Genomic DNA, 226,596 nt, shown 5'->3' with positions numbered 1-226,596 from the left:
CGCCGCGCGAAGCCGCCGTCGGAGTCGGAACCAGCGTGGGTCATGTCTGGACCGAGGGGAAGCGGCACCATAACCGGGTCGCGGCTTCCCGATCGGAGGTACGACCGACGAACCGGTTCGGCCCGTAGTATAGAAAAGAATCAGCCGCGGCGGGAGCGGGCGCGGATCAGTCGTCCGCCGGCTCGCCGGCGGGCGCGTCCGACTCGTCGCCGGCCGCCGCGTTCTCGCCGATCGGCTCGCTGTCCCAGTACGCGTGGCCGTCGTCGGCCCGGAAGCAGGTCGCCGTCCGGCCGTCACCCACGTCGTACCTCGGCGGCGCCGACTCGCGGCAGGCCGCGCGGGCCTCCGGGCAGCGGGTGTGGAACCGGCAGCCCGCCGGCGGGTTCCGCGGCGAGGGCACGTCGCCGCGGAGCGTCTCGAACTCCTCGTCGCGCGCCTCCGTGCTCGCGCGCGGGACGCTCGACAGCAGCGCCTTCGTGTACGGGTGCGCGGGGTCGTCGAAGATCGCCTCCACCGGCCCGATCTCGACGATCTCGCCGAGGTACATCACCGCGACGCGGTCGCAGACGTGGCGCACCACGCCGAGGTTGTGCGCGATGAACAGGAACGTGAGCCCGAAGTCGTCCTGGAGGTCTTCGAGCAGGTTCAGGATCTGCGCCTGGACGCTCACGTCGAGCGCCGACACCGGCTCGTCGAGGACGACGAAGTCGGGGTCCAGGGCGAGCGCCCGAGCGATCCCGATGCGCTGGCGCTGCCCGCCCGAGAACTCGTGCGGGTACCGGTCCATCTGGTCGGCGGAGAGGCCGACCCGTTCGAGCAGGTCGCGGGCCGTCTCGCGGCGCTGTTCCCGGTCGGCGACGTCGTGGATGCGGAGCCCCTCCGTGACGATGTCGCCGGTGGTCATGCGCGGGTCGAGGCTGGAGAACGGGTCCTGGAACACGATCTGGGCGCGCCGGCGGAACTCGTTCAGGTCGCGGTCGGTCATCGCCCGAACGTCGGTCCCGTCGAAGGTGATCTCGCCGGCGGTCGGCTCCCGCAGGCGCAACACCGTCTCGCCGGTCGTCGACTTGCCGCAGCCGGACTCGCCGACGAGCCCCAGCGTCTCACCCTCGCGCACGTCGAAGGAGACGCCGTCGACCGCCTTCACGCTCGCCGACTCCTGCCCGAGCAGGCGGTCGACGATCGACGAGTCGTCCGCGTAGTACTTCTTCAGCCCGTCGACGGAGAGCAGCGGGTCGCTCATTCGCCCTCACCCCCGTCGGTCGCGGCCTCCGCGTCGCCGACCTCGTCGAAGTGATCGTCCGGGAGCGCGTCCGCCGGGTCGTACTCGCGCTCGGCGAGGACGCACTTGGCGCCGTGGTCGGCGGCGGCGTCGACGGTCGCCTCCGCGGGCTTGTCGAGGCACGCCTCCATCGCCTTCGGGCACCGGTCCGCGAAGTAACACCGGTCGCCCATCTCGGCGTCGACCAGGCTCGGGACGTTGCCCGCGATCGGTTCGAGCCGCGGCCGCGGGTCGTCCACGTCGGGGATCGAGCCGAGCAGCCCCTGCGTGTACGGGTGGACGGTGTCCTCGAACACGGAGTCGAGCGTGCCGCGCTCGACGACCTCGCCGGCGTACATCACGCAGACGCGGTCGCACATCTCCGCGATCACGCCGAGGTCGTGCGTGATGAGCACGATGCTCATCCCGCGGTCGGCCTGGATCTCCTTCAGCAGGTTCAGGATCTGCGCCTGGATCGTCACGTCGAGCGCGGTCGTCGGCTCGTCGGCGATCAGCACGTCCGGCTCGCCGGCGAGCGCCTGCGCGATCATCGCGCGCTGGAGCATCCCGCCGGAGAACTGGCCGGGGTACTCGTCGACGCGGTCCTCGGGGTCGGGGATCCCGACCTGGCCGAGCAGCTCGACCGCCCGCTCCATGCTCTCCTCGCTGGTGTAGTCGCGGCCGGGGACGAGCCCGTCGAGGAGGTACTTGCCGAGCCCGTACCCCTGCGTCCGCGAGCGCGTCGAGCGGGGGTTCGCCCGCGCCCGGCGCTGTACCTCGACCGCCTCGGCGATCTGCTCGCCGACCGTGATAGAGGGGTTGAAGCTGCTCATCGGGTCCTGGAAGATGACGCTGAACGAGGGGCCGCGCAGCGACCGGCGCACGCTCGGCGGCACCGTCCGGAGGTCGACGTGGTCGCCGTCGACGTGGACCGCCCCCGTCCCGCGGAACTCCTCCGCGAGGTCGGGGTCGCGGTACCACACCTCGCCGGCCGTGATCCGGCCGGGCGTCTCGACGAGGTCGACGAGCGACAGCGCGGTCACGGACTTACCGGACCCGGACTCGCCGACGACGCCGAGGATCTCGTCTTCCCGGAGGTCGAACGACACCGACTCCACCGCGTTGATCTGCCCCTCCTCGGTGAAGAAGCGCGTCGAGAGGTCCCGGACCGACAGCACGTCGTCGGCCGCGGGCAGCCCGGTCGGGGCCGCGCCGGCAGCGCCGACGGCGTCGGCCGTCGCGGCGTCGCTCGCGCCGCCGTCGGTCGCCGCGGCGGACTCGTCGGTCGGCCGCTCGGCGTCGCTCATGCGGCACCCCCTTCGCCCTCGATACCGGGGTCTAAGGCGTCACGCAGCCAGTCGCCGAGCAGGTTGATCCCGATAACCGACAGCATGATCGCGAGCCCGGGGATGGAGGCGATCCACCACTGCCCGGAGGAGACGTAGTCGCGCCCCTGCGCGATGTCGAAGCCCCACGACAGCGTCGTCCCCGAGAAGCCGAGGAACGACAGCGAGCTCTCTAGGAGGATGATCGCCGCCACCTGTACCGTCCCGAGGACGATGATCGGCGTGATCGCGTTCGGGAGGATGTGGCGGACGATGATCGTGTTGTCGTCGGCCCCGAGGGCGCGAGACGCCTTCACGTACTCCTGCCCGCGCAAGGAGAGCGCCTCCCCGCGGGCGACGCGGGCGAACCACACCCAGTTGACGAGGCCGACGACGATCACCACCGTTATCGGCAACACGAAGCTCTCGGGCATCTCCGGCGCGAGCCCGGCGGCGACGAACGGGTCGGGGACGTTCACCGCCGCGCGCCCCCACAGCCCGATGAGCGCGACCGCCAGCACGAGCGAGGGGAACGCGAGGCTCACGTCCGCGATCCGCATCAGCGCGTCGTCGACGCGCCCGCGGTGGTAGCCGGCGAGCAGCCCGACCGGCACGCCGATCGACGCCGCCAGCAGGGTGCCGAGGACGCCGACGACGAGCGACGTGCGGGCGCCGTACACCACCCGCGAGAACATGTCGCGGCCGAGTCCGTCGGTCCCGAACACGTGGTCCGGGTCGGCCGTGATCTCCACCTCCTCGGTGACGGTCTGGATCTCGCCGTCGACCATCTGCGAGGAGGTCCGCTCGGCCGTCTGCGAGAAGCCGAGCGGCGGTAGCTCGCTCTCGTTGAGCTGTTGCTCGGTCGGGTTGTGGGGCGCGACGAACGGGGCGAACGCGGCGGTCAACACGATGACCACCACGAGCGCCAGCCCGAGCTTCGCGAGCCCGCTACCTCTGAACTCCTTCTTGAGATTGCGTATGACACGTGAAGAGACCATGTTAGTCGGTCACCACCTCCGGGTCGAGGTAGGCGTACACCACGTCGACGAGGATGTTGACGAGGACGAAGCTCGTCCCGATGACGATCAGGCTGCCCTGGAGCGCGGGCCAGTCGCGCTGGTTGATGCTCTCGATGACCAGCGTGCCGAGCCCCGGCCACGAGAACACCGCCTCCGTGATCACGGCGCCGCCGATCAGCGTCCCGAGCTGGAGCCCGAGGACGGTGATCACGGGGATCAGCGTGTTCCGGAGCGCGTGCTTGTACCGGATCAGGGTCCGCGGGAGCCCCTTGGCCCGCGCGGCCTGGACGTAGCCCTTGCTGAGCTCGTCGAGCATGCCCGACCGCGTCAGTCGGGTGATGAGCGCCATGAAGTAGGTCCCCAAGGCGATCGCCGGCAACGTGATGTACGCGAGCCAGGTCAACAGCGTGCCGACGAACGGCTCGGCGGTGATTGCCGACAGCGCCACGTCGCCGACGTCGGCGCCGCGGCCGCTGGTGTTGAAGACGTTGAACTCCACGGCGAAGATCAGGATGAGCATGATCCCGAGCCAGAAGTTCGGCGTCGAGATGCCGCCGAGCGACAGCAGGGTCGCGCCGTAGTCGACCGGCTCGTTGCGGCGGGTCGCGCTGATCACGCCGAGCGGGATCGCGAGGACGATGGCGACGATGCTGGCGGCGACGGCGAGCTCGATCGTCGCGGGCAGGCGCTCGAAGACGAGCGTCGTGACCTCCTGACCGCGGATGTACGACCGGCCCATGTCGCCCTGAAGCAGTTCGAAGACGTACCGCCCGTACTGGATGTACAGCGTCTGGTCGAGGCCGAGCTCGGCCGCGATCGCCTGTCGCGTCTCCTGTGACGCGTCGAGCGGTGCCACCGCGTTGATCGGGCTGCCGGGGGTGACGAACCGGAGCGCGAACACGACGGTGACGACGCCCCAGACGACCCCGATCCCCTGGAGGCTTCTTTTGAGTACGAATCTTCCGAATGACATTAATAACGATATTGCGAGATGACGGGCGCGTTACTGCCGGGTGGCGGTGTCCGGGTCGATGAACTCGTCGGCCCGCGGCTCCCACGAGATCTCGTTCGAGACGCCGTAGACGCTGAACTGCTGGTGCATGAACACCCACGGCGCGAGGTCGTGGGCGAGCTGGTTCGCCTGCTGGAGGATCTCGACGCGCTCCTCGGAGTCCTGCGTCGTCTCGGCCTCGTTGAGCAGCGCGTCGAGGTCGTCGTTCTTCAGGATCGTCAGCGCGCCGTTCGAGGCCATCAGCGGCGTCATGGTCTGACTGCCGTCGAACTCGCCGTTCCCCCAGCCGAGGAGGTTGAAGTGCGGCTTGTCCTCGATGTTGCCCGTCGTGATGTCTTGGACGAGCGAGGAGAACTCGCGCTGTTGCAGCTCACAGGAGACGTTCGACAGCGAGTCGATCTGGTTCGCCGCGGCCTGCGCGATCTCAACGTCGCGGAGGTAGCGACCGATCGGGGTCTGGAGCGTGATCTCGACGCCCGCGTGGCCGGACTCCTCGACGAGCCGCTCCGCCTCGTCGGGGTCGTACGGGTACGGGTCGATGTCGGGATTGTAGCCGACGTGGCCCTCCAGCGTCGGCTGGCCGGTGATGTTCCCGAAGCCGTTGAGCACGTTCTCGATGATGCTCTCGACGTCGACGGCGTAGTTCATCGCCTGCCGGAACTGCTGGCTGGAGAACGGCTCCACGTCGTACCGCATCTGGAGGAAGATGATCCGCGCGCTGGGCACGGAGTTGATCGTCGCCACGTCCGAGCCGTTCACCCGGGAGACCTCGTTCGGCGGCACGTTGGTCACGATGTCCGTCTCCTCGGCGAGCAGCTGGTTGACCCGCGTGCTCGACTCGCTGGAGGCGGTCATGGTGAGCTCGTCGACCTCGGGCGCGCCGTCCCAGTACTCCTCGTTCGGCTCGTAGACGACCTGGTTGCCCGACTCGTAGTTCGCGAGGCGGAACGGCCCCGTCCCGTTGGCGTTCCGGTTGATGTAGTCGCTGCCGTTCTCCTCGATCCACGACTGCTGGACGACCGGGCCGTTCGTCGCGAACAGCTGGAAGGCGATCGGGTTGTAGCCGTCGAAGGAGACGGTCACCTGGCCGTCGCCGGTCGCGACCTCGGTGACCGGCCCGAGGTCGTTCGACTGCGGGCTGGCGATGCCGACGTCCTCGAACACGATCCGCCGGATGCTGTACCGGACGTCCTGCGGCGTGACCTCGTCGCCGTTGTGGAACGTGAGGCCGTCGCGCAGCATGAAGCGGACGTCACCGTCCTCGGTGCGCTCCCACTCGTCCGCGAGGCCGGCGATGATGCCGCCCTGCTTGTCGCGGTCGAGGAGCCCCTCGTACAGCTGGCCGACGATGATCTCGGTGTTCGTCTCGGCGTGGTCCTGCGGGTCGAGCCCGGAGTCCATCTGGCCCATGGTGACGCCGAGTTCGAACGTGTCGTCGCCGCCGTCGGAGCCGTCCGACCCGTCGGAACCGTCGCCGCCGTCCATGCCGTCACCGCCGTCTGAACCGTCGCCGCCGTCGCCGCCGTCGCCGCCGTCGCCACCGCCGGCGCAGCCCGCGAGACCGACCGCACCGGCCGTTCCGGCGTACTTGAGCACCGTCCGCCTGTCGACGTGGTTGTCGTTGTCAGTAGGCATAGCCGATCCCATACGATAGAGCGTTATGAACCTACCGGCAGACGCGGCCCCTTTCGGGACCGACTGCCCGCGTCAGGCTGACAGTAGCGGGGCCGAGTCGGCGGGGTGAGCGCCGCCGAACTCGCCGGATCGGCCGCGAGCGGAAACCGACGGGTATGTAGGGCCCCCGGCGGTAGGCGGGCGGTATGGACGGACCCGATCCCGGACCGCAGTGGGACGCGGTCGAGGCGGACGCGGAGTCGACGGCGGCGGCGTACGGCGAGCGCGGCTGGACCGCGATCGCGGGCCACCCCGGGCAGGTGAACCCCGTCGCGGACGCCGCCCGGATCGACGTGCTGTTGCCCGGCTCCGAGTTCGACGACGCGCTCGCCGCGGTCGAGGACGCCGCGATCGACGGCGTCGACGTGTACGCGGGCGCCGCCGAGGGGGTCGCGTACCGGCTGGTGGTCGCCACCGACGAGTCCGCGCAGGTGGCGCTGTGCGTGCCCACCTACCTCGGGAGCGACGACCTCGACGCGCTGCGCGCGGCCGCCGAGGCGGCGGGCGCGCTCACCGTGCGGCTGCGCCCCCTCGACGACCGCGACCACGTCGAGGTCGCGATCGACGAGCCGGCGGTCTTCTTCGACGCGCCCGAGGCGTGAGACCCACACACGTGGGTATTCGATAGGCGTCTGACTTCGACGTATTCATATTTGTGCGATCGCGATCATCCGTATGAACCGCGCAGAGAAGGCGGCCCTCCAGCTACAGGCGGTCGCCGTGTTGCGGATGCTGAAGGAGACGCGAACGTACGAGGAGCTGTCGGACGTGACGGGGCTGCCCGCGGGCGACCTGAACCGCTACGTGAACGGCCACGTGCTGCCCGGCACCGACCGCGCGAGCGAGGTCGTCGAGTCGGTCGGCCGCGAGGCGCTCGCCGACGAGCTGGTCGCGCGCGTCGAGTTCGACGACGAGGGGTACGTCGACAACTCCGGGGTGGTCTTCGACCAGTCGTTCCTCGACCTCGTGGCGCCGGTCGCGGCGGAGACGTTCGAGTTCGAGTCGCCCGACGTGGTGCTGACGGCCGCGACCGACGGCATCACGCTCGGCGCGGCGATGGCCTCGTTCTTCGACGCGCGCCTGGCGTACGCGAAGAAGTCGAAGGAGACGGCGGTCGAGGAGTTCATCGAGTCGCGCCAGCGGCTCGCCTCCGGCATCGAGCTCACCTACTACCTCCCCGCGAGCGCCATCGACGCCGGCGACACGGTGCTGGTCGTCGACGACCTGATCCGCTCTGGCGAGACCCAGGAGCTCCTCTTGGACATCGCGCTCCAGGGCGACGCCGACGTCACCGGCGTGTTCGCGCTCATCGCCGTCGGCGACGAGGGGATGGACCGCGCGCGAGCGATCACCGACGCCCCGGTCGGGGCGCTCACGACGTTCGAATAGCCACGTTCACGCATACTCTTCGGGAAAAAATCCGTTTAGGAGAGTTTTTGATCCACATACGCGGATCATAGTTCGCGTCGTTCAGCAAGGCTTATCACTCGATCCACGGGAACCTCCACGCGTTCAATGGGGCTTTCAGACACGCTGGCTGCGCGGTTCGACGTGGAGTCGCACGGGTCGGACATCCGCACCGAACTGGTCGCCGGGCTCACGACGTTCCTCGCGATGTCGTACATCATCGTCGTGAATCCCGCGATCCTCTCTGAGGCGATCCAGATCGAGGGGTACGGGCAGGGAGAGGTGTTCCAGATGATCGCCATCGCGACGATCCTCTCGGCGGCCATCGGGACGGCCGTGATGGCGCTGTACGCGAACCGGCCATTCGGGCTCGCGCCCGGGCTCGGGCTCAACGCCTTCTTCGCGTACACGGTCGTGCTCGGGCTCGGAATCCCGTGGCAGACGGCGCTGGCGGCCGTCTTCGTGGAGGGCGTCGTGTTCATGGCGCTCACCGCGGTCGGCGCGCGCGAGTACGTCATCCGGCTGTTCCCCGAGCCGGTGAAGCGCTCGGTCGGGGCCGGTATCGGGCTGTTCCTGCTGTTCATCGGCCTCCAGGAGCTCCAGGTCGTCGTCAACGACGAGGCGACGCTGGTCGCGCTCGGGAACGTCTTCGCCAACCCGTGGGCGATCCTCGGCGTGCTCGGGCTCGTCTTCACGTTCGTGCTGTGGGCTCGGAACGTCACCGGCGCCATCATCGTCGGCGTCCTCACCACCGCAATCGCGGGGTGGGCGCTCACCCTCGGCGGGTTCTTCGCGCGCGGCGCCGTGACCCCCGAGACGCTCCCCTCGGCGCAGTACGACATCACGCCGCTGGCGGGAGCGTTCCTCAGCGGGCTCTCCGGGATCGACCCACTCACGTTCGTCCTGGTCGTGTTCACGTTCTTCTTCGTCGACTTCTTCGACACCGCCGGGACGCTGATCGGCGTCTCGCAGTTCGGTGACTTCCTCGACGACGACGGCGACCTCCCCGACATGGACAAACCGCTGATGGCCGACGCCGTCGGGACCACGTTCGGCGCGGTGCTCGGGACCTCCACCGTGACGACGTACATCGAGTCGTCGACGGGCGTCGAGGAGGGCGGCCGCACCGGGCTGACCGCCCTCGTCGTCGCCGCGCTCTTCCTCGCGTCGCTCGCCGTGATCCCCGTCGTCGCCGCGATCCCGGCGTACGCCTCCTTCATCGCGCTGATCGTCGTCGGCGTGATGATGCTCCAGGGGCTCGTCGAGGTCGACTGGAGCGAGCCCGCGTGGGCCGTCTCCGCGGGCCTCACGGTCACCGTGATGCCGTTCGCCTACTCCATCGCCGACGGGCTGGCGGCCGGCATCGTCGCGTACCCGCTCATCAAGCTCGCGATCGGCGAGGGCCGCGACGTCGCCCTCGGCCAGTACGTCATCGCGGCGCTGCTCGCGGCGTACTACGTCCTCTCGACCGCCGGTTACATCCTCTGAGCCGGACCGCTCGGCGGTCGCGTCGACCGAACCCTCTTGTCGCGACGGGCCGCATACCGACCGAGAGCCGATGTCCGGTCCGCCAGACGCCGACCCGTCCGTGACCGTCGCCGACCGCGAGCGACACGCGAGCGACCCGCCCCGCGAGCTCGCGCTCGACTGCGTCGTCGCGGGGATCGAGGCGGCGCACCCCGCCGCGGTCGTCGCCGACGCGCTCGCGCTCGACGGCGACGTGCTGACCGTCGCGGCCGCCGACGGGACGGCGACCGCCCGCGACCTCGCGGCGTACGACCGCGTCGTGGTCGTCGGCGCGGGCAACGCGGCGGGCCACTTCGCGGCCGCGGTCGAGCGGCTGCTCGGCGACCGGATCGACGGCGGCGCGGTCGTCACCGACGACCCGGTCGAGACCGAGCGGGTCGCGGTCCTCCCCGGCGACCACCCGACGCCGAGCGAGGCGGGCGTCGAGAGCGCCCGGCGGGTGCGCGCGGTCGCGGCCGACGCCGGCGAGTCCGACCTCGTGATCGGACTCCTCACCGGCGGCGGCAGCGCGCTGTTGGCCGCGCCGGCCGAGGGGGTCGCGCTCGGCGACCTCCGCGAGACGACCGACGCGCTGCTGGCGAGCGGCGCGACCATCTCGGAGATGAACGCGGTCCGCAAGCACCTCTCGGCGGTGAAGGGCGGGCGGCTGGCGCGGGCGGCCGCCCCCGCCGACGCGCTCGCGCTGGCGGTCAGCGACGTGACCGGCGACGACCCGGCCGTGATCGCGAGCGGGCCCCTCTCGCCGGACCCGACGACCTTCGGGGACGCAATCGCCGTCCTCGACCGATACGGGATCGACGCGCCCGCCGCCGTCGCGGACCGCCTCGAAGGCGGCGCCGCGGGCGAGGTCGCGGAGACGCCCGGACCGGGCGAGTCACCGTTCGACGGCGGCGGCGTCGACGTCTGGATCGTCGCGAACGCGCGCACGGCCCTGACCGCCGCCCGCGAGGTCGCTGCCGAGCGGGGGTACGAGCCACTCGTGCTCTCGGCGCGGATGCGCGGCGAGGCGCGGGAGGCGGCGAAGGCGCACGCGGCGGTCGCCGAGGAGTGCCGGGCGGTCGGGGAGCCGGTCGAGCCGCCGGCGGTCCTCCTCTCGGCCGGCGAGGTGACGGTGACGCTCGGCGACGACCCCGGAACGGGCGGGCCGAACGGGGAGTTCGCGCTGTCCGCGGCGCTCGAACTCGACGCGGCGGGCCCCGACGGCGAGGGGATCGTCGTCGCGAGCCTCGACACCGACGGGATCGACGGCGCCACGGACGCGGCGGGAGCGCTGGTCGACGACCGCCTCGTCAGCGACGGTCCGGAGGGCCCGCTGACCCGCGAGGCGGCCGCGGACGCGCTCGACGCGCACGACGCGTACCCGGTGCTCGACGACGCGGGGGCGCTGCTCCGCACCGGACCGACCGGGACGAACGTCAACGACCTGCGGGCGGTCGTGGTCGCGGAGCGCGGCGGGCACTCGGACGACGGCGGCGCCCGGGCGGACGCCCGAGAGGGCGGTTCGGAAGGGACTAAGTAGCGGCCGGCAAATTCTGCGACATGCAGACGCTGCTCTTGAACGCGGACGACGTGGACGAGAACGCCGAGATGGACCGCGTGATCGACGCGGTCCGCGGCGCGTTCACGGCCTACGAGCGGGGCGACGCGAAGATGCCGGCGAAGTCGTACATCGACCTCCCCGAGTACAACGGCGACTTCCGCTCGATGCCGGCCTACCTCGACGTGCGCGAGGAGGACGTGGCCGAGGAGACCGAGGAGGGCGACGGCTGGGACGCCGCCGGGATCAAGTGGGTGAACGTCCACACCGACAACCCCGACCACCACGACCTCCCGACCGTGATGGGGACGATGATCTACTCCGACCCGGAGACGGCGTTCCCGCTCGCGGTCCTCGACGGGACGACGCTGACGATGAAGCGGACCGGCGCGGCCGCCGCGGTCGCGACCGATCACCTCGCGGTCCCGGACGCGACGAGCATGGGGATCGTCGGCGCCGGCGTCCAGTCGTACACCCAGCTCGAAGCGGTCGCGGCGGTCCGGGACATCGAGGAGGTCGTCGTGAGCGATCTCGACGAGGCGCGCGTCGCCGACTTCGTCGACGCCTTCGAGGACCGGTTCGACGTGCGCGCCGGCTCGATCGCCGAGGCCGGCCACTGCGACGTGCTCTCGACGGTCACGCCCGTCGAGGACCCTATCGTCGGCCCGGACGACGTGGGCGATCACACCCACGTCAACGCCATGGGCGCGGACGCCGAGGGCAAACACGAGCTGGCGGACGACCTCCTCTCAGACGCCACCGTCGTCATCGACGACCACGAGCAGTGCACCCACTCCGGCGAGATCAACGTCCCGTACGCCGCGGGAACGCTCACCGACGACGACATCTACGGCGAGATCGGCGAGATCGTCGTCGGCCGCCGCGCGGGCCGCCCCGGCACGCCCGGCACGCCGGCCGACGCCGACGGCGTGCGCGGCGTCAGCGTCTTCGACTCGACGGGGCTCGCGATCCAGGACGTGGCGGCCGCGCGCGTCGTCTACGAGCGCGCCGACGAACTGGACAACGGCTACCCGTTCGACCTGCTCGGCCTCGACGGCTGAGTTCGGTCCGACCGCCGCGCTCGACCCCGACGACCGCGCTCGACGCGCCGCTTTTGCCCCTCCGTCCCCTATTACGTCCGTGAAACTCGTCAGCGTCGCCGCGCTCGCGGAGAACCGGGTAATCGGGAGGGACGGCGAGGTGCCGTGGTCCCACATCGAGGCGGACGTCAGGCAGTACCGCGAGCGCGTCGCGGGCTCGCCGGTGATCCTGGGCCGGCGCACCTTCGACTCGATGCGCGACGACCTCCCCGGCAGCCGCCAGATCGTCGTGAGCCGGAGCGTCGATGCGGTGGACGTGCCGACCGCGAGCGTCGCGAACGGCGACGAGGCGGCGATCGAACTGGCCCGCGACGCCGTCGCCGAGGCCGGCTTCGGCACGGCGTACGTCCTCGGCGGCGGGGGAATCTACGACCTGTTCCAGCCGCACCTCGACGGGATGGCCCTCAGCCACGTCGACGGCGCCTACGAGGGCGACACGTACTACCCCGAGTGGGACGACGACGAGTGGGAGGTCGCCGCGGAGACGGCGTACGACCGGTTCACGCTCCGCGAGTGGGTCAGGCGCGCCGGCGCAAGCTGACCGATCTCCCCGGTCGCGGACGACGACCGTTCACCGGCGGCGTGACCCACCGGGGCGACCGGCTCAGTCGCCGTCGACGCGCTCGGCGAACCCGAACCGGGGCTTCACGTCGGTGACCTCGACCGTGAGCGTCTCGCCGACGTCGCCGTCGACGAACAGCGTGTATCCCTCGACGTAGGCGATCCCGTCGCCCTCGTCGCCCTCCTCTTCGACCGTCACCTCGACGCGGTCGCCCTCGGCGACCGGGGAGGTCGTGTACCCCTTCGCGACGAGGTACACCTCCGAGGACGAGTCCCGCGAGGCGGGCGGCGAGACGGTCCGCACGTACTGGAACGACTCGCTCACGTCGTCGCGGAAGGCGTCGAGGTCCTGGCCCTGGAACACCTTCACGACGAAGTCGCCGCCGGGCGCGAGCAGCTCGTCCGCGGTGTCGAGCGCCTGCCGCGCGAGGTGGACCGACCGGGCGTGATCGAGGGAGTACTCGCCGGTCATGTTCGGCGCCATGTCGGAGAGGACCGCGTCGGCGCCGCCCTCGCCGACCGCCTCGCGCAGGTAGTGGCGGGTGCGCTCTTCGGTCATGTCGCCGCGGATCGTCTCCACGTCGTGGTCGTCGAACTCGTCGATGCGCTGGAGGTCGACGCCGACGACGGTGCCGCCCTCGCCGACCGCCTCGGCGGCGACCTGGAGCCAGCCGCCGGGCGCGGCGCCGAGGTCGACCACGGTGTCGCCGCGGCCGAGCAGGTCGGCCTCCTCGTCGAGCTGTTTCAGCTTGTAGGCGGACCGGGCGCGGTACCCCTGCTGTTTGGACCGGTTGTAGTAGTCGTCTTTCCCGCTCATGCGTCGGTCACCGCGGCCCGGGAGGGGGCCGCCGAACCCGCGGGCGAATTCGCGCTCATACCCGTAAGGACGGGGGCGACCGGGAAATGAACGTCGAATGCGTGCGCGCCGGCGAGACGGCGCGGAGCGCTTCTGCGGCGTGCGGATGAGGACGGACTACTCGCGTCCTCGCAGCCACGTCGCGACCCGCCCGAGGCGAGACGCGAGCGCGGCGAGCGGTCGCTGCCCGTCGCTCCCGGTCGATTCGGTGGGCGTCGGCTCGGTCGATTCGGTGGGCGTCCGCTGCGCCGCGACGATCGACTCGTAGGTGTCGATCACCTGCTGGCGCTGCCGCTCCTTCGACGCGATTTCCGCTTCGAGCGCCGCTACCTCCGCTTCGAGCGCCGCCACCTCGTCCGCGAGCCGCTCGACTCGGTCCGCCGGCGGGTCGCGCTCGGCCGCGCGGGCGCCGTCGCGGCCGGGTCGGTCCGGAACGGGCCGCTCGTCGTCGGTCGAGCGGTCGTCCGCGGACGCGGCCGGTCGGGGCGGGGGGCCGTCGATCGAGTCCACCGCCTCGACGTCGATACCACCGGGATCGAGGGATCCGGACGCTGAGGGCATCATCCGTGGGAAGCGTGGGTACGCGTACCATACTGAAAAATCTCAGTCAGCCGCGAGTCGGACGCGCCGCTTGCGCGGGGGTCAGTACCTCTCGCGACCGTCTGCGGAGATCCGCCCTTCGAGGCGCTCCGAGCGTCCGTCGGCGCCGTCGTCCGCCCCTCCCGCCGGGCGGACCGCGAACCCGAGGCCCTCGTAGAACCCCCGCAGCTCGGCGTCGAACGTCGCGGTGACGGCCGCGACAGCGGGGTCCGACGCCCCCCGGTCGAGCGCGGCCGCGACGAGCGCGGCGCCGATCCCTTCCCCTCGGCGCGCCCGCCTGACCGCGACGGCGTCGACGTGGAGTCGGTCCGGGTCGGGTCGCACGGCGACCAGCGCGCCGACGACGCCGTCGGTCCGCGCGGAGCGAGCGACGAGCGCGTCGCCCGCGTCGATCCGACTGTCGACGGTCGCCGCGTCGGTCGAGAGCATCGCGGCGTCGAGGACCCGGAGGACGTCGAGGCGGTCGCCGGGCGTCGCCCGCTCGACGGTCACGTCCGCGGGCAGATCGGGGCGAGATCCCTCGGCGGTCACGGCGGGCCTCTCGCGCCCGTTCCGCCCTTGATAAGCCGCAGGACCCGCACCTCCGCGGCGTCGACGACGCGGTCGCCCGGGACCGGCGAGCCGTCGACCAGCGCGGACGCCTCCTGCGGGTGGTAGCCCGCCGCGCGGATCAGGTCGTCGTACGTCGCGTCGGCGGCGAGGCTGTACTCGTCGGTCCCCTCGCCGACGACCTCGACGGTCACGTCCATGTGCGCGGTAGCGGGCGCGGCGGCGTCAATCGCACGGTTTCGGCGGCTCGGCTCAGTCGCCGGCCGGCTCGCGGACGTTCCACGTGTAGAGGAACCACGCGACCGCGGCGCCGACGGCGACCGCCACCAGCGCGCCGGGCCGCGGGATAGCACCGGTCCACGCGTCGACGACGAGGAGGCCCGTCGCGGCCGCGGCGACGACCAGCACGCGCGCCGCGTCGCGCGCGAGTTCGGCCTCGCGCTCGGGCGGCAGGTCGCCGTCGTAGCCGGCTATCAGGTCGGCCGCGTCGCCGCGGCGGATCGCCCACGCGAGAAGGAGACAGAATCCGCTGACGTGGCCGACCAGGACGGTTTCGACGATCGCCATGGCGCGTTGTCGGTCGCGTCGACCGCGGCTCAGCCGTCCAGCTCCTCGCGGAGCAGGCCGTTCACCTGGCCGGGGTCGGCGCTGCCGCCGGTCGCCTGCATCACCTGGCCGACGAGGAAGTTGATCGCGCCCTCGTCGCCGTCGTGGTAGTCGGCGACCGCGTCGGGGTTCTCGTCGACGGCGGCCGCGACCGCGGCCTCGACCTCGCCGCTCTCGGCCTTGCCGAGGTCCTCGCGCTCGATGATCGTCTCGGGGTCGTCGCCCTCGTCGAGCATCTCGCGGAGGACGGTCTCCTCGGCGTTCTTCACGGTCAATTCGTCGGCGGCGACGAGCTCGATCAGGCGCGTGAACTCGTCGAGACGGTCCTCGACGTCCGTGATCTGCATCTCGCGGTAGTTGAGCTCGCCGAGTAGGTTGTCGGCGACCCACGTCGCCGCGAGGTCGGGGTCGAACTCGCTGGCCACGTCCTCGAAGAAGTCCGCGACCGCCTTCGTGGAGGTGAGCTTCGAGGCCGCCTCGCGGTCGAGCCCGTACTCGTCCCGGAAGCGCTCGCGGCGGGCGTCGGGCAGCTCCGGGATCGCGATCTGCTCTTTCCAGTCCGCCACCTCCAGCGCGGGGAGGTCGCCCTCGCGGAAGTAGCGGTAGTCCTTCTCGGCCTCCTTCGAGCGCATCCCGACGGTGACGCCGCGGTCCTCGTCCCAGTGGCGGGTCTCCTGTTCGATCTCGCGGCCGCGGCGGAGGACGTTCTCCTGGCGGGTGACCTCGTAGGCGAGCGCCTGCTCCGCGCCCTTGTGGCTGGAGATGTTCTTCACCTCGGCGCGGTTCACCTCGTCGAGCGCGTCCCCGTCGATCGTCCCGTCCTCGGCGACGTGGTCGGCGGGGACTAAGGAGACGTTGGCGTCGACGCGCAGGCTCCCGTCGCGGCCGGGGTCGAACACGCCGAGGTACTCCAGCACCTCCTCCAGCTTGGCGAGGAACGCCCGCGTCTCGGCCGGCGAGCGGAAGTCCGGCTCCGTGACGATCTCCATCAAGGGGGTGCCCGCGCGGTTGTAGTTGACGAGGGTGTGGCTCGCCGACTCGATGGAGCCGCCGGCGTGCTGGAGGCTGCCGGGGTCCTCTTCGAGGTGCGCGCGGGTGATCCCGATGGTCCGCGGGTCGCCGTCGACGCGGACCTCCAGTTCGCCCTCGGCGCAGATCGGCGCGTCGTACTGCGTGAGCTGGAAGTTCTTCGGGAGGTCGGGGTAGTAGTAGTTCTTCCGGTGGAACGTGGTCGTCTCGGGGATGTCGGCGTCGATCGCCTTCCCGACCTTCACGGCGGCCTCGACGGCGGCCTCGTTGAGGACGGGGAGCGCGCCCGGCAGCCCGAGGCAGGTCGGGCAGGTGCGCGTGTTCGGCGCCTCGTCCTCGGCGGGCTCCGTCGAGCAGCCGCAGAAGATCTTCGTGTCGGTCTCGAGCTGGACGTGGACCTCCAGCCCGATCACGACTGTCCGGTCCGCCGTCGCGGCCTGCGTGCTCATTACCGGAGCGTTGTGAGCGGGCCGCCTAAATCGTGTCGGGACCGTCGCCGCCGACGCCGACCGGTCGGCCGCGGTCAGGACGCGGCGAGGCACCGCCGCTATCGATTCCGAAAACGGGGAGGGAACGATTATGAGGGGGACGTTCGTAGCAGAGCCGATGACCGACGCGACGAGCCGGGAGGGCACCGAGCCGAACGGGGTCGGCGAGCCGGCCGTCCCTCCGGTCCGGCGACGAGAGGCGAGAGGACCGCGGCCGGGATGACGGCCGCAGACAGCCCCCGCCGCGGACGACCGCGACGCACGCCCGCGACAGATGCCTGGTGAGTCGACGCTCCATCTCGGAGAGCCGGTCGACGCCGCGTGGGGGACCCTCCCGGAGGGGACTCGGACGGTCCCGCACGGCGACCGGGAGAGCGACGGCGACGGCGTCGGGTGCCCGGACGCGGTGATCGTCCGGCTGCGCGACGGCGCGGCGGGCGAGCGCGGCCGCGCCGTGCGTGACCGGCTGCGGGCGGTCCGCGACCGCTACCCCGACGCGACGACGCTCGCGTACACCGTCGAAGACGACCCTGACGCGGCGATCGACGCGGGCCGGCTCGGGGTCGAGTACGCCTCCGGGCGCCGGCTGGCGGCCGACGCCGAGACGCTCGCGGACCGCCTCGACGCCGGGCGGGAGGACCGACGACCCGACGACACGCCGCGTCGGGAGCGCGAGGCCGCCCTCGAACCGTTCATTCGGATCGTCTCGGACCGGACGACCGACCTCGACGAGAAGCTCGACGAGCTGTTGGCGCTGGGACGCGACCGGCTCGGCCTCTCAATCGGCTACTCCTCGCGGGTCGAGGGCGACCGGATCGAACTCCGGCAGTACAGCGACGGGACCGGGACGGTGGCGTCGCTCGCCGAGGGCGCGCTCGACGACGACGGGACGCTGCCGCTGGACCTGACCTACTGTAAGCGGACGGTCCGGAGCGACGACGTGGTCGCGTTCACCGACCCCGAGGCGGCGGGCCTCGGCGACGACCCGGCCTACGAGGCGTTCGGCTTCGGCAGCTACGTCGGCGGCCGGGTCGTCGTCGACGACGAGACGTTCGGGACGCTCTGTTTCCTCGACCCGGAGCGACGCGGCCGGCCGTTCGACGAGAGCGAGCGGCTGTTCGTCGAGCTGCTCGCCGACTGGTTGGGGCGGGCGCTCGAACGGCGAGTCGCCCGCGAGGAGCGCGAGGCGGCCGTCGACCGATTCGAGGAGACGCTCGAACGGGTCGACGACGCCTTCTTCGCGCTCGACGACGACTGGCGGTTCACCTACGTCAACGAGCGGGCCGCGGCGCTGTTAGAGCGCGACCCCGACGAGCTGCTCGGCGCCGACGTCTGGGCGGAGTTCCCGGCGGCGATCGGCGAGGAGTACGAGACGAACTACCGGCGGGCGATGGAGACGCAGGAGTCCGTCTCCTTCGAGAGCTACTACGAGCCGCTGGACCTGTGGACGGAAGTGACCGCGTACCCCTCGCCCGACGGGCTCTCCGTGTTCTTCGCGGACGTCACGGAGCGAAAGCGCCGCGAGCGGATCCTCGAACGGCTCCTCGGCACCGTGGAGGGTATCCAGCGGGCCGACGGCAGGGAGGCCGTCGCCGACCGGCTGGTCGAGGCCGCCGACGAGGTGTTGGGGTACGAGATCAGCGGCGTACGGCTGTACGACGCCGACGCGAACCGGCTCCGGCTGGTCGCGACGAGCGACGGGGTCGGCGACCGGTTCGCCGACAGCCGCGGGCCGCGCCGCCCCGGCGAGGGGTTCACCGGCGGGGTGTTCGAATCGGGCGACCCGCGGGTCATGGACGACATCGAGGCGCTCGGCGACGGGCGGTCGTACCACGGGATGCGCTCCGTCGCGGCGGTCCCGCTCGGCGATCACGGTGTGGTCGTCGTCGGCGCCGTCGAACCGAGCGCCTTCGGCGAGGACGACGTCGCCGTCCTCGAACTGCTGGCGACGAACGCGGTCGCCGCGATGGACGCCGCGGACCGCCGCCGCCGGCTCCGGACCTACGAGGACGCGCTGAAGAACGTCGACGACATGGTGTGCGTGCTCGACGGCGACGGCGCCGTCACGTACGCCACCGCGCCGTTCGTCGCGTGGTTCGGGGCCGACGACCGCGACGAGGTCGTCGGGGAGCGGCTCAACGCGCTCGTCGACGCGGCCGACGCGCCGCGGGTGGCCGACGCGGTCGGGGCGCTCACCGACCCGACCGCCGACGCCGGCGGCGACCCCGCGCCGGCCCGGACGATCGAACTGACCGCCGAGCGCGACGGCGACCCGCGGCCGCGGCACGGCCAGCTGCGGCTGTCGCGGCTCTCCGACCACGGGGGCGGCGTCGTCGGGTCGCTGAGCGACACGACGGACCTCCGGCGGACGCAGACCGAGCTGTCGACGGAGCGCGACCGCTTCCGGCGGCTGTTCGACCGGATCCCCGACCCGGTGATGGAGGTCGTCTTGGAGGACGACGAGACGGTGATAGACGGGGTCAACCCCGCATTCGAGCAGCAGTTCGGCGCGGACGAGGCGTCGCTCCGCGGCCGGACGATCGGCGCGTTGGACATCCAGGACGACCGGCTGGGGGACAGCGAGCGCGACGGCGACGAGGAGGCGGACCTCGACGCGCTGGTCCGCGAGCGCGGGTTCGCGACGCGCGAGGTCCGCCGGCAGACCGTGGACGGCCCGCGGGAGTTCCTCTTCCGCGGGTTCAGCTACGAGACGGAGGGGACCCGGCGGGCGTTCGGGATTTACACGGACATCACCGACCGGAAGCGCCGCGAGCGGTACGTGCGGATCGTCAACCGGATCCTCAGGCACAACGTCCGGAACGAGCTGAACGTCGTGTTCGGCTTCGCCGGCGAGATCGCCGACCGCAGCGACGACGGGCAGGTCGGCGACTTCGCGGAGCGGATCGAGGCCACGGGCAAGCGGCTGGCGGGCGTCGCCGACGGCGCCACCACGCTCCGCCGCGTCGTGGAGGAAGGGTACGTGACCGACCCGGACGCGGTCGACGTGGCCGAGGTCGTCGACGAGGTCGCGTCGAAGCACGCGGCCGAGCGGCCCGACGCCCGGATCACCGCCGACGCGCCGGCGGGGACCGCGGTGCGCGGCGACGACCGCCTCTCAGTCGCCGTCGACCACCTCGTGGAGAACGCCGTCGAGCACGGCGGGGACGCCCCGCGCGTCGCGGTGACCGCCGAGCGCGACCCGGACGACGGGGTCGTGGCGGTGCGCGTCGCCGACGACGGCCCCGGGATCGCGGCCGCGGTCCGGGACGTGATCACCGGCGACAGCGAGGTGACGCAGCTACGACACAACACCGGCGTCGGGCTGTGGATCGTCGCCTGGGTCGTTGAGGCGTACGGCGGCGAGATCCGGTTCGGCCCCGGGCTCGACGGCGAGGGGACGACGGTGACGCTCGTGCTCCCGGCGGCGGAGCGGAGCGCTCCGGGGCTCGACGGCGGGGACGAGCGGTAGCCCTCCGCGTTCCGACCCGTTTATTGTCGGCGGCGGTCCGTCTCCGTGTATGACCGACGACCGACGACGCGAGCTGATCGCCGCGCTCACCGCGGCCGACGCCGTCCGGTTCGGCGAGTTCGAGCTGTCCCACGGCGGCACGAGCGACTACTACGTCGACAAGTACCTCTTCGAGACCGACCCGGACGCCCTGACGCTCGTCGCCGAGGCGTTCGCCGACCGGCTCGCCGAGACGGACGCGAAGCTGGCGGGCGTCGCGCTCGGCGCGGTCCCGCTGGTGGCCGTCACGGCCGCGGAGCTCGGCCGCCCGTACGTCATCGCGCGCAAGCGGGCGAAGGAGTACGGGACGGGCAACCGGATCGAGGGGCGGCTCGACGACGGCGAGGAGGTCGTCGTCATCGAGGACATCGCCACGACGGGGCAGTCCGCGGTCGACGCGGTCGAGGCGCTCCGCGAGGCGGGCGCGACCGTGGACCGCGTGCTGGTCGTTGTCGACCGCGAGGAGGGCGCCGCGGAGCTGCTCGAAGAGCACGACGCGGAGCTGGCGTCGCTGCTCACGGCGACGGAGCTGCTGGCGGAGCGGGACGCGGAGTAGCCGGGGCGCCGCGGCCCGGAGGGCGCCTCAGGCCTCCGGCGGCTCGACCGTCGGCACCGCGACGCGGTCGAGCACGTCGGCGATCACGTCGCGCTCGTCGACGTCGTTGACGGCGGCGTCGGGCGTCAACACGAGGCGGTGGGCGAGCGTCGGCTCCGCGACGCGCTTCACGTCGTCGGGCGTGACGAACTCGCGGCCGGCGACGACCGCCGCCGCGCGGGCGGTCTCGAAGAGCCGCTGGGTGCCGCGGGGGGAGACGCCGGCCTCGACGCGGCGGTCCTCGCGGGTCGCCCGCGCCAGCGCCGCCGCGTAGCGCAGCAGGTCGTCGTCGACGCGGACCGACTCGGGCACCTCCCGCAGCGCCGCCACGGCGTCGGGGTCGAGCACGCGGTCGACCGTCGGCGACTGCTCGACGCGGCCGGCCCGGCGCCGGAGCAGCTCCAGCTCGCCGTCCTCGTCCGGGTACCCGATGGAGGTCTTGATCGTGAACCGGTCGAGCTGGGCCTCCGGCAGCGGGAACGCGCCCTCGCTCTCGACCGGGTTCTGGGTGGCGATCACGTAGAACGGACTCGGCAGCTCGTGGGTCTCGCCGTCGACGGTCACCTGCCCCTCCTCCATCGCCTCCAGCAGCGCCGCCTGCGTCTTCGGCGGCGCGCGGTTGATCTCGTCGGCGAGGACGACGTTCGCGAAGATAGGTCCCGGCGAGAAGGTAAAGGAGCCGTCGCGCTCGTCGAACACGTTGGTGCCGGTGACGTCGGCGGGCAGGAGGTCGGGCGTGAACTGGATCCGGGAGAACTCCAAGCCGAGCGCGGTCGCGAACGAGCGCGCCGAGAGGGTCTTGCCGGTGCCCGGCACGTCCTCCAGGAGGACGTGGCCGCGGGCGAGGATGCCGAGCGTGACGCGGTCGAGGAACTCGCGGTCGGCGACGACGGCGCCGCCGACCTCGTCGACGACGCGGGAACAGGCGTCGGCCGCTTCGGGGACGTCCATACCGACCGCACGGGAGCCGGGCCGAAAAGCGTTGCCGGAAGCGGAGACCGCGGGGGGACAGGGGCGCCCGGAGCCCGGCACGGTCGGCGGCGATCGAGCACCGCGCCGCGGGCGCGATCGAAACGCATAACAGCGGAACCGGCCAACCGGAGAGTGAGCCGAGGTAGCCTAGCCTGGCCAAGGCGGTAGATTCGAAATCTACTGTCCATTCGGACACCGGAGTTCAAATCTCCGCCTCGGCGCTTCTCTCAGCCCGATTCGGCGAGCGACGGCGCCGTCATTTCAGAGACGAGCGGGACCGAGCGACCGCACTACGCAGTCTCAGTCGACCCCGCTACGCGATCAGCGCCGCCGCGAGGAACATCCCGCTCGCGGCGGCGGGCGGGATGGTGAGGTTGTCGTCGAGGGCGACGCCGCGGACGAGCGGCGGGAGCCCGTCCGCGACCGCGGCGGGGACCGCGCCCGCGAGCGCGACGATTACGCCCGGGTCGGGGCCGAACGCCGGGACCGCGTACGGAACGGCGATCCCGAAGCAGACGAACACCATCGCCGCGACCACGGGGATCCGCTTCGGCTCGGTCGCCGCGTTCTCGCCGAGGCCGCCGCTTATCGGGTCGCCGACCGAGAGCATCCACATCGCGGGCACGGCGAACACCGGCGCGAAGACGAGCGCGGTGCCGGCCATGCTCACCTGATACAGCGCGTAGCCCGCGACGCTGTCGGACTCGTAGTCGCGGACGAGCGCGTCGTACAGCGGGTCGAGCGGGCCGACCGACCCCGATAGTCGGAGCGTTTCGAGGACGGCCGCGACGGCGACGCTCACGAGGAGCAGCCGGCCGGTCGTGCGCCACGAGATCCAGCCCAGCAGGTACGGGACCGGGTACAGCGTACCGCTCGCGTGGACCAGCCGCCGCTCGAACTCCACGCGCTCGCGCCACGCCGCGGCCGGGAGCGTCACGCCCTCAGTTCCCCGCGGTCTCGACGTCGGTGTCGACCGCGTCGTACCGGTCCGCGACCGCGGCGAACGTCTCGCCCTCGCGCAGCGCCGTCAGCTCGGCGGCGAGGTCCGCGACGGGGATCCGGACCTGCGCCGCGGAGTCGCGCTCGCGGAGCGTGACGGTGTCGGGGCCGTCGCCCTCGATGCCGTCGCGGTCGACCGTGACGCAGAACGGCGTGCCGACCTCGTCCTGCCGACGGTAGCGCCGGCCGATCGAGCCGGAGTCGTCGTACGCGACCGCGAGCCCCGCGGCCCGCAGGTCGGCCGCGACCTCGTCGGCGAGCGCCGTGAGGCGGTCGTCGTTGGTGACGAGCGGGAAGACCGCGGCGTCCTGCGGCGCGACCTCGGGCGCCAGGGAGAGGTACGTCCGCTCCTCGCCGTCCACCTCGTCGGTCTCGTAGGCGTGCGCCAGCAGCGTCTGGACGGTGCGGCCGACGCCGAACGAGGGCTCGACGACGTGGGGCGTGATGTGCTCGCCGCTCTCGGTCACCTCCTCGACCGAGAAGTTCGCGACGTCGGCGTCGACCTCGCGCGGTTCGCCGTCCACGTCGACCGTCACCGTCTCGCCGTCGAAGGCGTCCGGGTCGCGCTCGGCGAGCGCTTCGAGCGCGTCCGCGACCGCGGCGGCGTCGCCGCCGAACTCCGGCCCCAGCACGGACATGTCGGGGTCGACCGTCGCGCGCTCGACCGTCTTCGGCTCGTCGTAGCGCTTGAAGACGGTGAACGCGTCGTCGCCGTACTCGTCGTGCTTCGAGAGGTCGTAGTCGCCGCGGTACGCGAAGCCGGCGATCTCGATCCAGTCGCCGTCGACCTCGCTCTCCGCGTCCCAGCAGTCGGCCGCGTAGTGGGCGCGCTCGCCCGCGAGGTGCTGGCGGAACCGGAACCGGTCGAGGTCGACGCCGACGCGCTCGTACCACTCCTGCGCGACGCCGAGGTAGTAGCCGACCCAGGGGGAGCCGATGACCCCCTTGTCGACCGCCTCGCCGACCGTCGTGTCGAGGTAGTCGCCGTCGTCGGCCTCCTGCTCGGTCGCGGGGTACAGCCGGACCTCCACGTCGCGGACGCGGTCGAGCGGCGGCTCGTCCTCCTCGGGGTCGATGAACTGCTCGAGCTCGGCCTGCGTGAACTCGCGGAGCCGGAGGAGCCCGCCGCGCGGCGAGATCTCGTTGCGGTAGGCGGGGCCGACCTGGGTGATGCCGAACGGGAGGTTCCCGCGGGCGTACTCCTTCAGCCGCGGGAACTCGACGAAGATCCCCTGCGCCGTCTCCGGGCGGAGGTAGCCGGGCTGGGCGTCGCCGGGACCGATGTCGGTCGCGAACATGAGGTTGAACGCCTCGACCGGCTGGCCGGCGAGCTCGGTGCCGCAGGCCGGGCAGGCGATCCCGGCGTCGGCGATCAGCTCGGCGACCTCCTCGCCGGGGAGCGCCTCGGCGTCCTCGACGTCGGTGGCGTCCTCGACGAGGTGGTCGGCGCGGTGGGACTCGCCGCACTCGGGGCACTCGACGAGCATGTCGTCGAACCCCTCCAGGTGGCCGGAGGCCTCGAAGACGGCCTCGGGCATCACCGTCGGCGCCTCGATCTCGCGGTTCCCCTCGCGGATGGTGAACCGGTCGCGCCACGCGTCCTCGACGTTCCGCTTGAGGGCGGCGCCCTGCGGCCCGAACGTGTAGAAGCCGGCGGTGCCGCCGTACGCGCCGTTCGAGCCGAAGAAGAACCCGCGTCGCTTCGCGAGTTCGGCGAGCGCGTCCGCGGCCATCTACAGCCCCTCCAGCAGGTCCACGTCCCGGACGATCCCGTCGAGGTCCGTGCCGGAGACGAGCGGGACCTGCTCGATGTCGTTGCTGATGAGCTCCTGGGCGACCTCCCGCGCCGTCCGCGTGGCGTTGACCGTGATCAGGTCCTCGGTCATGAAGTGGCGGACCGCCTCGGCCGGGATCTCGACGTTCCGGGTCGGGAGGTAGCGCGCGCCGGTTGCCTTGATCCCCTCCCAGGACCACTCGGAGTCCTCCTCGGCGATCGAGTCGCCGGTGCTGGCCTCGCCCTCGACGACGCGGGCGACCTCCAGGATGTCGACCTCGGTGAGCATCCCCGCGACCGCGGCCTCGTCGTCGAGGACGACCGCGTACGGGACCCCGGAGAGCCCGATCTCGCGCTCGGCGACCGGCAGCGGCGTGCCGGCGTGGGTCGCGTTGACGGCGCGCGTCGCGAGCTCGCCGACCTGGGTCTCCCCGTCGACCTCGCCGCGAGCGATCGCCCGCACCACGTCGGTGACGGTGAGGATGCCGACGAGCTCGTCGCCGTCGACGACGGGGAGGCGCCGCGACTCCTCCCCGGCCATCGTCCGGGCGGCCTCAACCATGTCGTCGTCGGCCCCGACGGTCGGCACCTCGCGCATCAGCAGCGCGAGCTGGTCCTCGTCCGGCTGCTCGATCAGGTCGTCGCGCGTGACGAGCCCGCGGTACACCTCGTCGCCGTCGACGTCTTTCACGACCGGCACCGAGGAGAAGCCGTGCTCCTGGATGTACTCCAACACGTCGTTGCGGCTCCCGGGGATCTCGACGACGACGAGTTCCGACCGGGGCGTCATGGCGTCTGCGACGTTCATGCCCGTCATTCAGCGTGACACCTCTTGTATACTGCGAAGGTGGGCGGAGACGGACCGCGCGGCGCGCGGGGAATGGCTGGCCCCGGGCGGAGACGCGCGGAGCCGGAATCCCCGGCGCGGAAGCCCCCGGCGCGGGAGCCCCCGGCGAGCCGATGAGAAACTCGACACGTTCGAGCACATCGTCGGCCGAGGGGCTGCGCACGGGGAGATACGTCGGCCGGCGGTCGCCGGAAACTCGGATCTAACGGGGAATTCCGGTCGGGTTCGCAACTCTTATACGTACTGTGAACTATTCACAACCATGTCACGGAGTTCCACTCCTTGGGACGACCCGGACCCCGACCGCCGTCGGACGGCCCTGCCGACGGACCCGGCGCTCGACGCCGCCGAGGCGCCGGACGTGATGGCGTCCATCGACTCCTCGTCGTCGCGGCCGGAGCTCGTCATCGCGGACGTCTCGCGGGAGGACGCGTGGGTGTCGGTCGACGAGACCGACGCGACCGTCCTCGAGGAGTGGTGTTGAGCGCGTAGCGGCCGCGGACGCCGCCCGAACTGGCCCTTTTCGCGGTTCGTCTACCCCTGCCGGAGCCCCCGCGCCGCCTCCCAGCCGCGGATCAGCGACCCGACGGTCCGGCACGTCGGAACCGCCACGGCGTGACGCTCCGCTCGGTCGGCGATCGCCCCGTAGACGGCGTCGACCTCGGTCCGGCGGCCGTTCGCCACGTCCTCGCACATCGACGACCGGTTCGCGGCGGTGTCGTCGGCGACGCGCTCGACGGCCGCGACCGCCCGGTCGTCGGCGAGGTCGACCCCGACCGCCCGGGCCGTCGCGGCCGTCTCGCGGGCGGCCTCGCGGGCGACCTCGCCCGCCGGCCCGTCCAGCGTCGGCCCGTTCTCGGTCCGCGCGAGCGCGGAGGGGCCGTTGATCCCGGCGTTGACCGCGAGCTTCTCGAAACGGCGGACCGGCATGTCCTCGGCGGCGACCGCCTCGATCCCGGCCGCCTCGAAGGCGGCGCCGACCCGCGCGGCCGCCGGGCTCGGGCCCCCGGAGAGCGCGCCGACCACCACTTCGCCGACGCCGGTACAGGTGACCCGGCCCGGCTCCGCGAACCGGGCGCCGTAGGTCGCGGTGCCGGCGAGGACCGTCGCGTCGAGCGCGGCGACCAGCCGCTCCTCGGTGAGCCCGTTCTGGAGCGAGCAGACCGCGTCGTACTCGCCGGTCGCGAGCGCCCGGGCGGCCGCGTCGGTGTCGTACGCCTTCGTCGTGACGAGGGCGAGGTCGGCGGCGCGGTGCCGCCCGTCGGTGAGCGCGCGAGGGGTGACGCGGGCGTCGACCGCGCCGTCGATCCGGAGGCCGTCCTCCCGGATCGTCCGCATGTGCGGGTCGCGGCCGACGAGCGTCACGTCGTGTTCGCGCGCCAGCAGCCCGCCCACGAGGCTCCCGAGCGCGCCGGCGCCGTAGACGAGCACTTCCATACCGACGGCGACGGGCGCCGGCTGAATAGTGGTGACGGTGGGGCGGGTCGGCGCCGACCGCGCCGCCCGCCTCAGCCCTTCAGCCCGCTTCCGGTCAGCGGCACGACCACGTCCTCGTCCGGACCGATCTCGCCGCGGTCGCGGAGGGTCCGCAGCGCGGCGGGCGCGACCGCGCAGGTCGGCTCCGTGTAGAACCCGGCGGCGTGGAGCCGGTCGAGTTCGCGGGCCGCGGCCGCCTCGGTGACGGCGACCGCGTCGCCGTCCGTCGCGTCGACGGCCGCCAGGATCTCGCGGTCGCGGACCGGCTCTGCGATCTGGATCCCGTCGGCCGCGTCGTTGACGGCGCCTTCCGGGTCGGCCGCGTCCGGGCCGTGGAGCGCCCGGACGATCGGCGCGACGCCGGCCGCCTGCGCGCCGTAGAGCCGGGGGACGGAGTCGGTCCAGCCGGCGCGTTCGAGCCGCCGGAACCCGCGGTAGGCGCCGAGGAACAGCGTGCCGTGGCCGAGCGGCGTCACGACCGCGTCGGGGGCGTCCCAGCCGCGCTGGTACGCGACCTCGTACGCGACGGTGGCGGTCCCCTCGAAGAACGCCGGGTTCCAGGCGTGGCTGGCGTACCAGGCGGGGTCGTCGTCACCGTCGGCGGCCGGGGCCCCGCCGTCGCCCGCGGCGTCGTCTCCGCCCCCGTCGAGCGCCGCGGAGCACGCCTCGGTCACGTCCCGCCGGCTCCCCTCGATCCGGACCGGCTCGGCGCCGGCGCGGCGGATCGCCGCGAGCTTCGACTCCTTCGTGTCGGCGGGGACGTATATCTCGGCGCCGATCCCGGCGCGGGCGGCGTAGGTCGCGACCGCGGCGCCGGCGTTGCCGGAGGAGTCCTCGACGACGCGATCGACGCCCAGCTCGCGGGCCCGCGTCAGCGTCGTCGTCGCGCCGCGGTCCTTGAACGAGCCGGTCGGGAAGACGTACTCCAGCTTGAATGACGCGTTCCACGGGGCGTCGTCGCCGTCCGCGTTCGCCGCGGCTCCGCTGTCGTCGTCGGCGTCGACGAGCGGCGTCAGGCCCTCACCGAGTGTCACCCGGTCAGCGGGGTCGTCGCCGACGGCGAGCAGGTCGGCGAACGCCCACAGGCCGTCGCGCGCGTCGAACGACTCGGGGTCGGGCGCGGGACCGTCCGGAACCGGTGGCTCGGCGAAGTCGAGGGGGGCGCCGCACCGGCAGCGCCAGCGGTCGCGGTACGTCTCGCCGCACTCGGGGCAGCGGAGGGCGCGCACTCCCCCGCTCGGTCCGTCGGGAGAACCCATCAGTACTCGTCGACGTTGGTGCCGACCGAGCAGACGTACTCGCCGGCGGCCACCTGCGGGAGGCGGCGGGTCCGCCAGAAGATCCCGTCCGTGTCGGCGGTGACGCGGCCCTCCAAGGCGCCGAAGGTGTCGGTCACCTCGAAGAGGACGTCGCCGGCCGAGACGCGTTCGCCGAGCTCGCACTCGAAGCGGACGAGACCGCCCGCGGGCGAGCCGTACTGGTCGAAGCCGCGGGCGCGCGTCTGCGAGTCGAGGGCGGCGTTGCCGTCGAGGAACCCGTAGTGGCGGAGCACGTTGAACACGCCCTCGACGCCGTACCGGATCGACTCCTCGTCCCAGCCGACGCAGCCGCCGAGCTCGGGGTCGACGGTGGGGATCCCGTGTTCCGGGCCGGCCCGGGCGAGCTGGCCGTCCGGGCCCTTGATGTCGAGGACGTGCCCGCAGCCGAACGCCTTCGCGAGCTCCAAGCAGTCGCCGTGGAGGCGGTGGCGGACGCCGCAGCGCACCCGGGTCTCGTTTATCATCCGGCTCGTCGACCCCTGGTGGAGGTCGAGGATGTAGTCGGCGCGCTTGGCGACCTGGAACGTCTCGTGGGCGATCCGCTCGCTCGTCGTCCCGTCGGCGTCGCCGGGGTAGCCGCGGTTCATCTTCCGGTCGTCGACCGGGTTCCGGTGTTCCGCCGCCTGGAACGCGAAGTGGTTCACGATGCCGACGACGAGGACCGACCCCGACAGCTCGGCCGGGTCGAGCCGCGGGACGACGCGGTTGACGACGCCGAGCCCGTTCAGCTCGTCGCCGTCGCTCACCGCCTGGACGTACAGCGTCGGCCCGTCGGCCGCGCCGTTGATCGCGGCGACCGGCAGCCGGACGGGGCTCCCGTCCCGCATCTCTCCCACCTCGAGACGGCCCGTGTCCGTCTCGCCCGGAGCGGCGCGGGCCGTTCCCAGCGTTATCATTACGCGGAGGTGGGGCGGGCGGGACTTTATCCGTTCGGTCCGCGGCGATCCGACCGACACAAGCTTTATCGCCGCTTTCGCCCAACCAGACGGTACCAACCCCCGCGGCGTCCGTCCCCGTCCGCCCGAACGGCGGCCGCGGAGCCCCCATGAGCATCGACATCGACCCGCTGCGCGAGGCCGACGGGATCACCGTCACGGACCACATCGAGAACACCCAGTTCGAGGTGTACACCGACCGGCCGGTCGAGCCGCGACGGCGCCCGGAGTCGGACCACTACTTCCCGGTCGACGCCAGCGTCGCGATCGAGACCGGGTCGATCGAGATCCCTCGGGTCGCCGTCGTCGAGACGCGCGCCGGCGACGGGACGCTGCTCACGCACGGCGACTGTTACACGATGCCCGACGGGACCTACCACGTCGGGATCAACCCGGCGCCGACGAAGCTGTACCTCACCTTCGACGCCGGCTTCTCCGTCTCCACGACCGACCGGACCACCCGGATCGACCTCGACGCGCCGGGGACCGTCGGGCTCGGCTTCCGGTCGCTCCACCAGACGCCGGCGGGGACGATCACCACGCCCACCGACCCCGAGTCGCTGATGGACGCCGTCTCGCTGCTCGGCTCGGCGCTCCAGACGACCAGCCCCGAGCGGTCGTTCCCCACCCTGCGGGGGCATCCCCCGCTGATCGAGCCGGGCGACGAGTTCCGCGTCCCCGAGCGGGTCGAGCCGGTGGACAGCGGCGTCCGGATCGTCGTTCCGCCCGAGTACCGCTACCTCTACCCCGTCGTCTCGCTGGCGTACTACTTCGCGGCCGACGTGGTGCCCGGCGACGACCCCCGAATGGAGGGCGACGGGTGGACGTACCCGCTCGAACCCGGCTTCGAGGCGCGGACCGCCCAGGTGCTCAGGCAGTCGTTCCACATGGACTGTCTCGCCCGCACGGAGGGATTTTACCCGGTCGACCTCCACGAGCGCGAGACGACCGACCTCGACCTCGACTGGGGGCGGCTGTACGACCTCCCGCTCGCGGAGCGGCTCGGCGAGTACCTCGACGTGCCGTTCGCGGACGTCGAGCCCGAGCTGCCGCAGTGGACGCTAACGACGGACGTGCGCCCCGACCCCGGGAACGTGGAGATGCTCCCGTTCGTCGCGGGCGAGCTGTCCATCGTCCGCTCGCCGGAGACCGTCACGCCGGTGGAGGACGACGGCGGGGCCGGCGTCGGCTTCCTGGGCGGCCCGGACCGGAGTTCCGCGCGGGCGACGAGGCGGGAGGTTCCGGCCGGCGGCGGCCTCGGCGACGACGAGTTCGTGCGCGGCGGCGCGAGCGCGGCGGCCACCCGCGGCGCGGACGCCTCCGCGGAGCGCGGCGCCGTCGCCGCCCAGACCGACTTCGTCCGGCCGGAGCCGGTCGACACCGTCGAGCACGCGTGGGTCGGCGACGGCGTCCCGCTCGACGCGAACAAGGCGACGCTCGACGCGTACCACCGCCGGCTGGTGACCGAAGAGGTCGAGCAGTCGCGGATCTCCGTTCTCGTCGTCTGTAACGACGCGCAGATGCGCGAAGAGGGGAAAGTCGCCAACCTGTACGGGCTTCGCGACATGGTCCAGTTCGACATCGAGGTGCGTCATAGCCTCACCCGCGAGGAGATGCGCGACGTGCTCGCGTCGGACGTCGATTTCCTCCACTACATCGGCCACGTTGACGACCGAGGGATGCAGTGCGCGGACTGCTACCTTGAACTGACCGACGAGGATCTTGAAATCAAGGTCAGCGCCTTCCTGCTCAACGCCTGCCAGTCGTACCAACAAGGCGAGGCCCTCGTTCACCGCGGCTCGCGCGGCGGCATTGTTACCCTCTCCGATGTGGCAAACTCGCCCGCGACGAAGCTCGGCCGAATCATCGCTCGCCTGATGAACAGTGGGTTCAACCTCCGGACCGCGCTCCACGTGGCGAAGCGGGAGCTGATCACGGGTCACCAGTACATCGTGGTGGGTGACGGGGGGACGACCGTTTGTCAGAGTCGGAGTGGGATCGCAGTTGTGTTTGGCATATCAGAACAGGGTACAGAATCTTACAATCTCTCAGCAGACTTTTATCCAAATGGTAATCATGGGGTTGGATCACTCTCATGGCTTAGCCTCCCTGTTACGGAGGACAACCACTATGTCCCAACTCAGCTGACTGTTGAGGACGTGCCTGCGAAAGAACTGACCGATCTGCTTGACTTAGAATTATTGCCCGTCTTCTATTCGGACGAACTTGTCTGGAGCGACAATTTAGAACTTTGCTAGGGGCCAGGGTTTGCTCCAGCCGCATTCGCCGCCGCGGGCGCCGCCTGCGTTAACAGCAGCAGCGCGGTGAACAGGACGCCGGCCATTTTCGGGTTCTCTGCCACGTATTCCGCTACACTTTCGTGCATACTTGTAAAGTGTCAGCCTTATTAAATATTTAAATTGTTCTGCGGTTGAATAATACTCATATTTGAAGAGTTTAAGATCAGTATTAAATTGAGACAGCGTTAGAAGGGTGTAAAACGCCCACAACACATCGAAAGGAAGCAACGAACGGTCGTCACCGAAACGGCGACCAAGGACCGCGTTTTTTCACCGCCGCGCGTGGAGGTTGGGACGCTATGACCGACATCGAAGCGGCGATCCGAGAGGCGTTCGAGCACACGGAGTACGACCTCGGCGACGTCGCGGTGAACCGCCGACAGGTCCGCGTGCCGGTGAGACAGGAAGGCGCCGACCCCGACGCGCTGCGGGCGGTGATCGAGGAGGCGCTCGGCGCGGACGCACTCGCGGCCGTGACCGTGACCACGGAGCGCATCGCCGGCGAGGACACCGTCGGCACCGTCGTCTCGTTCCGCTACCGGGACTGAGCGACGGGAGCGCGCCGGTCGCGGCGACCGGCGCGAGGACGCGGTACGGTTAACACGGCGGTACCCGTACACACGGATCGTACGATGACGGCCGAGGAGGGACACGACGGCGCACAGTACCTCGCCGGCTCGCCCGTTCGGGTCGCGATACTCCGGGCGCTGCGCGAGGAGCCGCGGCGTCCGGCCGAGCTGACCGACGCGGTCGACGCGACCCGAACGACGGTTCAGCGGATCCTCGGGGGGTTCCGCGAGCGGAACTGGGTCGTGAAACGCGACGCCGACTACCGGGTGACGCCGACCGGAGAGCGCGTTCACGACGCGTACGAGACGCTCCTGACCGAGGTGGAACGCGGCGAGCGCTACGGGCGGTTCGCCGAGGCCGTCGAGCGCGTCGGCGTCGACTTCCCGCCGGAAGGGATCCCGGACAGCGAGCTCACGGTGGCGTCCGACCAGAACCCCCTGGCGGTGGTCGACCGGCTCACGGACCTCCTGCGCGAGAGCCGCGGCGCCGAAATCCGCGCCGTCTCTCCGGTCGTCCTCCAACAGTTCAACGACGCGGCGGCCGCGGCGCTGGACGGCGGCGCGGACGTGGAACTGATCATCGACCGTCGCGTCGCGGGCGCGTCGGTCGCGGAGTTCGGCCCGGCGACCGACCGCGCGTTGAACGACGACGACGCCGAGGTGTACGTGAGCGCCGACCCGATCGAGTACGGCCTCGTCCGCTGCGACGACGTGGCCTGCGTGACCGCGTACGACGAGCGGAACAACCCGCGATGCGTGCTCAAATCGACGGACGAGACGGTCGTCGACTGGGTCGACGAGGCGTTCGCGTCGCTTCGGGACGAGGCGACGCCGCTCGCCGCCGTCGTCGAACGCGTCTGAGAAGTCGGCTACGCGTCGTCGGTCGCCGCGGCCTCCTCGGCCGCCGCGTCGGCCGCGTCGTCGTCCGGGTCGAAGTTCGCGGGAACGACCGTCGGGTGATCGATGCCGACGGAGGGCGTGGTGGCGCTCATGGCTCTACGTGACAATACGCGACTCACGCCCTAAAAATTACCCATAGGCATAACGCATCCGGCCGCGGGCGACGGATGCGTCCCGGTTATCCGACCGTTACGCGAAGTGCTCGTCGTACAGGTCCTGCGCGTGTTCGATCGCGTCCTTCGCGGCGGCCTTGTCCTCCCAGCCGAGCGTTTCGACCTCCTTGCCGGCCTCGAGGTTCTTGTAGGTCGCGAAGAACTCGTCGATCTCGTCGAGGGTCTGCTGCGGGATGTCCTCGAGGTCCTCGATGTGGTCGAACCGCGGGTCCTCGGTCGGCACCGCGATCACCTTGTCGTCCTGCTCACCGTCGTCGTCCATCTTCATCAGGGCGACGGGGCGGGCCTCGACGACGCAGCCGGGGAACGTCTGGTCCTCGACGAGCACCATCACGTCGAAGGGATCCTCGTCGTCGTAGTACGACTGCGGGATGAAGCCGTAGTCGTACGGGTAGTGGACGTTCGAGTGGAGCACGCGGTCCAGGACGACGCCGGGGACGTCCTTGTCGTACTCGTACTTGTTGCGTTCTCCTTTGAGACACTCGACGACGGCGTAGATCTCGTCCGGCGCGTTCGGTCCCGTCTCGAGATCTTCCCAGAGGTTGACCATGTGGCCGGAGATGGGTCGAAGCCGGCCAAAGTCCTTTCGGGATCGCCTGAGCCGGTGGAGCCGCAACGCTCGAAGCGGTCAACCCACAGCGCTCGTTCGACCCCGTTAGGCGTCGAACTCCGAGTTTCGATCGCAAACCGAAACGACGCTGTGGCCGACGGATCGTCGGCACAGTCGGTGCGAACGGAATCGATCGGTCGAACCTGCTCCGCCGCCGGATCGCACGGGTGTCCGCCGAAACTCCCACAATACCGGCTTATTCGGACGTACGTTCGGGGTTACGCATCGCAACGATAGTGAATGTTGAGAAAGATTATAAGTTCGGGTCCCTTCCCCTCTGGCATGTCAGAGGCACAAAGAGTCACTGATGAATCGAGGGCGGCGAGCGACCTCACGGCGTTCCAGCAGAACATCCTGACCATTCTGGCCGAGGAGCCGATGTACGGCCTCGCGATCAAGCGGGAGCTGGAGGCGTACTACGGCTCCGAAGTGAACCACGGCCGCCTGTACCCCAACCTCGACGACCTCGTCGACGACGGGCTCGTCGAGAAGAGCGAACTCGACAAGCGGACGAACCAGTACGAGCTCACCGAGGCGGGCCACGACGTGGTCCTCGGGCAGATAGAGTGGGTCCTCGACCGGTTCGTCACCGACGAGGAGCGCGCGGACGAGGTCCGCGCGCTGCTGGAGTAATCGAGCGCGCCCCGCGGGGCCGTCCGGCATCGACCGCTAACCGATCCTTTTGGCACACGACGCGGCGAAAGCCGCGTTCTTTTCCGCCGAGCGACCGCTACGCCGAGTCGCTCGTGTCGGGTGAGCCCGCGGCGTCGGCGGACCCCCCTGCGTCGTCTGATTCGTCGCCGGCGGGATCGTTCACGTCGGCTACCTCCGCGTCGTCGACCTCCACGCCGTCGGCGACGGACGCGATCACGGACAGCGACTCGTCGACGGCGTCGAGCTGCTCGTCGGTCGGCCACCCGTTCCGGACCAGGTACTCCTCGCGGAACTCGGCGCGCATCTCCGGGGTGGCGTCGTCGACCGTGCGGACGTAGTGGTTGCTCATGAACGCCGCGAACGTCTCCGCGGTGCGCGCGTGGACCGCGGCCTCGCGCTCGGCGACCGCCGCGGCCACCGCCTCGTTGTACGCGGCCACCTCCCGGTAGCGGTCGGCGTCGCCGGGACCGGACAGCGACACCTCGACCGCGCGGTCGGTGTCCTCGACGCGGTCGAGCCGGACCGTCCCGTCCTCCATCCACTCGTCGGGGTACAACACGAGCGCGTCGTCCTCCTCGCGGACGCGCGCGGTGTAGCCGTACTCGGCCGCGAGGGCGTCGCGCCGCTCGCGGTACTGCTCGGCCGCCTGCTCGATCTCCGGGGTCGGCTCCGCGGACTCGGCCTCGCGGGCGAGCCGCGTGAGCCGCTCCGCCTCCTCGACCGCTTCGACCGGCACGTCCGGGACGCGCCCGTCGTCGGGGTCGGGGGACTCCGCGGCGTCCGCGGGGTCGTCGGCCGCCTCCTCGTCTCCCGCCGCCATCATCTCGCGCGCCCGCTCCTTGGCCCACTCGGGCGGGTCGTCGTCAGTTCGCGTCATCGAGTGCCTCGTTCGCTAACTCGTCGGCGCGCTCGTTTATCTCCCGCGGTACGTGGGCGATCGACCAGCGGTCGAACCGCTCCAGCAGCTCCCGGACGCGGACCCGCCGTTCGCGCAGCTCCGGGTCGTTGGCGTTCCACTCGCCGCGGACCTGCTTGACCGTCAGCTGGGAGTCGCCGCGGACGTCGACCGCGTCGAATCCGTACTCGTCGGCCGCCTCCAGCGCGCGGATCAGCGCCGCGTACTCGGCCTGGTTGTTCGTCGCGCGGCCGATGCGCTCGCCGCCCTCGGCGACGACGCCGTCGGACGTGACCAGACACCAGCCGACCGCGGCCGGGCCCGGGTTCCCGCGGGAGGCCCCGTCGAAGTAGACGTGCGCGCGGCCGCCGCCGTCGCGAAGCAGGGCGGTCAGGCGGGTGGGGTCGCTTCCCTGGACGACGACCTTGCCGTCGTACGCGACCGCGACGGCCCCGTCGCGGTCGGCCCGCCACCGCTCGTGGGGCGTGTTCCCCTCGTCGATCGGGACGCCGGCGTCCGCGAGGCGCTCGCGCGCGACCGTCGGGTCGCAGTCGATGGTCGGCATTCGTCCGGGTTCCGCGCCCGTCGGACAAAGGGCTGTCCGTCCGCCGGCTGAGAAAGAGTCGAACGGCGGAGCCGTCGTCGACGCGGGCGGCGCGTCCACCGGTTCCGAGGCAGGGCCCTCGTCGACGGTCGGCCCCGACCGAGCGAGCGCCGCGAAAATCCGTGCCACTCACCCACACGGTAACGAACTTTTAAGTTAAACGGATTGGATAGTATATAAATGCGATGACACGGCCCACCCGGCAACGGGATCACGACCGGCAGCGCGTGGGGGACGAAGACGCCGAGGAAGCGGAGATAGACATCGAGGACGTCGACGAGTTAGACCCCGAGGACTTCGATCCGGAGGATCTCACCCGGACGGCCGACGGGGAGCTGATACACGAGGAGACGGGGATGATCATCGAGGACGAACAGATCGATCCCGGCCCGGAGTGGCGCGCGTTCAACCACTCGGAGCGGCAGGAGAAGTCGCGCGTCGGCGCCCCGACGACGAAGACGATGCACGACAAGGGGCTGACGACGACTATCGACTGGAAGGACAAGGACGCCTACGGCCGCTCCATCTCCTCGAAGAAGCGGTCGCAGATGCACCGCCTGCGGAAGTGGCAGGAGCGAATTCGGACGAAGGACGCAGGCGAGCGCAACCTCCAGTTCGCGCTCTCCGAAGTCGACCGCATGGCCAGCGCACTCGGCGTGCCGCGCTCGGTCCGGGAGGTGGCGTCGGTGATCTACCGACGGGCCCTGAACGAGGACCTCATTCGGGGGCGATCCATCGAGGGCGTCTCCACCGCCGCGCTGTACGCCGCCTGCCGCAAGGAGGGGATCCCCCGCAGCCTCGAGGAGATCTCGGAGGTCTCGCGGGTCGACCGCAAGGAGATCGGCCGGACGTACCGCTACATCTCCCAGGAGCTCGGCTTAGAGATGCGGCCGGTCGACCCGAAGAAGTACGTCCCGCGCTTCTCCTCGGAGCTGGAGCTCTCCGAGGAGGTCCAGTCGAAGGCCAACGAGATCATCGAGACGACGGCCGAGCAGGGGCTCCTCTCCGGGAAGTCGCCAACCGGCTACGCCGCCGCCGCCATCTACGCCGCGTCGCTGCTCTGTAACGAGAAGAAGACCCAGCGCGAGGTCGCCGACGTCGCGCAGGTCACCGAGGTCACCATCCGCAACCGGTACCAAGAGCAGATCGAAGCGATGGGCATCCACAGTTAGGCGGCCTCGGTCCCGCGGTCTCTCTCCGCTTCCCGCTCTCTGCCGTTCTGAACGGCCCCCGCGCCGGAAACGTTCAAGCCGGTGCGCCGTCAACACTGATCCGGATGCGGCTCGACGAGTTCATCGAGTTCGAGGCGAACGAGCGCGCCGAGCGGCGGCGCCTCGCCGCGGAGAAGGACTACGGCATCCTCGATCACCTCGACTCCTTCGAGCGGCGCTTCGACGAGCACGTCTCCGACGACGCCGTGGTCGGCAGCGTCTCGCCCTCCATCTTCGTCGGCCGCGCGGACTACCCGAACGTCTCGACGGGCCTGCTCTCGCCGGTCGGCCGCGAGGAGCGCGCGGAAGCGTTCGAGACCTCCGCGGCGTGGTACGACGAGGGGGTCTCGATCGCGGACGTGTTCGACCGCCGGACCAGCCTGCTCAACTCGACCCGCGGCGTCGACGTCGCGGACGCGGGCGCGACGGGCGGAGTGGAGTCGGTCGGCACAGGGGGCGGCCCCGCCGAGAGCGTCCACGACGCGTGGGACGGCTGGCTGGGCGTCCAACGCGAGGTCGCGATCGCGGACCGCCCGGTCGACGTAGAGATCGGGCTCGACGGCCACCCGGACCTCGACTTCGAGGTGGGGACGGAGGACATCAAGACGCCGACCGGGCCGCGCGCCGCGGCACAGCGCGCAGACCTCGGCGAGAACCCGCACGTGCCGCGCCCGGTGAAGAAGACGCTCGAAGACGACGACTGGCGCGCCGAGGGCGCGATGACGTACCTCTACCGCCGCGGGTTCGACGTGTACGAGATCAACACGATCCTCTCGGCGGGCGCGCTGGGGCGCGGCGAGCACCGCCGGCTCGTCCCGACGCGCTGGTCGATCACGGCCGTCGACGACACGGTCGGCCAGTTCCTCCGGGGCTCGACCCGCGACAGCCCGACCGTCGACCAGATCGAGGTCCACCGCAACGAGTACCTCGGAAACGCCTTCTGGGTGATCTTGGTCCCGGGCCGCTGGGAGTACGAGCTCGTCGAGATGAAGTCGCCCGGCTCCATCTGGAACCCTGACCCCGAGGCGGGAGTGTACCTCGCGGCCGCCAGCGAGGGCCGCGAGGGTCGGACCGGCTACGTCGAGGAGACGGCCGGCGCCTACTACGCCGCCCGGCTCGGCGTCCTCGAACACCTCGATGACCGCGGCCGGCAGGCGAAGGCGCTCGTCCTCCGGCACGTCTCCGACGACTACTGGGGCCCGGTCGGGGTCTGGCAGGTTCGCGAGGCCGTCCGGAACGCCTTCGACGGCGAGTTCGGCGCCGCGGAGACGTTCGGCGAGGCGGTCCGCGGCGTCGCCGACCACCTCCCCGTCTCGCTGGGGCGCCTGCGCCGGAAGTCGACGCTCGCGGCCGGACTCCAGGCGAACCTCGCGGACTTCGTCGACGCGGACTGAGCCGCTGACTCCTCGCCCCGATCGCTTTAGTCGCGCCGTCGAGTGGACGGCACATGGTCTCTCTCGTCCCCGCGTTCGGCGGCGTCCCCGGCGGTCCGGAGCTGATAATCATCATGATCATCGCCGTGCTCCTCTTCGGCGTGCCGCTCGTCCTCGTCGCGGGCGCGGTGGTGTACCTCACGACACGCTCCGACGACGGAGGGGCGGACGCCGACCGGATCGCCGAACTGGAGGCGGAGGTCGAGCGCCTCCGCGAGCAGGTGGGCGACGAAGGGGACGAGCTTGAGGACGAAGAGGAGAACTCATAATTGCTCGAAGCGGTCGGCGCGCGCCTCCGAGCGCCTGGCAGGGCGCGAGGAGCGCGTGTGAGGGAGTCGGGCGTCCGAAGCGAAGCGGAGGACGGCCGACGAGGTTGGGGAGGCGTGAGGTGCCGTGCGGGGCGGGGTGGGACCCGAAGGGGCAGCCGTGAGGCGGCCTGAGGCGACGTAAGCACCGCAGGGAGCGAGTGAAGCGAGCGACCGAGGAGCGCAACGAGTGTGCGGCCGCCTCGCGGCTGGGGCTTCGGGGGGTCGTCATCGGAGTTTTTCAGTCGGCTGTGTATAGCCTCGCGGCTGGGGCTTCGGGGGCGTCACCGGTAGCTACACGGTCAGCCGCTCACGAGAAGCCGGTATGAACGCGAGACCGCTTCTCGCGGTGATCGTGTCAGTCTTCGGCCCAGTAGTACAGCTCCTCGCGGGGCGCGTCGCAGCTCGGGCAGTTCGCGGGGAGTTGGTCGCCAATCTCGCCCATCTCGCCGCACTCCCAGCAGCGCCACATCACGTACGCGGTGCCGAACACGTCGCGCGCGTCGGTAAGCGTCAGCGTGTCCGTGCCCGACGGCGACGCGACGTAGAGGCCGTCGTCGTCAACCCCGCGGATCGAGCCGAGCCGCTCCCCCTCCTCGTTGTACACCGCCTGTCCGATGCTCACGTCGGGGAATACGGGTTCTTCTGAGGCCATGCGCGACCGTACGTGTTTATCACATATAATTGTGATAGTAGGTGACACGACACAGGCGGAGTGTTCGACCACGGATCGGCGGCCAACACCGCAAAAGCCCCAGCCGGGAGGGCTCGCGCGGCTTGTTGCGTCCTGTCAGCCGCTCGCAGGCGCGCGCCACCGCCGTCGCTATACGTGACGAAGGAAGGGAACCGACGCGAGAATCGAAGACCGCCCGCTCAGGCGACCGGTGTTCGCTCGACGACCGTCCCGTCGACGGTCGGGTACTGCTCGACGATCTCGCCCTCGTCGAGGTCGCCGTCCTCGACCATCTCTTCGAGCAGCCACCACGCCACCTCGACGTGGTTCGATTTCACGGTGTAGAACTCCTCAGGGACGCCGAGCGCCTCGAACCGCTCGGGGTCGGCGAACGCCTTCCCGTAGACCAGGGTCCCGTCGTCGGTCACCTCGTCGAACTCCCGGCGGATGTTCCGCGCCATCCGCTTGAGGCGGTTCCGGTGCTGGGCGGCGTCTTTGAACACCGACGTACAGAAGTACACCTTCTCGTGGCTCGCCATCTCCTCAAGTATGGCGTCGTCCTTCGACCCCTCGACGGCGGACATGTGGCCCTCCTGGAGCTCGAACCCCTCTTCTTGCATCCGGCGGTAGTTCCCGTCGGACATCTCGAACTCGTTGATGTTACAGAACTCCGCGGCGCCTTCGTCTAAGAACTCTAAGAACTCCGGTTCCGCGCGGATACCGGGGATCTCGAAGGCGGGCGTGAGCCCCTCCTCGCGGGCGATATGGAGGATCTCCTCCCACTCGGTGCCGTGCATGTTGCCCCACATCTCCAGCGGCGGGTGGAAGCGGATCTCGTCGAGGCCCGCCTTCGAGAGGCGACGCATGTTCTCGCGGCCGCCCGTGATCCCGGTGTAGAGGTGGGTGTGGTGGTCCTCGCCGAACTCGTCTTTCAGGAGTTCGAGGTACCGGGTCGTCTTCGCCATCGCCTCCTGCGGCTCGCCGCCGGTGATCGAGGTGCCGAGCGCGCTCATGCGCTTGGCCTCCTCGATCACGTCCGCGTCCGACTCGACTTTCCGCTCGTTGGCGTACACGTCGGTGACGTTCTTCCGGTTCTCTCCGAGGGGGCAGTAGAAGCAGTCCCGCTGGTCGCAGTACCCGTAGACGAAAAGCACCATCTTCCCGCCCTTGGCGCACTGTTCACAGCCCTTGGAGATCATCTACTCCCTTCTACCGGCCGCGACGTGAAAAAGCGTGCGAAGCGCGGAGTCGGGCGAGAGCGGTTGTCACGGCGACGTGGCGGGGTGATCGAGCGGGCGGTGGCTCCGACCCGCCCGGAACACAAAGTATGTACCCCCCCCACCGCCGTCAGTGACGGCCATGAACCGAGACCCGACCGCCGAGCACGACGCCGAGAACAGCGACGCGAGCGACGCCGTCACCCGTCGCCGGGCGCTCGCGGCGGGCGGGGCGGTCGGCCTCGCGAGCCTCGCCGGCTGTACTGCGTTCGAGGTCGCCACCGGCGAGGGGCCGGCGGAGTTCGCGGCCGGCACGGCCACGGTCGCCGACGCCACGCTCTCGGAGAGCGGGTACGAGCTCAACGAGGTCTCGGAGGAGACCCTCTCCCGGGAGGTCGAGGCGGCCGGGCAGACCCGCGAGGTCCGCGTGACGAACACGGTCGCCGAGTACGACAAAGCCGTCGAGCTGTTCGGCGAGCGCTACCAGGCCGCCGTCTTCGCCGCGGTGACGACGCCGCAGATCGAGGTGCTCGGGCGGGCGCTCAACCCGATCGCGGAGTTCAGCACCCGCGAGCGCGCCGAGCTCATCCTGAGCCGCTTCGAGGGCGTCGGTGACCTCGAACGCGGCTCGGAGTACTCGACCGAGGTCCTCGGCTCGGACGCCGGGGTCGTCGTGTACACGGCCGACGCGGAGATCGAGGGGACAGGCGTGACCACCGAACTGGAGCTCCACATCGGCGAGCCGGTCGGCGTCGGGAGCGACTTCGTCCTCCCGCTCGCGGCGTACCCGGCCGCGTTCAGCGACGGCGAGAACGTCCGCCGGATGATGAACGGAATCGAACACGAGCCGAACGAGGAGAACTGACGGACGCGGCGGCGCGGGCCGACGCGGTCGCCGGGTTCGCTGACGCGAGCGCGCCGAGCCGAAAACATATGCCGTCCCCCCGCGTAGCCCCGAGCGATGCTGCTCGTCCTCTGCGTCGACCTCGACGACGACCTCGGCCGCAAGACGGGGATCCCCACCCCCGTCGTCGGCGACGAGGACGTCACGGAGGCCGCGGTCGCGCTCGCGACCGCCGACCCGGAGGACTCCGACGTGAACGTCCTCTTCCAGGGCGTCAACGTCCACGACGAGCTCGCCGCGGAGGGTGAGACCGTCGAGGTCGCCGCGGTCACCGGCGTCGACGGCCCTGACGTGAAGGCGAACCGCGCGGTCGGCCAGGAGGTCGACCGCGTGCTCGCCGAGCTGTCGACCGGCGAGGAGGTGTCGGCGGTCGTGATCACCGACGGCGCCCAAGACGAGTCCGTCCTCCCCGTGATCCGGTCGCGGATGCCGATCGACGGGATGCGCCGCGTCGTCGTCCGCCAGGCGCAGGACCTCGAGTCGCTGTACTACACGATCAAGCAGGTCCTCGCGGACCCGGAGACCCGCGGGACGATCCTCATCCCACTCGGCGTCCTCCTCCTCATCTACCCGCTCGTCGTCGTCGCGAACCTCTTCGACGTCGCCGGCGCGGCCGTGCTGGGGATCCTCTCGGGCGCGGTCGGGCTCTACTCGCTGTTCCGCGGGCTGGGACTCGAAGAGAGCGTCGACGGCGCCGCGGAGAGCGTCCGCAACGTGTTGTACACCGGCCGCGTGACGCTCGTCACCTACGTCGTCGCGCTCGCACTGATCGTCGTCGGCGGCGTCCAGGGGGTCGACACCGTCGACGCCGTCCGGACCGCGCTGGGGAGCCCGCTCGCCGCCGGCACCGCCCTCGCGGCGTTCGTCCACGGGTTCGTCCAGTGGCTCGGCGTCGCGGGCGTCACCTCCAGCCTCGGGCAGATCACCGACGAGTACCTCGCCGGTCGGTTCCGGTGGCGCTACCTCAACGCGCCGTTCTACGTGGCGTCCATCGCCGTCGTGCTGTTTGCCGTCTCTGGGTTCTTCCTCCCGGACGCGCCGGGCGTGACGACGCTTGGCCTCTCGGAGCTGGCGATGGCGCTCGCGGCCGGCACGCTCATCGGCGTGTTGAGCACGCTCGCGTTCGCGGTCGCGGAGTCGCAGCTCCCGTCCGCGGAACCGGTGTGAGGCGGAGAGAAGAACGGGCGTCCGTCGCCTACCGCGGCGTCCAGGAGTCGCACGCCTCCATGTCGTCCATCAGCTCGTCGTAGTGCGCGCAGTAGGGGCGCATCCCGTCCTCGGTCCGGACGTAGTCGAATTTCTCGCAGTTGCCGCAGTAGGCGTCTCCCGGGCCGTCGCGCGCGGCGGGGGAGCCGGGCGAGGGGGTCGACGGCGAGGCCGGCTCCTCCGACCCCGGGCTGTCGAGCGGGGAGCTGATGTCGGTCTCGGCGCTGCCGCCGTCGCTCACGCCCGCCGAGCCGGGCCCGGGGGCGCCGCCCGTGCCCGACCGGCCCGTCCCGGACCGTCCCGTCCCGTTCGAGCGGTCGCCCGAGCGGTCGGACGCTCCGGGGGCGGCCGTCGCTCCCGATCCGTTGGTCGCTCCGGTGCCGGCCGCCGCGTCGGCGGGGTCTCGATCGGCCGGCCGGGACGCGCCGCGTGCCGGTCGGTCCGCGTCGTCGGGGCGGTTCGTCTGCGTCTCGACCTCGCCGTCGGGGGTGCCGCCGAGGAGGCCGACGCCACCGGGGCCGTTCAGCTGGTCGCGGGGGACCTCGACCACCTTCGTCTCCCCCTTGTGGGTCACCTCCATCGAGACGGTGCCGCCAGGGTCGTTGCGGGTTTTGAAGTTGGCGACGCCGACGAATACGCTCCACAGCGTCGTCGCGGCGCCGAGGAAGTAGACGCCCGCGGTCGGGAGGGTGAGGTCGGTCAGCTCCGGGCGCGGCCCGCCAACCCACTGCTGGGGGTACGCGTGGGCGAACAGGGCCACGCCAAGACACATGACGGCTGCGCCGACGACCGCCGCGGCGTAGGTGTTGCGGTCGGCCGGGAGGACGGCCATCACGCCGAGTAACACGAGCGGGACGCCGACGCCGCCAAGGATCCCGCCGACCTCCCTGGCGGTCCCGGACGAGAACCCCGACGGCATCGCCACCTCGGCCGCCACAAGGATCCCCGCGACGACGAGCAGCGCGCCCGCGAGGAACGACCCCACACCGAGGTACAGCCGACGCGGGTCGACCCCGGAGCGCCCCCGTCCACCGTACGCCTCCGAGAGACTGGTCATGGGCGGGGTATGTCGTCCACCGTGAAAACAGTACGTCAGACGCCCACGGACCGCGAGCGGTCGCGGCTCGCGGAGCGGTCTGAGTCGGGGAGACGCGCCCGTTCTCAGACGAGCGCGTCGACGTCGACGTGGTCGCCGAGCAGCTCCGCCATCCGGTCGACGGTGCGGACGTCGCGCGTCCGGCCGCCGCGGACGACTTCCTCGGCGCGGTCGATGGCCGTGACCGTGTCGGTGTTCACGGCGAGGACGGGCGTGCCGGCGTCCGCGGCCTTGCCCAGCACCGCGCCCGAGGGGCGGTGGCCGCCGGTCAAGACGAGGCAGGCGACGCCGGAGGCGTCGAGTGCCGCGGTTTGGACGTCGGCGCGGTCGCCGCCGGTGATGACCGCGGCGTCGCGGGCGCGCCGGAAGTAGCGCAGCGCCTCGTCGCCGCCCATCGCGCCGACGAGGAAGCGCTCGACGAACGCGTCGGTGGGCGCGTCCGTGAGCAGCTCGGCGCCCAGCTCGTCGGCCAGCTCGCCGACGGTGACGCCGGCGAGCTCCTTCTCGTACGGCAGCGCGCCGAAGACGGTGATGCCCTTCGATTCGAGGAACGGGATCCCGTCTTGGTCGAGCGACTCGAAGGCGTCGTCGGACACCTTGTTGAACACGACGCCGGCGAGGCGGTCGCCGAACGCGTCGGCGGCCGCCAACACCTCGTCGAGGTCGTTCGGCGAATCGTAGTCGGCGACGAGCACCACCCGGGCGTCGAGCAACTCCGCGACGTCGACGTCGGTGAGATCGACGACGCCGCCGGTCGTCCAGCTGCCGCCGCCCTCGACGAACACCTGGTCGTTGTCGGCGGCGATCCCCTCGTACTCCTCGCGGATCCGGTCGCGCAGGGCGTCGGGATCCTCGGTGCCGCGGACCGCGCCCTCGACGAACGTCGGCGAGTAGACGACGGGCTCCATCTGGTGCATCTCCGCGTCCAAGCCGAGCACCTCGCGGGCGAGCATGGGGTCCTGATCGAGCGTCTTGCCGACGTTCGACTGGAGCCGCGTGCCCTTCGGTTTCATGTAGCCGACGCTGCGGTCGCGGTCGGCCGCGAGCCGCGCGAGGGCGACGGTGATCGCTGTCTTTCCGGCGCTGTCTCCGGTCGCGGTGACGAGTGTGGTGGGTGTGTCAGTCATCGGTGGGTGCCTCCGAGTCGGTGGCTTCGGGGTCGAGTGCCTCCGGGTCGACGGTGAGTCTCACGTCGACGGCGGCGGCGTTCGTGCTGCCGTCGTCGTCGGGCAGTGCGACGAGGGGGTTGATGTCGAGTTCGAGGATGGCCGGGAAGTCGGTGACCAGCTGCGAGAGCCGGCCGATCGTCTCGATCACGGCGTCGACGTCGACCGGGTCGCGGCCGCGGGCGCCCCGCAGCAGCGGCGCCGACTGGATCTCCTCGGTCATCTCGCGGGCCTCGGGCTCGGAGACGGGCGCGACGCGGAAGGTGGTGTCCTCCATCACCTCCACGAAGATGCCGCCGAGCCCGAACATCAGCAGCGGGCCGAACTGCGGGTCGCGGTTCATGCCGACGATGGTCTCGACGCCGTCGTCTAGGTCGACCATCTCCTGTACCTGGACGCCGAGGACGGTCGCGCCCGGCTGGTAGTTGCGCGCGCGGGTGACGAGGTCCTCGTAGGTGTCGGCCACGTCCGCGTCGGGGACGCCGACGGCGACGCCGCCGATGTCGGACTTATGCAGGATGTCCGGCGAGACGATCTTCATCACCACGTCGCCGTCGACGCGCTCGGCGACCTTGCGGGCACGCTCCGGCGAGTCGACGATCTCGCCGTCAGGCGTGGGGATGCCGTACGCGTCGAGCAGGTCCATCGCCTCGACGCCCAGGCGGTTGTCGTCGCGGTCGCGCACCGTGGCGAGGATCTCGCGGGCGCGCTCGCGGTCGACGTCGAACTCCATGGGCGGCGCGTACTCGCGGGCCTTGATGTCGCGGTAGCGCGCGAGCGTCGCGAGGCTGTCGATGGCGCGCGCGGGGTCGAAGTAACAGGGGATCCCCTTCGCCTGGAGCTGCTGTTTGGGCTCGCGGGTCCGGTCGCCGCCCATCAGGCAGGCCGCGACGGGCGCGTCCATCTCCTCGCTGACCGCCTCGATCGCGTCCGCGAGGTCGCCGAAGTCGATCGTCGCCGTCGGCGCGGCCAGCACGAGGGCGGCGCCGACGTTGTCGTCTTCGACGGTGATCTCCAGCGCCTCGCGGAACCGCTCGACGTCCGCGTCGCCGATCACGTCGACCGGGTTGTGGATGTTCGCCTCCTCGGGCATCGACGCCGCGAGCGCGTCGCTGGTCTCGCGGGTGAACGACGCCATGTCGAGGTCGGCGTCGCCCACCGCGTCGGTCGCCATCACGCCGGGGCCGCCGGCGTTGGTGACGACCGCGACGCTGTCGGTGTCGGGCAGCGGCTGGCTCCCGAGGATGCCCGCCGAGTCGAACAGCTCGTCGACCGACTCGGCGCGGATGACGCCCGCCTGGTCGAGGCCGGCCTCGTACGCCTTGTCGGAGCCGGCGAGGGTGCCGGTGTGCGAGGAGGCCGCCTGCGCGCCCGCGCTCGTCCGGCCGGACTTCACGGCGACGATGGGGGTGTCCTGGGTGGTCTCGCGGGCGGTCTCGATGAACTCGCGGCCGTCCTCGATCCCCTCCAGGTAGCCGATGATCACGTCGGTCTCCTCGTCGTCCCCCCAGTGGTCGACGAAGTCCGTCTCGTCTAAGACCGCCTTGTTGCCGAGCGAGACCACGTCCTTGAACCCGATCCCGTTGTCGTTGGCCCAGTCGAGGACCGCGGTGACGAACGCGCCGGACTGGCTCATGAAAGAGAGCCCGCCGGGGAGCGCGTTCTCGGGGCCGAACGTCGCGTTCATCCCCGAGGGCGTCGACATGATCCCCAGGCTGTTGGGGCCGACGAGGTTCAGGTCGTACTCGTCGGCTAGCTCCGCGAGGCGACGCTCCCTCGCCGCTCCGTCCTCCCCCGTCTCGCCGAACCCGGCGGTGATCACGACGACGTTGCGGACCCCCGCCTCGCCGCACGCCTCGATGGCGTCCAAGACGATCGAGGGGGGCACGACGATCACGGCGACGTCCGCGTTCGCGTCGGCGACGTCGTCGACGCAGGGCGTGCCGAGGACCTCGTCGTAGTTCGGGTTGACGGGGACCGTGTCGCCGTCGAAGTCGTCGAGGAGATTCGACGTAACGGCGCGGCCGACGGCCCCCTCGCGGGTGGTGGCGCCGACGACGGCGACCCGGTCCGGGTCGAACAGCTCGTTGAGCGTACCCATCAACGCGGCAGTACGCGAAGCGCCGGCTTAAGATCGGTGGGAGGTTCTTCGAAATCGGGTCCTACGGTGAACGATCGATCGGGTTTCGATCAACCGTCGGTCTACCCCGAGAAGAGATCGTGAGAGGCGTTGGGGTCTGTGGAACTCTCGGGGACATCGGCGCCGAACACGGACTCTGAGGAGCGGAACGGAGTACCACCGTCGGGCTCGGTTGCGGCAGGTTGAACCGCCGTCTCCGGTGGAGGGATCTGGTCAGCTTCAGGAAGCGTCGGATCGCAGTCGGCGTTCGGAACGGTGATCGTTACCTCGTTACCGTCAGCGTTGGTGTTGAACGTGAGTTTTCCGCCGGAGCGGTCGGCGATCCAGTAGACAAGCCACAGTCCCATCCCAGCGGTGTGATTCAGGTCGGTCATCTCCCACGAATCGGTGATCGGATTGTGCTCATCAGCTGGGATCGGCGGCGCGTTGTCTTGGACGGTGATCGCGACGTGGTCGTCTGGGGCGGTCACCTCAACGGTAACCCGCGGCGTGGTCGTCGCGTGTTCGATCGCGTTTTCGATGAGTTCAGTAATCGCGTAGTCCAACTCGGGGTGCGTGAGTGCCCGGAGACCGTCGGGACAGTCGACAGAGATCTCCGCGGCCGCCGCGTCGCAGTCGGAGAGTGCGTTATTGACCGCCGTTTCGACGAGTGAGTCGACTTGAAGGGGTTTCGGAGGCTCCCGTCGCCGAAGGAGGTCGATCACGCCACGCTGTTTCTCAGCCGACGTGAGGAGGTCGTCGGCGACACGGCGGATCGTTTCCGCGTGGTCGAGCAGGTCGGCTGCGAGCGCGGCAGCATCGAGGTCGGCTGACGACTCGGCCGCGGCGAGAGCGTCGTTTGCCCGAGCCGCGATCTGTTCGGCAGTGCCGTCGACAATGTTCATATCGTTGCGGATCGTGTGTCGCAACAGATTGTCCATCACCGTGAGCTGTCGTTTTCGTCGGTACTCGTCGGTGACGTCACGAGCGAATCCGGTGACCGCGACGACCTCGTCGTCCTCAACGACCGGCTGACCGGGAACCCGCACCCAGCGCGTCCACGTGTTGGACGTTCCGATTCGATAGTCAAGGTTGATCGATTTGCCAGCGCTTAGGCGCTTCATCTGGTCTAAGACTGCTGAGCGGTCGTCTGGGTGGACGACCTCTACAAACGCTTGCGGCTGCTCACGAAGGGCCTCACGGTCGATCCCGTACACCGAACTTATCGCCTCGTTAACAAAAAGCAGTTCGCTCCAGTCAGGAGTAAACATCCACAACACATCCGGGGACGTGGACGCGATCGTTTCGAGCCGCCGTCGAGATTCGACCGCAGCAGTAACGTTTCGAGAACTGAGCGCCCATCCGTCGATCCCTGTTTCTTCTGGCGGGTAGACGCGTGTGCGGAGCCACAACCAGTCCCCGTCGGCCGTCCTGTATCGATACTCAAGAGTGGCGTCAGACTGGATACCGTTCTGGACTGCAGTCTCAAAGGCTGCGCGAACGCGGTCGACATCCTCGGGATGGACGAGTTCGAAGGCATCAGTGCCGATGAGCTCATTCGGTTCGAACCCAAGCAACTTGTGAGTCGCCGCGTTGAGGTACCGGAACCGACCCGTCTCGTCGATCACCGCGATTTTGTCCTGCGCGAGATCGATGAGGGTCTCTGGTTCCGGCTGTCGAGACATACGAGGTCCGTCTGCGAACTGGCGTAAAACGTTGTCCGTTCGATTATCACCCCCGAGAACGGTTGCCGCGTATCGAGGGTGTGTCCTCGCCGCGCGCGGCGGTCAGTCGGCCGACACACCGGGGGCGTCGGACGCGGCGGCCAGCGGGTCGCTCCCCTCGTTGTCGACCGTGAGCGCGACGCCGTCGTCGCCGAGTTCGATCGCGGCGTTAGCGGTGTCGCGGACATACTCGGCGGCATGGTCGCCGCCCGGGTCGAACCGAATCCCTTCAGCGAACAGCGGTGTCTCGCTCAGCAGCTCCACCTTCCGGTAGGCGGTCGAGAGCGCGATGTCGCAGTCCTCGGCCAGTTCGCTCGTCGTCTTCGGCGTCGTCGCGGCCGCAAGAATCGCCCGGCAGTCGGCGTCGGCGAGCGCTTCGAACGTGGCGTCGAGCGCCGCGTCGTCGGTCGTCGTGGTGCCGTCTGTCGTGCGCGGGGGACGTTTCATATCTGTACGTACCCGCTCCAGCCCCCCGAACGGTGGCCCATCATATGCGGGGGGTTTTATACCGCGGCCGCGCGCCCGCCAACGTTTTTGCCCGGGACGGGTACGGACGAACGAGATGGGTTCGGGAATCCGGGCGGAGGTCTCGCTGCCGACTGCGCTGTCCCCGTTCGACGGTGTCGTCGACGGGGCGACGCCGGCCACGGAGGTGACGCGCTGTACGCCCGCAGCCGACCGCGAGCGCGTCGTCGTGGAGTTCACCGCGGACGCCGACCTCGCGGTCCCCGACGGCGTCGAGGTCGTCTTCGACTACGGCGGCCGGGCGGCGTACCGCTTCGACGCCGCCGTTGATCCCGACTCGCCGTTCGCCGTCCTCGACCGCCACGAGACGCCCGTCTCGGAGGCGACGGTCCGCGACGGCCGGCTCCGGATCACCTTCCACGCGACCGACCTGCCGACGCTGCGGTCCGTCCTGGAGGCGTTCCGCGACGCTTGCCCGGACATGGAGGTGAAGCGCCTGCTCCAGTCGACGACGACGCCGACGGAGTCGGACCTCGTCACCGTCGACCGGAGTGAACTGACCGAGCGGCAGCGCGAGGTGCTGGCGGCCGCCTACGAGGCGGGCTACTTCGACCACCCCAAGGGCGCCAACGCCGGCGAGGTGGCCGAGTCGCTGGGGATCGGTCGGTCGACGTTCACGGAGCACGTCGCGGCCGCCCAGCGGAAGCTGTTCGGGTCGCTGTTAGAGTGAGGATCGTTCATCACATTTCGAACTCCCGAGAATCCGAGGCCCGTTTGATGGGCGTGGGGACCGTACGCACAGGTATGACGGGACGATCCACCCACACCTTCGTCTGCCCGGAGTGTCGGCGCTCGATCGAGGTGGACGACGCGATGCGGGCGACGCTGCTCGAGACGGGCTGTGTCGTCTGCGGGGCGCCGGTCACCGAGGAGGACATCGGCGGGGCGCCGGCAATGAGCTAGCGGCGCCGGTAGTGTTCGGTTCACGGCCCTCACCCGACGGCGGCGACGCCCACAGCGGCGCCACACCTCCCGGAGACCCCGCTCTGTCTCGTGTCCTTTATCACCTCGTGCGAAGAAATTCGGGTATGCCGACGAACAGCGAGGTCGAGATGTCGCCGGCCGAGGTGGACACGCATCTGTCCCGCCACGAGACGGGCGTCCTCGCGCTGGCGCGCGACGACGCGCCGTACGCGATCCCGATCTCGTACGGGTACGACGCGGACGACCGCGCGCTGTACCTCCGGCTGGTGTCGACGCCCGACAGCGAAAAGCGCGAGTTCCTCGCGTCGACACCGGAGGCCCGCGTGGTCGTCTACGACGACGAAGACGACGAGTACGCGAGCGTCGTCGGCGTCGGCACTCTCGAACGGGTCGACCTTGACGAGCTCACCCCCGAGACGATCGCGCAGTACGGCGAGGCGCGGCGGCCCCTCTTCGAGATCTGGGCCGACGACAAGCCGGACCTAGACATCGAACTCTACCGCTTCGAGCCTGAGACGTTGACGGGGCGGACAGTCGTCGTCGAACGCAACGAGGAGTAGTCGGAGTCGGAAGCATTTGGAACCCGTCGAAAAGCGTGGTCAGTAGTGAAACCAGACAAGTCGGAACAACGGTGTCAGCTTATGGACAGCAATGCTGTGACAGCGTCAGACCCTGCTTCAGGTTCGGGAGGCCGCAAATGTTTAACCGAAGCTGAGTGTGTCTCAGACGAGCACTCTTGCTGAAGTGAAGAGCCTCAGTCAGGTTTGGAAACGACTGTTTAGCGCAGGGAGAGTGTCAACTGCGGGATGCCAGACTCTGTCACTGGGATACGCTAATAGTTCCGTGCCACGGCAACTATTGAGGGTGTCTCATGACAGCGTCTGGCAAGACTACACTAATTATGATATCTATTTCAATCTATCGAACCGTACAAATTCTTGTCACAGAGTGTTCAGAGCTGCGAGAAGAGTACATCAAGAGCGTTCTTCAGGTCGAGTGTGAGTATTCCGTTTGATATTGAGTCAAGGGTGCTTACAACTTGTCAAAAACTTATAATAAAAGTCGCTAACCGGCTACATTAGCGTCAAACCCGGACCAGACACCTTGGTATCGCTCCCACAACAACACAGCAGGAGGGAGCGCGATGATAGTAAAAATAAACGAGTAGACGACACTGATTGCCATCAGTAGGCCGAAGTCACCTAAAACAGGCGTGATAGCGAGTGCGAGTGCGCCAGTTCCGAGTGACGTGGTGAGCATGCTACCGAGGAGTGCACCGCCGGTTCCAGAGAGTGTGATAATCATAGACTCATAGGCGTCGGCGCCGGCGTTGTACTCATCGACAAACCTATGTGTTGCATGAACGGAATATGCGATCCCCAACCCAATCGATATTGAGAGAATTGTGCCTGTCAGAGCGTTTAGAGAGATGCCAAGATACCGCATTGTGCCAAGTAAGAACGCAATTGCGATCAAGATGGGGAAAACGTTCACAACCCCAAGAAGTGGCTTGCCCTCTAACACGCCATATGAGATGATTAGGAACAACGCGGTCAACGCGAGCGCAATAATAAGTCCTTGAATTGAAGAATCAAAAATAATATCGGTCACAGCATCAAACACGACGACTTGGCCAGTTGCCGTTGTGGTGTAGCGGAACTGTTCTGCAAATTCTCTGGCATCGGTAGCAGCCTCACCCTGCGAGGCACTGGAGTCAATAGCATACTCAACCTGTGCGTTCCGTCGGTCAGGCGTGAGGTACTGTTCGGCTCTATCACCGGCCGAAGACGAAAACAGCACATCGTATATCCGGCCAAGATTGCGATCAGGAATACCGTTCCCATCAACGTCATTTTGCGCAACGAGCCGTGCGAACTCAGGGTTACGCTCGGCGTGTGACTGGATTACGGTCACAATACTTGTTGGACGTGCAGAGCCACCATCATCGACAGCGAGCGCCCCAACTGCATCATCATTTGGATCAGCCAGTGCTTCGAGTGCGTGGTCCTCCTCGAAGTTGCCCTGGACATACAATTTTACTGACTGATCTTGGTTTGTGGAGAAGCGGTCCTCCAAGAGATTAAGCGTCTCAGTGACAGTGTATTCGCTCGGTGCAAAGGGTTCTGGGAGGCTGGTTATGTAGTCTGGCTGTTCTTCAGGCGGGAGAAAGTCTTCAGTCTCGAAGGACGTGTCGACCCCACTACCATACACACCTGCCATGCCGCCAGTGACGAGTAGCACAACGACGAATGCAATCGGTGCATACTGGCTGGCCTGTGTCGGAAGTGTGAGGATCTTTCCAATGGTTGAGTCCTCAGACGAGATGGGCGCTGAATTGAATTCAGGCACATTATAAGCTTCTCGCAGTTTGTCAACCTCGAGTTTGGCTGCTGGAAGAAATAGGCCAAAAATGAGGAAGGTGAATATAATCCCAATGGCTGAGGCGATCCCCACGTTTCGGATCGGTGTGAGATCGGAGATCACGTTTGCTCCAAATCCAAATACAGTTGTCACTGTCACAATAATAAACGCAATAATTAGTTGGTTGTTTGCCTCACGCATCGCTTCTGTGGCCCGATATCCGGCGACAGCTTCCTCACGGTAGCGGTTGATAATATGTATCCCAAAGTCGACACCGACCGCAAGCAGCAGTACAGGGACGGTGATCATTTGTTGGTTGAATGGGATTCCAGAAAGTCCGAGGAACCCAAAAGTCCAGACAACAGTCAGTAACAGTGACAACAGCCCCAAAGAAAGGTCAATTGGATCACGGTATGCAACGACTAAAAATAGCAAGAGCAGGATAACAACTACAGGCATCACGATTGTAAGTGAGTCGCCGATAACGTTGGCGGTTTCAGCATTTGTGACGCCACTGCCGAACGCTGTGAGTTGGCCAGGCTGATCTTCTGCGATTGACCGAATTGTTGTTTGGAGGCGCTGTAAGTCAGCGAACCCAGGGGGCACATCATGTGTCACAACCGTGATGGAGGCAGATGCACTCGCGCTCGTCGGATTAAAGTCAGTGGCTAGCGCGCCGGAGAACCGCGGGTTAGTAGCAAGCTGACGGACAGTCTGGCGGACACGCGATGGACTTGCCGTCTTGATGGCCTGCCGTTGTTCGGTGATTGTTTGTGCTGACGGGTCAAGTGTTTGCGCAACAACAGTAGCAGGCCCAGTTGCCGAGGCTACACGGAGGTCATCTCGTGCCTCAACCTTCTCTAACACCAGCAGATTTCTGAGTAGTGCCTCTCTCGTGAGAACATTACTTCCAGAGTGGATAATCTGTGTTGATTCTTGCTCTGGTTGGAACGGGTCTTCGAACTCTTGGTTGACCGCATCAAGCGCCTCTTGCTCTTCAAGCCCTTCAGTAAACGAGTCTGTTGCTTCTGTATCGGTACTAACTAGTCCAATCCCTCCGGCGAACACAAGCGTGAGGACAAGGAACACAACAATAACTCGGCGTGGGCTATCGACGATGCTGTCGTTTAGCCGCTGCGTCCACGCCTCAATTCGCTCGCCGAGCGACATCGGTTACTGTCGCCTCCGGTAGACCACAAGTCCTCCAGTCCCGACAACGAGAAGAACGACAATGATGACAGGGATGGGTAGTCCACCGTCCTCAGCTTCAACCACATCAACCGGAAGCCGGAACGTATCGGTGAGCTGGCTATCGCCGTCGCTGTCATCATAGCGGAAGTCGAACGAGATTGGATACGTACTCCCGGGTGTCGCAGAGCCGGTTGCAGTTAGCTCAAACGTCATCGTTGTGGTCTCACCAGGCTCGATCGATTGAACATACCCCGTGTCAGTTTCACCAGTATCCAGTGGATCGTCGGCGAACAGTCGGGCCTCAACGTCGCTAGCAGTCTCATTAAGATTACTCGTCACAGAGACCTCAACGGTCCGAGAGCCACCAGACTGAATCGTACGATTTTCTACCGTGACAGCAAATCGGTCACGCTCCGGTGCGACATCGGCATTAACAACTAACTTTTCGAACGCCCTCAGTTCTTCATCTTGATTCCGGTACTGGACCGCCATGTCAAGTGAACGAAGGCCAGCCTCAGCCTCGCCACTCATTGAGATTGGCAACGAGAACTCGCTTGACTCACCGGGCTCAAGTGTACCAACTGCCGTCGAGCGTTCAGCAGGAATCACACTCTGTGATTCACCCGCGTACTGGACTACAACACTGCGGGCTGGCAGAGGACCTTCGTTCCGGACAGTGCCGATGAGGTCACCGTCTTCTCCGACACGGAGTTGTGACTCGATGTTCGTAAGATTAAATGTCTGTTCTGTGAGCGGGAGCACGCCGATTGAAAGACCCTGGTCAGTGCGTCTGATGCCATCAGGGTCATCAAATGTGACTGTACCTGAGAGCGTGTACTGCTGTACGGGCAAGTCCGGTGACACGCCTACATCGTACGCAACCGTTGCAGTCTGACCGGGTCCAATTTCTGGAACACGGATAGTGTCAGACTGCCCACCACTTACGCTGACGCTGCTGCTCTGTGTAGTGAACGTAACATCAGCACTGCGGGCGGTCTCTGATCCAACGTTTTCAATTGTCGCTTTAACAGTACCAGAGTCACCAACCTGTGTGTCACTTTCAACGTCAACGACCTGGAACCGAGCATCGTCGCGAACACGGACCTCAAGCTCACGATCAACCGTTCTTTTTCTTTCATCACCCGAAGAGAAGTATGTGTAGCTCAGATCGAAGTCAATTGTGTACGTTCCAGGGTCAATATTATCAGGAACGTTAATTGCGATTGGGAGTGAGCGGGGAGTTGATTGAGTAACTGTACCAATTGGTGTCTCCCCAGATTCAATAGAGATTGGACCGTCTGCTTCTGCCTCAACGCGAACACCTCGTGCTGTAGTAACACTCTCAGCTAATGAGGTCGGGCCAAATCTAAAGTCACCATCGTTGGCAACTGTAACTTCTACCTGATTTGTCTGGCCAGGGATGAGGTTTGGATTTGTGGCGTAAACATCCAAATCAGGAGAACCCCCAACATTCGAAGTTTGTGCGAGCGCTGATCCGTCGCTTATTGGATCGTCAACACTAGCGAATTCCGCACCGACGAGTCCAATACCAACACCGCTGGTAGCAAGCATACCCACAACAAGAACAATTGATACGAGTCTAGTGCGCATATATTATCTCCTCACGGTATTCAAGCCATCTAAGTGAGAACACTTGTGGGTTACAACCATACAACCAAATTCACTGAAACGGCTTTGTTGCACAATAAAATCTACGTCCGCGAATCAATAAACGCTTTGTTCTTGAGATTCTATTTCCGGTATGGTTGACCAGACAACCGACCGCGACGGACATGAGGGTTAGATAGTGACACAGTTCACCGACGCAGAACGAGAGCGTATTCGAGCAGAAATGATTGATGCGGGCCACGACCTTTTCGCACAGTTTGGGTTCGACCGCACCCGGGTGAGTGATATCACAGATGAAGTGGATATTGGAACAAGCACGTTTTATCAGTTTTTTGAGTCAAAAAAAGAATTGTATTTTATAGTTTTAGTTGAAGAACGGAATCAGTTGTTTGATGAACTCGAACAGGCAGTTACACAAGCAGAAACACCCCAAGCAGAAGCCGAGATAATTCTTCGGACGACGCTAAAGCAAGTTAGGTCAAACCCGCTTATCAACCGGCTTTTTGTCAAGGGTGAAATTCGCCGAATTGATGAGCGGATGAGTGGAACCCGGTTTGAGAAGTCGGCAAATGAAGAACAAGACAGCCAAATAGAACAACACAATGTCACGGATACGGTGAACTCTCAGTTTGAACAAGAGTTCACGCAGGTCCTACCACAGCCCGAACAGTGGGTCACTCATGATGATGTCCAAGTGAGTAATCCAGACGTGATTCGAGGCATAATGCGTTCGCTTCTATTTGTTACACAGGCAAAAGAGACGCCAGTCATTCCAGAAGAGATGTATGGAGAAGTTGAGGAGGCGTTGATTGATGTGATTGTGGCAGGATTATTTAGCGATGAAAACTGAACCGCCACAGGACCAAGTATCAGGGCACTCGGTCTGCTCGGCCTGTAGACTACACAACAGAGCAGTGTAGATACGTTCCGCATTTTATCACCGGACAAGGCGAATACCCCGAGGCTTGACCTTGGGGATCAAGCCGACACACGCTGATACAAGCCATTAAGCTAACACGTTCCTAATCAAAAGACAGCGATGGAACATAGTCACCGCTACCGCGCCTACCTGACAGACGAGGTAGCGGAGCGACTGGAACATCATCTGGACGTTCATCGCCAACTCTACAACCACGTCCGCTGGGACTACGAGAACAGTCCAGAGGACGACAAACCGCCCGAGTACGACCAGAACAACAAACTCCCAGAGTGGAAACGTCGGTGGCCGATATTCGGTGAACTGCACTCAAAAGCCGCACAAGCCACCGTTGCACGATTCCACCGTAACCTCTCGAACCTTCGTAAGAAGAAAGAGAAGGGGTACAACGTCGGTCGGCTCAAACGACAAGCACCCACAGAGTATCGAAGTGTGACGTACAACCAGTCTGGTTTCGACCTCGATGAAAAGAGGGGCCGAGACAGGTTTGCTTACGTTCGCTTCAGCAAAATCGGCTGGGTCAAAATCCGTTACCACCGCCCGATTCCTGACCACGCCACAATCAAAGAAGTCACGTTCAAGAAGGAGACGACCGGCGAGTGGTTCATCTCCTTCGGACTCGAAACAGATGATGCCGACCTGCCCGAGAAACCCGACGTGGGAACGCTCGATGCGAGCAACAGCGTGGGTATTGACCTCGGCATCCTCAACTACATCCACACGAGCGACGGCAAGACCGTTGACTGGCTCGACCTCGAAGACGAGTACGAGCGACTCCGACGCGAGCAACGCAAACTCTCGCGGAAGGAGAAAGGGTCGAAAAGCTACGAGAAACTACGGAAGAATGTCGCCAAGGTCAAGCGTCGGATTCGTCGGAAGGTGCTGGACTACCAGCACAAGATTACGACGTGGCTCGTCAAGACGTATGACGCCGTGTTCGTAGAAAACCTGGATGTCGCTGGAATGCTTCAGGGCGACGGTAACGCTCGGAACAAGCAGGATGCGGCGTGGCGACAGTTCATCACACTCCTCGAATACAAAGCCGACCTGCACGGAACGCACGTCGTGCAGGTCGAAGCCCGAGGAACGACGAAGGAGTGTGCGTCGTGTGGCGTGGAGACGGCGAAACCCATCTGGGTGCGGGAACACTCCTGTCCGAGTTGTGGGTTCGTGACGGACAGAGACCCGAACGCGGTGATGAACGTCCTACAGCGCGGCTTTTCTGAGTTAGGGCTGGGGTGGCCCGAAGAAACGCCCGTGGAGACTGTGGCCGCTACGGATACCGCTAATTTCCAGCGTGTGTCTGCAAGTCACGTCGTGGAAACGGGAAGCCTCGGGGCTTGACCCCGAGGCGATTCACTTGCCACTTCAAGAATATCTTTGACGTATGAAGTCGACACGGAAAGGACTGCGAGACGGCGACCTGTTTAAGAACACGTATGATAGATTGAACTGCTCAGAATGCGAAACAACCCTAAAAAAAGAGAATGACTCTGATGAAGTGTTCTCCGTGCGCACTTGTCCGGAGTGCGACATTTATTTCAAGGAGTTGCGTTAATTAATCTTCGTTGGCCCAGCAATCACGGTTCCATCTTGTTTGACAGCAACATCAATATTGAACTCATCAGCGGGCTGAGAGAGCTCAAGGGTACAACTAATGGTGCCGTCAGTATCTACTGTGGCTACGCAATTGACAACCTGACTGACACCACCATATTTCTCATCAGCCGTGACACGAATAATCACGGAGCTGTTTGACGCGAGGTTAGTGTCGGCCGTCAGTGATAGCCGGGTGGAGTTACTGATGCTATGGTTTGTTAGTTCAGCGGTGGGTTCAGACACGGTGAATGACTGTTGATGTGAAACCCTCGGCACTGAACTCGGCGCTGATTCACCAACATCAAACATAATCGCATACTCACCCGGCTCCAGTGCGTGTGTGTCAACTCCCACAGCGAGACCGGATATACTGTCGTTGTATACGGGGTTAACGACAGCAAGCGGGTCAGTAGGCGAATCACCTTCTGTCGAGATTAGCCGAAGGTCAACACCATGGCCAAGAGTACCTTGACCAGCAAGACCATATGTAATAACGCCGTTGCTCTGATGGACTGTGTTACCGTGTTGAAGCGTAACGGATACGTCTTGTGGGCCTGTGACCTCGGGATTCTCAATGTCATATGCGACACGAAGTGTGTTGTTCTTTGAGATCTCAACTGGTTGGTCAAGTGAGATCGCGAGGCGCCCGTCTGTGCTCGTCTGGATACTTTGAATGGATCCTTTCAGCGAGCGGTCGACGTATCCGTTCTTGTTTGCGTCGATTCCAAGCACGTCGATATCGGATTGAGTAACACGTTGAGTTGCCGCGTGGGACCGAGTGTGACTGCCCTGATACTGAACTGAGACGGAACTGAAGGAGACGGTCTCGTTACTATTCACTTCAATTGTGTGGGTAGTCTCAACACCAGGAGTGCTATCAGCAGGGAAGACGAGGTTTGATGATGGAGTTGATGAAGTGAGGATACCCCCTATCCCGGTAATCGGAAGCCGTGTCCAGAACTCATCACCACGGGCAACCTCAAGCGAGTCTGTATCAGCAGTGTCAGGAGAAGCGGTTGTCGACAACTGCGCCTTGTTTTTTAGCGCCGAATTAATCTGTTTGTACGACGTCTCAGCGGGGACGGCTGTGGTCGTGCTATTTGGGTTGACCGGTTCAGTGATCATAAGCACCGCCGCGACACTTGTTTTGTCGCTTGAAACGATGAGATTATACCGGCCGGTGTTGAGTGCGGCCCCTTCTGACAGTCCAGATTCAGACACAAGTCGGACTGAGTCACTACCAGCAGCCGTGAACCGGTTGTTCTTATCTACACCAACTGGGTGGAGCGTGTTGAGTTGAACAGTAACGGAGCCATCTTCATCGGTGTCGTAGGCATGGAGTGTTGACTGATACTGCTGATTCGGTGCTTGAATGGTGAGTGTGACTTCATCAGTGTCACGCATCTGTACTCCAAGGGTAGCCACGTCGCCTTGCGTCACGGTTGTCTGTGCCTTATCAAACCCAACTGCAGGAGCTGACTGTGGCTGTGCGGCAGTTGACATACTGAGCGGCATAGCGAGGCAGACAACCGCAAGGAAGAGAATCGCCATGCTGAGCGAAACGCGTGTATTCATAATCAACTCACACTACCGTTCTCGCTTGTAAATACTTTCTGTGGGCCCCTTTATGCCCGCCTCACAAAAATCCTGAATGTGTGAAAAAGAAACATGATCTCGGTGAGGCGTCGTGTTGGGCCTGTCACAACCGAGGGGTCACCATCGATGTTTTTCACAGCGCTGTAGTCGACGTGCTTCTCAAGCTCAAAGCCCCCGACAGAGTACGAGTAACGGCTTCGTGGCAAAGCCACTGGCTGACTGTCCAGCAAACCTGAGACTCCCAATCTGCAGGATTGACCTGCTCGGCCAACACCGGGTGGGAGGCCCGCGCCCTCAACGGCGGGAGGATGTCACATATGTAGGAGTCAGTCGGTCGCAGTATGCCGGTTGTGTCGTCCCATGTCGGTTTCCCCTCCGGCCTACTCACTCTCCTTGTTACGCTTCGGTCGCTCCCAGAGGCCGGAGGTTCCACCTCAAAAACGCTGAGGCGATCCACGACGCTTCTCGTATTCTCTGGGGGACGCACAAACGGTGTGCTATCTCACGAAGGAATCCTCGATCTTCAGGGCAGGAAGAACATCAAACCCATCGTAAACGGCTGGACTCTTTTTTGCTTCTAAATACTATCCGCTGCGCTAGCAGCTGGTGAGCCTTGTACAACCGCAAAAAATGAAAATACGCACCGCGAGGGCCGAACGGAGTGATCCGTTCGGTTATTAGCTGGCGTTAGTTGTTGCGACGGGTCGCGAGCAACGCAGCCGCGATGAGCGCAACGAGGGCGACAAGCGCGCCGAATCCGGGCGTGCCGTCTTCGGTGCTTTCGTCGCCGCCGTCGCTGCCGTCGCTGCCGTCGCCACCGTCGTCACCGTCGGAAGCGCCGTCGTCGCCGTCGCCACCGTCGTCACCGTCGGAAGCGCCGTCGTCGCCGTCGCCACCGTCGTCACCGTCGGAAGCGCCGTCGTCGCCGTCGCCGCCGTCGTCACCGTCGGAAGCGCCGTCGTCGCCGTCGCCGCCGTCGTCACCGTCGGAAGCGCCGTCGTCGGTCTGCCGCTCTTCAACCAGCTCAACGTCGGTAGTGTCAGTGGTGTCACCACTGTCGGCCTCAAGCACGTACGTGCCCGTCTCGAGACCAGAGGTGTCGACAGTCAGAGTGAACTGACCGTCGTTGCCCCATTCCTCAACGGATACGGACTCGACCGAGTTATCGTTCTGGTTGAGCACGTTGAGCACAACCGAGTTGTCGTCGGGCTGAAGGTTCGTGGAGCCTTCCACAACCATCGTTTCACCGACGGCAACAGGGTTAATGCCGTCTGCCTGAGCGCCTTCCGGGTAGACCGAGTCGACAGAGACCGAAGCCTCGGTGACACGGAAGGTCGTCGAGATCATCAGGTCGTCCGTCGCGTCGGCCTCAGTGGTCTGAGCAACAATCCGGTCACGGACCTGATTGCCGGTGAGCGACTCACCCTCAAGTTCGTCAATGAAGCTCTCTAAGTCGCTGATCGTGGGATCAGAAGCACCACCGAACCCACCAACACCCGGGAGGTCACCATCACCAACCGTGTCGTCACGGCCAAGGGAGATGACGTGCCCGGACGCAGCACCCTGCGAGAGGTCGACACTGACGTCCTCTTCATCGAAGGTGCCGTCATTGTCAACGGACACCACCGTGACATCAGTGTTACCACGTTCGTCCACGAACGCCACAAGGACGTCCGACTGGCCCTCTGCAGTCCCGTTGACGGTCATCGAAGAGTCTTCAATGGCGAACTGCCCGTCAATGGTACCGAACTGAGCCGTGAGGCCGCCCGATTCGACGTTAATCGATGAACGGGTGCCATCATTGCTGGTCCAAGCAGACGTGTTGATTTCGCTGTTGGAACCAGTGTCAATCTCGATGTTGCGAGCATCATCGGCATCAATCACGCCGATCTGGTACCGACCCTCGAACGCAAGGATGTCGTTACCTCCACCGTTACCTTGGGAGAGAGTAACGTCTTCAACTTCGAAGGTGTCGTCAGAGTCAACGTCAATCTGGTTCTGGCCGTTGATCTGAACGATTTCCCAGTTATTGTTGTTGAGGGCGTACACACGCACTTCGTCGGCAGCCTCTGCAGTCCCGTTCACATCGACTTCCGAACCGATGATGTAGTCATCACTGGGGCTGTCGAGCGAGAGCGATCCCTCGGTAACCTCAAGATCGACATCATCTTCGAGGAAGTCAGAGTTCAGCGAAGACACCTCGCTGTCGTTGGAGTAAACCTCAACAGTAGCGTCAGAGGTGTCAAGGAACTTGGTCTCTATCGAGCCGACAGCGGTTGTGCCGTCGATCTCAACAAGTGCCCATGCGTACTCACCGCTACTGTTGTAGCCCGTGTCAGACACATCTTCCACATTCCGGAAGATGTTACCAGCTTGTGTATCGGTGACACCGTCAGCGAAGTCGTTCTCCTCAATTGCGACAAGCCGGACCTGACCGTCGGTCCCACCGCTCACCGTGTAGTCAACGTTGCTACCCTGCGTAACAGAGTCTTCTGCAACGTCGATCGAGAGGTCGTCTTCATTGGTGAGGGTAACCGTGTACTCCTCAACAACCTGGTCGATCTCGTCGTTACCTTCGAAGATGACAGTGTACTCACCGGCATCCTCGCCCGCGAGATCGAGCCCAACGCTAGCGTCTTCGGCATCGCTTTCGTTTTCACCGTACTGGAGAACGTCGGTGCTCCCAGACTCATCCGAGCCATCAACCAAGACTTCATTGGTAATGTCGGCTCCGCTCGGGTCCTCAACCGTAATGGCGAGTCCTTCAGCGTTACCGAAGTTCCACTCAGCGAAGACCTTGAGCTGACCAGCAGAGTCAGGACCGACTTCACTGATGTCGCCTCCAGTGTCAGTCAGCTGGACCTCTGCGGTCGTGATACGGGGCGAAATAACCGTCGTACTGAATCCACCATCACCGTCAGTGGGGCCGTTCAGGTCGTAGGTGCCCGTTTCCTCGTCTTCCGGAATCGGGTCCTGAAGGGGCGTGCCCTCACGGTTGCCCGACGTCCCGGAGAGTTCGCTGTGCTGGATCGTTCCCTGAGTAGCGTTCCCGACGAAGACAACGTCGTCTTCACCTTGGTAGACAACGTTCCCGTCTGCAACGAGGTTGCTACCAGAGGAACGTTCCGAGTCTGCCACCTGCGCGGTGTCAGTGTCGAATCCGGTGGTCGAAACCACGCCGCCAGCACTCACACCAGGCACGTCATCCGAGTCGAATAGGTGCGCAGTGTGCTGACCCGGGAACCCGCCTGCGTCACTAATTGTGACGGTAGCGGTACCGCTGCTTGCACTGGATCCAGTGTCGGAAACACCGGCGAGAACCGCGTCTCCGTCACTGTTTTCATAGGTGACAGCAATAACGGCACTGTCACCGCTGTCACTGCTAAAGCCGCTGTAGTCAACCTCTACTGTACTACCGTCTAGGGTCTGGTCATTGAAGTCGACCGACCCACTGTTGACTGCCGCAGCGGCCGGCGCTGCAGCAAAGCCAACTGCCACCATAGAGATTACCATGATGGCACTGAAGAAGACCGCGTTGGCCTTCGAGCGTGTATTGTCGTTTGTCATTGTTTGGTTTTTGTCAGCATCCGAGTACGCCAGTCGTTTTGTCCGCGACACACCGTCTCAGCTTCGGTCTGGTTGTGAGACGGTTACCGTGTGTTGGATTACTCGCGTCTGCCGTGTTCGGAGGTAGGGGCGTCTGAAACAAACATCGGTTATTATAAATGCTTTGTGGGTTATGATGTTCACGGTAGAGAGTGTCAACCATTGTTTAATCGTTCGAGACAGTCGGTTATGTACGGCAGGCCTGAGCCGGTAGGGCAACCCGTGGTCAATCGATTTTCGCGATTGACAACCTCTCCTACGTGAACTGTACAGAGACCACTCACCCGACGAGTTCGCCGCGAACCTCAAAGACTTGAAGCCCGCACGCTCCACATAGACACGTTCTATGCGCGCAACGCACTGCGCAATCGTGTTTGTCGAAACATTGCCCATCATCCCAGCGTAGTACGAGTTCTCCCAGAACCCACCGGCCCACAGATCCCCTTCAAGCGCGATCTGTGCTATTCGCATGTCTCCCGCGCCGTGATGTCCATGACCGTCCGCTAATCTCGTTTGGTGTGTGTTGGGTGTGCTGGTGAAGCCCCCAGAGTTAAGCTCCGAGACGGTTCACTCGGCGGACAGCAAGTTCAATATCAAATCTGGCAGGATCTGTTGAACCGTTCGCATCATCAGCATCGTACTGGATTACAATCCCACGGAGAGTCCGTGTTCCTGAGTCGAATGAGTCGTACTGACGCTCAATATACGTTCGCCCGACCGCGGTCCGCGTAGAAACACGTGGTGGATGGTACGTCCGGTCATCAGCTGGTGGCTCATAGTAGGCGTCGGCCCGAAACTCAAGAGTCCCATACTGTGCTGGTCCGCCATTCGAAATGACGATGTCAGCAACAATCTGAGATTGATAGGGTGATTCAATAATACGGTCAATACGAATCTCTTCGACGGCAATACCAACGGTATCGAGCGAGGTTGTGGTATCAGTTGGACCGTTATCTGTGTGAGTAGAGTCCATTGAGTTGGATTCATTGCTTGTACTCGTCTGCGAGTGTGTCGATCCGGTTGTGTCGGAGCGGGGCGGGTCCTCAGATACATCAGTCGCTGCTGTATCACGCTGCACAAGGCAACCAGCAGTTGAGAGAGAACCAACAGCAGCGAGGAAGTGTCGTCGGTGATGAAGGAAAGTCATGGTCAGTAATCGATGGCATCGGGCTTAAATCCTGATCACGTAGGTTGTTCAGCGTCTTGAAACAACCAGCTTTCAGTCAGCTGACCCTGCCAACGAGGTCGTTCTTCCCATGCGTCACCAGAAAAGCCGGTGGCAAAAATGAACGGACCAGCTTGGAGGAGGTATCCGTATTGGACACCAGGAAATTCATCCAGGTTCGTCCGGTCACTACCTGCTTCACGATGGTAATACCGATGCCATTCAACCGAATCGGTCCCAGGGGTGACATCTGAAGTGATAGAAGCCATGCCTTCTGTAGCGCCGGCTGTAAGGATATCTGAGAGTTGCTCGCGCGCGCGTTCAGGATCACCATATTGTTGGACATATAGTGGGGTACCATCCAGATCACTGGGAGGTCCACGGAAGGCATTTTGTTGGCGGGTAACAGGATCTGGACGGCTTGTAAACGTCAGGAACACTTCCTCAGTACGCTCTGACGATTGGACAACAGGCCCAAGCCGCTTTCGGAGCCTATCACGACGGGCGGCTGGAAGCGGGTCTGCGGTGAACGTAGGCGGATAGCTCCCATCCTCATCGGCATATGGTTCGTGTGCGAGCGTCGTGAAACCACGACGAGTGGGGACCGCAACTTCGACCAGCACATCTCCGGTAGCGCGTGGCACGAGCCGGTCAAGTAACCGATTATGAATCGGGTCACGTGAAAAACGCTTACTAACATACACTGGAGTCTGGATTTGGAAAAACGAGAGGCGCATCCGACCGAGTTCCTCGACAAATCGGTCAGCATCGTTACGGCGTGCTGCGCGAGCCAAAGCCGGGATATGCATATCGGTCCGCGATCGAAGAAGGCCACCCGGAGAAAAGTGGGGTTCAAACGCTGTTTCCGCGCGGTCCGCAGCGTTGTATCCTACAGTTTCGAGTCGGTCAACCATCTCGGCTGTTGGCATCGTTGGCTGATGGATTGTGGTACGGACTGTGTCGATAGTCTCAATCACACTGTCAACGGCTTGGTTGTATGACTCAACCGCGCGTGGATAAGAAATGGCAAACCAGACCACATCAGCAACAATCGCTTGCGTCCTCTCAGCAATGCGTTGTATCAGGTCGGAGGCGTAACCGTCGGTATCTGTTGAGTTATCCGTAGGCGACTCATCGGTGCCAGCTTCCAGCGTAGTATTTGACTCGTCTGAGGATTCTATTTCGTCTGGATATCTCACACCATCAACACTCAAACAGCCAGCAAGACTTGCGGCAGCGCCGAGACCGGCAAGCACGTTACGGCGCGGTTGTTCCATGCCCCATGTCGGTGGGGCCAGAACTTAAATGTCGTAGATGGCATTATTGATCATGAGAAATCACCATCAAGAGTCAAAAGCGCGATGTCACATTAGTCCTAGTGATGGAACGGTCTCCAGCAGCGACAAGCCCACAGGATATGAGATCACCACAGTTGCTCACCGGCGAAAAGGTCAATAATAGTTAGACTGTATGAAATGATTGTAGCGTTATGAGATTGTACATACCTATTGCTGATCGGTCTGTAGCATGCGTAGATATGTGGTGTAGCGGTGCTGAGTTGCTTACCTCGCCGCTTGTGGTGGGAGTTATTGCTAGTCTTGGAGCAATGTTGTTAGTTGTCGTAGGTAAACTCCAGACAGCGATTGAAACATGCCAGGATGAACGAGAGTGTGTTATTGCGGAACGAGACGCATTTCGTCGGTTTCAGACGCAGATACAACAGGTCGAACCAGTACAGCTTGAATCGTTAGATGCCGCACCAACGGATGTAGGTGACCGGACAGACGTAATGGACGTACCCACAAGTCCCGGAGATGCGACACTCAAGTATGTACTTTCTGCGTACGAGGAAACAGTACGATCAGTTCCGCACTATGGCATCGGCGATGAAGAGAGCCTTGCTGAAAATCTCGCGGCTGAGCTTGGAGAAGATATAGTGACGTCGTTGGCAACAAATCGGATTCTCACCCCAGCGGTCCACCAAGCAATCGTTGACCGGAGCCGGCAGGCAATCAACGTACGTGCAGAGCTGATAGAGGTGTTGACAGAGGAGATCGACCGGCTCGCAAACTATCAAACGGAGCTTACTGAGATTGAAACCCGACGGCATAATCTTTGTTCGCACTTCGGATCCGTTCACACACGACGCAGGGAGGCCGCATTTGATGTTTGGTGTGCGCTTCAGGATCTTGAGGCAGAGTTGGATGGTATCGCTGAACAGCGACAGAGAGATCTTCACTCACCACCGGTTGCTGAACCCCCAAGTGAGGAGATATCTGATGAACAGATCGAGTTCTGTGAGTACCTCTATTCAGATAGCAACGCGCCACAGTATCCGGTCTTATCAGTAATTGGAGAACTCGGAGAAGCAATCCAAACCGACAAGGAACGGATCAGACCGCATCTTGGATGAGTTCTGAATCGATATACGAAACAAGCATAGAGTGCGTTGCCGTGACGGCGTCTACTCGATCTGTTGTAACACGGGTGTATATGCCACCGTTAATCGTTGCGAGAATGTATTCTGTGACTTCAGAGGCGTTAACGGCCTCAAACACATTCTCAGCAATACCACGTTCGAGAATCTCCCGGATCGTATCTGCTAACCGTTCATCAACGCGCGTAAATTGAGCGCGGATGCGACTGTTCGTGACAGCTTGTGATCGAAAGCCGACAAGCACGGTTTGAAACTGATAATCGTCTTCGGGCGGGTCCGGCACGAGAAGTTTGGCAATGAGCTGTTTCAGGGTTTCAGCTGGATTCTGGCTCCGCTCAGCATCAAGAGCTGATTCGAATTTGTTGACAGTGAACTCAAGCAGTGTAATAAGCAAATCGTCTTTTGACTCATAGTAATGGTAGATAGAGGATTTTGATCCATCAAGCTCGTCACCAATACGGGCAATTGAGAGATCAGCATAGCCGTGTTTGAGCAACGCTGTGTGTGTTGCCTCCATAATGTTCTCTTCCGTGTCGCTCAATGTGTGTTCTGACTGATCGCTTGTCATTGCTCGGTTGAGTCCGATGTTTCAGAAGTCGTTTCAGCGTTGGTGAAATCAAATTCGGCGGAGGTTGAGTCCTCATCTGCTGATGGCTCAACAGTCTGTGAGTTCACCTCATCAGTTGTCGTCGTCTGTTCTGTAGTAGTTGAGGGTCCCGAGGTTGTCGTGATAGCATCTTCAGCAGTAACTGCGCGACGTTGAAGTTCATCAATCTGTGGAACAGACGTCACATTTGCGAGGACGACAGTTGCTGTGAGTTCTGTTGTGTTTTGAATTGGCTCATCGCCAGCAAGCACTTCAACGGTCTGCGTTTCTTCTTCAAGCAAGTACCGGCCAGTCTCAAATCCTTTCCGAGAGATTGTATCTGGGGGTCCACTGAGGATGAGCAAAACCCGGTCTGCAGAGGTGATTTCACAGGGTAGCGTGAGTTTCGATTGGACTGCGCGACTAATGAGTGTCTTTATTTTCGACGCATCAACCGGTGTGGACCCAGAGGGTTGTGATCGACCAAGCAGACGAAGAATCCGAGCAAGAAGTCCATGAGCGTTACTGTCAATTTCAATTGTGGCGCGACCAACAGTTGTTACCCCGCCAACAGCAAGTGTCCGTGAGATATCTGCAGGGTCAATCCGAAGTTCAGATTCAAACGTGGCGTTAGCTTCACCGGCACCAAAAACGCTCAACAGTCGGTCAACAGTCATCTGATTGATCGACTGATAGCAATCAGCAACAGCGTCTCTATCGCGAGACCATGAGTCGTTGTCGACAAGAAGCGTTGACGCAGCGCGTGGGACAAGTGTTCGAAGACCACGGGCAGCGGTCAGTGCGCGTTGGTCGGACTCCGTGTCAGCGGGGAGAACACCTAGTGTGTACACTTCAGTTTCATAAATATCGGTGAGTTCTTCCAACAACACACTCCCAACGCCAGCACCAGTGCCGCCGCCAAGTCCGGCAACAATCATCGTTGCTGCGACTTCTGTTTCGTCGATTTTATCGAGTGCACGTCGAATTTCTGGCCGGTCCGCTTTAGCAACTTGTGCGCCAACATCTGGATCACCACCAACACCATACTCGTTGATATCATATCCACGCGGGCGCGAGTTACTGGAGGTGCTGTGTTGACTCGTGGTGGTGGATGTCTCTGAGTGTCGTTTGGGATCGTGAGACGAATTTTGGGCGTCAGTCGCAGGAGAGTTTGTGTCTCGTCGAAGTACTGCCGGGTGTGTATCACCAAGAAGGATATGCTGGTCAGTACTGAGGGCGGTTGTCTGAGAGAGTGGTTGTGATTCAGTATGAAACGCGAGAACGTTTCCATTCGTCACCGACCGGCCTGTGCGCTGTTCAGTTCGAACAAACTGATCAACAAGTCGGGTCCCACACCCGCCAACGCCGAGAAGTGCTACCTTCATTTACACACCAACGGCTGCGAGCGATGGTGGCAGCCAACAGAGTGGTGATGCGTCTGTCGGACAAGCGTTTGACGCCGTGGCCGCTCAAACAATAGGGTCCAGATCATTGTCGTCATCGGTAATCAACGACTGAATTTCCTCTTCGCGAACCGCATCCTGTTCTTGAATTTTGTTTTGTGCGTCGACAGCTTGATCCTGAATTTCGTTAATCCGCGGTGTATCAGTCACATTTGAGAGCAACACCACAGCCGCAAGGGTTGACGAGTCAGGACGAGGATCATCACCAGCAAGAACATCAACGGTGTCAGCTTCTTGTTCAAGCCATTCACGAGCAGATTCAACCCCTTTTCGTGAAATCACATCAGGCGGCCCGGCAAAGACAATCAGCGCACGGTCAGCACTCGAGACATCACATGGAACCGTGAGCCGAGAGTTCGTTGCTCGACGCACTAGGCCTTTGATTTTTGCGGCATCTGTTGATTCACTCTGTGAGTCATCAACTTCTTTGAAATTGGCTAACAACCCTTCTTTTGCGGGGGTAACGTCAGTTGAAGCGTACCCAATTGAGGAGACACCACCGGTATCGAGGGTTCGCATAATGTCACTCGAATCCATCGCGTTCTCACCAACCTCCGACTCATCAACTTCACCGGCAGCGAGTAGAGTGACAATGCGTGTTGCAAGCTCTTCGTTCATTTCCTCGTAGCCCTGCTCAATAGTCTGCCCACGAGAGCGCCACGCATCGTTGTCGAACGCGATGAAATTATCAACCTTGTTGACGAATGACTGAAGCGAGCGGGCAGCGTTGAGTGCCGGCCGGCCGCCCTCGTACGTGCCAGGTAATACTCCAAGTCCGTATACCGGCTCATCGTACATCTTCTGTAGTTCGTCAATAACAACGGGAGCAGCGCCACTGCCGGTGCCTCCGCCGAGGCCGGCTGCGACTAAGACAGCATCAACCTCGTGAATTTCAACATCGTCGAAGACGCGTCTGATTTCATCAATGTCTGTTTGTGCAACCTCAGCACCGACTTCAGCATCACCTCCAACCCCGTGTCCACGCGCTTTCTGGTGGGTGTCGCCGATTAACACCCGGCGATCTTCATCGAGATGATGTGGTTTGGCGAGGTCTGTCCGAGCCGTATTGATGACTAGTGCGTGACGGCACAGGTTACGACCAGTCTCAAACTCAAACTCGATCATCTGGTCGATAAGCTTACTGCCTGCGTTACCGACCCCAATCGTTGCAAGTTTCATTGGTTGTTTCTCCGTTGAGCCGTATGAAAATGTGTTGGTTGTGGGTTGACCTGACCGAGCGCAGAGTACGTGGCTGTGGAACGAGTCATTCTGCGTCAGACGTGACTATCAATAGTTTGATCAGACACATGACACATGCCAACGCAATCAAGGTTGGAATAATAAAAATTATATTTCATAAACCCGGTTGCCAACTGTGAAGAACTTACGAGTGATTCTACTGGCGGTGGTTGTGCTGACAGCAGTCGTTGGAGCTTCAGGAGCCGCCGCTGGAGCACACCCGGCAGGAGCAGAGTTCGAACACACAGAGAGTGAAAGTCTGTCTGCCGATTACAGCGGTCAGGGACCGACACAGACAGCAGAAAATAACACCTGTGGGTTTCCGCTCAACGTGACTGATGCAACAGGGACAGAGATCACGCTTGATGAACGGCCGGATCGAATCACGACAACAAACCCGTCAGCAGCCCAAACGCTCTGGGAATTAGGTGCGCAAGACCGGGTTGTTGGTGTAACCGAATTTGCGGGGTACTTGAACGGGACTGCCAGCAAAACGAATGTCTCCGCAGAATTCGGTGTTAGCGTCGAAAAAGTTGTTGCGACTAATCCCGATCTTGTGTTGGCACCAAACGCCTCAGCTGGTCAAGTCGAAGATCTTCGTGCACAGAATCTCACAGTCTACCATTTCCCGGCCGCGACGGATATCGATGATATTGCGGCAAAAACAGAGCGCACAGGCCGTCTTGTCGGAAACTGCGAGACAGCAGCGGAGGTGAATAATGAAATGAACCAGACTGTAGAGGACGTTAAAGGTCAAACTGCTGAACTTGATCGTCCCGGTGCACTGTACCCACTTGGGGGAGGATTTGTTGCAGCTGACAATACCTTTATCAACGAAATCATGAAGATTGGTGGGACAACCAACGTCGCCGCATCAGAGGCAGATGGGTATCCACAACTCTCGGATGAAGTCATCCTCAAAACAGACCCTGAGATCATACTCGTGACCGATACAGAGGGCGCAATTCTTGATAAGGAACCCTACGCGAGCACAACTGCTGGGGCAGAAGATAACTATGTAGTTATGAATACAAATTATCTAAACCAGCCGGCGCCCCGGAGTGTGATTGAATCGACCAAAACTCTCGCTGCTGCTGTTGAAGATCTTCAAGCCAACAAAACAAATGAGACAGTCAATAGTAGTGATACGTGTGGGTTCCCACTTACTGTAACAGACGCAACAGGAACAGAAATCACGCTTGATGACCAGCCAGATCGGATCACGACAACAAACCCATCAGCCGCCCAAACGCTCTGGGAGTTAGGTGCACAAGATCGGGTTGTCGGTGTAACCGAATTTGCGGGGTACTTGAACGGGACTGCCAACAAAGCAAATGTCTCCGCAGAATTTGGTGTTAGCGTCGAAAAAGTTGTTGCGACTAATCCTGATCTTGTGTTGGCACCGAATGCCTCAGCTGGACAGGTCGCAGATCTTCGTACGCAGAACCTCACTGTTTACCATTTCTCCGCTGCTACCGATGTCGATGATATCGCAGCAAAAACAGAGCGCACAGGCCGTCTTGTCGGAAACTGCGAGACAGCAGCGGAGGTGAATACGGAGATGAACCAAACGGTGGAAAATGTAGAAAACCAGACCGCTAGACTTGATCGCCCTGACGCACTGTATCCGCTTGGGGGAGGATTCGTTGCGGCTGACAATACCTTCATCAACGAAATCATGGAGATTGGTGGGACAACCAACGTCGCCGCGTCAGAGGCAGACGGGTATCCACAACTTTCAGATGAGGTAATTCTTCAGACCAACCCTGAGTTGCTGATTGTGACAGACTCTGAGGCGTCAATTCTTGATCGACAGCCGTATGCTAGCACAAACGCGGGTGAGAACAATAATTACGTCGTATTAAACACTAATTATCTCAACCAACCTGCACCTCGCAGCGTTATCGAGTCAACAAAAACGCTCGCGAACGGCGTTACAGAGCTTCAATCAGAGGATACCAAAGACGATGGAGGTAGGACAGATGGGTCAAGTAGCTCACGTAGTGACGATGATGACAGGAATGAAAAAGATGAGCGGGACGAAGTAGTAGACACGAACGAAACGACAGTAGACACGAACGAAACGGCAGTAGACACGAACGAAACGACAGTAGACACGAACGAAACGGCAGTAGACACGGACGAAACAGCTGTCGACACGAACGAAACGGCCGTAGATGAGAATGAAACGCCTGTGAATGAGAATCAAACAGCTACCGATACACCAAGTAAGGAGAGCACTACCTCAGCAGAGCCCAATGGCACCTCTAATCAAGAGGGTAATGAAACCGAGACATCGAATGATGTTGTCAATCAAAAGACCGAGCAAGACGATGGACCATCCAATACAACTGATGAGGGGACAGAGTCAGAAGTTCCTGGATTCGGGATCGTCGTAACCGTATTGGTAATTCTTGGCTTCGCATATCTGTCACCACAGAAATAGTACCTCAGTTACCCGCAAAGCGACTATCCCAGTTCAAGGGGCGAGTAGAGGAGGAGCAGGTAGGGGAGGGTAGGTCGTTGGGATTGTGCGCCACAAATTCACTCAACAGGAAAGAGCCGATACCGAGACAGACTATTTCGGCTGAACGACTGTTCGATTGCCGTTGTGAACAGCGTCATCGGTTACGGTCACAGATTGTGTTCCAACCTGATACTCCCCTGGGTGTGCGACCCGGATTGTTGCGGTTCCGTTCGAGACAGCAGCGTGGCGTACATACTCGAACGTTGTGCCAGTTGCTGTGACTTCACCGGACGAATTGGGTACGGTCACAGTTGTTGTTGCGGTCACCGTCCCGTTTTCGACACCGACAGAACTGGGCTCTGGCACGGAGATCGTCGCGCCGGGGACGACTGCAAACGTCCGGAGCCCCTCAGTGAAAGTGAGTAGCTGATAATGGCCGGTTGCGGTGGTGTCGTTGACGCCGACGCCGAGCCCATCATAGAGGGCTGTGTAAGTGGACGCCGTTGGAGGTGTGTTTTCGCGTTCAGTAACGACGACGTACCCGACACGATCTTGAAAACGGTTGTACCATTCATCTGGGTGCGCAGCGGTAAGGAATTGATCGTAGTTGCTTCGTGCGTAGCCGTAACTACGGGCTTCACCGTTCACGAAGTAATTGTACATTCGGTTGTCACCCCACTGGCTCAACACGAAGTTTTGTGGGTACTCACGGTCAGCGTCCTCGGCGTGAGAATCAATCGTAAGCGCAGCGTCAAACTGCGCGCGATCATAGGTGGTCTGCCCGACGAGCGACGGGACGAGGAGAAGGTTGAACAACAACACGAGCGCGACTGTGGCGGCCAGATACCCCCGCAGCCGGGATCCTTCAGGCAGCGCGAGCGACGTGATCGCGGTCCCTCCATCCGAGTTGCTGTTCGCTCCGGCGTGACTCGGTCGACCACGGGTTGAGAGACCGCGGGTCGACGAGGAGTCAGCGTCGTTCCCGCGACCGAGGGCGGCCACTGGGCGTGCGATGTCTATTGCTGACAGGAGGTAGACAAGACCAAGTCCTGCAAAGGGCGCGATCATGATCGCTAACTGCCCAGCGAAGCGGACTTGGATCGTTGCGAGCAACGTGTAGTACCACGCAAAGCAGACGACGACGAGCCAGCCGGGCTGGTAACGGCGTGTGACCACCCACGTCGCAACTGCGAGGACGGCAATTGCGAAGTAGAACCCAAGCCCGAGCTGGAGGAGCGGTCCAAACACTACCGCAAAGTCCGGGCTGAACAGCGAGGCTGTCTCAGAGATGCCTTCCCGAAAGAACAGGTCGTTGGCACGCGTCTGGAGGCGGTCGATGTCGCCCGGACGCAGGCGCGCATAGGCGACGAACCCGCCCACGGCGACGACCGCCTCGGCGGCGACAAGGGCGAGCGGCGGCAGCGAGACGCGGCGCCACAGCTCTCCCAGCCCGACGACGACAAGCGCGCCGCCCGCGACGAGGACCGGCGTGACCGCGGCGATCGACTCGTGCCAGCCTAACCCGATGTGTGCGGCGAGCGCTCCCGCAGCGCCGAGCGCAAGCCCAGCAAGCAGCGGGGCGTTTGCGTAAGTCGAAGAGAGGTCCCGCCGAACGTCAAGCGCGACGCGGAGCCCGACGACGGCCGCGACTGGGACGAACGTGAGCGGCGAGCCGCCGTAGGCGTGCGCGGACGCCGCGACGGCGACAGCGAGCGCGAACGCGACGAGCCACATCCTTGCGTCGCGTGCGTGCGCTCGAGCAGCCGTCTGCGCGTCGGTGTGTTCGAGCCGGCGCGCGACATCAACCCCGAGCGCGGTCAGCGCCGCGACGAGCAGACCGAGCCACAAGTACTGGTGGGCCTGGTGGTCAAGAAAGCCCACAGAGGTGTACACGACGTTAACGGGCGCGAGCCCGTAGAACAGGACGGCGGCGAGCGCGACGCGCACGTCGCTGGTGAGTAGGCGTGCGGTCCGGTAGACGAGGTACCCCAGACAAACGGACGCCACGATCGGGAGCCACGCGACGACCACGGGCGCAGCGTCAACGCCACCGAGCAGGACCGTCAGCCACGAGTTGACCGCATGGGCAAGCGGACGCGTGCCCGCGGCGCCGCCCATGTCTGTGAACAACCCCAGATCAAAGATTCCGTCCGCGCGGGCGGCCAGCCGTTCTTGCCAGTAACGGAAAAAGTAGGTGTCGTTACTTGGAGAGACGACAAAACCCCGCTGGAACACCGCAGGCGCGGCGACGAGGCGTGCGCCAGCGACCGCAAGCAGCCCCCCAAGAAGCCCAAGGAACGTGAGAGCATCGACAGCAGCTACTGAGGAGACTTGCGACATCACGGAATCACCGGCGGCAGTCTCGCTGGCATTACCGTTACTTCCCTCGGGTACTGTAGACGAGTTAGTGGCGGTGTCAGTCGTATCGGCAGATTCGGCCGGCCCCGACTCAATGGCGGCGCGGATCGCGTTCGGATTCTCGAGCCGATAGCCAGTATCGACCTCACGGGCGAGATCGCGGGCGACAAGTTCGCCGAACCGACCAGAGTCGAGATCGATATCGGCAAACGTCCACGGCTCGCCGCGGGCGTCGCGCTCAACGAGGGCCGCGAAGGCGTCTTCGGCGTCGGGGTGGTCTGCGAGGAACTCGCGCGCGGCCGCGGTCGTCTCCTCAGGCGAGGGCATTGGCTGTCACCTGTCGGGCGCGCCGATTAGCGGTTTCGGTCGTGGACGGACACACCTTCGGGTTCGGAGGCGCCGTGGAGGGTCGAGACCCCTCGATCTGACCACCGAGAGAAACGTGACATCCTCCTCGAAATAAGCGGTGAGGCTTCCCGTGCCGTAGGTGGGATATGTGCTGGTTGATGACGCGGCCCGATCGCCCGTTTAACTTGTGAGATCGAAGCGCATTGATGTGTGGTTGCTGCCCACATAGAAAAAACAACAACCGTCATCAAACACGGTGAGAAAAGCACACGGGAAGCGATTGTTGATGGATACAGATTGAGGAGGGATACAGCAGTCAGGTTGAGTCAGCCACGATATCGTATGTATTCGTCCATTTGGCTAGCAACAGCGCAGATGCTGGCAAGAAGACGAACGCGGTCACCAGCGCGAACGTCATCGCGAGCGCGACAGCGATACCGAAGTTTGAGAGCACTGGGAACTGTGAAATCCCGAGCGCACCGAACCCAAACAACGTCGTCGCGCCCGAGCCAATGACCGGCCGCGACTTACGCACCATCGCCTCACGCATCGCTACCGTGGGCGTCGATCCACGCTCAAATAGTTCCTCTTTAAATCGCTCGTGGACGTGGATCCCATAAGTTATCCCCGCACCGAGCGCAATTGAGCCGGTTGCGACGGTGAGGGGGTTCCACGGGATACCCAGCAGGTACATTGCTATCGAGATCAACATCACGGCGCTGATAGCAACAGTAATGACGAGCAACACAGACTCGCGGATGGATCGCAACGCTAATGCGAGAAAAACGGTCGCCAACCCGAAGCTCAGTACGGTCATCGGGTCGCGGCCGGAAGTCACGTTCTCGATCACGTTCCGGTTAACGACGGGTTTGCCAGTAACGGCGGTTCGTTCAGTGACGAGGTATCTATCGGCGGTCGCCTCCGTATCGTCGATCAGGTGTCTCACTTCCTCGCCTTCAATATCGTCGACGAATAGCTGAATAACAAACCGGTCCGGAGTGTTTTCACGGCTGCCGACCGGCATGAGGTCGGACGCCGCCTGCCGATCAACCGTGTTGATAAGTTGTGTCCGGCGCTCTGGGATGTCCCCCCCAGTGGCCATCTCGACGGCAGTGACTGAACTCATTGCAGCATTTACGTCGTCATGGTCTTCAATAGCGCTCTCAAAGGCGGATGCCCGCCTGAACGTCGTCGGCGAGTAGGCATCTTTGCTTTCTACCAGTAGATAGATTACGTTCGGACTCTGCGCCGTGCTTTCGAGCTCTTCGAGGTCATCACGCTGTTCGATATCCGGCCAGTAATCAAGCATTTCCTGGGTTGTCGGAACATCATGATACACGGCTGCGCCGCCGCCAATTGCTGCGATCATAAGCAGAATTACGATAAGCGGTGAGGCAGCGATCCCACCGGACAGTGCACCGATGAAACGCTCGAATGCAGGCTCATCGTCACTGAGGACTCCGCTTGACTTGTCGCTGGCAGAGGGCTCAAGAGACGAAGGAGAATCACCCTCGCTGTCCGTCGAAGAGCTTCTTTCTGCCGCAGTAGCAGTTGCTGGCGCTTCGGTGGGGTCTGAAGCTGTTGGCCCCTGCTGGTCATACTCGTCATCATCAAATTGAACCAACAGCGCGACGAGTAGTGTGAGCGACAGTGCGGTCGCAGCGATGACGCCAAACGCTGCCGTCGCGCCGAGCTGTCGAGTCGGTGGCACAGCAGAGACTAGCAGCGCACCGAGACCGATTGACGTTGTCGCCATCGCTAACAGTAGCGTGTTCCCAGTCGTGCGTGCAGCCGAGGCTGCAGCATCAACGGGTTCTCGCCCTTTCTCGCGCTCTTCGATATACCGCGTATGGAGTTGGAGGCTAAAGTCGATCCCTAAGCCAAGCGCGATTGGGAGGACGCCAAGCATGATCGCATTGAAGTTGAACCCGACAACCCCCATCATCCCGAGCATGTACACAAGCGCAATGAGTGCTGTCCCAACGGGGAGGAACACTTTCCACGTTCGGTACAGTCGTCCACGCATAACTAGAAACACCACAGAGAAGATGATAGCGAACGCAACTGCGAACAGTTGGATCATCTCAGGGAGCATGAGTCCGAACGCAGCGTTTTCGAACACCGGCGCACCGGTGACCGTGATATCAACATGTGGTGGTACGGTCACATGATCAGTGGCATCTGACACCGTATCGGTAAGGTACCCGGCTGCTGTTCCAGGAAGGAACCCAAGGTACTGGTCTTCTGCGTCTGGGACATCAACCTGCCCGTAGGTCGCAACGATCAGGGCCGTTTCCCGGTCAGGGTTCACGTTGCTCACGAGCGCCGCCGTGCTCGTGTCAGTTGACTCGACCCGGTTGATTGCGGCGCGGACCTCTTGTTCGGTTGCTGGAATCTCACCGCTGTTCCCTCGTTTGACAACGTCCGCGAGGCTTGTGACGCTGGAGAACTTACCAGTCGCCGTGTACCGTCTGTCAAGCCGATCTATCGTTCGAATTGTCTCGGGTTCATAGAGGTGATCGGTCTCGATCATCACGAACACATTGTTTCCGAGATCGAACGCGTCGTCGGCTTTGACCTCCTGCCAGTTTTGATTTGTCTGTGAGCTATCGTCTATGTACAACTCCATCCCAAGGCTCATCTGGACAGAAAGCCCGGCAATAGCGAGCGAAATGACCACAAGCACGGCTACCACAGTGAACACTGTCCGGCGGTTCTCAGCCGAGAACCGTCCGAGTCGCTCTAGGCCGTCGCGAAGCGGGGTTGCGCCGTCGTCAGTCATGTTCTTTCTCGTCTGTCGAGTCGCTGGTTGGTCTGGACTGGAGTGCTCCGAAATTGAGTATAATATGTCTGGTCACGGATTATGTTGACCACGGGAATCCGTCACCTTGCCGACGCACGTAGACGGTTACACCAGCACCGACGAGTCCGATACCAACAAGCGGCAACACCGAAAGCACTCCAGGACCGTCATTATCTTCGACCTGAACCGGGATCTGATACGTCTCGGACATCATCGACTTGCCGCGTTCGTCATCGTACCGGAAGTCAATACTTGCAGCGTATTCTTTCGGGTTGGCGTCGCTGGTGGCCGAGAGCTCAAATACGAGTGTCGTTGACTCGCCGGGCTCAAGCGACTGGATGTATCCATCGTCGTCGTCGCTGTCAAGCGGGTCACTCGTACCGAGACTTGCTTCGATGTTGGTGAGCGTCTGGTTCCGGTTGTTGGTGACATCAACCTGAATGAGCCGCGAAGAATCAACACCAACAGTGGCGTTGGAAGCTGCCACCTGGAAGTCATCACGGCGGGGAGCAATTTCGGTCACGAGCGAGACATCAGTGTCGTACCGCTGCTCATCAGCGTCCGTGCGGTACTGTACCCGCATGTCGAGGGACTTTTCGACAGCCTCAGCGTCGCGGGTCGCAGCAATCGGGAGTCGAACAGTAGCGGATTCACCGTGTTCGAGTGTCCCTGCCGACACCGATCCGACAAGGAGCCGCAGCGTGGGGTACTCACGGGCGAAATCGAGGGCGACGTCGTTTGCGGTGCGGGGCCCTTCGTTGGTTACCCGGACTTGAACAGTAGTCTCTTCATCGACTCGCACAGTCCCATCGACAATATTCAGATTGAACCCCTGCTCTGCAGCCGGCTTGATCCCAGTTGAAAGATCAGTGTCGCGACCATCGATCCCATCTGGGCCTGTATATTGGACTGTCCCGCCTAATTCGTATTGTCGAACCGATGCGTCCGACTTCACGGCCGCCTCATATGTGATTGTTGTAGCCTCACCGGGAGCAAGTGTGTCAACACGCCCAACATCACTCTGTTGACCATTGAATCCAACCATCGAGCTCTGTGAGTTGAGCGAGAGTGCCACATTACGGGCTGGCTCGCCACCAATATTTTCGATTTGTACCGTAAGTGGCCCAGACTCGCCGATCTGTAATCCACTGTCATCAACAGTGGTGAGTCGGAACTGTGGCGCATCGTCGATCTCGATCTCAACGGTGTCAGTCACGGTGTACGTCCGTTCGTTTTCACCGCCACCAGATCGCCGGAAAGAGGTATACGAGTACGTCATCTCGACATCAACCTCGTAGGTTCCCGGCTGAGCATCTTCAGGGACGTCTACGGCAAATGGGACGGACCGTGGCTCATTTTCACTAATCGAGCCGACCGAGTGCTCAGCAGTTTCGACCGTCAGGGGAGCACTATTGCTGTCTAGTTCAACTACTACGTTTCGAGCGGTAGTAACGCGTTCCCGCTCGGGCGGTGTGTCGTACCGCGTGGTAGCATCATTCGCAATCTGTATTATTAGCGTCTCAGCACTACCGGGTGTTAGCGTTGGCTCTGGAGCGTATGCCTCAAGATCGGGATCCCCGCCAGTTGCTGGCTGCGCCTGTGTCCCGATTGTTGTTGTAGCGACTCCCGCCGTCGAAAGGAGCACCACCATGGACAGCACTGTCAGAGTTCGCATTGTGCCCAACTGGAGAATTGACTCTTGACTTTTCGACTGCCCCTTCGAATCAGCAGTATGTTTCACTGTGTCCAATACTACACACGTATATACATATATGCTTCGGCTTAGCTGGAAACACACAATCGCCATTTTAGCGCGTTCAGATGAGAAATGAACCAGAATTGCATATAGCACAATCATTTTGACTCTCGCCCTTCCGCAGCCAGAATGTTGCTACAAATAGGCAATATCAGTGGCGAAATGTGGTAGCCGCAGTTAGCACGCATTGCCTGCAGTCGACGGTGAAGACGACATCCGGATCAGCACAGACCACATCCGTGAGCGCAGAGCGTATCTGTGACTGATCAGTATTCGGTTCCATACGAGGATTCACATCGCATCATCACAAAACAAATCCGCCAAGTCGTACTTTAATCTCCACAAGAGAAAAGGTATTACTTGTCGTGTAGACCTATTACGGCAAGCTTCACGGAGATTACTCCACGAGTACATCTTGTCGGCCAGCAACGCTTACAGGTCTTCGGCGTTCCGCCGAAAGACCTGCAGCCCGATATGGCCGTCATAGGACTTCTTCGTCGTGAAATGAGCGTCCATGATAGCAAGAGAATCCGTGTCAACAAGCAGCGTCGTTTTCATCGCATTGAACGAGTAACCGACCCGACTCCGGTAGTGTGAGTTGGCTTGGTCACGCTGAAAGCCGCTGGCGTCGATCGACGCGGTGCCTGAGAGCCCCGCCTGCTCCGCCGAGGCGCGGAGCAGGCGGCGAAGTTCTTTCATCGGGAATTTATCGTCCCAGACGGTGAAAGATGTGTAATCCGGCGATGAGTCAAGATCAAACACACCGAGAATTCCCGGCATCTCGTTGAGATAGTCTTCGAGCCTCCGAAGCGGCTTGTTGATCTCCTCTTTGAGTAGAAGGAGCGCGACTTTGGTGGACTTGGCGTACCCGTTTGTCGCCGTCGGCGACAGCGGGTACATCTGGTTGTTCAACAGGATTCGTGGCGAATTCGTGAAACGTCTGTACGAGGGTCTTGAGATATCCCATATCGCCAGACGGCGTCCAAATCCCGTGAAATCAGCGATACGATCCGCAGACGGCGTCGGCGTTCAACGGAGCAAGTATGAACGACATGGAAATCGGAACAGAATGAACGTGTCGTTCGTGAAGTAACTGGCGCCGATGGAGCTGATGCTGTACCGGTGGTCTCTGTACTCCACAGAAAGTATTTATCGTAGGTCTCGGCACACGCTATCATGAATCTCCAAGCGGTAGTCGGAAAGCCACACGCTCGGTGAGACGGTCCGTGCGACCGCCCTTTCGGGGCCGTAGCGGGCTGTAATCCGGTGTGTGCCAACCTATGGACGACGATGAACTCATCCGTCGAGAACTGCGCAGCGCTCGTGAAGAACTCGTCCGCAAACGCGCACGACAGTCGGACGATCCGCCAACATCGACGAGTCAGCTTCCGTTGATGCCGGAGCGGGACGACGCGTTCCTTCGTCTCGCTCTGATGAGCGTCGAGGACCTCGAAACGCACATCGATCGACTCGAACGCGATCTCGCCGACTTGGAAACCGGTATCGACCGGCCGGATGCAGAGCTCGAATGAGCACGTTGAACGCATATGAACCTCACTGAAAACACAATCTACCAGCACGACGAACTCGGAGAGGTACTCGTGGTCGGTGTCCACCACATCTTCGAAACGTACGATCCGGACTCGGGGGACGGTCGTCTTCGATCGCGAGTCGTCCGCTACACTGCGGAGTGGGACGATTATGGTCCGATGCCTTCCAGTGTCCGTACCACGCCGGTCGATGAGTTTCGGACGGTCGTCGGCGACGCCGTTCGGACGTGGGAGGGCGTTGAGTCGCCACCGAACGGTGATTCCTGACCCTTCACACCATTCTGCTACTAGCCGATGAAAGTCTACCCCAAAATTCCACGATACGATCATCCCGTCGTTCCAGAGTCGTTCTTCGATGCCGAGGATTTGGTGGCCCTCGAGAAGTTCGACGGGAGCTCGTTCCGCTTTACGCTCTATGACGAGCGTCACGCATCATCCTATCCAGATCCTGTGACAAATGCCGCCGACGGAGACGGAAGTCTCGTCTTCGGAACGCGGCGCTCCATCATGGGCTGTCATCGTGATGATCTCGAGAATGTTGACGGGGCGCTCCACCGCGCCGTTCGTTGTCTCCGCGACGGGATCGACGTAGACGCCCTCCGTCGAGCCCACGATGAACACGGTGGCCCGCTCATCGTGTACGCAGAGAACTTGGTGTACTCGACGCTAGACTACGGATACACCGAACGCGACCTTCCCGCTCTTGTCGGCTTTGATGTCCTTCCCTATGCGGCTATTGACTCGATGACGCCACCGGGCAGTCCGTACGCTGAAACCTTCGAGGGATTCTTCTCGATCAAGGAAGCTTGGTCCGTCTTCGATCGGATCCGGATCGAGAGTGTGTCGCCTGATCGCGCGTTCGTTTCCGCGACGATCATCGACGAGGCGATCGAGTTTGATCCAGAGAGCTATACTGTTTCACAGTCGTCGCTGACCGGTGATGTCCGTGCGGAGGGCGTCGTCGTCCGGAGTGACAGCCAAGACCGCCGCGTGAAAGTGGTCCGCGAGGCCTTCGAGGAATTGAATCGCGAACAGTTCGGTCGCGATCCGGATGACGCAGAGACGGGTGCTGAACAGCTCGTCGCGATGTACTGTACGTCTGCCCGGATCCGAAAGATGGTTCGATCACTCGTTATCGAAGAGGGTCGTGAGTTCGGACTTCACCTCGTGGAAGACTTGTATCCCCGTGTCGTCGAGGATATCTGGGCCGAACACTGGCAAGAGATCATGCGGCTCAATTTTGAATTCACGCCCACCGATGTCTACCCGCTCGTCGCAAAGCGGTGTGTCACAGAACTCCGAAAGATGGAGACCAATGCCGAACTGAACGACGCCGACCCTACGACTATCTGGCGACACCTCTCGTAGATATTCGATGTCTCGTGCGGGCCACGCTCGACGTGTCCGTCTCACTCGACGGCGTCATCGGGATCGTCCTGTACGGAAGTGTGGCGCGCGGCGAAGCCGATCGGCGTAGCGACAGTGACCTCTGGGTGCTCACGACGAAGGATCGAGGCCCAAACCAACGAGAGGCGAACGCTGTTGGTCGCGATCTCGAAGACGCCGAATTCGACGGGAACAGATATGCTTACGACATCGACGTTGAAACGGTCCACGCGATTCCCACGTACACAGAAGACGTCCGGGGAATTGTCGTTTCAGGAATCCCGATCTACAGCACTAACAAGTTTGAGACGGTCGAGAATTTCCTCCTTGAGGAAGGTGATAGCGACGACTCCACCCACTGATACCCCGCCATGACCACGCTCCACACCACCGTCGGCGACCAAGAACAGCTCCGCCAAGATGCGCTCCAGTTCGCCCGGGATGTCGATGCCGACGATCTCGACAGTCAGGATGGAACCGCGACACTCCAGTTCGGAACCTACGACGACTTCGTTGACAGTCTCACCCCACTCCGTCTTGAGCTCATCCGAGCGATCGCGGAAGGAACCCCTGAGAGCATGCGCGAGGCGGCCCGCCTCGTTGATCGCGACGTGTCCGATGTCCACTTGGAGTTGAAGTAGCTCGAAGTGCTGGGTATCCTCACCCTTGAAGCGGGCGGCCCCGGCGGCGCGATCCAACCCGTCGTCCCGTTCGATCGGATCGAGGTTCACATCGACTACCCGCTCATCGATCGCGACGACGCCGATAGCGCCACTGCCAATGCGTAGCGGAGCACTCACTAGTCGTTCCAGAGAGCCGAGATCCGCTCTTCGATTTCGTTGAGGACGAGCGACAGCACGTCGCGATGGTCGGTCGGCCAAGAGGCGTCGTTACCGGGCGTCGGGGCGGCGGGCGGGGGATGGAAGTGGTTTCGTGTGTTGTGAGGATTCAGGTGGCGGTCCCACCGGCATTCCCAGGCGCTCTCGGACTCTTTCTCTCGATACTGAATCTTGAAGTCGTTGTTTGTGTACCAGCGAACAGTCAAGGTCGCCTCGCTGACGGTCGCTGGATAGTACGACGATGTGAATGAGACCTGCAGTTCAAGATGACCGCTGGCGTCCGTGATAGCCGCTTGTTCGACTTGCTGTGTCGCTTGGAGACGCGTCTGGAGGAACTTGAGGATTGGGCGATCGATGAGAGCAGGGCTCCCGCCGTCGCCTGTTGGCGGCACCATCGAGCGAGCTACCCAGAAGCCTGTTCGCCGTCGGCGCCAGCACGTTGCTGGCGAGCGCGTTCGTAGCGTTCCCGTTCTTCTCGTGCGGTTGCCCAGTCTGCGAGGTCACTATACACGGCGTCGATCGTTTGCTCCTCATTCGTCTCCGTGATAGCTACGGCATCAACCGTAGCCGGTGTTGCGGCATCGTACGCATCCTCGTACTCAGTAATTTGTGCTGTCAGATCACGAACGCGTTCCTGTAGTTCTTCCACCGAGTGGTCTACAGCGAGCTGGTTGATGCGTCGCCACTCAAAATATGCATCGTTGCGTTCATAGGTGGTCGGATGACCGTCATGGCGTGTAGCGATCCCGAGATCCGCGAACCAGCTGAGATACTTCCGGGCGGTTTTCGGGTCGCACTCTACTCGCTCGGCGATAGCTCTCGCTGTCGCTGGTTCCCGAGTCTGGAGGAGAGTTCCATAGATTCGCTGTTCGACGTCGTCCCCGCTAAACGGGTCATCGAAAGAGGGGGGTCCGTCTGTGGACGCTGTGTCGGGCATACGTATCTTTTCGAGGCCACAGATATAATTCCTACTTCAAGGAATAGTTTCCTGACTCGAAGTCGTAGTCGCTGTCGGGAGCGTCGACGTATGCGCTGTTCCCGTTGCGATCCGGGACGGAATCCTCCGTCTTCAGGCGAAGAAGGATGTCAAGAACACGTCGTGCGAGCGAACGCGATCGATAGGCTACACGAAAGCGGTGCTACCCGATTGGACATGTGGCGCAACATGTAACACGACAAGGCGTGTACTGCCGCGTATGGCAGCCGACGGTCCGCCTGAAGAAACCAAAGTCAGCGATCAAGGGATGGTCACGATCCCCGCAGCGCTCCGCCGGCGGCTTGATATTGAGGCCGGCGATAAGCTCCGCTGGACCGTCACCGACAGCGGGGATCTCACGGTTGAGGTTGTCCGACAGCGCTACGGTGCGTTCGAAGATGACGATCTTCAGGCCCCGATGGGTGGTGATAGCCTCGAAACCCACGACCTCGCCGGGTACGAGGACGACCCCGCGTTCACCGAGGACGCCTAGATGCCGATCGCTCTCATCGATTCGAACATCCTCATCGACTACAAGGACACAAGTCCCGACAGTCGCCACGAACTGGCAGCAGGGATCGTCCGGGCAATCGATCGAGGTGACCTTCCCACTGCCCGGGTCACGAACTATGTGTTGTTGGAATCGCTGAACTGGATTCACGAGCGACAGCGCCACGACATCGCAGTTGATCTCCGCAATCGGCTCTCAAATTCGGCCGGTTTCGAACTCGTCCACTCCGCCCAGACAGACTTCCATCGCGCAGTGGAACTCTTCGAGACGTATGAAGGGCTCGCGTTCGGAGACGCGACCATCGTCGCCTATATGCAGCGGGTGAATATCGAGTACCTGTATTCGTTTGACGATGACTTTGATGTGATCGACAGCATCACGCGGTTGGAGACCGCTGATAACCCGTTTAAGTGAACTGTACAGGCAGTGTCAACTACCCCTCCCTACTCGCTCCCTTCGGTCGCTCCTTGAGGAAGGGGACTCCGCGCTACCGCTTCAGCTAACCGCCACGCACTCGCACTGGCGCGGCGGGAGACAGCGAGGACGGGCATTGCTCGCGCGAGTGCGGCCCGCAGCGCGACTGTTTCGACGGTGTCCCGCTGGACCGGGACTTGGTGCCAGTCTTTACACTCGACGACGAGGAAATCGTCAGGGTCACCACGGAGCTCACCCCGGCGGGCGATCACGTCGGTTTCGAGCCCGAAACAGTACTCGTTGCGGGCCGTCTTGTACCCCCACTGCTCGAGTGTCTCGGCGACCCGACTCTCGAGCCAGCGGCCGTTGGTTGGATCGTGGTCCGGCTCCTCGCCGTCGGGGGTTCCCACGGTGTCAATTTCGTCCGTGAAATCGAGGGTGTCGTTACCTATGGTCGGACCATCTGATCAATCACATCCGCAATAAGCTGTATTCCCTCATCAGTGAGGGTCCCAGACGGGAGATTATCCTGGATCGACGATAGTGGAATCGTATAAATCGCCCACGGCATCACATAACTCGTCTTCCGCAGCTCTACCCCTTCAAGTACGCCGTCGGGCAACCGTTTGACATCCTCTCCGCCCTGAAGGGCGAAGATTCCCACGGCCCCGCACCGCTGGTTTGGGGTGTTTATGGTTTGTAGCTGTCCCGGTGACGGCTACTGGCTGTGCCAATCAGCCGTTACTCCTATCCCGGCATGGGATTCAGAGGTACTTCTTATTGTACCCGAACACTACAACAGAAAGGGGTACTTTCTGTGTGTGTGGTCGGGAATCCCGATATTGTCCGATTAAGTGGGCGGATGGACCGCCTCGGATGACTATCAATACGACGACCACTCAATTAAAACACCCGGCCAGAAGTTCGTGGTTGCTGTAGAGAATTGTCGGATTCATCCCCGCGCTGAAGCGCGAGGCTTTCTCCTTGATTCTCCGTAACCTCCTATGAGTACTCGGCCTGTGTGGTCAGGCATACAACCGTGGCTTCTTGCTCAACGTACGGCCGATCAGCATCGGATATCACGATTACTGGGCGCGGATTGCTATGTGCCCCGGTTGGATCCGCCGCAAACACGAGACTGCCCTGCGGGTAGTAGTACGTCATGTGAAGGGTATGTGGCCTAATCCTATCGTGTTACTCTCTGTCACCGGACGCTGAGTCAGCCTCAGTGTTACTCTCCGTCGTTGAAGGAGCAGCGGTGCTGTTGACCCAGTCCGCGGGTGCTGGTTCCTCCCCGGACTGATTCTCTTCGGTGTCAGCGCGATCACGTGGGATCTCTCTTCGTGCGCCCGCACCAGTTTGTTCAACGTCATCTGGAGTGAGACCCGGCTCTGGGTACCGATCCGCCATCTCGTCAAGTTGAACGAGGCTCCGTGCGAACCGCCTCACGTCATCCCGTCGCTCAAGTCCGTGGTAGAGACCATCATTCGTTTTGCCAATCAGCCCGTCATCATGGAGGCGAGATAGCGTCGTCGACGTGGTGCCGCGCGGCAGATCAAGTGCGTTTTGTATCTCTGCTGGCGTGTACGCAAGGTTTGTATTCCGATAGAGAAGTTTGACGATTGCGGCTTTGTTTGTGCCCGGGCGGATATTGATCGTGTCGTCCGGGTCGTGTCTTCGAAGATCGATGGGCATGAGTCCAACTGTATGTGTTTGTATGCGCTTGTAATGTATAAGTATCATGATGGTCAGATTTGTGTGACCGTAAGGAGGCATATTCAGGATACCCTACGAACGGTCGTATACCCCCTCTAGCACCGTACCTAGCCGAACTCGTAGTCGCTGTCGGCGGCGTTGACGTACTCGTCGTTGCCTTTTCGGTCCGGTACGTAACACGGACCGTGATCCGTTATGTGGAAGACAGGGGCTTCGATATCGAGCCCGCTTCGACGGTGAACCAGAAGCGGGAGCCGGTCACGCATGTCATGGATGAACGGTTCCCGCCGTACGTGGAGCGTTCCACTCGGCGGCCGGCGTTCGGTCAGCGGTGGGAGTCGGCCTTTGTCGAGATCCTGCTCGGTCATAATCCGCACGTCGAGCAATTGCGCTAACTGCCACGCACTCTCGGTTACGCGGCGGGCGACAGCGAGGACGGGCATTGCTCGCGTGAGCGCGGCTCGCAGTGCGACTGCTTCGACGGCGTCCCGCTGGACCGGGACTTGGTGCCAGTCCTTACATTCGACGACGAGGAAATCATCAGGGTCACCACGGAGTTCGTCCCGGCGGGCGATCACTTCGACTTCAAGTTCGGAGAGTCATTTGTTGCCAAAACGTAATTACCCAGCACAATCGTAGGTACCCTATGGCAACCGAAGACATCTCAACTCGACTCGCGCAGCTCAAGCCGAAACTTGAGCAGGAGTATCCGATCAGCGAGTTGGGTATCTTCGGATCGTATGCGCGTGGTGAACAAGAATTCGATAGTGATCTCGATATACTTGTCGCGTTCGACAAGCCAGTAACGTTATTCGATTTCGTTCGATTGGAAAACGAACTGGCGGAGGAGCTTGGTATTGAGGTCGACCTCGTGACGAAAGACTCGTTGAAGCCACGGATTGAGACTCGTGTCCGTGACGATCTCGTCACCGTATGACAGCGGTTTTGGATTATCTCGATGATATTCTTGACGGTGTCGAGAAGATCAAGGTAGTTTGCTCGCCACCTCAACGAGATCCTCCTCGGTCCGCCAGCAATAGAGCCGTTCCTCTTGGTCAAATAGTTCGAAGACACCGTCTTGCATCCAGCCAAACGGATACTCCTCATCCTCGTATGTCCGCTTGAGAACATGACTTTTTGCGAAGTACTCAGTCGTCCCGACGAGCAATCCCTGTTCGACGAGGAAGTCACTTGGCTCCTTCTCGGCGACACCGACGAGATGCGTCACGATATCAGCAATCAGACAGAATTTTTGGATGCTGTTGTCCCATTCTCCACGAATATCGACCATTCGGAACGCGTACGCATCGGTGCGACGGTTGAGACGGTCTACCACCAAGTTCAGCCGTCGGATCGGATCTCGATCATAGTTCCCAAGGACGAAGTACGACCGATCGTTCTCGTAGGCCGGCGTCAACTCGCTTAAGGCGTGGAGAACTTCCTCGTTGTCAGCCAGCGATATCTCCTCCTCATTGAGCTGGTCTTTGGCACTTTTGAGAACGTCACCAGGAACCGGCGACTCCTCATCAGGCATACTGTGAGGTTTTCATAGTAGAGAGATATAGTTTACGTCGTAAATTACCTTTTCAAGTACTCTGGGTTGTTGTAGGGTGATTTACTCGAGAGTAAACTACTTGTCGCCACGTCGTGTACCGTACAGTATGAGCACCGAACTTGGGACTGCTGAAGAGATGGAGTCGCGTGAACTCGTCCACTTCGTCACCCAGCAGACGCGATTTTCCCTTATCAACAACATCCTCCAACATCCCGATCAGCTTCCATCGATGTACGAACTTGAGGAGCTCAATCCCAGCGTCAGCGACGCCACCGTTTACAAACATATCCAGAAGCTGATCGACGCTGGTATCGTCAAAGAGGTCGCCGTCGACGCCGACGAACGTCGACAGGGGTACCCGTGGAAATTCTACGGCCTCACTACGGAAGGGCGGGAGTTCCTCGACGATCACAACCTCCTTGCAGCCGAAGGGACGCTCCAACAAATCTACGAAACAATCACAGACAAGCCTGAGAAGATGGTCAAGTACGAGAACGCACCACGCCCCACCGAGTCGTAGCTGTACAGGCGGTTCGAGGCGACTGTCTCGGGGCTTGACTCCGAGGCGATTCACTCGAGAGGAACTCTCGACGGGAAAGTTTCGCGTTGAGCTTGCCGTAGTACTGTTCGATCTGTTCGAGCTTGACCGCAACGACGCGTTCGTCAACCACGCAATCCATCCTCCGCTATCCGATCGATGACCGTACGCTGGTGCCGGCGAAGCGTCTCACGTTGCTCGTTAAATTCCGCCTCAATGTCTGTTTTGAACTGCTCGAAGGCCTGTTTATCGCCACAGAGTAGCTCGCCATTTACGGCATCGTGTGCGACATCCAGCGGGAGCGAGTCAATATCGGAAACGTCGATGAATGGGAACTCCTCGTGTTGGAGCTCACCAGACAGTACACACCGATTTTTGAATCGGTCCCGTTCAGAACAGTGTGCTGTGAACTTGACAGCGATATCAAAATCTGATGAGTGCGTTACTGTTCCCGAAAGCTGTGATCCGAATACAACGGCGAAGACGATGTCCGGATCAGCACAGACCACATCCTTGAGAGCGGAGCGTATCTGTGACCGATCAGCATTCGGTTCCATACAAGGATTCACATCGTATCATCACAAAAGAATCCCGCCAAGTCACATTCCATCAACGCCTTTGGAGACTACGCCCCCTGTAGGTACACCGTATTTGTAAAGCGCGTCGTGGAAACAAGAAGCCCCACCCTCAAGGACCGAACGGCGAAAGCCGTGAGCGAGTAGGGTGGAGTAGTTCACTATTATAGACGATGTCGCCACGTTCGAAAATTGGTGCCTTTTCGTCGGTCACTGTTCGTCCTCGACGCTTGGGTGAGATTCATCAGGTGCATGCTCGCGCCACGTCTCTTTGTTCTCCACACCTAGTTGATTGTTGAACAGGGCGGTCGCCCGCTCGTACCCGCTGTATCCTTCGAGGCGCTCTGTGTCATCAGTCACCGCCCAGTACGTCGCTTTGTGTTCGACCAGACTACGGTCTTTCAACCGTGAGAGTGCGGTGCTGACCGCCCCCTCGTCGACACCGATCTGGGAGGCGATTTCGCGTGGCTTGAATGCTCGATCTTCGTTTGTAGCGAGAAATCCGAGAACCTGATCCGGGATCGAAAGGCCCGCAAGCTCTTCCTTGCTCGTGTTTTCGAAGGTATCTCGGTCAATCGACATCGTTGGATAGGAATACGGTATCTATTGTAAAAGCGTTCGGCGTGAAACCTACGAAAATACTGAAAGCTTCGAAGAAGACCGTTATCCGAACTCGTAGTCGCTGTCGTAAGCGCTGACGTACTCGTTGTTGCCTGTTCTGTCCGGTACATAACACGGGCTTGTCCCCCCAGCGAAGAACACCGGCGCCTCGATGTCGAGGGTACTCTGTCGGATCACTATTGACGGGATGTGTTCGCGGAGTTCTCTTACCGAGGGTTCTCGGCGGGTACGGAACGTTCCCACGGGTGGTCGATGCTCCGTGAGCGGCGGCAGCCCGTCTTTTTCGAGATCTTCGATGGTGAGGATCCGAACATCGAGGTGTTGGGCGAGCGTCCACGCCGAGGCGGTGACGCCTCTGGCCACGACGAGGACGGGCATTGCGCGAGCCAGTGCGGCCCGGTGGGAGATTGCGGCGACAGCGTCGCGACCGACGAGGGTTGTGTGCCAGTCTTTACACTCACCAACGATGAAATCGTCCGGCTCGTTTCGTGGGGATTGTCGGCGCGCGAGGACATCGGTTTCAAGCCCGAAGAGCTGCTCATTGCGGGCGGTGAGATACCCCCACGTTTCGAGTGCGTCAGCGAACTTCCTTTCGAGCCACCGGCCGTTCGTGGGGTCGTGGTCCGTGGGTGTCTCCTCGGGGTCGCGACCCCCGACGTCTGGGATCTCCTCGCGGTCTTCGGGGTCGTCACTCATCGGTGGCCTCCGCGTTGGCGGCGTCCGTGGCTGTCTGTTCGAGTGCGCTCGCAACTGTGTGCGCCTCTGCTGCTGTGAGAGTCACGTACGTCGTCCCCCACTGCCCGCTGAAGGCGAGTCTGACGACTGACTCATCGAACTCATCGCGGTCGATTTGGATTGTGGCCGACTTGTGGGTGACTAGGTGGTCGCGCGTGACCGTTGTTTCGAGATCGAGTGTCGGGGTTGTCATTGTGTTTCACCCCCTTGTTTCGAGTGGAGCGATGGTGTCTCGGTACGGTGGATTGTTGTGGATTGGTGGGTGCCTGTCGGTGGGCTTTGGTGATCAGGTGCTATGCTGTCTGTGTTCATCGGACGGCTGGTGTCTTTTTTCATAAGGTGTGGTGTGAACAGGGCTGTCCAGGCGTGAGCGCTGCGTTGGCTGGCCCACGTGCTGGTGTGGCTGCGCACGCGTTCTGTGGCAGTTGTCTGTCGGTGCGCCAACAGCGGGGTTGAGCGAACGTCTGCGGGAGTTGTGTCCGTGGTGGTCCACCGTCTGTGGCCGTCGACGTGGACGGGTTGAACACGTTCAAGCTCGCTTACGGCGCTGATTCGGCGATCGTAACTGCTTGCCGAGATGCCGGCTCGTTCGATGAGCTCACTGCGGCCACACGGCTGGGCTGCTCGCAAGAGTGTGGCGTACAGTTTGGTCGCCGTAGGCGGCAGATCCGGCCGAAAGCGTGTCGGCGAGCGGGTGGCCGCTGCGCGTTCGACCTCCGCAGGCGTCGGCGTCGGTGACTCGTTCAGCGCGCCCAAGAGGCTCGCCACGACGTCGTACGGACACGCTTGGTGAGTGTCCGCCGGGCTGAACGAGCGCAGACACAGCCGCACGAGCCGCTGTCGCTCGCGGGGTGTCCACTGCACGTCGTGGGTCATCGCAACTCTCTCTATTGCCCGCCGGATGGCGGGGTAGGTCGTCCCGTCGACGACGGGGATCTTGAGGGGTGGTGCGTGTTCGGTGCCGTCGGCGATTGTTTCTCGGACGTCAGAGAGTTCTCCCCTGAGCGCCGTGGTGATCTGCTCGCCGAGGTCTGTGACAGTCGGCCCAGCAAGCACCCACGACATGGTGAGATCCACCTGTGTGTCGGGCGCAACCTCGTAGGGGAGTCGCCGGCGTAGCTTTGCGGACCGGTCTTCGAACAGCATGCGGTAGCCTGCGTGAATTCCGTAGACAGACTGTTTCGGGACTGTCTTGGCGAGAAACGTACAGAGATCCTGGAGTTGGGTGGGGTTGCGTGTGAGTGCGTCAGTATCCGGGAGTCTAAGCGTGGTCGTGAGGTCGATCCCGACCGCGTGATACAGCTGGGTGGCTGACGCAATCAGCCCGTGGAGATCGGCGAAGAGGGTGGCGCGCGCGGCGGTGTCGTCGCTGGCTGTGAGTTCGGCGACTTTCGCGAGGAGTCGATCTCGAACCGTTGTGATTCGCTTACGCCACGCTCCGTAGGTGGTTTCTGAATCGCTGTACCAGCCGACTTGGTGGCCACGGCGGAGAATGCGCTCGACGGGATACGCCTGGGTGCTGTCATCGATCGCTTCGAATTCGTGGCCGAGTCGTGATGGAGAAAGGATCTTCGAGAGCGCTTTCTCGCTGAGTAAGGCACCTGCGAGACGTCCCAGCGTTGCGAGGGGGCCACCCCACTGGAGCACGACGTGGGTTTGATCGTTGGTGTGGCTGAGGTACGCGACGCGGCCGTCGTCGAACGGGTGTGGGTGGTCGTCGACGAGGGTGATGGCGTCGTCGTGGGCGACGGTGGTGAATCGCTCGTGGAGGTGGGTTTTGGTGTTCCTTGGGCCGGTAAGCCACTGGACGTACTCGGCGTCTGCGTCGGGGTCGCCGGTTGCGGCCACCCACTCGTCGGGCGTGAGTGTCTCCTCGTCCGAACGGCGGGGCGACACTGTACTTGTGGAACCGTGAGGGGTCCCAGTAAGACGCTCACCGAGTCGGCGCTGATTCGGGTGGATGAGGTCGTCGGTGTCGTCGAGACACTCGTGCACGGCCAGTTTGCCGAGGTCGGTGAGCTGGACCGTGTTGTGCTTCCCACAGCGGTCGACCGTGACTAACTCACGGTCCTCGAGATCGAGGATATACCTACTAATGGTGCCGTCGGCGACGTCGACCGCGTGATCGGTGGTGAGATCCCGGTAGCTCCGGGCGTACTCGGGGTTGAGGTTCCCGAGGAGCCGGCGTTTTCCCGGTTCGGTGTCGAGGTCACGAATGGCCTTCCAGGCGGTCTCGACAGTTTGGCCGTGGTCGGTGTGGGGGGACCCATCCCGGCTGGCAGTAAGATCGAGGTGGCACTGGGTCCACTTTGGATACCGCTTCGAGAGATGTCGGCGGACTCTGGGAGAGGCGACGAGTCTCACGTCGAACCCATTAGCAAGAACGGCGATCGCCGCGAGTGCGCGGACGCCCGTGCGGCGGTCCGTAAGGGAGGTCCAGGCGTCGCCGTCTAACAAGAGGGTGAGGGTGGTCGGGTGGGCGTCGAGTTCGCGATGGAGTGCGACCGGCCCTTTCGCGAGCGCGCCGAGGTCGGCGTTGACTGGCCCGCGCCCCGTGCCGATGCTGGTGACGGTGTCGGTGAGATCAGCGTGTCGCTGTCGGTGGTACGGACTGAGCGTGGTGGTGGGTTCATCTCCGTAGGTAAGCGCGAGTGTCGTGATCGCGCGGGTGTACGCGACGGCTTCAGCGACGTCGTCGGTCCATGGTTCCTCGGTGTCTTTCCACGCTGGCAGGATTTTGGCGAGGAGTTGGGCGCTCGTCCGCCACGGATCCGTAGTGGCGTACTCGCGGATGGTTCGCTCGGTGTGAGCCCGGAGTTTGGTGAGGAGTTCTGGGACCCACTCGGTCAGCCGGGGTGAGACCGCTGGACAGGTAATCCCCTCCGTGGAGAGCTTCGTGGCGTGGCTGACGAGCCGGACCCCTCGCTTGCGGGCCGCGGGCTGGCGTGTTCGCATAGCCGATCACCTGCTGGTGGTGGGCTGGTTGGTTCCAGCGGCCAGCATTACTCCGACCTCTCGCGTGGGGAGCCACCATCAGAGCGGGCGTGTTCCCGAACCGCCGTGAGCAGTGGGGTTGGCTCCTGGCGTATCGGTTGGGTTGGATCGCGTGGTGTCGGGGCGTCCGGGTGGACGTGTGGCTTGGCCGTCGTCGTCGGACTCGTGACGACTGGGGTCGGATCGAGGAGGACGAACGTTGTCGATTGCGTTTGGGTGTTCGAACACGTCCCGATATGGCCCGTGAGGACGTACTCGCGAACACCACGGGTGAAGACGGTCGGGTGTTCGTGGACATCTGATCCACACATGATGTAGCCGATCGCGTACGCGGGCTCGCCGGCCGCGCGGTAGGCGTAGGCGGTGATGTCGTCGCCTTCGTGGAGGGGTTGGCCGCAGACTTGACAGATCGGGTGGGTAGTGTTGAGTGAGATGCGCGTGAGCTGGTGAAGGTCTGCGGCTTGTGGGTCGTTGGAGCGCGTCATTCGTGGCCGCCCTCCCTGTTGGTGTCAGTTTGCCACGCCTGGCGCGTGGCGAGTGTGCGGCGGCCCGATTCGGTGAGTCGGTACTGGGAGTCGGTGGGTTGTTCGGTGACGTAGTTGTACTCTACGAGTTTCTCGAGGATGTCACAGACTCGGGTGTGGTCAATGTCGTCGGTGTAGTAGTCGGTGAGTGCGTTGTGGAGTGGACCACTCTCGCTGGGGCCAGTCTGAGAGAGCACCCAGAGCAGGTCGCGGTGGGTAGCTGAGAGATCGGCAAGCGAGATGCCGTCGTTCTCGGTGTGGCTAGACATTGGGCCCCTCCACAGTGTCCTCGTCGGCGCTGCGTATCGTAGCGCACGTGCGACAAAGTGGGATGTCAGTGGCAGCGTTGTAGCTGTCGGCCAAGTTGAGACAGCGGTGACAGCCGAGGTTGGTACTGTTCGATCCGTCAGTCGTCTCGCAGGGCTTAAGCCCCGCAGTTGCCAGCATTAGCATGGTTCTGTGAGTGGACACAGAACCCGTCCCGGCTGGGTGCTGGAACACCGCGGCCGGGGTTTCTACACTTTCTCGCGAGCCGAGGGTTCGTCACTGGGCTCTGTAGCTACTAGTTGGTACTAATGTTACTTTAGTGTACTGGAAGTTTTCTAGTCAACTACTCGGACTACTATTAAATATGGGTCCTCCAAAGTAACGTATGAGATATGCTGGTGGATGGATGTCTGCAGCGGACGACCGCATCTTAGAGTATCTATCTGAAAATGAGTCCGGCTCTCCAACGAAAATGAAAAGAGAGGGTCCAATACGATATTCCCGTGTACAGGTTCATCGTCGGTGTAAGATACTGGCTGAAAAGGGACTAATTAAACATCTTGGGAATGGCGTCTACATGATCACCGAAGACGGCGAGGCATATCTTGAAGGTCGCTTGGACACTGAAGATTGGGAGTATATTGACGAAGAGACTGATGAGGATGCTCACGATGGTTCCACAGGAAACGTCGTTACTGATGGCTGAACGATGATTTTCTGAATCTGTGTGGAGTACTCTAGATTGAGAGATTGCTCTTAACCAACAGTGAATCTATTTTTACCACGACTGTTGGTTAACAGCGTCTCGTGTGACTTGGCTCTTGGAAAGCGAATTTCTGTGGATCAGATCCACATATTGATCTCAACTATGTCGTCAAATCCGCAGTGCTGAGGTTATACACACCGGGCAACTCCTCGCCGTCGAATCTCGTAGGCACGGGCGAGCGCGTTACCGCCCTCAGGCTTGCGTTCAAGCCCGACACCAACGATGTACGCAACCCCCGGGCGATCCCACTGATTGAGGACCTCCATGAGGGCGCGGCCGAGACCGTCGGCTATGACTCGATCGCGACCGAGATGATGCGCGACTGGCTCCTCGATACCAAATACACGGAGTCGGCGTCGGATGCGCTTTTGCGCGCGGCCATCGCGCCTAAATGGGTGGGTTCGCGGCGCTCGCTCCCGAATTCGACGCTGTAGCGCGCCCTCTAGTGGTCGACGGTCGCCGGATAATCGAGCGCGGCGGGGAGATCGTCTATGAGAAGCTGACGTGGTAGTTTGAGACACACATGTTGTGACCCAGGCTGAGGCAGCGGATCAGGGATCAGCGACGGACTCGCTCTCAACTCGATCTACACTCCTCTCCTCGCCGTCCGTGAGTCGACGCTCGGCCTCGTCGCGGTCCTCAGAATAGCCCACGTCGATCCGCCAGCCGTCGAGGCCGATGGCGTCGATGGTGCGGCCCGACTGGATGAGGAGATCAATCGCGTCGCTGATCTCGTACTCGTCGCGGTTCGACGGCTGGACGAGATGGCAGGCGTGGAAGATGGCGGGCGAGAAGGTGTAGAAGCCGGTCATCACGAGGTTGCTCGGCGGGTCCTCGGGCTTTTCGACCACGTCGGTGATCTCGCCGTACTGGTTCGTATCGCAGACGCCGTATCGGCTCGCTTCCTCCCAGGGGACCTCCTCAACGAGGAAGGCGGCGTCCGCGCGCTCCTCGCGCTGGCGTCGCACCACGTCTTTGAGATTCGCTTGGAAGATGTTGTCCCCGAGAATGAGCATGAAGTCGTCGTCGATGTGTTCCTCGACGGTGAGCAACGCATGGGCGAGCCCTTTCTGTTCGCGCTGGTGGGTGTAGGTGATCGGGATGCCCTCGTACTCGTCTCCATAGTGGTCGATGATCTGCTCTTTCTTGTAGCCGACCACGACGACGAGCCGGTCGGCCCCGAGCTCGAGCAGCTGGTCGAAACAGTGCGTGATCAGTGGCTTCCCGTCGACCTCGACCATCCCTTTGGGCTTGTCGTCGGTCAGCGGGCGGAGCCGCGTCCCTTTGCCGGCGGCGAGTACCACTGCGTCCATATCCTCGAATTCGTGAGGCCACCGGCAAAGCCGTTTCGGGTCGCTGAAGTGTCACGACCGGATCCCAGCGGTTTTGCCCTCGCTGTGCGTCGTGGCGGGTATGAAAGTCAACGTCGTCGGCAGCGGCTACGTCGGGACGACACTCGCGGCCTGTCTGGCGGATCTGGGCCACGAGGTAACGGCGATCGATATCGACCAGTCGGTCGTCGACGCGATCAACGCGGGCCGCGCCCCGCTTCACGAGCCCGGGCTTGACGAGCTGCTCGCCGAGCACGTGGGCGAGCGTCTTCACGCGACGACGTCGTACGAGACGCTTCCTAACGCGGACATCACCTTCCTCGCGATCGGGACGCCATCAGAAGCCGACGGCAGCATTGACGTCGGCCCGTTGTCGGCCGCTGCGGAGATGGTCGGCGAGGCGCTGGCTGGTGCCGATCCGGGCGCGCATCTGGTCGTCGTCAAGTCGACGATCACGCCGCTAGGGCTCGCTGACGTCCGGGAGGCGCTTGCGGCTGGAGTTGGTGACGGCGGTGGTGACGTGGCGTTTGCGACGAATCCGGAGTTCCTCCGCGAGGGGACTGCGGTTGCGGACTTCCAAGACCCAGATAAGGTCGTCTTCGGCACGGAGTCCGACAGCGCACTCGCAACCTTAGAGCAGTTGTATGCGCCGCTGATCGAAGCGAGCGACAGCCCCGTTGTTCGGACAGACCCGGCGACCGCGATGATGATCAAATACGCGAACAACGCCTTTCTCGCGACGAAGATCTCGCTGGCGAACGACCTCGGAAACATCTGTAAGGAGTTCGGACTGGACGCCTACGAGGTGATGAAGGCGGTGGGGCTCGACGACCGGATCGGGTCGGCGTTTCTGCGTTCGGGGGTCGGCTGGGGCGGGTCGTGTTTCCCGAAAGACGTTGCTGCGCTGATCGCTGCCGCCCGTGCGACCAGCTACGAACCGCCGCTGTTGAACGCGGCCGTCGACGTGAACGACCGCCAGCCTGAACGGCTGCTTGCGCTGCTTGACGAGCACGTCGATATTAGGGGTGAGCGCGTGGCCGTCCTTGGGCTGGCGTTCAAGCCCGGTACTGACGACGTGCGGAATTCGCGGGCGATCCCGTTGATTGAGGGGTTACAAGAGCGGGGCGCCGACGTGGTTGGGTACGACCCCGTTGCGACCGAGACGATGCTTGAGCGGTTCCCCGATATCGAGTACACGGACTCGGCCGCGGACGCGCTTGCTAGTGCTGTTGGGGCTGTCGTTGCGACCGACTGGGATGAGTTCGCGGCGTTGGACGACGAGTTTGACGCGATGGCTGAACCGGTGGTTGTGGACGGTCGGCGAATCATCGAGCGTCGCGAGGGGATCACATACGAGGGCTTGACGTGGTGATCTGGCACCCAGTAGCTGTAGTGAATGTGATGTATGATACCTGATTGTGTGAAGAGCCGTCCCGCTAGTTCACCTCAATCTCCCTCACATCGTGACATGGCTCGCAGACCAGCTCGACGCCCTCCTCGAAGCTGATCCGTGGCTCCCAGCCGGTGGCGGGTGGAACGTCGAGTAGTCCGCCATCGTGTCGTAGACGTAGCCGTCGAAGGGACACTCGACGTAGACCGGGTCGATGTCGGTGCCGAGCGCGTCGTTGATCATCGCGACCATCTCGTTGAACGAGCACTCCTCCTTGGTGTCGACGTTGTGTACGCCCGTCAGCTCGTGGTCGGCCGCGAACTCGCACGCGCGGGCCACGTCCGAGACGTGCGTGAAGTCGCGGGTCTGGGCGCCGTCGCAGAACAGCTCGGGCTCCTCCCCGGTCGCAATGGCGTCCGCGAACTGCGCGACCGTCTTCGTGTACTCCCCCTTGTGTTCCTCATTGCCGCCGAAGCTCTGGCGTACCGAAGAACTCGGAGGGTCCCTCTGCTCATGTTGTGGTGGTCGCCGTAGTAACTGAAGCCATGCTCTGATGTAGCTGTTAATGTTTTGTGTGTGGTGCGCGCCTAGTCGGTTACGTGATCGGGAAAGGACGCAGTGGGGTTGCTGTCGATGGAAGGGACGGAGACGTGGATGGCGGCGTTACATACTACCTCCCTCTGACTGTCGACGCTTATTCTTGGAAGGCCAATATCAGCATCTTCTTGAGTCCAGACGCGACTACAAAGATCCATGTGGCTCTCGCAGTCGTACAGTCTATCCCGCTTCTGGGGATCTGCGAACGGGGGGATTTGACTGTGATCTTAGAAGCCGTACTATCCACACTGTTTCTCCTGAGCGGACTCGCGCTGGCTCACACGTATTTCCTCTATCCGATAACCCTTCAGCTCTGGACGCGATTCGTCTCGGACCGGGGAGCGGCAACGAGTGAGGATCGACCCAGCGTCGCTTTGATCATCGCCGCGTACAACGAGGAGGAAGTCATCGCGGAGAAGATCGAGAACAGCCTCCAGTTGGAGTATCCGGAGAACGAACTCGACATCGTCGTGTTCTCCGACGCGTCCGACGACCGGACCGACGAGATCGTCGAGGAATACGAGGAACAGGGCGTGTCTCTCATCCAGATCGAGGGGCGGGTCGGCAAGACCGAGTGTCAGAACCGCGTCGCCGATCTCGTTGAGGAGGATATACTCGTGTTCTCGGACGCCAACAGCATGTACGAACCTGATGCGATCTCCGAACTCGTGTCGAGATTCGCTCCGGGAGTCGGTTGCGTGGTCGGTGAACTCCGGTATCGGGAGGCGAGTGACGTCGGGGGAGAGTCGGTGTACTGGCGATACGAGTCCTGGATCAAACGGCTCGAATCACGGTTCTACTCGCTCGTCACGGGAAACGGGTCGATCTACGCAGTGAAGGTGGATTCGTACGTGCCGCAACCGGCCGACGCGATCAGTGATTTCACCGAACCGCTCTCGATCCTTCGGAACGGCGAGCGGGTCGTTTACGCTCCCGGTGCGGTCGCGTGGGAGGAGACCGAGAGTTCGACAGCCGACGAACTTCAGCGGCGCGTTCGGATCGTCACCCGTTCCTGGAACAGTATCGTTCGATTTCGTGATCTGCTTGAACCGCTTCGAAACACGCGAATTGCTTATCAACTGTGGTCACACAAGATGCTTCGATGGCTCTCCCCCGTGCTCTTGTTTGGAGTTCTCGTTGCGAACGTTGGCCTCGTGTTGGTAATGCCCTTAGTGATCTTTGAGTTGTTGCTCGCAGGACAACTGTTGTTCTACTTGTTTGCGACTGTTGGGTGGGTAACAGACCGACTTGACATTGAGGATCCGATTCTCACCCATGTTCCCTTCTATTTTCTCCAAGCAAATTACGGAATGATTTTGGGATTTGTTGAGTTCATGCGCGGAAATAACATCGTAACTTGGGAGACGTCTGACAGAGCAAAGGAGTAGGTGTACGACCCTGTCTCACATCGTCGCAGAAATGATTGCTGTTGGGTTGAACGAACCCCCCAATTTCGGCCATGGACAATACTCGATTGAGACCTCGTTGAAGTCTTGTCGGAGCCATTCTCAGTACATCACAAAGCCGGTTAGTTGAGACGCATCCGTCTTTAGTTAAGCCTCACACCTCGGTTGTGTAGCGGTAGCGAGTGTCTCTTGTAAGATTGGTCGTTGCTTGTGGATCTTTTGAGCGTCTTCGATCAGCCGGCCGAGCAGCGGCGGTGGTGAGTAGCCGAGGAACTCACCGAGTTCGTGGAGAATGAGCTGGGCGTGCAACCGGAAGGTCGCCGCCCAGCGCTCTGTCGGAAACACAAGCTCATCATCCGCCTGCTCAGTGACTAGATCCAACAGATCACAGCTTACAAGCAGCGACAGCAACGCTGCGTACAATAAGATCCTCACCACGCGTTCGTCACTCGTGTCGAACTCGTTCAATTCGTACTGCGTCTTCAGCTCCCGGAACAGCAACTCAACTTCTCACCGACAGCGGTAGATCTCCGCTAAATCAGCTGAAAAAAACTCTTCCCTAGCTAAATTCGTCATGTACAGGTGGTAGTCGTAGGCGTCCTCGTCGCGGACGCCGACGACGCGAAGCCGATTCGTATCCAGCGACTGTGTCCCATTGTATGGCCCCCGTTTGAATTCGACTTCGACCTCCACATCGATGTATTTCCGGTCAAGATCATCGAGAACAGCTCGGAGCTGCTTGCCCTCTAAGGGAATGGCGCGGCCGCGCCATTCCCGTAGCTCCCCGGTAATCAGCGGATTCGCGTTCTGCTTCAGCCGACTCACGAAGTAGCCGTCGTTTTCGTCGATCAGCGCAAACCGGCGGTACTTGAAGTAGGCGAGATCGAACAGCATGAGCCGGTTCGCAAGCCACGGCCCTGTTTTGAACAAGGTGCTGTCGTGCGTTTTCTCGTTAGCAGTATCGAGCTGTTCAATCGTCTGCTCTGTGGCATTGTGGAGCAGGTTGAGCTTCGCTCTAGCCTGCTCCTCGTGGCGGGCTTCGAACTGATCCGAGAGAAGTTCGTGTAACCGCAACACCGTTCCATCAGCGACCATCACGTCTCTAAATCGGTCGATATCAGCGTCAACAGCGTTAGGAACAGCGACCTCGTCGAGGCCGCGCTCAACGAGGTCGCGGAGGTACTCCGCAAGCGTCGGTGTCAACCGCTGATAGAATCCACCTGGCGCAATCGTCTCATCGGCAGTCGCTCTTCAGTAGACTGGCGGAACCAGGAGCAGTAGTGCCTCTGGCCCGGCAAAAACGGGTATGTATGAAGACCGTCCTGCCTTCGGCCAGAGGCTATCGGAACTTGCGGAACTTGGGGTACGCTCTTCTGTAGCACATTGTTGATTTCAGAGAGTGGCTTTGACGGCGTGTTTGAGCGCTTTTCGTCCGGGTTTGCGGTAGAGTTCTCGTCTGAGTTGGAACGCTCGGAGATACTGTGTGAGGCGATCTTTTGAGATGCCTCGATGCGGCGAGAGCCACCGTCGCGCCAGCGACGCGTGGCTCTCGCAGGTGTTCACGTGGACCTCCTCGTCGGCGTACTCACCGTCTCCGTGAACGACGTATTCGCGGTCGAATTTCTCGTCTTCAATAAGCGGATCGTACGCACGAAATCCGTCGGTATAGACAGTGAGAGGCTCCTGCTGGCGGTCAGCCAGCAGGAGCCGGATCGTCGATTCGTCTGCGGATTTCGCCGGCACAACGTACCGTTGCTCGGTGCCGCGATCCACGAGGACGAACACGGGTGGTTTGTCTTGATCATACGTTCCGCGTCCACGTCGTGAGAGGCCGCGAGAGCGCGACCAGCGGTCGCGCTCGCGGCCTTTCAAGCCGGCAGAGACGTAGAACTCGTCAATTTCAACCGGGCCACGGAGATCGAGTGACGGCGCGTCGAGCGCTTCGGTGAAGCGCTCGACACGCCTGTGGATCGTTTTGTAGGTGACATCGATTTCGCACTGTAGTTGCCTGAGACTGGTGTTAAACCGCAAAAGCGCGTAGATCGAGAACAACCATCTGCGGAGTGCGATCTTCGAGTGAGCGAAGATTGTGCCGGTCTTACCGTTGAACGTGCGGTCGCAATCCTTACAGAGATACCGCTGAAAGTGCCCGTAGCTGCCGTTTCTGACCGTTCGGTCAGAACGGCAGCGAGGACAGGAAACGCCGTCACGCCAGCGAACCTGCTGTAACAGGTCCGCTGCGACCGATTCCGACCCAAACGCATCTAGCGGAATCATCCGTGTCGGACACCGCTGACGCGGTGTCCTTGTCCTCTTCGACACGACAGCGACAGCTCGCCAGTATCAACAATCTCCTATAGAAGAGCGCTTGGGGTAATAGAATTTCGGGCCGAGCCGCTCGACGCCATCGTCGAGCGGCGTCTCAAGACGATCTGGGAAGAACGCTCCTGTCCACACTGCGGCGCAGACAACCTCCACGCTCTCAACGGCTCTGATGGGATGAAAGCCTGCTAAGTCCCCAGGGTGCGTAAATAGGTACTGGGGTGGTCAAAGGCCGATGATTCAACAGCGTCTCAGAACGCGTGGCTCTGATTGGCTTACGTGCCAAGGAAGCACCATCATGGGAGGCCGCCCGGATGCCGCCAGCATCCAGGCGGCGAGCCCGAATAGGTGTTGCTCCATTTACGCACATACCACCCATCAGCGCAGCAGCAGCTCGTACCGATCTTCTAAATGCTCGACCGCATGGAGGAATCTGATCCACAAGAGGTGAGTTACTGAGGGCCGCCGGCTCGGCGGCCCTCATCGGCCGGCCGCAGCAGTCGTGAGCCACAGCTAAACTATTCACGTTCTGACCGCCTGCCGGCCGATTCCTGAGCTGTCACCGTGACTGCTTGCGGTTTCTTTCCATGGACACGATCGGGTCGATCTTGGCGAAAAGTATAGTATCGCAGACGTGGTTTGTTGCGCTAGCAGGCTTTCATAGGTGACCGTATCTGGTGTGGCCGCTGTGACTGGAAAACCACGTACACGCGAGGGACACCCTTCTACGATTCGGAACTCACCCCAGGTGAGTTCCTCATCGCCTTCATCCTCTACGCTGACACACTCCTCAGCATTACCCAAATCGCTGAACTCCTCTCACCGTGTTACACGACGCTTCACGACCAGCTCAGAGAGTTTGAAACCGCGTTCTGTCGGGGATTTCCGACTGTCTGGGAGCGCATCTCCCAGACAGTCGATGGGCCAACACAGGTCGATGAAACACAGCAGGTGTGTTCGGGCTTCAAAGGCCAAGATCCGCCGCGGGAGGGACTCAACCGCGGCGGGTCACCCGAGGGTGGACGTACCCGCTGGACAGGGAATCAGGGTGACGAACTGACGCTCGTCGCGGCGTGCCGCGACGTGCTTCGCGTGGTCTCAGCTCAGGAAGGAAGCGACTATGAAGATGACCTTGGGCCAGTTATCGAGGAAGCAGACGACCTCTCCCAGCCGCTGGGAGAGGTCTGGACCAATGGACTGCCAGCTTACCGAGGCATGGAGCACGATCACCAATACGTTGTCCACGACGAGAGGTACGTGTCCGACAAAGGCGTCCACACGAACCAGGTAGAGTGTCTCTGGTCACTGCTCCAACCGTGGTTGGCGAAGTTCCGCGGCCTGTCCAAGCAGGGCTTGGAACAGGCCGCTCGGACCTACGGCTTCCTCCGGTCACTGAACCTTACTGGGGCACCGATCCACAGTCTCGTGGACTGTATCGCTGTCAATGTATTCCGCTAGTTCCGCCAGTCTACCGAAGAGCGTCGGCAGTAGAGTTGTAACAGCGTCTAAACCCGGCGAGTGTTCGGCTTTCGCCTGCGGCGAAGCCGAACACGGACCCCCAAACGAAGGCAGGGATCTGGAGCTTGCGGTCACGTTCGACCACGCCGAGTTCCTCGGCGTGCTCTTCGAGGAACTCAGAGGGAAACAGTGTAGTGAGCCGACGCATAATCCGAGGTAAGGAGTCCTTGTCGTGCACAGACTGGACTTCCTCATTCCTTCCGAAAGATGCCTCGATAAGCCGCCGCTATCACGCGGTTTCTCGCTTAACTAAAGACGGATGATGCTCCGAATTCTACGGAACGTTCAGTGTAGACTGCTTGGACATTGATAAAATTTATTTCGAACAACATCGTCAGATTATTCATCATATACGACTAATCCGTATCATAGGATAAATAATGAATATCCTGTACTATACTAATGAATTTCCAAAAATATCAGAAACATTTGTACTGAATGAGATTCACGAATTATATAACAGAGGACATAATATTGCGGTATTTGCTTTGAGAGAAGGTAACAAAGAAATCACTCATGATGAATTCTATGATTTAGACATCCCAGTATACTACGTGGATCTCTCTTACACAGATGTTACACGACTACTTCCTAAAAGGTTGTTCAGCTCACAGGCATTTAATATTCTAAAATCTACTCTGCCGCTATTTCCGATGGAAATCGTTGGTGTGAATATCGTAATCGGAAACCACTTACTTAATTTCATTGATAATCTGAATTTCGACATCGATATCGTTCATGGGCATTTCGCAAACAACGTAAAGATAGCTCAGATTTATGCAACACAATATCGCGACATACAGTCTACAGTGACCGCCCATGCGTACGAGATATTCAGTGACTTAACGCTGGACCAAGTTCGATACGTCTGCGAAAACGTTAACCACGTTTTCGTGCCTTCCGAATATAACAAAGAGTATTTACAAAACGAAATCGGTGTACAGAACTCGATCACAAAGGTACCGGCGACGACGACGGTAAGCAAATTCGACTCCTGTGCGGAGACCGTTCCAAATAGAGTTCTCACAGTCGGACGCTTAACTGAGAAAAAAGGGCACGAGTACGGAATCAATGCTGTTGCTCGTCTGGTTGAACAAGGGTACGATATCGAATATCACATTGTCGGAACAGGAGAAAGAGAAGAGCTGCTTCGAGAGAGAGTTGAGGAGTGTGGCATTCAAGAGCACGTTGAATTCCTTGGGCACGTGTCCGATAAGCAATTAAAGATAGAACTGAGTGAGGCTTCGGTTTTTCTGTTACCATGTGTTATCGCTAGTGATGGAGATCGTGATGCTATGCCTGTCGTTTTGAAAGAGGCGATGGCCTCGGAGACTGCCTGCGTTTCTACCACAGTGTCTGCAATCCCGGAACTCATCACGGATAAGTATGATGGAATATTAGTACCACCTAAAGACTTGAATGAACTCACTATAGCAATTAAAGAACTTCTTGATAACCCAACGAAAAGATCTAAACTAGGAAGAAATGGGAGGCAAACGGTGAAAGAGAAATTTGACATCTCAAAGTCCGTGACGGACATGGAATCTGTATTTAAACAAATTGAACAGAAATAGTCGCAAATATATTAGATGTTTTAGTTACATTTGGGTCATGACTTAGGTGCAAACTTTAAATAGTTGAACCAACCATGAGACAGAGTACAAAGTTTACAGTATTCTATCTCATGTTATTCCGTAGTTCTATTCCATAAGTTGTTTTTTGCACTGGTTTTTATACTAGAAGCACATTTTGCCTATCTTTTTCGCTTAGGATGTAATTTATTAACAATCGCTCTGATTTTGTGATACATTCTACTCCCTCCAAGTGAGATAATAAATCGCAAAGCAGAATCAACTGAGAACGGGTTACACAACCAGGATTTCAAAAGGTATTCTCTCGCATCGTTTGACCTGCCCTTTGACAGAGCCAACGAACCGATATAATTCAATAAATACGATTTAAATAAGAGTTTATATACTATTCCTTCATCAGCAGCCATTTGCTTATGTTTGTTGTATACCTTTGGGTACGCTACGTCACGAAGCTGTTCATACTTATCTCCTATTTGTTGATAATCGCCCATCCGGCGGATGACAAGTGGTTTTTCAATTGGGGTGAAATGAGCCTTTTTGGATAATCGAAGCCACCATTCAGTATCTTGAAGTATGGGTAATTCTGGATCTGGTTTTCCAGCTATGGATATCAAATTTTCTCTTAACATTATTGACGAAAAGCCACCAATATAACCACCTCTCAACAAATATTTTTTCACATCTCCACTTTGAGATGGTATTTTTGTTTTAATTACTTTCCCAGTTTCATCGACAAATTTCTGACCAGTATATGCAAATCCAATATTAGGGTTATTATCTAGAACTGTTACCTGTTCTTCTAATTTTGACTGTTCCCATCGATCGTCGTCATCTAGAAAAGCGATATAGTTCCCAGTCGCTTTATCTATACCTGCATTTCGTGCTACATTTGCCCCTTTGTTTTTGTCTAATCGATAATATCTCACCCTCTTATCTGATATCTTATCTATCACATTTTTCAACGGTTTAGGCGATCCATCATCAACAACAATAACCTCGAAATCTTCGTAGGTCTGACTAAGTATACTTCTTATAGCCTCTTCTAACATATTAGGACGGCTATATGAAGGGACGACTATACTGACACGGATATTGTCTGGACCTTCTCTCATTTGGACTGTCTATTGGTTCTTACAGCCGTTGATTGTATTTCCTTTTTGCTTTGAATTCCATATCCGATTATCAAAGCAAAAATCAGAGAATGAATGTTGAATCCTATTATTGAAAAAGATTCTACGTGCTGCATCACAACATATACAATCCCAAGACAGATTCCAGCATACCTTATAGTACTGTCAGTTATGGTTGATATTCGATATAGGCAGATATGTAGTAGTAGAATATATAAAAATCCACCAATAGCTCCGGTGTGCAAAAATACTCGAAGGTAAGAATTATGTGGAGATAGCCCATGAAGATGCGCCGGTAACGTTTCTTGAACTATCAAAATTCCGTTTGTTTGTGCTACACCAGTAATAGACTTCGCTGTATATCCTGTGCCAGTCAAAATATTCGAACTAACAATATAGTGAGTAGCATTCCAAAGATCTACTCTCCCAGCTAAATGTATTGGAAGATTATTTAATATATTTGGTGAGTAAATTAAAATTAAAATGAAATATAGATATGTGCTTAAAAAGAATCCATGTATCGATATCCTAGATAGGTTAATACTTATGTGATTTTCTTCAATGTATGCTATGGATAACATGAATATCCCTATTCCAGTCACTAGATATCCCCCCCGACTTCCAGTAAATATCAAAGCCGACAGTGATACAAATGTTAGAACGTAGTACCGCGCTCCATTGTGGGTCTTGGCTAATATCAAAGAGGAGAGCACACCAATTCCAGCAAGATGGGCTAATCCATTCTCGTTACCCATAATTGATTCTATGGGTGAGATTTCTATAAACGAATCTAAATATGATACAGTATTATATTCATTGATCAAAACAGATGTGATAACCAAGTTATATTCGCCAATAACCAACGATAGTAGTCCAAAAAAGCTAATAACGGCAGAAATAATAGAAATCCAATACAATAGATCAACAGTCAGTGTGATCCTTGGTAGTATATATATTATTACAAGAAGACAGTAACAAAGGCCAATAAACAATATAAAATCGAGTGTGAGCCCCGTAGTCGTGGCTCCAATAACTGATGCTAAAATATATACGGTAATGAAAGACAATAATAGCACCAATATCTGTTTGTTTAATACAAAAATAGAGTTGAAGATAGCATACTTTGCTGAAATAATAACGAGACAAATTCCCACCAAGCCATAAAGAACTAAAGATGGTACAGTTATTTCTGCTGATCCTAATGTTGATAGCACCACTAACAGTGGAATGTATATTCTTTTCATTCTAATAATACTGTAACAAACTAATCCACCGATTTATATTGAACATTGAGAGATGAGAGTTAAAATACATTGTGGAAGACTATCAGGTCGCGTTAAGTTAGAGGATGAGGCGGACGAGTTCTGAGTGTCTATGACAGAATTCGACCGCCTCAGTGAATGTATCGCGTGGATCGACTTGTCATTTGTGGAGCGAGATCGAACTCCGCGCTGGGCGATTGAAATAGGGATCCGCTGTCACCTGGCCGGTATGTCACTACGAGAGGTAAGTAAACATCTTGAGCTATTTGGGATCAAGCGGAGTCATGTCGCGATCCATAATTGGGTTCATAAAGCCGATCTACAGCCGATCTCGACCGTCTCAGAGGATCAACTCGCGGTTGACAAAAAGATGATCCGCCTCCACGGCCAACAGTTCTGGCTGTACGGCGCGGTTGATCCACAGATGAACGAGATCCTCCACGTGAGCCTCTATCCGACCGCAAACAAACAGACGACGCGATGGTTTCTCACCGAACTACACCGGCGCTATCAGCTGAATAACGTCGAATTTCGCGCCGATGACGCAGACTATCTCGGATCAGTACTCGCGGAAGACGGCTATCGATTTCAAGCCATTCGACATAGAAATCGGAACGCCATCGAACGTGTCTTTTGGGAGATAGAACAACGAACACCATCGTTTGCGAATAGTTTTAGCAATGTCGCGTTAGAGACAGCTCAAAACTGGCTCGAAGCCTTCGCCGTCTACCACAATTCACGTCAAACTTAACGCGAGGCTATATCAATAGTATTATTCAAAAATGGGTTTCGCAATTGTGCCGCATAGGCTTGATCTTTAAACCGGAAAGCACAAAAACCCGCTATTAAAATTAACATCATGAAAATAGCATTTTTAACACCGGCATTTCCCCGATACTCTGAAACATTTATTATAAACCAAGTTGCCTCCTTACTCGATCTTGGACACGATGTAACAGTGTTTAGTCAGGGAAAGGTTGATTCGCCTGCTGAACACTCAATACTTGATGACTACGATATGGAAAAACGTGTCAATTATATAGAAGGTATTCACACATATTCTGCGGGAATCAAACAGTACCTGAAATCGATATCAGGACCACAATCCGTTTCCGATGTACTGTCCGCAGTAAAGCACAGAAAGGACGGGCCCGATCGTCTGGCCGCGCAGAATGCTCTCTACGATCCATCCCAATTTGATATATGTCACGCACATTTCGGCCCCATTGCTCGCACTTGGGATTTTCTCCCAAGAAAAAACCCAGATACTCCATTCGTTGCCACGTACTATGGATACGATGTCACGAAACGACTTCATCCCAACAACTACAGCTATTATACGAGGACAAATCATTGGGAATCCGTTGATCTGGCGATTGGAATTAGTGAGCATATTCGTTCAAAAATGCTGATGGCTGGTTGTCCAGAGGAGATTACCACCACACTACCCATCGGTATTGATCCGGATCTGTTTCAATTTTCGCCCACGGAATACGATCCGAACGACGAACTCCAGTTAGTGTCAACTTGTAGGCATACGGATAAAAAGGGAATTGGATATGCCATTCGGGCGGTAAGTCAGCTGAAAAAAAGGGGGGTTGACTTATCATACACTATCGCTGGTGACGGATATTTGACACCGGAATATCGTGAGATTGCCTCAGGTGTTGGTATTTTAGATGAGATTGAATTTGTTGGGAGAGTCTCACAAGAACGTGTTTCAGAATTGATGCAAATGGCTCACCTCTACATACAACCGAGCGTTACCACCCCCGACGGTGACATGGAGGGACAGGGGCTTGTTTTTCAAGAGGCACAAGCTACGGGAACTCCTCCGGTTACAACCTTTCACAATGGCATCCCGGAGGGGGTGCGACACGGAGAGACCGGTCGGTTAGCACCGGAACGTGACATCTCTCGTCTCGCTGATGAATTAGAGTATTTTGTAGAAAATCCCAAGGAAATCGGTCGGTATGCATATAAGGGCCGGAAATGGGTCGAATTAGAATATGATTACACTAAAATTAGTAAGCGACAAGAAGATCTCTACAAATCTCTACTGAGAAAGTGACGTCCTGAATGTGGTTCTATAGTTGCGTATTGAAGTATTCGATAGACGCTTCCAGTCCGTCATCTAGAGGCACTCGTGGAGACCAGTCCAGTTCTTGCTGTGCTTTCGAGATGTCAGGTCGTCGAACTTGTGGATCCTGTGGAGGGAGATCCTCATGTACTATCCCGCTTTCACTCCCCGTAATGTCTAACACGAACTTGGCTAGCTCATTTATTGTTCGTTCGTCGGGGTTTCCGATGTTCACGGGGGATTGAACATCTGACTCCAGCAGCGCAATGAGTCCGCGGATCATATCCGATACATAACAAAAGCTCCGGGTCTGCTCACCATCCCCGTAGACGGTAAGGTCTCTTCCGGTTAACGCTTGTTTCGCGAAGTTCGGGATCACACGACCGTCATCGAGACGCATCCGTGGACCATATGTATTGAAGATACGAGCGACTCGAACATCGAGATTGTGCTTGTCGCGATATGCCCTAACTAGTGATTCGCCGTATCGTTTTGACTCGTCGTAGCACGATCGGGGACCGTACGGATCTACATTCCCACAGTATTCTTCTGGTTGTGGGTTTATTTCGGGATCTCCGTATACCTCACTCGTGGACGTGAACAGGTAGGTTGCATCCTTCTCCTTGGCGAGTCCGAGCGTCTTGTGCGTTCCAAGCGCGCCAACCTTCAGTGTCTTGATCGGATGATCCCGGTAGAACACCGGTGAGGCGAGGCTCGCTAGGTGTAGAACGGCATCTAGTTCTCCAGAGATATGGATGAACTCTGTAACATCGTGATCATAAAATGAGAAGCGATCATGCTCAAAGGTGTCATCGAGATTTTCCGTTCGACCGCTCACCCGATTGTCCATTCCGATGACTTCATGTCCGTTGGCTAGCAACTCATCGCAGAGGTGTGATCCGAGAAATCCTGCGGCACCAGTGACAAGAAGACGACTCATTCAGCCCAATCTCCGAGCAGCGTCTCAACGGCTGCGTTGATCTCACTATTGTCGTATCTTAGTGCCAATTCGACATTTGCCTGAAGCCACGACGGGATGTTTCCGATATCGTAACGATCGCCATCAAGCTCAACACCACGTACCACGTCGAGCTTCCGGATTGCATCGGTCAGTTGCAGCTCACCTCCGACGCCATGCCCCGTTGTTTCAAGCTTTTCAAAGATGTCTGGCGTGAGAATATATCTTCCAGTAATCGCGAGGTTTGAGGGTGCTTCCTCCTGTGATGGTTTTTCTACGAAATCGTTGACCGGAAAGCTTTCAGAAGTTGAATTTACTTCATCAACATCCGCGATTCCGTACGAAGAGACATCATCCCACGGCACTCGTTCAAGTGAGAGAACAGAGGTTTCGTATTCTTCTGCGGCTGTAACAAGAGATTGGGTACACGGCGTTTCATTCTTGATGATTGTATCGCCGAGTAGGAGTGCAAACGGTTCATCGCCGACGTGGTTTTGAGCATACAGTACCGCATCTCCTAGTCCTTCTCGTTCCTTCTGACGGACGTAATGAATGTCTGCGAGATCAGCGATATCCCGTACTTGCTCAAGACGATCAAATTTCCCGTCCGCTTCCAATTCCTCTTCAAGTTCATACGATTTGTCGAAATGGCGCTCGATAGCCTGCTTTCCGCGTCCAGTAACGATCAGAATGTCATCAATTCCGGCCTCAATAGCTTCTTCAACGACGTACTGAATCGTTGGTTTATCTAGAACTGGCATCATTTCCTTTGGCTGTGACTTGGTCACTGGAAGAAACCGAGTTCCGAACCCTGCCGCTGGAATAACTGCTTTCGTTACTTCCATGGATCATCTGTTATATACCCCGCAGGTTATGTATCTTTTATCATTGACTCGGGGGTTTGCTTTATATTTTCACTATAATGCTTCTGTAGTTTCGGTCTACCGCGGCAGATTTCATGGATGTCGAACGCTTTGACGGAAATTGTAAGCGGTAGCTTTCAGCAGATTTCAAATCTTTAATCACTCCTACACACATATATGACGGCGCTCTTGTGAAATACATTGTTGGTGAGTCAGAGAACTTCTCGAATAATCTGTTTCAGTGCTTCTCGTCCCGGTTTGCGGAGGATTCGCCGCCGAAATTGGAGCGGTCTGAGATACGCTGTCAGTTTGTCCGTTGAGACGCCTTGATGTGGCGAGAGCCACCGTCGCCCTCGCGCTCGCAGCCTTTCTTCTCGGCAGAGACATAGAACTCGTCGATATCAACCGGGCCAACGAGAGGGATGTCTGGCGCGTCGAGCGTTCTGACGAACTGCTCGACGCGCTGGCGGAGCGAGCGATACGAAACGTCGATTTCAGCGTCTAGCTGGCGGATGCTGGTGTTGAACCGGAGGAACGAGTAGGACGCGAACAACAGTTTGTCAAGGCCAATCTGCTTCCGAAGAGCGTATTTACAAAGTAGTAGGGCATCATATTATCATGAGTTGAGCTACTGTACACCTCTGACATCAGGCTCTTCCGCTTGAATCCAATTTGGACATTCATTTTTTATATTATTGGTTTTAAACTTACTCTACAATTGAGATATACGATACAAAATTTTACTTAGTGGAATATATCCAAAAATGATATTAATTCCGATAAACAATACCAACCCCAACGGTGGAAATACGAGAAGAGAAACCAAGGAAGAGAACTCGACAATGTAGACGACCGCAAGGAACACGGCGGCGAACACACCCTGCGCGAGTACAAGTCGAGTGGCCCATAGGAGAGGCACTACTTCAAATGGAGTGTAAAACCAGATACAGACGTTTCCGACGAACAGCATGACGTACGAGATCGACGTTCCGATCCCTGCTCCGATGATTCCGTACCGAGGGATCAACACAATGTTCAACAGGACGTTGAGTAGAAGGGCCCCAACGGTCATCAGTTCTGTGTGTCTCACCCACCCGGTTGCCTGAAAGACGGGAACTATCACACGGCTGATCCCGAAAAAGAACGTTCCTAAGATAAGCAATTGCAATGTGTCTGCGGCAGCTACGTAATTCCAGCCAAAATAAACCTGAAGAAACGGTTCGGCGAGAGCGAACAGACCGACGCCAAAAAGCGTCAACGCTAGTATACTGTACTTGACCCCAGTTCGAATCTGTTCGTTTATTTTTTCGATATCATCCTCCGCCCAGAGGTTCGCAGTGTGTTGTAAGAACGCCATCTGGATGACTGACGGGACGAACCAGATCATCTCGGCCGGAACGATGGCGCTGTTGTACAGCGCGGTTGCCGTGGATGTTCGAAAGTACTCGACCAAGAGAATGTCCACCTTATACAAGAAGGCCGCACTCAGTCCTCCGATCAACTGAAACCCCCCAAACGCTGCTATCTCTCGTCCGTACCTCCTGATGTTCTCAATAGAAGGGGCTGAGAACTCAAAATATCTGAAAAGATATATAATTCCAAGTACTCCGATAACGACGAAGGATATGCTGTAAGCGGTGAACAACCCGATCAGGTCGTACCCGATGTACGCTAGGGTCAGTCCGACAATCACATAGAAAACTCGTCTTCCGATGTTGAGAACCTCAGCTACGTGTTCCCGCTGTTGCCCATAGAAGCTCCCTCTCACGATACTCAGAACGTTCTTAAAAACCACCGATATCAGTAGAATCCAAATGAACGGCACGTAGCGGGACGGAACGATCCCGAGCAGTATGCTGATCGAAGCGATTAACACCGCAGTGATCCCGTATACGAGACTCATTACGACGGATAGAGAAATAATCTCTGAGATCTTCGTTTGATCCTTGATGTTCTCAGCGATGATCTTCCGAGTTGAATCAAGCAATCCTCCCCCAGCGAGAAGAGCAAAAATCGAGAACCCAGCGGATACGCTGACGTACAATCCGTACTGTTCTTGGGAAACGATCCGAACCAAAATTGGAGTGAACACCAGACTTATTAGTATATTCGTCGCTTTTCCCGAGAAGATTGAAAGGATCGATCGAAGAAGTGTCGACATGGTTCGAATAAATACTGTCTATCCTATCAGTAGTTGTTCACCGATCGAGGAAGACCTCTCTCCCATCTTTGCCGAAGGCGTTGAGTTTCTCTCGTCTGGAGACCGGTTCGAGATCTAGCGATGACATGAAGAGAGTTATCTATTTTTAGATACCGACCTGAATAATGCCGTCGGTCTCGCCTCGCGCTCTGCGTTTGATTCCGTCCGTACGGATAAAACCACTGTGTCAAGTGTGTCGTGTGTAAAATCAGATAGTCACAGTCTATCGGTTAGCACTTGACGCAGTGGAATGTCACTCGGTCAGCCCTCATCGATAATAACCGAACGGAACACTTGACACGGTGGGGTGGGACACGGAGATGCTCAGTTACCCGTCTCGAACACTCGACGCAGTGGGGTGTGTTCTGGGACATACCCTCAATTCTCATCGAGAACACTCGACACAGTGGGGTGCGTTCTGAGACATACCCTCAATTCTCATCGAGAACACTCGACACGGTGGGGTGGGAGATCTGACTGGCTACTCCAACGAGGAAAGCACTCGACACGGTGGGGTGTCGAGCGCTCGGCCCACCGACTCGCTGCTTACTTCATGTTCAGAGTCGGCGGCGAGGCGGTGAAGGAGCGCAGCGACGACGGCGTTGACGACTCGAACATCGTCGAGGCCCAGGATCTCGTCCAGCACGGTCGGTTACGCAACCGGATTTGCGACCAGATCCAGCACGCCCAACTGCTGCTCGAAACGTTCGCGTACATCGAAGAACGAGGCGCGACGCTGGCCCGTTCGAAGACGATCAAGACGCGGTACGAGCGCGCGGCGGACTCACACACCGTGAAACTCGGAAGCTTCCGGCATACCCCGATGCGGCGACTACGCTCGCAGATACGCGTCGAGACCTCCTGCTCGAACGCGAGCGCCACCCGTCTCGAACAGTTGACGCAGTGGGGTGTGATGAGAGACCTGTGGTTGGTCGTCTCCGAGAACACTCGACACGGTGGGGTGTAGGGGTCGACTACTGCCCAGTGAAAAAAGCACTCGACATGGTGGAGTATCAGGAACCCGTCCCGCTCTCCTCACGCACCAACTCGCTCGCCCGCTCCACGTCCTCCGATGTGTTCACGTTCACTCGCTCGCCGAGCCGCACAGTCTCGACCTTGTAGCCCGCCCGCATCAACAACCCCACGGCCTCGCTCAGCTGGTACTCGCCCTCGGCCGACAGCCGGAGCAGCGCACACGCGTGAAAGACATCCGCCGGCAGGACGTACCACCCGGTCGCCACGAACGTCGATGACGGTTCTGCCGGCTTCTCGACGATCCTCGTCACGCCTCCCGTCTCGTCCGCCCGGATCACGCCCAGGGCTCCCGATCTGCTGTCGGTTCACGATCGCTTTCGGGACGTACGTGACGAGTCTCGGGCCGACTTCCTCCTCGATCGACGGGCGGAGCAGGCTGAGTGTCTCGGAGTTACGCCCCGAGGGAGTTCACGCGGAGTGACCCGCGTCGCCGTGGAGCGTCTCGACGCGTTCGGTGACGTGGTCGAGAACCGTGAACAACACGTCGAGGTGGTGGGAGCCGAGCGGTGACGGTTCCGCGTCGCCAGCGTCCGGGGGTGGATGAACGTGTGCTCTGGGTGCGTCTGTCTTCGGATGGCGATCCCACCGACACTGGTAGCGAGCCGTGCCACGCGTCTCGACGTAGTGAACGTAGTAGTCGTTCGTCACGAACCAGTGGATATCGATCCGTGCGGCGTCGACCGCGTCGGGATACGCACTCGAATCGAGTGATATCGCGAGCGAGCGCGGCGAGATCGCGTCGGGTTCGAACGTCCACGACTCGACGAGCGGATGTGTCGCCGCCCGCCGGCCGAGCGTTCGCATCGTCGTCCGATCGAGTCGACCACCGGCGGGTCCGTCATCGGGAGATGTATCGTCCGACATGTCCTTCCGGGTCACGCGGACGCGCCGAGGTCGCCACCGTCACGTTGCCGGTCGGCCGCCCGCGAGACAGCCCGCTGGAGCAGTTCGATATCGTGCCGGACCGTTCGCCACCGAGACAGCGATTCGAGTCGATCGTGGACCGCTGCGTGCTCCCCGTCCTCGATCCGAGCGATGTCGACGGAATCGGGGGAGGGAACACTGAACGACCGCTGGAAGTCAGCGTCCTCTTCGAGGAGCTGATCCAGGTGCTCCCGGAGCTCCGCATGGGTGTGTTCGTCGGCCAGCCGTTCGACGCGCTTCCACTGAAAATACGACTCGTTGCGTCGATACTCCGCCGGACGGCCCTCACGGTGGTCGACGACTCCCATCTCGGCCAGTTGGGTGAGCGCGTCTCGCGCCCCGTCAGTGGAGCAGTCTGCACGATCGGCAATACCGCTCGCTCCCGTATACTCCGTGACCCCGGTTATGACGTCGTACACCCGCTGAAACGTGGTTCGGTCGCGTTTCCACTGTTGTCGCGTCTCCTCACGCCCGTCCGACGACGCCGGGTCCCACGTAGAGTCCCCTGACATACTCTGGAAGACGACCTAAACAGATATATACCTTCGGAAGCAGAAATATACTTTCTCAGAGCGAGACCGCGTGAGAGCGACCTACTCACCGGTCACGTCTGGGATCGCAGGTCGACCGTCGGTCCACGTGAGCGCATCGACGACGTCCACGAGCTGGGCAATTCGGTGGTCGAACACGTTCCGTGGATGCCGGTCGAGAAACACCGCCTCCGTTCGGTGGATGGTGTCACCACGGTAATCAAGCTGAAAGCGACACTCGCCGAGGTTCATATGCGTGTCATCCTGGTGCCATCCCAACATGAGCTCCCGGTCGGAGTCGACCCATTGGATCCGATAGAAGTCGTACGCGAACTCGGTCGGAAAGTCAAACGACACGTGGAGTTGGACCGTGCTGGCGGGATACGACGCGTCGAGAAATCGCTCCGGATGAATCGTCGCTCGAACCTCGAGTTTGTTCGCCTTCGAAGGATAATACCGGACGTGTTCAGCCGGTGCGTCCGTACCGGTCTGTGTCTGTAGCTGGGTGTGGATCCGCGTGAGAAGCGTCCGCTTGTCGAGGTTGACACGATCTGCAAGAAAGATCATCGCGACTACTGTGAGAGCGGATTTGAGGCGTTCGCTGAGTCTCCCTGTCCGGTATAAAGTTCACGAGCGTCGTCGTAGAGTTCGAGCGCGTGCCTGAGCAGCCGTTTGTTGTCCTCGGTGTGTTCCCAGCGACGGAGTATCCGATTTCGCTCCCGGATCTCGTCGCTCGAAAGCGCGTCGTCGGTGAGCGTCGCTTCGAGTTCGTCGCGTGACTCGACGTCGAACGCCGTCTTCCAGTCGTCGATCTGTGCTTGGAGGGTCACGATCTCCTCGCGGAGTTCCTCGCGGGTGTGGTCGTTGATTAACTCGGTGAGTTCGGTGAAATACCGCTGCTGGTAGTTCGGCGCGTACCTGGGACTCCCGTCGTCCCCGTCGACGATCTGTACCTGCCCGAACCCGGCGAGCATCTCTAGTTCGTCTTTGGCTGTCTGCCACGAGGACACCTGCGCCTCGTCGCGAACCCAGTCGACGGACCGCGGCTGCGTGAGGGTCGTGGCGATCGCTCTGACCCGCTCACGGGCGGTCTGCCCGTCACTCCATGACGCGAGGCCTCGTTCAGTCATATCTAGTCGTAGGGAGTGTTATCTATTATTTCTTTGGACGGCTCTCAGATATGCGAGAACATGCTCACGACGAACGGACGAACTGAGTGGTTCCGCCTCGGCTCCCGAACGGGGATATCCTCCGAACTCCCGAGGTTCACCACGCCCCGCGCAGTAACTCGCTCACCCGCTCCACGTCCTCCGATGTGTTCACATTCACGCGCTCCCCGAGCCGCACGGTCTCGACCTCGTACCCAGCCCGCACCAACAACCCCACGGCCTCGCTCAACTGGTACTCACCCTCGGCTGACGGCCGAAGGAGCGCACACGCATGGAAGACGTCCTCGGGCAACACGTAACACCCGGTCGTGACGAGCGTCGACGACGGCTCAGCCGGCTTCTCAACGACCCCAGTCACGCGCCCCCGCTCGTCCGTCTCGATCACGCCGGTCATCGCCGCGACCTCCACCGACACCTCCTCGACCGCGAGCGCGGCGTCCGCCTCCTCAACAGCTGTAACCGCGGGCGCAACGCTCCCCCCGAAGACGTTGTCGCCGTTCACGAGCAGGAACGTCCCGTCGACGTGTGGTTCCGCCTGAAGCACGGCGTGCCCGGGCCCCAACCGCTCGCGCTGGTGGACGTACATAATAGGAACGCCCTCGAAGGTGTCGCCGAACTGGTCGACGATCCAGCCCGCCTCGTACCCGACGATTACGATCAGCTCGTCGGCCCCAGCCTCGACTGCCGTCTCAAAGACGTGCACGAGGAGCGGCCGCCCCGCCACGTCGACGAACCGCTTCGGTCGCTCTGCTGTCAGCTCGCCGAGTTGACTCCCTCGGCCTGCGGCGAGGATGACCGCGTCCATACGCAAGACGCCACACGCCAGTCACCTAACCGCATCAACGGGACTATCCGATCCAGAAGCCACGTTGGCGGGCTTCGATCTCCGAACGCACCGTCGAGAGGATGTCACGCCAGTCAGTCGGGTGTGTCGTATCGTCGCCGGAAATTGGGGCCTCTGGTCCCGCATGGACGTGGTCACGGGCGTTGTGACAGTTGTTTGCGGCGATAGTCTGAAGTACACAGACTTCGGACTAACGAGTATGACCGCTGATCACAACCGTGTTCGTCTGGATGGTGGGATCGACGCGTTGGACCCGCCACCGAGAGACGTGATGGACGAAGAGGCGCTCAAGCCAGAGACGCTGGCCCAGAACGCTCCGCGACTCGAGACGGTCGTTCAACTGCTCAACCACCCAGCACTGACCCGTGTCTACGTCTACGTCTGTTACTGGGGGCCGGTTGCCCCGCCGGAGATCATGGAGGCACTCGATATCTCGAAATCGACGACCTACGAGTACGTCGATCGGCTGGTCGACCTCGGCCTCGTCGACCGTGATGACTCGACGCGCCCCCAGCAACTGACTGCCGATCCGATCGTCATCGTCGAGCAGTACGCCCCGATCGTCATCACGCCGACCGTCCTCCACGCCCTCGCACTGCAAGAGGTCGACGAGGACGTCGCATACTTCATCGACCGCTACGGTATCGGGAAGCTCATCGCAGCTTTGCGGGGTGCTGGACTCCATTTCGCGGGCAAGACAACTCAGCGGATGGTCGCCGCTGATATCGACGTTCGCGAAACGGAAGCAATGATGATCATCTACGCACTCAAACCGGCACTGGCCGTTGGCCGAGACCACGATCCGTTCTTTGAGTATCTGTTCCCGGATGTGGATGATGAAATGGATCTCCCCGAGCTTGATGATGTATCTGATGCCCCGACCCGTTCGTCGGATCTCGATAGGTGAGTCGGTCAAATGGGTTCCGACACACCATTCTCTGTTGACATCCTCCCCGCGCTGAAGCGCGAGGATTCCCACGGCACCGCTGGGTTGGGATATTGTGGTTTACGACGTTGCCTGTTCTTGAGGGGCAAACGCACCAGTTTCCTTGTCAAACAGGAACGTCGATGGCTGTGCCAACCAGCCGTTACTCCTATCACCGCCATCCGTGGCGGGACTTGGAGATACTTTCTGTCGGATATTCTCTGCCCCGTTCACATCCGCGTTCGCTACCGTCCCACACTCATCGCACACATACAATCCACGTTCAACTCGGTTCGCGTCACGCTTGCGACCACAGCAAGAACACGACTTCGACGTGTCCTCCTCGGAGACTTCCTCGATGGTGATACCTTCCATCTCCGCCTTGTATTCGAGAAGGTCTGTGAAACGGTCAAACGCCCACGAGTGTAAGTCGAGGTTGCCGTGTTTGCCCCAGTTTTTCGACTCGTCAGAGTCATCCTCTTCGCGGATTCCCGAGAGATCTCCCACTACGATCGTTCCAACGCCTTCCTCAACACACCGTTCAACAATGTATTTCGAAAGCGTATGGAAATAGTGAGTGCGACGAGCCGACTTCTTCTGGTTCAGCCGGGTGGCCTGCTCAGAGTTCGAGTCGTCACACCGGGCAATCCGCTTGCTGAAGTAGTAGTCGTCCTGCTTCAGACAGTTCAGCGGATACAGCTCGCTGTGGCCGTCTTCATAGGCAAGCGCGGCAAAGTTGTTGATCCCGAGATCAACGCCCACCGCCTTCTCACCGGGGGCTTCAGCCACCTCTACTTCAACCTTACAGACGAAGTGCAGTTCCCATTTCTCACCTGTCCAAACTGCCCGAACCTGTTGGACGTTCTCGACAGTCGAGAGATCGATGCCGGGGCGAGTCTGGTACTTACACAGGATGAAGTCCGACCAATACTCCTTGAGGTTCGACCCCTTTGAGAGTCGAACGCGGTTGTACTGGGTGTCGAGTTTGAAGCCAGCGGCTTTGAACGTGACTGTGGAACGCGGGTGTTCGTCGCCGTGTTTACGGTAGCCGGGCGGGTTCGCTCGTGTGTCTCCGTTACGTCGTTTGCCGTACCAGCCGTTAAACGCCTCGGCGAGTTCTTGAAGGACTCGCTGACTTGACTGCGAATGCAGGTCAGCATAGCGTTCGTGGGTTTTGAGGTACGTGGTGAGTTCGTTGTGGTTCGGGATGTGATCGATTTCGTCCCAGATCCGGCCACATGTCCACCGTCCGACGTTCCAGAGTTTCGAGGCGGCGAACCCGAGCGAATCAAGGTCGTCTTGCACCCGCGGCTGGTTCCGTATGGAAGCAGTATAGGTGCGGGTAACGACCTGTTTCGCCATATGTAACCTATGTAGATCTACTTACTTGAAGGTGTGTATTTGCTCAGCGTGGAATATCCAGCCGTACCATCGAACGGTGGAGTGTGAAGTGTAGTGTCGGATTCATCCCCGCGCTAAAGCGCGAGGCTTTCTCCTCGATTCTCCGTAAACTCCCTAGGCGCGTGATCGGTGAACTTGGAGGACCAGAAACGGACCGCGTCCGAACGGCGCTCGACGAGGGGTGGGCAACGATTATTGATGCTCCCTCACCGACGGATGGCGACGCTGTCGCCGCGAGTGATATCGCCAAACGAACTATTGCGAACGAAACCGATCAGCCCGAACACGAGGTCGAAAAAACGGATGCGATTCTCGCCGGGTTGGCGATCCAGCACGTCAGAGACCGTTCAACGGCGGGTGTTATCGTCCTCACAGACGATAAGCCTGCCAAGAAGGGTATCGAGAACGCCGTCCGGGCGCAAGGATACACGGACACGATCGCGGTTCACAGATTAGAAGACATCATCGGTGACGATTCGGGCGACTCGATGCGGCTGATCTAGGTCAGGGGGTGTCCACTATGCGGAAATTCCTCCGCTGCTTAAGCACCCGCGACCACAACTATCCGGTTTCACTGAAACGTGAGTGTGTCCGGAACGAGTCGGGAAACGATCCCGTCGAAGTCGTCGTCGAAACTCAACACCCCGTCTATCTCGTGATATTCGACCATCGCGACGGTCATCGCGTCGGTGAAACTGAGTTCGTGGTCGGCGTACGTCTGGTGGACGGACACGGCACGATCGAAGAGCGTCGGAGATGAGTGGAGTAGTTCGATGGCCGAGGGGTATCCCGCACCGCGAATGCGCCGTCCCACCTCAAGCCCGGCGTCGATGTCCCCTGTCCGCCGCTGCGTCAGCGTGACTGTTTCGTCGTAGACGTAGTCGCTCGTCATCACGTGACCGTATTCTGCGGACGAAAGGACGGTGTTCAACGCCTCAGTACCCTCCGTGTGTCGGCTAGCGTCGGCGTCGTGATGCGCGTAGAAGACGCCGGTGTCGACGAAGACGCTCATCCGTAGAGGATGTCGTCGATGTCGTCTTCCGTCGTTTCCACACCGGAGGCGATCGTCCCTTGGTTGAACTCCTCGAGTTCCGTTTCGTTCAGGGCTGTTGTTCCGTCTCGGAACGAATCGACGAACTCCGCGCGGGAGTCGACTGCCGATTGAATGAGAGTGGAGAGAATTTCCTGCTGAGTGACCTTCTTCCCCGTTTTGAGCCGGATCTCTGCCTGGAGTTCTTCGAGCTTTGATTTCGCGTCTTCATCCATCTTGACCGCTGTTGACATACAGTTGAGTTGTGACTACAACACAGTTAATGTTCCTACCAAAATCAGCGATGCTTGTTCTGACTGAACCAGACCGCTTTCTCTGTGGGCTCAACTTCGAGTTGTCACCGATACATCCCTCAGCATCTCTACCCTTATCACCCAACCACCACCCTGTTTCTCACCCCCGATATTTTGAGAGCAACAATTAATTCACATTCTTCATTCGACACAAACACACCAATCGCACCGACTTCGCTGACTACCCAACACAGACTCACTGTGAACTACACACGACAACACCCACACTCCACATCTCGAACCGCCGCCCTGAGCAACGACGCCCTCCTGTGTCCCCGCTAAATGGCCGCCACCCCAGAATCCCCACAAACTGACGACGACCGCGCTGAAAACGACCAGGAAGACTCTTCTACCCCAGACACCCTGCCAGACGAGAAGTTCAGGCCCAGCACACGCGCTCGGTTCGAACCACCTAAAGACAAGCCCCAACGACGCTCGGCCTTTCGGATTCGACTCCCCATCATCGAAGACGAATTCGAAACCCTTCCGGACTACATCCGCGGGTGTATCACCCAAGTCATCGAAAAAGTCCGGAAGGAAACCGCCGGTGGAATCAATCAGTTCGAAGTACTCCAGTACCCTGGTCCGGTTGGCTTAGAACTCATCTTGAGCATCGAGCCAAAACGGAATGACGCCCGAAGTACCAACCAGAGCACGGTCGGCGACTTTGTCGACAGGACCCATGAGGCGGGCGCCAACAAACTCACCAAAGCGATTCAAAAATACGTTCCTGAGGAATGTACCGTTGAACGTGGGTCTCTCGATCTGTCTCCACTCGGTACCACCCCAGTCAACGTGTCTCGGCTTCATCTCCGTAAAGATCACGTGGTCAATCCCGTTGGCACGAGCGGTGTCGACGTGCTCGCGACGACGTTTAACACACTACGTGAGCACTCAGTAGCATTCGTCTATCAAACACTTCTTAAACCGAAACAAGATGGCCAGTACACTGCCGCCGTTCGACTTGCGACGTATCCACCTCAGTTCGTCTTTACCGGTCGAGAGGGCTTCGTTGAGATCGCTGAACGCGGCCACCCATTTGATCTGGCGACGACGTTCGGCGCGTACAACCTCACCTCCAACTTCCGGGGACTCACTGACCGGTACTGGGAAACCGAGTACACCGAGAAGATCAACGGTGAATCGTTCGGCAGCGCAAGTTACACTGACGAAATGGTAACATCGCGCAAATCAAGATCGCAGGCACGGCGTGAAGCGGACCAAGTGAAAGAGATCGTGCTTGGCAAAGCCGATTACTGGCATATGCTGTCTGCGAACGCAACGTGGGACACACTGCTCAAAAAAGAACTCAACCGCTATGCTCGATTCGATATTACGGGACCGTTCGTAGCACAACTCACTGGCCTGGTTCGATTACGCTGGAAGACCAACCCGTGGGGGGTCGTTCCAGGGCGTGAACCGCCCAAATTCTACACAGAAGAGATACTCAACACATACGGCTCAACGGCGCCAAACTATGGCGACAATGATGAGCTCATGCACGTCCCCGACGAGACGCTCGCAAACACCGGCAGCATTGAACACCACGGACACGTCCAGTCGATTATTGACATCTTCACCGAAGGCGGCGATGAGATTTACGAAATCACCCAGAACAGCAAGTCGCTGCCGGATATCGAACTCCACACAGAGACCGGTGAGATTAGTACGATCCCGCTGACTGTCGACGCCTCATACGTCTCTGTTGAGGCCGAACTCCACAACAAAACAAAAGCGACGACCACACTCGTCAACGCTGACCGCGCCTACGCCATGGGCCGGCACGTTATCTTCGTGTATGATTCATTCAAAAGCGCACGACTAGGATATACCCATCTCAGTCAGCCGTACAACGACAACCTCTCCGACCGAGATGATGGCGGTGTTCGGCTGTACAACCGCACAAAGCCAGTGCGGTGTCCCGACGACCGCATTCCGGTGGTGAAAGGCAGTACCACAACCACCTGGGAGCTGTTTGGTCGCGACCGGATTGTCGCTCGCGTCAACGGCGAGCGTATCGCAGGCGGCACACCCGGCGGCGATGTCGGTGAGTTCTCGTGGGACACCCATTTCTATCAGGAGGTCGACGGCGTTCACCGCGTTGAGGATGCAGACGGAGCGGTCATTGAGACGTACAACGAACAAGAGACGTTCACCGCAGAATGGACAAAGATTCCACTCCCACACATTCCAATCTGTGGGAACTACCTTCATTTCGCAACGGTTGCGTACCGCACCGGAGAAGGTGGCATTGACGTCTACTCTGATCCCCCGGACTGGGATACGCCTGACAGCGCCGGCAAAATGAAGCGACACCGTGGCTGTCTCGAAAGGTTCACGGATCAACTCATCTGTGAACGCGATGACGCGCGCATCTCGTCGGGAGCACTCCAAACGTGGGCGCAACACTACTACACCGCCGCCTCAGCCCACGACACGCCACCGGGATCGATCATCGTCCAAGCACTCCCCGAGGAAATCAAAGACGCAAAGAAAGGCGGCACCAACAACCGCAATCCGCACTACCCAGGATACGACTGGGTCATCCCTCCGGAGATCGACACGCCGCATCGCCCGGGCGTTGAAGAAGGACTCACCGACCTTACTGAAACGCTCACAGAGACGTCGGTGGCCGACGTCGAGATTGACACCGACGAGGCGGAATGAAACATATTACAACGGGGAGCCATCCCGCTTCGCCGTGGACTGCTGTTGAGTTCGTCACCACCAGCAAGTCACCAACTGACTACCATGACACGCCCGTCTCACGACTCCTCGCGCGGGTGATCTATCGGGCGCTTTTCGACGAGGGGTTCACCGCGGTCACGTTGCTCGCGGTGTCTGGACACCACCGTGAGCGGTACCTGCTTCGGTCGCGATCGACCACACACTCCAGAAAGCGTACCGAGAAACTTGCCAGTATTGCCAACGACCAACTCCCACTTGAGGTCGGCATCACGATGGTCGAAGTTGATCCAGCACCGCTCGGTGTCACCCCTGTGCCCGTCCACCGACTGCTCACAACACGCGATCACCCAGTCACGCGCGCGCAGATATCGACGCCAACCCCATTCGAACAACTCCTCAAGATTGCGACCAGTATGCGCCCACATGCGATCCAACTCATCGTCAGTCGATTCAAGGGTGAGTCCGTTGAAGTGAGCCTCCGCGTCGCAGATTTCTCACCTACGGTGGTTACCCACACGGCTGCCGGTGATGCCCACTATCACCAGCATGCGCCCGATATAGCTGCCCCCTTTGAGGCATTCAATCTCACGACAAACCGTGCGTTCATCTTCGATCACGGCTGGCAACAGCACACAGAAACCCGCTTGTCTGGGCCACCCGTTCCGATGGTGACACGCGAACACGGCGCGGTTGTGAAGGTCCCAACACTTGCGTCTGCTCGCGACCTCTCACTGACCCCAACAGAGTATACCGCGTTGTTCTCTGATGACCCACCTGCGGCCCCACTCACACCGACGTACGCCCAACATAGGGTGCTTCCATGGGTTCGCCTCGATGTCGAACTCTTGCCAGCGTTCTGTGGACTGCGAGCCCACACGTACCATGTCTCGCCGTGGAAACACTTTGGTCGCGCACCACCACGAATCACCCCGCAGTACACATTGCGAGAGCCAAAGCCACCGGCAGCCTCGCCGCCGCCATCGGATCCCAGTCCGACTGCTGGGGAACTCGAGATTGAATCGTCGTTCGGTCAAACCGCCCTCAAGTGGGCCCGCGAACAGGGCGCGAACGTCACCGACGACTACGCTAGTCCGTTCGAGGAGTTCACGGCGGCGTACCCAAACCAGACACACCACTGTGTCATCCTGACGGACCCAGCGTTCATCCGTGGCGACTTGGTTGCGGTCGCCACAGACATCCATCAGTCATCCACAATTGATCGGCTCACCGTGTTCACAGACACAACTGACGTTGCGTCTCGGGCACGGAACTGTCTCCAACGCCCGTTCATCCGGACCGACGACGGGAAGACGCGACTGTACACCAAATCGATGCGACTACCGAAGACGCTTGACGCGCCAGTCCATCGACTCCCAGCAACGAGCGAGTGGATACTCACGCCCACAGGCGACTTGGAATACCATCAGGGCGGGACAGTCAGTGCCCGCGCAAGCCCTGATGACACCTTCGAGACGATCACGGCCGGGTTCCCGCAGGTCTCTCATCGTGATGGGCTCTTCACTGTCACAAAGCCGTCCGATGGCGCCCAGCGAATCTACAAAACGAATGAATCGTGTTTCGAAGAGTTCGAGTTTGTCTACCCGCCAGCTGTGCCATCGTGGCTTGTAGACGGGCTTGCGTTCGCTACGGTTCTTTTACACGACGGCGACACCGTCTCTGAATACCAGCCTAACGCCGAGTGGGATGCTCCCCGGCTCACGACTCGCGATCGGGTGGCCGCGACCGAATTTTTTGCGACGTACACCGTTGCAGATCCCGATCGCTCGCTCACCTACGCTGATGTCGAAACTGCGTTTATCTCATGGCTTCGTCACCAAACCGAGGAGCCAATCGACGGTAATTTTTCTGTGAGTCTGAAGTCTGCGTTCCCTGGAACACTCCCAAGCAAGCACAGCGACGACCTCCAAAAACGGACGTGGCGGTACCCATCTGAACCCGCACAAGGATAGTGTGATTTTCCTGTGCTGAGAGTGGCCCGTCTTTGCGACGGGTAGTGTACCTTCTACGTGGCGGGTGGTGGACCATCCATGCGACGGGGAGTGTGACTTCTACGTAGCGGGGATGTGGCTTCTACGTGGCGGGTAGTGTAGTTTCCACGTGGCGATGGTGTGGCCTCTGCGTGGCGGGTGGTGTGACTTCCACGTGGTGAGTGGTGGAACATCCATGCGACGGGTAGCGTCTCCTCCACGCGGCAGATGGTGTGACCTCCACGTGGCGAGTAGTGTCTCCTCCACGCGGCAGATGGTGTGACCACCACGTGGCGGATGGTATGACTTCCACGTGGTGAGTGGTGGAACATCCATGCGACGGGTAGTGGACCTTCCACGTGGCGGGTGGTGTAGCCCCTCCATGATGGATAGTGTCTCCTCCACAACCCAGAGGCGTTGCCGCCGATATGTCTGATTAGTTGTATACATTTGGTCGTCTCCGATCGGCGCTCAACGAGTCGATTGGTGTGTTTGTTGTCTCAGACGTCGCCGCTCTCGAGCGAATTTTGTGAATGAGCGGGTCAGATGAGTGGGCCAGATCGTGAATGAGGGGTATCAGGGGGCTAATGAGGGGGCTAATCACAAGACGTCGCGGCCATGATGGGGCCACGAGTCCGACTGATAATAGTAATAATAACCCTCCCACTGACGGGAGTTGAGAGACCAGCGGAACCACCTTCGGGGCGGAGCCATGGTGAGTAGATCCACTTTCTGCTGTGAACAGGCTATCCTCACCTGCTCGCAAAATATGTCAGAATTCTTTTTATCTGTACCTAACAGCGTCCGTGAACCGCTACCGAGTCTTCTACTGACCTCTGATTATTAGTTTTGAGCTAACCCGGTGTCTGATTACTTCTCCACCGGCCTGACTGAACACCAGTATCCACTCCAATCCACCGCCAAAGTTGACTTGGAGACGTTGGTGTATCTCTGTTGAGCAGACCGGCACACACAGGCGAAACACTTCGGTGATATATGGTTCAACTGTATACCCGCATCTTAACGCGTGGGATGAAGTCAATTCTACTCGCTGACAGTGTTGTATCATTGTCTTCGAAGGCTTCAATGCTTTCAGTCTTAACACTCTTCACAGTGGGTGGCGTATCTTAGTCTAAGATGTCCATCGACCGAGACACCTTCGAGAACACGAGCGAGGATGAACTCGAAGACCTTTCTGTCCCGGATCAGGTTCTCGGGTTTCTCGCTGCCCACGACGATCGTGCGTTCAAAGCGCAGGAAATCGCCTCCCAGATCGGCATTGACGAAGGCGCTGTCAGCACTGCGCTCTCGCGGCTGAAGGATCGGGATTTGGTCGACCACAAGGCAACGTACTGGGCCGTAACTGACGACAACGATCGACTAGGCGGGTATAGCGGCTACGAACGGGCGACCGCTCTGTTCAATGAGCAACTCGGTGACGAAGACAAGAAGTCGTGGCGCGAACACGCCCCCGACAAGCCACATCCAAGTGTGGAAAGCGAGCAGTGACCGACGAGAACGCAACCCCGATTTTTGAGCGGGGCGACGTAGTCTACGGTGATGACCCGTTCAAAGACGAAGATGATGCCCGACCGTGGCTCATTCTTGCCAATCACGAAACCCGTCCGTTCCACGGCGAGCAGTATATCGCGCTGACGTTGACGACGAAATCCTGGATGGACGGGCTGATCGAAATTCCCGAGGAGAGTTGGCTGCGTGGTGGGACACCCGACGAGAGTCGAATCGTTCCGTGGGGCGTCCAATCGATCGACATCAAGGATATCGACTTCTGGCAGGGCCGGGTGGAGAGCGACCGTGTCGACGAAGCGGTTGCCGCCCTCGTCGGAGAGCTACAGTAGCCGACCGATCGGGAACCGGGTGGGAGCCAACTACCAACGACGGAGTCTGTTCACAGAGGGGATCACTCCGTCCACGCCGCGATCGAACCAGCGCCTGGCGAGGAGAAACCGTATGCGAGTCCCCAGTGGATGAGGTGGTTGAGAGAGACACAGTGACCATCGGAAGTCTCGAATCTGATCCTCGGTAATGGGATTTTCCTAGAGATCAAACTCCTGATCAGGCGCTTTGTGAGATAACAGGTACCGAAGCACGTGAAAGAACTGGGCCCCATGCTTCCAGGCAATCCCGCGCGGCTTCTGGACGGAGCGCGTTTCAACTGGGACCTCGCCGATTCGTGCGCCGCGTGCTGCGGCTTCCAACACGAAGGTGCCACACGTACATGCGGTGTCGAGTGCAAGTTCCACGGCCAGCGATCGGCGAAGCGCCCTGAGGCCAGTGCCCGAATCGTGGACGTCAAGCCGAAGTTGGGTCAACTTGTTCAACAGTCGTTCTGACGGTCGGGGGATTGTCGAGCGCGCGCCCAACACGAGATCCAATTTGTCGGCGGCGATCGGCTGGACGAGTTTCTTGATGTCAGCCGGTCGGTGTTCTCCATCGGCATCGAAGGTGACGATGATGTCGGTGCTGGCTTCGCGAAACCCTCGCTTTAACGCAGCAATGTACCCCTTATTGTGTGGCTGTTCGACGACAGTTGCGCCTGCGGATCGAGCCTCCGAGACAGTGGCATCTGTGGAGCCATCATCAACCACCAACACTGAGTGCTCATCAGGGAGTTCTGCAACCGTTGTGCCAATCCGGCCTGCCTCGTTGTACGCTGGGACGACAACCGTGGTCGCTGACATAGGTGCTACTCAACGCTCGGTGTACCCAGCACTTTGTCTGTCCGGTGAGTTGCGAACCATGGGAACGGTAGCAGTGACCAGTCGTGACGCTCAGTAGAACTCTCAGTGGCTAGTATGCTGATCTGTCCACCGGGGTTGTGGGGAGACGCGCCTCCGTGCTGGGAGGTGTCGATACGGTACTCACACCTGTCGTGAGTTGGTTCTTATTATTACTATTATCAGTCGTATCTGAACCCGGTAACGGTCCTACGTCATGCGATTTTCAGCAATATCCCACTCATCTAAGTTCTATATACGTTACAACCCACTAATTGACCCCCTAATCGGATATTCTGTGTAAAAACCCCTCAAAACGACTCAATTCGTGGGTTCTTGGGCGATCTGCTGGCTGGCCTGTGAACTACTGTGCTGACGCCGTGGGGTATGACAAAAAACCATCAAAAACGTGCATGAGGAGGGGTTGCCCCGCCACGTCGACGAGCCCCTTCAGTCGGTCGTCGGTGAACCCACCGAGTTGCGGCCTTCGCACGGTGATTCTCCCTATCAACTAAATAATTCGGCGACACTAGAATTATGGAAGTTGTAAGGCTAAAACCCCGCCCTTCACCTCGATTCTCCGTAAGCGACATTCAGGACCTTCCCCTTCCGATCACACGCGCAGCCCTCTAGGAAGGAGTTCGGCTGGTCGGTGACGAACGAGCGATCGCCGCCTACCGCGAACGGATAGATGCCGAATACGAGCGAACTGCCGCCGATCGGAAACGGGACCGGCGCGAGTTCATCGATCGGCTCGCGAAAGGAGACGTCTAGCTGGTGGACGAGGCGGTCGTCGCGAAGAAACCGGAGCAGGCACACGAGTACACGACCGATCCCACACCGATCCGGTCCTTCGAGATGGACGTCACAGATACTGGACCGGTGGAGCGTCTTCCGAACGGTTCTGTAGGTGCTCGTCGACGACTTTCACAACGTCACCGATCCGCCGTCCGGCCTGTCGGACGTATATCATTCCGCTGTGTTCCATCTCTTCCCCTTCGACGAGTGAGAGAAAATCGTCGTCGAAGGTCAGCAGAATCCAGTCGTGTTCGACCGCGTACCGGAGCTGTTCTCGGTCGGACTCTCCCACCGTTCCTTCGTCTCTCGCGGTGTGAACGCTCCACCCGCGACGACTGAGACCATCGGCGACGGGGATCCAGATACTCTCGTCACAGTACAGCGGCCGCGTCATGCGGAGGCGGGCTCCGAAGACGAGGTCCGAAAGTCGTCGATGTGGTCGTAGTAGTACGCGAGTGCTCGATGGACGTCGCCGAGGCTGAGATCGGGGTACAGTTGTGTGATCTCGTCAGGGCTGTACCCGCTGTGTTCGTACGCTGAAGCGATGTCCTCGACGCGAATTCCCGTTCCCTCGATCGTCGGTGCGCCGTCACTGTGTTCGCGATCCCGAACGACTCCCATACCACGGAATGGCCGAGCAGCGACTTGAAACACGTGGTCCGGCCGATCGTGGCGTATCTCATGCCGGCCTTCCGTCGAGAGAGATCCGTGGGAACGACCGTTCTCACTCCCCACGCACCAACTCCGCCGCCCGCTCCACGTGCGCGGGCGTGTTGACGTTCACACGTCCACCGACACGAACCATCGCCACGTCGTACCCCGCACGCACCAACAACCCCACGGCCTCGCTCAGCTGGTACTCTCCCTTGGCCGACGTACGTCGTGACGCGTAGCGGTCGCCCGGCCTTCACGCTCGTCGATGAGTACTCGGTCCGCGTCGACGTCGACGGCGTACGCGATGGCCGCGGCCTCTCCGCGATCGAGTTCCCGCTCGAACTCGATTCGGAGGTCGGTTGGCTCCGCCGACACGACTCGAATCCCACCCTGATCGCGGAACGCTTCGATACGGTCACGGCCGTCAAAGCCGGCTGTGAGCTCGTTTCAGACCGCCGCCGGAACGACCACCTCACCGAACTGGGCGTCGATCAGGTGAAGCCGCTCGATGAGTGCCAGATTCAACAGTGGCGACGTGTTCGAGACGACCGTCATTCTCGCGCGTACTCGACGTCAAGCGCGAGATCCTCCTCGGTGTAGTGTCGCTCCGCCCCGCGTTCTCCGAGGAGCCGATGGAACTCCGCCTTCGAAAGACCGGCTAGCTCTCGTGCCTTTCCGAAGGACAAATACTCCTCCCGGTACAGCGACACCGCGAGTTCCTGCCGGACGATCGGTTCGCGATCCTCTGGTGGTGCCGCGATTGCGTCCAACACGTCCGACGGGAGATCGATGCTGCTCATGTCGTTGGATCTGGCGTCGTGCTACTTAGTAACGCTGTTCGTCCACTCGCTTCAGTCACGACGTTTGTTTCCTTGACGCCGTCTCGAAGACGTGCGTGAAGAGAGGTCGCCCCGCGACGTCGACGAGTCCCTTCGGTCCGTCCGCCGTCAGCTCGTCGAGTCGACTGCTTGGCCCGGTAGCGGGATGACCGCGTCCATATCACGGCCAGTACACACACGAGTCACTCAATCCGTTGGTTCGGCTCCTCCGAGACATAGAGCGGTCCGCTATCCGGTTTCGATACGACCAGCTGCCCTTTTTGTCGATGCTAAAAGCGGCGTTACTCAGGCGAACATCTATCGGTCCGACGTGTATGCTGGAATCTTCGTTTCGAACAACCGCTGAAGCGCAGTCCACAGAATCTCTGTCGGAACAGATTTCGTGAATTCTGCGCGTATCCGATCGGATTCCCCCGTGTTCCGGTGTTCGTACTGAAAATGTACCGAACCTAGATCCGGATGATCCTCGTCGCGGTGCCACCCACAGTTGAAGCCCGTGTTCGGATCTGCGTAGTGGATTCGATAGGATTCCGTCGCTCGTCGAAACCGCCACTCCACTTCGAGCAGTGGGGACTCTGGACCAGTAGGGGGCTCAACCCGGTCGGGAGCGACACTCGCCCGAATGTATTCTTTCGAGATACTGTCCGGCGCAAAACCAACGGTCGTAACTTTGGGATGTCGATTTAAGACGTCACGAAGCCCGGTATAGACGGACGCGTCGATCGTTCCCGGCAACCCCATCGTTCAGACCGGAACCACGTCTCTATCGGTCGCCCAATCGTACTCTTTGAGCGCTGCCTTCACGACCGGCAACCGGTCAGCGAGGTGGTCCCACTCGCTGGCGATCGCACGCCGTCTCTCGGCCTCGTCAGGGGTATCGATCTCGGCGATACTCGCAAGGAGCTCGCTCGGCGACTCGACGTCGTACTCGGCTTCCCACTCTGCGATCCGCGCCCGCATCCTCTCCAGGGTGTCGGCGAGTTCTTCCCGGTCGTGCTCGCGCTGGAGGGTCGCGACTTCGCGATAGGTCGCCATCAGTTGATCGACGCAGTAGAGCGTCTGGTTCCCGCGGTCGGTCTTCTGTAAAACGTTATCCTCGACGAGCTGATCGAGGTACTTCTGGGCCGTCTTCGTCGTGGTTTCTGTCTCGTCGGCGACCCACGATGCGGTTCGAGGCGTTCGGAGCGTTCGCGCGGCCGCACGAATTCGCTCACCTCGCGTCATCGAGGGAGCGTTCGGATCGGCAGCGTCCGTTTCGTTCGACATAGAATCTCCTATGCCCTAAGGAAATATATATACAAGGGGTTGGAGATATTCAACACTCGTTTTTCTGTGTCCCACTCTCTCTCCGCGCACCAACTCGCTCGCCCGCTCGATATCCTCCGACGTGTTCACGTTCACCCGCTCACCCACCCGAACCGTCGCCACCTCGTAGCCCGCCCGCACCAACACCCCCACGGCCTCGCTCAGCTGGAACTCGCCATCGGCCGACGGCCGAAGGAGCGCACAGGCGTGAAAGACGTCTTCAGGCAACACGTAAACCTTACTGCTGGGTCAACCTCGCTGGCCGCCTTGCCTCTCTTCTGGGCAGCGATTCCTCAACAGAGGGATTCAATCTCAGACCCAAGCGATCGGCTGGGCTCGAACCCCAACTCAGCACGAGCTTTCTGTATTGATGGGCGACTTCGCTCGATATCTCCGTCACGAGCTGCGACGTGGGTGATACGCGAATCTGACTCAACTGTGTCAACGATCAGCTGTGCGAGAGCTTTGATGCTAATACTCTTCCCGGTACCGATATTGTACGCCTCTCCGGGTGTTCCGTTCACCGCGGCAAGGCAGTTTGCGGCAACGACGTCGTCGACGTGGACAAAGTCACGCGTCTGTTCGCCGTCTCCGTGAACGGTGATATCTTCTCCACGACGCGCTTGCCCGAGGAAGACATCGATAACACCACTGTACTGCCCACCGCGCTGGCGCGGTCCGTACGCATTGAAATACCGAAGCATAATCGTCTCTACGTCGTACAGCTCGTTGTAGAGCCGACAATACTCCTCAGCGGTGAGCTTTTCTAATCCATATGGAGACGCTGGTGCCTTCGGGTCCGTTTCTCGAATTGGCACCGAGTCTGGAGTTCCGTATACTGCCGCACTTGACGCGTAAATAAATCGGGCACCTTCCTTCCGAGCGCATTCAAGCAGCTGGAGCGTCGCATCCACGTTTACTTCGTGGCTGTCCACCGGCTCCTCGACGGATTGTTCAACGCTCACGTTTGCTGCTTCGTGAAAAATGAGGTCTGCTCCCGCGGCTGCCTCTTCCGCTGCCTCTGAATCTCGGATGTCGGCTTCAATGAGAGTCGCTTGGTCAGCAACCCACTCGCGACGGCCGCTCGAAAGATTATCGAGAACGGTGACGTCGTTGTCAGTAACCAGCGTCTCGACGAGGTGACTTCCGATAAAGCCGGCACCACCGGTCACAAGTATCGACTGACCTGTCGGTGTGTTCATAAGAGGTCTCTATAGCTCAACTGTAAGTGCTGTCGGTTTTTGATTTCTCTGCCAGTGATTGGTCGTTGCAAGCCACCACGATTTCCGAGGCTCCAGTAGGACATGACACAGGGCGGTAATCCAGTAGTCTACTTCGAGCTCTCTGTAACGAGACGCATAGTATCCGCGAGTACTTTCCAAATTTGCCGAATTACGATCTTCATATCGAAGCTGAATGACTGTCGTTTGATATACTGTAGATCGTATCGGATCTTCCGGCCCGGTTCCTTCCCCGTCACGTCGTTGATTTGTGCGAGGCCGGTGAGCCCGGGCTTTACGAACCACCGTTTCGGCCAGTCATCGACACCGTGTTGAATGTCGGCATCGATCTCAGGGCGCTCCGGCCGCGGCCCAACAACGCTCATTTTCCCCGATAACACTGCCCATAGCTGTGGAATCTCGTCGAGATGTGTTTGGCGGAGCACCCGCCCAACACGTGTCACTCGAGGGTCAACACCTCCTTCGTCCTCATCACTGATCTTCACGCCGGTCGCCGACTCAGCGTTTTCGACCATTGAGCGGAACTTGTACACGTCAAACGTTTCACCGAATACGGCTGTCCGCTCCTGCTCATAAAGTATTGATCCGCCGTCATCCAGTTTGATCGCGATGGCGATAGCGACAATCACCGGAGAAAGCACAAGCAGTCCGATCCCCGCAAACCCAACATCGAAAGCTCGCTTGACGAGATGATCTTGGATATCCCACGGCTCGATGTCAATATCAACGAGCACGCCCGGGTCGTCCTCTGCGAGCAGCACAGCGTCGGCAGCATTGCGGTGGGCCTTTGCGGCGACTCCGTGCTCATAGCAGGCGTCAAGCGTGCCAAAGAACTCAGCCCGGTCTGTCTCCCCAAACGCGAGGATCACGGTGTCAATGTCGTGGTTGACCAACACATCCTCAAGCCGAGAAAGGCCACCCAACTGATCAAGGCCAGTCTCTATCCGGTAGCCACCATCTGCGGCGGACATCATATCGGCGTCTGTTGCTCCGTGGTTCTCCCCCAAGTGACCTTGTGGCCGTGTTGGAAACAGATATCCAAGCAGCGCGAGATCTGTTTCACGCCCAGCCTCAGCGACACGCGAAATCTCGATAGGATCATCCCCAACAACAATCGCCCGCTCGCTGCGGGCCTCCGGGCGGCGCAGCCAGATGAACCACGCCGGCAGGATGACGAGTAGCATCGGCGTGATCAACACTAGTGTTAGCCGCGGCACCTTGTACGTGTAATCGAAGTAGCCGATCGTCGCTAAGGCGAACACGGCCACAAAGACACGCTTGTGCGCGAGCGCGATAATGTCGAGGATCCGCCGCGGGCGTGGCTTGTACAGGGGAATGAATGCGCCCGCCACCACCGCCACGGTCAGTACAACCTCAATGACGAACTCTGCGCCCGCCGGCGGGTCAACGGGTAGCCGCCCAACGACAGGGACCATTGACACGGCCGCTTGGACGGTGCCGTTGTTGACGAGCATCACAGCCACCGTGACTAGCGCGGCGACGCCCCCCACGCTCGCGATCCGATACTGCCAGCCGGTATCCATCGCTACAACGTGTCAGGCACATCCTAATAAGCGTCGCGTCTCACGGGCGGGTGCTGTTCACAGACGTTCGAGTTGGAAGCCCACGGTGCAGCCGAACCAGCGCGATTCCCCAGAACTCACCGAACCAGGACCACGCTTATACAGCGAAGCCGAGCGAGCGCTTGAAAGCTAAGCTCACGATTTCGGTCTTAGAGCGCTGAGTGTAGCGGTTATCGTCGATTCTGATGTTGTGTGCGTGGTCGTACGGTGCGAAGATGCGGTGCTTGATCAGCGGTCTGATCCCGAACTCACGCAGACTTTCACGAAGCGATTGCTTGTCATAGCGAGGGTGTCATAGAACTGTTATCATGGGGGGCACAAGAGAGTATTTGTCTAGTTGAGTTCGAAGAATAGCGTCGGAAACTGGAGCCACTATTGATACGAATCGCCCTACAGAGGGTATGTGAACTGTTCTATGACGCCCTCAGAGCGATTAATTTGGTGATTCAATTTATCTGACACGCCGATTGAGACGTAACAAACGTGACCAACAGCATAGATCCAACGATAGTGGTCTTGTGGTATCCAGACAATTAACATCTTCTACGAAAATAGGTTTTTAGGAAAGAAACAAATCTTTACTTTTTCTAAACCCGTATTCAGTAGTACGATGGTGGTTGAAACAGCGGAACTCCAATCGGAGCTGGAAGAAAAGGGTGAACTAATGCTCGCAGTTTCAGAGTTTGATGAACCGCTGGAGATGCATCTCCACGATTCAGAGATCGAAGACGGGGTCATCAAGATTCAGTTGACAGACGGCGTCCTCACATTCGATGTTGACGAGGTGGTCGCTGTATGGCATCATACGCACTCACTTGCTGACTTCGGACTTGAGGACTGACATCAGCGAATTAATTTCTTGAGCTCAGTCTACTCGTAGAGCGATCGAATTGCGGTTTCGTATTTCCAACCAGTATAGTGACGGTAAGGTTGTCATAGAACTGTTATCATAGGGGACACGAGAGAATATTTGTCTAGATGAGTTCGAAGAATAGCGTCAGAAATTGGAGCCACTCTTGATACAGGTCGCTATACAGAGGTATGTGAACTGTTCTATGACACCCTCTGTCGAGGCAAATCCGGAGACAATGGAGGGAAGCGAGTGTGTAGTCGGCGGATTCGCCGCCCCGGACGGTGGCGGCGGATTCGCCTCCATCACCAGTAACTCTTTGAGCAACCGGCACAACTTGCCCGTTGAAGTGGGAGATTTGCGCCATGAGCAACTCAAGTCTCCCGCTTCAACCCCTTTGATTTAGCGCGGGGAGGATGTCAAACCCAATGTCCAAGTAGGTAAGTCCCTCCCACAATAACGATTCCACCAAGAGCATCACGTGTGCGAATTGGGAGAAGCGTCGGAGACTCTGACCCAGTGTCCGATGGTGACCCGTCCCCGCTGGGACCATCTGTACCGCTAACGCTTTTGTTACCTGTGTCCTCACTGCGTGCGTTCTGTGTCGTCGTATTCGTTTCCGTAGAATTTGTTGAGTTTGTGGTAGTGGCAGACGCTGTGTCAGTGTCAGCGTCTGTGTCCTGTTGTGTATCTGGGACGTCTGGCGTGATTTTTGTTGTATACTCTCCAGTACGATACTTGACCAACACGTACACCAGTGTATTCTCAGGAGAGGCTTTGAGCTCTTGATCAATATTCACTTTATCAGTAAAGCCCCCTGCGTAATACGGTCGAACGAGGTCCATCCGTTCACCAGTGCGTGTGTCAACTGTCTCAACCGTAACCTGACCAATCTCTGCATCCGAAACTGTCCCGGTAACGCGGACTGTTTCTGTTTCTACATTAGTAGTCGCCTCTGTAACACTCACATCTGGCTCAGGATCATACCGAATTGAAAGCGTCCTATTCCGGATGTTCCCAGCAGCATCTTCTGCTGTGATTTGAAACTCGTTATCATCGTTATCATCGTATAAATCCACTGTCGTATCAAATTCATATTTCAGCATATCTGGGTTTGGCTTTGCGTTTCCACTCAGCAGCAGTACCTGTGACCCGTTATTGGAGGTCCGATTTATTTCAACGCGCGTGAGTTTAGTCTCATCTCGGACTATTCCACTAACGTGGGCGGTGTCAGTGTAGCTTTCATTTTCAGCTGTGAACTCAATCTGCGGGTCAGTTTCATCGTCAAGAATGATCGAGAACCGATCGGTGTTTGTGCGGCCTCGACTATCCGTGTACTTCGCTACAATCTCGTTCGTTCCGTTTGCGAGTAACAGTTCTTGCGAGAATGAATCCCCGGGATTCGAAATGCGATGGATTCTTCGGTCGACTTGAGAGCTATTTTCACCGGGTCCGTAGTCAGTGGTTCGTTCAATTCGAACCCGCTCAACATCTAACATCGTATGGAGATCACCAGCTAGTGTAACCTGTCCACTCGTCACGTTTACTGTGCTATTTGGCCCCCCTTTGATCGTTGTCGAGAACGGCGAGGTATATCGCACACGGGGCGCTGCGGTATGCTTTGTTACGGCGGTTTGTATCGTTGTTATCCCGTCCGTTTTCACAATTGTCTCAACAGTGTTCTCGTTAGGGTCTAACTCAAGTGTAAGAGAGCGGTCAAACTGGGTGGAGTTTGGCCGGTATGAACGGTAGATGTCACCATTAACACGAATTTCGAGTAGATCTATCGGAGTATTTGCCGTGACTGTAATGTTTGTCTCTGGGTCTTCAAAGACGACTAATTCAGCCCCACCCGTAGCGTCTTCGTTATCTATAGTCATGTTGACTGTTGTCTCCTCTGCCGTTACAGATCCAACCCCGGTATATACGAGTAGGAGTAGGAGACACATAGCACACAAAGCAGTTGCTAAGTGCCTGTAAGTAATCTCTCGGAGGCGTTGAGTGGTGTGTGAGGTCATGGTACACTAATAAACTCGTCTGTATACTATCGCTGGTATAGTAGAGTATAATAATACATCGTCAAGATTATCAAAATTGAGACAGCTGTGGGCCGCGACAGAGACGAGAGAAAACTGTCGTGACATCTTCCCACAGGTGAATTACCACGGGTCGGGTGACCCGTGGCTTCCTGTTTCTACGACGCGCTTTGCAGGCACGAGACGGAACGACAATTCGTCGTTCACGTCCGCACCCGAAGGGAGCGCAGTCTCCGCAGGCGTTGATTCGGCCTCTCCCAGACCTACTACCGCATCCACCTCGTAATCCACACCCAACTCGTCCATCCCAAGTTTCTGAACGTTGTACGAAGCGTTCTCGTCCCGATCAGCTTCGAACCCACAACCCGGACACGAGTGTTCACGAACCCAGAGTGCTTTGTCAGACTCAACGTCACACCGAGCGCACCGCTTTGTTGTTCCTTCTGGTGGAACCGTAACGACGTGACAACCGTTCTTATTCCCGTGACGCTCGAACGTCTTGATGGCCTCACTCCACGACATAGACGCGATGTTCCGCCCATTCGAATCCTGTTTAAGCATCTCGCGAACGTTGAGTTTCTCCAAAAACACGGCGTCGTACTGTGTCGTGTACGAGTGAGCAAGTTTCTCGATGAAGTCCTTGCGTTTGTTCGCCAACCGTTCGTAGGCTTCAGCGAGTTTGACTCGCGCTTTCTCCCAGTTGTTCGAGCCGTGTTGCTTGCGAGATAACGCTCGGTGACGTTTTTCGATTCGCTCACGGTCTTCTGACTCATCCAACGGCGTCACAGCGTTGCCGTCAGAATCGTGGACAAACTTGAGGATGCCAAGGTCGATACCTGCGGTATCTTCAACGCGGATGTCTTCGACAGCGGGTTTCTCGGGGTGTTCTGGGTCGTGGTCAACAACGACCGACACATACCACTTTCCTGATTTCTCTTCCTTGAGACGAACTTCTTTGATATTGCCGTCTTCGGGAAGTGGGCGATGGTAGTCCACATCTATCGTGCCAATTTTCGAGAGTTCCAAAGTGGCGTGTTCGGTTCGGCCCGTGTTACTATCCACGTCAAAGCCAGATTGGTTGAACACGATACTGCGGTACTCTCGTGGTGATTTCCACTTGAGTTTCCCAACGTTGTATCCCTTGGACTTGAGTGACTTGAGAACACTCAGGCTCGAAAAGATGCGTCGGACGGCCATCTGCAAGCACTTGGAGTTCACGTCACTCCACGTTGTCCACTGTCGTTTCCACGCAGGGAGTTTGTTCTGGAGTTGGGTGTACGTTGGCTTGTCGCCGTTTGGGGCAGAGTCGTATATTCTGAGTGCGTGGTTGTACACTTCCCGGCAGATGTTGATGTGTCTGCGAGCTTCGCTCGCCACGCTTTCTGTCGGGTACACTCGATACTTGAACGTCTGCTCCACTAACTAACACGTTGGGATGCGGGAGTTAATGATTCGGTTTAACTCGGGCGATTGTCGCATTCATCCACGGGTGCGGTGACCCGTGGAATTCTGCTCGTTACCGTTAAACCGCGCCGAGGAACCCACCGGTGGAGTCGAACCGCCGTCACGCGGGCGGGGCCCACGCCGCGACCGCAAGGGGTCGCGTGCTGTCGTAGGAGAGGCCGCAGACTTGTGGCTACTTAGCTGGTCGAGTAGGTCTCACCGATACCCAGTGCCACAGAGTTCGCGGAGGTTTGCGCAACGCCGCCACCACCGTCACGGATGAACACCTCGTTAACTTGGAACTCGGAGGGCACACCGCTGAGATCCGAGTCATCGTCGGCTGCGACCGCATCCCAATCGATCTCGAGTTCGTACCCGTCGCCGTCGGGGTTCGAGATCGTAGATGCGCTGAACCCGTCAAGACTCTCCTCGGTGGTGTCTCTCCGGTCGTTATTCCCATTGGTGCCGACGTTCCGGCGGAGGTACCCACCATCGGTGGTCTGGCCCGACCGCAGGCCCGTTCCGGACCCTGCATAGCCGAGTCGCATATCGTCGTTCGGGTTCTCGCCGAAGCCGTCCGAACTGATGTCGAGGTTGGCCTCAACGACGAACCCAGTGGTGTTCGCCGGGAAGTCACCGCTGACGATGCTGTCGTTGACGTTGATCGTGATCGTGGTGGTCGCGCCGTCGTCGACCTCCGCGGTGACCAGCGAGTCCGGTCCGCTGGTCCCAGTCCCGGGTTCGGGGTCGCTCGCGATCTCGTCGATATCGTATTGGCTCCGGACTTGACCGGGATTGTTGAGATCCCTCACGGCGACGGCATTGAACGTTAGCGTGCCGCTAAAGTCTTCAAGCGGCGCAGCGTCTTCGCCTTTCAGTCGGAAGATGACACCGATATCCTCCATCGTCTCGCCGACGCGGACGAGGGCAAGGTTCCCCGACGAGGGGTCGTACGAGTCTTGGTTTAGCGACGTGCTGTTACCATTGGCGGCGACGCTACCGTCGTCGGTATAAATGCTCATGAACTCAGGCAGCCCCGTCACACCGACGATCACGTCCTGCGTGCCCTGGTTTCGGACCTGCAGAATGTCGCGGATGGTTGTCTCCGCGTTCCGGTTTAGCCCGCCGCCACCAACGTCGGTCTCACTGAAGTCGAGTTCAACCGTCCCGTCGGAATTCACCGAGGCGTACTCGTTCCCGTTCGGAGTGGCCTGTGGTTCGATAGCCAGAAGCGCGTCTGAGTCGTCGGCCACATCAACAGATACGCTCCTGTCTGCGCTCACACTCGTGAACGCGCCCGTGCCTACTGCAGCTGCGCTTCCTGCCGCCAGTGCGCCCAATCCGGTGATGAACTTGCGTCGGTTTGCCATTGGTAGTTGACCTCGTCGGTGTTCGCGTGCGACCCATAGGCACCAGCGGGACATCCCGTGGGTTCCCATGGTCGCTCTACATCAGACTATTACCCCCTTGTGTCATTGTATTGAGCCGATTGACACGCTTCTGGGAGTGATTACACCACGCCGCTGTGTGTTCTGGCACTGCCTGTGGTTGAAACGGGTGAAGACGAGCACGGGTTGATGTCAACAACACTCGGGTTCAAGCAGTGCTTGAACTCTACAATCGCTCCCTGAACCGGCCTTCTCAAGAGAAAAGTATGTTACTTCCTCACGCACTCAACCCCGCGAAGAAGTAGATAACAGAAACTCACGCTGACAACTGGTGCCACGGTCGACTCAGCGAAACTCGCCGGCTCCAAACCGCACTCTCTACATCCTCTAGCTATGGACCACAAGGAATGACAAATCTAATCATCAAAGGGACTGCCCGCGGGCGGATCGGCTTGGGCTACGATCGTTACGGTCTCCAGTAGCGTCTGTGACGTTGTTGAACCGGTTGTATCGACTTCGACATCTACGCGGAAGGATAACCCAACAGGAACCCGGAGAGCATTTTCTGGCCCTTCGATGACTCTAGGGCCGGGAAGCGTACTGATCGGTGAGTCCTTGACTAGGCCAGTGCTTGGACTCCCCTTTCTAGAAAACCCTGAGAACTGTACCTTTTCGGAGTCGTCCTTGATATACACAAATGCCGGTTGAGAACCCTTATTGGTGACTCGGAACACATCTCGGACTGTCGTCACTGCATGTTTATTCACAGTATCAAGTGTTACCTCAACTGTGCCTTCAGAGGTGAGTTCGGTATACTCCCCATTGGGCTTGTCAGTTGATTCCAGTCCCAACAGTGCACTTGCGTCCCCCGCGGTCTCGACACTCAGGGTCCGCTCTGCCTCCACTGAAGTGAAGGCACCCGTGCCCATAAGCGCTCCACTACTTGCGCTGACCCCGCCGAGCCCAATCAGCATCTTTCGTCTGTTCAATCGCATACTTGTCGTTAACCGATCCAGTTGCTTTGTATTGTTCTGCTTGACTCCCATTCAGGCCTTGCTTGAACCGCAAAACTGCTGAACCGACTGATTGAGTCGTATCTTGCCCACAGCCTCTGTCTTCAGGCGAAAAGGCAGGCCGGTCACCGCACTGGTGTCTCAAGGTCGGCTGCGCGCCGCACACGATAGAACCGCACCCACCGCGTGAGCACCCGCCAACACACGGCCGCGGCGGCCGCCCCGATTGCATTCACGAGCAGGTCGCCGACATCGGCGGTTCGCGCGTCCAGCGTCGACTGGAGCAGCTCGATGCTCCCGCCATACCCGACGGCGACGAGGAACACAACGACCAGCACAGTCCGGTCGCGCCACGCCGAATCCTGAAACGCGTACGCAAGCGTCACCGCGAGGCCGGCGTACGCCAGCCCGTGGAGCCATGTGCTGTACGGGAGAACGCCGAACGGCCCGGTTCGAATCATGCCACTCCCGGGCGGTGTAACCACCGAGAAGTAGAGGATTGTCGCCGCAACCGCGAGAACCCCTGCCAGCCGGATCGCACGTGGCACGAGCGGGAGCCGCAGGCGACCCATTATGGCCGAGTCGTCTCGCAGGACCGATAAAATCCTGCGGATTCGGGCTCCCGTGCCGGATCGGCGAACGGGTACGCTTTTTACCTGCGCGCCGGTCGTCGATGATAATGTTGCGCTTGGAGGGATCTCCATGGAGTTGATCGACGACGAGGGGCGGCTGTTCGGGGCCGTCAACGTCATCGACGCGCTCGTCGTTCTGCTGATCGCTGCCGTTGTCGTTGCGGGCGCCGCGTTCGTCCTCACCGACGGTCCTGCACCCGCACCGGAGACGGACACCACCTACGCGACACTTGATGTCGGCACCGTCTCCCCGTACATCGTTGACGCAATCGAGGAGGGTGACACCCACAGCCCCGACAGCGCGTCCACGCTCCGCATCACGGACGTTCATCTCACACCGCAGGGCAATCAGACGCGGATCATCCTCCGTGTGGCCCTCGAAGGGGAACTCAACAGTCAGGACAGTCTCACCTATGGTGGTGCACCACCCCGTCTCGGCCGTACACTCGATATCACCACCGACCGCTATCAGATCAACGGTCAGATTCGTGACGTGGGCGACAGCGACGCGCTCGCGACCACCCAACAGCGCGTGCTGCTGTCCAGTCACGTCGATGCGGGCACCGCTGCGGCAGTCACGCCGGGCGACGAAATCCGGCTGAGCGGCCGCACAGTGGCTCGAATCGAGAACGTGACCGCATACGCCACCGGGGAGCCGACCACCCGGCAGCTCCTTGTTGCGGCGACGCTCACCGCCCACCGCCAACAGGACCGGCTTCGCTTCGGGGGCACGCCGGTGCGACGCGGGCAGACAGTAACGCTCCCTGCAAGCGAGTACACACTTGACAGCCAGATCGAACAGGTCGGTGGAGAGTTTGGCCTCGGTGCAACGACAACTCGGACGGTCACCCTTCGAATGGACGAGGTGCGCGAGGACTTCGCAGACGCCATTGAGCCGGGGATGGTTGAACGCACCGGTGACACCACGGTTGCCCGGATTACGAGCGTGGAGACAGAGCCGTCGCTTATCATCACCACCGGCGAGAACGGCAGCGTCAATGTTGTCGATCACCCGATCAACCGCGACGTAACCATCACCGCCGACCTGCAGCTCCGCGAAACGCCAAGTGGGCTCACGTTCAAGGGCGAGCAGCTTCGGCAGGGGTCGACCGTGACTCTCGATCTCGGGACGGTGGTCATTGAGGCGACCGTCGTCAGCGTGGGAGGCTGATCAGAGACCCAGCAGATACCGCACTCGCATCAGGGCCCATCGGAGTCGTAACCCCCATACGCGTGACAGGCCAATGAACTCACAGATGGAAAACACGGCCGACTCGGAGGAGCTGCCGGGCGATAGCACCGTCCAACGAGCGGTCCAGGGCTCCCGACTCGGCCGGCTAGGACAGTGGCTCGCCGGTGCGGTCCGCGACTCGTACTTGTACCGGTGGCTGACTGCTGAACCAGACCCGGACGTGATCGTGATCGACCTCCGAGAGACGTGGACGGTCGGCCCGGCCATTCGCCTTCTTGACGCGACCATCGACCGTCTCGCACCTGCCGTCAGAGAGTCACGGGTCGCCGGGGCCGTCCAGACGGGCGCGACGGTCACCCGCCAGCAGCCCGCGGTCGTCGCCGGCCTTGGACTCCTCGTTGCGGGCGCACTCGTGGGGGTAGCGAGCGTCGGCGCGGGCACGCTCGGTACGACCCGACTCGCGTTGACGGCCGTCACACTCATCACCGGCGCCCTCGCCATCCGCGAGCGGCGGAGTTGGACCGAACTCCGCGAGACTCAGCCAGTCAGGCTCTTTCTCGCCGCGCTCGAACCGCCTGAGCCGCAGGAAGAGCACACGCCCGGTAACGATCCAAGCGACGACTCAGACGACAAGTAGCCGCCGCAGGTTCACTCGCCCAAAGCCGGCCGCTTAAGTGAGTGCCCGTGTCCGGGTTGAGTAGTGACCACCACGGAGCTGCTTGTCGCGATACTTGCCGGGATCGTCCAGGGCGTCGTCGAGTGGCTTCCCGTCTCGAGTCAGGGGAACCTCTCGCTCGTGCTCACGCTCGTCGGCACGGATCCCGCGGTCGCCGTCCAACTCGCCTTGTTTCTCCAGTTGGGCACGACGCTGTCGGCCGCAACCTACTACCGTGATGAGATCGCGACTATCCTCAACACACTCCCCGGGTGGCGGCCCGAGACAGCGTACGATGGCGACCACGCGATCGCGACGTACATTGTCGTGGCGTCGCTGTTCACCGGGGTCGTCGGCATCCCACTCTACGTTCTCGCCGTGGATCTCGTCAGCGACCTCACGGGCGGCGTCTTCATCGCCGTCATCGGCGTGCTCCTCGTGATCACCGGGTTCCTCCAGCGGGCCTCGGACACGGTGAGCATGGGTGGCCGCGAGACCCCGTCACTCGTCGATTCGATTCTTGTCGGCAGTGCACAGGGGTTCGCTATCCTCCCCGGCATCTCTCGGTCAGGCGTGACCGCAAGCACGCTGTTGTTCCGCAGCTACGACCCGCCGACCGCGTTTCGGCTCTCCTTTCTGCTGTCGATTCCCGCATCCGTTGGTGCGGCCGCCCTCACCCTTGCGAGCGCGGGCGGGCTGCCAGGGATCGCACCAGTGCCCGCGGCGGTCGCACTCGGCGTAAGCGCCGTCGTCGGCTACCTCACCATCGACGCGCTGATGCGGGTCGTCGAGCGCGTCCCGTTCGCGACGGTGTGTTTCGCGCTCGGCGCACTCGCAATTGTCGGCGGTGGTGGGATCGCGCTGGTCGTGTGAGACTTCGTGGTTGCCATTGCAACCGGCTGGGCCGCACGTCTCAAAGCAGTACGGACCGGGTCTCTAGGGGAATCGCTCGGAAACCGACCACAGTACGGTGCGCCGACCGTCGAGGAGAGAGGGATCCGCGTGAAAAGCATCACATCAGCGTACGAGTACAGGTCTCAACCGCCAGTTCGAGTTCGGTGCCGGTCAAAGCGACGATGTCGGGTCGGTCGTCGGACGATGTGACGGCGTCGATACGAGCGAATCCACGGCTTTACTCGCGGATCGCTGCCTTCCAGATCGTTTCGTACCCAGCGTCGCGGATGACAGCGTCGGTCGTGAGGATCGCGTCCGTCTCCCGTGCGCGGTGGCTGGCGACGATCAGCCCGTCGTGGATGCTGAACTCGCCCAGCAGTTGCGCGTACGTTGCCAGCTCCGGCTCGTCGACGGGGGCGACCGAGACCGGCCCGTTTTCGACTAACGCCTGCCGTGCGTCTTCGGGCGTCCCGGTGAGTGTGATCCCGCGGACGTCCTTGTCGCGAGAGACCGAGTACAGTACCTCGGCGAGGGCCGTACTCGGTGCCTCAATGACCGTTTCCCCGGCTTCTGCCTCGGCGAACACCTGGTCAGCCCCGTGCGGGAGCGCGTCGACGAGATACGCCAGTAGCGAGACGGTGTCGGCGGTGTACGTCGCCACCTCAGGTGTCCTCGTAGTTACGGTCGCGGCGATCACGGAGACGCTGGCCCAACTCCTCGGCGATTTCTTCGCGTTTCTCCACCGGGGTGTCGTCGGGAACGAGCATCCCGCGTCCCCCAGTTCGGATGCGCTTCTTTACCACGATCCCTTCGTCGGTGTCGAGCCAGACGACTTCGTCACCGGGCTCAAGATCGTACTTCTCGCGGAGCTCGTGAGGGATCGTCGCTTGGCCCTTCTCAGTGATACGCGTGTACTTGCTCATGTCTAGTAATACACCTCGTAATACCGTAGTCTTGTGGGAGGTCGGACTGTCGCCGTTCAAGCGGTATGGCGGGGTAGAAGCAAGCACCTCCGACAACCGCGTCGACTATCTATAGTTCTCCCGTCGCGAGCCGATCGACGAACTCCCGACGATCCCGCTCCCGCTCGGTGGCGGTCTCCTCGTACTCGGCCTCGACCCGTTCGCGAGAGGCGTCGATGTCCCGGTCGTCTCCGACCAGTCGAATTCCGTCCCGGAGGGCGGCGCGCGCGATCGGGAGGGGAAGGTCATCGATGTCGCTCACGTCGACGAAGGCGTCCGCGTGGCGCTGGAGGTCCGCGTCGATCCGGTTCCGTCGGCGGAACCACTCCGTGGGAGACAGGTCGTCCGGGAACCGGAGGGCGACGTCGACGTCGGACGATTCGTGGGCGTCGCCGCGGACTCGCGAGCCGAACAGAACCGCAAAGCGGACGTCCGTCGCCGCGAGATACCGCCGGATCGCGGCCACATCCACGCCCTCGACGGGCGGTTCCCCGTGGTTCGCTCCCGCCATGTCGTCCACCAGTACGGCGAGGGACAAACCCGTTTGGTGGCCGGCGAGTGACCCGAGGCAAGCGACATCCGTCGATCTATTCAAGAAATGTTTCCAAGCGATCCTCGCGGGCGGACTCGTCCAGGAATCTGGCCTCCCGGTCGATTCCCCGATCTGTGAGTTCGCGCTTGAAAGACTCCATCGAGACGCCGACCAGTTCAGCGCCCCGATTGAGACTCACCGCACCGGTGCGGTACTTCTCGACCGCGAGCGAGAGCCGAAGTTCCGGACGCCGGCGCAACAGCTCGCGGACGGCCTCCTCGACCACGGCGTCGGTGTCGTCGTAGCCGCCGGCGGCCGCGATGGCATCGAGGTCCGCTCCGAGCCCGGACATACGAGCCACTACGTCGGAACCACCCATAAATATGCTGTCGCGTCCGATCGAGCGCCTGTTACGCGCGGGAATGAGAGATACGTTCCGCTTCGGGTGTCTTGGAGCGTGACACCGACGACGCCCCGGATTCACGCTTGGTCATCACCGAAGCGAGAGCGTGCGTGTCGCTGCTTGCGAGCGTGGTTTTGGATCTCGGACGCGCTGTGCGACCGCGCTCTCGGGGCAGACACCGAACGAGTGGCACACCTGTCGGTCCGTGTTTCGCTCAGTATCGGTGAAACCGTGCTGATTCGGGGGACTACGCCGACTGCTCGTTCCGGCGCTCGCGTCCGTGCTCATTGATTTCCTCTCGGATGTATCGACGCCGACCTCCGAGACCGTCGACGACGCGCCCCCTGGGTGATCGACGAGTAGACACGCCTCCTGAATCGAAACCGCCGTCGTGAGCGACTGGACCGTGTGTTTCACGACACGGACTGATTCTCCGGGAGAGGAATAGTTCGAGGGGGCCCCACGGTCACGGTGTCTGCGGCGCCGACGCCCAGCCCCACGAAACGACCCGGAGGTGGTGTTTGCCGTCGGCACGTTCTCGCATTCAGTGACGACGACGTGCCCGACGCGATGTCTGACCTCGCAATCCACGTTCGGCTGGGCTCGTCACGAAAACTCGACGCGGACAGGCGCGTCGGGCCGGTAGTCATCGGGGTGACCGCCGCCTCGCTCGCCGAGAAAGACGATCGCGTCGAGGGCTCCACGCGTGAACCGTGCTTCGTACGACCAGTGGAATCCGTCTTCGATGTCGTCGCTCCGCCCGTGAAACTCGAAGCTGCCGTGCATATTGTGGTCGAGCCAAAACTCCTCGTCGACGGTCTGGGCGTTCGGCGCTCCCAAACCAATTCCACGTTGGATGCGCTCATCTGGGGCTGCGTCCTCACAATACGAGACGTACTCCTCCCACGAGTCGAAGCCGTGATCGGCGGCCGCCGTCTGCTTTTCCTCGGCCGTTTTTTCACGGAACTCCCGCTCGCGTCGCAGGAGTCGTCCGTCTGCGGTCAGCTTGTACGCTTGCATGGCTGGCCGGCCGATATCTTTCGTCTGCCACTCGATATCGGACGGACTGGCGTCGGCCGGAAACTTCGGCAGTCTGACGCCATCTGCGACCAGCACGTCGTCGTACAGACCCATGGCGGGGTATCGGTGAACGCCGACAAAAAACACTCTCCCGGATTGACAGTGAGTGGGTTGGTGATCGGTGACAACACGGATAGGCCGGGAAGGCCGACCGGCTGTGGAGGCGTTCCGAGACTACAGCAAGCTGTCCTGCGCGTTCACCAAGCTCTCGTCACCGTTTTCGACCGCCGTCCACCACGTCTTCAACGCGGCGATCGTGACGAGTTCGGGCGGTCGTTCAACGCCGATACGAGACTGCCGATGTGCGTCGAGATCGCGTGGCGGATGAAAATGCCGGACAGGCTTCGGGGTGGCTTCGTTCGCCGCTTCCCGCCCGAATCTGAACTCCAGTCCGTCCTCCCGATAGTGGTATTTGTAGTCTCCGTTCTCCCACCACTGAATATCGAAGTACCCGCCCCGCTCGTGGATACCGGGGGCGACGGTGACCCGTGCCGCTCTGACGTCGTCTCCGTCCCGCTGTTTGAACTGGTGGCCCTTCTGATACCGGAATCGGATGTCGACGACTCCCGTGTCGAGTTGTCGGCGCACCTGTTCCACGCTCGCATCGACCGCGTCCGAATCGATCGGCGAACCGTTCCCCAGCCCCATTACTCGAGTGGGAGCCGATCGCCGGCGGAGGTCGTCTGCGTCCCCGTCCGTCCGTCTCCCGGTTCGGTCACGGTGGACGCCCGCTCTTTTGCTTCTCTGAAGCGGTACGCCGCTCTGAGGTGGCTGAGTTCTCGTTTCGCCGTCCGCCAGTGAGAGATATCGTCGAGTTCGTCCTGATCAAGGTCCCTGTCCGAAACCAAGAGCTCCTCCGGATCGGGCGCGTCGTATTCGGCTTCGTACGCCGCGAGTTCCCGTTTTATTCGCTGGATTTGGTCGACGAGCGTGTCGCTCCCGGCGAGTCGCCGGATCTGTTTAAGCAGATGCCACTCCGGGTCGCGGCCGTACAGCTTCCCGGAGCCCGTCTGCTGACTTCTGACGATGCCCTCCTCGGCGAGCTTGTTGAGCGCCGTCCTGGCTTTCGTCTCCGAGACGAGCGCCGTCGCTGCGATGTCGCCCGCCGATTTCGGCGTCGTCGTTCTGTCGATCACCGCGCGAATTCGCTCGTCCGCAGTGGTCTCGTGTTTCCACTCTGCGGCCGCGAACTCGTCGACGTCCTCGAAGTCGTCGTCATCGACGGCGAACGGTTCGACGTCGGCTGCTGTTAGCGGTTCGTCCGGCAGCTCCGCCCCGGTGGGGAACTCGTCGGGGCCGTCAGCGGACGGTGGCTCGTCTGTCATACGCTACGCTTCGTCCCAAGAACACATATATGTTGCTGGCACAGATATATGTGCTTTTGATATCGCGCTTGAGAGCGTTATGAACGCGATAATATTATCCCCCACATAATTAGATCGTGCCCCCCTTCCACAGCGTGCCGACCCGCTCGCCGACCCACGGCAACACAGTCTCTTCGATGACACGCGTGAGGTCGGTCGCGTAGCCCCGGTCGACCGCAGCGTCCGTGGCCGCATCCGGGAGCGGATGGAAGTAGTCCCGCGTGTTGTGCGGCTGGTCGTGTCGGTCCCAGCGGCACCGTTGCCGGTCGCCGACGCCCGTCTCGTGATATGATACGTGAAAGTCGCCGTTCGTGTACGCGCGGAGTTCGAGCGAGACGCCGTCGACGAGTTCGGGACAGTACTCGGCGTCAAGCGTCACGATAAGGCTCTCTGGCTTGTTTGATGGGAACAGCGAGGTCTGGCGTACCTCGGATCGCCGGCCGAACGCCCGGGCAAGGTAGCGAAGCGTCGCCTCGTCAACGGACCGCGAGCGGTCGAACCCGGTCACGCGGCGTTCTCCTCACGAGACGATTCTGAACCGCGATCGCGGCGAACCGCCTCCAGCCGGTCGATCCGTTCCCTGACGGTGTGCCACTCGCTTAGTTCGAGCCACACCGTCTCGATGTCGTCGTAATTTGCGTGGTCGAACGCGTCCACGTCGGTCGGCGACTCCGCGTCGAAGCGCTCGCGAAACGCCGACTCGCGCTCCGTGAGTTCGGCCAGCCGCTCCTGAAGCTCGTCGCGCGACAGGGCTTCGAGCCGGTTTCGCAGTCGCCACTCGAAGTACGACTCGTTGCGGGCAAAGGTGAGCGGCGACGCCGAGACGCGTTCGACGACGCCGATGTCGGCCAGCCGCTTGAGGTGTCGCCGCGCGGTGTCGGGCGCACAGGCGGCACGCTCCGCGATCTGCGACATGCCCGCCGGGTCGTACAGCTGGAGCGCGACTTGGTACACACGCTCGTCAGCGGGCTCGGCGTCGAGGTCCGTGCTGAACCGCTCTGCGAGTCCGAACTCATCGCCCGGCTCGTCGGCAGGCATACCCGTTAGTAGCGGAAGAGACTATATAATTCGGGTGTTGGCGAATTATGTAGTCGAAAGGAGCGAGCCGATCGACGAGCTCTCGGCGATCGCGCTCTCGCTCGGTGGCGGTCCCTCGTACTCGGCCTCAACTCGTTTGCGATAGGTCTCGAGGTCCCGGTTGTCTCCAACCACCTGAATCCCGTCCTAGAGGGCGGCGTGCGCGATCGGGAGCGGAAGACTGTCGATGTCGCTTACGTCGACGAAGGCGTCCGCGTGACTCTGGAGGTCCGCGTCAATCCGGTTCCGTTGACGGAACCGTTCTGTCGGGGACAGGTCGTCCGGGAACCCGAGCGCGACATCGACGTCGGACGATTCGTGGCGTCACCGCGGAACTACCGCGTGTCCGACTCCCGCGGCGCGCCGACCCGGTCGTCGACCCATGGCAGCACGGTTCATTCGACAACGCGGGAGAGATCCGTCGCGCAGTTCCGGTCGACCGCGGCTGTCGTGTCGGCGTCCGGGAGCGGATAGAGGTGATCTCGCGTGTTGTGCGGCTGGTTGTGGCGGTCCCAGCGACACTGCCGCTGCGTTTCGGAACAAGCGACACAGACGGACAGCGGATAGCTGTGAAACAGAACGAAATTAAAGGTGCTCATTAAGCCGCTTCTGTTTTGCTTTGAGCGTAGACTCGGTGTCGGGAGCAGAGACAGGGTCGATCCGCTGCCAGCCGTCCGGCTTGACGTACGCCAGCATCTCGATTGTGGCGTCCTCAGTGATTGTGAGACACGCCCGTGGTCCGTTTGAGGTGGTCACCTCAAGCCGGTCGACCTGCGCGTTGAGATCATACCCGCGTTGAAGAAAATCAGCAGCACACTCGCGGAGAAACGCCTGCTGGTGATCGGTAAGGTCGTCATAGCCATGGACACGGTTGACCGTTGTGCGCGCCGTTTTGCGGTAGTGCGACGGCGGCGATGTGCTTAGTTCCGATCTCATAATTGTTTTCGACACAAGAGCCACAGCGAGCACCCCAGCAAATACAATCCCGATCCAGAGGCTGTGTTGGAGTAAAATATCTTTCATACCATACGTCGTCTCAGTGACTAATATAAACGTGAGCGTATAGATATCGTCCCTGAGAACACGGTGTACTTTCGACCTACCGACGCACACACGGCGTTACCGTTCTCTTCATGCGAGTACGCCGTTCGCGCTGACTCGCCTGCTGACCATCGCTGACAGGTGCGTACTCTGAAGATGAGCCGGTCCACGTTGAAGTGTGCTGAACCGGGCGCTGGAAACAGGCACACAGCCCGCAGTGTGACATCCTCCTCGACGTAAACGGCGAAGCTTCTCACGCATGGGGAATACCAGTCAGTCGTCGCTGGTAGAGGGTTTCGGCTCTTGGAACGCCGTGAGCGTCATCTGCGCTGGTACGCTCGTCTCACGGTGAGTCATGGCGGTGTCACTACCGCTCCCATCCCGAGGCGAGTCATCGCGTTCCGCCTTGTCAAGCGGAACGTTCTCTCCCCACGGGTCAACCCGTCGTGCGATATTCGCGGAAGCGTTGATATTTCTCGACGCTGAACGATTACATTCCGCGAGGACTGAGCGCGATCACCGAACCGAACATCTGGCCGTATCTCACCGGTGAACTACCCCACCCTACCGCTCGGGCTGACGCCCTCGCGCTTGAGGGTGGAGCTTCCTGTTTTCACGACGCGCTTTGCATCCACAACCGAGGACACAGGGAGCGCAGTCTCCACAGGCGTTAATTCGGAGCGTCCCGCTCCTAACCGCTTCTTCACACCGCGAGAAAGAATATTCAACGCCGCGTTCGCGTCTCTGTCAGCCTCGAACCCACACGCCGGGCAGGAGTGTTCGCGCACCCACAACGGTTTCTCGGTCGAAACGCCGCAGGACGCACACTCTTTCGTCGTTCCGCGCGGATTCACAGCAACGAAGTACGTTCCTTCGCGTTCGCACTTGTATTTGAGCATCCGCAGGAATGTTCCCCACGCCGCACCTGCCCGGTTCCGCGAGTTGCCCGGTAGTTCGACCAACCCCTTTGCGTCCAAGTCCTCGACAGCCACGAAGTCGTACTCCCGAGCGTAGTAGTTCGAGAGCTTGTGAAGGAAGTCGCGGCGCTTGTTCTTCAACTCGGCGTGGCGTTCTGCCACGACCCGACGCTGTTTCTCCCAATTGTCCGACCCATGCTGTTTCCGCGAGAGGTCGTGCTGTGCGCGTTCCAAACGTTCGCGTTCGTCGGAGAGGTCAAGGGATTCGACGGCGGTTCCGTCCGTGTCGTGGGCGTACTTGAGAATCCCCACGTCGATGCCGACGCAGTTCTCGGGATTCTCCGGCTTCTCCGGCGGGTCGTCGGGCGTCTCGATGCCGAGAATGGCGTACCACTTCCCGGTAGGTTCTTGCTTGACCGTGACGGTCTTAATGTCGGCGTCGTCGGGGAGGTCGCGGTGGAAGGTGAGCGGTATTTCTCCGAGTTTTGAGAGCCACAGTCGCGTCCGACCGCCCGTGTTCTTGAACTTGAAGCCGGATTGACTGTAGGTGAAACTGCGGTACTCGCCCGGTGCCTTCCACTTGAGCGTCCCGACGCGGTAGCCGTTCTCTTTGCGCCCTCGTAGTGTCGAGAGGTTGTCGTACAGCCGTTGCACGACCTTCTGTAGTACCTTCGAGTGAACACCTTTCAGGTCGCTCCAGCACTTTGTACACGTCTTCACCCGAAAAGTCCCGCGTCACCATTGCTACTATAAGACATCGGGAAGCTCATCGCTCTGTGATTGAGCGACTTCAGGATCAACACCGAGGTCACGTATCTCCTCGTCGGTTGGAGGCCGCCCGCCATCGCCTTCTACCGCCTCAATGACGGCATCAAGATTGTCAAGTGCTACGTCCCGGCTTTTACCTTGAGCAGTCACGCCGACACGGAGATCACGAGCCGTCCACTGGCCATCTGGGTTCTTCACTAAGCGGATTTCCCGTTCAGGAGGGTCCGAATTCCCAGAATCAGCTCGTGCCATATCTCCCGGTAATTCACCGAGATGCAAAACGCTTCGGGAGACCTACCGTCTCACACAGACCATTGATGCTCGATACGCAGGCATATCCTATCGGCTGATTCAACTATGAGTTCACGAAATAAATGTCGTGGCAAATATTCTATGACACCCTAGTTGGTCAGGAAAAAATAGACGATCAGGATGCCGGCCGTCCACGTGAGCTTCCGCTTGAACGGGACGTGCCCCGCGGGCCGCTCCACGACGGGCATCCGCGAGAGCACCGGTTCGGCGGCCTCCTTCCGGCTCATATACGACGTACCGCAGGTTGTGGGAACTGTATTCCGATTCGCACCACAGCAGAGCGGAGCCGGGCGGCGGTCGCGGGGGAGATGGGCATATGTCGCTTAAGAGGTAAGCAAGGCGATAGCGAGCGGCTTAACCCGTGGAGAGCTTGACTCATCGAAAGGCAAAGGGGTGGAGGCCTGAGTTCCACCGTTTCACCGGTAGACAGCTCAAACCGACGTGGGTTCAATTACCTCCTCTCGGAGGTTTTTTATCCTGACAAACTCAACTAGGTGTGCTGGTTGCGATCCACAGCAGTAGGCCTGAGCAGTCCACGGCTGTGTGTGAGGCCACACGGTGTTGAAGACATGTGTGGCTAAGGTCTCCCGGCGCGGTCTGTTACCCGGGTCGGGAGTACCCGCCTAGCACTCGACTGAGCGGAGCCTATTGTGTGAGGAGCGTGCGAGAATCACCCTCTTAACACAGCATTCACAAGAGAGTGTCAACTGAAGCTAGGAGTCTGATCGGACAGCAGCGTTGCGCCTCGATCACTCCACAAACAGCCCGTCGACAATGGCGTTGATCAGTGCCGACTCAACGGCTATGTTGAATCGCCATACAGCAGCGAGGTGGGCCGCTAAATCAAAGGAGTTGAAGCGGGAGGCTTCAGTTGTTCATCACCCAAATCTTCTGCTTCATCGAGGAAGTTGTACCGGTTGCTCAAAGAGTTACTGGCGATGGAGGCGAATCTGCCGCCCCGGACGGTGGCGGCGGATTCGCCGACTATGCACTCGTTTCGCTTCACTGTCTGCGAATTTACCTCGATTCATCGTACCGTATGACGATCGACTTGCTCAAAGAGATACCACAAATAACCGGAGAGATTGGTCACAACGCGGCCGTTCCAACGTGGTCCCGCAGTGGCGACACTCAATGTGTATTCCATCCCGGGATCCAAGCCACACGATGGTGAGTGCGGTTCGGATGCTCATACGGGTTACACCAGCCCAGTCGGCCTAATGGTATGAGAAGATTTAACCAGATATTACCAAAAAATACGCTGTGAAAATAATACACAACCGATCGCCGTACGGTGTGTCCTTGGGGGTCCCAAAGCGGAGAGCTCCCATGCAGTTTCCCGCATTACCACCACTCACAGCGCCAGCATTTGTCAGCGAAGGTCTTTGTACTCGGTGCCACATTCTGGACACGTCCGAATATCAAACACAGCTTCTGAATCGGTTGTTGTCTTCAGGACCTTCTCACAGTCTACACAGTTGAGGCGCTCGTAGGTGTCTTTAAATATGTCATCGTCGCGAAGCGCCTTTCGTGTGGACTTCATGCGGGTCTGTGATACCCAGTACCGAAAAAAGCCTACGCTCTTGCGTAGAACATTGTTGGTGTCGAGCTGTCGGGCGATCTTGTCGTAGTTCTACACGGTGTCTGGACTCACCAGAACGGGAATAAAACAGGGTAAAAGAATCGATCTACCGAATTCATCAATCCGGAGTGTTCTCACCAACAATGTACTTCATAAGGGCGTATGTACAAAATATCCTGTTGGAACGCTAATAATTCAGTCATCTATTCTAATTGTGTACAAAAAATGTTAAATCTTCGTCGCCACGCCAGACTTAACGCGACCAAACTAAGCGCACTGACTTGTTTACGTGCTTTGAGCTATTGAGTACTGTATATTGTCGAATCGTGTCAGTATGCACACTCCTAAGCGTGTTGTCTTTGACTATCATGCAATTATAATATTGTTATCCACTAGCCACGCATCCGCTCTCGTTAATCTTGTTGGCGATCTTTTAAGAATCACTCTCTATGAACTGCGGGTCCCGTCACCTCAGTCGACGCCTGCTCCCGGCACCGTGTGAGGCGCCGACTCACCGGTATCAGTTCCAGCGTCCCCCCTGGACTCCGTCTCCGCCGCCAGCGTCTCGACGTTCGCGAACACGAAGCCGGCGAAGCCGACGCGGAGCAGCAGATCGAGGTACTCCAGCGTGACCGCCGCGGTGAACGTATCGAGCAGGCCGGCGATGCTGACCATCGCCCACGCGATCAACACGCCGAACGCGAACAGCGAGAGGTTCCGCGTCTTCTTGAAGAACAGCTCGCGGGCGGGCGGCTGCCGCGCGGCCGCCGTCGAGAGCGGGCCGAAGAACACGCCGAGGAGGACGAGGTACCCGACGAGGATCGCTGCGGTGCCGGCCAGCGCGAGCGGACCCTCAAACACCTCCGCGAAGTCGTAGCCGAGCCGCATCGTCACGGTGAGCGCGGTCACGCCGACCACGTAGCGCTGGCCTGCTCCCGAGACGAACGCCGCGAACCCGAACAGGAACGGGTAGGCGACGTAGTCGGTGAGGAGCTGGCCGCCCTCCAGCGTCCCGCTCGCGACCGCGAACGTCCCGACCCCGGCGCCCCACAGCCCGACGCCGACGCCCGCGATCGCGACGACCGCGACGAACGGGTAACAGTAGCGCCGCAGCGCCGCAGGCTTGCGGCGCGCCAGGCCCAACAACACGAGCGCGGAGATGGCGTAGACGCTCGCGGAGACGAACCGCACCGTCGACGGCTCGATCATCGGGTCACCCCCGCGTCGCCGGCGGCGCCGTTCGGTGGCGTCTCCGCGTCGCCGGCGGCGTCCGTCGTCTCGCCGTTCGTCGCCATTCCACCGTCCGTCGCCGTTCCGCCGTCCGCCACCGTCCCGACCTCGGTCGCCGTTCCGCGGTCTGTCGCCGACCCGGACGCGCCGGCGGGGGTCGCGCTCGGCGCCGCGCCCTCGGCCCGCGTCTCGAACTGGTCGAGCCGCTCGGTGAGCGAGGCGGTCCGCTCGGAGAGCGCGGTCGCCGTCTCCGCGAGGTCGCCGACCGTCTCGGCCGTGTCGTCGGCGGTCTCTGCCAGCGTCCGCGCGCGGTCGGCGGCGTCGGTGGCGGAGCCGTGGACGGCCTCGACGCGCGCCGCGACCGACTCGATCCCCTCGGCGCCCTCGTCGGTCGCCCGCGCGATGTCGCCCATCGCGACATCGACGTCCTCGACGGTCCCCGTCAGCTCCTCGATCGCCTCGCCCGCGGCCTCGACCGCCGCGGTCGTCTCGTCGAGCTCCGTCATCGTCCGGTCCATCTCGCCGGCGACCGCCGACACGTCGTCGGTCACCTCGCCGATGGTCGCCTCGATCTCCGTGGTGGAGTCGCGGGTCTCCTCGGCGAGCCCCTTCACCTCGTCGGCGACGACCGCGAAGCCGTCGCCGTCGCCGCCCGCCCGCGACGCCTCGATCGAGGCGTTCAGCGCGAGGATGTTGGTCTGCTCGGCGATGTCGGCGATCACGTCGGTCGTCTCTGCGACGCCGTCCATCCGGTCGTCGAGCCCGGCGACGAGGTCGTCGAGGTCCTCAAGGAGGTCGGCGATCGCCGCGATCGCTTCGACCGCCTCGGTCGCGCGCTCCTCGCCTTTCTCGCCCAGCTCCGCCGCGGCGCTCGCGTCGCCGGCCACCTCGTCGGTGGTGGAGGCGATCTCCTCGACGGTCGCGGAGAAGTCGTCGGTGTCGTTGGCCGTCTCCCGTAACCGCTCGGTCTGCGCGTCCAGCTCGTCGGCCAGCTCGCGCATCTCGGCGGCCACCTCCTGGTTCATCGCGGCCACGTCGTCGGCCTCCGCGGCCATCTCCTCGCTCGTGGCCTCCACGTCGCCCGCGAACGCCTGGATGTCCTCGACCGTCGTCGAGAGCCCGCCCGTCATCTCGTTGTACGCGGCCGTGATGCGCTCGATCGCGTCGACATCGCTGTCGGCGTCGAGCCGCCGCGTGAGGTCGCCCTCGGCGGCGTCTTCCATGGCGCCGCCGATCTCCTCAGCGCGCGTCAGGAGGGTGTCGGACAGCTCCTCGGCCTCCTCGCGGGCCGCCTCCGCCTCGGACTGGGCCCGCTCGGACTCGGCGACTGCGTCCCGGAGCGACCGCCGCGTCTCGTCGAACGCCTCGAAGAGCCGCCCGATCTCGTCGCCGCGGTCGGAGGTGGCGCTGGCGTCGAACTCGCCGCGGCCGACCGCCTCCGCGGTCTCGGTCAGGCGCCGCAGCTCGACCGCAACGTTTCCGATCAACACGATGCCCAGCAGGCCGAGGTTCAGCGTGACGATGATGCCGACCCCGACCAGGGAGGCGGTCGCCGCCTCCGCCGTCCCCGTCGCCGAGACGTGGGCCGCGAAGAGCGCGACGAACCCGAGCGTCACGGCGAGCGTCCCGAGGACGGCCGCCCCGACCCGTCGGCCGTAGCGCGCGGTAATTACGTTGAACATTCGATACGCGAACCGATAGAACCGGCGTACTTAGGAGTAAAGGCGCAATTACCGGGCGCGATAATCGTCGCGAGTGTCGGCGTCGGGGGCCTCCGGAACGCCCGGCAGGAGCCGAGGAGCGCGGACGGCTGTGCGCCGGGGTTCGTGTCAACAAAATAACCCACAGTTTCAGTGGGATTTTTCCGTCTCATGCTGTTGTTCGTCGGTATGGCCGAAGGGAACCGATTTTCCGAGGAGTTAGCCGCGTTCTACGAGGCGACGCACGACCACGGGGACATCGGCGACGAGTCGTTCTATCTCGATGCGGCCGCGAGCGCTGCCGGGCCGGTACTGGAGGGGGCCTGCGGAACCGGACGGCTCTACCTCGAACTCCTTCGCAACGGCGTCGACGCCGACGGATTCGACATCTCGCCGGCAATGCTGGATATCCTCCGGGAGAAGGCCGCCAGCGAGGGTCTGACGCCGACAGTGTGGGAAGCCGATCTGCGGGCTGTCGACGCGGATCGGTCGTACGCCTTGGCGCTGGTTCCCTACAACTCGATGTGCAACCTCCAACGGGTCGACGACCAGCTCGCTGCCCTCGAGGCGTTTCACGACGTGCTCGAGGCCGGCGGCCGACTCCTGTTCGACGTGTACGTCCCCCGGTACGACGTCATCGCCGAGTCGTTCGGCGAGTGGCAGGCGGTTCGCGAGGTCGAATACGAGGGGACGACGCTGAGAGGCCGTTCCCGAGCCGACATCGCCGATCAGGTGTCCCAGACCTATCGCACGGAGCAGGAGCTCCTCGACGCCGACGGGGAAGTCGTCGCCTGCGACGAGTTCGCCCTCTCGCATCTTCCGCCCCAACAGGTCGAGTTGCTGGCGCGTCAGTCGCCGTTCGATCAGTGGTCGGTCCAAGGGGGATTCGACGGCGAACCGCTTGCGGACGGAGACGGTATCCAGGTCTGGGAACTGCGGAAGTAGCGTCGGAATCGCTCCGGACGGCGGGCGCGGGCCGCCGGCGGTCGGGGCCGGGGCCGGGCTTTTCACCGGGCCGCGCCACAGGACGGTATGCCAAGCGTCAGCGACACGTACATCGAGAACCGCCAGCGCGTCCAGCCCACTCACACGAACAACTACGCCTCGGCGCACGGGGGCAACGTCGTCAAGTGGATGGACGAGATCGGCGCGATGTCCGCAATGCGCGCCGCGGGCGAAACCTGCGTCACGGCCAACATCGACGGACTGGACTTCAAGCGGCCCGTCCCGCAGGGCGACACCTGCGTCATCGAGTCGTACGTGTACGCGGTCGGACGCACGAGCCTCCGGACGCGGATCCGCGCGTATCGCGAGTCCCCGCGCATGGGCGAGCGCGAGCTCACCACGGAGTCGTACTTCGTGTTCGTCGCCGTCGACGCCGACGGCAACCCGACGCCCGTCCCGGAGCTGGAGGTCGCGGGCGAGCGCTGCCGCGAGCTCCGTGACGAGGCGCTGGCCGGAGAGCCGGACGAAAGCCGGTGACGGTTCGCGAGAAGCGGCGGGACGGAAGTCGGGCTAACCGGTCGGGGCACATTCAGTATGTATACATCCGATCGAATCGCTGTGATCTGAGGGTACTCGTGGCCTCTCCCGACAGCGGATCAGTCCCGTCGAGACGGGATGTCGGAGTAGGTCGCGTTCACAGACCGACGAACAGTATCGACGCCGCGACTGCGGTCCCCGCCCAGCCGGCGCCGACCCAAGTCAATACGGCGAATGCCTGTCGGGCGCCCTCACGGCTCCATCCGGACTCGCCGCCGAGATGGCTCTGAACCGCTGACATTGAGTCGCCGAACCCGACCGCGCCGCCCCACGTCGCGACGCCGAAGCCGAACAGAAGCACACCGAGCGCGAACGAGGTGTCGGTCGCTCGCCGCGCCCCGGCGAACGGGAAGAGCGCGCCCGCGACGACGACCCCGAGGAGGCTGCCGATGCCGACCCACCGTGCGACCGTTAGTCCAGACGGCCGTCCGTCGCGGTCAGTCAACGGTCTCTCGCATCCGAGGGTCGAGCGCGTCGCGCATTCCGTCACCGAGGAGGTTGAACCCGAGCACCGTCAGCGCGAGCAGCAGACCAGGGAAGAAGGACCACCACCACGCCCCGGAGAACAACCCAAACTCGACGCCGTTCGAGAGCATCATCCCCCACGTCGGCTCCCCCGGGCTGGCGCCGAATCCGAGGAACGACAGCGCGGCGATATCGATGATCGCAAGCCCGTAGTTGAGCGTCGACTGGACCGTTATCGGCGCAAGGCAGTTCGGGAGGACGTGGCGAACGAGCAGCCGCGGGTCCGTCGCGCCGAGCGCTTTCGTAGCATCTGTGTACTCGTCTTCGAGTACCTTTAGTGCGGCTCCGCGGACGACGCGGGCGAACCGAGGGGTGTAGACCAGCGTCAGCGCCCCGACAGCTCGCCACAGCCCCAACTCTTCCGGGAAGATGGTGACGAGCGCGAGTGCCAACAGTAGCGACGGGAACGACAACAGGACGTCCATCGTCCGCATGATGACGTTGTCGGTCAGATCGCCGTAGTACGCCGCAACGATTCCGAGACTCACTCCGAGGAACGTCGAAGCGATGACGGTGACAGTACCGTAGAGGACCGCGTACCAAGCCCCGTACATCACGCGCGGGAAGATGTCGCGAGCCTGCCCGTCCGTTCCAAAGAGGTACTCCGAGCTGGGCGGGGACTCAGCGGGATTCGTCCCGAACTGAGTCGCCATGAGTTCGCTAAGATTGTAGGTGAAACGCGCGTAGACCGCGATCAAGACGACGGCCACGATGATTACGATCCCGGTGATCGCGAGTCGGTTCGAGAGGAGCTGCGAGAGAAACGGACTCGCGCGCAGCCGCTCGGCGATGCTTCGGTCGACGGTTTCTGTCTGTGTCTCCGTGCTCATTGTTCGATACGGGGATCGAGGACCGAGTACGTGAGGTCAACGCCCAGGTTGACCAGCGTGTACAACACAGCAAAAACGAGGACTGTTCCTTGGACGACGGGGTAGTCGCTACGGTTGATCGCGTCGACGAGGAGCGTTCCGATACCGTTGATCTCGAAGACGGTTTCGGTGAGCACCGCACCCCCGAGCAGCGATCCGAACTGGATACCGATCACGGTGATGACGGGGATGAAGGCGTTTCGAAGCCCGTGTTTCATTACGGTGATCTTCGATCCCTGCCCCTTCGCCCGAGCGGTCCGCATGTAATCTTGGCGGAGCACTTCCACCATCGATGAGCGCATCATCCGCGAGAGCAACGCCATCTGATAGATGCCGAGCACCACCACGGGCAAGAGCAGATGAACGGCCGCGGACTGGAACGCCGCGATGTTCCCCGCTAGCAGCGTGTCAACGAGGATGAGCCCTGTGACCGGCTCAACGAAGTACTCGGAGCCGATCCGACCGCTGGTCGGGAGGAGTCCGAGGAACTGCGCGAAGAGCAGAATGAGTAGCGGACCGCTCCAGTAGATTGGGACGCTGATTCCGCTCAAGGCACCGATGCGAGTGAGGTGGTCGGTCCACGTGTCCTGCTTGACCGCGCTGAGGATCCCCAGCGGAAGTCCGAACAAGAGACCGGCGAACTGGCCAAGCAGCGCGAGTTCGATCGTGATCGGGAGCCGATCGGTAAGGATCTGGCTCACCGCTACGCCGCGGTTCACCTGATACGACTGACCGAAGTCGAACGTCGCGACCTCGCCGAGGAAGCGAACGTACTGCTGCCAGAGCGGGTCGTCGAGCCCCAAGTCGGCGCGGACCTGGTTGACGAACTCCTGGCTCGCTCGTTCGCCGGCGATGACCACGGCGGGATCGCCGGGCGAGAGGTGGAGAATAGCGAACACCACCGTCGCGACCCCGAACAGCACGGGAAACAGCATAAGCAGCCGTTTCAATACGAAACGTTTGGAGACCATTCAGGGAAACGGGCGCGCGGGACGGTCAAAAAATCTGTGCTCGGTGTCGACTACTCGAGCTCGACCGCTTCGAGGTACGGGCCGCCGATCGCGGCGACGGTGTAGTTGCTCACGCGGTTGGAGACGCCGCGGACCTCGTCGGCGTAGTCGATGAACACCCACGGTGCCTCGTCGTGGGCGATCTGGGCGGCCTCCCGGTACAGCTCCGCGCGGTCTTCTTGGTTCGTGGTCCGTTGAGCCTCTTCGACGACGCTCATGTACTCGCTGTTAGCCCACGCGGCGTTGTTCGAGGTATTGAACCCTTCCGTGTCCCACGAGACCCAATCCTGCTCCTCCGGCACATCGGTCTGCGGATGTAGGAGGACGTAACAGAAGTTGTCGGGGTCGGCGTTGTCGGTGTACCAGCCGGCGAGCGTCGCGTCGTGGTTCCCCTGACTGGTGTATGTGAGGTAGTCGGAGAACTGCCGGTCGTCGATCGAGACCTCAATGCCGACCTCCGAGAGGTTCGACCGGATCGTCTGGGCGGTCGGGAGCGGTGCCGGGTTGTACCCGCGGGGGTTCTGGAACGTGGTCAGCGAGAACGAGAACCCGTCGCCGTAGCCTGCCTCGTCGAGGAGGCTCTGGGCCTGATCGGGGTCGTACTCGTAAGGACTGATGTCGTCGTTGTGGCCGAACAGCGCAGGCGGGATGGGCTGGTCGGCCTGCGTGGCGATCCCCGAGTAGATGTTCTCGACGATCGCCTGCGTGTCGATGGCATAGCTGATCGCGCGGCGGACCCGACGGTCGCGGAACGCCTCAACGCGCGAGAGGTTGAACGCCATGTACCCGATGTTGATCCCGGTCGCCGTCCGGCTCTCGGCGGTGTCGGACCCGTCGATGATCTGCATGCTGTCGGGGTCGAGTCCGTCGATGATGTCTAATTCCTCCTCGACGAGTGCCTGGGCGCGCGTGGAGTTCTGGCCGCGGGTGAGGAACAGCACCTCGTCGACGTTCGGACTCTCGCCCCAGTAGTCGTCGAAGGCGGTGAGCCGGATCCGGTTGTTGGCGTCATCGAGGGTCTCCAACTGGAACGGGCCGGTCCCGACCATCTCCTCCCCGAGGTCCGCGTCGCCCTCGATGGCGTCCTGCGAGATGACGACCGCCGCGAACATCGCGAGGTTGCGGAGGAACGGCGCGTACGTCTGGGTGAGAGTGATCGAAAGCTCGTAGTCGCTTGGCGCCTCGATGCTGTCGATCCAGTTGCCGAGGGTAAACGGACCGTAAACGGAGGCGTCCTCGAAGTGGTACTCGTAGTCGTCGTCGACAAACCGCCGATACGTGGCGATGAAGTCGTCAGCGGTGAACTCCGACCCGTCGTGGAAGCTCACACCCTCTCGCAGCGTGAGGGTCACCGAATCGCCGTCAAGCGACCAGTCGGTGGCGAGCGATTCGGTGAGCGACGCCTCGCCCGGCTGGAAGGCGATCAACCCCTCGTACGCCTGGTTGGTGACCTTCGCGACCTCACCGCTGGTCGTATTCTGCGGGTCGAGGGTGCTGGAGTGGGCGCCGCGGCCGTAGCGGAGGCTGGTCGTGTCGTCGCCGCCGTCGCCGCCGTCGCTGCCATCACTACCGTCACTGCCGTTACTACCGTCGCTGCCGTCGCTGCCGTCGCCGCCGTCACTGCCGCAGCCGGCAAGGGAGACGACGGACGCGGTCGCGACCGTCGCGCCACCCGCTCGTTGTAGGAAACCGCGTCGTGAAGTGTCTGTGGTATCTGACGACATACGGCGAGCAGTATATCGGCTAGCTAAATAATTCTGGTGGAGCGACAGGACGACCCCCCGAGACGGGGCCTCGGCGGAACGGTCGGGCGGCTACGCGCCGTCGGGGCGCTCATCGTAGAGGTGACACGCCGCGGGATGGCCGCTCTCGTCGATCTGAGGGTCCTCCCGCTCGCAGACGCTCTCGAACGTCTCGCGGAGCGTCGCCTCGGCCTCGTCCCACCGGTCCTCCTTGAGGAGTTCGAAGGACTCGGCCACGGCCGACCGAGCCTCTCCCGAGAGCGGCCCGTCGAAGAAGTACTCGAAGAGCTTCGGATGCTCGCCGCCGTCCGCGACGGCGGTCGGTGCCGACTCGTCCTCGATCCGGACCTCGGACTCGATAGCGTCGAGGTCAATATCGCCGGACTCCAAGCGCTGTCGGTAGAACATTACCTCCCGGTAGCGCCCTTGGTCGATATTGAGGTCGTCCGGGGGGATGACCGACGGGCACCGGGTCCGGAACCGACATCCCGAGGGCGGGTCGATTGGGGACGGAACGTCACCCTTGAGGATCGTTCTGTCGTCGGTGTCGGCGAGGGGGTCCGGTTCCGGAATCGCGGACAGGAGGGCCTTGGTGTAGGGGTGTTTCGGCGTCTCGAACAGCTCGTCCGTCTCGGCGACTTCGACAATCTCGCCGAGGTACATCACGGCCACCCGATCGGAGATGTGTCGGACAACGCTCAGGTCGTGCGCGATAAACAGGAAGGTGAGACCGAACTCTTCTTGTAAGTCCTCTAAGAGGTTGATGATCTGCGCCTGGACGGAGACGTCGAGCGCGGACACCGGCTCGTCGGCGACGATAAAGTCGGGGTCTACCGCCAGCGCCCGGGCGATGCCGACCCGCTGGCGCTGGCCGCCAGAGAGCTCGTGGGGATAGCGGCCGAACTGCCCACGCTCCAGCCCGACCGCGTCCATCAGTTCGAAGACGCGCTCGCGTCGACGCCCCTCGGCGAGATCGTGGATCTTCAGCGGCTCCATTATCGTCTGGCCGGCGGTCATCCGCGGGTCGAGACTCGACATCGGGTCTTGGAACACCATCTGCATGTCCTTCCGACGCTTGCGGAGGTCCGATTTCGAGAGCGACCCGAGGTCCTCTCCAGCGAACACCACCGTCCCGTCGGTCGGCGGGTCCAAGTGGAGGATCGCCCGCCCAGCCGTGGACTTCCCACAGCCGGACTCGCCGACGAGCCCCAGCGTCTCCCGCTCGCGGACGTCGAGGTCGATCCCGTCGACGGCCTTCACGCTTGGGTCGCCGCCGCCGAACACCCGGTCGAGCGCGCCGTCCTCCTGCTGGTAGTACTTTTTCATTCCGCGGACCTCAACGATCGGATCGCCGATGGCGGACCTCGCGCCGGCCTCGACGCCGTCGCTCCCGTACGCGGTCTTGTCGAACGTTTCGTGGACGCACTTCGACCGGTGATCGACCTCATCCGGGCCGTGCTGGAGGTACGGGATCTCACCCTCGCGGCACTGTGGCTCGGCCCACGGGCAGCGGGGTGCGAAGTGACACCCGTCGGGCATGTCGATCAGATCGGGGACGTTCCCCTCGATCGGCGTCAGCCGCTCCTTTTCCTCGGTGGGGATCGACTCCAGCAGAGTGTACGTGTAGGGGTGGGCAGGGTTCGCGAAGATTTCCTCAACGGGGCCTTCCTCAACAATCTCGCCGGCGTACATCACGGCCACGCGGTCACAGGTCTCGGCCACGACGCCAAGGTCGTGGGTGATCATCAGGACGGACATCCCGAACTCCGCCTGTAGGTCGTCGATCAAGTCGAGGATCTGCGCCTGGATCGTCACGTCGAGCGCGGTGGTCGGCTCGTCAGCGGTGAGGAGGTTCGGCCGGCAGGCGAGCGCGATAGCGACGAGCACGCGCTGGCGCATCCCACCGGAAAACTCGTGCGGGTAGTCGTCGACGCGCTGTTTCGCTTCCGGAATGCCGACCGCCTGAAGCATTCTGACGACCTCGTCCATCACCTCGTCGTCGCTGTCTCGACCTCCGATCTTCGGGAGTATCTCTCGGATTCCGTTGGTCCACGAGTCCGTCTTCTGACCGCCGTACCGATGGAGGCGCAGTGACTCGGCGATCTGTTCGCCCACGGTGACCGCCGGGTTGAGCGAGGTCATCGGGTCCTGGAATATCATTCCCATCTCGCCCCCGCGAACGCGACGGACGGCCGCCTCGGGAGCTGCCGTCACATCGACGATCCCCTCATGGATATCGACATCGGTCGGCTTCGCACCGCCGCGGATCTGCTCGCGTGCATCCGCGTCGAGGAAGACGAAGCCGTCAACGGCGGCTGCGAGCGCCGCCTCGAGGTCCTCTCCGACGACCGTCGGGTCGGTGTCGTCCGCGAGGCGACCGGCAGCGGCCTCAAGATCGCTCGCGAGGTCGGCGGGGTCCGCTTCGTCCGCGAGGTCGTCGGCCATCCCCCGAAGCTCCGCCGCCGTGTCGGAGACGCGCCGTCCGGCGCGGAGATCACTGCTCACGGCCGCCACCGCATCGATCAGTCCGGACGGGTACGGGACGTACGCGTCGTCGAACTCGTCAAGGAGGGAGGTGGCAAGCGACGCGTCCGCGAGGGTGATCCGGCCGCCGGCTATCTCGCCGGGATCGTCGACGAGGTCCATCGCCGAGAGGGCGGTGACGCTCTTGCCCGAGCCGGACTCGCCCACGAGACCGACAGTCTCGCCGTGTTCTATTGAGAGGTCGATGCCGTCGACGGCCTTGACGGCGCCCCGTTCGGTTCTGAACTGAGTTCGGAGTGCCGAAAGCGAGAGCAGATCAGTCACTGTCGGCGGTAGCGCGCCTTACGGAAATATATCTTGGGGACAGTGAAACCATTTATACGACTACCCGAGCGTCTGCTGGTATGAGCGAGCCTACAGGCGACGACGCACCCACGAACGTACAGGCGGGGGACGGGTGGTCCGCCGTCATCGAGGATATGGAAGCGACCGCGACGGAGTACCGAGAGCGCGGGTGGACGACGCTTGAACTCCATCCCGGCGATTCGGTCCTCATCAACTCGGACCGTCGAACCGGCCTTGACGTCGTCCTCCCTGGCCCGGAGTTCGAGGAGTTAGAGTCGCTCGTCGACGATCGACAGTTTCGACATGTCGATGTGTTCCGGGCGGGGGGAGACGAACTGGTCTACCTCTTGGTCATCGAAGTCGCGCCCGAGAGCGAAACGGCCGTCTTTGTCCCCGCGTACTACGATCCGAGCCAGACAGCGGAGACGATCGAATCGATCAGAGAGGCGGGGACCGTGCGTCTCTTCTGCCGTCGGTTGAACGACGACACCGTGCGGTTCGTCCACGACGATCCGGCGCCGTTCCTCCCGGAACCAGTCGAGTGATCGGCGTCCCGCAAGCCGGGAGTGATCGCAGGGCGGTGAGTCCGGAGAGGCGAGCACGGGTAGGACGTACGAGTGGTGCGTGCTCGAACATCAACCGTCTTGTCGTTCGAGGAGGCGGTTCAGGGTGGCGCCTCTCGCAGTCGCGAGCGTCTCCGCTGCGTCCGTCGGAGAGTGAGACCCGTCGTGCGTCCGACGCAGTCACACTCGTTTATGAAAATACCGCCTCACAGGGCGGAAGTGAGCGTCAGTAGTCGCCGAGCACGCCGAGCCGCCGCGCGCGCCCCGTCGCGTACTGGAAGACGAGGTAGCCGCCGACCAGGTAGCCGACCGCGACCGCGGCGAGGAGCGCGAGGTCCGCGAGCGGGAACTCCCACAGCCGCACGCCGTCGACCATCACGCGCTGGAGCATGGCGCTGCCGTGCGCCAAGGGGAGCACCCGCGTCCACGGGAGGTCGAAGACGGGCGCGGAGATCAGCGCGACGAAGCCGAACTGGAGCAGGTTGAGCCAGTTCCCGATCCGCTTGTAGAGGACCGTCACCCCGCCCGCGGCGAAGCCGAGGCCGAGCACCGAGACGATCGACAGCCCCGCGACGACGACCACCGTCACGGGCGCGAGGCTGAGCCGCGTCCCGGTCGCGAGAAGCATCACCGCGAGGATCACGGCGCTCGTGAGGAACGTCCGTATCACCTTCGCGACCCCCTTCAGCAGCGCCACGGGCGCGAAGCCGAACGGCGTGGTGATGTGGCGTTCGAGGGTGCCCCACTGCACCTCGCTGCCGATGTCGTTCGACACCGACGAGTACGCGCCCACCGACAGCGTCCACAGGAAGTAGCCGACGACGATCCCCTCGATCGAGTCCGCGAGCGCCTGCCCCGCGAGCAGCTGGCCGCCGAGGAACAGCGCGGCGAAGAAGAACAGCGACACCACGATCCCCCCGATCGCGTTGGCCGGATACCGCACGAAGATCAGGAACTCCCGGTAGAGGACCGCCCTCGCGAGGTGGTAGTAGGTGGCCGGTCGAGGGTCGTCGTCGGCCCCGGACGCCGTCGCCGCCGACGCGTCCGCGGGCGGCGCGTCCCCGCTCACTGGGACGCACCCCCGAGCCCCGACCCCGTGCGTTCTAAGAACACCTCTTCGAGGTCCGGCTGGACCGTCCGGATGTCCGAGACGGTGACGCCGGCCGCCCGCAGCGCGTCGGTCAGGTCGTACAGCCGGTCGCCGCCCGCCGCGACCGTCACCGCGGGCGGAGTGGCCTCGCGGTCGACGCCGACGACCTCGAACCGCTCGCGGAGCCCGGCGACGGTCTCCGGCGTGAGGTCCGGGCTCGCCACGCGCACCGCGTCGCTCGCGGCGGCGCCCAACAGTGCCTCAACGGTGTCGTCGGCGACGATCCGGCCGTTCGACAGCATGACGACGCGGTCGCACACCGCCTCGATCGTCGTCATGTCGTGGCTGCTGACGACGATGGTGAGCCCCTCCTCGGCCGCGAGCCGGCGCAGCTCCGCCCGGAGCGTCCGCGCGCTCTCGATGTCGAGCCCGAGCGTCGGCTCGTCGAGGAAGACTAACTCGGCGCCGCCGGCCAGCACGCTCGCGAGCGACACCTTCTGTTTCATGCCCCGCGAGAGGTCGCGGACCGGCGTGTCTGCCTTGTCGGCGAGGTCGAGGCGGTCGAGCAGGCGTTCGTGGCGCGCCGCCACGGAGTCCGGGTCGACGCCGCTGATCGTCGCGAAGTAGCGGAGGTTCTCGCGAACCGTGAGTCGCCAGTAGTCGTTGCGCGCGCCCTCCAGCATCGCGTCCACGTCGGCGTAGGCCGCCCGGCGGCCGTCGCGCACGTCGGTGCCGAACACCCGGACAGAGCCCGCGTCGGGGATGACGATGCCGAGGGCGCACTTGATCAGCGTGGTCTTGCCGGCGCCGTTCGGGCCGAGCAGGCCGACCACCGACCCGCGCTCGACGGAGAGGCTCACGTCGTCGACGGCGACGACCGCGTCGTCGCCCTCGCCGAACCGCTTCGTGAGCCCCTCGACCGCGAGGGCCGGCGGCCCCGCGCTCGCTCCGTCCGCGTTCGCCTCGTCGCCGCCGCCCTGCGTCGCGTCGCGCTCTCGGGGACCACCGCGCGCGCTCGTCGCGCTCCGTGCCATTGAGTCGAATAGGGGCCGAGCAGGGATATATCCCCTCTCGGAACCCACCGTACGCATGGACCTCGACCGCTTCGCCGCGGACGCCCCGGACGACGACGCGCCCGGCGACGCCCGCGTCTGCGTCGTCGCGACCCAGTCGGAGACGTTCGAGCGCTGCCGCGCCGGCTTCTACCCGGCGCCGCGCTCGTACGACCGCACCCGCGCCGACTTCGAGTTCATGGCCTTCTACCGCACCGCGCCGGTGTCGGCAGTCACCCACTACGCCCGCGTCGTCGACCGCACCGAACAGGCGCGCGGCGACCCCGGACCGATGGACGAGGACGACTGGGCGGCGCTCATCGATCCCTTCTCCGAGGAGCGCGTCGTGGTCGTCTTCGCGTTCGACGACCTCGTGCCGCTCGATAGCCCAGTCGAGAACGACCTGAACGGCGTGCGCGGCGCGTGGTACTGTACCGTCGCCGACCTGCGTGAGGCGGGAACGCTGTCGGGGCTCCGTGAGTTGGCCGAGACGTGACCACCCGGTCAATTCGAGTGGCGCTGTCGAAATCACAACGACTGCTGCCGTCGAGAAGCGATACTGAGAACTGGACACGTCTCTTGCGTGCGCCCCACCCGTGGGTTCACGCAGGTCGGTGCGCTCGGCATGGGAGGCCTCCCGCTCACCCAGTACGGCTAGCGCGATCCACGGTCCGGGCTCTCGTCGAGGTGGTCGTTCGCCTCCGCCGAGACGCCCGCTAGTTCGTCGGCGAGTTCGCGGGTTCGTTGGGCGCGCCGGCGGTACCCCTCGGCCGGCTCCTCGCTGGTAACCGCTTGTTCGATGACGAGTTTCTCCGCGTCGACGCTGGCGACGGCGTCCAGCGCTTCGGGCGCCGTCGCCGCGTGCTCGGGGTGGAGACACGCGAACAGCGTTTCCAGCGAGTCGACGAGCCGGTGGCTCGGCCGGTTGAACAGGGCGTTGCCGTCGACGGCGTAGACCCGACCGTCCGCGACTGCCCGGAGCTCGTCGAATCCCGGCCGAGCCGCGAGGTCGCCGACCGCACGCTCGGCGCGGTCGCGGTCGAAGCCGCAGGGCGCGACGACGAGCGCGTCCGGGTCGAACTCGCGCACGGCCGCCCACGCGACCGGCTCGGAGGGGCCGTCGGGCTGGAAGGCGGGGTCGCCGCCCGCGATTTCGACCATGTCGCGCACCCAGTGGCCCGCGCGGATCGGCGGGTCGGTCCAGTCGAGGACGGCGACGCGGGGGCGCCCCTCGTCGGCGACCGCGCACTCGGCGCGCTCGCGGACCGCCTCAACGCGCTCGCGGAGGTCGGCCCGGAGGGCGCTCGCGGCCGCTTCCGCGTCGACCGCGGCGCCGATCCGTTCCACGTCGTCGAGCGCGTCCTCGAACGAGTGGGGGTCGCAGGTGAGCACCTCGGGTTCGGGGTCGAGGCGCGCGGCGGCCGCCCGGAGGTCGCTCGCGTCGACGGCGCAGACGTCGCAGGTCGCCTGCGTGACCAGGAGGTCGAGATCGAGCGCCGCGAGGCGGTCCTCGTCGAGGTCGTACACGGCGCCGTCGACCTCGCGCATCTGTTCGTCGATGTCGGCCGCCGAGCGGTCCGCGTGGTCGACGACCGTGCTCGTCAGGGTCGGCAGGTCGCGGGCGGCGGGCGGGTGGTCGCAGCTGTGCGAGACGCCGACCGGTTCGACGCCGAGAGCGAACAGCGTCTCCGTGGCCGAGGGGAGGAGGGAGGCGACGCGCATACCGGAGAGGAGGCGCTCGGGCGACTAAAGTGAGGGGCCCGACGTCGGTCGCTACCGGGCCGGGAGCCGCGCGAGGACTGGCCGCGCGACCGCGTAGCCGACGTAGAGCAGCACGCCGGACGCCAGCGCGAACGACGCCGTCCGGAACCACGCCGCGGTCGGCGCGTCGAGCGAGTTCAACAGCGTCACCGCGAGCAGCGTGCTCAGGAGGAGGAAGCGCGCGTCTCGCGTCTCCATATGCCCCCGTCTGTCCGTCGGGCGGAAAACTCTCCCGCTCCCGCGGGCTGGCAGGTCGAGACCGTCACTCGCCGACCGCGTCGGCGGTCGCCGACGCGTACGCGGCCGCGAGATCGCCGTTCGGCAGGGCGTCGAGCGCGGCCGCACACCCCCACCGGATCCGGTCGCGCCGCTCGCCGGCCGGGAGCTTGTTCGTCGCCACCGTCTCGGCCGTGTCGAGCAGGGCGCGCGCGGTGTCGGCGTCGCCGCGCTCGGCGGCCGCGCCGGCCTCCGCGAGCAGCTGGGCGAGGCTCGCGCGCACGTCGTGTGGGACCTCGTCCGGGTCGGTCACGGGTCGGTCGCCCCTGACTCGGCGCCGCCGTCCGGCGCCGGCTCGCCCGCCAGCGTCGCGAAGACGAACTCGGTGCTGCTCCCCAGCGGGTCGGTTGCGGTCCGCGTCTCGACGTCAGCGAACCCGGCCGCCCGAAGCTGGTCGAGCGTGCGCTCGCGCCCGGGCGCGGAGAAGAACATCTCCCCGCCCATCCAGCCGCGCCGCACCGTCTCGAAGCTGCCGCTCGGCAGCGTCGCGAGGAGCCGGCCGCCCGGGCGGAGGACGCGCGCGAACTCGTCGTACACCGCCGGGTGGCGCTCGCGCGCGACGTGAAACACCGCGTGGTAGGCCGTGATCGCGTCGAAGCGGTCGGCCGCGAACGGGAGCGCGGACATCTCGCCGTGGACGAGCCGCGCGGCGGGAACGGTCTGGGCCGCGAGCTCCAGCCCGCGGCGGGAGACGTCGAGGCCGACGCTGCCGGGCGGGAGGTTCGCGAGGGTGCGAGCGCCGTCGCCACAGCCCACGTCGAGGACGAGCGGGTCGTCGCCGTCGGTCGCGTCCCGCGGGTCGCTCGCCAGCGCGTCGAGCAGGTCGTCGATCAGCGCCGCGTCTGAGCCGTCCGGGTCGCGCCGAGCGGCGTACGTCTCGGCGACCGCGTCCCACGCGCGGCGCACCTCGTTTCGATCCATACGGACGTGACGGGCGCGAGCGACATGATTGCTCGGGCGTCCCCGTCGGCGTCCGGATCGCTGCCGACTCGACCGGACCCGTCGTCCGGTCGCCGCTCGGGAATGTATGCCGGCGGGCCGCGAGGGCGACGCATGGAGCTTCTCCACACCTGTCTGAACGTGGCGGACGCGGACCGGACCGCCGACTGGTACGTCGACGAGCTCGGCTTCGAGCGCTCGTGGGAGTTCACGGTCGCCGACGGCGACACTCGCAGCGTGTACGTCGCGGACGAGAGCGGCGTCGAGCTCCAGCTGTCGGACACGCCGGGCGAGGAGCCGAGCGCGGACGGCGACCGCTACGACCACGTCGCCGTCGGCGTCGACGACGTTGACGCGGCGTTCGCGGACCTCGACCACCACGGCGTCGTGGAGGCGCCGACCGACCACCCGGAGGCCGGCGCGCGCGTCGCCTTCGTGGAGGACCCCGACGGCCGCGTCGTCGAGCTGATCGAGCCGCTCTGAACGGCCGTCTCGGGGATTCGAAAAAAGAGCGAGAGCGCGTTAGCCGTCGGCTCGGCGGACCGCGACGACGATGAGCAGCGCGACGACGACCGCGATCGCGACCGCGCCGAGCGTCCGGAGCGAGAACAGCCCCGGCTCCGCGACCGGCGCGTCGTCCGCGGCGACGGTCACCGTCTCCGTCGCGGTGTCCGTCTCGCCCGCGTCGTTCGTCACCGTGAGCGTCACCTCGTACTCGCCCGGCTCGGCGAACGACGCCTCGGTCGTGCTGCCGGCCGCGGCGTCGCCGTCGATCGACCAGTCGTAGGCGACGACCTCGCCGTACTCGTCGCTCGACTGAAGCCCCGACAGCGTCACCGCCTCGCCGGGGTCGAGCGTCTCGACCGGCACCGTGATCGCCGCGTCGGGCTCGCTCACCGCCGAGACGGCGAACGTCGAGAACCCGGGCGTCTCGGACTCCAAGACGACCGCGTCGCCGGTCTCCTCGACCACCGTCGTCTCTAAGCCCTGCCACTCGCCGTCGGCGAACCGCGAGAGCCGAAGGTCGCCGGGGTCGGCCTCGGCCGCCGCGACCCGGTCCGCGGAGATCCGCGCCCGGATCGTCGCCGGCGTGTCCGTCGCGGACTCCGGCACCGATATCTCGACAACCGACACCGAGGCGCCGGGCGCCGGGCCGGTCGTCTCCGGCGCGGACTCGTACTCGGCGACGCCGACCGCGCCCTCGACTGCGCCGTCGAAGGTGATCCCCTCGATAGGGGTCTGGCCGGTGAACGTCACCGAGCTCGTCCCGGTCGCCTCGTCGACCGCGGCCGTCGCCGTCTCCGCGCCGGTCGTCGACGCGCCCGCGGGCAGGTCGAGCACGTCGTCGACCGCCGGCGGGTCGGCCGGGCCCTCGCCGGGCGTCTCGCCGTCGTCGCCACCGGGTGCGCCGCCCGTGCCGCCGCCGGGTGTGCCGCCCGTGCCGCCACCGGGTGCGCCGCCCGTGCCGCCGCCCGTGCCGCCACCGCCAGGCGCGCCGCCCGTACCGGTGCCGTCATCGCCGTCGTCACCGTCACCGGGATCCGTCGGCGTATCGTCGCTCCCGTCGCCCGGGTCGGTCGGCGTCCCATCCCCGCCGTCGCCGTCGTCGGGCGGCGCCGGCGCTTCGGCGAGCGAGAGGTCGACTTCCTCGTTGGCGCCCGACTCCCACGCCGCCGTGCCGGCCTGCGAGTCGGCGACGCGGAACGTCACCTCGTCGGCCGGCCCCTCGACGGTGAGCTTCTCGTCGAAGGCGCCCGGGCCGCCGAACCGCCCCTCGGCGTCGGTCTCGATCGAATCGCGGACCTCGCCGTCGACGACCGCCTCGACGGTGACGCCGTCGAGCGGCTCGCCGTCGGCCGTCACCTGGCCGTAGTACGCCGCGGGCGTCGGCGGCGGACTGTCCTGCGCCGCCGCGCCGCTCACCGCGGCCCCGCTCGCGACGAGGCCGGCGACGAGCACCGCGAGCGCCGCGATCCCGAGCATGTGTCGGAAGTTCATGGATTAGTTCCCCTTGAGAGTGGTCTCCTCGTCGGACTGCGTCGGACCGACCGGAACCGCCGCGCCGAGTTCGCCGTCGTCGGTCGCGAACACCCAGTAGCCCTGGAACGGACCGACGGTCGTCGGGTTTATCTCGTCGGACCCGGCGAGCCGGTACGGCGTGCTCTTGTCGGCGGGGCCGCCGACCACGTTGACCACGGAGGCGACCTCGGTGGTCGAGACGCCGAACGCGTTACTCACGGTTCCGTTCGACGGCGCCGCGACGAAGTTCCAGCCGGCCTCCAGTTCGGTCGAGGTCATCTCCGGAATCTCGGAGTCGGCGTCGGCGTACTCGAAGGTGATCCGCTGGTCGGACTCATCCTCGTCGATCGTGACTGCGAACGCGTCGAGCGCGCTGATTCTCTGATCGGCGATGTCCTCGTTTCCGACCCAGTTCGTCCCGTTGTACGCGTAGACGGTGCCGTTGAAGTCACCGAAGACCTCGTCGACGGTCCCCTCGGTGGCCGCCGGGAACGCGACCGAGTGCGTGTCGCCGTCGGCGGGGATGACGAGGTCGTGCCCGAACTGCGTCGTCTCGCCGAGCGAGTCGGCGTCAACCTCGTCAGGTTCGACCGTCAGGAGCGGGTCGTAGGTGATTTCTCCGCCCTTCTGAGCCTCCTTGAACGTATCTGCGTCCGTGAGGAATTCGACATCGCTAAGATCGGTCCAGTAGTTCCCCGTTACGTCCAACTCGCCGTCCCCGGCCTTGTTTTCGATCGTCTCGACACCGTCGAAGGTGTTGAACCGGACCGTCTGAGCCCCGGGATTGTCGCCTTCGACGCCGAAGCCGACGCCGTCAAGTTCGCCGCCGCTCGCGGAGAGTTCGTTGTTGCGGACGTCGGTCGTCGCGCCGCCGCGAGCGACCACGGCGAAGGAGTATCCGTCGCTCGCGACGTCGATGTCGCTGTCGCGGACCGTCGCGTCCGCACCAGCGTCGGCACTGACGCCGACGACGGCCGTGAGATTGTCAGCGGTCATCTCGCCGGTCCCGTCGATCGTCGCGTTCGTGATCGTCGCAGAGGCGTCGCTGCCGAATACTTCGATGGCGAGGCCCTCGCTGAACTCGGCTGATTCGACGGACAAGTCAACGGTAACGTCGGAGACCGTCACGTTCGACCCGGCCACGTTGACCGCGTTGTTTTCGGCCGCCGGGTTCGGGAACACGTCGCCGACTGAAGCGTTTATTCGAACCTCCGACAGTGTAGTCTCGTCGGCGTCCAGCGCGACGGACCCGTCAATCACGGTGTCGTCGCCCTGACCGACGAGAGTGACGTTCGGGGTCTCGACCGAGACGTTCTCAGCGTATATTCCGGGAACAAGCTTGACAGTCTCGTTTTCTGAAACGAGGTTCAGAGCGTCTTGAACGCTGTTGAGGACAATATTCCGGTCCTGACCGTCGATCTCGACCGGCTGGAGGATCGCCCCTCGATCAAGATCGTTGTTCCCCGCAAAGACTGATAGGTTAATGGTCGCAGTCTTGTCTTCTACGAGGAACGCAGCGTCACTCACCGAGTTGTTCTCAAAGGTGACTGCCGGAGCACCACCGGCTTCGACGCCGATGCCGACGCCAACCGTCCTCGTCTCGGGGTTCGACCGGATGTTCGAGATGTTGTTTTGTGCGATGCTGATCTCGCTCGGGACCACGTCGTGGTTACCGGTTCCCCGCACGACGGCTCCGAACGCCCACGCGGTATCGCTCTCTCCGACATTGCGAACGACGTTATCACTAACATCCGCATTTTCAACGTTTCCTTGGACAGAAATGCCAGTGACGCCGCCCTTAGTAGACCGTCCAGAGACGTTCTCGATGAGGTTGTCAGCGACGATGACGTTGCGAACAGCGTCGTCGGCATTACCGCCAAAGACGTTGATCGCGTCGACACCTTCCCATTCCGGGAGTCCGGCCGCGCCGAAGTCGCGAACGACGTTGTTACGGACAGTGATGTTGTCCGCCGCGCCGCTCACCCTAAGTGCCTCCGCGCCGGCGTCAGTACTCGCATTGGGCGGGGTGACCGTCAGCCCGTCGAAAACAACTCCGTCTGCGGAGGCGACGACCTGTCCTTGGATCACGGCTTCGGATGTGCGGTCACTGTGGTCCCCCGGAATTCCGGCATTCGGGCCTTCAATAGATAGGTCTGCGGTATCAATCGTTACGTTTTCTAGGTACATGCCCTGGCGAACGACAATCGTATCGCCGGCCGCCGCTCCGTTGACGGCCGACTGGACGCTCATGTCGTCGGCGACCACGAACGGCCCGCCGAGCTCGGAGACGACGGCCGCGTCGGTTCCGGTACCGTCGTTCGTCGCCACGGCGGCGTCAACCGCGGCGGATTCGCTAGTGTAGAACCACTCGAACTGGTTAGCGACGTTTCGGTCGGGAGGCGTCGACGAGGTGTTCGCAGCGACCCGGTACTGGATGTTCCCCGGGTAGTCGATGTCGCCGATCAGGTCGTCCGACGACGCCTGCTCATAGAGCGGAAGCGGTTCATCGGCGTTGAGGTCGCCGTCGAACTCGATCCCGTACGAGCCGACGTCGTCGCCGAGCTGGTCGCTGAGCGCTCCGTCGGCGTAGATCGCGACGCCGCCCCACGAGTTGTTCGTCGTTGTGACGCCCGTGACCTCGGTGTCGGTCACGTCGGTGAACGCGATGCCGTTCCCGGAGACGGTGTCGGAGACGGTCACGGAGTCGATCGTTGCGTTCGTGACTGCGTTGAGATCAATGCCCGTCGATCCGCTATCCCTGACTTCGACGTTTTCGATCGTGAAGCCGTCGAGCCGACCCTCGCTCAGGTCGGCGCCGGAGACCTTGACCGCGTACGTCCCGGAGCCGGTGATTTCGAAGTTACTGAGGCGCACGTCGACCGCCGTGACGCGGATTCCGTACCCGGTCGATTCGCTCTCGATTGTCGTGTCGCCGACGCCGACAATCTCGACGCCCGCCGTGTCGACGGTGAGCTGTCCCGACGGCGAGTACGTCTCGTCAACGAGTTCGAGCGTGTCGCCCGGCGAGAGGGCGTCGCTGCTCAGGGCCTCCTGGATCGTCTGGAAGTTCGTCCCGTTTCCTTGCCCGACTTCGTAGGTCGTGCTACCGTCGTTCTGCGCCACCGCGCTGCCCACGAAGCCGGCGCCGACCGCGACCATCGACACCACCATGATCGCGGCCAGCGCGACCGCGCGTACCTGCTCCCGCGTCATACCGGCTCCTCCGTCGACTGTGCGAATCGATAGCGTGCGTGTGTCGCTGTCATGATGTCGGACTCCGTACTGGAGATACCGATATCACGTCCCCTACGGACCTTGTATTTCGCCGACTGAACGGCTTCGGGAAACGCCTGAATGGTACTTCAGGCCACGCCTGAAAGCCGCGTACACCGCTCTGAGGCCGGATCTCTGAATCGGGTTTACGCGACGCGGGCGACGGAGCTGTCGCTCACGAGACGACGACACGCGAAAGAAACGTCGGGGTTCGAGGCGGGGTCGTGCCCGACTGCGTCAGTCGTCGGCCGGGGCGCGCGGCTCCGCCGGGGGCTCGGACTCCTCCGTCTCGTCCGCCGGCTCGTCGACCGCGTCGACGCCGGGGGTGTCGTCGAGCTCGTCCGCCTCTTCGGACCGGTGACGCGCCTGGACCTCCTCCCAGGTCATCGCCTCGTCGTGATGGTGACACATGACAACTATCAACACGGGCTGGACGCATCTAAATGTTACGTCGAATCTGTCGAAAGAGGGTCTCTGAGCCGGCCTACGCGTCGTCGTGGGGTTTGACGAGCACCTTGATCGCCTCCCGCTCGTCCATCATGCGGTAGCCCTCGGCGACCTCGTCGAGACCGACCGTCTCGGTGAAGATCGGCGCGGGGTCGAGCGTCCCCTGAAGCACGTCGGCCATCAGCTCCTCGGCGTACGCGCGGACGGGAGCGACGCCGCCCGCGAGCGTCACGTTGTCGCCGAACATGCCGAACACGTCGAGGCCCTCGTCTTCGACGCCGTAGGGGACGCCGACGTACCCGATCGTCCCGCCGGGGCGGACCGCGTCGATGGCGGTGTTCATCGCGCTCGCGGCGCCGACGCACTCCATCACGTGGGTCGGCCCGCCGTGGGTGAGTTCGCGGATCCGCTCGACGGCGGCCTCGCCGCGCTCGGAGACGGTCTCGGTGGCGCCGAACTCCTCGGCGAGGTGGAGCCGGTCCTCGTGGTGGCCGACCGCGACGATGCGCTCGGCGCCGAGTCGGCGGGCTGCGAGCACGCCGCAGAGCCCGACCGCGCCGTCGCCGATGACGGCCACGGTCGACCCCTCGTCGACGCCCGCGCTGACGGCGGCGTGGTGGCCGGTGCCCATGACGTCGGTGAGCGGGAGCAGCGAGCGGAGCGCGTCCTCGTCGTCGGCGTACCGGTCGGGCACGCGGACGAGCGTGCCGTCGGCGTGGGTCGAGCGGACGTACTCGCCCTGGCCGCCGCCGTTGTCGCCGCCCCACGAGTCGCCGTTCTCACAGGAGGTGTGGAGCCCCTTCCGGCAGAACTCGCACTCGCCACAGGAGATCGCGAAGGGGGCGAGCACGCGGTCTCCAGGCGCGACCGAGGTCACGTCGTCGCCGACTTCTTCGACGATCCCCATCGGCTCGTGGCCGACCGGAGAGCCCGCGTCGCGGTCGCTGTCGCCGCGGTAGAACCAGAGGTCCGAGCCGCAGATCGCGGTGTGGGTGACGCGGACGATCGCGTCCGTGGGCGCCTCGATCTCGGGGTGCGGTCGCTCTTCGACGCCGATGTCGCCGGGTCCGTTGAAGACGGCTGCGCGCATGGCTCCGCTACCGTCGCGCGCGACAAAAATGAGCGGGTGTCGGAAGCCGACCGGAACCGGACCGGCTCGCCCGGTCGCGGCGGTCCGGTCGGCAGGGCGGGCGACCGGTCAGGCGGCCGTGCCGTTCGTCGGCGGCTGGCCCGGTTCGGGCGGCGGCGTCGGGCCCGTCGACCCGCCCGCGCCGGGCGGCGTCCGGTCGTTCGTCACGAGGAAGTCGGCCAGGTTCCCGATCAGCGCGTCGTTGTCCGCGCGTCGGGCGTTCTCCGGCGACAGGAAGTCGCCGTCGCCGATCATCACGACCTCGTCGTTGCGCACGAGGAGCGGCGCCTCGGTCGCCTCGCGGGTCGTGGAGAGCTCGCTACCCTCGATCGGGCGCAGCACCTCGCTGCCGCCGACGGCCGTGCCGACCGGGGTCGCCGACGGGAACACCGCGCGGTCGACGCCCTCGGTCAGGACCGAGTCGCCGGTCGCCTCGGCGTACACGCGCTGGTAGTTCAGGTCGTTCTCGTCCATGTTGTACACGTAGCCGGGCCGGGTCGTGACGTCGAGCGTCGCGTCGAGCGACGCGGCGCCGGGCTGGGAGTACGCCGCGTCGGGCTCGGTGGCGAGCACGACGTGGCCGCCGGACTCGACGAACGACTCGATCTCGTCGAGCTGATCCGGCTCGTAGTCCGTCCGGAACGTCACGAACGCGTCGGCCTCGGCGAGCCGCTCGCCGAGCTGCGTCGGCCGGTCGGCGCCGGGCCGCGCGGGCGGTCGGCGCTGGTCCGGGTCGGGCACGTACACGCCCACCTCGTGGCCGTTCTCGATGAGCGCGTTCGCGAGCGGTCTGATGTCCCGGTCGTCGACGCCGCCGCCACCGAGCCCGAGGAGGCTGATGGGGAGCGCCGGACCGGGTCCGCCCGCCTCGACGCCGGGGTCGACGAGGACGGTCTGGGACGCCGCCGAGGCGTCCATCTCGACGGTCGCCTGGCCGGGGTCGTCGTCGACGACGAGGTCGTCGTCAAGGAAGTGGTCGTTCTGTATCTCCGGGGCGGGCGCTGCGCCGTCGGCGGTCGCGAAGCCGACGGCCGCGGCGCCGCCGAGGACGGCCGCGAGGGTCACGACGAACGCGACCGCGAGGGTTGCGACGCGGTTCACGCGCCGACACCCCCGTTGAGCCGCGCCGTCTCGTTGCCGGTCGCCGTCCGCTCCGTCGACGCCGCGCCGGCGTCACGGAGGTCGGGCTCGGAGAAGCGCTCGATCGTGTCCACGTGCGGCACGGCGGGCGTGTAGACGTACGTCGAGGGCATCGGCTTCACCTCGGCGTACCCGGGGTCGTTCGCGTGGATCGCGACGAGCCCGGAGTCGGTGCGGACGAGGAAGGGGATCCCCGAGAGGCCCCCCGTCTCCCGCGTGTCGACCGTGTACTCGCCGAGATTCTCCTCGGTGGCCGCCGCGTGGATCGCCTCGTTGAGCGAGCCGATCTCGTCGGCGAAGCCGTTGTTGACGGCCTCGGTGCCGAGGTACGTGTCGGCCTTCGCGACCTCCTCGCGGGGCATCTGGAACTCCTCGCCCCGTTCCGCCATCATCGCGTTGATGAACGTGTCCGCGAGCGTCTCCTGTTCGGCCCACGCCTGGGTGGGGTTGCTGCCGGCCTTGTCGGGGCCGCTCGGACCGAAGGGCGCCGAGCGGGCCGACGGCGCAGGGGCGTTCAGCCCGATGCTGCCGACCGTCGAGGTCGGCATCACGTAGATCTCGTCGGCGGGCGCCATCGCGTAGTAGCCGCCGGAGGCGCTGATCGACTGGACGCTCGCGATGACGGTCATGTCCTGGCTCGTCCGCTGGACCGCCTTGTACATCCGCTCGGAGGCGACGGGCGCGCCGCCGGGCGTGTCCAGCTTGAGGACGACCGCGCCCACAGAGTCGTTAGCGCGGATGTCCGCCAGTTCGCTCTCGACGTCGTCGGCGAGGGCCGTGTTGACGGGCCCCTCGATCTCGACGACGGCAACTGTGTCGTTCGGGTCGTTGGTCGCCGCGTACACGCTCGGAGCGAGCACGGCGCCGACCAGAGCCGCGGCCAACACGACGACAGCCACCTGCTGTCGCGACGTGAGGGCCGTGGAGGGCTTGTCTAATGACATCGCCATGTAACAACTGAGCGAAATATGTGAAAAAAACACCGAAGGAGCGCCGACGTCGAGCACGGTGCGTCGCCGACGAACCGAGATGCGCCACAGGCCACGCCGCCGCGGGACGCCGCTCAGATCCCGCCGCCCGCCATCGCGAACAGCGCGACGGAGATGACCGCGAACAGGCCGCCGACGCCGGCCTTGATCGTCCCCGTGTCGAGCGCGGTCGAGACGTACGGCGCGATCTGGCCGCCGAGCGTCGTCGCCGGGACCGTCCAGACGACCATGTTCCACGGGGTCGTCGCCAGGTCCATCGTGTGGCCGCCGACCAGCCCGCCGCCGAACACGTGGACCACGGAAGCCAGCACGGCCGTCGTCGCGACGACGATGTGGTTCGTGCCGATGGCGACTCGGACCGGGACCTGCGTGCGGAGCATCGAGATGATCCCGAGCTCGCCGATCCCGAAGCCGGCGAGCCCCTGGAACACGCCGCCGACGCTGTAGTTGAGGAACCGTTCGAGGTAGCCGCCGCGGGAGTAGGTATAGTCGTCGCCGTCGCGGTCGACGCGCGTGACGGTGCCGGAGTCGTCGGTGTCGACACCCGCGGGGCCGAGCTTGTTGTCGTCGTCCGGGAGGTCGGGCGCCGACCCGCCGTCGGTCGCGACCTCCTCGTCGTCCGCGCCCTCGGTCGGGTCGCCGTGGCCCAGGTTGGCCTTGAACAGCAGGTACGACGCCGCCAGCAGCGCGATCCCGAGCAGGGCGTGGAACAGTGGCTCGGGGATGACGAACGAGAGGAGCGCCCCACCGACGACGAAGGGGACGCCGCCCAGCACGAGCGACAGCGAGAGCCGCCGGTCGACGAGCCCGTACTGGATGAAGGCGAGCGACGAACTCGACAGCCCGAACGACTCGCTGATGAGCCCGATCTTCACCAGCGTCGTCGGCTCCAGGGGGTACGCGACCAGCGGGAAGACGAAGATGAGGAACGGCACGAACAGCGCCGACCCGCTGATCCCGACGGTGTTGACGATGGTGGCGCCGGTGACGAACGCCAGGAACAGCCACCAGTACTCGGTCCAGTAGTCGACGCCGGCGTCGGCCGGCGTCGGCGCGAAGGCGTACACCCCCGCGACGAACAGGAGCGGGGCGAGGAACACGAAGACGTGTTGGTAGCGCAGAAAGGCGCGCTGGAGATCGCTCGAGAGTGACGTGCTCATTGAGGCGTGGAACGCGAATTACGTGGGGTATAATAAATGCGTTTCCACACGTCACGATAGTGATGAACGATCGTCAACGTCTCGGATCCCGTCAGAGCGGCCACGACGCCGGTGAAATACGAACCGTCGATCGAACGTTTCCGAAGCCCGAAATGAACGCGGTGTGACAGAAAGAAACGTTTAAACGGAGCCGTCGGTCACCCGCGGATCGAACGATGACGCGGGAACTCGGGACCGCGGCGCGCGGGCGATACGCGGCCCTGCTTCACTCGGGGGCGCTGGTGGCGTGCTGCTACGTGGTCTTCACCGTGGGCGGGCTGGTGTAATCGAGAGGGACCCGTTCCTCGGCTCGCATTGCCGGAAACGGAAGGGGGGAGCCGGCTCAGTCGAGCGAACTCCAGTCGACCTCGTCGGCGTACTCCTCGCGCATGAGGTGGCAGCCGATCGTCTCGCCGTCGACCTCGTGGTCGGTCGGGTCCTCCCGTTCGCAGACCTCGCCGATCTTCCGCGGACAGCGCGGGTGGAACCGACAGCCGGACGGCACGTTCGAGGGGTCCGGCACGTTCCCCTCCAGGAAGATTCGGTCCTCGCCGTCGTCCAGCCCGGGGATCGCGGACAGCAGCGACTCGGTGTAGGGGTGGTACGGCGGCTCGAACACCTCGGCCGTGGGGCCGTGTTCGACGATCTCACCGAGGTACATCACCGCGACGCGGTCGCAGACGTACTCGACGACGGAGAGGTCGTGGCTGATGAGCAGGTACACGAGTCCCAGCTCGTCTTGGAGATCGGCCAGCAGGTTCAGAATCTGCGCCTGAACCGAAACGTCGAGCCCGCTGACCGGCTCGTCCAAGATGAGTACCTCCGGGTTCACCGCCAGCGCACGCGCGATCCCCACGCGCTGCTGCTGGCCGCCCGACAGCTCGTGCGGGTAGCGCTCCAGGTGCGACTCGTCGAGGCCGACCGAGTCGATCAGCTCGGCCACCCGGTCGGAGCGCTCGGCCTGGTCGTCGATGTCGTGGAGGTCCATCGGCCGGCGGACGATCTGCCGCACCGTCCGTCGGGGATTCAGGCTCGACTGCGGGTCCTGGAAGACGATCTGGAGGTCGCGGCGCAGCGATCGAAGCTCGTCCGATCCCGCCGCCGTGACGTCGCTCTCGCGATACGTCACCGAGCCCTCGGTGGGCTCGATGAGACGGAGCAGCGTCCGGGCGGCCGTCGACTTGCCGCACCCGGACTCGCCGACCAGGCCCAGCGTCGATCCGGCCTCGATCTCGATGCCGATGCCGTCGACGGCCCGCACCGGTTCCGGGTCCCCGAGGAGACGGCCGAGCAGTCCGCTGCTGTCGAAGTGCTTCGTCAGTCCCCGTGCCTCGAGCACCGGCCCGGACGCGCCGTCGCTCCGGTCGTCGATGCGGTCCGTCTGCCAAGACAGCGATCCCGACTCGTGCTCGTAGTCGTACTCCATCTCCTCGACGTGCTCGTGGCGGTAGCAGGCGACGGACCGCTCCGGATCGTCGGGGACCGGCTCCAGGTCGGGGTGCGCACGACGACACTCCTCGGTCGCTCCCGGGCACCGGTCCGCATACTTACACCCCGTCGCAGAGCCGGTCAGGTCCGGCATCTGTCCCTCGATCACGTCGAGCCGGTTGCGGTCGTCCGGGTCGATCGCGTCGTCGACGCTCGTGATACTCGCGAGTAGCCCCTTGGTGTACGGGTGGCACGGATCGGTGAACAGCCGCTCCGCCGGACCGGACTCGACGATGCTGCCGGCGTACATCACCGCCACGCGGTCGCAGATCTCGCGGACGACGCCGAGGTCGTGGGTGATGAAGAGTATCGACATCCCCAGGTCTTCGCGGAGATCGTCGAGCAGTTCGAGGATCTGCGCCTGAATCGTCACGTCGAGCGCCGTCGTCGGCTCGTCCGCGACGAGGAGGTCCGGCTCGGAGGCGATCGCGATCGCGACGACGACGCGTTGCTTCTGTCCGCCGGAGAACTCGTGAGGGTAGTCGTTGGCCCGCGCCTCCGCGTCGGGGATGCCGACTCGGTCGAGGAGGTCGACGGCCTCCCGACGCGCGGCGCCGCGGGAGAGGTCCCGCGCCGCTTCGACCGCCTCCGCGACCTGTCGGCCGACCGTCATCGTCGGGTTGAGGGTCGCGGTCGGGTCCTGAAAGACCATCCCGGTGTTCGAGGCGCGGAACTGTCGGAGGCCCTCGGCCGAGAGCGAGAGGACGTCCGTCCCCTCGAACTCGACGGTCCCGTCGACGATCTCGCCCGGGTCGTCGATGAGGCGGAGGACGGAGCGAGCGGTCGCGCTCTTTCCCGCGCCGCTCTCGCCGACAAGCCCGAGTATCTCGCCGCGATCGAGGTGGAAATCGACGCCGTCGACCGCGTTGACGACGCCCTCGTCGGTGCGGAACACGGTCGAGAGGCCGTCGACCGTCAACAGCCGATCGTTCGTCTCTGTTCCCTCCGCCGACGCCGCTGGCGCCGACACCTGCCGTGGATGTGCTGATTTCTCACTCGTCATGGTCGGCTCCGAGCTCCGTACTCACGGTCGGATCGAGGACGTCGCGGATCCCGTCACCGAGGAGGTTGAACCCGAGGACGGTCGTGGCGATCCCCAGCCCCGGGAAGACCGCCATCCACGGGGCCTGCGTGAGGTACTGTTTGGACTGCCTGATCATCAGCCCCCACGACGGCTGTGGCGGCTGGGCGCCGAGTCCGAGGAACGAGAGTCCCGCGGCCGCGAGGATGGCGAACGCGAGGCTGATAGACGCCTGAACGATGATCGGCGCGGCGGCGTTCGGTAGGACCTCGGCGAACAGGACGCGGCTGTCCCGTTCGCCGAGCGCACGCGCGGCCTCGACGAAGTCCTCCTCGACGACGGAGACCACCTCGCTACGGGTGACCCTGGCGAAGTACGGGATGTACGTGATCCCGATCGCGATCATCGCGTTCGTCAGCGACGGTCCGAGGACGGCGACGACTGTGAGCGCCAGCAGAATCGGCGGGAAGCTCATCAGCACGTCCATCGACCGCATGATCGCGTCGTCGACGTTGCCGCCGACGTACCCCGCGGCCGCGCCCAGCGGCACGCCGGCCGCAGTGGCGATGCCGACGCTCAGCCCGCCGATGTACAGGCTGATTCGGGCCCCGAGGACGATCCGGAGGAGGATGTCCCGGCCGAGGTGATCGGTCCCCATCGGATGCGCGGGGCTCGGCGGCTGAAAGCGGTTCGCGACGTTGAGGGCGTTGGCCTGTTCTAAGGAGACGAACAGCGGGCCGAGCAGGCCGACCGCGAGCAGTAGCCCGATCAGCGCCGTCCCGGCGACCGCCTTCGAGTTCGACCGGTACCTGTCGAACAGCTCGCCGATCTTCCGGCGACGAGCGTCGGTTAACCACCGCGCCGCGTTTTGTGTCGCCATCAGGCGCCACCCCCGGTCTGGACGCGCGGGTCCAAGACCGCGTACAGGAGGTCGACGACGAGGTTACTGAGCATGAACACCGTCGCGATCGTCAGCACGGATCCCTGGATGAGCGTGGTGTCGCGGTTCAACAGCGCCTGGAACGCGAGCCTGCCTAGTCCGGGGTACGCGAACACCTGCTCGATGATGACGATCCCGCTGAACAGGAAGCCGATCTGGAGCCCGATCACGGTCAACACGGGGAGGAACGCGTTCCGTAGCGCGTGGCGGTACACGATGTCGCGGTCCGGAATTCCCTTCGACTGCGCGAGCTTCACGTACCCCGCCTTGAGCTCCTCGATAAGCGAGGAGCGCGTCATCCGCGTGAGGTGCGCCATCAGCGCGAAGCCGAGCGACATCGCCGGCAGTAACACGTGTTTGATCCCGGCGACCGGGTCGACGGCCGGGTTCACGTAGCCGGAGGGCGGCAGCACGGCGAAGAACTCGGCGAAGACCAGGATCAGCACCAGCCCCCAGAAGAAGTCCGGGAGACTGATCCCGGTGAACGCGACGACGCTCGTCGTGAAGTCTTTCCAGGTGTTCCGGGCGCGCCCGGCGATCACGCCGAGCGGAATCGCGACGGTGACCGCGATGGTGACCGCGGCGCCGGCGAGGAACGCGCTCGCCGGGAGGCGCTGGACGATCAGCCGGGCGACGGGGTCGCCGAAGCGGAGGGAGTTACCCATGTCGCCGGTCAGCACGCCGGTCAGCCAGTCGATGTAGCGAATCCAGATCGGACGGTTCAGTCCGAGGCTCTGTCGGAGCGCCTCCAGCCGCTCGGGGCTCGCTCGGTTCCCCAAGATCAACAGCGCGACATCACCGGGGAGCACGTTGACGATGCCGAAGGTGACGATCGACACGCCCAGCAGCGAGACGAGCAGCAGCCCTATCCGGCGGACCGCGTAGCGAACGAAGTCGGCGTCGATGGCCTCCCTCATTCGTCAAGCCACGTCGCGCTGAAGTTCACCTCGCTGTTGTTCGGTGCCAGCACCGTGTCGAGGGCGCCGACAGAGGGTTTCGCACCCATCGCGCCGTCGCGGAACCACAGCATTGGAGACGGGACCTCCTCGTGGAGGACGCGCTGCGCCTCGCGGTAGTACTCCACCTCCTCCTCCTCCGTCGGGGCACTCTCGGCGTTCTCGATGGCGGTGTCGAAGTCGTCGCTGGCGTACGCGAAGGAGTTGAACGATCCCTCCGAGTGGAACAGGCCACGGTACATCTGGGCGGGCTCCCAGCCGCCGAACCAGTTGACCATCGCCATCCGGTAGTCCATGTTCGCGGTGACCTGCGTCAGCCAGTCGCCCCACTGGAGCTCCTGAATCTCGACCTCCAAGCCGAGTTCCGAGAAGGACTGTTCCATGATGGTCGCGGCGGTGATGTGCCACGGGTAGTTCGTGGTCACCTTGAACTCGATCGGTGCGAACTCGTTCATCCCGTACTCCGACTCCTCGATGAGCGACCGCGCCTGCTCGATGTCCTGCGGTCGAGGTTCGAGTTCCCCGTTCCGGTACGGGCTGTTCGGGAAGCTCGGGGTCGCGAGCGTCGTGCCCTGTCCGAAGAGGGCCCCCTCCACCAGCTCCTGTTTGTCGATCGCGAAGTCGATCGCCCGGCGCCAGTTGACGCTGTCGAACGGCGGGCGGTCGTTGTGAAGGTACATGTGGTTGAACGCCAGCGGTCGCCACGTGGACGTCTGGACGTTGTCGTTCGCGCCGTCCACGTAGTCGGTCATGTCGTCGAGCGGGATGTCGTTGATGTAGTCGAGATCCCCGTCCGTCAGCCCGGTGAGCCGGGTGTCGGGGTCCGTCATCGTCCGCTCTTCGAGCGCGTCGACGTACGGGCCCTCTCCCCAGTAGTCGTCGAACGCCGACAGCTCGGCCCGGTTACCCTGCTGACGAGATTCGAACACGAACGGGCCGGTTCCGACCGGGTTCGAGGCCTGGTCCGGACCGGATCCCTCCGGGATGATCGCCGTCCCGGAGAACGCCAACTGCCGGAGGAGCGGATTGTACCGCTCGCTCATCTGGAGCACGACCGTCGAGTCGTCGGGCGTCTCGACCGACTCGACCGACGTGAACACGCCGCTGTACCGCGCGCCCACGTCCGGGTCCGTGATCCGCTCGATCGTGTACCGCACGTCGCTGCTGGTCAGATCCGACCCGTCGTGGAACGTCACGCCGTCGCGGAGCGTGAACGTGTACTCCGTCCGGTCGTCGTTGATTGACCAGTCGGACGCGAGGCCCGGGCGGGTGACGTCGGGATCGGAGGAGATCTCCAGCTCGTTCGTCAGCCCGACCAGCGTCTCGTGAACATTGTTTAGAAACCGCGACGAGGCGGCCGTCTGTGCGAGGTGGATGTCGAGTTCCTGGGTCACCTCGCTGTGGCCCCAGACGAGCGTGCCGCCCTCCTCCGGCTCGCCCGTCGGTCCGATCGGGGCGTCGTCGGAGCCGTCGCCGCCGTCTCCGCTCGAGCCGTCGGAGCCGTCGCCGCCGGAGGCACAGCCCGCGAGCGTCGTTCCGACGCCCGCCAGTCCCGTCGCGACGAGGAACCGTCGCCTGTCAATACTATCGTTCGTATCCGCAGCGTTATCGCGCATTGTTGTGTGTGAGTGGTAGTTGCTAGCGTTTCAGTCCGAAGTCGACGATCGCGTCGGGGTACTCCCCGAGCTGATCCTCGGCGACCGCCGGGAGTTCCGCCTCCGTCTCGACGGCGAGATCGTACGCCTCGCGGAGCTCGTCGATCGGCGCGTCGCTGTTGTCCACCCGGAGGTTGTGGTACAGCTTCGGCTCCGGGGCCGCGACGAGCAGCGCCGCGCTGATCTTGCCGCGCTTGTCGCCGCCGGCCGCCTGTCCGGCTTCGAGCGCGGCGATGAGTCGGTCGGCGAACTCGCCGTCCGCGTCCGCGTAGCCGCGGCGCACCTCCTCGACAACGTCGGCGCCGTCGAGCATGTTACCGGCGACCGTGTAGTCATCCCCGGCAGTGTCACCCGCCCAGTCGACGCAGTCCGCACCGGTGTACCGGAACGAGTCGTCCGCGGTCACCCCGTGGAGCTGACGGTACGTGTCGTGGGGGTCGTCTTCGAGCAGCGTCTCGCAGGCGGTGGACACCGAGACGCCCCTGTCGGCGAGCTCGACCGCGTTTCGGCCGTGCGATACCTTCACGTAGGATTGGGTCGCGACCGCCGCGTTTTCGCTCACGAACGGACACAGCGCGCCGACGCCCACGAGCGCCGTGCTGACCGCGACGCCGAACGCTCCGGTGTCGGGGTCGCGTGCGGCTATCGAGAACGTACCGGGAGCGAACCGTTCGGCGGGTGACGGATCGTCCGTGCCTGTAGTAAAGTGATTCGTGTTACCAGTTGTGTTGCTAGGCACAGTCGTGGTGATACATAACAAGACCTCTATTAAATCTTATTGTTTGAGAGAAAAAGCCCGCTTATGGGAGAAAATTCCACTTACTGCGCCCGGGCATTTATTTTTCAACACTCTGAAGGAATACGCTCTCGAACCGCCACTTCAGAACGTCGCGGCGTCGGCGGGCGCCGTGCGGCCCCGCGTTGCCGCCCGAACCCAACACGAGGCTTTTCAGCCGTGCCCGCGTAGTACCGCCCCCATGGACGAGAAGACCGCCGAACTCCGCGACCTGTTCGTCGACGCCACCGGCTCGGAGACGGTCACCGAACGCCAGGAGGCGGCGCGGGGGACCCTCGTCGACCGCGACGACGAGGCGGTCGGCGAGGGGGTCCGCGACCTCGTCGCCGCGATGCGGGAGCGGTACGGCTTCTCGACGCCCCTCGACGACGATACCTACGCCCTCGTCGCCCGCGGCCGGTTCACAGATGAGGACGACGCGGCGATCGCGGCGGCGATCCGCGACGGACTGACTGACACAGACGGCGACGGCGATGTCGATCCGGATGAAATTGACGCCGAGACCGTCCGGAAAGCGCGCCTCGACCTCCACCTCGTGCGCGAGTCGGACCGCGAGGTCGACGCGCCCGACGGCGACTCGGATACCGCGTTCGCGTACGCCGACCTGGAGCGACTCACCGCCGCCGGGAACTCGATCGTCGAGTGCGCCGAGGAGCTGGACGCCCAGCCGGATACGGTCGCCCGGTATGCCGCGGTCGCACGCACCGACATCGCCTCCACGCGGGCGAACGATCGGTTCCGCGACGCATTCCGCGACCTGCTCACCGACGCCGACATCCAGGGGTCGCTCGCGAGCGACGCCCGCGAGGACGGCCTGCGCGAGGCGACCGAGGACATCGAGACGGACGTTTCTTTATAAGCAGTTAGCCGCGGAGCGGCGACGAACCCCTCCAACGCCCCAGCCGCGAGGACTCGCGCGGCTCGCTGCGGTCCTCAGTCAGTCTCTGGCGCTTCCTCCTTGCGGTCCTTGCGTCGCCGCTACACCCCGCGAGCCGTGCTCAGGGCGAAAAGGAGGTGCCGCAGTCGGTACAGGTGAACCGGAACCGCGCCTCGTCGGTGAGCTCCGTGTCGTGGACGCGCTCGCTGCCGCACTCGCGGCACTCGACCACGGACCGAATCTGGTCCCAGTCATGGCGCGCGCCCGGCGCGCCGATCGCCCAGGCGACCACCTCCTCGTCGGCGTCTGCGGGCACGAACCCGGACTGGAACTCGCCCGGGGCGAAGCGGATCGCCTCGTCGGGCCCGACGGTCGCGCGCTCGCGGTCGCGGCCGACCTCGAACGTCACAGTGCCCGAGCGGACGTAGAATATCTCCTCCTGGTCGTCGTGCGTGTGGAGGCCGCCGGAGAAGGCGTCGCCGGGCGCGAGTTCGAAGTAGTTCATCGCGACGTGGTCGGTGCCGAGCGCGCGCGAGACCGGCTTTCGGATGTCGTGGACGCCCATGGGGTTCGTGACGACGTCGACGTCGTCGACCGCGACTCGCTCCATGCGGGCCGGTCGCAGGGGACGCTCCTAACGCTGTCGGCGGCTGCGCCGAGGATCCGTCGGCGAACCGCGGCTCGCGGCGACGATCGCTCGGTCAAACCTGACGCGACCCGGCAGTTTATACGTGTGTGTGTCGTCCGCATGGGCACGAATGACGCGAGACACTCGCGATCGTTCGGAGGATAGAGGAAGTCGCCTCGCGGCGGCTGGCCACGAAATTCTCCGGCGATAACGACGACGGGGCACGACCGCCCCGCGGCGGCACCGACCCCGAGACCACCGCAGAGCCGATGGACTCCCTTTTGACCCGAACACCGCTCACAGACCTCGACGAGGTACAGCTGTTAGACACCACCCTGCGCGACGGCGAACAGATGCCGGGCGTCTCCCTGACGCCCGGCGAGAAGGTCGGCGTCGCCCGCGAGCTCGACGCCGCGGGCGTCCACCTGATCGAGGCCGGCTCGGCGTGTACCTCAGCGGGCGAGCGCGAGGCGATCCGCCGCGTCGCCGACGAGGGGCTGAACGCGACGGTGACGAGCTTCGCCCGCGGGGTGAAACGCGACGTCGACCACGCGCTCGACTGCGGCGTCGGCGGCGTCAACCTCGTCGTCCCCGCCTCCGACAAGCACGTCGAGACGAAGGTGGGTTCGACCCGCGACGAGGTCGTCGAGACGACCGTCGAACTCGTCGAGTACGCGAAGGACCACGGCCTCTGGGTCGAAGTGCTCGGCGAGGACGGCTCGCGGGCCGACCTCGACTACCTCGAACGCCTGCTCGGCGCCGGCCTCGACGCCGGCGCCGACCGGATCTGCTACTGCGACACCGTCGGGGCGGCCGACCCCGAGCGCACCGCCGCGGTCGTCTCGCGGCTCGCCGACCTCGGCCCGACGAGCCTCCACACCCACGACGACCTCGGGTTCGGGCTGGCGAACGTCCACGCGGGACTGAAGGCGGGCGCCGACACCGTCCACGGCACCGTCCTCGGCGTGGGCGAGCGCGCCGGCAACGTCGCCCTCGAAGAGGTCGCGATCGCGCTCGGCGAGTCGTACGGCGTCGACACCGTCGACCTCGCGCGGCTCTACCGGCTCTGCCGGACCGTCTCGGAGGCGACCGGCGTCGCGCTCCCGCCGAACAAGGCCGTCTGCGGCGCCAACGCCTTCGCCCACGAGTCCGGGATCCACACCGACGGGACGCTGAAGGACGGGACGATGTACGAGCCGTACCCGCCGGAGACCGTGGGCCGCGAGCGCCGGCTCGTCCTCGGCAAGCACGCGGGCCGCGCCGGCGTGAAGGCCGCGCTCGCCGAGCACGACGTGGCGGTCGACGACGACGAGCTGCGCGAGGTCGTCGCCCGCGTCAAGGAGCTGGGCGAGCGCGGGAAGCGCGTCACCGACGCCGACCTGCTCGCCATCGCCGACGACGTGCGGGGCCGCGAGCGCGAGCGCCACGTCGAGCTCGTCGACCTCTCGGCGACCTCCGGCGGGAACCTCCCGACCGCCTCGGTGCGGCTCCGCGTCGGCGACGAGGAGCGCGTCGCCTCCGGCACCGGCGCCGGCCCGGTCGACGCGGGGTTAGAGGCGGTCCGCGCGGCGCTTTCGGGCGACGGGAGCGGCGAGCGCGGCGGGGAGGACGGCGCTGACGGCGGCGTCGCGTTCGACCTCGACTCCTATCACGTCGACGCGATCACGGGCGGCACGGACGCGGTCGTCACCGTCGAGGTCGACCTCTCGCGGGGCGACCGCTCGGTGAGCGTCTCGGCGTCGGACGCGGACATCACCCGGGCGAGCGTCGTCGGGATGGTCGACGGGCTCGACCGCCTGCTCGCGGCCGAGGCCGACGCCGCGGACGCCGAGCCGGGCGCCGTCGCCGACGACTGACGCCGGCGTCTGACGAGGTTTTTACCGATGGCGTCCGATCCCGGGATGTGAGCGTCGTCGTCGCGATCAAGCCGTCCGCGCGCAAGCGGAACGCGAAGGTGGGTCGGCTCGTCTTCGAGGACGGGCCGCGTCACGCCTTCGAGAGCCGCGCGGCCGCCGAGCGGTGGGCGGACGACCTCTCGGCCGGCGACGGCCACGTCTGGGTCGCGAGCGCGCACCCCCGCGACGACGGCGACGCGGACTGCTACCTCGTCTCCCGGGCCACGAACGCGAAGCTGGAGGCGGCGTACGACAAGCGGCGTCGGCGGCTCAGGGGCGACCCGGGCTCCGAGCAGGAGTCGCTCGGCGGCGAGCCCTGATCCGCGGTCCCCGCCCGCGGGCGGGTCGGCGCTACCCCCTTCGCTCGCCGCTACTCGTCTCCGCCCGGGCTGCCGACGACGTCGTCCTCGAACCCGGCGACCGCCTCCATCACCGCCTCGCGGTCGGCGTCGTCGACGTCGAAGGCCCGCAGCGCCTCGTCGAGGTGCGTCGCGACGATCTCGAACTCCGCGTCGGTTATCGCCAGCTCCTCGTGGGCGGTCGCCATCTCCTCGCCCTCGTACTGTATCGGCCCGCCGGTGACGGCGCTCAGGAACTTGGTCTGGTGCGAGCGCTGGTCGGCCATGTCCACGTCGTCGAAGTAGTGGTTCACCCGGTCGTCGTCGAGCACCCGGTCGTAGAACTCGTTGACGACCGCGCCGATGGCCGGTTCGCCGCCGAGGCGTTCGTACAGCGTCTCGTTCGACATACGTCGGTGACGGACGCCGGCCGTATCACTGTTCCCTTGCGGAGGCGGGCGCTCATCCCGCGGCGCGGCGCCTCACGGCGAATCGTCCGCGCGCGACCCGTCGCCGGCGGCCGCGTCGGGGTCGGCGCCCGGTCCGGACCCGCGGGCGTCCATCATGTCCGCGGCCCGGCCCGCCCAGCCCGTGTGGCGGAAGCCGGCGGCGACGACGAGCGCCATCCAGGCGTAGGCCGCGGACACCCCGACGTACGCGCCGGTCGGACCGAGGCCGGCGGTGCGGCCGAGCAGCCACGACAGCCCCAAGAAGAGCCCGAACATGGCCGAGACGCGCGCGACGAGTGGGATCCGGGTCTCGCTGGCCCCCTGGAGCGAGCCGGAGAGCGCGGAGAAGCAGGCGAGGGCGGCGCCGGCGACGCCGTACACCCGCGCGAAGTCGACCGCGGACGCGACCGTCGCCGCGTCGTCGGTGAATATCGGCACGATCCGCGGCGCGGCGACGACGAGTCCGAGCCCGATCGACCCGACCGTGAGCACGCCGAGGCCCGCGACGGCCCACCCGTTGAACCGCGCGGTCTCCGGGTCGCCCTCGCCGAGCGCTTGCCCGACCAACACCGACGCCGCGACGTTGTACCCGCGCGAGAGCGGCCCGGTCACCTGCTGGTAGACGCGGCGGCCGATCTGGAAGCCGGCGTTGACCGTCTCGCCGAAGCCTAAGAGGAGCGCGTTGAACGGGAACTCCGCGATCTCGGAGCCGAACCCCTCTAAGACGCGGGGCGCGCTCACGACGAGGAGCTGTTTCGCGATCGTGAGGTCGCGCGGCCACGCGAACTCCGCGTCGGTCCACGAGCCCCAGATGGCGAAACAGAGCAGCCCGGCCGTGAGCACGTTGGCGCCCGCGGTCGCGAGGCCGACGCCGAGGACATCGAGCCGCGGGAGCCCGAACAGCCCGAGGCCGAAGACGATCGACCCCGCGATGTTGACGGAGTTGGCCGCGATGTTGACGTACATCGGTGTGCGGGTGTCGCCGGTCCCCTGGAGCGCGCGGGCGCCGACGAGGGCGACGTGGCGCGCCGGCGCGGTGGCGAACACGATCGCGAGGTACGTCGAGCCGAGGTCGACGACCGCGGGCGAGGTGCGCTCGCCGACGAGCCGGCCGAACACGCCGATCGCGAACTCGCCGAAGAGGAAGCCGAAGAGGACGAACGGGACCCCGGCGAGCGCGCCGAGCAGGATCGCCTGCGTCACCGCCTCGTCGCGGTTCTCCGCCGCGCCCGCGCCGGTGTCCTGCGAGGAGAGCGCGATGGCGCCGCCGCCGAGGCCGAGCCCGATCCGCAGCGGGAACCGGGCGTAGAGGTCGGCGAGGCCGATGGCGACGACGGCGGCCGGCGAGAACAGCGCGGTGACGAGGATGTCCGTCGTCCGCATCGCGGTGCGGAACGTCTGCTCAGCCATGACGGGCCACGCGAGCGAGAACACGCGCCTCCAGACGCGCCGCAGCCGCGGGAAGTCCATCTGTCGTCCGGGACGGTCGCCCGCGGTTTTTACGTGTCGGAGCCGGTCGAGTCGGCCGGTGCGTGCGGGAGCCGCACCGCGAACCGCGCGCCGCCGAGCGGCGACTCGCCGGGGGTGAGGGACCCGCCGTACGCCCCCGCGAGCGTGGCGACCAGCCGCAGGCCGCTGACGCCGCCGTTCGGGTCCGCCGCCGACGGCTCGTCGGCGAAGAACGACCCGTCACGGATCTCCGGCGGGAGCCCCGAGCCGTCGTCCTCGACGACGAGCGCGACCTCGCCGGCGTCGCCGTCGACCCGGACCGAGACGCGGACGGTGACCGCCGGGCCGGCGTGTTCGATCGCGTTCTCGACGAGGTTGTGAACGATCGAGCGCACGCCGTCGTTGGCCGCGACGGGCGCCGCCTCCGGGAGGTCGGCCTCGACCGTCACCGACTCGTCGTCCGCCACGCTCGCCAGCACGCCCCGCGTCGTCTCCGCGAGGTCGACGCGGCTGGAGTCCGCGTCGCCGAGGATCGCGTCCGCGACCGCGCTCGTCGCCTCGATGCGGTCGAGGCCCTCGGCGGCCTTCGAGGCCACGGTCGCGGCGTGGTCGGCTCCCTCCCCGTCGCCGTCGAGCAGGTCGGCGTAGCCGCGGATCGTCGAGAGGTCGTTGCGGAGGTCGTGCCGCAGGAGATGGTTGACGAAGGAGACGGCGCGGACCGCGTCGCGGGCGCGCCGGGCCTCCGCGGCCTGGCGGACGGCGTAGTAGCCCGCGACCGCGCCGCCGAGCCCCCCGACGCCGGCGGCGACGAGCATCGGGAAGGCCGGCTCGACGAGCGGCCGCCCCTCGAAGGCGCGGACGGCGAGCGTCGCGGCGAAGGCGGCGACGGCGAGGACGGTCCCGGTGGCGGTCCACCGCGCGACGCGCCACTCCTCCGCCGGCGAGAGATCTCTGCGGGCGATCCGGCGGCTCGCGACGAGGACCGTCACCGCGATCCCGCCGTCGAGCGCGAACGCCAGCAGCGGCCCCGCGGAGGTCCCGATAGCGCCGATCTCGGTGACGTGGTGGACCGCGGCGGCGGCGAGGAGACCGGCCCCGATCAGGGACACCGCGTGGTGGCCGCGCAGCGTCGACATTACCTATCGAACCGAGGAAACGAGTAAAACGGTTGTGGATCGCCGAGCGGCGGAGCGCCGTGCGAGGAATCGACGCCGCGGCGGGAGACTCGTCCGAACGTTGAAACCCGCGAGCGACCCACGGGCCTCATGGACGTCTTCGTGTACGGGACGCTGACCGAACCGGAGCGGGTCGCCGAGGTCGTCGACTCGTTCGTCTTCGTCGGACCGGCGACCCTCGACGGCCTCCGGCTCGTGGAGGGGCGGTACCCGACGCTCGCGCCGGGCGGCGAGACCGCCGGGCGGCTCCTCCGGACGGAGGCGGTCGACGCGCTCGACGCGTACGAGGACGTGGACGGCGGCCTGTACGTCCGCGAGGCCGTGCCGCTCGACGCCCCGGACGGCTACCCGGACACCGCCGCGGTGTACGTCGGCGACCCCGACCGCCTCGACGCGGACGCGACGTGGCCCGGGACCGGACCGTTTCCGGACCGGGTGCGGACGGTGCTCGGCGACCGCGACGTGCGGGTGCGGCTGACTCCCCGAGATACCGTCTGACGGGCGGATGACGGCGCCGCAGTCGTGCGGTTTCACTTTCGCTCTGGTAGCCTCACCTTTTTGTATTCTCGTCGCCTCGGTTCACTCGCACGTCACACGCGTGCATTCCCCCCTTTACCACCGCGAGCGACCGCGCCGTCGACCCGCACCCGCGGGCCGGATCGGCGGCGTCGGCCCGCGCGGCGACCGCGACGCGGCGGCCGCGCGCCGCGTGCCCCGTCGCGTCCGACCGGAACCGATTAGCGGTCGGCGCGGCGACGGGGTGGCATGCTCAGTCTCGCCGACATCCGGGAGGCGCGCGAGCGCGTCTCGGACGTCGCCCGGCACACGCCCCTCGAACGGTCGCGGTCCTTCTCGGAGATGAGCGGCGCCGACCTCCACCTCAAGCTGGAGAACTTCCAGCGGACCGGCGCGTTCAAGATCCGCGGCGCGATGAACCGGATCCGGACCCTCTCGGCGGCGGAGCGGGAGGCCGGCGTCGTCACCGCGAGCGCCGGCAACCACGCGCAGGGCGTGGCGCTGGCGGCCAGCCGCGCGGGCGTCGACGCCACCGTCGTGATGCCGAAGTTCGCGCCCGTCTCGAAGGTGAAGGCGACCCGCGGATACGGCGCGAGCGTCCGCTTGGAGGGCGTCGACTACGACGAGGCGCAGGCGTACGCCCATCAGTTGGAGCGCGATGAGGGGCGCACCTACGTCCACGCGTTCGACGACCCCGTCGTGATGGCCGGCCAGGGGACGCTCGGCCTGGAGATCGTCGACGACTGCCCCGACCTGGACACCGTCGTCGTCCCGATCGGGGGCGGCGGCCTGATCTCCGGGGTCGCGGTCGCGATCAAAGAGCAGATCCCGGACGTGCGCGTCGTCGGCGTTCAGGCGGAGGGCGCCGCCTCGGCCGCGAAGTCGCTCGAAGCGGGCGAGGTCGCGGAGATCGACAGCGTCGACACGATCGCCGACGGGATCGCGACGCGGTCGATCGGCGAGGAGACCCTGGCGGTCATGCAGGAGTACGTCGACGAGGTCGTCACCGTCGACGACCGCGAGATCGCCTTGGCCCTCACGCTGCTCTTGGAGCGCGCGAAGACGCTCGTCGAGGGCGCGGGCGCGGTCGCGCTCGCCGCCGTCCTCTCGGACGCCTTCGAGTACGACGACGGGGAGACGGTCGTCGCCGCGCTCTGCGGCGGCAACATCGACCTCAACCGCCTCGGGACCGTGGTCCGGCGCGGCCTCGTCCAGATGGGCCGGTACCTCAAGATCACGATCGACCTGAAGGACCGGCCCGGCGAGCTGGAGCGGGTCTCCAGCATCGTCGCGCGCACCGGCGCGAACGTGTACGCGGTCCACCACGACCGCACCTCCCGCGACGTGGCCGTCAACGCCGCCGAGCTCGAACTCGAATTAGAGACCGACGACGCCGAACACGCCGCCGACATTGTCGACGCGCTCGAAGCCGAGGGGTACGACGTGGAGATCCTGTCCTGAACGAGCGGCGACTTTTCATAAGCGGAACGGCGGTGGCGCGTGCCGGTGAGCGGCCGACAGGCCGCGAACCGCACGCGCGAGGGACGCGGTGAGTGAGGGGCGACCGCAGGGAGCCCCGAACGAGCCGCGAGGCTGGGGAGGCGTGAGGTGCTGTGCGGTCGCTGTCGGGTGGGACTCAAAGGGGCAGCCGTGAGGACGAAGCCCGGCGCAGTAAGCACCGCAGCGAAGGAGCAAAGCGACTGAGCGAGGAGCACAGCAAGCCGCGCGAGTCCTCACGGCTGGGGCTTTGAAGCCGTTCGCCGTCGATCTACGGTCAGCGATGTATAAGCGAGCGGCTGGGACTTTGAAATCGTTCGCCGCCGATTCACAGCCGGTTATTTATAAATGAACGGTCGACCCGAGGTCTATCAGTCGTCGGACCCCGAAAGCGAGACCCAACGGTGATACATAAGAAACCGCGGAACTACGCGATTATCAGTCGTCCGCGGCCGCGGCGTCGACCTCGCCCTCGTACAGCTCGCCGGCGCGCTCGCGGTCCGAGAGGTACTCGTCGGCGTCGAGCGCGGCCTTCACGCCCATGCCGCTCGCGGTGGCCGCCTGCTGGTAGTGGAAGTCGACCACGTCGCCGGCGCCGAACAGCCCCTCGACGCCGGTCCGGGTCTGCCCGCCGCCGCGGCCGCCCTCGGTGATCAGGTAGCCGTCGTCGTCGGTCTCGATGCCGGTCCCCTCCAGGAAGTCCGTGTTCGGCGTGTGACCGATGGCGTAGAAGACGGCGCCCACGTCGAAGTCGTACTCGTCGACCTCGTCGGTGGTCGCGGGGTCGTCGAGCTTCTCCTTCGGGTGGCCGTCGGGATGCTCGACGAGCGTCACGTGATCGATGCCGTCCTCGGGGGTGCCGTGGATCTCGGTGAGCTCGGTGTTGAGGAGGAGCTCGATGTCGCCCTCCTCGACGGCGTCCATCGTGCGCTCGATCCACACGTCCTCGGCGCGGAACTCCTCGCGCCGGTGGGCGACGTACACCGTGTCCGCGAACTTCGTCAGGAAGTTCGCCTCCTCCATCGCGGCGTCGCCGCCGCCGACGACGAGCATGTCCTCGCCGCGGAAGAACGCGCCGTCGCAGGTCGCGCACGTGGAGAGCCCGTATCCCATCAGCTCCTCCTCACCGGGGACGCCGAGCGTCCGGGCGCTGGCGCCCGACGCGGCGATGACGGCGTCGGCGGTGTAGGCGTCGCCGTCGGTGAGCGCGACGCGGAAGTGCCCCGCGGGCTCCTTCGAGACGTCCTCGATGACGCCGTTGCGGGCCTCCGCGCCGAACTTCTCGGCCTGTTCTTTCATGTCGTTGATCAGGCCGGGCCCGGAGACGCCCTCGGGGAACCCGGGGTAGTTCTCCACGTCGGTCGTCAGCGTGAGCTGGCCGCCCGGCTCGTCGCCCTCGATGAGCAGCGGGTCGTTGTTCGACCGGGCGGCGTAGATCGCCGCCGAGAGCCCCGAGATACCGGTGCCGGCGATGATGAGTCGACGGTGTTCGACGATGTCGTCGGTCATGTAATCCGGTTCGCCGGCGCGCCGTATGTACGTTGCGACCGTTGCGCGATTCCCGCACGACCGCGCCACCGCACCGCGACGACCGCGCCACCGCACCGCGACGACCGCGCCACCGCACCGCGACGACCGCGCCACCGCACCGCGACGACCGCGCCACCGCACCGCGACGACCGCGCCACCGTACCGCGACTCACACCTACCGCACCGCGACGAACACGCTCCGGTCGTCGTCGGAGCCGTAGCCGTCGACGGTATCGACCTCGTCGAACCCGGCCGCGGCGAGCGCGTCGGCGATCCGCTCGTCGGCGAACGGCGTCATCCGACGGGCGTCGACGAAGGGGTCGCCGTCGGGCGTGAACGTCACCGCGCGCCAGTCGAGGCGGCCGTCGCCGGTCGCGACGTGGTGCGCGACGCGGACGTACTCGACCGCCTCGTCCGCGTCGCGGCCCACGTCGAGCCCGGGGCGGTTCCCTTCGGGCGGCAGCGGGGAGTTGTCGAAGACGAGGACGCCGCCCGGCCGCAGGCGGTCGCGGAGCGCGGCCAGCGCGGGGTCGAGGTCCGCGGGCGCGAGGTGGTTCACGACGCCGCGGATCGCGACGGCCGCGTCGAACGGGCCGGCGCCGCCGAGGTCCGGGTCGGGAATTCCCGTCCGGCGGAACTCGGCGGTGCCGTCGCCGTCGAGGTCGGCGCACTTCTCGCGCGCGACGCCGAGCATCCCCTCGTGGACGTCTATCGCGGTCACGTCGAGCCCGCCGGCGGCGAGCCGGCGCGTGTGCTCGCCGGTGCCGCAGCCGACCTCCAGCAGGCGGTGGGGGTCGACACCGCGGTCGGCGAGCGTGCCGCGGACGAAGGCGACGTCGCGGTCGTAGTCCCACTCGGACTGGATCGCGTCGTACAGCCGCGGGCGCTCGTCGTAGAGACCGTCGGGCATGTCGGGCGCGTCGCGGGCCGGCGCCGAATGCGTTACGGCGCCGTGCGACGCCGTCCCATTCGTCGGTCCCGTGCGGTCAATCGGTCGGGAACTCGGGCGGGAGCCCGGTGGGCTGCGTCGGCGCGTCGTCGAGCGCCTCGAAGAACCGGCCGGCGACGAACGCCTCGACGACGTCCGCCAGCGACTCCGACTCCGAGACCTCGCTCAGGATGCCGAGGGGGACCTGCGCGCCGGCCATCGCCGCGTGGCCCCCGGCGGAGCCGACGGGGTCGAGCGCGTCGCGCAGCAGCTCGCCCGCGTCGAGGTCAGCGCCGCGGGCGCGGGCGGAGCCGTAGATAACTCCCTCCGTGTATCCGTAGACGAACGTCACCGTCACGCCCTCCAGGTCGAGGAGCCGCTCGGCGGCCTGCGCGAGCGCGTCGCGGTCGGCGATCTCGCCGACGCAGGAGGCCGCCACCGACCCCCGCACGTCGCGGTTCTCGATGGCGGCCGCGAGGACGCGCAGCGTCTCCGGGCTCACGCTCGGGCTCTCGACGCGTTCGAGCGTCGACTCGTCGGCGTGCGCGAGCAGCGCGGCCGCCGCCTCGAAGTCGTCGGTGGCGGTCGCGCGCGTGAAGTCCTTCGTGTCGATCCGGATGCCGTAGAGGAGCGCCGTGGCGAGGTCCCGCTCCGGCGCGATCCCGTACCGCGAGAGGTACTCCGAGATGAGCGTGCTCGTCGCGCCGACCCCGGGACGGATGTCGACGAACGACCCCGCGACCGGCCCCCGCGGCGGGTGGTGGTCGACGACGACGTCGACCGGGTGGCCCTCGGGGAGGCTGTCGTTGATCCCCGAGCGGGAGTGGTCGACCAAGGCGACGCCCCCGTACGCGTCGAGGTCGATCTCGTCGAACGACCGGAGCCGGATGTCGAGGAGGTTCACCATCGCGCGGTTCTCCTGGTGAGCGATCTCGCCGCCGTAACAGGCGTCGGCCTCGACGCCGATCGACGCCGCGATCCGCGCCAGTCCCAGCGCGCTCGCGATGGCGTCGGGGTCGGGGTTGTCGTGGGCGACGACGAGCAGCGGCCCCGAGAGCCCCCGGAGCGCCGCGAGCAGCCGGGCCGGCTTCTCGGCGCCGTCGGCGGCGGCGAACTCCGCGGTCGGGTCGGGGGCGTCGTCGAGGCCGACCGCCGCGAAGACGCGGTCGGCGACCGCCTCGACCGGGTCAACAACGCGGTCGGCGACCGCCTCGACCGCCGCGCGCTGCTCGTCCGTCGGCGCCGCCCCGAGGTGCGCGACGATCAGCGCCTCCGGGTACCGCTCCCGGGCGGCGCGCGCGGCGGCGACGTTCCGCTCGGCGTCGTCGCTCGCGATCAGCACGACGCCGGCGCTGTCGGGGTAGGTCCCGGGGTCGGTCGGGTCGGCCTCGACGGTGGCGACGTTGCGGTCGCGCAGCGTCGACACCCAGCCGGTGTCGTCGGTGATCGCCACCATGTCGTCGCGCCCCCCGCGCCCGTCGCGGGCGTGTTCGACGAGCGCGTTCCCGACCGCGCTACAGCCGAGCAGCAGGCGCCGGGTCATAGGGACGCGACGGGACCGCGAGGCAAAACGCTGCCGTCGGCGCGGCGGGAGCGACCGTCGGCGTCGCGCCCGACCGCGCGCCGGTCCCGGGTCACTCCCCGTCCTCCGCGGGGTCGCCCCCGCCACGGAGCGCCCCGTTCACCGCGGCGGCGACGTCGACCGCGGCGCGGTTCTCGGCCACGTCGTGGACCCGGACGATGTCGGCGCCGCGGTCGGCGGCGAGCGCGGTGCCGGCGACCGTCGCGTGCTCGCGGTCGTCGGCGTCGCGCCCGACCGCGCCGTACAGCGACTTGTGCGAGTGGCCGACGAGGACGGGGCAGCCGAGCGCCGCGAACTCCCCGCAGCGGGCGAGCAGTTCGAAGTCCTCCGCCGGCGACTTCCCGAAGCCGAGCCCGGGGTCGACGATGACGCGGTCGCGGTCGATGCCGGCCGTGTCCGCCAGCGCCAGCCGCTCGCGTAAGGCGTCGACGACCTCGCCGACCACGTCGTCGTACTCGGGGTCGGCGTCCGGGTCGACCGGCGCGTCGAGGCTGTGCATCACGATCACCGGGCAGTCGGCGTCGGCGACGACCGAGCGCATCTCGGGGTCCTCCAGCCCGGTCACGTCGTTGATGACGTCCGCGCCCGCGTCGAGCGCCGCCTCGGCGACCGCGGGCTTGCGCGTGTCGACCGAGACCAGCACCTCGCCGGACCCGACCGCGGGCACCGACTGGATCGCCTCGATCGTCGGCACGACGCGCTCAATCTCCTCCTCGACGGGGACCGGCTCCGCGCCCGGGCGGGTCGACTCCCCACCGACGTCGACGACGTCGACCCCGGCGTCGACCATCCGCTCGACGCCCGCGACCGCGTCGTCGAGGTCCGCGTGGCGCCCGCCGTCGTGGAACGAGTCCGGCGTGACGTTGAGCACGCCCATCACCGCGGTGCGGTCGGTCCACGGGTAGTCGGGGGATTCGGGGTCGGCCGCGTCGCCCTCGCCCTCCGTTCCGCCGGGTCCGCATGCGTCGATCCCGGCCGCCGCCGCGAGGTCGGCCGCCACGCCGCCGAGCCCGCCCCCGTCGGCCGCGTCGAGGCGGTCGACGAGCGCGCGCAGCTCCGCGACCGTGCCCGCGACGGTGACGGGGACCTGCTCGCCGGCTGCCCCGCGGTCCTCGTCCGCCCCGAGCCCCCCGAGCGCGGCGTCGCCGCCGACCGCTCGGGCCTCGCTCGCGACGCGCTCGGCCCGGTCGCCGCGCAGCCGGAGCGTGAAGACGCGGTGGTCGACGCCGTCCCGGTGGGCCGCGACGCCCTCGGGCGGGACGCCGGCCGCGTCGAGGGCGTGCGCCGCGTCGTCGGGCCCCCGGACCGTCCGCTCGCGGACGGTCCGGACGGTCGCCGCCCGGGCCTCGGCGACCGCGAACAGCGAGCCGACGAGCAGCACGCAGTCGTCGGCGGCGGCGCGGTCGGTCGCGGTCGCGAGCGCGTCCGCCACGTCGTCGCCGGCCGTCACCTCGTCGACGCCCGCCGACCGGAGCGCGGCCGCGAGCACGGCGGGGTCCTCGGCGCGGTCGATGGCGGGGCGGCAGGTGACCGCCGTCGCCGCGTCCGGGAGCCCGGCCGCCGTCTCGGCGTGGTCCTTGTCGTGCATCGCGGCGTACACGAGGTGGAGGTCGTCGTAGTCGTACTCGTCGAGCGTCGCGGCGAGCGTCCGGGCGGCGGCGGGGTTGTGCGCGCCGTCGAGGACGGTCAGCGGCGCCGTGTCGACCACCTCGAACCGCCCCGGCCACGTCGCCCGCGCGAGCCCGTCGCGCACGGCGCGGTCGGGGAGGTCGGTCCCCAGCGCCGCCGCGGTCCGGTCCGCGAGCGCGACGGCGACCGCCGCGTTCGCGGCCTGATGACGCCCGACGAGCGGGATCCGGTAGGTCCCCTCTCGCTCGCCGGCGAGCGAGACCGCGGCGTCTGTGGCGCTGACGCGGCCCTCGTAGGTCGCGGCGAGCGCGGGCGAGTCGTCGGTCTCGTCCCCGGGGTCACCCTCGTCGGCCGAGCCCGCGTCGTCGGCGTCGCCGTCGCCGGTCACCCGCGTCACCGGCGCGCCGGCCTCGCCGGCGACCTCGCGGACCACGTCCAGGGCCTCGCCCTCGCAGGCGGTGACGAACGGCGCGTCGGGGCGGGCGATCCGGGCCTTCGTGCGGGCGATCTCCCCGATCGTGTCGCCGAGCACGTCGGTGTGTTCGAGGGAGACGTTCGTGACGGCGGTCGCGACGGGGTCGACCGCGCTCGTCGCGTCGTACTCGCCGCCGAGGCCGACCTCCAAGACCGCCACGTCGACCTCGCGGCGCGCGAACTCCCGCACCGCCATCGCCGTCACGACCTCGAAGAAGGTGAGCGGCTCGCCGGCGGCCGCGCGGTCGACCAGCCACGGGCGCACCTCCGCGACGAAGTCGGCGATCGCCGACTCGGTCATCCGCCGGCCGTCGACCCGGACGCGCTCGGCGAGCGCGGAGAGGTGCGGCGAGGTGTAGAGGCCCACCGACAGCCCCGCCTCTCGGAGGACCGACTCCGTCAACCGCGCCGCGCTGCCCTTCCCGTTCGAGCCGGCGATCTGGACGAACGGGACCTCCTCGTGCGGGTCCCCGAGGTGCGCGAGCAGCGCCTCCACCCGCTCCGTCCCGGGCTTGACCGAGAAGCGGCGGAGGTCGAAGAGGAACGCCGCCGCCTCGTGGTAGTACATACGCCGTAGGTCGGGAGCGCGTCGCTTAGGCGTGACGGACCTGACCGAGCCCCGGCGACCGCGTCGGCCGAAAAGCAACCCTTACGCGCGCGGCGGCCGGACTCGGTCGCATGGACGAGACAGCGACCGTCGACGCGGGCGGGAGCGGGACCGCCGGGGCGGACGCGGGGAACTCGAACGCGCCCGCCGGCGACCCCGTCGTCGTCGGCGAGGGGGTCCGGAAGGCGTACGGCGAGGTCGACGCGCTCGACGGGGTCGACCTCGACGTGGCCGCCGGCGAGGTGTTCGGGCTCATCGGCCCCAACGGCGCCGGGAAGACGACGCTGGTGCGCGCGCTCACCGGGACGACCGAGGCCGAGGGCGACCTCCGCGTGTTCGGCGCGCCGCCTCGCGAGGTCGACCCCGCCCGAGTCGGGCTGCTCCCGCAGTCGTTCGACCCGCCCGCGCGGCTCACGGCCCGCGAGCTGGTCGACTACTACGGCGGCCTCTACGACGCGGCCCGCGACACCGAGGCGGTCCTCGAGGACGTGGGGATGGCCGACGACGCCGACGCCTGGTACGAGACGCTCTCGGGCGGGCAGAAGCGCCGCACCTGCGTCGCGACCGCGGTCGTCAACGACCCGGACCTCCTCTTCCTCGACGAGCCGACGACGGGGATCGACCCCGCCGGTCGCCGGGCGATCCACCGGCTGATCGAGCGGCTCGCGGCCGGCGGGACGACCGTCTTCCTCACGAGCCACGCGATGGACGAGGTCGAGCGGCTCGCCGACCGCGTGGCCATGCTCCGCGACGGGCGGGTCGTCGCGAGCGGGGCGCCGGACCGGCTGGTCGCGGAACACGGCGGCGCGCCGCGGCTCGACGCCGCGACCGCGGGGCCGGCGACCGACGAGACCGTCGCGGCGGTCGCGGCCGGCGTCCGCGAGCGACTCGGCGATGACCCCACCGTCGAGGCGACAGACGGGGGGATCCGGGTGCGCGGCGTGCGGCCCGAGGCGATCGGCGCGGCCGTCGACGCGCTCGACGGCGCCGGGGTCGCCTTCGACTCGCTGTCGTGGTCGGAGCCGTCGCTGGAAGACGTGTACCTGCGGCTGACCGGCGAGGAGTACGCGCGGCGGGGAGCCGATGGGGGACCGACCGTGGCGGTCGGCGACGGGCGTCGCGCAGCAGACGACGCGGCGTCCGACGGGGGCCGCGCAGCAGACGACGCGGCGCCCGACGGGGGCGAGCGATGACCCGGCTCGGGCGGATCGGGACCGAGGCGGTCGCGGCGGCGCGGTCGTTCACCCGGCGCCGGACCGCGGTGTTCTTCACCTTCTTCTTCCCGGTCATCCTCGTCGTTATCTTCGGCGCGCTGGTGCGGACGCAGCCGACCGGCGGCGGCCTCTTCGCCGAGCCGGCGGGCTACTACATTCCCGGCTACCTCGCGGTCGTCGTCCTGTTCACGCCGCTGTCGCGGGTCGGCTCCGAGATCGCGCGCCACCGCGACGGCGGGCGGTTCGAGAAGCTGGCGACCACGCCCCTCTCCCGCGCCGAGTGGCTCGTCGCGCACACGCTCGTCAACGTCGGCATCATCGGCGCCGCGAGCCTGCTCATCCTCGGCCTCGTGGTTGCGGTGACCGACGCGACGCTCGTGGTCTCGCCGTCGCTGGCCGCCCTGCCGGTCTTCGTCGCGGTCGCGGTCGCGCTCTTCTGCGGGCTCGGCGCCGTCCTCGGCGCGCTTGCCGACTCGCAGGACGGCGTGATCGCCGCGAGCAACACGGTCGCGCTTCCCCTGCTCTTCCTCTCCGAGACGTTCGTCACCCCCTCGCTCCTGCCGGAGTGGTTCCTGCCCGCGGTCGCCGCCTCGCCGCTGACGTACTTCGCGCGCGGGGCCCGGGCGATCACCTTCACCGGCGGTCGGTGGGCCGGCGACCTCCTCGTGTTGACCGCGCTCGCGGCGGTCTTTCTCGCTGTCGGCGCGTACGCGGTACCGCGGACGGAGTGAGCCGGTCGGAACCGTCCATTTATGTCCGCAGACCGCATCCGGGGGGAACGAGAGGGTAAGCGTTGACCACCGTTCACTTCACCTGTCCGGACTGCGAGCAGACCATCGAGGTCAACGACGCGATGCGGGAGACCATCCTCGACGCCGGCTGTCCGGTGTGTACCGCGGCCGCGGCGGAGGAGGACTTCGCCGTGACGTGCGAGTGACCGCCGCGATCCGGTGGCGTCGGTTCGACGCCGGACCCCGTCGGAAACCGGAGCGACGCTCCCGCCGCCGTCCCGCCCCCGCGACCGCCACGCGTTCGCACATCGCATCCGGTTGCTGAGCCTTTTTGCGTCGACCGCGACAACCGTTCGGCGATGACGCCCGAACTCGACGAGATCGATCTGGGAACCGTGCCGCTGGGTCGGACCGGCCTGCGGACGAGCGAGCTCCAGTTCGGCACGTGGCGGTTCGGCCGCGTGACCGAGGCGGGGAACGTTGAGATCGACGAGGAGCGCGCCCACGAGCTGCTCGACGCCTACGAGACCGCCGGCGGGCGGTACATCGACACCGCCGACGTGTACGGCGGCGGCGACTGCGAGCGCTGGATCGGCGACTGGCTCGCCGAGCGCGACCGCGAGCGCTACACCGTCGCCTCGAAGGTGTACTGGCAGATCCGCGACGGCGACCCGAACAGCCGCGGGACGAACCGCAAGAACGTGCGCCACCGCGTCGACGCCCTGCTCGACCGGCTCGGCACCGACTACGTCGACGTCCTCTACATCCACCGCTGGGACGACGAGACCCCGGCCCGCGAGCTGATGAAGACGCTGAACGGGCTCGTCGAGTCCGGGAAGGTCCACTACCTCGGCGCCTCGACGCTCCGCCCGAACGCCTGGAAAGTCGCCCGCGCCAACGAGATCGCCCGCAGCGAGGGCTGGGAGCCGTTCACGGTGCTCCAACCGCGCTACAACCTCGTCGACCGCGAGATCGAGGGGGAGTACCTGGAGTTCGCGCGCCAGCGGAACCTCGCCGTCTCCCCGTGGAGCCCGCTCGGACAGGGCTTCCTGACCGGGAAGTACGACCGCGACGCCGACCTGCCCGGCGACTCGAAGGCGGCGGAGTCGAGCCGGTTCCAGGAGGCGTACCTCACCGAGGCGAACTTCGACGTCCACGACGAGTTAGACGCCGTGGCCGAGGAAGTCGGCGCCTCGCCCGCGCAGACCGCGCTCGCGTGGCTCTCGCACCGCGACGGCGTCACGGCCCCGATCGTCGGCGCCCGGACCGTCGACCAGCTGCGAGAGAACCTCGCGGCCGCGACGATCGACCTCTCTGACGAGCAGGTCGACCGCCTGACTGCGGCCAAGCCCGGCCCGTACGACGAGCTCTAAGCGGGGCGGACGCGGTCGCCGACTACCGTTCCGCGCAGTAGTCGACGAAGTTCCGCAGGATCGTCAGTCCCGTCTCGCCGCTCTTCTCGGGGTGGAACTGCGTGCCGAACACGTTGCCCGCGTCGTTGGCGACGACCGCCGGGAAGTCGACCCCGTAGTCGGCGGTGGCGACGACCGCGTCGGCGTCGTCCGGCGCGGCGTAGTAGGAGTGGACGAAGTAGGCGTGCTCGCCGTCGACGGACCCGCCGGCGGACTCGGCCGCCCCCGACTCCTCCGCCCCGTCGACGCCGTCGACGATCGGGTGGTCGCGCTCGACTTCGAGCTCGTTCCAGCCCATGTGCGGCACCTTCCGGTCGACCTCGAAGCGGACGTTGGTGCCGGGGATCAGGTCGAGCCCCGTCACCTCGCCTTCGCCCGCGTGGTCGGCCTCCTCGCTCGTCGTGAGGAGCATCTGCATCCCGAGGCAGATCCCGAAGAGGGGGCGCCCCGCCTCGGCGTGGTCGGTCAGCGCCTCGCGCAGCGGCCCGGCGTTCTCCATCCCTTCACGGAACGCGCCGACGCCGGGGAGGACGACGCCGTCGGCGGCCGCGAACGCCTCGGGGTCGTCGGTGATCTCGACGGACGCGCCCGCGCGCTCCAGCCCGCGGGTCGCGGACCGGAGGTTCCCGAGCCCGTAGTCCACGAGCGCGACGGACACCTCGGCGCCCGTTGGTGATTCGTCCATGGTTTCGGTTCGCGACCGCGGTGGAAGTCAGTTTCCATCCGGGAACTGTTACATAGCGGTATAGAGTCGTGTGTATATGTCAACAGCAACACTTTTGAAACGCCAGTAGAAGCATCAAATGGACACCTCATGGCGCAACGACGCAAATTCCTCAAGATCGCGGGTGCGGCAAGTATCGTTGGACTCGCAGGCTGTAGCGGCGGCGGCGACGGGTCCGACGGCGGTGACGGATCCGACGGATCCGACGGCGGCGACGGGTCCGACGGATCCGACGGGTCTGACGGCTCTGACGGCGGCGACTCGCAGATGTCGTTCGGCGGCGACGGGAAGGTCGACTTCGGCATCTCGCCGTCGGTCCCGCAGGAGGACCTCGAGGTGCAGTACTCCCCGCTGCTCGACCACGTGGGCAGCTATCTGAAGGAGAACTACGAGGTCCCCGACGGCCTCTCGGTCGAGGGGAACGTCGGCAGTAACTACAGCGCGATCATCCAGTCGCTCGGCCAAGGCACGACCGACGTCGCGGAGACGGGGCCGTTCGCGGCCGCCCTCGGCGTGAAGACCGGGAACGCGGAGATCATCCTCCAGCGGTTCGGCTACGGCGGCTGGACGTACAAGAGCATCATCGCGACGCCGAACGACAGCGACATCACGGAGCTGTCGGACCTGTCCGGCAAGACCGTCGCCTTCTCCGACCGGCTGTCGACCAGCGGTGCGCTGTACCCGCTGTACAGCATGTCGAGCCAGGGCGACCTCGACATCGGCGAGCTCCCCGAGGGCGACGGCTCGCAGGCCGAGTTCGACGCCCGCTTCGCCGGGGGCCACGTCGGCTCGTACACCCTGCTCGAACAGGGCCAGGTCGACGCCGCCGCGATGGGCGGCTTCGTCCGCGACACCGGCACCGGCCCCGCGCCGGAGGAGTGGCAGGAGGTCGCCACCACGCTCCACGAGGACGAGGGGCTGCCGCGCGCGCCGATGGTGGTGTCGCCCGAACTGAGCGACGACGTGAAGTCCGCCATTCGGGAGTCGTTCCTCGAGGCGCCGGACAGCATCTACTACGGCGCCGACGGCGAGTCCGACACCGACGACGACCTCTGGTTCAGCAAGGTCCGCGAGGCGAGCCAGGAGGACTACCAGTCCGTCATCGACGTCGCCAACGAGCTCGGCGTCGGCACCGACATCTTCGACCAGTAAGGTCCCGTCTCCAACTTCGGATCACTTTTCATCCGATCCCTCCCCTTTCGGACAAAGCCACACCCTATGCCAACGATCGAATTCGAAAACGTCACCAAGAGATACGGCGAGGACACCGTCGCCCTCGACGACGTATCGTTCACCATCTCCGAGGGCGAATTCGTCATCCTCCTCGGTCCCTCCGGCGCCGGCAAGTCGACGATGCTGCGCGTGCTGAACGGACTCACGCAGCCCACCGAGGGGTCCGTCCGCATCGGCGGCGAGGAGATACAGGGTAACCGCAGCAGCGTCGGCATGGTGTTCCAGGAACACTACCTCATCGAGAGCAAGACCGCGTTCGGCAACGCGCTGTCGGGCGCGCTCTCCCGGAACGGCCTCCTCCGGAGCGCCCTCGGGATGCACGACGACGACGACAAGCGGACCGCCCTGGAAGCCCTCCAGACGGTCGGCCTCCTCGACGAGGCGGGGCAGCGCGCCGAGTCGATGAGCGGCGGGCAGAAACAGCGCGTCGGGATCGCCCGGGCGCTTGTTCAGGAGCCGGAGATCGTCCTCGCCGACGAGCCGGTCGCCAGCCTCGACCCGAAGGCGGCGCGGGACGTGATGCGGTACCTCAAGAAGGCGGCGACCGCACAGGACCTCACCACGGTCACCAGCCTCCACCAGGTGAACATCGCCCGCGAGTTCGGAGACCGGTTCCTCGGGATCCGCGACGGCGAGGTGATCTTCGACGGCGACGCCGACGACCTCACCATGGACGAGATGGACCGCATCTACTACGGCAGCGCACAGGACGGAAAGACGGTCCCGACCGGCACGACCGGCGAGGAGCTGGGCGAGACCGACGCCGAGGCTGATGCGGCCGCAGACGGGGGGCAAGAAGCGTGAGTTCCTCGTCCGACTCCGCGATTAGGGACCAGTTCCGCGCGCTCGAACGGCTCCGGCGACTCAAGTACCTGTTGTGGGCCGTGCTCCTCACCGCCGTCCTCGGCGTCACCTACTGGGGGCTCGGCTTCATCGGCTTCCAGCCGAACGTCGTCGCCGGACGGCTCCCGGCGATGTACGAGTTCATCGCGACCGGCTTCTTCCCGCCCGACTTCCAGAACTTCACGATCTACACCAAAGACCAGGGAATCACGGGGCTTCAGGCGATTCCGGCGAGCTTCGGCGAGGGCGGGGCCCGCATCGTCGAGAGCTTCCAGTCGCCGCGGCAGACGCTGGTGAAGGCGAGCCTCGTGACGCTCCTCCTCGGCTTCATGGGCACCGTGTTCGCCTTCCCGTTCGCGCTGATCCTCGGCGTGCTCGGCAGCGAGCGCGTCACGCCGTTCCCGTTCAACTTCATCTTCCGCGGCACGCTCAGCGGCATCCGCGCCATCCCCGCGATCGTCTGGATCTTCCTGTACATCCCCGTCGGCCCGCCGGGACAGGTGACGGCGGTGCTCGCGATCGCGACCGACAGCATCGGGAACCTCGGCCGCCTGTTCACCGACGACCTCGAAGAGATCGAGGAGGGGCCGATCGAGGCGATCCGGTCGACGGGCGCCTCGGGCACCCAGACCGTGAGCTTCGGCATGCTGAGTCAGGTCTCGCGGTCGTTCATCGCGTGGACGCTGTACATCCTGGAGATCAACACCCGGATCGCCATCTCGCTCGGGGTCGTCGGCGCCGGCGGCCTCGGGCTGATGATCCGGAACAGTCAGGACCTCTTCGAGTTCCAGCAGACCGCCGCGGGGCTGGTGATGGTGTTCATCGTCGTCCTCGGCATCGAGCTTATCTCCTCGCGGATCCGCGCCCGGCTCCGGCCCGGCGAGCACGAGGGGAAGGGACTGATCGAGGCCATCCGCGGCCTGTTCGACGCCAAGAAGTGGCTCGGTATCGGCGACGGTCCCAAGCGGGACTGAGCGCCTAAAACTCGCCGAGCCGCGACTGGCCGCCGCCGTTTTCGCCGCGCTCTCCGACGCCGCTCAGCTCCGCCGCCCGCGCGATCGTCTCGAAGAAGCCGTCGCGTTGACTCCGGTCGTACAGCGTCGCCGCCGGGTGGACGGACAGGAGGACGCGCCGCGACGCCCCGGCGAGCCGCGCGTCCACCACGTCGCCGGACGCCGAGGTGATCGCCACCGACCGGTCGAGGAGGTGCTCGCTCGGCACCTTCCCGAGCGTCACGATCAGCGCCGGGTCGAGGCGGTCGATCTCCGCGTCGAGGTGCCCGCGGCAGTTCGACAGCTCCTCGGCCGTCGGGTCCCGGTTGTCGGGCGGGCGGCACCGGACGCAGTTCGTGATCCGCACGTCGGCGCGGGCGAGCCCCGCGTCGCGTAGCGCCTCGTCGAGCACGTCGCCCGACCGCCCGACGAACGGCTCGCCCTCCTCGTCCTCGGTGGCGCCCGGCCCCTCGCCGACGAACAGCAGGTCCGCGTCCGTCGGGCCGACGCCGTCGACGATCCGGCTCCGCGAGGCGACCAGTTCCGGGCACCGCTCGCAGGCGGGCACGCGGAGGTCCTCGTCGAGGCCGTCGCCGCCGTGTTCGCTCATACCCACGGCTCCGGGCGCGGCCGTCTAAGGTGCGTCGGTCGCCCCGGGGGGATCGCTCGCCGTCACCGCCTCGCGGTGGGCGCTCGCGGCGAGCGCGGCGATCCGGAGCGGCTCGCAGCGCCGGAAGCCGTCGCGGGTGAGCGCCCTGACCGCCGCGGCGGCGCGCTCGGGGTCGAGGCCGACCGCGCGGACGAACCGAGGCTCGCCGCCGTCGGGAGCGTCGCCGCCGTCCGTGTCCGCGGAGCTGACCGGAACGCGGGGCGGCAACGACCGGTACGTCGCGAGGCGCTCGGCGAGCGCGTCGCCGTCGAAGGCGTCGCGCAGGGCCGGTTCGAGCCCGGGGCTCGCCTCGTAGCTCACGGCGTACACCGGGCGGTCGAGCGCCTCGCGGAGTCGGTCGAGGTCGAGGAGGTTGAACCACGCCGGCGCGACCCCGGCGCAGGCGACGTGGCGGACGTCCTCGCGGTCGAGCGCGCGCCAGCAGTCGAGGGCGGCGTCGGTCGCGTCGGTTCCCCCGACGGTACACCGCGCGAACGCGACGCCGTCGGGCGTCCCGTCGGCGCGGACGACGACGCCGGCCGCGTAGCTAACGTCGCGGGCGTCGGAGAACGCGACGCCGAGCGTGCGGCTCGGCGCGGTCACTCACGCGTCCTCGGACTTGATCTCCTGGAGCCGGTCGAGAAGCTCGTCGTTCGAGGCGCCGGGCTCGTAGTCGACGGACCCCTGGTGGGTCTCCTGGGCAGCCCGGACACCGTCGTCGTCGTCGAAGTCCGCGTCCAGGTCCTGATTCTCCTGTTCGGACTCGTCGTAGCTGCCGAAGCCCATCTGTGTGTGAAGTTAACGGCGGGTGTCAAATAAATCCACGGCCGCTCGCGGGGAGAGACGCCGCGCGGCCGCGGCTGTACCCTTTTGTCGCTCCGCGAGCGAGTACGGGCATGGAGCCGATCACCGTCACCGCGGACGCGGATGAGTTCACCTGTAACGCGTACCTCGCCGTCGGGGACGCGACGACGCTCGTCGACGCGGGAACGATGCCGGGCGTCGACGACGTGATCGCCGACGCGCTCGACGACGCCGGCGTCGACGGGCTCGACCGCGTCGTGATCACCCACCAGCACCACGACCACGTGGGCGAGCTCGACGCGGTGGTCGACCGGTTCGACCCCCGGGTGTTCGCGTACGCGGACCACCCGCGCCGCGACGTGGCGCTCGAAGACGGCGACGAGGTGCTCGTCGGGAGCGAGGCGTGCGAGGTCGTCCACACGCCCGGCCACGCCGACGACCACGTCTCGCTCGTCGGCGAGGATCGGCTCTACTCCGGCGACGTGGTCGTCTACAACGACGGCGCCTTCGACGACGGCTCGTTCGGCCGGACGGACATGGCCGGCCAGTCCCGCGAGCGCCTGATCGAGAGCCTCCGCGAGATCCTCGACCGCTTGCCCGACACGACCGCGGCGATGTTCCCCGGCCACGGCGACGTCTACCGCGCCGCCGACGGGCCGGACACCGTCCGCGAGGTGATAGAGCGCGCGACGGAGCGCGCCGAGCGCCGCGAGCCGAAGTACCCCGACGAGTGAGCGCGGGGCGCGACCGAGGCGGGGGCCGCGAGGGGGACGCGCGGCTGGCCGTCGGGGAGGAATAGCTCGGAGGAAGGGCCGAGGGCGGCCCGGCGGCCGACCGGATTACGCGGCGCGGCGCTCGGTCGCCTTCGGGCGGAGCTTGGTGTAGCCGCACTTGCGGCAGCGCTCGGCCTCGGAGGCGTTCCGGGCGTTACAGCGCATACAGATCTGTCGGTCGAGCATGCGGCGTTCGGCGGCGTCGAATTTAGCCATACCGTCACTGCGCGTGCGGTGCTGTAAAAGGTTGCGAGACGCCGCGGCGGCGGGTCGCGCCCCCGAAGCGGCCGTCTGAAAGCGTTCGGGTGCGGCCATCGGCCGCGAGAAGAACGGCTACCGAGCGGGACCGACGGTCAGGCGCCCGCTTCCGTGAGGGCGGCCTCGATGTCCTCGCGCTGCGTGACGCCGACGAAGCGGTCGACGACGCCGTCGTCGTTCTCGACGATGAGCGTCGGGAGCGAGCGGACCTGGTACTGGTTCGCGACGTCCTGCTCCTCGTCGACGTCGACTTTCTGGAGCTCGAACGCGTCGCCGAGGTCCTCCTGAATCTCCTCCAGGATGGGGTCTTGGGTCTTACACGGGCCGCACCACTCGGCGTGGAAATCCAGCAGTCGAACGGTCATAGTCGGCGTCAACTATCGCCGGCCCGCGCATAAGGGTTTCCCACTCGTGTACGCGGGCGGTCCGCGCGGCGCGATCGGCGGCTGCGACCCGTCGGCTCGGACGGCGAACGAAACGTTTACGCCGCGTCGCCGTCCAGCAACGGACATGAGTGGTTCCAACTCCGGCGGGCTGATGTCCAGCGCGGGACTGGTCCGCTACTTCGAGAACGAGGACCGGAACGCCATCTCGATCGACCCCAAGACGGTCGTCGCGTTCTGCGTCCTCTTCGGCGTGTTCGTCCAGATCCTGTCGCTGACCGTCGCGTAGACGCTCCCCCTCTCCTCGCACCGACGGACCGAGCGCGAACCGTTCGCCCGCGTAGCGCGCCCTTTTTCCACGCGCCCGCCCCACCTGTTCGTATGAAAGCAGGCGTCATCGCCGTTCAGGGCGACGTGGCCGAACACGCCGCCGCGGTCCGCAACGCCGCGGCCGCCCACGACGAGTCCGCGGAGGTCGTCGAGGTCCGGGACGCGGGGATCGTGCCCGACTGCGACGTCCTCCTGATGCCGGGCGGAGAGTCGACCACCATCTCCCGGCTGATCCACCGCGAGGGGATCGCCGCCGAGATCGAGGCACACGTCGCGAGCGGGAAGCCCGTCCTCGCGACCTGCGCCGGGCTCATCGTCTGCTCGAACGACGCGAAGGACGACCGGGTCGACCCGCTGGGGCTGGTCGACGTCTCCGTCGACCGCAACGCGTTCGGTCGACAGAAGGACTCCTTCGAGGCGAAGGTCCCGGTCGCCGGGCTCGACGACCCCTTCCACGCCGTGTTCATCCGCGCGCCCGCCATCGACGAGGTCGGGCCGGGGGTCGAGACGCTCGCGACCGTCGACGGGCGCCCGGTCGCGGTGCGGGACGGCCCGGTCGTCGCCACCGCGTTCCACCCGGAGCTCACCGACGACCCGCGGATCCACGACCTCGCCTTCTTCCCCGAGCGGGAGGTGGTCGCGTGAGCGATCGGGGTCCGGAATCCGGCGAGGGGGCGGCGCCGCCCGACGCGGTCCTCGACGAGCTGTTCGCCACCATCGAGTCGCGGAAGGAGGAGCTGCCGGAGGGGTCGTACACGGCCTCGCTGTTCACCCACGAGAAGGGGGAAAACGCCGTCTTAGAGAAGATCGGCGAGGAGACGACGGAGGCGATCCTCGCGGCGAAGGACGACGACCGCGACGAGCTCACCGCGGAGAGCGCCGACCTCGTCTACCACCTGCTCGTGCTGTTCGCGATGAAGGACCTCGACGTCGACGACCTGCGCGGAGAGCTCCGCGACCGTTTCTGATCCTCAGCGCTCGCGTTCGAGCTCGCGGTCGATGTCGTCGACCTCCTCGGTCTCTAACTCCTCGCCGATGCGGCGCTCGAACTCCGACTCGCTGATCTGTCCCTCGACGTACTGCTGGCGGAGGCGGTCCTGCCGGCTCGTCGCGGCGTCGGCGGAGGCGGACGACGAGGACCCGATCGAGTCGAGCGAGTCGGCGCCGGCGTCCCCGTCGCCGAGCAGCCACGAGCCAGCCTTGTACGCGGCGTACGCGAGCCCCGCCAGCACGGCGAGCGTGACGATCCCGGAGACGACCGCCCACGCGAGGCTCAAGAGGGCCGAGACCACGCTGACGACGACGCTGATCCCGACGAGCACCGCGATCGCGATCGCCGCGTAGTAGAGGGCCTGCTTCCCGTCCATGCTCCGGAATCGGGCTGCCGGCCGCAAATACCTTCTCCCGGGCGAGCGCGGTCGCCGGCCGAGCGTCGCCGACCGCGAGCTTTTGTCCGCGGGGCCGAACTCCTCGACGAGGACGGCCCCGTGAGCGACACTGAGCCGACCGGATCCGGTGCGGAGACCTACCCGTCCCGCAGAGCGGTGCTTCGGCGGTGCGGGTCGATCGCGGTCGGCGGGGCGGCGGTAGCCGGATCGACCGCCCTCGCGGGCTGTGTCGGGCGGGACGGCGGCGGGGCGACCGAGGCGGGCGGCGACCGCAGCGACCTCGGCCCGCCCCTGATCGCGCACCGCGGCTTCGCGGCCGAGAACCCGGAGAACACCGTCGCGGCGGTCGAGGCGGCCGCGGCGGCGACCGACCGGACCGAGCTCGACGTGCGCCGCTGCGGGACGGGCGAGCTCGTGGCCTTCCACGACGCGACGCTCGGGCGGGCGACCGACGCGACCGGGCGCGTGAGCGAGACGCCGTACGAGCGGCTCGCGGCCCTCTCGGTCGAGGGCTCCGGCGAGCCGGTGCCGACGCTCGCGGACGCGCTCGACGCCGTGCCGGCGGACGCGTGGGTCATGCTCGACCTGAAGGAGCGGGGCGTCGCGGCGGACGCGGTCGCGGCCGGCGCGGACCGCGACTACGACCTCGCCGTCGCCGCCGACGACCCGGCGGTTATCGAGGCGGCGACCGCGGCCGACCCGGCGGTGCCGACCGTCTACGGCGTCCGCGAGTCGGTTCCGGCGCGGGCCCTCCGACCGCTTATCCCGGGGCCGCTCGGCGGCGCGTCGCCGCCCCGGTGGGCGTACCCGCCGCAGGACGTGGCGAGGGCGATCGAGACGGCGACCGAGCTGGGGTGTGCGGCCGTCTCGCCGCGGTACGAGCTGTGCCTGCGGACCGACCTCGTTCGGCGGGCGCGGGAGGGCGGGCTGCGAGTGCTGCCGTGGACCGTCGCCTCGGCGCGCGAGTACGACGCGGTGGCGGCGGTCGGCGGCGTCGACGCGGTCGTCTCCGACGTCTTCGTCGAACGGTGATTTGCGGCGGTCGACCGCGCTCGGCGCGGTCGAGGGCGGGCAGGGCAGCGGAAGGGTTATTCCCCGCTGTCCCATCGTTCGGACGAATGGCTGGGTCCGACGGGAACGAGGACCCGAACGGGACCGTCGGCGGCGACGGCTCGGACGGGTCCGGGACGGCCGGCGGTGGCGTCGCGGAGGCGGACGGGGCGCGCGTCGACCGCCGGACGGTACTCGGCGGCCTCGCGCTCACTGGGAGCGTCGCGCTCGCCGGGTGCGGCGGCGACGAGGCCGACGGCGGCGGCGAGGCCGACGGCGGCGACGAACCGAGCGGCGGCGGAGCGGGGGAGGACGGCGGCTCGGGCGACCGGTCGACGGCCGGACTCGACCGCGAACGGCTCGACGAGCTCGCGGCGCGGTTCGCGCCGACGCTGTACTTCGACGCCGCGGAGCCGTGGTTCCCGACCGACCCGCGACCGTACGCGGTCGAGGAGGACGGCGAGACGGTCGTCGACAGGTTCGAGGCGTTCAACGGCTACCACGAGCGGTACGACGAGACGGGCGAGCCGCCGGCCCCCACGGTGTTCTACAACGGGATGCGGTACGAGGACTCCCCGCTCGCGGTCGTCCAGTTCTGGTTCTACTCCGCGTTCGACCAGTTCACGGCGAACTTCCACTGGCACGACTGGGAGGTGCTCCACGTGTTCGTCGACCTCGACACGGGCGACCCCCAGCTGTACGTCGCCAGCTCGCACTCCCGGAGCGTCCCGAACAACGAGTTCCTCGACCCGGACCCGAACGTGGTCCCGCGGATCCTCCCCGAGCTCGGCTCGCACTCCAGCACGCTCTCGGTCAACGAGATCCCCGACCGGTTCCGCCGCGTCGGCGAGGAGGGGCTCCTCGCGGACATCACGAACACGACGATAGACACCGTCGAGGACCTCCTCGGGGTCCCGGTCGCGTACGGCCTCCCCCGGGACGAGGGGGCGCGGCTCCCCTTCGTCGTCCCGGAGTACGAGGGCGAACCGATCTACGACCATCCCGACCTCCCCGCCGTCAGCGAGGGGTCGCTCGTCGACGGCGCCCTGACGGTCCGCTCGCTCGACGCGCTGCGGTCGCCGCCGACCGACCTCCCGCTCCGCGAGACGGGGATCGCCTTCCGCCACGGCGGGCGCCCGGCCGACGGCGAGGACGCCGCGCTCGCCGAGGAGGCCGCCGAGTCGGTCGTCGAGTACGACCTCGTCGAGAGCGCCGAGCTGGAGGACATCTCGGCGTTCACCGGCCCGCAGCTCAGCTTCGAGTTCGCGGTCCCGCAGGCCGTCGAGGACGCCGTCGCGAGCCACATCACGACGACCGGCGTCCCGTGGGACCAGCCCCGCTACGAGAACCCCGCGCTCGACATCACGGCCGGCAACCACCGGTCGGAGATGGCGGCCCGGTACGACGCGATCGCCGACGACCCGTCGTTCGGCGACGACGCCGCAGAGGCCCTCGACTCGGTCGTCGCCCGGGTCACGCGGGCGACCGAGAGCGACGAGGCGCCCGACGGCGAGGGGCTGACGACGACCGGGTCGAGCGTCGAGTCGTTCGTCCTGATCGAGAGCGACCCCGAGGCGGTCCCGACGTTCGCCGGCGGCGTCGCGGTCGCGAACGGCGTCCCCGAGGGCGACCACCGCGTCACGGTCAACGGCGCCGGGCGCGCGCCGCACAGCGAGACGCTGACCGTCTCGCCGGACGAGGCCGTGACGACCGCGGGCGTCGACGGCGAGATCCCGCTCGTCGCCCGCGAGGACGCGCGGAAGGTGGAGCTGTCGGACGCCGACAGCGACGTCGACCTGACCCGGACCGCGATCGAGGACGACTTCGCCGGGCGGATCTACGACTCCGCGATCGACGGGAGCGACGCGGCCTACGTCCACGCCGGCGGCGCCTACACGACCGAGGTCCGCGACGCCGACGACGAGCTCGGCGCGTACCGGGTCAACCCGGACCCGTCGGCGTCGGGGAGCGACGGCGACGGCGGGGAGGGCGGCCCCGAGCCGATCCGGATCGAGCGTCCCGAGACGGGCGCGGCCCCCCTCGCCGGCTACGTCGCCGACGTGGCCGAGGAGACGCGCGCCGCGGTCGCGGCCGCGGCTGCGGAGAGCGGGGACGGCGGCGACGACGACTCCGGCGGCGGGAACGGCTCGGGCGGCGGCGGGGGCTCCGGCGGCGGCCCGTCGAACGCGGTCAACGGGCTCGAACGGGCGCTGGCCGCCGCGGTCGACGCCGCCGAGCGGGCCGAGGAGCGCGCCCGCGAGGGCGACGCCCCGGGCACCGAGCGGCAGCTGGCGAACGTGCTCGACCGGATCGCCCGGATCCAAGAGCGCCTCGCCGCCGCACGCGAGGGGCTCCCGCCCGGGCTCGCGAACGCCACCGGGAAGCGCGTCGAGCAGGCGACGAAGCGCGTCGAGCAGGCGCGGAACGCCGACAAGCTGTAGCCGGCGGCGTCGTCGAGGCGGCCGCTCGCCGCCCGCGGGGCGGTGTGTCACGGGCCACCAGTGGATGGAAAGCTATACGACGCCGAACCGACCACGAGTATATAAGCAGATGTCTCAGGAGGGATACGACCACGCGACGGTCGAAGAACGCTGGCAGGAGGCGTGGGAGGACGCAGACGTGTACCACGTCCCGGACGACGCCGACGATCCGACGTACGTCCTCGGGATGTACCCGTATCCGTCCGGGAAGCTCCACATGGGGCACGTCCGCAACTACACCATCACGGACGCGTACGCCCGCTACCGACGGATGCGCGGCGACGACGTGCTCCACCCGATGGGGTGGGACGCGTTCGGGCTGCCGGCCGAGAACGCCGCCAAGGAGCGCGACACGAACCCCCGCGACTGGACGTTCGACTGCATCGACACGATGCGCGGGCAGATGAAGTCGATGGGGTTCGGCTACGACTGGGACCGCGAGGTCACCACCTGTACCCCCGAGTACTACCGGTGGAACCAGTGGCTGTTCCGCCGCTTCCACGAGGCCGGCCTGGTGGAGCGCCGCGACGCCGAGGTGAACTGGTGTCCCTCCTGCGAGACCGTCCTCGCCGACGAGCAGGTCGAGGGCGACGCGGAGCTGTGCTGGCGCTGTGACACCCCCGTCGAGACCCGCGAGCTCGACCAGTGGTTCCTGAAGATAACGGAGTACGCCGACGAGCTGCTGGAGGCCATCGACGAGCTGGAGGGGTGGCCCGACTCCGTCCGGCAGATGCAGCGCAACTGGATCGGGCGCCAGTACGGGAGCGAGGTCGACTTCGAGGTCGAGGGCCACGGGCCCGTCACCGCGTTCACGACCCGGATCGACACGATCCACGGCGCGACGTTCTTCGCCGTCGCGCCCGACCACCCAATCGCCGAGGAGCTGGCCGCGGAGGACGACGACGTGCGGCGGTTCATCGAGGAGGAGGCCGACCCCGACGGCGACGAGCCGAACGGCGTCGAGACCGGCCTCACGGCCACCAACCCCGTCACGGCCGAGGAGATACCCGTCTTCGTCGCCGACCTCGTCCTCTCGGACGTGGGGACGGGCGCGCTGATGGCGGTCCCCGGCCACGACGAGCGCGACCACGCGTTCGCGACGAAGAAGGGCGTCGAGATCCGGCCCGTGATCGCGCCGGAACCGGACGACTGGGACGGCGAGACGGCCCCCGACGCGCCCGACGTGACGGAGGAAGCGTTCACGGAGGACGGCGTGGTGATCGACTCGGGCGAGTACACCGGCCTCGACAGCGAGACCGCGCGGGAGCGGATCACGGAAGACACCGAGGGCGCGAGCGAGGCGACCCAGTACCGCCTGCGCGACTGGGGCATCTCCCGGCAGCGCTACTGGGGGACGCCGATCCCGATGGTCGACTGCGACGACTGCGGGGCGGTCCCGGTGCCCGACGAGGACCTGCCCGTCGAGCTGCCGGAGTTCATCAATACGACGGGCAACCCGCTGGACGCCGCCGACGAGTGGCAGGCGACGACCTGTCCCGAGTGCGGCGGGCCCGCGACCCGCGAGACGGACACGATGGACACGTTCGTCGACTCCTCGTGGTACTTCCTGCGGTACGTCTCGCCGGACCTGACGGACGCCCCGTTCGACCTCGACCGCGCGAACGACTGGATGCCGGTCGACCAGTACGTCGGCGGCATCGAGCACGCCGTGATGCACCTGCTGTACTCGCGGTTCTTCACGAAGGTGCTGGCCGACGAGGAGGGCCTCGACCACCGCGAGCCGTTCACGAACCTGCTGGCGCAGGGGATGGTCCAGCTGGAGGGCGAGAAGATGTCCAAGTCGAAGGGGAACGTCGTCTCGCCCCAGCGGATCGTCGACGAGTACGGCGCCGACACCGCGCGGCTGTTCATGATGGAGGCCGCCCAGCCCGAGCGCGACTTCGACTGGTCCGAGGAGGGCGTCCGCTCCACCCACCGCTTCCTGACCCGTCTCAACGACCTCGTCGCCGAGTACGCCGCGGGCGACGTGGCGCTCGCCGGCGACGACGCCGACCGCGACGAGATCGACGACTACGTCGCCGAGGAGACTGACGCCGCGGTCGCCATCGCGGGCGCGGAGTACGACGACCTGACGTTCAACGTCGCGCTGCGGGAGGCCCAGGAACTGGTCCGCACCCTCCGGAGCTACCGCGAGGGCGCCGACCCGCACCCGGCCGTCTTCGAGCGCGGGCTGGACGTGGCCGTGCGCCTGCTGGCGCCGGTCGCGCCGCACCTGGCCGAGGAGCTGTGGGAGACGCTCGGTCGCGACGGGTTCGTCGCCGAGGCGGAGTGGCCGACCGCGAGCGTCGACCGCGACACCGTCGAGAAGCGCCGCCGGCTGGTGGCGAACACCCGCGAGGACGTGCGCGACATCGTCGAGGTCGCGGGGATCGAGGACCCCGAGCGGATCGATGTGGTCGTCGCCCCCGACTGGAAGTACGACGCCCTGTCGATCGCGATCGACAGCGACGCCGACAACCTGATCTCGGAGTTGATGGCCGAGAGTCACATCCGCGAGCGGGGCGACGACGCCGCCTCGTACGGCCAGGACCTCCAGGCGAACCGCGAGGCGCTGCGGGAGACCCTCGACGGCGACGCCGAGTACGACGCCCTGCGCGCCGCCGCGTGGCTGATCGAGCGCGAGTTCGACGCGCCGGTGCGCGTCGAGCGCGCCGCCGACGCCGACGAGGGCGTGGTCAGCAAGGCGGAGCCCGGCCGCCCCGCCATCGACATCGTCGAGTAGCGGCCGACGCCCGGCGAGGGATCCGGCGGGCGCGGCCGCCCCCGGAAACGCTTAGTCGCCGGCGCGGTCCCTTCCCGTATGGACGACCCGTACGCTCCCGCGCGCGCGGCGCTCGCGGGCGAGGGGCTCGGTAGCGGCGGCGATGACGGCACCGGCGGCGACGCGGGCGGCGCCGACCCCGCCGTCCTCGCCGCCCGGCTCGACGACGCGGACCCGCTCGCCGGGTTCGCGGACCGGTACCGGATCCCGGACGACCTGCTCTACATGGACGGCAACTCGCTCGGCCCCGCGAGCGACGCCGCCCTCGCGAGCCTCGACCGCGTCGTCGACGAGTGGCGCGACCGGCTCATCGCGGGGTGGACCGACGCCGACCCGCCGTGGTTCGAGGTCGGCGAGCGGCTGGGCGGCGCGCTCGCGCCGCTGGTGGGCGCCGACCCCGAAGAGGTGGTCGTCGGCAACTCGATCACGGTGAACATCCACACGCTCGTCGGCACCTTCCTCGACGAGCTGCTGGCCGGGAACGGCCCGGACCGCGAGGAGTTAGAGCGCGCGGACGGGGAGTGGGCGCCGGAGGGCGACCCCGAGGACGACCCGGCGGTCCTCGTCAACGAGCTCGACTTCCCGTCCGACCACTACGCGATCCGCGCCCAGCTCCGGCAGCGGGGGATCGACCCCGACGAGAAGCTCCGGGTCGTGCCGAGCCGCGACGGGCGGACGATCGACCCCGGAGACGTCGAGGCCGCGCTGGACGCGCACGACGACGTGGGGATCGTCTTCATGCCGACCGCGCTGTACCGGTCGGGCCAGCTGTTCGACGTGGAGCGGATCGCCGAGGCGGCCCACGAGGCGGGCGCGTACGCCGGCTTCGACGCGGCCCACTCCGCGGGCGCCGTCCCGCACGAGTTCGGCGCGGCGGGCGTCGACTTCGCGGTCTGGTGCACGTACAAGTACCTCAACGCCGGCCCCGGCTCGATCGGCGCGCTGTTCGTCGCGGAGCGGCACCACGGGCTCACGCCCGCCTTGGCGGGCTGGTGGGGCCACGAGAAGGCGACGCAGTTCGAGATGAACATGACCTACACGCCGGCCGACTCCGCGGGCGCGTGGCAGATCGGTACCCCGCCGCTGCTCGCGGCCGCGCCGCTGGAGGGCTCCGTGGAGCTCCTGCGGGAGGCCGGGATCGAGCGCCTCCGCGAGAAGTCGCTCGCCCTGACCGACTTCCTGATCGCCCTGGTCGACGACCGGCTCCCCGCGGTCTCGGTCGGGACGCCGCGCGAGCGCGACGCCCGCGGCGGGCACGTCGCCCTCGAACACCCCGAGGCGGAGCGGCTGAGCGCGGCGCTCAAGGACCGCGGCGTCGTCGTCGACTTCCGGCCGCCGAACGTGGTGCGGGTCTGTCCCGCGGCCCCGTACACGTCCTTCGCCGACGTACTCGAAGTGGTCGACGAGGTCGAGGCGATCCTCGACGCCGGCGCACACGAGAGGTACGCGACGAGCCAGGGCGGCGTGACATAGCGGGCGCGGGACCCTCCAGGTCGGAATAACTTATATTGCGGCCGGCCAACGCCGACGTATGACGGATCGGCAGCGACCGGCCCCCGAGTCGGAGTCCGATCTCGCGGTCGGGGACGAGGAGCGGGGCGTCTACGAGACGATCTTCTGCGAGATGGAGGACGCGGTCTTCCTGATCGACGTCGAGGCCGGAGACGCGGGGTACGACTTCCGGTTCCGACGGACCAACGCGTCTCACCAACGGCTCACCGGGATCTCCCTCGAAGAGATCCGCGGCAAGACGCCGCGGGAGCTGCTGGGCGAGGAGCAGGGCGCGGCGGTCGCGGAGAACTACCGCCGCTGCGTCGAGGCCCGCGAGACGATCGAGTACGAGGAGGCGCTCGCGCTGCCGGAGGGGCGGAGAGAGTGGCAGACGCGGCTGAGCCCGGTCGTCGACGAGGGGTCGGTGACGCGGATCGTCGGCGTCGCTCGCGACGTCACGGAGCAGCGAGAGCGGGAGCGGACGGTCCAACGGATCAAAGACCGACTCGAACTCGCGGTCGAAGGCGCGAACCTCGGCGTCTGGGACTGGGACGTGACCACTGACGAGGTCGAGTTCAACGACCAGTGGGCGGAGATGCTGGGCCACTCGCTCGACGAGATCGAGCCGCACCTCGACGCGTGGGAGCGCCGCGTCCATCCCGACGACCTCCCGGCGGTCGAGGACGCCCTGTCGGCCCACGTCGACGGCGAGACCGAGTACTACGACGCGGAACACCGGATGCGGACCGCGTCGGGCGAGTGGAAGTGGATCCGTGACATCGGGAAGGTGGTGGAGCGCGACGAGGACGGCGGACCG

Annotated in this window: 217 protein-coding genes, 1 tRNA gene and 11 pseudogenes (2 of these 229 cut by a window edge); 82 read left to right on the top strand and 147 right to left on the bottom strand. The window is 63.7% G+C overall.

Features of this window, described 5'->3' with window-relative positions; translation table 11 throughout:
* From EXE50_RS06840 to EXE50_RS06810, 6 genes are all read right to left on the bottom strand, one after another.
* Positions 1-44 carry the 5' end (the start) of a hypothetical protein gene (locus EXE50_RS06840; RefSeq protein ID WP_241982641.1) on the bottom strand. The gene continues 313 nt to the left of window position 1, outside the view, so only the first 44 of its 357 coding nucleotides appear in the window; the start codon lies at positions 42-44; its stop codon lies off the left edge, out of view.
* A gap of 122 nt (positions 45-166) precedes the next feature.
* Positions 167-1,243, bottom strand: coding sequence for an ABC transporter ATP-binding protein (locus EXE50_RS06835; RefSeq protein WP_053771887.1), 1,077 nt, complete (start codon positions 1,241-1,243; stop codon positions 167-169).
* Positions 1,240-2,568 (bottom strand): ABC transporter ATP-binding protein, encoded by a 1,329-nt coding sequence (locus EXE50_RS06830; protein WP_241982640.1) that lies wholly within the window; start codon positions 2,566-2,568, stop codon positions 1,240-1,242. The genes EXE50_RS06835 and EXE50_RS06830 overlap by 4 nt, the downstream gene beginning before the upstream one ends.
* A complete protein-coding gene (locus EXE50_RS06820; protein WP_053771888.1) occupies positions 2,565-3,584 on the bottom strand; it encodes an ABC transporter permease in 1,020 nt (339 codons plus the stop codon). The genes EXE50_RS06830 and EXE50_RS06820 overlap by 4 nt, the downstream gene beginning before the upstream one ends.
* Position 3,585: 1 nt before the next feature.
* Positions 3,586-4,578 (bottom strand): ABC transporter permease, encoded by a 993-nt coding sequence (locus tag EXE50_RS06815; RefSeq protein WP_137704676.1) that lies wholly within the window; start codon positions 4,576-4,578, stop codon positions 3,586-3,588.
* A 30-nt stretch (positions 4,579-4,608) separates the two neighbouring features.
* Positions 4,609-6,252 (bottom strand): ABC transporter substrate-binding protein, encoded by a 1,644-nt coding sequence (locus EXE50_RS06810; RefSeq protein ID WP_137704675.1) that lies wholly within the window; start codon positions 6,250-6,252, stop codon positions 4,609-4,611.
* Between the two features lie 185 nt (positions 6,253-6,437).
* Here EXE50_RS06810 and EXE50_RS06805 point away from each other — a divergent pair, with 185 nt between their 5' ends.
* The 6 genes from EXE50_RS06805 to EXE50_RS06780 all read left to right on the top strand — a co-directional run bounded on the left by EXE50_RS06805 (position 6,438) and on the right by EXE50_RS06780 (position 12,403).
* Complete coding sequence (locus EXE50_RS06805; protein WP_137704674.1) at positions 6,438-6,893, top strand: hypothetical protein; 456 nt, start codon at positions 6,438-6,440, stop codon at positions 6,891-6,893.
* A 73-nt stretch (positions 6,894-6,966) separates the two neighbouring features.
* A complete protein-coding gene (locus EXE50_RS06800; protein ID WP_053771892.1) occupies positions 6,967-7,680 on the top strand; it encodes a phosphoribosyltransferase family protein in 714 nt (237 codons plus the stop codon).
* A gap of 126 nt (positions 7,681-7,806) precedes the next feature.
* A complete protein-coding gene (locus EXE50_RS06795; RefSeq protein ID WP_137704673.1) occupies positions 7,807-9,186 on the top strand; it encodes an NCS2 family permease in 1,380 nt (459 codons plus the stop codon).
* A gap of 70 nt (positions 9,187-9,256) precedes the next feature.
* On the top strand, positions 9,257-10,744 hold the full coding sequence (locus EXE50_RS06790) for a glycerate kinase (protein ID WP_137704672.1): 1,488 nt from the start codon (positions 9,257-9,259) through the stop codon (positions 10,742-10,744).
* Positions 10,745-10,764: 20 nt separating this feature from the next.
* The gene (locus EXE50_RS06785) at positions 10,765-11,823 is read left to right on the top strand and encodes an ornithine cyclodeaminase family protein (RefSeq protein WP_137704671.1); all 1,059 of its coding nucleotides are present in this window, start codon (positions 10,765-10,767) and stop codon (positions 11,821-11,823) included.
* A gap of 79 nt (positions 11,824-11,902) precedes the next feature.
* Positions 11,903-12,403 carry a dihydrofolate reductase gene (locus EXE50_RS06780; protein ID WP_137704670.1) on the top strand — a complete coding sequence of 167 codons (501 nt, stop codon included), beginning with the start codon at positions 11,903-11,905 and terminating at the stop codon, positions 12,401-12,403.
* 63 nt (positions 12,404-12,466) lie between these two features.
* Here the strand turns inward: EXE50_RS06780 and EXE50_RS06775 are convergent, their stop codons facing one another.
* The 6 genes from EXE50_RS06775 to gatB all read right to left on the bottom strand — a co-directional run bounded on the left by EXE50_RS06775 (position 12,467) and on the right by gatB (position 16,512).
* A complete protein-coding gene (locus EXE50_RS06775; protein WP_053771897.1) occupies positions 12,467-13,240 on the bottom strand; it encodes a 23S rRNA (uridine(2552)-2'-O)-methyltransferase in 774 nt (257 codons plus the stop codon).
* 156 nt (positions 13,241-13,396) lie between these two features.
* Positions 13,397-13,843, bottom strand: coding sequence for a hypothetical protein (locus EXE50_RS06770; RefSeq protein WP_137704669.1), 447 nt, complete (start codon positions 13,841-13,843; stop codon positions 13,397-13,399).
* 78 nt (positions 13,844-13,921) lie between these two features.
* Complete coding sequence (locus EXE50_RS06765; protein WP_137704668.1) at positions 13,922-14,410, bottom strand: GNAT family N-acetyltransferase; 489 nt, start codon at positions 14,408-14,410, stop codon at positions 13,922-13,924.
* Entirely contained in the window at positions 14,407-14,628 is a 222-nt protein-coding gene (locus EXE50_RS06760) for a ubiquitin-like small modifier protein 2 (protein ID WP_053771900.1), read from the bottom strand. Before EXE50_RS06760 ends, EXE50_RS06765 begins: the two co-directional genes overlap by 4 nt.
* A 52-nt stretch (positions 14,629-14,680) precedes the next feature.
* A complete protein-coding gene (locus EXE50_RS06755) occupies positions 14,681-14,995 on the bottom strand; it encodes a hypothetical protein (RefSeq protein WP_053771901.1) in 315 nt (104 codons plus the stop codon).
* A gap of 29 nt (positions 14,996-15,024) precedes the next feature.
* A complete protein-coding gene (gene gatB, locus EXE50_RS06750; protein WP_137704667.1) occupies positions 15,025-16,512 on the bottom strand; it encodes an Asp-tRNA(Asn)/Glu-tRNA(Gln) amidotransferase subunit GatB in 1,488 nt (495 codons plus the stop codon).
* Positions 16,513-16,825: 313 nt separating this feature from the next.
* On the opposite strand from gatB, the gene EXE50_RS06745 reads away from it, so the two are divergent.
* Both EXE50_RS06745 and pyrE read left to right on the top strand, forming a co-directional pair.
* Positions 16,826-20,020, top strand: a complete 3,195-nt coding sequence (locus EXE50_RS06745; protein ID WP_137704666.1) for a PAS domain-containing protein — start codon at positions 16,826-16,828, stop codon at positions 20,018-20,020.
* Positions 20,021-20,069: 49 nt separating this feature from the next.
* Positions 20,070-20,615, top strand: a complete 546-nt coding sequence (gene pyrE, locus EXE50_RS06740; RefSeq protein ID WP_053771904.1) for an orotate phosphoribosyltransferase — start codon at positions 20,070-20,072, stop codon at positions 20,613-20,615.
* Positions 20,616-20,642: 27 nt separating this feature from the next.
* On the opposite strand, the gene EXE50_RS06735 is transcribed toward pyrE, so the two are convergent.
* A complete protein-coding gene (locus EXE50_RS06735; RefSeq protein ID WP_053771905.1) occupies positions 20,643-21,605 on the bottom strand; it encodes a MoxR family ATPase in 963 nt (320 codons plus the stop codon).
* 157 nt (positions 21,606-21,762) lie between these two features.
* On the opposite strand from EXE50_RS06735, the gene EXE50_RS06730 reads away from it, so the two are divergent.
* Positions 21,763-21,847: transfer RNA gene (locus tag EXE50_RS06730), tRNA-Ser, on the top strand.
* Positions 21,848-21,939: 92 nt separating this feature from the next.
* On the opposite strand, the gene EXE50_RS06725 is transcribed toward EXE50_RS06730, so the two are convergent.
* From EXE50_RS06725 to EXE50_RS06715, 3 genes are read right to left on the bottom strand one after another with little or no spacing between them, the layout of a single operon-like run.
* Positions 21,940-22,563, bottom strand: coding sequence for a dolichol kinase (locus EXE50_RS06725; protein WP_053771906.1), 624 nt, complete (start codon positions 22,561-22,563; stop codon positions 21,940-21,942).
* Between the two features lie 4 nt (positions 22,564-22,567).
* Positions 22,568-24,358 carry a glycine--tRNA ligase gene (gene glyS, locus EXE50_RS06720; RefSeq protein WP_053771907.1) on the bottom strand — a complete coding sequence of 597 codons (1,791 nt, stop codon included), beginning with the start codon at positions 24,356-24,358 and terminating at the stop codon, positions 22,568-22,570.
* Positions 24,359-25,207 carry a CBS domain-containing protein gene (locus EXE50_RS06715; protein WP_053771908.1) on the bottom strand — a complete coding sequence of 283 codons (849 nt, stop codon included), beginning with the start codon at positions 25,205-25,207 and terminating at the stop codon, positions 24,359-24,361.
* Between the two features lie 301 nt (positions 25,208-25,508).
* Here EXE50_RS06715 and EXE50_RS06710 point away from each other — a divergent pair, with 301 nt between their 5' ends.
* Positions 25,509-25,730 carry a hypothetical protein gene (locus EXE50_RS06710; protein WP_053771909.1) on the top strand — a complete coding sequence of 74 codons (222 nt, stop codon included), beginning with the start codon at positions 25,509-25,511 and terminating at the stop codon, positions 25,728-25,730.
* Between the two features lie 50 nt (positions 25,731-25,780).
* On the opposite strand, the gene EXE50_RS06705 is transcribed toward EXE50_RS06710, so the two are convergent.
* The 3 genes from EXE50_RS06705 to EXE50_RS06695 form a co-directional block, all read right to left on the bottom strand.
* Positions 25,781-26,683, bottom strand: coding sequence for a ketopantoate reductase family protein (locus EXE50_RS06705; protein WP_053771910.1), 903 nt, complete (start codon positions 26,681-26,683; stop codon positions 25,781-25,783).
* A 71-nt stretch (positions 26,684-26,754) separates the two neighbouring features.
* Complete coding sequence (locus tag EXE50_RS06700) at positions 26,755-27,981, bottom strand: pyridoxal-phosphate dependent enzyme (RefSeq protein ID WP_053771911.1); 1,227 nt, start codon at positions 27,979-27,981, stop codon at positions 26,755-26,757.
* The gene (locus EXE50_RS06695; protein WP_053771912.1) at positions 27,981-28,937 is read right to left on the bottom strand and encodes a succinylglutamate desuccinylase/aspartoacylase family protein; all 957 of its coding nucleotides are present in this window, start codon (positions 28,935-28,937) and stop codon (positions 27,981-27,983) included. Before EXE50_RS06695 ends, EXE50_RS06700 begins: the two co-directional genes overlap by 1 nt.
* Positions 28,938-29,086: 149 nt before the next feature.
* Between EXE50_RS06695 and EXE50_RS06690 the strand changes: the two genes are divergently transcribed.
* The 3 genes from EXE50_RS06690 (at position 29,087) to EXE50_RS06680 (ending at position 32,706) form a co-directional block, all read left to right on the top strand.
* Positions 29,087-31,234 (top strand): caspase family protein, encoded by a 2,148-nt coding sequence (locus EXE50_RS06690; protein WP_137704665.1) that lies wholly within the window; start codon positions 29,087-29,089, stop codon positions 31,232-31,234.
* A 341-nt stretch (positions 31,235-31,575) separates the two neighbouring features.
* The gene (locus tag EXE50_RS06685) at positions 31,576-31,824 is read left to right on the top strand and encodes a hypothetical protein (protein WP_007345008.1); all 249 of its coding nucleotides are present in this window, start codon (positions 31,576-31,578) and stop codon (positions 31,822-31,824) included.
* Between the two features lie 84 nt (positions 31,825-31,908).
* Positions 31,909-32,706: a winged helix-turn-helix domain-containing protein gene (locus EXE50_RS06680; RefSeq protein ID WP_053771914.1), complete on the top strand. Its 798-nt coding sequence runs from the start codon at positions 31,909-31,911 to the stop codon at positions 32,704-32,706.
* Positions 32,707-32,714: 8 nt separating this feature from the next.
* Here EXE50_RS06680 and EXE50_RS17855 read toward each other — a convergent pair whose 3' ends face one another.
* Together EXE50_RS17855 and EXE50_RS06675 are read right to left on the bottom strand one after the other, a co-directional pair.
* The gene (locus EXE50_RS17855) at positions 32,715-32,837 is read right to left on the bottom strand and encodes a hypothetical protein (RefSeq protein ID WP_255410379.1); all 123 of its coding nucleotides are present in this window, start codon (positions 32,835-32,837) and stop codon (positions 32,715-32,717) included.
* Positions 32,838-32,934: 97 nt separating this feature from the next.
* Complete coding sequence (locus tag EXE50_RS06675) at positions 32,935-33,468, bottom strand: inorganic diphosphatase (RefSeq protein WP_053771915.1); 534 nt, start codon at positions 33,466-33,468, stop codon at positions 32,935-32,937.
* 342 nt (positions 33,469-33,810) lie between these two features.
* On the opposite strand from EXE50_RS06675, the gene EXE50_RS06670 reads away from it, so the two are divergent.
* Positions 33,811-34,161: a PadR family transcriptional regulator gene (locus EXE50_RS06670; RefSeq protein WP_053771916.1), complete on the top strand. Its 351-nt coding sequence runs from the start codon at positions 33,811-33,813 to the stop codon at positions 34,159-34,161.
* A 97-nt stretch (positions 34,162-34,258) separates the two neighbouring features.
* Here the strand turns inward: EXE50_RS06670 and EXE50_RS06660 are convergent, their stop codons facing one another.
* Positions 34,259-35,059, bottom strand: a complete 801-nt coding sequence (locus EXE50_RS06660; protein ID WP_053771917.1) for a hypothetical protein — start codon at positions 35,057-35,059, stop codon at positions 34,259-34,261.
* Positions 35,046-35,642 carry a ribonuclease HI gene (gene rnhA / locus EXE50_RS06655; RefSeq protein ID WP_053771918.1) on the bottom strand — a complete coding sequence of 199 codons (597 nt, stop codon included), beginning with the start codon at positions 35,640-35,642 and terminating at the stop codon, positions 35,046-35,048. The genes EXE50_RS06660 and rnhA overlap by 14 nt, the downstream gene beginning before the upstream one ends.
* Before the next feature lie 224 nt (positions 35,643-35,866).
* On the opposite strand from rnhA, the gene EXE50_RS06650 reads away from it, so the two are divergent.
* The 3 genes from EXE50_RS06650 to EXE50_RS06640 all read left to right on the top strand — a co-directional run bounded on the left by EXE50_RS06650 (position 35,867) and on the right by EXE50_RS06640 (position 38,594).
* Entirely contained in the window at positions 35,867-36,853 is a 987-nt protein-coding gene (locus EXE50_RS06650; RefSeq protein ID WP_053771919.1) for a transcription initiation factor IIB family protein, read from the top strand.
* 104 nt (positions 36,854-36,957) lie between these two features.
* Positions 36,958-38,286, top strand: coding sequence for a DNA repair protein NreA (gene nreA / locus EXE50_RS06645; protein WP_053771920.1), 1,329 nt, complete (start codon positions 36,958-36,960; stop codon positions 38,284-38,286).
* A 53-nt stretch (positions 38,287-38,339) separates the two neighbouring features.
* Positions 38,340-38,594 carry a hypothetical protein gene (locus tag EXE50_RS06640; RefSeq protein ID WP_053771921.1) on the top strand — a complete coding sequence of 85 codons (255 nt, stop codon included), beginning with the start codon at positions 38,340-38,342 and terminating at the stop codon, positions 38,592-38,594.
* A 394-nt stretch (positions 38,595-38,988) separates the two neighbouring features.
* Here the strand turns inward: EXE50_RS06640 and EXE50_RS06635 are convergent, their stop codons facing one another.
* Positions 38,989-39,285 carry a rubredoxin-like domain-containing protein gene (locus EXE50_RS06635; RefSeq protein WP_053771922.1) on the bottom strand — a complete coding sequence of 99 codons (297 nt, stop codon included), beginning with the start codon at positions 39,283-39,285 and terminating at the stop codon, positions 38,989-38,991.
* 218 nt (positions 39,286-39,503) lie between these two features.
* Positions 39,504-40,502 carry a radical SAM protein gene (locus tag EXE50_RS06630; protein WP_053771923.1) on the bottom strand — a complete coding sequence of 333 codons (999 nt, stop codon included), beginning with the start codon at positions 40,500-40,502 and terminating at the stop codon, positions 39,504-39,506.
* Between the two features lie 160 nt (positions 40,503-40,662).
* Here EXE50_RS06630 and EXE50_RS06625 point away from each other — a divergent pair, with 160 nt between their 5' ends.
* Together EXE50_RS06625 and EXE50_RS06620 are read left to right on the top strand one after the other, a co-directional pair.
* A complete protein-coding gene (locus tag EXE50_RS06625; RefSeq protein ID WP_053771924.1) occupies positions 40,663-41,385 on the top strand; it encodes a DUF6517 family protein in 723 nt (240 codons plus the stop codon).
* Positions 41,386-41,481: 96 nt separating this feature from the next.
* Positions 41,482-42,591 carry a DUF373 family protein gene (locus EXE50_RS06620; protein WP_053771925.1) on the top strand — a complete coding sequence of 370 codons (1,110 nt, stop codon included), beginning with the start codon at positions 41,482-41,484 and terminating at the stop codon, positions 42,589-42,591.
* Between the two features lie 28 nt (positions 42,592-42,619).
* Here EXE50_RS06620 and EXE50_RS06615 read toward each other — a convergent pair whose 3' ends face one another.
* The 5 genes from EXE50_RS06615 to EXE50_RS06595 all read right to left on the bottom strand — a co-directional run bounded on the left by EXE50_RS06615 (position 42,620) and on the right by EXE50_RS06595 (position 49,182).
* Positions 42,620-43,687 carry a hypothetical protein gene (locus tag EXE50_RS06615; RefSeq protein WP_053771926.1) on the bottom strand — a complete coding sequence of 356 codons (1,068 nt, stop codon included), beginning with the start codon at positions 43,685-43,687 and terminating at the stop codon, positions 42,620-42,622.
* A 104-nt stretch (positions 43,688-43,791) separates the two neighbouring features.
* On the bottom strand, positions 43,792-44,853 hold the full coding sequence (locus EXE50_RS06610) for a phosphotransacetylase family protein (protein ID WP_053771927.1): 1,062 nt from the start codon (positions 44,851-44,853) through the stop codon (positions 43,792-43,794).
* The gene (locus tag EXE50_RS06605) at positions 44,846-46,993 is read right to left on the bottom strand and encodes an acetate--CoA ligase family protein (RefSeq protein WP_053771928.1); all 2,148 of its coding nucleotides are present in this window, start codon (positions 46,991-46,993) and stop codon (positions 44,846-44,848) included. The genes EXE50_RS06610 and EXE50_RS06605 overlap by 8 nt, the downstream gene beginning before the upstream one ends.
* 101 nt (positions 46,994-47,094) lie before the next feature.
* Positions 47,095-48,696, bottom strand: coding sequence for a PAS domain-containing protein (locus EXE50_RS06600; protein ID WP_137704664.1), 1,602 nt, complete (start codon positions 48,694-48,696; stop codon positions 47,095-47,097).
* 102 nt (positions 48,697-48,798) lie between these two features.
* The gene (locus EXE50_RS06595; protein ID WP_053771929.1) at positions 48,799-49,182 is read right to left on the bottom strand and encodes a helix-turn-helix domain-containing protein; all 384 of its coding nucleotides are present in this window, start codon (positions 49,180-49,182) and stop codon (positions 48,799-48,801) included.
* 115 nt (positions 49,183-49,297) lie between these two features.
* Between EXE50_RS06595 and EXE50_RS06590 the strand changes: the two genes are divergently transcribed.
* The 3 genes from EXE50_RS06590 (at position 49,298) to EXE50_RS06585 (ending at position 50,744) form a co-directional block, all read left to right on the top strand.
* Complete coding sequence (locus EXE50_RS06590) at positions 49,298-49,930, top strand: helix-turn-helix domain-containing protein (protein WP_053771930.1); 633 nt, start codon at positions 49,298-49,300, stop codon at positions 49,928-49,930.
* A 74-nt stretch (positions 49,931-50,004) separates the two neighbouring features.
* A complete protein-coding gene (locus tag EXE50_RS17370) occupies positions 50,005-50,163 on the top strand; it encodes a hypothetical protein (RefSeq protein WP_199236344.1) in 159 nt (52 codons plus the stop codon).
* A 125-nt stretch (positions 50,164-50,288) separates the two neighbouring features.
* Positions 50,289-50,744, top strand: coding sequence for a pyridoxamine 5'-phosphate oxidase family protein (locus EXE50_RS06585; RefSeq protein WP_137704663.1), 456 nt, complete (start codon positions 50,289-50,291; stop codon positions 50,742-50,744).
* 505 nt (positions 50,745-51,249) lie between these two features.
* On the opposite strand, the gene EXE50_RS06580 is transcribed toward EXE50_RS06585, so the two are convergent.
* Positions 51,250-53,715: an RND family transporter gene (locus tag EXE50_RS06580; protein WP_137704662.1), complete on the bottom strand. Its 2,466-nt coding sequence runs from the start codon at positions 53,713-53,715 to the stop codon at positions 51,250-51,252.
* 3 nt (positions 53,716-53,718) lie between these two features.
* Entirely contained in the window at positions 53,719-55,347 is a 1,629-nt protein-coding gene (locus EXE50_RS06575) for a COG1361 S-layer family protein (RefSeq protein WP_241982639.1), read from the bottom strand.
* A gap of 196 nt (positions 55,348-55,543) precedes the next feature.
* On the opposite strand from EXE50_RS06575, the gene EXE50_RS06570 reads away from it, so the two are divergent.
* The 3 genes from EXE50_RS06570 (at position 55,544) to EXE50_RS17930 (ending at position 57,860) form a co-directional block, all read left to right on the top strand.
* A complete protein-coding gene (locus tag EXE50_RS06570; protein ID WP_137704661.1) occupies positions 55,544-56,215 on the top strand; it encodes a TetR/AcrR family transcriptional regulator in 672 nt (223 codons plus the stop codon).
* A 189-nt stretch (positions 56,216-56,404) separates the two neighbouring features.
* A complete protein-coding gene (locus EXE50_RS06565; protein WP_053771934.1) occupies positions 56,405-57,646 on the top strand; it encodes an RNA-guided endonuclease TnpB family protein in 1,242 nt (413 codons plus the stop codon).
* Between the two features lie 43 nt (positions 57,647-57,689).
* The gene (locus EXE50_RS17930) at positions 57,690-57,860 is read left to right on the top strand and encodes an HVO_0758 family zinc finger protein (protein WP_303646232.1); all 171 of its coding nucleotides are present in this window, start codon (positions 57,690-57,692) and stop codon (positions 57,858-57,860) included.
* Here the strand turns inward: EXE50_RS17930 and EXE50_RS06560 are convergent.
* From EXE50_RS06560 to EXE50_RS06550, 3 genes are all read right to left on the bottom strand, one after another.
* The gene (locus EXE50_RS06560) at positions 57,857-59,452 is read right to left on the bottom strand and encodes a hypothetical protein (protein ID WP_137704660.1); all 1,596 of its coding nucleotides are present in this window, start codon (positions 59,450-59,452) and stop codon (positions 57,857-57,859) included. The two genes, EXE50_RS17930 and EXE50_RS06560, sit on opposite strands and share 4 nt — an antisense overlap.
* Before the next feature lie 732 nt (positions 59,453-60,184).
* Positions 60,185-63,115: an HVO_2072 family ArtA-dependent S-layer glycoprotein gene (gene csg / locus EXE50_RS06555; protein ID WP_137707784.1), complete on the bottom strand. Its 2,931-nt coding sequence runs from the start codon at positions 63,113-63,115 to the stop codon at positions 60,185-60,187.
* 1,170 nt (positions 63,116-64,285) lie between these two features.
* Positions 64,286-65,545, bottom strand: coding sequence for a hypothetical protein (locus EXE50_RS06550; protein WP_137704658.1), 1,260 nt, complete (start codon positions 65,543-65,545; stop codon positions 64,286-64,288).
* Between the two features lie 512 nt (positions 65,546-66,057).
* Between EXE50_RS06550 and EXE50_RS06545 the strand changes: the two genes are divergently transcribed.
* Entirely contained in the window at positions 66,058-66,681 is a 624-nt protein-coding gene (locus tag EXE50_RS06545) for a hypothetical protein (protein ID WP_137704657.1), read from the top strand.
* Here EXE50_RS06545 and EXE50_RS06540 read toward each other — a convergent pair.
* From EXE50_RS06540 to EXE50_RS06530, 3 genes are all read right to left on the bottom strand, one after another.
* Entirely contained in the window at positions 66,662-67,273 is a 612-nt protein-coding gene (locus EXE50_RS06540; RefSeq protein WP_137704656.1) for a TetR/AcrR family transcriptional regulator, read from the bottom strand. The two genes, EXE50_RS06545 and EXE50_RS06540, sit on opposite strands and share 20 nt — an antisense overlap.
* Positions 67,270-68,676: a tubulin/FtsZ family protein gene (locus tag EXE50_RS06535; protein WP_137704655.1), complete on the bottom strand. Its 1,407-nt coding sequence runs from the start codon at positions 68,674-68,676 to the stop codon at positions 67,270-67,272. Before EXE50_RS06535 ends, EXE50_RS06540 begins: the two co-directional genes overlap by 4 nt.
* Positions 68,677-68,760: 84 nt before the next feature.
* Positions 68,761-69,933 carry a tubulin/FtsZ family protein gene (locus EXE50_RS06530; protein ID WP_137704654.1) on the bottom strand — a complete coding sequence of 391 codons (1,173 nt, stop codon included), beginning with the start codon at positions 69,931-69,933 and terminating at the stop codon, positions 68,761-68,763.
* A 196-nt stretch (positions 69,934-70,129) separates the two neighbouring features.
* Between EXE50_RS06530 and EXE50_RS17975 the strand changes: the two genes are divergently transcribed.
* Positions 70,130-72,439, top strand: coding sequence for a PGF-CTERM-anchored ABC transporter substrate-binding protein (locus EXE50_RS17975; RefSeq protein WP_137704653.1), 2,310 nt, complete (start codon positions 70,130-70,132; stop codon positions 72,437-72,439).
* A 132-nt stretch (positions 72,440-72,571) separates the two neighbouring features.
* Here EXE50_RS17975 and EXE50_RS06520 read toward each other — a convergent pair whose 3' ends face one another.
* The 4 genes and pseudogenes from EXE50_RS06520 to EXE50_RS06500 all read right to left on the bottom strand — a co-directional run.
* Positions 72,572-75,145: a hypothetical protein gene (locus EXE50_RS06520; protein ID WP_137704652.1), complete on the bottom strand. Its 2,574-nt coding sequence runs from the start codon at positions 75,143-75,145 to the stop codon at positions 72,572-72,574.
* 337 nt (positions 75,146-75,482) lie between these two features.
* On the bottom strand, positions 75,483-77,948 hold the full coding sequence (locus EXE50_RS06515; protein WP_137704651.1) for an RND family transporter: 2,466 nt from the start codon (positions 77,946-77,948) through the stop codon (positions 75,483-75,485).
* A 79-nt stretch (positions 77,949-78,027) separates the two neighbouring features.
* A complete protein-coding gene (locus EXE50_RS06510; RefSeq protein WP_137704650.1) occupies positions 78,028-79,644 on the bottom strand; it encodes a COG1361 S-layer family protein in 1,617 nt (538 codons plus the stop codon).
* Between the two features lie 435 nt (positions 79,645-80,079).
* Positions 80,080-80,692 (bottom strand): annotated as a pseudogene (locus tag EXE50_RS06500) (transposase); the annotation flags it as partial.
* Positions 80,693-81,005: 313 nt separating this feature from the next.
* Here EXE50_RS06500 and EXE50_RS06495 point away from each other — a divergent pair.
* The 5 genes and pseudogenes from EXE50_RS06495 to EXE50_RS17945 all read left to right on the top strand — a co-directional run bounded on the left by EXE50_RS06495 (position 81,006) and on the right by EXE50_RS17945 (position 83,449).
* Positions 81,006-81,257 carry a hypothetical protein gene (locus EXE50_RS06495; RefSeq protein WP_137704649.1) on the top strand — a complete coding sequence of 84 codons (252 nt, stop codon included), beginning with the start codon at positions 81,006-81,008 and terminating at the stop codon, positions 81,255-81,257.
* A 15-nt stretch (positions 81,258-81,272) separates the two neighbouring features.
* Positions 81,273-81,542, top strand: coding sequence for a hypothetical protein (locus tag EXE50_RS06490; RefSeq protein ID WP_053771944.1), 270 nt, complete (start codon positions 81,273-81,275; stop codon positions 81,540-81,542).
* 27 nt (positions 81,543-81,569) lie between these two features.
* Positions 81,570-82,643, top strand: coding sequence for an RNA ligase family protein (locus EXE50_RS06485; protein ID WP_053771945.1), 1,074 nt, complete (start codon positions 81,570-81,572; stop codon positions 82,641-82,643).
* Between the two features lie 32 nt (positions 82,644-82,675).
* Positions 82,676-83,023, top strand: coding sequence for a nucleotidyltransferase domain-containing protein (locus EXE50_RS06480; RefSeq protein ID WP_167551908.1), 348 nt, complete (start codon positions 82,676-82,678; stop codon positions 83,021-83,023).
* A 9-nt stretch (positions 83,024-83,032) separates the two neighbouring features.
* Positions 83,033-83,449 (top strand): annotated as a pseudogene (locus EXE50_RS17945) (transcriptional regulator).
* Positions 83,450-83,460: 11 nt separating this feature from the next.
* Here EXE50_RS17945 and EXE50_RS06470 read toward each other — a convergent pair.
* The gene (locus EXE50_RS06470; RefSeq protein WP_137704648.1) at positions 83,461-83,895 is read right to left on the bottom strand and encodes a hypothetical protein; all 435 of its coding nucleotides are present in this window, start codon (positions 83,893-83,895) and stop codon (positions 83,461-83,463) included.
* Positions 83,896-83,903: 8 nt separating this feature from the next.
* The gene (locus tag EXE50_RS06465; protein ID WP_077152282.1) at positions 83,904-84,437 is read right to left on the bottom strand and encodes a helix-turn-helix domain-containing protein; all 534 of its coding nucleotides are present in this window, start codon (positions 84,435-84,437) and stop codon (positions 83,904-83,906) included.
* A 259-nt stretch (positions 84,438-84,696) separates the two neighbouring features.
* On the opposite strand from EXE50_RS06465, the gene EXE50_RS06460 reads away from it, so the two are divergent.
* Positions 84,697-84,969: an AbrB/MazE/SpoVT family DNA-binding domain-containing protein gene (locus EXE50_RS06460; protein WP_053771946.1), complete on the top strand. Its 273-nt coding sequence runs from the start codon at positions 84,697-84,699 to the stop codon at positions 84,967-84,969.
* A complete protein-coding gene (locus EXE50_RS06455) occupies positions 84,970-85,401 on the top strand; it encodes a type II toxin-antitoxin system VapC family toxin (protein ID WP_137704647.1) in 432 nt (143 codons plus the stop codon). It begins immediately after the preceding gene.
* A 29-nt stretch (positions 85,402-85,430) separates the two neighbouring features.
* On the opposite strand, the gene EXE50_RS06450 is transcribed toward EXE50_RS06455, so the two are convergent.
* From EXE50_RS06450 to EXE50_RS17135, 4 genes are all read right to left on the bottom strand, one after another.
* Positions 85,431-85,811 carry a restriction endonuclease gene (locus tag EXE50_RS06450; RefSeq protein ID WP_241982638.1) on the bottom strand — a complete coding sequence of 127 codons (381 nt, stop codon included), beginning with the start codon at positions 85,809-85,811 and terminating at the stop codon, positions 85,431-85,433.
* A 38-nt stretch (positions 85,812-85,849) separates the two neighbouring features.
* The gene (locus tag EXE50_RS06445; RefSeq protein ID WP_137704646.1) at positions 85,850-86,065 is read right to left on the bottom strand and encodes a hypothetical protein; all 216 of its coding nucleotides are present in this window, start codon (positions 86,063-86,065) and stop codon (positions 85,850-85,852) included.
* Positions 86,066-86,595: 530 nt separating this feature from the next.
* Complete coding sequence (locus EXE50_RS06440) at positions 86,596-87,096, bottom strand: MarR family transcriptional regulator (protein ID WP_199241387.1); 501 nt, start codon at positions 87,094-87,096, stop codon at positions 86,596-86,598.
* A gap of 128 nt (positions 87,097-87,224) precedes the next feature.
* Positions 87,225-87,695, bottom strand: coding sequence for a hypothetical protein (locus EXE50_RS17135; RefSeq protein ID WP_158293567.1), 471 nt, complete (start codon positions 87,693-87,695; stop codon positions 87,225-87,227).
* 68 nt (positions 87,696-87,763) lie between these two features.
* Between EXE50_RS17135 and EXE50_RS06430 the strand changes: the two genes are divergently transcribed.
* Positions 87,764-88,054 (top strand): nucleotidyltransferase family protein, encoded by a 291-nt coding sequence (locus tag EXE50_RS06430; protein WP_053771949.1) that lies wholly within the window; start codon positions 87,764-87,766, stop codon positions 88,052-88,054.
* A gap of 48 nt (positions 88,055-88,102) precedes the next feature.
* On the opposite strand, the gene EXE50_RS06425 is transcribed toward EXE50_RS06430, so the two are convergent.
* Positions 88,103-88,651 carry a hypothetical protein gene (locus tag EXE50_RS06425; protein ID WP_053771950.1) on the bottom strand — a complete coding sequence of 183 codons (549 nt, stop codon included), beginning with the start codon at positions 88,649-88,651 and terminating at the stop codon, positions 88,103-88,105.
* 127 nt (positions 88,652-88,778) lie between these two features.
* Here EXE50_RS06425 and EXE50_RS06420 point away from each other — a divergent pair, with 127 nt between their 5' ends.
* A complete protein-coding gene (locus tag EXE50_RS06420; RefSeq protein ID WP_053771951.1) occupies positions 88,779-89,192 on the top strand; it encodes a helix-turn-helix transcriptional regulator in 414 nt (137 codons plus the stop codon).
* A gap of 143 nt (positions 89,193-89,335) precedes the next feature.
* Here the strand turns inward: EXE50_RS06420 and EXE50_RS06410 are convergent, their stop codons facing one another.
* From EXE50_RS06410 to EXE50_RS06380, 7 genes are all read right to left on the bottom strand, one after another.
* On the bottom strand, positions 89,336-89,767 hold the full coding sequence (locus EXE50_RS06410; protein WP_137704645.1) for a nucleotidyltransferase domain-containing protein: 432 nt from the start codon (positions 89,765-89,767) through the stop codon (positions 89,336-89,338).
* Between the two features lie 228 nt (positions 89,768-89,995).
* The gene (locus EXE50_RS06405) at positions 89,996-90,367 is read right to left on the bottom strand and encodes a helix-turn-helix domain-containing protein (protein WP_137704644.1); all 372 of its coding nucleotides are present in this window, start codon (positions 90,365-90,367) and stop codon (positions 89,996-89,998) included.
* 81 nt (positions 90,368-90,448) lie between these two features.
* Positions 90,449-91,102 (bottom strand): hypothetical protein, encoded by a 654-nt coding sequence (locus EXE50_RS06400; protein WP_137704643.1) that lies wholly within the window; start codon positions 91,100-91,102, stop codon positions 90,449-90,451.
* The gene (locus EXE50_RS06395) at positions 91,095-91,334 is read right to left on the bottom strand and encodes a hypothetical protein (RefSeq protein ID WP_137704642.1); all 240 of its coding nucleotides are present in this window, start codon (positions 91,332-91,334) and stop codon (positions 91,095-91,097) included. Before EXE50_RS06395 ends, EXE50_RS06400 begins: the two co-directional genes overlap by 8 nt.
* Positions 91,331-94,096 (bottom strand): plasmid replication protein RepH, encoded by a 2,766-nt coding sequence (locus tag EXE50_RS17365; RefSeq protein WP_241982637.1) that lies wholly within the window; start codon positions 94,094-94,096, stop codon positions 91,331-91,333. Before EXE50_RS17365 ends, EXE50_RS06395 begins: the two co-directional genes overlap by 4 nt.
* Positions 94,097-94,143: 47 nt before the next feature.
* Complete coding sequence (locus EXE50_RS06385) at positions 94,144-94,620, bottom strand: hypothetical protein (protein ID WP_137704641.1); 477 nt, start codon at positions 94,618-94,620, stop codon at positions 94,144-94,146.
* Positions 94,617-94,928: a PadR family transcriptional regulator gene (locus EXE50_RS06380; protein WP_137704640.1), complete on the bottom strand. Its 312-nt coding sequence runs from the start codon at positions 94,926-94,928 to the stop codon at positions 94,617-94,619. The genes EXE50_RS06385 and EXE50_RS06380 overlap by 4 nt, the downstream gene beginning before the upstream one ends.
* A 383-nt stretch (positions 94,929-95,311) precedes the next feature.
* Between EXE50_RS06380 and EXE50_RS06375 the strand changes: the two genes are divergently transcribed.
* Both EXE50_RS06375 and EXE50_RS06370 read left to right on the top strand, forming a co-directional pair.
* Positions 95,312-95,632 (top strand): MarR family transcriptional regulator, encoded by a 321-nt coding sequence (locus tag EXE50_RS06375; protein WP_137704639.1) that lies wholly within the window; start codon positions 95,312-95,314, stop codon positions 95,630-95,632.
* 179 nt (positions 95,633-95,811) lie between these two features.
* A complete protein-coding gene (locus EXE50_RS06370) occupies positions 95,812-96,126 on the top strand; it encodes a UDP binding domain-containing protein (protein ID WP_158293655.1) in 315 nt (104 codons plus the stop codon).
* Between the two features lie 117 nt (positions 96,127-96,243).
* Here the strand turns inward: EXE50_RS06370 and aglF are convergent, their stop codons facing one another.
* Complete coding sequence (gene aglF, locus EXE50_RS06365) at positions 96,244-97,005, bottom strand: UTP--glucose-1-phosphate uridylyltransferase AglF (protein ID WP_137704637.1); 762 nt, start codon at positions 97,003-97,005, stop codon at positions 96,244-96,246.
* 100 nt (positions 97,006-97,105) lie between these two features.
* On the opposite strand from aglF, the gene aglM reads away from it, so the two are divergent.
* A complete protein-coding gene (aglM, locus tag EXE50_RS06360) occupies positions 97,106-98,395 on the top strand; it encodes a UDP-glucose 6-dehydrogenase AglM (protein WP_137704636.1) in 1,290 nt (429 codons plus the stop codon).
* Between the two features lie 64 nt (positions 98,396-98,459).
* Here the strand turns inward: aglM and EXE50_RS06355 are convergent.
* A pseudogene (locus EXE50_RS06355) lies at positions 98,460-98,949 on the bottom strand (GDP-mannose 4,6-dehydratase); the annotation flags it as partial.
* Between the two features lie 63 nt (positions 98,950-99,012).
* Between EXE50_RS06355 and EXE50_RS06350 the strand changes: the two are divergent.
* A complete protein-coding gene (locus tag EXE50_RS06350) occupies positions 99,013-100,398 on the top strand; it encodes a glycosyltransferase family 2 protein (RefSeq protein ID WP_199241417.1) in 1,386 nt (461 codons plus the stop codon).
* Between the two features lie 165 nt (positions 100,399-100,563).
* Here EXE50_RS06350 and EXE50_RS06345 read toward each other — a convergent pair.
* Positions 100,564-101,664: pseudogene (locus tag EXE50_RS06345) on the bottom strand (IS4 family transposase); the annotation flags it as partial.
* A 144-nt stretch (positions 101,665-101,808) separates the two neighbouring features.
* The gene (locus tag EXE50_RS06340) at positions 101,809-102,693 is read right to left on the bottom strand and encodes an IS1595 family transposase (protein WP_137704635.1); all 885 of its coding nucleotides are present in this window, start codon (positions 102,691-102,693) and stop codon (positions 101,809-101,811) included.
* Between the two features lie 711 nt (positions 102,694-103,404).
* Here EXE50_RS06340 and EXE50_RS06335 point away from each other — a divergent pair.
* Positions 103,405-104,196: pseudogene (locus EXE50_RS06335) on the top strand (IS1595 family transposase); the annotation flags it as partial.
* Between the two features lie 22 nt (positions 104,197-104,218).
* On the opposite strand, the pseudogene EXE50_RS06330 reads toward EXE50_RS06335, so the two are convergent.
* Positions 104,219-104,404 (bottom strand): annotated as a pseudogene (locus EXE50_RS06330) (IS4 family transposase); the annotation flags it as partial.
* 232 nt (positions 104,405-104,636) lie between these two features.
* On the opposite strand from EXE50_RS06330, the gene EXE50_RS06325 reads away from it, so the two are divergent.
* Entirely contained in the window at positions 104,637-105,830 is a 1,194-nt protein-coding gene (locus EXE50_RS06325; protein WP_137704634.1) for a glycosyltransferase, read from the top strand.
* A gap of 179 nt (positions 105,831-106,009) precedes the next feature.
* Here the strand turns inward: EXE50_RS06325 and EXE50_RS06320 are convergent, their stop codons facing one another.
* Together EXE50_RS06320 and EXE50_RS17130 are read right to left on the bottom strand one after the other, a co-directional pair.
* Positions 106,010-106,960, bottom strand: a complete 951-nt coding sequence (locus tag EXE50_RS06320) for a glycosyltransferase family 2 protein (protein WP_137704633.1) — start codon at positions 106,958-106,960, stop codon at positions 106,010-106,012.
* Positions 106,957-107,733: an O-antigen ligase gene (locus tag EXE50_RS17130; RefSeq protein ID WP_158293653.1), complete on the bottom strand. Its 777-nt coding sequence runs from the start codon at positions 107,731-107,733 to the stop codon at positions 106,957-106,959. Before EXE50_RS17130 ends, EXE50_RS06320 begins: the two co-directional genes overlap by 4 nt.
* A 619-nt stretch (positions 107,734-108,352) precedes the next feature.
* On the opposite strand from EXE50_RS17130, the gene EXE50_RS06310 reads away from it, so the two are divergent.
* Together EXE50_RS06310 and EXE50_RS06305 are read left to right on the top strand one after the other, a co-directional pair.
* Positions 108,353-108,991: an IS6 family transposase gene (locus tag EXE50_RS06310; RefSeq protein WP_137704631.1), complete on the top strand. Its 639-nt coding sequence runs from the start codon at positions 108,353-108,355 to the stop codon at positions 108,989-108,991.
* A gap of 108 nt (positions 108,992-109,099) precedes the next feature.
* Positions 109,100-110,311: a glycosyltransferase gene (locus tag EXE50_RS06305; RefSeq protein WP_137704630.1), complete on the top strand. Its 1,212-nt coding sequence runs from the start codon at positions 109,100-109,102 to the stop codon at positions 110,309-110,311.
* A 16-nt stretch (positions 110,312-110,327) separates the two neighbouring features.
* Here EXE50_RS06305 and EXE50_RS06300 read toward each other — a convergent pair whose 3' ends face one another.
* From EXE50_RS06300 to EXE50_RS06285, 4 genes and pseudogenes are all read right to left on the bottom strand, one after another.
* The gene (locus EXE50_RS06300) at positions 110,328-111,260 is read right to left on the bottom strand and encodes a UDP-glucuronic acid decarboxylase family protein (RefSeq protein WP_137704629.1); all 933 of its coding nucleotides are present in this window, start codon (positions 111,258-111,260) and stop codon (positions 110,328-110,330) included.
* The gene (galU, locus tag EXE50_RS06295; RefSeq protein WP_137704628.1) at positions 111,257-112,123 is read right to left on the bottom strand and encodes a UTP--glucose-1-phosphate uridylyltransferase GalU; all 867 of its coding nucleotides are present in this window, start codon (positions 112,121-112,123) and stop codon (positions 111,257-111,259) included. Before galU ends, EXE50_RS06300 begins: the two co-directional genes overlap by 4 nt.
* A 230-nt stretch (positions 112,124-112,353) precedes the next feature.
* A pseudogene (locus tag EXE50_RS06290) lies at positions 112,354-112,715 on the bottom strand (hypothetical protein); the annotation flags it as partial.
* 138 nt (positions 112,716-112,853) lie between these two features.
* Positions 112,854-114,302 (bottom strand): oligosaccharide flippase family protein, encoded by a 1,449-nt coding sequence (locus EXE50_RS06285; protein ID WP_137704627.1) that lies wholly within the window; start codon positions 114,300-114,302, stop codon positions 112,854-112,856.
* Between the two features lie 592 nt (positions 114,303-114,894).
* Here EXE50_RS06285 and EXE50_RS17660 point away from each other — a divergent pair.
* Positions 114,895-115,308, top strand: a complete 414-nt coding sequence (locus EXE50_RS17660; protein ID WP_241982636.1) for a hypothetical protein — start codon at positions 114,895-114,897, stop codon at positions 115,306-115,308.
* A gap of 46 nt (positions 115,309-115,354) precedes the next feature.
* Here EXE50_RS17660 and EXE50_RS06275 read toward each other — a convergent pair whose 3' ends face one another.
* The 6 genes from EXE50_RS06275 to EXE50_RS06250 all read right to left on the bottom strand — a co-directional run bounded on the left by EXE50_RS06275 (position 115,355) and on the right by EXE50_RS06250 (position 118,804).
* Positions 115,355-115,654: a sugar phosphate nucleotidyltransferase gene (locus tag EXE50_RS06275; protein ID WP_137704626.1), complete on the bottom strand. Its 300-nt coding sequence runs from the start codon at positions 115,652-115,654 to the stop codon at positions 115,355-115,357.
* Positions 115,655-115,784: 130 nt separating this feature from the next.
* Complete coding sequence (locus EXE50_RS06270; protein WP_240471171.1) at positions 115,785-116,180, bottom strand: hypothetical protein; 396 nt, start codon at positions 116,178-116,180, stop codon at positions 115,785-115,787.
* Positions 116,181-116,251: 71 nt separating this feature from the next.
* The gene (locus EXE50_RS06265) at positions 116,252-116,812 is read right to left on the bottom strand and encodes a hypothetical protein (protein ID WP_053772534.1); all 561 of its coding nucleotides are present in this window, start codon (positions 116,810-116,812) and stop codon (positions 116,252-116,254) included.
* 81 nt (positions 116,813-116,893) lie between these two features.
* Positions 116,894-117,397 carry a hypothetical protein gene (locus EXE50_RS06260; RefSeq protein ID WP_137704625.1) on the bottom strand — a complete coding sequence of 168 codons (504 nt, stop codon included), beginning with the start codon at positions 117,395-117,397 and terminating at the stop codon, positions 116,894-116,896.
* Positions 117,398-117,402: 5 nt separating this feature from the next.
* On the bottom strand, positions 117,403-117,960 hold the full coding sequence (locus tag EXE50_RS06255; protein ID WP_137704624.1) for a hypothetical protein: 558 nt from the start codon (positions 117,958-117,960) through the stop codon (positions 117,403-117,405).
* A gap of 136 nt (positions 117,961-118,096) precedes the next feature.
* Entirely contained in the window at positions 118,097-118,804 is a 708-nt protein-coding gene (locus tag EXE50_RS06250; RefSeq protein ID WP_137704623.1) for a sugar phosphate nucleotidyltransferase, read from the bottom strand.
* Positions 118,805-119,042: 238 nt separating this feature from the next.
* On the opposite strand from EXE50_RS06250, the gene EXE50_RS06245 reads away from it, so the two are divergent.
* The gene (locus EXE50_RS06245; protein ID WP_137704622.1) at positions 119,043-119,750 is read left to right on the top strand and encodes a helix-turn-helix domain-containing protein; all 708 of its coding nucleotides are present in this window, start codon (positions 119,043-119,045) and stop codon (positions 119,748-119,750) included.
* A 99-nt stretch (positions 119,751-119,849) separates the two neighbouring features.
* Here the strand turns inward: EXE50_RS06245 and EXE50_RS06240 are convergent, their stop codons facing one another.
* The gene (locus EXE50_RS06240; protein ID WP_137704621.1) at positions 119,850-121,130 is read right to left on the bottom strand and encodes an RNA-guided endonuclease TnpB family protein; all 1,281 of its coding nucleotides are present in this window, start codon (positions 121,128-121,130) and stop codon (positions 119,850-119,852) included.
* Positions 121,131-121,213: 83 nt separating this feature from the next.
* Here EXE50_RS06240 and EXE50_RS06235 point away from each other — a divergent pair, with 83 nt between their 5' ends.
* On the top strand, positions 121,214-121,672 hold the full coding sequence (locus tag EXE50_RS06235) for a hypothetical protein (protein WP_240471170.1): 459 nt from the start codon (positions 121,214-121,216) through the stop codon (positions 121,670-121,672).
* Positions 121,673-121,740: 68 nt separating this feature from the next.
* Here the strand turns inward: EXE50_RS06235 and EXE50_RS06230 are convergent, their stop codons facing one another.
* Positions 121,741-122,181 carry a type II toxin-antitoxin system VapC family toxin gene (locus EXE50_RS06230; protein ID WP_053772528.1) on the bottom strand — a complete coding sequence of 147 codons (441 nt, stop codon included), beginning with the start codon at positions 122,179-122,181 and terminating at the stop codon, positions 121,741-121,743.
* The gene (locus tag EXE50_RS06225) at positions 122,178-122,453 is read right to left on the bottom strand and encodes a hypothetical protein (protein ID WP_053772527.1); all 276 of its coding nucleotides are present in this window, start codon (positions 122,451-122,453) and stop codon (positions 122,178-122,180) included. Before EXE50_RS06225 ends, EXE50_RS06230 begins: the two co-directional genes overlap by 4 nt.
* A 342-nt stretch (positions 122,454-122,795) precedes the next feature.
* Between EXE50_RS06225 and EXE50_RS06220 the strand changes: the two genes are divergently transcribed.
* From EXE50_RS06220 to EXE50_RS06205, 4 genes are all read left to right on the top strand, one after another.
* Positions 122,796-125,180 carry a hypothetical protein gene (locus tag EXE50_RS06220; RefSeq protein ID WP_137704620.1) on the top strand — a complete coding sequence of 795 codons (2,385 nt, stop codon included), beginning with the start codon at positions 122,796-122,798 and terminating at the stop codon, positions 125,178-125,180.
* Positions 125,177-127,171: a hypothetical protein gene (locus tag EXE50_RS06215; protein ID WP_137704619.1), complete on the top strand. Its 1,995-nt coding sequence runs from the start codon at positions 125,177-125,179 to the stop codon at positions 127,169-127,171. The genes EXE50_RS06220 and EXE50_RS06215 overlap by 4 nt, the downstream gene beginning before the upstream one ends.
* 1,155 nt (positions 127,172-128,326) lie before the next feature.
* Positions 128,327-128,698: a helix-turn-helix domain-containing protein gene (locus EXE50_RS06210; RefSeq protein ID WP_053772525.1), complete on the top strand. Its 372-nt coding sequence runs from the start codon at positions 128,327-128,329 to the stop codon at positions 128,696-128,698.
* Positions 128,695-129,048, top strand: coding sequence for a hypothetical protein (locus EXE50_RS06205; protein ID WP_053772524.1), 354 nt, complete (start codon positions 128,695-128,697; stop codon positions 129,046-129,048). The genes EXE50_RS06210 and EXE50_RS06205 overlap by 4 nt, the downstream gene beginning before the upstream one ends.
* Positions 129,049-129,246: 198 nt before the next feature.
* On the opposite strand, the gene EXE50_RS06200 is transcribed toward EXE50_RS06205, so the two are convergent.
* From EXE50_RS06200 to EXE50_RS06135, 11 genes and pseudogenes are all read right to left on the bottom strand, one after another.
* Positions 129,247-129,891: a glycosyltransferase family 2 protein gene (locus EXE50_RS06200; RefSeq protein WP_137704618.1), complete on the bottom strand. Its 645-nt coding sequence runs from the start codon at positions 129,889-129,891 to the stop codon at positions 129,247-129,249.
* Between the two features lie 603 nt (positions 129,892-130,494).
* Entirely contained in the window at positions 130,495-130,746 is a 252-nt protein-coding gene (locus tag EXE50_RS17125; protein ID WP_053772523.1) for a hypothetical protein, read from the bottom strand.
* Between the two features lie 46 nt (positions 130,747-130,792).
* A complete protein-coding gene (locus EXE50_RS06190) occupies positions 130,793-131,119 on the bottom strand; it encodes a DUF5615 family PIN-like protein (protein WP_053772522.1) in 327 nt (108 codons plus the stop codon).
* The gene (locus tag EXE50_RS06185; protein WP_014556651.1) at positions 131,116-131,346 is read right to left on the bottom strand and encodes a DUF433 domain-containing protein; all 231 of its coding nucleotides are present in this window, start codon (positions 131,344-131,346) and stop codon (positions 131,116-131,118) included. Before EXE50_RS06185 ends, EXE50_RS06190 begins: the two co-directional genes overlap by 4 nt.
* A gap of 228 nt (positions 131,347-131,574) precedes the next feature.
* A complete protein-coding gene (locus tag EXE50_RS17360; RefSeq protein WP_053772521.1) occupies positions 131,575-131,754 on the bottom strand; it encodes a hypothetical protein in 180 nt (59 codons plus the stop codon).
* Between the two features lie 176 nt (positions 131,755-131,930).
* Entirely contained in the window at positions 131,931-132,179 is a 249-nt protein-coding gene (locus tag EXE50_RS06170; RefSeq protein WP_137704617.1) for a UPF0175 family protein, read from the bottom strand.
* A 783-nt stretch (positions 132,180-132,962) separates the two neighbouring features.
* Positions 132,963-133,442: a hypothetical protein gene (locus EXE50_RS06155; RefSeq protein ID WP_053772565.1), complete on the bottom strand. Its 480-nt coding sequence runs from the start codon at positions 133,440-133,442 to the stop codon at positions 132,963-132,965.
* 57 nt (positions 133,443-133,499) lie between these two features.
* Positions 133,500-133,751: a hypothetical protein gene (locus EXE50_RS06150; protein WP_240471169.1), complete on the bottom strand. Its 252-nt coding sequence runs from the start codon at positions 133,749-133,751 to the stop codon at positions 133,500-133,502.
* A 65-nt stretch (positions 133,752-133,816) separates the two neighbouring features.
* Complete coding sequence (locus EXE50_RS06145; RefSeq protein WP_077152321.1) at positions 133,817-134,725, bottom strand: NAD-dependent epimerase/dehydratase family protein; 909 nt, start codon at positions 134,723-134,725, stop codon at positions 133,817-133,819.
* A 128-nt stretch (positions 134,726-134,853) separates the two neighbouring features.
* Positions 134,854-136,308, bottom strand: a complete 1,455-nt coding sequence (locus EXE50_RS06140; protein ID WP_137704616.1) for a sugar transferase — start codon at positions 136,306-136,308, stop codon at positions 134,854-134,856.
* Positions 136,309-136,447: 139 nt separating this feature from the next.
* A pseudogene (locus tag EXE50_RS06135) lies at positions 136,448-136,630 on the bottom strand (IS5/IS1182 family transposase); the annotation flags it as partial.
* A 327-nt stretch (positions 136,631-136,957) separates the two neighbouring features.
* Between EXE50_RS06135 and EXE50_RS06130 the strand changes: the two are divergent.
* On the top strand, positions 136,958-137,188 hold the full coding sequence (locus tag EXE50_RS06130) for a hypothetical protein (RefSeq protein WP_053772517.1): 231 nt from the start codon (positions 136,958-136,960) through the stop codon (positions 137,186-137,188).
* Positions 137,189-137,616: 428 nt separating this feature from the next.
* Here EXE50_RS06130 and EXE50_RS06120 read toward each other — a convergent pair whose 3' ends face one another.
* The 5 genes from EXE50_RS06120 to EXE50_RS06100 form a co-directional block, all read right to left on the bottom strand.
* Complete coding sequence (locus EXE50_RS06120; protein WP_137704615.1) at positions 137,617-139,146, bottom strand: hypothetical protein; 1,530 nt, start codon at positions 139,144-139,146, stop codon at positions 137,617-137,619.
* Between the two features lie 210 nt (positions 139,147-139,356).
* Positions 139,357-140,652: an RNA-guided endonuclease TnpB family protein gene (locus EXE50_RS06115; RefSeq protein ID WP_137704614.1), complete on the bottom strand. Its 1,296-nt coding sequence runs from the start codon at positions 140,650-140,652 to the stop codon at positions 139,357-139,359.
* Positions 140,653-140,873: 221 nt separating this feature from the next.
* Positions 140,874-142,046, bottom strand: coding sequence for a hypothetical protein (locus EXE50_RS06110; protein ID WP_137704613.1), 1,173 nt, complete (start codon positions 142,044-142,046; stop codon positions 140,874-140,876).
* Between the two features lie 434 nt (positions 142,047-142,480).
* Positions 142,481-143,110: a hypothetical protein gene (locus EXE50_RS06105; RefSeq protein WP_206750610.1), complete on the bottom strand. Its 630-nt coding sequence runs from the start codon at positions 143,108-143,110 to the stop codon at positions 142,481-142,483.
* Between the two features lie 92 nt (positions 143,111-143,202).
* Positions 143,203-143,649, bottom strand: a complete 447-nt coding sequence (locus tag EXE50_RS06100; RefSeq protein WP_137704611.1) for a VanZ family protein — start codon at positions 143,647-143,649, stop codon at positions 143,203-143,205.
* Between the two features lie 130 nt (positions 143,650-143,779).
* On the opposite strand from EXE50_RS06100, the gene EXE50_RS06095 reads away from it, so the two are divergent.
* The 3 genes from EXE50_RS06095 (at position 143,780) to EXE50_RS06085 (ending at position 146,429) form a co-directional block, all read left to right on the top strand.
* Positions 143,780-144,880, top strand: a complete 1,101-nt coding sequence (locus tag EXE50_RS06095; protein WP_137704610.1) for a DUF4330 family protein — start codon at positions 143,780-143,782, stop codon at positions 144,878-144,880.
* Between the two features lie 73 nt (positions 144,881-144,953).
* Positions 144,954-145,538, top strand: coding sequence for a hypothetical protein (locus tag EXE50_RS06090; RefSeq protein ID WP_241982634.1), 585 nt, complete (start codon positions 144,954-144,956; stop codon positions 145,536-145,538).
* Between the two features lie 63 nt (positions 145,539-145,601).
* On the top strand, positions 145,602-146,429 hold the full coding sequence (locus EXE50_RS06085; RefSeq protein WP_137704609.1) for an undecaprenyl-diphosphate phosphatase: 828 nt from the start codon (positions 145,602-145,604) through the stop codon (positions 146,427-146,429).
* Positions 146,430-146,688: 259 nt separating this feature from the next.
* Here the strand turns inward: EXE50_RS06085 and EXE50_RS06080 are convergent, their stop codons facing one another.
* The 14 genes and pseudogenes from EXE50_RS06080 to EXE50_RS17120 form a co-directional block, all read right to left on the bottom strand.
* Positions 146,689-147,111, bottom strand: coding sequence for a hypothetical protein (locus EXE50_RS06080; RefSeq protein ID WP_137704608.1), 423 nt, complete (start codon positions 147,109-147,111; stop codon positions 146,689-146,691).
* 1 nt (position 147,112) lies between these two features.
* Positions 147,113-147,373, bottom strand: a complete 261-nt coding sequence (locus tag EXE50_RS06075; RefSeq protein ID WP_137704607.1) for an AbrB/MazE/SpoVT family DNA-binding domain-containing protein — start codon at positions 147,371-147,373, stop codon at positions 147,113-147,115.
* A gap of 109 nt (positions 147,374-147,482) precedes the next feature.
* A complete protein-coding gene (locus EXE50_RS06070; RefSeq protein ID WP_137704606.1) occupies positions 147,483-147,923 on the bottom strand; it encodes a nucleotidyltransferase family protein in 441 nt (146 codons plus the stop codon).
* 76 nt (positions 147,924-147,999) lie between these two features.
* A complete protein-coding gene (locus tag EXE50_RS06065) occupies positions 148,000-148,296 on the bottom strand; it encodes a UPF0175 family protein (protein WP_137704605.1) in 297 nt (98 codons plus the stop codon).
* A gap of 657 nt (positions 148,297-148,953) precedes the next feature.
* Positions 148,954-149,481 carry a hypothetical protein gene (locus EXE50_RS06055; RefSeq protein WP_137704603.1) on the bottom strand — a complete coding sequence of 176 codons (528 nt, stop codon included), beginning with the start codon at positions 149,479-149,481 and terminating at the stop codon, positions 148,954-148,956.
* 120 nt (positions 149,482-149,601) lie between these two features.
* Positions 149,602-150,075, bottom strand: a complete 474-nt coding sequence (locus EXE50_RS06050) for a hypothetical protein (protein WP_199241416.1) — start codon at positions 150,073-150,075, stop codon at positions 149,602-149,604.
* Positions 150,075-150,752 carry a winged helix-turn-helix domain-containing protein gene (locus EXE50_RS06045; RefSeq protein ID WP_137704602.1) on the bottom strand — a complete coding sequence of 226 codons (678 nt, stop codon included), beginning with the start codon at positions 150,750-150,752 and terminating at the stop codon, positions 150,075-150,077. Before EXE50_RS06045 ends, EXE50_RS06050 begins: the two co-directional genes overlap by 1 nt.
* A 109-nt stretch (positions 150,753-150,861) precedes the next feature.
* On the bottom strand, positions 150,862-151,299 hold the full coding sequence (locus tag EXE50_RS06040; RefSeq protein WP_137704601.1) for a hypothetical protein: 438 nt from the start codon (positions 151,297-151,299) through the stop codon (positions 150,862-150,864).
* Positions 151,296-151,829, bottom strand: coding sequence for an ArsR family transcriptional regulator (locus tag EXE50_RS06035; protein WP_137704600.1), 534 nt, complete (start codon positions 151,827-151,829; stop codon positions 151,296-151,298). The genes EXE50_RS06040 and EXE50_RS06035 overlap by 4 nt, the downstream gene beginning before the upstream one ends.
* A gap of 624 nt (positions 151,830-152,453) precedes the next feature.
* Entirely contained in the window at positions 152,454-152,891 is a 438-nt protein-coding gene (locus tag EXE50_RS06020; RefSeq protein WP_137704598.1) for a hypothetical protein, read from the bottom strand.
* A gap of 291 nt (positions 152,892-153,182) precedes the next feature.
* A pseudogene (locus EXE50_RS17650) lies at positions 153,183-153,383 on the bottom strand (RNA-guided endonuclease TnpB family protein); the annotation flags it as partial.
* An 80-nt stretch (positions 153,384-153,463) separates the two neighbouring features.
* Positions 153,464-154,531 (bottom strand): annotated as a pseudogene (locus EXE50_RS06010) (RNA-guided endonuclease InsQ/TnpB family protein); the annotation flags it as partial.
* 42 nt (positions 154,532-154,573) lie between these two features.
* Positions 154,574-154,846, bottom strand: a complete 273-nt coding sequence (locus EXE50_RS06005; protein ID WP_137704597.1) for a type II toxin-antitoxin system HicB family antitoxin — start codon at positions 154,844-154,846, stop codon at positions 154,574-154,576.
* Positions 154,847-154,995: 149 nt separating this feature from the next.
* Positions 154,996-155,133 carry a hypothetical protein gene (locus EXE50_RS17120; RefSeq protein WP_158293652.1) on the bottom strand — a complete coding sequence of 46 codons (138 nt, stop codon included), beginning with the start codon at positions 155,131-155,133 and terminating at the stop codon, positions 154,996-154,998.
* A gap of 650 nt (positions 155,134-155,783) precedes the next feature.
* Here EXE50_RS17120 and EXE50_RS06000 point away from each other — a divergent pair.
* Positions 155,784-156,008 (top strand): annotated as a pseudogene (locus EXE50_RS06000) (IS5/IS1182 family transposase); the annotation flags it as partial.
* A gap of 270 nt (positions 156,009-156,278) precedes the next feature.
* Here the strand turns inward: EXE50_RS06000 and EXE50_RS17355 are convergent.
* The 3 genes from EXE50_RS17355 to EXE50_RS05990 form a co-directional block, all read right to left on the bottom strand.
* Positions 156,279-156,449 (bottom strand): HVO_0758 family zinc finger protein, encoded by a 171-nt coding sequence (locus EXE50_RS17355; RefSeq protein ID WP_167551918.1) that lies wholly within the window; start codon positions 156,447-156,449, stop codon positions 156,279-156,281.
* Between the two features lie 510 nt (positions 156,450-156,959).
* Positions 156,960-157,697 carry a bacteriorhodopsin gene (locus EXE50_RS05995; protein WP_053772508.1) on the bottom strand — a complete coding sequence of 246 codons (738 nt, stop codon included), beginning with the start codon at positions 157,695-157,697 and terminating at the stop codon, positions 156,960-156,962.
* On the bottom strand, positions 157,694-159,400 hold the full coding sequence (locus EXE50_RS05990; RefSeq protein WP_053772507.1) for a methyl-accepting chemotaxis protein: 1,707 nt from the start codon (positions 159,398-159,400) through the stop codon (positions 157,694-157,696). The genes EXE50_RS05995 and EXE50_RS05990 overlap by 4 nt, the downstream gene beginning before the upstream one ends.
* Positions 159,401-159,607: 207 nt before the next feature.
* Here EXE50_RS05990 and EXE50_RS05985 point away from each other — a divergent pair, with 207 nt between their 5' ends.
* Complete coding sequence (locus EXE50_RS05985; protein ID WP_053772564.1) at positions 159,608-160,363, top strand: class I SAM-dependent methyltransferase; 756 nt, start codon at positions 159,608-159,610, stop codon at positions 160,361-160,363.
* A gap of 87 nt (positions 160,364-160,450) precedes the next feature.
* Positions 160,451-160,900 (top strand): acyl-CoA thioesterase, encoded by a 450-nt coding sequence (locus tag EXE50_RS05980; protein ID WP_053772506.1) that lies wholly within the window; start codon positions 160,451-160,453, stop codon positions 160,898-160,900.
* 157 nt (positions 160,901-161,057) lie between these two features.
* Here the strand turns inward: EXE50_RS05980 and EXE50_RS05975 are convergent, their stop codons facing one another.
* The 5 genes from EXE50_RS05975 to EXE50_RS05955 all read right to left on the bottom strand — a co-directional run bounded on the left by EXE50_RS05975 (position 161,058) and on the right by EXE50_RS05955 (position 167,914).
* Positions 161,058-161,405, bottom strand: coding sequence for a hypothetical protein (locus EXE50_RS05975; protein ID WP_053772505.1), 348 nt, complete (start codon positions 161,403-161,405; stop codon positions 161,058-161,060).
* Positions 161,398-162,315, bottom strand: a complete 918-nt coding sequence (locus EXE50_RS05970) for an ABC transporter permease (protein WP_053772504.1) — start codon at positions 162,313-162,315, stop codon at positions 161,398-161,400. Before EXE50_RS05970 ends, EXE50_RS05975 begins: the two co-directional genes overlap by 8 nt.
* Positions 162,312-163,325, bottom strand: coding sequence for an ABC transporter permease (locus tag EXE50_RS05965; protein ID WP_053772503.1), 1,014 nt, complete (start codon positions 163,323-163,325; stop codon positions 162,312-162,314). The genes EXE50_RS05970 and EXE50_RS05965 overlap by 4 nt, the downstream gene beginning before the upstream one ends.
* A gap of 50 nt (positions 163,326-163,375) precedes the next feature.
* Complete coding sequence (locus EXE50_RS05960; RefSeq protein ID WP_053772502.1) at positions 163,376-165,088, bottom strand: ABC transporter substrate-binding protein; 1,713 nt, start codon at positions 165,086-165,088, stop codon at positions 163,376-163,378.
* 90 nt (positions 165,089-165,178) lie between these two features.
* Entirely contained in the window at positions 165,179-167,914 is a 2,736-nt protein-coding gene (locus tag EXE50_RS05955; protein WP_137704596.1) for an ABC transporter ATP-binding protein, read from the bottom strand.
* An 80-nt stretch (positions 167,915-167,994) separates the two neighbouring features.
* Here EXE50_RS05955 and EXE50_RS05950 point away from each other — a divergent pair, with 80 nt between their 5' ends.
* The gene (locus EXE50_RS05950; RefSeq protein WP_053772500.1) at positions 167,995-168,480 is read left to right on the top strand and encodes a hypothetical protein; all 486 of its coding nucleotides are present in this window, start codon (positions 167,995-167,997) and stop codon (positions 168,478-168,480) included.
* 244 nt (positions 168,481-168,724) lie between these two features.
* On the opposite strand, the gene EXE50_RS05945 is transcribed toward EXE50_RS05950, so the two are convergent.
* On the bottom strand, positions 168,725-169,567 hold the full coding sequence (locus tag EXE50_RS05945; protein WP_053772499.1) for an ABC transporter permease: 843 nt from the start codon (positions 169,565-169,567) through the stop codon (positions 168,725-168,727).
* On the bottom strand, positions 169,564-170,622 hold the full coding sequence (locus tag EXE50_RS05940; protein WP_053772498.1) for an ABC transporter ATP-binding protein: 1,059 nt from the start codon (positions 170,620-170,622) through the stop codon (positions 169,564-169,566). The genes EXE50_RS05945 and EXE50_RS05940 overlap by 4 nt, the downstream gene beginning before the upstream one ends.
* A 55-nt stretch (positions 170,623-170,677) precedes the next feature.
* Here EXE50_RS05940 and EXE50_RS05935 point away from each other — a divergent pair, with 55 nt between their 5' ends.
* Positions 170,678-171,136, top strand: a complete 459-nt coding sequence (locus EXE50_RS05935) for a hypothetical protein (RefSeq protein WP_053772497.1) — start codon at positions 170,678-170,680, stop codon at positions 171,134-171,136.
* A 158-nt stretch (positions 171,137-171,294) separates the two neighbouring features.
* Here the strand turns inward: EXE50_RS05935 and EXE50_RS05930 are convergent, their stop codons facing one another.
* The 4 genes from EXE50_RS05930 to EXE50_RS05915 all read right to left on the bottom strand — a co-directional run bounded on the left by EXE50_RS05930 (position 171,295) and on the right by EXE50_RS05915 (position 173,598).
* Positions 171,295-172,362, bottom strand: a complete 1,068-nt coding sequence (locus EXE50_RS05930; RefSeq protein ID WP_082356879.1) for an ABC transporter substrate-binding protein — start codon at positions 172,360-172,362, stop codon at positions 171,295-171,297.
* 51 nt (positions 172,363-172,413) lie between these two features.
* Complete coding sequence (locus tag EXE50_RS05925; RefSeq protein WP_053772496.1) at positions 172,414-172,599, bottom strand: hypothetical protein; 186 nt, start codon at positions 172,597-172,599, stop codon at positions 172,414-172,416.
* A gap of 64 nt (positions 172,600-172,663) precedes the next feature.
* Positions 172,664-172,930 (bottom strand): hypothetical protein, encoded by a 267-nt coding sequence (locus EXE50_RS05920; RefSeq protein ID WP_053772495.1) that lies wholly within the window; start codon positions 172,928-172,930, stop codon positions 172,664-172,666.
* Positions 172,927-173,598, bottom strand: coding sequence for a class I SAM-dependent methyltransferase (locus EXE50_RS05915; protein WP_053772494.1), 672 nt, complete (start codon positions 173,596-173,598; stop codon positions 172,927-172,929). The genes EXE50_RS05920 and EXE50_RS05915 overlap by 4 nt, the downstream gene beginning before the upstream one ends.
* A gap of 132 nt (positions 173,599-173,730) precedes the next feature.
* On the opposite strand from EXE50_RS05915, the gene EXE50_RS05910 reads away from it, so the two are divergent.
* Positions 173,731-174,099: a VOC family protein gene (locus EXE50_RS05910; RefSeq protein ID WP_053772493.1), complete on the top strand. Its 369-nt coding sequence runs from the start codon at positions 173,731-173,733 to the stop codon at positions 174,097-174,099.
* A 39-nt stretch (positions 174,100-174,138) separates the two neighbouring features.
* Here the strand turns inward: EXE50_RS05910 and EXE50_RS05905 are convergent, their stop codons facing one another.
* The 12 genes from EXE50_RS05905 to EXE50_RS05855 all read right to left on the bottom strand — a co-directional run bounded on the left by EXE50_RS05905 (position 174,139) and on the right by EXE50_RS05855 (position 190,518).
* A complete protein-coding gene (locus EXE50_RS05905) occupies positions 174,139-175,614 on the bottom strand; it encodes a PKD domain-containing protein (protein ID WP_137704595.1) in 1,476 nt (491 codons plus the stop codon).
* Positions 175,615-175,617: 3 nt separating this feature from the next.
* The gene (locus EXE50_RS05900; RefSeq protein WP_053772491.1) at positions 175,618-178,848 is read right to left on the bottom strand and encodes a right-handed parallel beta-helix repeat-containing protein; all 3,231 of its coding nucleotides are present in this window, start codon (positions 178,846-178,848) and stop codon (positions 175,618-175,620) included.
* 297 nt (positions 178,849-179,145) lie between these two features.
* Positions 179,146-179,319, bottom strand: a complete 174-nt coding sequence (locus EXE50_RS17350; protein WP_167551917.1) for a hypothetical protein — start codon at positions 179,317-179,319, stop codon at positions 179,146-179,148.
* Positions 179,320-179,392: 73 nt separating this feature from the next.
* Positions 179,393-180,445 (bottom strand): zinc-dependent alcohol dehydrogenase family protein, encoded by a 1,053-nt coding sequence (locus tag EXE50_RS05895; protein WP_137704594.1) that lies wholly within the window; start codon positions 180,443-180,445, stop codon positions 179,393-179,395.
* 108 nt (positions 180,446-180,553) lie between these two features.
* The gene (locus EXE50_RS05890; RefSeq protein WP_137704593.1) at positions 180,554-181,585 is read right to left on the bottom strand and encodes a DUF4350 domain-containing protein; all 1,032 of its coding nucleotides are present in this window, start codon (positions 181,583-181,585) and stop codon (positions 180,554-180,556) included.
* Positions 181,582-182,574 (bottom strand): S49 family peptidase, encoded by a 993-nt coding sequence (locus EXE50_RS05885; protein WP_082356878.1) that lies wholly within the window; start codon positions 182,572-182,574, stop codon positions 181,582-181,584. The genes EXE50_RS05890 and EXE50_RS05885 overlap by 4 nt, the downstream gene beginning before the upstream one ends.
* A gap of 113 nt (positions 182,575-182,687) precedes the next feature.
* The gene (locus EXE50_RS05880) at positions 182,688-183,773 is read right to left on the bottom strand and encodes a sulfite exporter TauE/SafE family protein (protein WP_053772488.1); all 1,086 of its coding nucleotides are present in this window, start codon (positions 183,771-183,773) and stop codon (positions 182,688-182,690) included.
* A 382-nt stretch (positions 183,774-184,155) separates the two neighbouring features.
* Positions 184,156-186,303, bottom strand: a complete 2,148-nt coding sequence (locus EXE50_RS05875) for an ABC transporter ATP-binding protein (RefSeq protein WP_137704592.1) — start codon at positions 186,301-186,303, stop codon at positions 184,156-184,158.
* Positions 186,293-187,201, bottom strand: coding sequence for an ABC transporter permease (locus tag EXE50_RS05870; RefSeq protein WP_099288970.1), 909 nt, complete (start codon positions 187,199-187,201; stop codon positions 186,293-186,295). The genes EXE50_RS05875 and EXE50_RS05870 overlap by 11 nt, the downstream gene beginning before the upstream one ends.
* Positions 187,201-188,178: an ABC transporter permease gene (locus tag EXE50_RS05865; protein ID WP_094579806.1), complete on the bottom strand. Its 978-nt coding sequence runs from the start codon at positions 188,176-188,178 to the stop codon at positions 187,201-187,203. Before EXE50_RS05865 ends, EXE50_RS05870 begins: the two co-directional genes overlap by 1 nt.
* Positions 188,175-189,833: an ABC transporter substrate-binding protein gene (locus EXE50_RS05860; protein ID WP_241982633.1), complete on the bottom strand. Its 1,659-nt coding sequence runs from the start codon at positions 189,831-189,833 to the stop codon at positions 188,175-188,177. The genes EXE50_RS05865 and EXE50_RS05860 overlap by 4 nt, the downstream gene beginning before the upstream one ends.
* 22 nt (positions 189,834-189,855) lie before the next feature.
* Positions 189,856-190,518: a DUF1028 domain-containing protein gene (locus tag EXE50_RS05855; RefSeq protein WP_199241381.1), complete on the bottom strand. Its 663-nt coding sequence runs from the start codon at positions 190,516-190,518 to the stop codon at positions 189,856-189,858.
* 331 nt (positions 190,519-190,849) lie between these two features.
* Between EXE50_RS05855 and EXE50_RS05850 the strand changes: the two genes are divergently transcribed.
* Positions 190,850-191,527, top strand: a complete 678-nt coding sequence (locus EXE50_RS05850; protein WP_137704590.1) for a hypothetical protein — start codon at positions 190,850-190,852, stop codon at positions 191,525-191,527.
* A gap of 139 nt (positions 191,528-191,666) precedes the next feature.
* On the opposite strand, the gene EXE50_RS05845 is transcribed toward EXE50_RS05850, so the two are convergent.
* On the bottom strand, positions 191,667-192,155 hold the full coding sequence (locus EXE50_RS05845) for a cupin domain-containing protein (protein ID WP_137704589.1): 489 nt from the start codon (positions 192,153-192,155) through the stop codon (positions 191,667-191,669).
* A 299-nt stretch (positions 192,156-192,454) separates the two neighbouring features.
* Between EXE50_RS05845 and EXE50_RS05840 the strand changes: the two genes are divergently transcribed.
* Complete coding sequence (locus tag EXE50_RS05840; protein WP_394347751.1) at positions 192,455-194,029, top strand: alpha-isopropylmalate synthase regulatory domain-containing protein; 1,575 nt, start codon at positions 192,455-192,457, stop codon at positions 194,027-194,029.
* 47 nt (positions 194,030-194,076) lie between these two features.
* A complete protein-coding gene (locus EXE50_RS05835) occupies positions 194,077-194,388 on the top strand; it encodes a hypothetical protein (RefSeq protein WP_053772484.1) in 312 nt (103 codons plus the stop codon).
* 50 nt (positions 194,389-194,438) lie between these two features.
* On the opposite strand, the gene EXE50_RS05830 is transcribed toward EXE50_RS05835, so the two are convergent.
* The 3 genes from EXE50_RS05830 to EXE50_RS05820 all read right to left on the bottom strand — a co-directional run bounded on the left by EXE50_RS05830 (position 194,439) and on the right by EXE50_RS05820 (position 197,440).
* Positions 194,439-194,816, bottom strand: a complete 378-nt coding sequence (locus tag EXE50_RS05830; protein ID WP_137704587.1) for a group 1 truncated hemoglobin — start codon at positions 194,814-194,816, stop codon at positions 194,439-194,441.
* Between the two features lie 72 nt (positions 194,817-194,888).
* Entirely contained in the window at positions 194,889-196,325 is a 1,437-nt protein-coding gene (locus EXE50_RS05825) for an MATE family efflux transporter (protein ID WP_137704586.1), read from the bottom strand.
* 29 nt (positions 196,326-196,354) lie between these two features.
* Complete coding sequence (locus EXE50_RS05820; protein WP_137704585.1) at positions 196,355-197,440, bottom strand: ATP-binding protein; 1,086 nt, start codon at positions 197,438-197,440, stop codon at positions 196,355-196,357.
* A gap of 129 nt (positions 197,441-197,569) precedes the next feature.
* Between EXE50_RS05820 and EXE50_RS05815 the strand changes: the two genes are divergently transcribed.
* The gene (locus EXE50_RS05815) at positions 197,570-197,977 is read left to right on the top strand and encodes a gamma-glutamylcyclotransferase (protein ID WP_137704584.1); all 408 of its coding nucleotides are present in this window, start codon (positions 197,570-197,572) and stop codon (positions 197,975-197,977) included.
* A 267-nt stretch (positions 197,978-198,244) separates the two neighbouring features.
* On the top strand, positions 198,245-199,456 hold the full coding sequence (gene ilvA / locus EXE50_RS05810) for a threonine ammonia-lyase (protein ID WP_137704583.1): 1,212 nt from the start codon (positions 198,245-198,247) through the stop codon (positions 199,454-199,456).
* A 474-nt stretch (positions 199,457-199,930) separates the two neighbouring features.
* Here ilvA and EXE50_RS05805 read toward each other — a convergent pair whose 3' ends face one another.
* The 4 genes from EXE50_RS05805 to folP form a co-directional block, all read right to left on the bottom strand.
* Positions 199,931-201,001 carry an NAD(P)/FAD-dependent oxidoreductase gene (locus EXE50_RS05805; protein ID WP_137704582.1) on the bottom strand — a complete coding sequence of 357 codons (1,071 nt, stop codon included), beginning with the start codon at positions 200,999-201,001 and terminating at the stop codon, positions 199,931-199,933.
* Positions 201,002-201,197: 196 nt separating this feature from the next.
* Positions 201,198-201,932 (bottom strand): bifunctional 2-polyprenyl-6-hydroxyphenol methylase/3-demethylubiquinol 3-O-methyltransferase UbiG, encoded by a 735-nt coding sequence (locus tag EXE50_RS05800; RefSeq protein ID WP_137704581.1) that lies wholly within the window; start codon positions 201,930-201,932, stop codon positions 201,198-201,200.
* A 76-nt stretch (positions 201,933-202,008) separates the two neighbouring features.
* Positions 202,009-203,493: a bifunctional oligoribonuclease/PAP phosphatase NrnA gene (locus tag EXE50_RS05795; RefSeq protein WP_137704580.1), complete on the bottom strand. Its 1,485-nt coding sequence runs from the start codon at positions 203,491-203,493 to the stop codon at positions 202,009-202,011.
* A gap of 91 nt (positions 203,494-203,584) precedes the next feature.
* Positions 203,585-206,203, bottom strand: a complete 2,619-nt coding sequence (folP, locus tag EXE50_RS05790) for a dihydropteroate synthase (protein WP_137704579.1) — start codon at positions 206,201-206,203, stop codon at positions 203,585-203,587.
* A 110-nt stretch (positions 206,204-206,313) separates the two neighbouring features.
* Between folP and EXE50_RS05785 the strand changes: the two genes are divergently transcribed.
* From EXE50_RS05785 to EXE50_RS05770, 4 genes are all read left to right on the top strand, one after another.
* Entirely contained in the window at positions 206,314-207,435 is a 1,122-nt protein-coding gene (locus tag EXE50_RS05785) for an ABC transporter ATP-binding protein (protein WP_241982632.1), read from the top strand.
* Positions 207,432-208,187: an ABC transporter permease gene (locus EXE50_RS05780; RefSeq protein ID WP_053772474.1), complete on the top strand. Its 756-nt coding sequence runs from the start codon at positions 207,432-207,434 to the stop codon at positions 208,185-208,187. The genes EXE50_RS05785 and EXE50_RS05780 overlap by 4 nt, the downstream gene beginning before the upstream one ends.
* Positions 208,188-208,249: 62 nt before the next feature.
* Positions 208,250-208,393 (top strand): zinc ribbon domain-containing protein, encoded by a 144-nt coding sequence (locus tag EXE50_RS05775; protein WP_121600285.1) that lies wholly within the window; start codon positions 208,250-208,252, stop codon positions 208,391-208,393.
* A gap of 153 nt (positions 208,394-208,546) precedes the next feature.
* Positions 208,547-209,560 carry an aldo/keto reductase gene (locus EXE50_RS05770; protein WP_137704578.1) on the top strand — a complete coding sequence of 338 codons (1,014 nt, stop codon included), beginning with the start codon at positions 208,547-208,549 and terminating at the stop codon, positions 209,558-209,560.
* Between the two features lie 22 nt (positions 209,561-209,582).
* On the opposite strand, the gene hisH is transcribed toward EXE50_RS05770, so the two are convergent.
* Complete coding sequence (gene hisH / locus EXE50_RS05765; protein ID WP_053772472.1) at positions 209,583-210,284, bottom strand: imidazole glycerol phosphate synthase subunit HisH; 702 nt, start codon at positions 210,282-210,284, stop codon at positions 209,583-209,585.
* A 129-nt stretch (positions 210,285-210,413) separates the two neighbouring features.
* Between hisH and phnD the strand changes: the two genes are divergently transcribed.
* From phnD to EXE50_RS05750, 3 genes are all read left to right on the top strand, one after another.
* Positions 210,414-211,475, top strand: coding sequence for a phosphate/phosphite/phosphonate ABC transporter substrate-binding protein (gene phnD / locus EXE50_RS05760; RefSeq protein ID WP_137704577.1), 1,062 nt, complete (start codon positions 210,414-210,416; stop codon positions 211,473-211,475).
* Between the two features lie 66 nt (positions 211,476-211,541).
* Positions 211,542-212,360, top strand: coding sequence for a phosphonate ABC transporter ATP-binding protein (gene phnC / locus EXE50_RS05755; RefSeq protein WP_053772470.1), 819 nt, complete (start codon positions 211,542-211,544; stop codon positions 212,358-212,360).
* Complete coding sequence (locus EXE50_RS05750; RefSeq protein ID WP_053772469.1) at positions 212,357-213,373, top strand: ABC transporter permease; 1,017 nt, start codon at positions 212,357-212,359, stop codon at positions 213,371-213,373. Before phnC ends, EXE50_RS05750 begins: the two co-directional genes overlap by 4 nt.
* A 4-nt stretch (positions 213,374-213,377) precedes the next feature.
* On the opposite strand, the gene EXE50_RS05745 is transcribed toward EXE50_RS05750, so the two are convergent.
* From EXE50_RS05745 to EXE50_RS05735, 3 genes are read right to left on the bottom strand one after another with little or no spacing between them, the layout of a single operon-like run.
* Positions 213,378-214,001 (bottom strand): uracil-DNA glycosylase family protein, encoded by a 624-nt coding sequence (locus EXE50_RS05745; protein WP_121600289.1) that lies wholly within the window; start codon positions 213,999-214,001, stop codon positions 213,378-213,380.
* Positions 214,002-214,025: 24 nt separating this feature from the next.
* A complete protein-coding gene (locus EXE50_RS05740; RefSeq protein ID WP_137704576.1) occupies positions 214,026-214,643 on the bottom strand; it encodes a DUF99 family protein in 618 nt (205 codons plus the stop codon).
* Positions 214,644-214,826 carry a DUF5786 family protein gene (locus EXE50_RS05735; RefSeq protein ID WP_007995123.1) on the bottom strand — a complete coding sequence of 61 codons (183 nt, stop codon included), beginning with the start codon at positions 214,824-214,826 and terminating at the stop codon, positions 214,644-214,646. It abuts the gene before it with no gap.
* 110 nt (positions 214,827-214,936) lie between these two features.
* Here EXE50_RS05735 and EXE50_RS05730 point away from each other — a divergent pair, with 110 nt between their 5' ends.
* On the top strand, positions 214,937-215,578 hold the full coding sequence (locus EXE50_RS05730) for an MBL fold metallo-hydrolase (RefSeq protein WP_137704575.1): 642 nt from the start codon (positions 214,937-214,939) through the stop codon (positions 215,576-215,578).
* Positions 215,579-215,683: 105 nt separating this feature from the next.
* On the opposite strand, the gene EXE50_RS05725 is transcribed toward EXE50_RS05730, so the two are convergent.
* Together EXE50_RS05725 and EXE50_RS05720 are read right to left on the bottom strand one after the other, a co-directional pair.
* Positions 215,684-215,833, bottom strand: coding sequence for a 50S ribosomal protein L40e (locus tag EXE50_RS05725; RefSeq protein ID WP_006111655.1), 150 nt, complete (start codon positions 215,831-215,833; stop codon positions 215,684-215,686).
* 137 nt (positions 215,834-215,970) lie between these two features.
* Entirely contained in the window at positions 215,971-216,240 is a 270-nt protein-coding gene (locus EXE50_RS05720; protein WP_004598787.1) for a co-chaperone YbbN, read from the bottom strand.
* 145 nt (positions 216,241-216,385) lie between these two features.
* Between EXE50_RS05720 and EXE50_RS05715 the strand changes: the two genes are divergently transcribed.
* The 3 genes from EXE50_RS05715 to hisE all read left to right on the top strand — a co-directional run bounded on the left by EXE50_RS05715 (position 216,386) and on the right by hisE (position 217,556).
* Positions 216,386-216,547, top strand: coding sequence for a preprotein translocase subunit Sec61beta (locus EXE50_RS05715; RefSeq protein ID WP_077152317.1), 162 nt, complete (start codon positions 216,386-216,388; stop codon positions 216,545-216,547).
* Between the two features lie 92 nt (positions 216,548-216,639).
* Positions 216,640-217,233 carry a pyridoxal 5'-phosphate synthase glutaminase subunit PdxT gene (pdxT, locus tag EXE50_RS05710; RefSeq protein ID WP_053772465.1) on the top strand — a complete coding sequence of 198 codons (594 nt, stop codon included), beginning with the start codon at positions 216,640-216,642 and terminating at the stop codon, positions 217,231-217,233.
* Positions 217,230-217,556 carry a phosphoribosyl-ATP diphosphatase gene (hisE, locus tag EXE50_RS05705; RefSeq protein ID WP_053772464.1) on the top strand — a complete coding sequence of 109 codons (327 nt, stop codon included), beginning with the start codon at positions 217,230-217,232 and terminating at the stop codon, positions 217,554-217,556. The genes pdxT and hisE overlap by 4 nt, the downstream gene beginning before the upstream one ends.
* Positions 217,557-217,559: 3 nt before the next feature.
* Here hisE and EXE50_RS05700 read toward each other — a convergent pair whose 3' ends face one another.
* Positions 217,560-217,955 carry a hypothetical protein gene (locus tag EXE50_RS05700; protein WP_121600293.1) on the bottom strand — a complete coding sequence of 132 codons (396 nt, stop codon included), beginning with the start codon at positions 217,953-217,955 and terminating at the stop codon, positions 217,560-217,562.
* Between the two features lie 120 nt (positions 217,956-218,075).
* Between EXE50_RS05700 and EXE50_RS05695 the strand changes: the two genes are divergently transcribed.
* From EXE50_RS05695 to EXE50_RS05675, 5 genes are all read left to right on the top strand, one after another.
* Positions 218,076-219,008 carry a glycerophosphodiester phosphodiesterase family protein gene (locus EXE50_RS05695; RefSeq protein WP_137704574.1) on the top strand — a complete coding sequence of 311 codons (933 nt, stop codon included), beginning with the start codon at positions 218,076-218,078 and terminating at the stop codon, positions 219,006-219,008.
* Between the two features lie 86 nt (positions 219,009-219,094).
* Positions 219,095-221,467, top strand: a complete 2,373-nt coding sequence (locus EXE50_RS05690; RefSeq protein WP_241982631.1) for a hypothetical protein — start codon at positions 219,095-219,097, stop codon at positions 221,465-221,467.
* Between the two features lie 109 nt (positions 221,468-221,576).
* On the top strand, positions 221,577-224,249 hold the full coding sequence (gene leuS / locus EXE50_RS05685; protein ID WP_137704573.1) for a leucine--tRNA ligase: 2,673 nt from the start codon (positions 221,577-221,579) through the stop codon (positions 224,247-224,249).
* 78 nt (positions 224,250-224,327) lie between these two features.
* A complete protein-coding gene (kynU, locus tag EXE50_RS05680; protein WP_053772459.1) occupies positions 224,328-225,761 on the top strand; it encodes a kynureninase in 1,434 nt (477 codons plus the stop codon).
* Between the two features lie 58 nt (positions 225,762-225,819).
* On the top strand, positions 225,820-226,596 hold the start of the coding sequence (locus EXE50_RS05675) for a PAS domain S-box protein (protein WP_137704572.1). It continues 1,491 nt past the right edge of the window; the window shows 777 of its 2,268 coding nt (coding positions 1-777); its start codon is at positions 225,820-225,822; the stop codon falls past the right edge of the window.

This window comes from Halorubrum sp. ARQ200, from assembly GCF_005435115.1.
Classification (GTDB): domain Archaea; phylum Halobacteriota; class Halobacteria; order Halobacteriales; family Haloferacaceae; genus Halorubrum; species Halorubrum tropicale.
The sequence above is the reverse complement of the archived record's forward strand: the minus strand, read 5'-3'. Positions and strand labels throughout refer to the sequence as shown.

Bases quoted from the DNA above. Each gene is read 5' to 3' on its own strand.
- aglF (WP_137704637.1), bottom strand. From the start codon at position 97,005: ATGGACGCAGTGGTACTCGCCGCCGGCAAAGGGACGCGGCTCCGCCCG.
- EXE50_RS06510 (WP_137704650.1), bottom strand. From the start codon at position 79,644: ATGCGAACTCTGACAGTGCTGTCCATGGTGGTGCTCCTTTCGACGGCG.
- EXE50_RS05900 (WP_053772491.1), bottom strand. From the start codon at position 178,848: ATGACGCGGGAGCAGGTACGCGCGGTCGCGCTGGCCGCGATCATGGTG.
- EXE50_RS05960 (WP_053772502.1), bottom strand. From the start codon at position 165,088: ATGTCGTCAGATACCACAGACACTTCACGACGCGGTTTCCTACAACGA.
- EXE50_RS06785 (WP_137704671.1), top strand. From the start codon at position 10,765: ATGCAGACGCTGCTCTTGAACGCGGACGACGTGGACGAGAACGCCGAG.
- EXE50_RS06660 (WP_053771917.1), bottom strand. From the start codon at position 35,059: ATGACGCGAACTGACGACGACCCGCCCGAGTGGGCCAAGGAGCGGGCG.
- EXE50_RS06250 (WP_137704623.1), bottom strand. From the start codon at position 118,804: ATGGACGCGGTCATCCTCGCCGCAGGCCGAGGGAGTCAACTCGGCGAG.
- EXE50_RS06320 (WP_137704633.1), bottom strand. From the start codon at position 106,960: ATGAGAGAAGGTCCAGACAATATCCGTGTCAGTATAGTCGTCCCTTCA.
- EXE50_RS05845 (WP_137704589.1), bottom strand. From the start codon at position 192,155: ATGGAGCGAGTCGCGGTCGACGACGTCGACGTCGTCACGAACCCCATG.
- EXE50_RS06020 (WP_137704598.1), bottom strand. From the start codon at position 152,891: ATGAAAGATATTTTACTCCAACACAGCCTCTGGATCGGGATTGTATTT.
- EXE50_RS05875 (WP_137704592.1), bottom strand. From the start codon at position 186,303: ATGACGAGTGAGAAATCAGCACATCCACGGCAGGTGTCGGCGCCAGCG.
- EXE50_RS05980 (WP_053772506.1), top strand. From the start codon at position 160,451: ATGCCAAGCGTCAGCGACACGTACATCGAGAACCGCCAGCGCGTCCAG.
- EXE50_RS05795 (WP_137704580.1), bottom strand. From the start codon at position 203,493: ATGACCCGGCGCCTGCTGCTCGGCTGTAGCGCGGTCGGGAACGCGCTC.
- EXE50_RS06090 (WP_241982634.1), top strand. From the start codon at position 144,954: ATGAACTCACAGATGGAAAACACGGCCGACTCGGAGGAGCTGCCGGGC.
- EXE50_RS06145 (WP_077152321.1), bottom strand. From the start codon at position 134,725: ATGAACACACCGACAGGTCAGTCGATACTTGTGACCGGTGGTGCCGGC.
- EXE50_RS06230 (WP_053772528.1), bottom strand. From the start codon at position 122,181: ATGAGCGTCTTCGTCGACACCGGCGTCTTCTACGCGCATCACGACGCC.
- EXE50_RS05910 (WP_053772493.1), top strand. From the start codon at position 173,731: ATGGAGCTTCTCCACACCTGTCTGAACGTGGCGGACGCGGACCGGACC.
- EXE50_RS05925 (WP_053772496.1), bottom strand. From the start codon at position 172,599: ATGGAGACGCGAGACGCGCGCTTCCTCCTCCTGAGCACGCTGCTCGCG.
- EXE50_RS06190 (WP_053772522.1), bottom strand. From the start codon at position 131,119: ATGACGCGGCCGCTGTACTGTGACGAGAGTATCTGGATCCCCGTCGCC.
- EXE50_RS06045 (WP_137704602.1), bottom strand. From the start codon at position 150,752: ATGACAGACGAGCCACCGTCCGCTGACGGCCCCGACGAGTTCCCCACC.
- EXE50_RS06215 (WP_137704619.1), top strand. From the start codon at position 125,177: ATGAAACATATTACAACGGGGAGCCATCCCGCTTCGCCGTGGACTGCT.
- EXE50_RS06650 (WP_053771919.1), top strand. From the start codon at position 35,867: ATGACACGGCCCACCCGGCAACGGGATCACGACCGGCAGCGCGTGGGG.
- EXE50_RS05965 (WP_053772503.1), bottom strand. From the start codon at position 163,325: ATGGTCTCCAAACGTTTCGTATTGAAACGGCTGCTTATGCTGTTTCCC.
- EXE50_RS05995 (WP_053772508.1), bottom strand. From the start codon at position 157,697: ATGATCGAGCCGTCGACGGTGCGGTTCGTCTCCGCGAGCGTCTACGCC.
- nreA (WP_053771920.1), top strand. From the start codon at position 36,958: ATGCGGCTCGACGAGTTCATCGAGTTCGAGGCGAACGAGCGCGCCGAG.
- EXE50_RS06455 (WP_137704647.1), top strand. From the start codon at position 84,970: ATGCCGATCGCTCTCATCGATTCGAACATCCTCATCGACTACAAGGAC.
- EXE50_RS06615 (WP_053771926.1), bottom strand. From the start codon at position 43,687: ATGACCAGTCTCTCGGAGGCGTACGGTGGACGGGGGCGCTCCGGGGTC.
- EXE50_RS05800 (WP_137704581.1), bottom strand. From the start codon at position 201,932: ATGCCCGACGGTCTCTACGACGAGCGCCCGCGGCTGTACGACGCGATC.
- EXE50_RS06400 (WP_137704643.1), bottom strand. From the start codon at position 91,102: ATGAGTGACGACCCCGAAGACCGCGAGGAGATCCCAGACGTCGGGGGT.
- EXE50_RS05825 (WP_137704586.1), bottom strand. From the start codon at position 196,325: ATGGACTTCCCGCGGCTGCGGCGCGTCTGGAGGCGCGTGTTCTCGCTC.
- EXE50_RS06710 (WP_053771909.1), top strand. From the start codon at position 25,509: ATGTCACGGAGTTCCACTCCTTGGGACGACCCGGACCCCGACCGCCGT.
- EXE50_RS06550 (WP_137704658.1), bottom strand. From the start codon at position 65,545: ATGGAACAACCGCGCCGTAACGTGCTTGCCGGTCTCGGCGCTGCCGCA.
- EXE50_RS06680 (WP_053771914.1), top strand. From the start codon at position 31,909: ATGACGGCCGAGGAGGGACACGACGGCGCACAGTACCTCGCCGGCTCG.
- EXE50_RS05865 (WP_094579806.1), bottom strand. From the start codon at position 188,178: ATGAGGGAGGCCATCGACGCCGACTTCGTTCGCTACGCGGTCCGCCGG.
- glyS (WP_053771907.1), bottom strand. From the start codon at position 24,358: ATGGCCGCGGACGCGCTCGCCGAACTCGCGAAGCGACGCGGGTTCTTC.
- EXE50_RS17355 (WP_167551918.1), bottom strand. From the start codon at position 156,449: ATGAAGTCCACACGAAAGGCGCTTCGCGACGATGACATATTTAAAGAC.
- EXE50_RS06055 (WP_137704603.1), bottom strand. From the start codon at position 149,481: ATGGGTCTGTACGACGACGTGCTGGTCGCAGATGGCGTCAGACTGCCG.
- EXE50_RS06385 (WP_137704641.1), bottom strand. From the start codon at position 94,620: ATGACGCGCTCCAACGACCCACAAGCCGCAGACCTTCACCAGCTCACG.
- EXE50_RS17660 (WP_241982636.1), top strand. From the start codon at position 114,895: ATGTTCAGAGTCGGCGGCGAGGCGGTGAAGGAGCGCAGCGACGACGGC.
- EXE50_RS06800 (WP_053771892.1), top strand. From the start codon at position 6,967: ATGAACCGCGCAGAGAAGGCGGCCCTCCAGCTACAGGCGGTCGCCGTG.
- EXE50_RS05715 (WP_077152317.1), top strand. From the start codon at position 216,386: ATGAGTGGTTCCAACTCCGGCGGGCTGATGTCCAGCGCGGGACTGGTC.
- EXE50_RS06285 (WP_137704627.1), bottom strand. From the start codon at position 114,302: ATGTCGACACTTCTTCGATCGATCCTTTCAATCTTCTCGGGAAAAGCG.
- EXE50_RS06470 (WP_137704648.1), bottom strand. From the start codon at position 83,895: ATGGTGCCGCCAACAGGCGACGGCGGGAGCCCTGCTCTCATCGATCGC.
- phnC (WP_053772470.1), top strand. From the start codon at position 211,542: ATGCCAACGATCGAATTCGAAAACGTCACCAAGAGATACGGCGAGGAC.
- EXE50_RS05700 (WP_121600293.1), bottom strand. From the start codon at position 217,955: ATGGACGGGAAGCAGGCCCTCTACTACGCGGCGATCGCGATCGCGGTG.
- EXE50_RS06005 (WP_137704597.1), bottom strand. From the start codon at position 154,846: ATGGCACGAGCTGATTCTGGGAATTCGGACCCTCCTGAACGGGAAATC.
- EXE50_RS06745 (WP_137704666.1), top strand. From the start codon at position 16,826: ATGCCTGGTGAGTCGACGCTCCATCTCGGAGAGCCGGTCGACGCCGCG.
- EXE50_RS05870 (WP_099288970.1), bottom strand. From the start codon at position 187,201: ATGGCGACACAAAACGCGGCGCGGTGGTTAACCGACGCTCGTCGCCGG.
- EXE50_RS17855 (WP_255410379.1), bottom strand. From the start codon at position 32,837: ATGAGCGCCACCACGCCCTCCGTCGGCATCGATCACCCGACGGTCGTT.
- folP (WP_137704579.1), bottom strand. From the start codon at position 206,203: ATGTACTACCACGAGGCGGCGGCGTTCCTCTTCGACCTCCGCCGCTTC.
- EXE50_RS06695 (WP_053771912.1), bottom strand. From the start codon at position 28,937: ATGATAACGCTGGGAACGGCCCGCGCCGCTCCGGGCGAGACGGACACG.
- EXE50_RS06095 (WP_137704610.1), top strand. From the start codon at position 143,780: ATGGAGTTGATCGACGACGAGGGGCGGCTGTTCGGGGCCGTCAACGTC.
- EXE50_RS06425 (WP_053771950.1), bottom strand. From the start codon at position 88,651: ATGCCTGATGAGGAGTCGCCGGTTCCTGGTGACGTTCTCAAAAGTGCC.
- leuS (WP_137704573.1), top strand. From the start codon at position 221,577: ATGTCTCAGGAGGGATACGACCACGCGACGGTCGAAGAACGCTGGCAG.
- EXE50_RS05850 (WP_137704590.1), top strand. From the start codon at position 190,850: ATGGACGAGAAGACCGCCGAACTCCGCGACCTGTTCGTCGACGCCACC.
- EXE50_RS06420 (WP_053771951.1), top strand. From the start codon at position 88,779: ATGAGCACCGAACTTGGGACTGCTGAAGAGATGGAGTCGCGTGAACTC.
- rnhA (WP_053771918.1), bottom strand. From the start codon at position 35,642: ATGCCGACCATCGACTGCGACCCGACGGTCGCGCGCGAGCGCCTCGCG.
- EXE50_RS17365 (WP_241982637.1), bottom strand. From the start codon at position 94,096: ATGCGAACACGCCAGCCCGCGGCCCGCAAGCGAGGGGTCCGGCTCGTC.
- EXE50_RS05770 (WP_137704578.1), top strand. From the start codon at position 208,547: ATGACGCCCGAACTCGACGAGATCGATCTGGGAACCGTGCCGCTGGGT.
- EXE50_RS06325 (WP_137704634.1), top strand. From the start codon at position 104,637: ATGAATATCCTGTACTATACTAATGAATTTCCAAAAATATCAGAAACA.
- EXE50_RS05950 (WP_053772500.1), top strand. From the start codon at position 167,995: ATGAGCGAGCCTACAGGCGACGACGCACCCACGAACGTACAGGCGGGG.
- EXE50_RS05785 (WP_241982632.1), top strand. From the start codon at position 206,314: ATGGACGAGACAGCGACCGTCGACGCGGGCGGGAGCGGGACCGCCGGG.
- EXE50_RS06545 (WP_137704657.1), top strand. From the start codon at position 66,058: ATGGACGTACCCACAAGTCCCGGAGATGCGACACTCAAGTATGTACTT.
- EXE50_RS06110 (WP_137704613.1), bottom strand. From the start codon at position 142,046: ATGGCAAACCGACGCAAGTTCATCACCGGATTGGGCGCACTGGCGGCA.
- EXE50_RS05985 (WP_053772564.1), top strand. From the start codon at position 159,608: ATGGCCGAAGGGAACCGATTTTCCGAGGAGTTAGCCGCGTTCTACGAG.
- EXE50_RS06630 (WP_053771923.1), bottom strand. From the start codon at position 40,502: ATGATCTCCAAGGGCTGTGAACAGTGCGCCAAGGGCGGGAAGATGGTG.
- aglM (WP_137704636.1), top strand. From the start codon at position 97,106: ATGAAAGTCAACGTCGTCGGCAGCGGCTACGTCGGGACGACACTCGCG.
- EXE50_RS06675 (WP_053771915.1), bottom strand. From the start codon at position 33,468: ATGGTCAACCTCTGGGAAGATCTCGAGACGGGACCGAACGCGCCGGAC.
- EXE50_RS06530 (WP_137704654.1), bottom strand. From the start codon at position 69,933: ATGAAACTTGCAACGATTGGGGTCGGTAACGCAGGCAGTAAGCTTATC.
- EXE50_RS06255 (WP_137704624.1), bottom strand. From the start codon at position 117,960: ATGACTGAACGAGGCCTCGCGTCATGGAGTGACGGGCAGACCGCCCGT.
- EXE50_RS06170 (WP_137704617.1), bottom strand. From the start codon at position 132,179: ATGAGCAGCATCGATCTCCCGTCGGACGTGTTGGACGCAATCGCGGCA.
- EXE50_RS06490 (WP_053771944.1), top strand. From the start codon at position 81,273: ATGAACCTCACTGAAAACACAATCTACCAGCACGACGAACTCGGAGAG.
- EXE50_RS06540 (WP_137704656.1), bottom strand. From the start codon at position 67,273: ATGACAAGCGATCAGTCAGAACACACATTGAGCGACACGGAAGAGAAC.
- EXE50_RS05880 (WP_053772488.1), bottom strand. From the start codon at position 183,773: ATGAGCACGTCACTCTCGAGCGATCTCCAGCGCGCCTTTCTGCGCTAC.
- EXE50_RS05730 (WP_137704575.1), top strand. From the start codon at position 214,937: ATGGAGCCGATCACCGTCACCGCGGACGCGGATGAGTTCACCTGTAAC.
- EXE50_RS05885 (WP_082356878.1), bottom strand. From the start codon at position 182,574: ATGGCGATGTCATTAGACAAGCCCTCCACGGCCCTCACGTCGCGACAG.
- EXE50_RS06815 (WP_137704676.1), bottom strand. From the start codon at position 4,578: ATGTCATTCGGAAGATTCGTACTCAAAAGAAGCCTCCAGGGGATCGGG.
- EXE50_RS06775 (WP_053771897.1), bottom strand. From the start codon at position 13,240: ATGAGCGGGAAAGACGACTACTACAACCGGTCCAAACAGCAGGGGTAC.
- ilvA (WP_137704583.1), top strand. From the start codon at position 198,245: ATGCTCAGTCTCGCCGACATCCGGGAGGCGCGCGAGCGCGTCTCGGAC.
- EXE50_RS06065 (WP_137704605.1), bottom strand. From the start codon at position 148,296: ATGTCCGGGCTCGGAGCGGACCTCGATGCCATCGCGGCCGCCGGCGGC.
- EXE50_RS06625 (WP_053771924.1), top strand. From the start codon at position 40,663: ATGAACCGAGACCCGACCGCCGAGCACGACGCCGAGAACAGCGACGCG.
- EXE50_RS06575 (WP_241982639.1), bottom strand. From the start codon at position 55,347: ATGCGCACTAGACTCGTATCAATTGTTCTTGTTGTGGGTATGCTTGCT.
- EXE50_RS06605 (WP_053771928.1), bottom strand. From the start codon at position 46,993: ATGGGTACGCTCAACGAGCTGTTCGACCCGGACCGGGTCGCCGTCGTC.
- EXE50_RS05720 (WP_004598787.1), bottom strand. From the start codon at position 216,240: ATGACCGTTCGACTGCTGGATTTCCACGCCGAGTGGTGCGGCCCGTGT.
- EXE50_RS06340 (WP_137704635.1), bottom strand. From the start codon at position 102,693: ATGATTCCGCTAGATGCGTTTGGGTCGGAATCGGTCGCAGCGGACCTG.
- EXE50_RS05780 (WP_053772474.1), top strand. From the start codon at position 207,432: ATGACCCGGCTCGGGCGGATCGGGACCGAGGCGGTCGCGGCGGCGCGG.
- EXE50_RS06690 (WP_137704665.1), top strand. From the start codon at position 29,087: ATGAGCATCGACATCGACCCGCTGCGCGAGGCCGACGGGATCACCGTC.
- EXE50_RS06795 (WP_137704673.1), top strand. From the start codon at position 7,807: ATGGGGCTTTCAGACACGCTGGCTGCGCGGTTCGACGTGGAGTCGCAC.
- EXE50_RS05725 (WP_006111655.1), bottom strand. From the start codon at position 215,833: ATGGCTAAATTCGACGCCGCCGAACGCCGCATGCTCGACCGACAGATC.
- EXE50_RS05735 (WP_007995123.1), bottom strand. From the start codon at position 214,826: ATGGGCTTCGGCAGCTACGACGAGTCCGAACAGGAGAATCAGGACCTG.
- EXE50_RS06120 (WP_137704615.1), bottom strand. From the start codon at position 139,146: ATGTGTCTCCTACTCCTACTCGTATATACCGGGGTTGGATCTGTAACG.
- EXE50_RS06640 (WP_053771921.1), top strand. From the start codon at position 38,340: ATGGTCTCTCTCGTCCCCGCGTTCGGCGGCGTCCCCGGCGGTCCGGAG.
- EXE50_RS06105 (WP_206750610.1), bottom strand. From the start codon at position 143,110: ATGGGAGTCAAGCAGAACAATACAAAGCAACTGGATCGGTTAACGACA.
- EXE50_RS06210 (WP_053772525.1), top strand. From the start codon at position 128,327: ATGTCCATCGACCGAGACACCTTCGAGAACACGAGCGAGGATGAACTC.
- EXE50_RS06300 (WP_137704629.1), bottom strand. From the start codon at position 111,260: ATGAGTCGTCTTCTTGTCACTGGTGCCGCAGGATTTCTCGGATCACAC.
- EXE50_RS06270 (WP_240471171.1), bottom strand. From the start codon at position 116,180: ATGCGAACGCTCGGCCGGCGGGCGGCGACACATCCGCTCGTCGAGTCG.
- EXE50_RS06755 (WP_053771901.1), bottom strand. From the start codon at position 14,995: ATGGCGATCGTCGAAACCGTCCTGGTCGGCCACGTCAGCGGATTCTGT.
- EXE50_RS05990 (WP_053772507.1), bottom strand. From the start codon at position 159,400: ATGTTCAACGTAATTACCGCGCGCTACGGCCGACGGGTCGGGGCGGCC.
- EXE50_RS06610 (WP_053771927.1), bottom strand. From the start codon at position 44,853: ATGACTGACACACCCACCACACTCGTCACCGCGACCGGAGACAGCGCC.
- EXE50_RS06810 (WP_137704675.1), bottom strand. From the start codon at position 6,252: ATGCCTACTGACAACGACAACCACGTCGACAGGCGGACGGTGCTCAAG.
- EXE50_RS06790 (WP_137704672.1), top strand. From the start codon at position 9,257: ATGTCCGGTCCGCCAGACGCCGACCCGTCCGTGACCGTCGCCGACCGC.
- EXE50_RS05940 (WP_053772498.1), bottom strand. From the start codon at position 170,622: ATGGCACGGAGCGCGACGAGCGCGCGCGGTGGTCCCCGAGAGCGCGAC.
- EXE50_RS17120 (WP_158293652.1), bottom strand. From the start codon at position 155,133: ATGAGCCGGAAGGAGGCCGCCGAACCGGTGCTCTCGCGGATGCCCGTC.
- EXE50_RS06760 (WP_053771900.1), bottom strand. From the start codon at position 14,628: ATGGACGTGACCGTCGAGGTCGTCGGCGAGGGGACCGACGAGTACAGC.
- EXE50_RS05935 (WP_053772497.1), top strand. From the start codon at position 170,678: ATGGACCTCGACCGCTTCGCCGCGGACGCCCCGGACGACGACGCGCCC.
- EXE50_RS17350 (WP_167551917.1), bottom strand. From the start codon at position 179,319: ATGTGTCACCATCACGACGAGGCGATGACCTGGGAGGAGGTCCAGGCG.
- EXE50_RS06600 (WP_137704664.1), bottom strand. From the start codon at position 48,696: ATGTCTCGACAGCCGGAACCAGAGACCCTCATCGATCTCGCGCAGGAC.
- EXE50_RS06075 (WP_137704607.1), bottom strand. From the start codon at position 147,373: ATGAGCAAGTACACGCGTATCACTGAGAAGGGCCAAGCGACGATCCCT.
- EXE50_RS06380 (WP_137704640.1), bottom strand. From the start codon at position 94,928: ATGTCTAGCCACACCGAGAACGACGGCATCTCGCTTGCCGATCTCTCA.
- phnD (WP_137704577.1), top strand. From the start codon at position 210,414: ATGGCGCAACGACGCAAATTCCTCAAGATCGCGGGTGCGGCAAGTATC.
- EXE50_RS06305 (WP_137704630.1), top strand. From the start codon at position 109,100: ATGAAAATAGCATTTTTAACACCGGCATTTCCCCGATACTCTGAAACA.
- EXE50_RS05860 (WP_241982633.1), bottom strand. From the start codon at position 189,833: ATGCGCGATAACGCTGCGGATACGAACGATAGTATTGACAGGCGACGG.
- EXE50_RS06590 (WP_053771930.1), top strand. From the start codon at position 49,298: ATGGGTTCGGGAATCCGGGCGGAGGTCTCGCTGCCGACTGCGCTGTCC.
- galU (WP_137704628.1), bottom strand. From the start codon at position 112,123: ATGGAAGTAACGAAAGCAGTTATTCCAGCGGCAGGGTTCGGAACTCGG.
- EXE50_RS06460 (WP_053771946.1), top strand. From the start codon at position 84,697: ATGGCAGCCGACGGTCCGCCTGAAGAAACCAAAGTCAGCGATCAAGGG.
- EXE50_RS05905 (WP_137704595.1), bottom strand. From the start codon at position 175,614: ATGAACTTCCGACACATGCTCGGGATCGCGGCGCTCGCGGTGCTCGTC.
- EXE50_RS06440 (WP_199241387.1), bottom strand. From the start codon at position 87,096: ATGCCCATCGATCTTCGAAGACACGACCCGGACGACACGATCAATATC.
- EXE50_RS17370 (WP_199236344.1), top strand. From the start codon at position 50,005: ATGACGGGACGATCCACCCACACCTTCGTCTGCCCGGAGTGTCGGCGC.
- EXE50_RS06770 (WP_137704669.1), bottom strand. From the start codon at position 13,843: ATGATGCCCTCAGCGTCCGGATCCCTCGATCCCGGTGGTATCGACGTC.
- EXE50_RS06375 (WP_137704639.1), top strand. From the start codon at position 95,312: ATGAGATATGCTGGTGGATGGATGTCTGCAGCGGACGACCGCATCTTA.
- EXE50_RS06185 (WP_014556651.1), bottom strand. From the start codon at position 131,346: ATGGGAGTCGTTCGGGATCGCGAACACAGTGACGGCGCACCGACGATC.
- EXE50_RS06070 (WP_137704606.1), bottom strand. From the start codon at position 147,923: ATGGCGGGAGCGAACCACGGGGAACCGCCCGTCGAGGGCGTGGATGTG.
- EXE50_RS06560 (WP_137704660.1), bottom strand. From the start codon at position 59,452: ATGGCGATTCTCTTCCTTGCGGTTGTCTGCCTCGCTATGCCGCTCAGT.
- EXE50_RS06485 (WP_053771945.1), top strand. From the start codon at position 81,570: ATGAAAGTCTACCCCAAAATTCCACGATACGATCATCCCGTCGTTCCA.
- EXE50_RS06595 (WP_053771929.1), bottom strand. From the start codon at position 49,182: ATGAAACGTCCCCCGCGCACGACAGACGGCACCACGACGACCGACGAC.
- EXE50_RS06515 (WP_137704651.1), bottom strand. From the start codon at position 77,948: ATGACTGACGACGGCGCAACCCCGCTTCGCGACGGCCTAGAGCGACTC.
- EXE50_RS05930 (WP_082356879.1), bottom strand. From the start codon at position 172,362: ATGCGCGTCGCCTCCCTCCTCCCCTCGGCCACGGAGACGCTGTTCGCT.
- EXE50_RS06580 (WP_137704662.1), bottom strand. From the start codon at position 53,715: ATGTCGCTCGGCGAGCGAATTGAGGCGTGGACGCAGCGGCTAAACGAC.
- EXE50_RS06805 (WP_137704674.1), top strand. From the start codon at position 6,438: ATGGACGGACCCGATCCCGGACCGCAGTGGGACGCGGTCGAGGCGGAC.
- EXE50_RS06835 (WP_053771887.1), bottom strand. From the start codon at position 1,243: ATGAGCGACCCGCTGCTCTCCGTCGACGGGCTGAAGAAGTACTACGCG.
- EXE50_RS06700 (WP_053771911.1), bottom strand. From the start codon at position 27,981: ATGGGTTCTCCCGACGGACCGAGCGGGGGAGTGCGCGCCCTCCGCTGC.
- EXE50_RS06830 (WP_241982640.1), bottom strand. From the start codon at position 2,568: ATGAGCGACGCCGAGCGGCCGACCGACGAGTCCGCCGCGGCGACCGAC.
- EXE50_RS06685 (WP_007345008.1), top strand. From the start codon at position 31,576: ATGACCGACATCGAAGCGGCGATCCGAGAGGCGTTCGAGCACACGGAG.
- EXE50_RS06670 (WP_053771916.1), top strand. From the start codon at position 33,811: ATGTCAGAGGCACAAAGAGTCACTGATGAATCGAGGGCGGCGAGCGAC.
- EXE50_RS06260 (WP_137704625.1), bottom strand. From the start codon at position 117,397: ATGATCTTTCTTGCAGATCGTGTCAACCTCGACAAGCGGACGCTTCTC.
- EXE50_RS06565 (WP_053771934.1), top strand. From the start codon at position 56,405: ATGGAACATAGTCACCGCTACCGCGCCTACCTGACAGACGAGGTAGCG.
- EXE50_RS06050 (WP_199241416.1), bottom strand. From the start codon at position 150,075: ATGGGGCTGGGGAACGGTTCGCCGATCGATTCGGACGCGGTCGATGCG.
- EXE50_RS06200 (WP_137704618.1), bottom strand. From the start codon at position 129,891: ATGTCAGCGACCACGGTTGTCGTCCCAGCGTACAACGAGGCAGGCCGG.
- EXE50_RS05815 (WP_137704584.1), top strand. From the start codon at position 197,570: ATGGACGTCTTCGTGTACGGGACGCTGACCGAACCGGAGCGGGTCGCC.
- EXE50_RS06130 (WP_053772517.1), top strand. From the start codon at position 136,958: ATGGTGGTTGAAACAGCGGAACTCCAATCGGAGCTGGAAGAAAAGGGT.
- pyrE (WP_053771904.1), top strand. From the start codon at position 20,070: ATGACCGACGACCGACGACGCGAGCTGATCGCCGCGCTCACCGCGGCC.
- EXE50_RS06155 (WP_053772565.1), bottom strand. From the start codon at position 133,442: ATGACGCGAGGTGAGCGAATTCGTGCGGCCGCGCGAACGCTCCGAACG.
- EXE50_RS06705 (WP_053771910.1), bottom strand. From the start codon at position 26,683: ATGGAAGTGCTCGTCTACGGCGCCGGCGCGCTCGGGAGCCTCGTGGGC.
- EXE50_RS06225 (WP_053772527.1), bottom strand. From the start codon at position 122,453: ATGTCAACAGCGGTCAAGATGGATGAAGACGCGAAATCAAAGCTCGAA.
- EXE50_RS06265 (WP_053772534.1), bottom strand. From the start codon at position 116,812: ATGTCAGGGGACTCTACGTGGGACCCGGCGTCGTCGGACGGGCGTGAG.
- EXE50_RS06820 (WP_053771888.1), bottom strand. From the start codon at position 3,584: ATGGTCTCTTCACGTGTCATACGCAATCTCAAGAAGGAGTTCAGAGGT.
- EXE50_RS06405 (WP_137704644.1), bottom strand. From the start codon at position 90,367: ATGTCGATTGACCGAGATACCTTCGAAAACACGAGCAAGGAAGAGCTT.
- EXE50_RS05915 (WP_053772494.1), bottom strand. From the start codon at position 173,598: ATGGATCGAAACGAGGTGCGCCGCGCGTGGGACGCGGTCGCCGAGACG.
- pdxT (WP_053772465.1), top strand. From the start codon at position 216,640: ATGAAAGCAGGCGTCATCGCCGTTCAGGGCGACGTGGCCGAACACGCC.
- EXE50_RS06410 (WP_137704645.1), bottom strand. From the start codon at position 89,767: ATGGAACCGAATGCTGATCGGTCACAGATACGCTCCGCTCTCAAGGAT.
- EXE50_RS06465 (WP_077152282.1), bottom strand. From the start codon at position 84,437: ATGCCCGACACAGCGTCCACAGACGGACCCCCCTCTTTCGATGACCCG.
- EXE50_RS06220 (WP_137704620.1), top strand. From the start codon at position 122,796: ATGGCCGCCACCCCAGAATCCCCACAAACTGACGACGACCGCGCTGAA.
- EXE50_RS06495 (WP_137704649.1), top strand. From the start codon at position 81,006: ATGGACGACGATGAACTCATCCGTCGAGAACTGCGCAGCGCTCGTGAA.
- EXE50_RS06395 (WP_137704642.1), bottom strand. From the start codon at position 91,334: ATGACAACCCCGACACTCGATCTCGAAACAACGGTCACGCGCGACCAC.
- EXE50_RS06735 (WP_053771905.1), bottom strand. From the start codon at position 21,605: ATGGACGTCCCCGAAGCGGCCGACGCCTGTTCCCGCGTCGTCGACGAG.
- gatB (WP_137704667.1), bottom strand. From the start codon at position 16,512: ATGAGCACGCAGGCCGCGACGGCGGACCGGACAGTCGTGATCGGGCTG.
- EXE50_RS06585 (WP_137704663.1), top strand. From the start codon at position 50,289: ATGCCGACGAACAGCGAGGTCGAGATGTCGCCGGCCGAGGTGGACACG.
- EXE50_RS05690 (WP_241982631.1), top strand. From the start codon at position 219,095: ATGGCTGGGTCCGACGGGAACGAGGACCCGAACGGGACCGTCGGCGGC.
- EXE50_RS06715 (WP_053771908.1), bottom strand. From the start codon at position 25,207: ATGAACGTCGCAGACGCCATGACGCCCCGGTCGGAACTCGTCGTCGTC.
- EXE50_RS17130 (WP_158293653.1), bottom strand. From the start codon at position 107,733: ATGGGTAACGAGAATGGATTAGCCCATCTTGCTGGAATTGGTGTGCTC.
- EXE50_RS05805 (WP_137704582.1), bottom strand. From the start codon at position 201,001: ATGACCGACGACATCGTCGAACACCGTCGACTCATCATCGCCGGCACC.
- EXE50_RS05745 (WP_121600289.1), bottom strand. From the start codon at position 214,001: ATGAGCGAACACGGCGGCGACGGCCTCGACGAGGACCTCCGCGTGCCC.
- EXE50_RS06035 (WP_137704600.1), bottom strand. From the start codon at position 151,829: ATGCCTGCCGACGAGCCGGGCGATGAGTTCGGACTCGCAGAGCGGTTC.
- EXE50_RS05820 (WP_137704585.1), bottom strand. From the start codon at position 197,440: ATGTCGACGCTGCGCGGCCACCACGCGGTGTCCCTGATCGGGGCCGGT.
- EXE50_RS06240 (WP_137704621.1), bottom strand. From the start codon at position 121,130: ATGGCGAAACAGGTCGTTACCCGCACCTATACTGCTTCCATACGGAAC.
- kynU (WP_053772459.1), top strand. From the start codon at position 224,328: ATGGACGACCCGTACGCTCCCGCGCGCGCGGCGCTCGCGGGCGAGGGG.
- EXE50_RS06535 (WP_137704655.1), bottom strand. From the start codon at position 68,676: ATGAAGGTAGCACTTCTCGGCGTTGGCGGGTGTGGGACCCGACTTGTT.
- EXE50_RS06520 (WP_137704652.1), bottom strand. From the start codon at position 75,145: ATGCCCTCGCCTGAGGAGACGACCGCGGCCGCGCGCGAGTTCCTCGCA.
- EXE50_RS05970 (WP_053772504.1), bottom strand. From the start codon at position 162,315: ATGAGCACGGAGACACAGACAGAAACCGTCGACCGAAGCATCGCCGAG.
- EXE50_RS06620 (WP_053771925.1), top strand. From the start codon at position 41,482: ATGCTGCTCGTCCTCTGCGTCGACCTCGACGACGACCTCGGCCGCAAG.
- EXE50_RS06140 (WP_137704616.1), bottom strand. From the start codon at position 136,308: ATGGATACCGGCTGGCAGTATCGGATCGCGAGCGTGGGGGGCGTCGCC.
- EXE50_RS17930 (WP_303646232.1), top strand. From the start codon at position 57,690: ATGAAGTCGACACGGAAAGGACTGCGAGACGGCGACCTGTTTAAGAAC.
- EXE50_RS06100 (WP_137704611.1), bottom strand. From the start codon at position 143,649: ATGGGTCGCCTGCGGCTCCCGCTCGTGCCACGTGCGATCCGGCTGGCA.
- EXE50_RS06310 (WP_137704631.1), top strand. From the start codon at position 108,353: ATGACAGAATTCGACCGCCTCAGTGAATGTATCGCGTGGATCGACTTG.
- hisH (WP_053772472.1), bottom strand. From the start codon at position 210,284: ATGGACGAATCACCAACGGGCGCCGAGGTGTCCGTCGCGCTCGTGGAC.
- EXE50_RS06430 (WP_053771949.1), top strand. From the start codon at position 87,764: ATGGCAACCGAAGACATCTCAACTCGACTCGCGCAGCTCAAGCCGAAA.
- EXE50_RS05830 (WP_137704587.1), bottom strand. From the start codon at position 194,816: ATGTCGAACGAGACGCTGTACGAACGCCTCGGCGGCGAACCGGCCATC.
- EXE50_RS06635 (WP_053771922.1), bottom strand. From the start codon at position 39,285: ATGGCCTCAGAAGAACCCGTATTCCCCGACGTGAGCATCGGACAGGCG.
- EXE50_RS05895 (WP_137704594.1), bottom strand. From the start codon at position 180,445: ATGCGCGCAGCCGTCTTCAACGGACCCGGCGACATCGGCGTCGAAGAG.
- EXE50_RS06245 (WP_137704622.1), top strand. From the start codon at position 119,043: ATGACCGCTGATCACAACCGTGTTCGTCTGGATGGTGGGATCGACGCG.